Below are 198,780 nucleotides of genomic sequence, written 5' to 3' on the forward strand. Positions count from 1 at the left end.
GCCGAGTTCGTCCGCCTCGCCGAGCGCCTGGCCGACCACCGCTGACCCCGGCCCCACCCGGAAGTGCGCTGAGTGAGGGGCACCCTTGACCAAGTTACTGGGGCAAGGGTGCCCCTCACTCATGTCCCGAACGGGTGACGAACGGGTGCGGGCTCAGTCCTGGTGGGCTTCGACGAAGGCGTAGACGTCGGCTTCGTCGACGCCGGGGAAGGTGTCCGAGGGCAGCGCCGAGAGGACGTGCGAGTGGGCGCGGGCCGAGGGCCAGACCATGCCCTCCCAGCGGCTGGCCAGCTCGGCGGGCGGGCGTTGGCAGCACTCGCCGTGCGGGCAGCCGGACTTGGCGTGGTTGGTGGTGTCGCGGCCCCGGAACCAGCGCGATTCGGCGTAGGGGACGCCGAGGGTGATGGCGAAGTCGCGGGCCCGGCTGGTGTCGACGTGCGCGACGCACCAGTGGGTCGCGCCGGGCTTGTCGGTGTACTGGTAGTACGTCGAGTAGCGGTCCGCGGCGGCGAAGACCTGCCGGCCCGCCCAGTACCGGCACATCCGCTGGCCCTCGATGGCGCCGGTGGCGTCGCTGGGGAACACCAGCCCGTCGTTCTCGTAGGCCTTGTAGATGATCCCGGTCTCGTCGTTGCGCACGAAGTGGCAGACCAGGTCGAGGTACTGGCTGGCCAGGTTGGTGAACCGGTGCGCGGCCATCTCGTAGGACACCGAGAACACGTCGCGGAGGTCCTCCACGGCCAGGTCCCGGTCCTCCTTGGCCTTGCGCAGGAACGGCACCGCGGTCTGCTCGGGCACCAGCACGGCGGCGGCGAAGTAGTTCGCCTCGACCCGCTGGCGGAGGAAGTCGGCGAAGTCGCGCGGCTGGCCGTGGCCGAGGGTGAGGTGTCCGAGGGTCTGGAGCAGGATGGTGCGCGGGCTGTGCATCCCGAGCGATTCCCGGCGCAGGAAGATCCGGTGGTTCTTCATGTCGGTCACCGAGCGCACCGAGCGCGGCAGGTCGGTGACGAACCGCAGGCCGTAGCCGAGGTGGCTGGACAGGGACTGGATCAGCCCTTCCGACAGCGCCCCGCCCTGGTAGCCGATCCGCTCCAGCAGGTTCGCGGCGGACTTCTCGATCTCCGGGAAGTAGTTGCCGTGCTCGCGCATGGTGCCGCGCAGCTCGGCGTTGGCCTTGCGGGCCTCCTCCGGGGTGGCGACCTGCTTGGTCTCGCGCCGCTTGAGCTCCTCGTAGAGCGCCAGCACGTGTTCCAGCGCCTCGGTGGGCACCCGCTTGCCGACCTTGAGCGGCGGGAGCGACAGCCGCTGGTAGATCGGGTCGAGCTGGGCGCGCTCCACGGCGATCTCCAGCTCGGCCCGGCGGTTCGGCGGCTTCTTGGACAGCAGTTCGTCGACGGAGGTGCCCAGCGCTTCGGCCAGCGAGCGCAGCAGCGACAGCTTCGGCTCGCGGTGGCCGTTCTCCAGCAGCGAGAGCTGGGACGGCGCGCGCCCGACCCGCTCACCGAGCTCGACCAAGGTCAGCCCGGCGGAGCGGCGCAAGTGGCGCAGCCGCTGACCGAAGACCAGAAGGTCGTGTTCGGTGGAAAAACTTCGGTCTTCTTCATCGACGAACCCCGTCATGGCGTTGATGCTAGCAGAAAAATCGCCGAAATTAAGCGTGAAATCTTCTCCCGATTCGCTGGACGCCGGGCAAGACTGGATTCATCGAGCCGCGAGAGATCCGGAAAGGTGAACGTCATGGGCATCCGCGAGCAGGCGAAGAAGGCCGCCGAGGAACTCCAGCGGGACTGGGACACCAACCCGCGGTGGCAGGGCATCGAGCGCACCCACACCGCCGAGGACGTCGTCCGACTCCGCGGCTCCGTGCAGGAGGAGCACACCTTCGCCCGGCAGGGCGCCGAGCGGCTGTGGGCGCTGCTGCACGAGCGGGACTACGTCAACTCGCTGGGTGCGCTGACCGGCAACCAGGCAGTCCAGCAGGTGCGGGCCGGGCTCCAGGCGATCTACCTGTCCGGCTGGCAGGTCGCCGCCGACGCCAACCTCGCCGGTGAGACCTACCCGGACCAGAGCCTCTACCCGGCCAACTCGGTCCCGTCGGTGGTCCGGCGGATCAACAACGCCCTCCAGCGCGCCGACCAGATCACCTGGTCCGAGGCGCTGGACCCGGAGACCGAGGAGACCTCGACCGAGCCGCTGCACTGGATGGCCCCGATCGTCGCCGACGCCGAGGCCGGTTTCGGCGGTGTGCTCAACGCCTACGAGCTGATGAAGGGCATGATCGCGGCCGGCGCGGCCGGGGTGCACTGGGAGGACCAGCTCGCCTCCGAGAAGAAGTGCGGCCACCTCGGCGGCAAGGTGCTCATCCCGACCAGCCAGCACGTCAAGACGCTCAACGCCGCGCGGCTGGCCGCCGACGTCGCCGGGACGCCGTCGCTGGTGATCGCCCGCACCGACGCGCAGGCCGCGACGCTGCTGACCAGCGACGTCGACGAGCGCGACCAGCAGTACCTGACCGGGGAGCGCACCCCGGAGGGCTTCTTCAAGGTGCGCAACGGGATCGAGCCGTGCATCACCCGCGCGCTGGCCTACGCGCCGCACTCCGACCTGATCTGGATGGAGACCTCCACGCCGGACCTGGACGTGGCGCGCCGGTTCGCCGAGGCGGTCAAGGCCGAGTACCCGGACCAGATGCTCGCCTACAACTGCTCGCCGTCGTTCAACTGGCGCAAGAACCTCGACGACAGCACGATCGCCAAGTTCCAGCGGGAGCTGGGGCACATGGGCTACAAGTTCCAGTTCATCACGCTGGCCGGTTTCCACGCGCTGAACTACGGCATGTTCGACCTGGCCAAGGGCTACGCCGCCGACGGCATGACGTCCTACGTCGAGCTGCAGGAGCGGGAGTTCGCCGCCGAGGCCGACGGCTACACCGCGACCCGCCACCAGCGGGAGGCCGGGACCGGCTACTTCGACCTGATCAGCACGGCGGTCAGCCCGAACTCCTCGACCACCGCGCTGGCCGGTTCGACCGAGACCGCGCAGTTCTGATGGACGAGCCCAAGGACCGTGGTCGACCCGTGACTCCCCGGAAATCGGGTCGGCCACCCCGAACGCACCATGCGGCCCTGTGGCGGGGTGTCGGTTAGATCGCGATGGTGCGGAAGCGGGCGGGAACCCAGGCGTCGGGTCCCCGCCCGCTTTTCGGCGTCGTCGTTGACGGGTGGGTGGCGTCGCGCTCAGCTGACCGCGAGGGCGAAGTGCGCGGCGGCGCACAGCGCGAGCAGGAGGTACAGCGCGGGGAAGCCGATGTTGTGGAACACCCGCGCCCGCACGTGCGCACCGACCGCGCCGACGAAGAACAGCACCAGGCCGATCCCGGCGGCCAGGCCCAGCCAGGGCAGACCGGCGAAGCCGAGGACCAGGCCGATCGCGCCCGCCGCCTTGAGCGCGGCGAGGTGCGGCAGCGCCGACGGGCGGAGCCCCACCTCGGCCGAGTTCGCCAGCACGAACCCGGCCCGGCGGAGGTCCGCGATCGCGATGAACAGGTTCGCGGCGATGCAGACGGCCGTCGCGACGCCGAGCGCGCTCATGCGGGGCCTCGCCGCGCGCCGGGAGAGGTGCTCCGGGTCGGTATGCTCATGACGTCGCCTTCCGGGTGCGTGGACGTGGTCGCTCCACCGTCCTGACGTCTCGCGCACGCGAAAGGTGACATCGCAGTGGGATCGATCGAGGAGTTCGAGGCCGCCCGGCCGAGGTTGCTGTCCCTCGCCCATCGGATGCTGGGTTCCGCGCACGACGCCGAGGACGCCGTGCAGACGACGTGGCTGCGCGCCCAGGCGGCGCCCCGCGACGGCCTCGACAACCCGGACGCGTGGCTCACCACGATCACGACGCGGGTGTGCCTGGACCAGTTGCGCGCCCGCCGCCGGCGCGGCGAGGTGGCGCCGCTCGCGGCGGAGCTCCCCGCCGCCCAGCTCGCCGCCGACGAGGACTTCCTCCGCCGCGAGGACGTGTCCCGCGCGCTGCTCGTGCTGCTCGCGCGGCTGCCCCCGGCCCAGCGCGTCGCCTACGTGCTGCACGACCTGTTCGCCGTCCCGTTCGGCCAGGTCGCGGCCATCCTCGGCACCACGCCGGGCAACGCGAAGAAGCTGGCCAGCCGGGCCCGCGCCCGGATCGGGGGAGGCGAGGAGGTTCCGGGGGCTTCGTCCCAGCACCGCGAGGTCGTGGCGGCGTTCCTCAGCGCCGCGCGGGGCGGGGACCTGCACCGGATGGTCGCGCTGCTCGCCCCCGACTGCGTGCGCACCGCCGACGCCGCGCTGCTGCCGCCGGGCGCCGCGACGACGGTGACCGGCGCGGTCGCGATCGCGGCGGAGACCGGGCTGTTCGCCGACCGCATCCGCGCCAGCGCGCCGATGCGGCTCGACGGGCGCGCGGTCGACGTCATCGCGCCCGGCGGTCATCCCCTCGCCGCCATCGAGGTCGCCACGCGCGGCACCCGGATCAGCCGCATCACCATCACCCGCATCGGCGCGGCGGATGTCCTGGCGGCGGCGTGACGCCTAGTACCAGTGGCCGGGCTGCCACCGCACGCAGGTGGGGCGGAGGCCGGTGCGGCAGAACTCCGCCACGGCTTCCCGGACCTCGGCCAGCGGCAACACCGCTGAGCGGGGGAAGGCCGTGGGCGTCGAGCCGTCGAACCACACGGTCGTCGCGGCCGGTGGCGCCGGGTTGCACGTGTTCCACGCACCTCCCCGCACCCCTTCCGCGACGTAGGAGATCGCGCCCCAGCGCCGGGTTTCGTCCACGTTGACGCGCATCTGGTGTCCTGGCCGATGTTCGACCGCGCCGTCGAAGGGCGACGCCGCGACGTACAGGAAAGCGCCGCGCTCCCGCTCGGTCGCGAGCGCGGTGTCGATCAGCTCGTCGGCGGTGTCGGCCGGAGCATGGCGGCGCTCGCCGTCGAGCACCGCGGTGACGTACTGCTGAACCGCTGTCATGCCTTCCCCTCGAACACGGCTGCCTGGCGGTCCCTTCGCCTTCTTCCGCTCAGTACCAGTGGCCGGGCTGCCACCGCACGCAGGTGGGGCGGAGGCCGGTGCGGCAGAACTCCGCCACGGCTTCCCGGACCTCGGCCAGCGGTAGGGACGCGGACCTGGGGAACCAGAGGTCGCCTTCCTCGTCGAACGGCAACACGGGTGGTGCTTCTTCCGCGCCGAGGGAATCGACCAAGTCGCCGTGCGCGCCCGGGCTCATGTAGTTCAGCGCTCCCCAACCGTCGCGGCACGTCAGGCGCAGCCGGTCCGCCGGGAACTCGTTGATCGCCCCGTCCTTGCTCTGGCGGCAGGGCCTGTCCCACTGGAACACCTGCGACTCGCCATCGACGAGGAGCAGGTCGAGCACCGCTTCGAGCTCGGCCGACGTCCGGGCGTAGTGGAATTCCCGCCCGATGATCGCCGTGATGACGGTAGGCGCTTCTGTGGTGGTCATGGTCTTGCCTGTCCTTCGATCACGATGGGTTTCGTGGCTCCCGGCTCCCAGACCAGCAGCGTGGCGCCGGTGGGAAGGAGGGCGCGCGCGGCGGCTGCGCAGTTCCGGGGTCCGAAGCACATGTCATTGTTCAGGACGACCACGCCGTAGGTCTGCCCCGCGTCCCGCATCATTTGGGCGTACTTCGCTTCGACGTGGGTGTACACGCCGGGAGCGCCGAGTGGATTTGGTTCCGGAAACGCTGTGGAATTGTGGAGAGCGATCCGTACCCGCTCGGAGACTTCCTCGCGTCCGCTGACAATCCGCTGCTCGTTGCCGTCTCGGTCGTAGGCGAGTCCGGTTGTTTGTCCTTTGCCTCCATCGCGGCCGGGGAGCCGGGAGCGGACTCCGTCGATCCACGACCGGTCCCGGGCCGCGTCGGTCGGGATCCGACCGGTCGTCGACGGATGTGGTGCGCTGGGAGGGGTGTCGTCGACCGCCTGGACGACCAGGAGCGTTTCCCGGTACGCGCTGACGGTGGCGATGACCTGGGCGAGGAGTTGCCACCCGCGGAACATCTCTTCGCCCGCTGCGGTGTGGGCCTGGATCGCGTCGAGCGCTTCGGGATCGTGTGTGCCGTCGAGCACGGCGAGGGCGGCGTGCCGTTCGTCCCACAGGTCCTGGGCGAGGGCGAGCGATTCGCGGGCGCGGGTGAGGGTGGCCTCGACGTGCGAGAGCGCGCGGGCCAGCTCCTCGACCGCTGACATGGAACCTCCTGTGTGCGGTGCGGATCCCAGTGAAGCCCAGCGCACCGACACTTCCGCCCGGCACCGCCAGTGGTGCCGACGGGGAGTGGAAGGCCGACCGGTGGTCGCGGGTGGCACCGGTCGGCCGCGGTCCGGCGCCGAGCATCGGGTGCGGTCGGCGCCGGGCCGGGTCTCACAGGGCGCGCAGCCCGTCGAGGAGTCGGCGCAGCGTCTCGGGGTCGCGCGCGTACGAGGTGGGCGGTCGCGGGGTGAGGCGGGGGAGGACGCGGGTGGGTTCGTCGGCGAGCGCGTCGGCGAGGTCGCCGCTCCACGACACCCGGCGGGGCGGTCGCGCGGTCGGCGGTTCGACCGGCAGCGGGGCGAGGCGGTGGCGTCCCGGGGCGCGGTGCCGTCGCACCAGGAGCGCGGCCAGCGGGGCGAGCACCAGGCCCGCCGCGAGCAGCCAGCCGGGCGCGTTCACCGGTCGGTCCTCCGGGCGTCGACGACCAGCGGTGCGGAGGTGCCCGCCGCGTCGCGGAACCGTTCGGTGAGCAGGGCGGTGGCGCGGGCGAGCTCGTCGAGTTCGGCGGGCGTCGGGTGGTAGCCCTCGTCGAGGTTCTGCGCCATGCAGCCCACGGCGATCATGGTCAGGCGCATGTCCCGCAGCAGCGGGCCGAGCCCGGTCATCGCGGCGCCGCCTTCCGGTGCATCGGGACGCCCGCGATGCGGTGCGCCTCGACGTCGCACGGCTCGCAGGTGGGCCACAACCACGCCACGGTGGAGTCGTCGCCCGCGAGCGTGCGCCCGCACAGCGACGCGACGGCGTCCTCGTGCCGCCAGTCCTCCGACGGGGTCGCGTGCCGCTCCTCGGCACTCGGGAACCAGCTGAACGGATGCGGTCGGTAGATCATGGTCGCCACCTCGTTTGATCAGATCCGCAACAACTTCACTTGTTGCGTGCAACGGTGCGTGCAACGATCATGAGGTGTGGGCAACACTTTGAGAAGTCCTCGATCGGGTGGACATCGAGGCTGATGTGCTCCGGCATAGGATCACGGCATGGTCAGCAGCGCAGATACCCCGCGCGCTCGTGCTCTGGGGGCCGAGCTTCGGCAAGCGCGGGAGCGGCGCGGCCTGTCGATGCGGCGACTTGCTGATGCCGTCGGACGCAGCGGATCGCACATCTCCCGATGGGAGAACGGACAACTGATACCGACGGAGGCCGATACGGCCACTGTCCTCGCGGTGCTCGGTGTCAATGGTGCTGACCGCGACCGGATGATCGAACTCGCACGGGATGCCGCGGATCCCAACTGGGTCGCACCCGGAGTGGACAAGCAGCTGGCCGTGCTGACGGAGTACGAACGGACCGCTAAGACCATCATCAACGTCGAACCGCTGATGGTGCCCGGCTTGTTGCAGACGTACGACTATGCCCGGCACATCATCACTGCTTTCGGTGCGTCCAGTCGTGGCGAAGCGAATCAGAGAGCGCACGTGCGCATCGGCCGACAACACGTGCTGTCCGGCAACGCGCCCAAGAATCTCGTCGCCTTCATAGGCGAAGTCGCCCTCCGGTATCCGCCGTGCCCGAACGATGTGATGGTCGAGCAGCTATGGCAACTGCGTCAGTTCAGTGGCTTTCCGAACATCGACATGCGCGTACTGCCCATCGACCGACCAGCCGGGCCTGCGTTGAGCGGAGCTTGGGCGCTCATTGAATTCGCTCGTACCAAGCCGGTTGTGCAGTTCGAGCACTACGACACGTCTGCGACGATCACCGACGCGAGGGCCGTCAGTCGGTACCGGGAAGCTGTCGACACTCTCCGCGACGTGGCGATGGATCCGGCTGAATCTGTCGAGCTCATCGCCGAAATTCTGGCGACGAAGGAGAGATCATGCTGACCCAGCACGGCGCGCGCTACTGGCGCACATCGAGCTACAGCGGAGGGACCAACTGCGTCGAGGTCGGCCGGATCGGTGGCCGTGCCGCTGTCCGTGACACGAAGGACCGCGTGGCGGGGTTCTTCACGGCTAGCGCGCCGCAGTGGGCCGCGTTCGTGTCCGCCGTCAAGGGTGGTCGCTTCGACGGCTGAACTCCCGCTGGTTCCGGGCCGTCTGGCGTCTTCACGCGTCGGACGGCCCGGTTTGCCTTCGTACGGCGGTTTCGCGGCGCCCTACTGTCGGATTGGCTGAGGTTTCGGGCATCGAAGCCGGAAGAGGTGACGCCGTGAACCAGGTAACTCGCTGGCGCACGTCGAGCTATAGCGGCGGCGACAACTGCGTCGAGGTCGGTCGGATCGGTGGTGGTGCCGCCGTGCGGGACTCGAAGGACCGCGCGGCGGGGTACTTCACGGCGACCGCGCCGGAGTGGGCGGCGTTCCTCGCCGCCGTCCGGGGTGGGCGCTACCAGCGCTGATCAGCTCGCGAGGCGGTGCAGGGCGGTGACGAGGCGGTCCGGGGGCGGGCTGAAGTCCGGGTCGGCGAGGGACTGCACGAGGTAGCCGGTGACCAGGGCGTAGACCAGCGAGCCGAGCTCGTCGGCGGTGGCCTCGTCGACCTCCGCCGCGCCGAGGACCATCGCGGCCAGCGCGGTGCGGGCTTCGGCGAACCCGGCGGCGATGCGGGTGCGGATCGACTCGTCGAAGTGGGCTTGCGAGTAGGCCTGGATGCTGGCCACCAGCAGGTCGCGCTCCTGGTGCACCGCCGCGAACAGCTCGGTGAGGAACACCTCCAGCCGCCGGGCCGGATCACCGGCCTGCGCGGCGCGCACCGCGGCCTCCATGCGGTCGCCCCACTCGCTCGTGGCCTCCAGCACGGCGGTGTTCATCAGGTTGTCCTTGGACCCGAAGTGGTAGCCGATGGCGCCGAGGTGGGTGCCGGAGGCGGCGGCGATGTCGCGTGCCGTGGTGCGGCCGTAGCCCTTCTCGGTCAGGCAGCGCTTCGCGCCGGCCAGGAGGTCTTCGCGCTGGCTCATGATCCGCAGCCTAGCAGTTTGCACGGACGTCCGTATTGACACGAGTTTGAACGCACGTACGATCCAGACCATGCGAACCTCGACCCGCGCCACGACGCGGGATTGGTGCGGCCTGGTCTTCCTGCTGCTGCCCGCCCTGCTCATCTCGATGGACATCTCGGTGCTGTTCGTCGCCGCCCCGGCGATCAGCGCGGCGCTCGACCCGAGCCCGACCCAATGGCTGTGGATCATGGACGTCTACACGTTCGTGCTCGCCGGACTGCTGCTCACGATGGGTTCCCTGGGCGACCGGATCGGCCGCAAGCGGCTGCTGCTGCTCGGCTCGGCCCTGTTCGGCGCGGCCTCGCTGCTCATCGCCGCCGCGCCCACCGCCGAACTGCTGCTCGTCGGGCGGGCGCTGCTCGGCATCGGCGCCGCGACCCTCGCGCCCTCCACGTTCTCCCTGGTCCGCAGCACCTTCGTCGACGAGGGGCAGCGCCGCACCGCGATCGCGGCGTGGACGGTGGCCTTCAGCGGCGGGGCGGCGGCCGGGCCGATCCTCGGCGGGCTGCTGCTGGAGCACTTCTGGTGGGGATCGGTGTTCCTGATCAACGTGCCGGTGATGGTCCTGCTGCTGCTCGCGGTGCCGTGGCTGGTCCGGGAATCGCGCGACCCGTCGGCGGCGCGCTTCGACCTGCCCGGGGCGGCGACCTCGCTGCTCGCGGTGCTGGCCCTGGTCTTCGCCGCCAAGCACCTGGTCGAGCACGGCCTCAGCCCGCTCGCCCTCGGCGCCGGGCTGCTCGGCGCCATCGCCCTGGCCGGGTTCGTGCGCCGCCAGCGCCGCGCCGCCCACCCGCTGATCGACCTGGTGCTGCTGCGGTTCCCCGCCTTCCGCGCCGCCCTCGCGGGCAACGTGGTGGTCTCCTTCGCCATCAGCGGACTCGGGCTGCTGACCTTCACCTTCCTGCAAACCGTGCACGGGCTGAGCCCGCTGGCCGCCGCGCTGTGGGCGATGCCGGCCTTCGCGGGCACCTTCCTCGGCGCCGTGCTGGCCGGAGCGCTCGGCGGCCGGGTCCGCCCGGTGCTGCTGCTGGTCGGCGGACTGCTGTTCGGCGCGGTGGGCTTCGGCGTGGTGGCCGCGGTCGAACCGCGGACCCCGCTGGTCGTGCTGATCGGCGGGTACGCGCTGCTGACCGCCGGGGTCGGCGTGGTCGGCACGATCGCCAACGCGCTGGTGCTGGAGACCGCGCCCGCCGATCGCGCCGGAGCCGCCGCCGGGCTCTCCGAGACCAGCACCGAACTCGGCTCCGCGCTGGGCATCGCCACCTTCGGCACGCTCGCCGCGGCGGTCTACCGCGCGGGCGCCGAGGGCGTCCCGGGCGGCACCGTCGCCGAGGCCGTCGCGGACCTGGCCCCGGACAGCGCGGCGCTGGCGGTGGCCTTCGACGCCTACACCGGCGCGATCAACGCGGCGGCGCTGCTCGGGGCCGCCGTGCTCGTGGTGGTGGCGGTGATCACCGGATTCGGGCTGCGCGCGGGGCGGTGAGCCGTCGTACCGTCGGGGCATGATCGCGCAGCGCAGCGCGCCCGTCATCGCGGCACCGATGGCGGGCGGCATCTCCACCCCGGAACTGGCGGCGGCGGTGAGCTCGGCGGGCGGGCTCGGGTTCCTGGCCGCCGGGTACCTCGGCCCGGACGCACTGGCGGAGCGGATCGCCCGGGTCCGCGCGCTCACCGCCGAGCCGTTCGGCGTGAACCTGTTCGTCCCGGGGGAGCCCAGCGGGCTCGACCTCGCCGATTACCAGGAGCGGGTCGCGGCGGAGGCCGCCCGCCTCGGCGTCGAACCCGGGGCGGCGGCGTGGGACGACGACCACTACCGGGCCAAGCTGGAACTGGTGGTGTCCGAGGCGATCCCGGTGGTGTCGTTCACCTTCGGGCTGCCCGAACCGTCCGATGTGGAGCGACTGCACGCGGTGGGCGCGGAGGTCGTCGGCACCGTCACCACCCCGGCCGAGGCCCGCCGGGCCGCCGAGGTCGGCGTCGACGCGCTGTGCGTGCAGGGGATCGAGGCGGGCGGGCACCGCGCAGTGCTCGTCGACGACGGCACCTCGCCCGCCGGTGGCCCGGAACTCGGGCTGCTCGCCGCGCTGCGCTCGGTCGCCGCCGAGGTGGACCTGCCGCTGATCGCGGCCGGTGGGCTCGCGCGCGGCGCGGACATCGCGGCGGTGCTGGCCGCCGGTGCCGTCGCCGCCCAGCTCGGCACCGCGTTCCTGGTGACCGACGAGGCGGGCACCAACCCGGTCCAGCGCGCCGAGGTCCTCGCCGGAACCCGCGACACCGCGCTGACCAGGGCGTTCAGCGGACGCCCGGCCCGCGGCCTGGTGAACCGGTTCCTCACCGAGCACACCCCGCACGCCCCGGCCGCCTACCCCGAACTGCACCACCTCACCAAGCCGGTGCGCGGCGCGGGCGACCCGGAAGCGATGTCGCTCTGGGCCGGGCAGACCTACGCCCAGGCCCGCCCGATGCCCGCCGCCGACCTCGTCCGCCTCCTGGCGGAGGAGACCCGGACAGCCCTGGCCGCAGCCCGAACCTGACCCACGACCAAGGTCGGACACGCCCACATCACCCGATCGAGACGTGAGTGAGGGGCACCCTTGACCAAGTGTGTTGGGCAAGGGTGCCCCTCACTCGGTGAACTATCGGGTGATGGCGGGCGCGGGTGTGACTTGGACGGGCGTGTTGGGCGTGGCGCCCGGGCGTGTGGTGGCCGGTGGCGCGGAGGCCGGGTGTGAGGTGGTCGGGAATTCGATCGCGGTTCGGGGTGGGGGTTTCTAAGCTGTTCGGGTGAGCGTCGTGGAGTCCGTCAACATCGCCGTCGTGCGCACCGATCCGTGGACCGGTCGGCTGGGTCGGTCCGGGATCGACAAGCGCCCGGCCGCCGGGCCGGTGCGCTTCGCCGCGGACGGCGTGGCGGGTGACGCGGTGTTCGACCGCGACCACCACGGCGCCTGGTTCCAGGCCGCCTACGCCTTCGACGTCGAGGAGCTCCGGCACTGGTCGGAGCGCACCGGGCTCGACCTGGTGCCGGGCAACGCGGGGGAGAACCTCACGCTGTCCGGGGTGGACTCCTCGGCCGCGGTGATCGGGGAGCGGTGGCGCATCGGCGGTGCGGTGCTGCGGGTGACCGGCCCGCGCACCCCGTGCCGGGTGTTCGCGGGCTTCTGGGACGTGCCGGGCCTGATCAAGCGGTTCACCGAGCACGGCCGCACCGGCGCCTACCTGGCGGTGGAGCAGCCCGGGGAGATCACCGCCGGGGACCCGGTGCGGGTGCTGTCCCGGCCCGCGCACGGCGTGGCGGTGGCCGACGTGTTCGCCTTCCGGGCGCGCGGCAGGCGGGAGCTGGCCGGGCACGTGGCCGCCGGGCTGGACGACCTGCCGCCGCGTTGGCGCGCCGAGATCGCGAAGCTGCTGCCCGCCGCTACCGCTGCGGACGGCACTCCATGATCGAGTAGCCGCTGTCCAGCGGGGTCAGGTCCACGACGGTGAGCCCGGCGCGTTCGGCGATCCGCTCGGTGCGCTCCAGATCGCGCATCCGGCCCTCCACGTAGACCAGCATCCGCAGGTCGATCTCGGTGAACTCGGACATCCGCCCGGTGTCCGGCAGCAGTTCGACGACCAGCACCACGCCGTCGGCGGTGGTGGCCTCGGCGCAGCGGGTCAGGATGCGCACCGCGTCGGCGTCGTCCCAGTCGCCGAGCACGTCGCACAGCACCACGGCATCGGCGCGGAACGGCAGCGGCTCGAAGAAGTTGGCGGTGTGCACCTCGGTCCGCTTGCCGACGCCCTGGTCCCGCAGGTACTCCGGGGCGTGCCGGGCGGGCCCTTCGAGCTCGGCGAGGACGCCCCGCGGCTCCTCGGCGGTGCGCAGGATCTCGGCCAGCAGTACGCCCTTCCCACCGCCGACGTCGGCGATGGTGCGGTAGCGGCTCCAATCGTGGGCCGCCGCGACGGCGGGGGCGAGCCCGTGGGTCTTGGTCTCCATCAGGGAGTCGAAGGAGTCGGCGAGCTCGGGGCTGTGCGCCAGGTCCTCCCAGAACGAGCGGCCGAACGCGGTTGTGTAGGCGGGGTGGTGCCCGCGCACCTGCTCGATCAGCTCCACGAAGGCGAGGTCGGCGCGCCCCACCGCGCCGTCGAGGTCCAGCCACGGCTGCGGGCCCTCCGGCACGTCGGAGCGCAGCGCGTCGGAGGTGGCGTTCGGGCCGAAGACGTCCACCTCGGGTTCGGCGAACATGTCGCGGTGCACCAGGAAGCGCAGCACCCGGCCGAGCGGGTCGGGGCGCGCGCCGCAGCGCCGCGCGATCTCGTCGAGCGGCAGCGGACCGTCCCGCACCACGTCGGCGACCCGCAGCGTGGCGACCACGCGCACCGCGAAGGGCAGCGCGAGGTCGGCCATCGCCCAGACGTCGGCCGGCTCCTCTGGCATGGGACGGATGGTAAGCCCGCCCGGACGGCTCAGCGCGCGATCTCCCGGCCGAGCACCAGCACCCGCAGCGGCAGGCCGAGCCACCGGAACGGCCCGGTCAGGGTGCGGAAACCCCGGCGGCGGTAGAACTCCTTGGCGCGGTGGTTGTCGATCGCGTTGGTGCCCAGCACGATCCGCCGCTGCGGGATGCGCTGCTCGGCGGCGCCGAGCAGCCGACCGCCCAGCCCGCGGCCCTGGTGGTCCGGGTGCACGTGGATCTCGGCGAGCTCGAAGGCGTCGTCGAGCCAGTGCAGGTTCCCGGTCTGGGCGAGGTCGGGGCGCACCTGCGCGGGCCACCAGTCGCGGCTGGCGGTGGGCCAGCCGAGCAGCATCCCGACCAGCTCGTCGTCGTGGAAGGCGCCCAGGGCCAGCAGCCCGTCGAGCTCGGTGACCTCGTGGAAGTACTGGCCGATGAGGATGCCGCCGGGCTGCCCCGCCGCGCTCATCGCGGTCCGGGCCAGCGCGCGGGCCGCGTCGAGCCGCGCCGCCAGGTCGAAGGTCGTGATGCGCACGTTCACCCCGCCGAGTCAACACGATCGAGCGATCGCGGTGGTCACCGGGCGGTGAGCGCCCCGACGATCCGGTCGGCCGTCTCGCGCATGTGGTCCTGCACGACCGCGCGGGCGCGCGCGGCGTCCCCGGCCTCGATCGCGTCGACGATCGGGGCGTGCCGCTGCCAGTCCATGTTCCGGATCGCCTGCTCCGGGCCGGAGCGCATGATCGTGGCGCGGGTCAGCCCGGACAGGTGCCGCCAGGACTGCACCAGCGCGGTGTTGCCGGTGAGCTCGCAGAGCCGCTGGTGGAAGGTGAGGTCCAGCTCCACCCGCTCGGGCACCGAGTCCTCGGCCCGCAACCGGTCGAGCAGGCCGCGCAGCGCCGCGACCGCCTCGGTCCGGTCCTGGCGGGTGCAGAGGGTCTCGGCGGCGAGCGCTTCGAGCGCGCCGCGCACCGCGAAGATCTCCCGCACCTCGTCGGGGGTCAGCGCCCGCACCAGCAGCTTGCCCCGCTCGTCGGCGACCACCAGTCCCTCCTGGACCAGGTGGCGCAGGGCTTCGCGCAGCGTGCCCCGGGACACCGAGAGGGCTTCGCTGAGCTCCGTCTCGATCAGCCGGGTGCCGGGTTCGAGCTGGCCGCTGCTGATGGCTTCGCGGAGCTTGCGCAGGCTCTGCTCGCGCAAGGTCTGCCGGTCGACGCCGGCCAGTGCGGGGACGTCCAGGGACACCGGTTATCGCCTTTCCGATCGGGAGCCGTGCTCACTCTAGTGCATACCGCGCACTCACCCGACCGTTGACTGTTGACAGTCGACCACCCAAATGGGTTAACTGCTCCGGCACGAGCACGAAGGAGTGTCGCCGATGAACCCGAACGGCATCGCAGCGCCGGGTCGCACGCACCCGGACCTGGGCTGCTCGACGATCTCGTTCCGGCACCGCCCGCTGCCGGAAGCGCTGCGGGCCATCGCCGGGCTGGGCGTCGAGGGGATCGACCTCGGCGGGCTGCCCGGGGTGTGCGACCACATCCCCACCCCGCTGGGCGCCGCCGCACCCGAGGTGCTGGCGGCCGTCGCCGACTCCGGGCTGCGCACCTGGGCCATCAACGTCGACGCGGGCGCGATGAACGACCCCCGGCTCGACGAGGCCGCGCTGCGCGCCACCGCCGGACCGCTGGTCGACCTCGCCGCCCGGCTCGACGCCGCGCTGATGGTGCCCTGCGGAGCGCAGCACCGCGATCCCTTCGTCGACGAGGCCACCGACCTCGACCGGCTCGCCCGGGGCCTGCGGCTGCTCGGCGACCTCGCCGCCGCGCGCGGCGTGCGGGTGCTCGTCGAGGGCCTGCACCACTTCCGCTTCTGCCACACCCGGCGGCGCTGCGAGGCGCTGCTGGAGCGGGTTCCCGCCGACTCCGCCGGATTCGTGCTCGACGTCAGCCACGTCGTCGCGGGCGGCATCGACGAGATCGCCTTCGCCCGCGACGTCGCCGAGCGCGTCGAGCACGTCCACCTCCGCGACGCCCGGCCCGGCGAGATCAACCTCAGCCTCGGCCGCGGCCGCGCCGACTTCGCCGGGGTCATCGGCGCGCTGCGCGGGAGCGGTCGGACGCCGCGCTACGTGCTGGAGCTGGAGACCCACGACGTCGCCGAAGCCGACCGCGAAGCCGAAGCCGCCCGCGCCGTCGCGCTCATCGACCCGGCGCTGGCCTGACCACCTACGACAGGGAGAAAGCATGTCCGACACCGCCCGCACCGCCGTCATCACCGGCGCCGGATCCGAACGCGGCATCGGCCGGGAGACCGCGCTGCACCTCGGGCGCGCCGGTTTCGCCGTCGCGGTGCTCGACCTCGACGGCGCCGCCGCCGAGCGCACCGCCGCGCTGGTCGCCGAGGAGTGCGGCGTCCCGGCGCGGGGCCTGACCGCCGACGTCACCGACGCCGCCTCGGTGGACGCGGCGATCGCCGCCGTCGAGGACGGCGAACTGCCCGCCATCGGCGCGCTGGTGAACAACGCGGGCATCACCCGCCCGACCCGCTTCCTGGACATCACCGAGCAGGAGTGGGACCTCGTCTTCAAGGTCAACGTCACCGGCACCTACCTGGTCACCCAGCGGGTGCTGCCGGGCATGGTCGAGCGCGGCTACGGCCGGATCGTGAACCTGTCCTCGGTCAGCGCCGAGCGCGGCGGCGGCGTCTTCGGCGGCTCGCACTACTCGGCGGCCAAGGCCGCGATCCTGGGCCTGACCCGCGCGCTGGCCCGCGAGGTCGGCCAGCACGGCGTCGTGGTGAACTCGGTGGCCCCCGGCCTGATCGACACCGACATCACCGGTGGGGCGCTGACCGGCGAGCGCAAGGAGAAGCTGATCGCCGACATCCCGGTGGGGCGCAACGGCCGCACCGCCGACGTCGCGGCGACGGTCACCTTCCTCGCCGGGGAGCACGTCGGGTACATCACCGGCACCACCGTCGACATCAACGGCGGCTCGCACATCCAGTGACGAGCGGGCCCGCGCGGCGGCGCGGGCCCCACCGCGAGCGGACCACCCGCTCGCCCACCGCAACCACCGGAGCGCCCGGAACCACCCACCGGAGCGACCCGGAGTTCCACCTGCCCGCCCGCCGGGCCTCCTCAACGTCGAGGATCACGGGAAGGCACTGCCATGCCCCCTTCTCTCATCATCATGCACACGGCCATCGCGCTGGTCGGGATCGTCGTGCTGATCGTCGCGGCCAAGCTGAACCCGGTCATCGTGCTCGTGCTGGGCGCGCTCTACCTGGGACTGGCCACGGGCCTCGGTTTCGAGGGCACCACCACGGCCGTCGCCGAGGGATTCGGCGGCCTGATGGCCGAAATCGGGCTCATCATCGGATTCGGCGTGCTGCTGGGCTCGCTGCTGTCGGCCACCGGCACGTTGCAGCGGATCGTCGAGCTGTTCCTGCGCGCGTTCGGCAAGAGCAAATCGCCCTACGCCCTCGGCCTGTCCTCCGGCGTGGTGTTCCCGGCGATCTACTTCGACGTGGCGCTGGTGATGCTGGCGCCCATCGCCAAGTCGGTCGCGCGCCGCACCGGCATCAGCGTCGCGAAGGTCGGCGGCGCGCTGGCCATCGGGCTCGAAGTCGGGCTGCTGATGATCCTGCCCGGCTCGGCCGCCTTGGCGGTCAGCGGCGCGCTGGGCGCCTCGCTGGGCATGATGCTGCTGGTCGGCGTCGTCGTCGGCGTGCTGGCGATCATCATCTCGATCTTCCTGCACGGCCTGCTGATGCGCCGCACCTGGAACCCGGCCAAGGACGAGGCCGACGACATCGAGACCTCCATCGACATCGAGGTGGCCGACCTGGAGGAGCCGCGCCGGCGGCTGCCCCTGCCGGTGCTGCTGCTGCCGATCGTGGTGCCGCTCGCGCTGATCGTCTCCGGGACCGTCACCGAGATCGCCGGCACCGAGATCGGCTGGGTGACCCTGGTGTCCGACCCGATCGTCTCGCTGCTGATCGGCCTGCTGCTGGGCTGCGTGATCTGCGCCTACAGCCTGTCGATGAAGGCGGTGGAGCGGGCGATCAGCAAGGGCGCGGCCACCAGCGGCACCATCCTGCTGTTCAACGGCGTCGCCGGCTCGCTCGGCGAGGTCATCTCGAAGACCGGCGTCGGCGACATCGTGGCCGGGCTGTTCACCACCAGCACGCTGTCCCCGCTGGTGCTGGCCTGGCTGGTGGCCGCGCTGCTGCGGCTCGCCCAGGGCTCCGGTTCGGTCGCGGCGATCACCGGCGGGACGCTGCTGCTGCCGGTGGTGGACACCCTCGGCGTGAACCCGGTGCTGGTGGTGCTGGCCGCGGCGGCCGGGGCGAGCTTCGGCGGGCACGTCAACGACAACACGTTCTGGATGTTCCGGGGACTGCTCGGACTGTCCACCCGGGGCGCGTTCCAGGTCTACACCGTCGCCCAGTCGCTGATGGGCGTGGTGGCGCTCGGGCTCGTGCTGACCGCGAGCCTGGTCATCTGATCCCCGGACCCCGAGAACCACGGAAGGCGAGCATGACACGGCTGTTCAACGATCCGGCGGCGTTCACCGAGGACGCCCCTGGACGGCTTCTGCGAGCTGCACGCCCGCAGCGCGGCCCGGGTGGACGGCGGCGTGGTCCGCGCCGCGCCCGGCCCGGAGGGCAAGGTGGCGGTGGTCGTCGGCGGCGGCTCCGGGCACTACCCGGCGTTCGCCGGGCTGGTCGGCCCCGGGTTCTGCGACGGCGCCGTGGTGGGCAACGTGTTCACCTCGCCGTCGGCGCAGCAGGCCGTCGAGGTGGCGCGGGCGGCCGACCTCGGCGGCGGTGTGCTGTTCAGCTTCGGCAACTACGCCGGGGACACCATGAACTTCGGCATCGCGCAGGAGCGGCTGCGGGCCGAGGGGATCGACTGCCGCACCGTGGTGGTGACCGACGACATCGCCTCCGCCCCACCGGAACGCGCCGAGCAGCGGCGCGGCATCGCCGGTGACCTGGTGGTGTTCAAGGTGGCCGCCGCGGCGGCCGAGGAGGGCGCCGACCTCGACGAGGTGGAACGCCTGGCCCGGCTGGCCAACGAGCGCACCCGCACCCTCGGCATCGCCTTCGCCGGGTGCACGCTGCCCGGCCAGGACACCCCGCTGTTCACCGTCCCCGACGGGAAGATGGGGCTGGGACTGGGCATCCACGGCGAACCCGGGGTGTCCGATGTGGACCTCGGCAGCGCCGAGGAGGTGGCCGACGTCCTCGTCGACGGCGTGCTCGCCGAGGCGCCGAGCCGGGGCGGCCGGGTCGGCGCGGTGCTCAACGGGCTCGGCGGCACCAAGTACGAGGAGCTGTTCGTGGTGTGGTCCCGGGTCGCGCGGCGGCTGCGGGAGGCCGGGTGCGAGGTCGTCGACCCGGAGGTCGGCGAACTGGTCACCAGCCTGGACATGGCGGGCATCTCGCTGACCCTGGTGTGGCTGGACGAGGACCTGGAGCGGTGCTGGCGGGCCCCCGTCGACGCGCCCGCCTTCCGCAAGGGCGCCCCGCCCGCCCCGGGCGCCGAACCCGCCCGGCAGCGGCGCGGAACCGCCCGGCGGCAGCGGAGCTGGGAGGCGACCGAGGAGTCCCGGGCGAGCGCGGCGGTGGCCGTCGACGTGCTCGACGCGGTCCGCCGGGCCATCGCCGACGCCGAGGAGGAGCTCGGCCGGATCGACGCCGTCGCGGCCGACGGCGACCACGGGCGCGGCATGGTCCGCGGCACCGGTGCGGCGCTGGAAGCCGCCTCGGCCGCGCTGGCCGCCGGGGCCGGCGCGGGATCGGTGCTGGCCGAGGCCGGGGACGCCTGGGCGGCGAAGGCGGGCGGCACCTCCGGGGTGCTGTGGGGGACCGGCCTGCGCGCCGCTGGGGAGCGCCTCGGGGACACCGCCGCGCCCACCCCGGCGAGCGGGGCCGCGGCGGTCGAGGCGTTCGCCGAGGCGATCCGGCGCACCGGCGGGGCCGAGGTCGGGGACAAGACGATGGTCGACGCCCTCGTCCCGTTCACCCGCGCCCTCACCGCCGGGCGCCGCTGGTCGGCGGCCGCCGCCGAGGCGCGCCAGGCCGCCGAGGACACCGCCGCGCTCACGCCCAAGCGCGGACGCGCCCGGCCGCTGGCCGAGCGCAGCGCCGGGACGCCCGACGCCGGGGCGGTCTCGTTCGCGCTGATCGTGGAAACCATCGCCGCTGGACTGGAGGAGAAGTGAGCGACGCACCGCTGCGCATCGTGGTCGGGGCCGACGACGCGGGCCTGGCCTACAAGGAAGCGCTCAAGGCCGACCTGGCCGCCGACCCCCGGGTCGCCTCGGTCGCCGACGTCGGGGTGACCGACGGCGAGACCACCCCGTACCCGGACGTCGCGGTGGCCGCCGCCGAGCAGGTCGCGCGCGGCGAGGCCGATCGGGCGCTGCTCGTCTGCGGCACCGGCCTCGGCGTGGCGATCAGCGCGAACAAGGTCAAGGGCGTCCGCGCGGTCACCGCGCACGACAGCTACTCGGTGGCGCGCTCGGTGCTGAGCAACGACGCCCAAGTGCTCGCCCTCGGTCAGCGGGTGATCGGCCTGGAGCTGGCCCGCACCCTGGTGCGCGAGTGGCTGGCGCACCGCTTCGACCCGGAGTCGGCCTCGGCGGCGAAGGTCGCGGGGCTCACCGCCTACGAGAACCGCACGCGGTAGCCGCCTCCCGCGTCGGCTCGCGGCTCCGGCGGCGGCCGGTACGGTGGGGCGACCGGGAGGGGTGTGGTCGATGCGTCCGGTCGAGATCGCCGAGCTGGACCGCCAGGCCGACGCGGACGGCATCGGGCAGCAGATCGTGGCGGCCGTCGTCGAGGTCGGCGGGCGGGTGCTGCTGCTGCGCCGCCCCGCGGGCGAGTTCCGGGGCGGCGAGTGGGAGTTCCCCGGCGGCAAGGTCGACCCGGGCGAGGAGCTGATCCCCGCGCTGCACCGCGAGGTCGACGAGGAGACCGGCTACCGGATCGAGCGGATCACCGACTACCTCGGCTCCTTCGACTACACCACCCGCAGCGGGACGAGGCACCGCCAGCACACCTGGTCGGTCCAGGTCATCCCGGCCGGGGACATCCGGCTCACCGAGCACGACGCCTACGCCTGGATCTCGGCGGGCGACGAACCGCCGCTGTCCGGCGAGCTCGCCGCGATCCTCGACGCGCACTTCCGGACCCGCTGAGCGGCTCCGGCAGCGAGGCGCCGTCGCGGCGGCCGACGACGCCGCCGATCCCCGCGCGGGCGGGCGAGCCGCTCCGGCGGCGCTTCGTTGCCGGGTCCTGGGCGCTGGGCCATCCTGGGGGCACCGGATCAGGCGACAGGAGGATTCGCATGGCGCTCGGACTCGGCAGGATCGGTCTCTGGATCGCCGAGGCGTTCTGGGACCCGGGCCGCTCCGACCACCGCGAGGCGGCGGCGCAGATCCAGGAGCTCGGCTTCGGCACGCTGTGGTTGGGCAACGCCCACGGCGGGCTCGCCACCGCGGAGGGCCTGCTCGACGCCACCGAGCGGCTGGTGGTGGGCACCAGCATCGTCAACGTCTGGCTGTACCCGCCGGCCGACGTCGCCGCCGCCTACCAGCGGGTCGACCGGTCCCGCCCGGGGCGGCTGCTGGTCGGGCTGGGGAGCAGCCACGCCCCGCTGGTCGAGCAGCACGGGCACAGCTACCGCAAGCCGCTGACCAAGGTGCGCTCCTACCTCGACGAGCTCGACGCCCTGCCGGTGCCGCTGCCGCACCACGCCCGGGCGCTGGCGGCGCTCGGGCCGAAGACGCTGGAGGTCGCCGGGCAGCGGACGGCGGGTGCGCTGCCGTACCTGGTCACCCCGGAGCACACCGCCCAGGCGCGGCAGATCCTCGGCCGGGGACCGCTGCTGGCCCCGGAGCAGAAGGTGGTGCTGGAGACCGATCCGGACGAGGCCCGGCGCATCGCGCGCGAAGGCGTGGCGGTCTACCTCGGACTGCCGAACTACGCGAACAACCTGCGGCGGCTGGGCTTCACCGATGCCGACCTCGCCGACGGGGGCAGCGACCGCCTGATCGACGCCGTGGTCGCCTGGGGCGACCAGGACGCGGTGCTGCGGCGGGTGCGCGAGCACTTCGACGCCGGCGCCGAGCACGTCGCGGTCCAGGTCCTCACCGGTTCCGACGACCTGGCCCGCGAACAATGGAGCGAACTGGCCCCGGCCCTCCTCTGACGCCACCCGTTCGTGAACTGAGTGAGGGGCACCCTTGCCCAACATACTTGGACAAGGGTGCCCCTCACTCATGACGAGAACGGGTGGTGGTTACCCGGGCGGGTGACGGTCAGGACAGTTCGTGCAGGACGCGTTCGACGACCTTGTCGGTGGACAGGCCGTAGCGGTCGTGGAGGGTCGGCAGGGCGCCCGCGGCCAGGAACTCGTCCGGCAGTCCGATGGGGACCAGCGAGCGGGGCTTGCCGCCGGTGACCAGCGCGGTGGCCACCGCGTCGGCCAGCCCGCCGACTACCGAGTGGTTCTCCAGCGTGACCAGCAGCCGGTCGGTGTCGGCCGCGCGCAGCACGGTCCCGGCGTCGAACGGCTTGATGGTCGGGCAGTGCACCACCGAGACGTCGACGTGGTGGCGGGCCAGCTCCTCGGCGGCGGCCAGCGCGCGCATGGTCATCAGGCCGCTGGAGACCAGCACGACGTCGCGCCCGGGCCGCAGCTCGGCGGCCTTGCCCAGCTCGAAGCGGTAGTCGTACTCGTCGAGGATCGTGGCCACCTTGCCGCGCAGCAGCCGCAGGTAGGTCGGGCCGGGGTGCGCGGCGAGCTGCGGCACCGCCTGCTCGATGTCCACCGAGTCGCACGGGTCCACGATGGTCAGACCCGGCACGCCGCGCAGCAGCGAGACGTCCTCGGTGGCCTGGTGGCTGGGGCCGTAGCCGGTGGTGAGCCCGGGCAGCCCGCCGATCACGTTGACGTTGAGCCCGGGTTCGGCGATGTCCAGGCACAGGAAGTCGTAGGCGCGGCGGGTGGCGAACACCGAGTAGGTGGCCGCGAACGGGACCAGCCCGACCTCGGCCATCCCGGCCGCCGCGCCCAGCAGGTGCTGCTCGGCCATCCCGACCTGGAAGTACCGCTCCGGGTGGGCCTGGGCGAAGAGGTGCATGTCGGTGTACTTGCCGAGGTCGGCGGTCAGCCCGACGACCTCGGGCCGCTGCTCCGCCAAGGCGGCCAGGGCGTGCCCGAACGGAGCGGGCGTGGTCCGCATGCCCTCGTCCACGAACGAGGCGATCATCGCGGAGGTGGTCAGGCGGCGGGTCATCGGTCGTTCACCTCGTCGAGCTGGTCGCGGCAGAGCTGCCACTCGTGTTCCTCGATGCGCATGAAGTGCGCCTTCTCCCGGGTCTCCAGCAGCGGCGCGCCGCGTCCGATCCGGGTGTCGCAGAGCAGCACCCCCGGCTGGTCCGCCGGGGCCGCCGCCAGCTCCTCGAAGCCGCGCAGCAGCGCGGGCACGTCGTTGCCGTCCACCCGCACCGGGTACCAGCCGAAGGCCCGCCACTTGTCGACGACGGGTTCGGCGGACAGCACGGTGCCGGTCGGCCCGTCGGCCTGCAGGCCGTTGAGGTCCACGATCGCGGTGAGGTTGCCGAGCCGGTGGTGCGCGGCGCCCATCGCGGCTTCCCAGGTCGAGCCCTCGTTCAGCTCGCCATCGGAGAGCAGGTCGTACACCTGCGCCGGGTTGCCCTGGTGGCGCAGGCCCAGCGCCATCCCGGTGGCCACGGTCAGCCCGTGCCCGAGCGAGCCGCCGGAGATCTCCATCCCGGGCGTGTAGGAGGCCATCCCGGACATCGGCAGCCTGCTGCCGTCGGCGCCGTAGGTCTCCAGCTCCGCGACGTCGAGCGTGCCCGCCTCGGCCAGCGCGGCGTAGAGCGCGATGGCGTAGTGGCCGATGGAGAGCAGGAACCGGTCGCGGCCGGGCCACTCGGGGTCGTCGGCCCGGTACCGCAGGCGGTCCCGGTAGACGACGGCGAGCAGGTCGGCCACGCCCAGCGCCTGCCCGACGTAGCCCTGCCCCTGGGCTTCGCCCATGTTCAGGATGTGGTGCCGCATCCGGTGCGCGGCCTGTCGCGCGGTGTCCACCCGTTCGTCGAACGAACTCGGTGCCGCGTGCGGTGCAGCCATCGAGGACGCCTCCTTCCGTGATCCTGCGGAGCAGCTTTGTTGACTGTCGACAGTCGGTCAAACCGCTGAACCGGTGATGTGATGGGGAACACCCTGTTGCGAATGGCTGAATCTCGGGAATGATCGGAGCCCCGAAGGTTTGTCCTCCTAGTAAAATCCACGGCGGTACGGCGGAGGGTGCGCGGTATGACCAACGAGCTCGGACACTTCATCGGCGGCAAGCGGGTGCCCGGCACCTCGGGCGCGTTCGGCGACGTCTTCGACCCCAACACCGGTCAGGTGCAGGCGCGGGTCCCGCTGGCCTCCTCCGCCGAGGTCGTCTCGGCGGTGACCGGCGCCGCGGAGGCGCAGCGGGACTGGGCCGCGCAGAACCCGCAGAAGCGCGCCCGGGTGCTGATGCGGTTCCTGCAACTGGTCAACGACGAGATGGACGAGCTGGCCCGGCTGCTCTCCGCCGAGCACGGCAAGACGCTGCCCGACGCCAAGGGCGACATCCAGCGCGGCCTGGAGGTCGTGGAGTTCGCCGTCGGCATCCCGCACCTGCTCAAGGGCGAGTACAGCGACAACGTCGGCACCGGGATCGACGTCTACTCGATGCGCCAGCCGCTCGGCGTCGTCGCGGGCATCACGCCGTTCAACTTCCCCGCGATGATCCCGCTGTGGCAGGCCGCGCCCGCCATCGCCTGCGGCAACGCCTTCGTCCTCAAGCCGTCCGAGCGCGACCCCTCGGTGCCGCTGCGGCTGGCCGAGCTGTTCGTCGAGGCCGGGCTGCCGCCGGGCGTGTTCAACGTCGTCAACGGCGACAAGACCGCGGTCGACGCGCTGCTGACCGAACCGCGCGTCGAGGCGGTCGGCTTCGTCGGCTCCTCCGACATCGCGCAGTACATCTACTCGACCGCCGCCGACCACGGCAAGCGCGCGCAGTGCTTCGGCGGCGCCAAGAACCACCTGGTCGTGCTGCCCGACGCCGACCTCGACCAGGCGGTCGAGGCGCTCATCGGCGCCGGTTACGGCTCGGCGGGGGAGCGCTGCATGGCGATCTCGGTCGCCGTCCCGGTCGGCGAGGCCACCGCCGACGCGCTCGTCGCCAAGCTCGCCGAGCGGGTCCGCGGCCTGCGCATCGGCACCAGCTTCGACGCCGAGGCCGACTTCGGGCCGCTGGTCACCCGGCAGGCCTGGGAGCGGGTGCGCGACCTCGTCGGGGTCGGCGTCGAAGAAGGCGCCGAACTGCTCGTCGACGGCCGGGACTTCCGGCTCGACGGGCACGAGGACGGCTTCTTCACCGGCGCCTCGCTGTTCGACCGGGTCACCACCGACATGCGGATCTACCGCGAGGAGATCTTCGGGCCGGTGCTGTCGGTGGTGCGCGCCGCCGACTTCGAGGAGGCGGTCCGGCTGCCCAGCGAGCACGAGTACGGCAACGGCGTCGCGATCTTCACCCGCGACGGGGACGCCGCGCGGGAGTTCACCTCGCGGGTGAACACCGGCATGGTCGGCGTCAACGTGCCGATCCCGGTGCCCATCGCCTACCACACCTTCGGGGGCTGGAAGCGCTCCGGATTCGGCGACCTCAACCAGCACGGGCCGGACTCGGTCCGCTTCTACACCAAGACCAAGACGGTGACCTCGCGCTGGCCCTCCGGGCTGAAGGAGAGCGCCAGCTTCACCATCCCGACGATGCACTGATCCGGCGCCGGGCGGCCCGGAACCGCCCACCGCGCCGGCGGAAGGGAGTGGAGATGTCCGTTGCGGCAGTAGCAGGGCCCACGTCGCCGTTCGAGCTGACCGAGGACCAGCGCGACCTCCAGCGGACCGCCCGCGAGTTCGCCGCCGAGCGGCTCGCGCCGGACGCGGTGCGGTGGGACCAGGACAAGCACTTCCCGGTCGAGGTGATCCGCGAGGCGGGTCAGCTCGGCATCGGCGGCGTCTACGTCGACGAGCGCTTCGGCGGCAGCGGGCTCAGCCGGTTCGAGTCGGTGCTCATCTTCGAGGCGCTGGCCACCGGTGACCCGTCGATCGCGGCGTACCTGTCGATCCACAACATGTGCGCCGGGATGATCGACCGCTTCGGCTCCGACGAGCAGCGGGCGCGCTGGCTGCCGTCGCTGTGCGCGACCGAGCGGCTGGCCAGCTACTGCCTCACCGAACCGGAGGCCGGCTCGGACGCGGCGGCGCTGCGCACCAAGGCGGTCCGGGACGGCGACGAGTACGTGCTCACCGGGGTCAAGCAGTTCATCTCCGGCGGCGGCTCCTCCGACGTCTACGTGGTGATGGCGCGCACCGGCGAGGAGGGCGCCGCGGGCATCTCCACCTTCGTCGTGGACGGCGCCGCCGAGGGGCTGTCCTTCGGCGCCAACGAGCGCAAGATGGGCTGGAACGCCCAGCCCACCCGGCAGGTCACCTTCGACGGCGTGCGGGTCGGTGCCGACCAGCGCCTCGGCGAGGAGGGCATCGGGTTCAAGATCGCGATGGCCGGGCTGGACGGCGGACGGCTCAGCATCGCCGCGTGCTCGCTCGGCGGCGCGCAGGCGGCGCTGGACAAGAGCCTGGGCTACGTGCGGGAGCGCAGCGCCTTCGGCAGCAAGATCGGCGAGTTCCAGGCCCTGCGGTTCAAGCTGGCCGACATGGCCACCGAGCTCGAAGCGGCCCGGCTGCTGCTGTGGCGGGCCGCCTGGGCGCTGGACGTGCGCGACCCGGCCGCGACCCGGCTGTGCGCGATGGCCAAGCGGCTGGCCACCGACGCGGGTTTCGCGGTGGCCAACGAGGCCCTTCAGATCCACGGTGGTTACGGATACCTTGCCGAGTACGGCTTGGAGAAGATCGTCCGCGACCTGCGGGTGCATCAGATCCTGGAAGGTACCAACGAGATCATGCGGATGATCATCTCCCGCGGTCTGCTGGAGGCGCCGTGACCGCGGCGGTCGTCCGCGACGAGGAGTCGGCATCATGACGGAGCCCGAGATCCTGCTGGACGAGCAGGGCGCGCTCGGACGCATCACCCTCAACCGCCCCAAGGCGCTCAACTCCCTGACGCTGGGCATGGTCCGGTCGATGGCCGAGGCCCTGGAGCGGTGGCGCGACGCCGGGCACATCACCGCGGTGCTGATCGACGGGGCGGGGGACCGCGGGCTGTGCGCCGGGGGCGACGTCCGCGCGCTGCACGACGCCGCCGCGGCCGGGGACGAATCGCTGCCCGCGACGTTCTGGGCCGAGGAGTACCGGCTCAACAGCGCGCTGGCGAACTACCCCAAGCCCGTCGTCGGCCTGATGGACGGCATCTGCATGGGCGGCGGCGTCGGGATCACCGCGCACGGCTCGCACCGGGTGGTCACGGAGCGCTCCCGGATCGGGATGCCCGAGGTGGGCATCGGGTTCGTGCCCGACGTCGGCGGCACCTACCTGCTGTCCCGCGCGCCCGGCGAGCTGGGCACCCACCTCGCGCTGAGCGCGGCGCCGATCACCGGTGCCGACGCGATCCAGGCCGGGATGGCCGACCACCACGTGCCGAGCTCCGAGCTGCCCGCGCTCGTCGAGGCGCTGGCCACCGGGGACGTCGACGCCGCGCTGGCCAAGTACGCCACGCCGCCGCCCGATTCGGACCTGGCGGTGCACCGGGACTGGATCGACGCCGCGTACTCGGCCGACTCGGTCGAGCAGGTCCTGGAGCGGCTGCGGTACCGCCCGGAGGAAGCCGCGCACGCCGCCGCCGAGGTCATCGGCGCCAAGTCGCCGACCGCGCTGAAGGTCGCGCTGCGCTCGTTGCGGACGGACTTCGGCTCGCTGGAGGACGCGCTGCGCCAGGAGTTCCGGGTGTCGATGGCGTGCGTGCGCATCGGCGACTTCGTGGAGGGCGTCCGCGCCACGCTGGTCGACAAGGACCACCGGCCCCGGTGGTCGCCGCCCGAGCTCGCCGCGGTCGACGACGCCCGGGTGGCGGAGTTCTTCGCGCCGCGCCCGGACGGGGAACTGGTGCTGTAGGCCGGTCGCCGGTCGGCGACGGAGGTACCGAGGAGGAGTGACGATGGCTGTCATCGGATTCATCGGGCTGGGGCACATGGGCGGCCCGATGTCGGCGAACCTGGTCCGGGCCGGCCACCGGGTGCGGGGCTTCGACCTGGCTCCGGCGGCGCTGGAGGCTGCCGCGGGCCACGGGGTCGAGGTGGTGCCCTCGGTGACCGAGGCGGTGCGCGGCGCCGAGGCGGTGATCACCATGCTCCCCGGCGGCGGGCACCTGCTGGAATGCCTCGACGAGGTGCTCACCGCCGCCGAACCGGGCGCGCTGCTGATCGACTCCTCCACCGTCGACGTCGCCGACGCGCGGCAGGCGCACGAGAAGGCCGCCGCCGCGGGCTTCGGCATGATCGACGCCCCGGTCTCCGGCGGCACCGCCGGGGCCGAGGCGGGCACCCTCACGTTCATGGTCGGCGGCGCCGAGGAGGACTTCCGGCGCAGCGAGGCGGTGCTGGAGCCGATGGCCCGCAAGGTCGTGCACTGCGGCGGGGCGGGCAACGGCCAGGTCACCAAGATGTGCAACAACCTCATCCTGGGCGCCTCGATGATCGCCGTCGGCGAGGCGTTCGTGCTCGGCGAGCGGTTGGGCCTGCCGCCGGAGGCGCTCTACGACGTGGCCTCGGTCTCCACCGGCCAGTGCTGGGCGCTGACCACCAACTGCCCGGTGCCGGGGCTGGTGGAGACCAGCCGGGCCAACCACGACTACGAACCCGGTTTCGCCGCGGCGCTGATGCTCAAGGACCTCAAGCTGGCCGCCTCGGCCGCGGAGCAGAGCGGCACCGACACCGCCGTCGGGCGGCTGGCCACCGAGCTCTACCAGCGGTTCAACGACGAGGGCGGCGGGTCGCTGGACTTCGGCGCGATCATCGGCTCGATCCGGGAGCGCTCGGGCACCGTCTGATACCTCTCACCCAGAAGCGTGATGCGTCCGCGCGGTCCGGTGTTGTGCGCACGCGCTGTGACCACGTTGGGGTCAGGCCGCCGTCGCGGGCCGCTGAACCGGGCGTACTCTGACGCTCTGTGTTGGCATGGCTGGTCGAGTGGTGGGACGGCGTCGAGCTCTGGCTCGTGCAGCTCCCCTACGTGCTGCAGGTGACCCTCGCGTTCGCGGTCCTGGTCCCGCTGGCCTGGGTGCTCGCGCGGGTCATCGATCGCGGCATCGACGGCCTGGGCGCGCGGCTCACCCGGGTCCGCGACGCGGAACCGCCGGTCCGCCGGGACGGTTCCGCCGGGCGGAAGGGGACCGCGGCGTGAGCTCGCGCAAGCGCATCTCGGTGGCGCTCGTGGGCCTCATCGCCCTCGTCGTCATCGGGTGGTTCGTCCGCGACTACGCCGGAAGCGGGACTTCCGAGCACTCGGCGCCGGGGGCTGTGGAATTCCGGCTTCCAGTGCGTAACCTGGCGGAGTTGCCTCCGGAGGCGGACCGGGCCTCGGCCCCGCCGGGCCGCTCGCCCCTGCCTCCGGGCGACTCGCGGCCGGGCTCGTCGAGCCACGACCGCGCGGTGCCGGTGCCGGGCCCCGCCGCGGCGGGGAGCGCGGCGGTCGGCCACCGCGAACAGGTCCGAGCTTTGCCACAACAACGATCATGACGGATCATTCGTCGTTGTCGACGCCGATGGTTGAGTGCGATGTTTGCTACGAAGTGGGCCAGCAAGGTGGGGAAGGAGCCGGCGGTGAGCGAGGTGGAACAGCCCTCCGCTGACGTGACGACCCGCCAGGCCGTTGCCGAAGCGGAGCAGCGGGGTGCGGCCGTGCACGTCGTCGACGGCGCGGAACTGGTCAACAAGCGGACGACCCTCGAGGGGATCGCGGCGGCCATGAACTTCCCGGAGTGGACCGGCCGCAACCTCGACGCCCTCTACGACTGCCTGACCGACCTGTCGTGGCTGCCCGAGGGCGAGCACGTGCTGGTCTGGAGCGGGCACGCGGCGCTGGCGAAGAACGACCCGAAGGCCTTCCGGGGCATCCAGGCCGTTCTCCGCGACGCGTCGCTGAACAGCATGTGCGGGCGGAACTTCAGCGCCGTGCTGGCCCGCGACTGACGCTCAGCGGAGCCGCTCGGGCACCCAGGAGGGCTTGCGCTTCTCGGCGAAGGCGCGCATCCCCTCCTGGCCTTCCGCGCCCGCGAACCGTTCGGCGGACAGCCGCTGCATCGCCTCGAACCCGGCGCCCACGTCGGTCGGCCGCTCGGCGAGCAGCAGTTCCTTGGCGGCGGCCAGCGCGCCGGGGGCGCCCAGCGCCAGCATGTCGGTGTAGCGGGTCACCTCGGCGTCCAGCTCGGCGGCGGGCACCGCGGCGTTGAGCAGCCCGATCCGCACCGCGCGCGGCGCGTCGAAGGTCTCCCCGGTGAGGAACAGCTCGTGCGCCTGGCGGGGGGTCAGCCGGGGCAGCACCGGGATCGAGATCACCGCGGGCACCACCCCGATGCGCACCTCGGAGAAGGCGAACGTGGCGGTGTCGGCGGCCACCGCGAGGTCGCAGGCCGCGACCATGCCGACCCCGCCCGCGCGGGCCGGTCCGGCGAGCTTGGCGACCACCGGCTTCGGGCTGTGCCAGAGCCGTTCCAGGATGGCCGGGAGCTCCTGCACCCCCTGCTCCTCGGAGCCCGCCGAGCGCGATTCCTTGAGGTCCATCCCGGCGCAGAACACCGGACCGGTGTGGTCCAGCACGAGCACCCGCGCCGCCTCGTCGTCGATCGCGGCGGTGAGGTGGTCGAGCAGCTCGCGGCGGAGCTGGGCGGACAGGGCGTTGCGGTTGTGCGGGGAGTCCAGGGTGATGGTGGCGATGCCGCCGTCGGTGCTGCGGTGCACGAGTTCAGCCATGCCAGCACGCTAACCCGGACGTGAACCCGACGACCCCACCTCCGCACCGAACCGGCTCCCACCCGTCCAGGTGAAGCAGCGTGCGAACGGGCGGGTGGGGTCAGGTCGGGGGGTAGCGGTCGGCCCAGTCCGGGGGGCGGGGGCCGAACTCGAGGACGGCGTCGTGGGCGAGCCGCTCGACCACCTCGTTCAGCTCCAGGTCGGCGATCCAGCGCTCCGGGATGCGGTCCGCGCCGGTGGTCGCGCCGAGCAGGCAGCCGCAGACGGCGCCGGTGGTGGCGCTGTTGCCGGAGTGGTTGACCGCCACGGCGAGCCCGGCGTCCAGGTCGCCCTCGGCGACCAGCGCCGCGTGCACCCCGATGCCCAGCGCCTCGGCGGCCGTCCAGCCGGTGCCGAGGGCGCGGTTGAGCTCCTCCGGGGGCAGCGGGGTGCCCTTCGACAGCCGCATCGCGGTGAGCAGCCTGCGGCTGACCTCGTCGTGGCCGGAATGCCGGGTGAGCTGCTCCAGCACCTCGTCCACCGCCGCGGTCAGCTCCACCCCGTGCACCAGCCGGGCGACCAGGAACGCCAGCGCCCCGCCGCTGAGGTAGGCGCTCGGGTGGCCGTGGGTCAGCGCCGCGGTGGCCATCCCGACCTCGAACACCTCGGCCGGATCACCGCTCCACAGCGCGGCGGGGGCGGTCCGCAGCACGGCGCCGCTGTCCTCGGCGTCGCTGACCGGGTCCTCCGGCGTGCCCCTCGACTGCTGGCCCTTGGCGAAGGCGATGAGGGTGCGCATCATGGTGCGCCCCGGGTTGCGGGTCTGGAACAGCGCGCGCTGCTCGACCAGCCACCCGTCGGGAGCCGGTGCGTCGGCGAGGAACTCGCCCGCGGCGCGCGGCCAGCTCAGGTGCTGGGTGTGCAGCCAGCGCTGGTAGGCGTGCTGGAGGTGGCGGGTCGGGTCGATCGCCCCGGCGCTGCGCCGCCGCACGTTCGCCCGGATCGTGCCCTCCAGGGAGAACAGCAGCAGTTGGGTGTCGCTGCCGAGTCGCCCGGACGGGTGGCCGGCCGGGACGTAGTCGGTGACGCCGCCGGTGCCGTGCCGGGACCGGATCTCCTCCCAGTTGTCGCCCGCGACCGGCATCCCCAGCGCTTCGCCGATGGCCGCGCCCAGCACGCCCCCGACGAACCGGTCCCGGGAGGCGGCCAGCCGGGGCACCGCGGCCAGCCCGGTGCGGTAGGCCGCGGCGGGCCGGTGCGGGTCGGCGAGGTCGGAGGTGGGGTAGCGCCGTTCCCAGTCGTCGGACTCGTCGGGGTACGGGCCGAACTCGGTGGCGGCGTCCTCGGCGATGCGCTCCACCAGGCCGGTGATCGGCAGCGCGGTGCGCCACCGCTCCGGGACGGCGGTCGGACCGTGCAGCGCGCCGAGCAGCAGCCCGCACAGCATCGCCGAGGACGCCGTGTCCCCGCCGTGCCGGGCGGCCGCCCGCACCGCGGTCGCGAAGTCCGGTGCCGCCAGGGCGCAGCGGACCGCGATGGCCAGCGCGTCCAGCCCGCTGCGGCCGAGGGCCATCGCGTCCAGCTCGGCCGGTCCCGGCGCGAACCCGGCCGGGCTGGCCTCGCCGAGGCCGCGGGCGCGGGCGAGCTTCGGGCGTCCCGGCGGCCACGCCGCCATCCCGTGCGCCACCGCCTGCTCCAGCGGACGTCCGCGCAGCAGCCAGTGGGCCAGGACGCCGACGACCCCGGCCGGGTCGTGCCCGTCCGGGTGGCCGTGGGTCAGCGCGGCGAGGTCACCGCCCAGCGCGAACACCGTCTCGGGGTCGGCGGACCACAGCGCGGCCAGCGCGCCCAGCGGCACGGCGGTGGCGCTGTCGGCGGAGTTGAGGGGTTCCGCGCGGGTGCCCCCCGGGTGCCCGCCGGTGATCCGGCCGAGCGCGAGCAGCATCGTCGGCTCGTCGGTGAGCCGCGAGCGCAGCGCGCGTTCGGCGAGCAGCCAGCCGTTCGGCGCCCCGGTGCCGGTGCAGTCGCGCCACGGCACCCCGCGCGAGCGCAGCCAGCGGCGCAGCCCGGACACCGCGCCGCGGAGCGGGTCGCCGTCGCCGGCGGACCGGGCGCGGGTGTGCGCCCGGAGCAGCCCCTCCAGGACGAACAGCAGCGCGCTGGTGCGGTGGCCGACCCGGCCGAGCGCGGTGAACTCGCCGACCGCGCCGCCCAGCAGCATCCCCAGCACCCGGCTCGGCGCGTCGAGCAGCAGGCCGTCCGGTCCGGCCAGCCCGGTGGCGGGCAGCGGCGCGTCCGGATCGGCGGCGAGCCGCTGCTGCAACGCGGCTCCCCACGGCGGGCGGGTGGCCGGTTCGGCCCGCCACCGCCGCCAGACCGCCAGCAGCTCCCGCTCGACGGGGTCGCGCCGGGCAGCCGCCCGCCAGGCGGCGAGCAAGGCGCGTTCGGTGTCGTCCAACCGGTCACCGGCTCCGCTCATGTCGTCCACGGTCCTGCGATCCCAGGGGTGCGGTCCGAGGGGCTGTCATCCGAGGTAACGCCCGGCCCACTCCGGTGGTTCCCGATCGGTGACGACCTCGGTGCGGGCGCGGAGCAGGTCCGCGACCAGTTCGTCGAGCACCGGGCGCAGTTCCAGGCCCGCCGACAGCTCCGCCGGGATGTCCCCCGCCCCGCGCGCGGCGCCCAGCAGCGCACCGCAGATCGCCGCGGTGGCGGCGCTGTTGCCGGAGTGGGTGGCGGCCAGCGAGACCGCGTCGAGGAACGAGTTGGGGTGCGACAGCGCCGCGGCGACGGCGATGGCCAGCGCCTCGGGGGCGCTCCAGCCCAGCCCGAGCTCCTCCAGCGCGGTCGGTGACAGCGGACCGGACCCGGCCCGCTCCAGCGCCGAGCGCAACCCCTCCGCGGTGGTGCTGGCCCCCTCCAACTGGTCCAGTTCGGCGAGCACGGTGCGCACGCTCTCGGCCAGCGTGCGGCCGTCGTCCAGCGCGGCGATCAGCCCCGCCAGCGCCCCCGCCGGCAGGTAGCCGTCCGGGTGGCCGTGGGTGACCACCGCCATCTCGGCGCCGAAGCCGATCGCCTGCGCCGGGTCGGCGGCGGCGAAGCCCAGCACCGGACCCCGCACCGTCGCGGCGACGGTGCGCGCGGCGTTGGGCGGGTTGGCCGGCGTCGGGGCGTCGCGCCGGTCCGCCCAGCGGGCCAGCGCGCTCAGCGTGGTCTCGTCCGGGAAGCGCTGGGCGCGCAGCACGTCCCGCTCGGCCAGCGGCGCGCGCCGCGCGGGCTCGGCGGGCACGCCCTGGGTGTGCAGCCAGTGCTGCAACGAGGTGAGCACCATCGACGGGTGGTGCGCCGGGACGCCGCGCAGCGCGGTGCGCAGCACGGCCCGGATCATCGCCTCCAGGACGAAGGCGCCCTGCTGGGACAGCGAGGTCGCGGTGCCGCGCCGCCCGAAGAACTCGGCGTACTCCCGCACGCCCTCGGGGTTGGCCCGCAGCACGGCGCGCAGGTCGGAGAACATCCACGGCCCGCCGAGCGCGTCGCCGACGGCGGCGCCCAGCACGCACCCGGTGAACCGCTCCTGGCGGTCCAGCCGCACCTGCTCCTCCGCGGGGAGACCGGCGCCCTGGACCTCGTCGGCCGCCGCCTCGCCGAGCAGCTGCGCCGCCCGGTCCTCGCCGAACGCCTCGACGAGGAGCTTGTTCAGGCCCTGGCTCAGCTCGGCGGAGGTGCCCTCCTCGCCGTCGCGGAACTTCCGCCACGCCGCCAGCAGCCGCACCTCCTCGTCGGACAGGCCCTCGTCGGGATCGTCCGCGACGTCGGCGGGCACCGGCCGGGCGACCGCTCCCGCCGGGGCGGGCTCCGGCTCGGCGGGCTCCGGCACCGCGGCTTCCGGCACCGCGGCGGGCGCGGGGGCGGGTTCCGGCACCGGGGCTTCCGGCACCGCGGCGGGCGCGGGGGCGGGTTCCGGCACCGCGGCTTCCGACATCGCGGCTTCCGGCATCGCGGCGGGCTCGGGCATCGCTGCGGCTTCCGCGACGGCGGCGGGCTCGGACACCGGTTCGGGAGCCGGTTCCGGCTGCTCCGGCTCGGCTTCGCCGACCGGGTAGCGCTCCCACCACTCCGGCGTCGTCGGCGGGTTCGGGCCGAACTCCTCGACGGCGTCCCGGGCGAGCTCCTCGATGACCTCGCGCAGTTCCAGCCCGTCGCGCCACGGCTGCGGGATCGCCTCCGGCATCAGCGCGGCGCCCATGATGTTGCCGCAGATCGCGGCGCTGGAGTCGCTGTCGCCGGAGTGGTTGGCGGCCAGCAGCACCGCATCGGCGAAGGAGTCCGGGCGGGCCAGCGCGGCGCACACCGCGATCCCCAGCGCCTGCTCGCCGAACCAGCCCTCGCCGAGCCGCTCGTGCAGCTCCTCCGGGGTCGGCGCACCGCTGGTGGCCAGGTCGACGGCCGCGCGCAGCGCCGCGGTGGTCTCCTCGTGGCCGTCCCAGGACGACAGCTCGCCGAGCGCCCGGTCCACCGCCTCCGGCAGCGACCGGTCCGCGACGAGCTGCTGGACGATCACCGCGAGCGCGCCGGCGGGCAGGTAGCCGCTGGGGTGGCCGTGGGTGAGCACCGCCGTGAGGGAGCCGACCTGGAAGACCGTGGCGGGGTCGTCGGACCACAACCCGGCCGGGGCGGCGCGCATCACGCCGCCGCAGCTCTTGGAGTCGTTGAGCCGGTGGGTGAACGAGCCGCGCGGGGTGCCGGTGGCGTAGCCGTGCAGCGCCTGGATGCAGGTCTTGCCCGGAGCGCGGCGGACGAACAGGCCCTTGCACCGGATCAACCAGCCGTCCGGCGGGGTCGCGGCCAGCGGCCCGCCCGCGTCCCGCCAGTCGAAGCCCTGGGTGTGCAGCCAGCGCTGGTAGGCGTGCTGCACCTGGGTCCCGGGCTCGTGCTCGCCGAAGCGGCGCCGCCGGATGCTGGCCCGGATCAGCCCTTCCAGCGTGAACAGCGTCATCTGGGTGTCGTCGCTGATCGAGCCGCCGGGCCGGGCCGCGTCGACGAAGTCGGCGAGCCCGTCGGGACCGTGCTTGCGCCGGATTGCCGCCAGGTCGTCGTCCTCGATGGGGTAGCCCAGCGCGTCGCCCACCGCGCCGCCGAGCAGGAAGCCGTGGATGCGCCGGGCGCGCACCCGGGCGGGGTCGAGCTGGTCCTCGCCGATCGGCTCACCGACGAGCGCCTCGGCCTCGGGCGCCTCCTCGACGGGCTCCGGCTCGACCGGTGCGGGCGCGGGCTCGGCGGGTTCGGCCTCGACGGGCTCCGGCCCCGGTTCGGCCGGTGCGGGTTCGGCGGCGTCCGCGGGCGCCGGGTCCTCGGCGGGTTCGGTCGGCTCGACGGTGATCGCGGCGGTCACGTCCGCCTCGGCCGGCTCGGGCGGGTCCGCTGCGGCGGAGGCGAGCGGCGGGGCCGAGGTGAAGTCGATCTCCGAGCGGTCCTGCTCGGCGGGGTAGCGCCGCGCCCACGCCTCGTCGGCGGGCGGGTTCGGGCCGAACTCCCGCAGCGCGTCGGCGGCCAGCGCCTCGATCAGCTCGCGCTGGCCCAGGTCGCGCAGCCACACGCCGGGCAGCGCGGAAACGCCGTGCAGCGCACCGGCGAGGGCACCGCAGATCGCGCCGGTCGAGTCGCTGTCGCCGGAGTGGTTGACCGCCAGCATCACCGCGGCGGCGACGCTGTCGGTGGACAGCACCGCGCACACCGCGATCGCCAGCGCCTCGTGCCCGGCCCAGCCGCCGCCGAGGGCGTCCTTGAGCCGTTCCGGGCTGGGCTTGCCCTCGGCCGCCAGCTCCTCGGCCCGGGTCAGCGCCAGGTCGGTGTCCTCGTGGTCCCGGTAGCGGCGCAGCACCTGCCGGGTCTCGGCGAGCGCCACCGGCAGCGCGTCGCCGCGCAGCAGCCCCCGCACGAGCACCGCCTGCGCCCCCGCGGGCAGGTAGGCGTTGGGCGCCGAACTGGTCAGCGCGGCGATCGCGGCGGCCAGCTCGAAGACCTCGCCGGGGTCGTCCGACCACAGCGCCACCGGCGCCGCGCGCACCACGCCGGAGTTGTCCGGGGACTCGTTGATCGGCCGCTCCAGGGTGCCGGGGGCGCCGACCGCCGCGAACTCGCGGAGCGCGGTGATGCAGGTGCTGTTGGGCGAGCGGACCGCGAACAGCTCGCGCTCGCCGATCAGCCACCCGGTCGGCTCCGGGTTGGTCTCGGCGAACGGTCCGGCGACCCGGCTCCAGCCGTAGCCCTGGGTGTGCAGCCAGCGCTGGTAGGCGTGCTGCACCGCGGGCAGCGGGGACGGCGCCCCGTCGCGGACCGCGCGGTGCCCGCGGATCAGCCCCTCGACGGTGAACGCGAGGAGCTGGGTGTCGTCGGTGAACTCGCCGGGGTGCTCGTGGCCGCGGTCGTACTCGGTGACGCCGTTCGCGCCGTGGCGACCGCGGATCTGGTCCACCGGGTAGAACTCGACCGGAGCGCCGAGGGCGTCGCCGATCGCGGCGGCCAGCAGCGCCCCGGTGAACCGGCGACCGAGTTCGGTGTCGGCGGGCCCCGGGGCGCCGGACCGCGCGGGCTCCTCGGGCGCGGGAGCGGGTTCGGGCGCCGGTTCCGGCTGGCGGACCACCGGGACGCCGGTGGCCGGCGAGGACGGCGGCGGTGCCTTCGGCGGGATCGAGGCGGCGGCCTTGACCAGGTCCTCACCGGGCAGCCGGGCCTTGACCGGACTGGTCGGGTTGATCTGCACGTCGGTCCCGGCGAGGTTCAGCCCGGCCAGCGCGCGCCCGGTCATCCGCTGCCAGGTGGTCCAGTTCGGCGGCAGGAAGCCGTCGGAGGTGAACACCTGGAGCTGCTTGCGGCCGGACTCGTGGTCCATCACGAACAGCCCGGAACCCTGGGGCTGGGCGAACAGCACCAACTCCGCTTCCAGCAGCGCGGCGAGCAGCGCCTGGCCCTGGGCGTAGCCGGTGGTGGTGAGCTGCAGCGCGCGCTCCACGTCGTTGGTGGGCGCGGGCAGGCGCAGCGCGACCGGCGAGGGCCGGTAGTTCGGGTTCGGCGAGAAGTCGTCGGTGATCTCGCCGTGCTCGTCCACCCGGTAACCGCCGATGAAGCCCCACGGCGGCACCTCGGCGTTCGGGTCCGTGAATATCGGGTCGACCACGTACAGCCAGGTGTTCGGCTGCTTGACGGCCTGCTCCCGCATGGCCGGCGTGATGACCGGTCGACTCGGCTGCTGCGTGTTCATCTCGCGCTGTTGTCCCCGACTTCTCATCCAGCCTTGCATTGAACGCCCTCACCCCGGCGGTCACTCGGTAGAGCGGGCCTGACGGGTTCGACGTTGACAGAGGGAGGTCGGTTCCCCGGCCCTACGCTGGAATTGCACTCTCTCATGACCACCCCGAGTGAGTCTCGGGGTTCAGCAACAACACGCAACGTGATCAGTGCTTGCCGGGTGCGGCTCGCTCCTCAGCCGGTGTTGCCGGAGATCGTCGCCGTCACCAGGCACGTCGTGCACGGCATCCCGGCGGGGCCTTCGAGCGCCTCGGCCACCCCGGGCGCGATGTGGAAACCGCAGTAGGCGCGCAGGCTCTCCGGCAAGGGCCCGCCGCCCGCCGGGAGCGGGAAGAAGTGGCAGGACTTGTCCTGCTCGTTGCGCGCGTACTCCGGGAGTACGCGCGCGATCAGGTGCGGTTGTCCGCTCATCGGTGCCGCCGATCTCCGTGTGCCCTCGGAAAGTCGGGGCCGGCAGCGACCCGGGTGTCGGGGGACCCGGGCCGCTCCCGGTCTTCGGGTGTGTCAGCTCACACGCGGTACATCATGCCCCGGGGGCCCGGGGATGACGAAGGGTTGGCGTGTTTGCGCAACGCCGCGCGGGTTTTCCGCGCGATGCCGCGAGAACTATCCCAGAAGCGGTGCGCGCCCCCGCACCCGAGCCGCCGTTCTACAGCGCCTGCGGCAGCAGCGCGGGCGCCCCGAGCTCCGCCACCTCGGCGTAGCGGTGCAGCACCAGCTCGGCGACCTCGGGATCGTCGGCCATCGGCGCCGCGATCAGCGGGTCGGCGACGTGCCGCCGGGCCTGCTCGACGATCCGGTCCGGCAACAGCCCGGGCGCCAGGAACCACGCCCCGATCGCGAACCGGCGGGCGCCGGCCGCGCGCAACCGGGCCAGCGCCGCGGGCACGTCGGGCTCGGCCGCCGCGGCGAACGCGGCCACCGCGCCCGCCCACCGGGTACCGGCCCGCCACCGGGCGGCCACGTCGTCGACCAGCCGGTTGGCCGGGGCGTGCGACGACCCGGCCCCGGCCAGTACCACGCCGAGCTCCGGGTCGTCGGCCTCGGCCCCGGCGGCCACCAGCCGCCGCCACGCCGCCCGGTCCAGCCGCGGGTCCGGCCCGAGCACGTCGGCCACCCGCACGTCGAACCGGGGGAACCGCCGCGCCGCCTCGGTGATCGCCGCCGGGACGTCGACCCGGGCGTGGAAGGCGCGGCCGAGCAGCAACGGGACCACCACGGCCCGGTCGTGGCCGTCCTGGTGCACCCCGGCGAGCACGTCGCCGAGCCGGGGCGCCGAGAGGTCCAGGAACGCGGTGCGCACGTCGAGGTCCGGCCGGGACGCCCGCACCACGTCCATCAGGGCGTGGACGGTCCCGGCCGACCGCGGGTCGCGGCTGCCGTGCGCGACCGCCACCAGCGGGGCGGACACGGCCGTCACCCCGCGGCTGCGGCGAACGGCGCCAGCGGTACCCCGATCAGCCCGGCGGCCAGCGTCGTCCCGTCCGAGGGGTCGACCACCAGGAACGAGCCGGTGCGGCGGCTCGCGGCGTAGTCGTCCACCGGCAGCGGTTCGGACGTGCGCAGGCGCACCCGGCCGATCTCGTTGAGCGCCAGCGAATCCGGGGCCGCCACGCTGGACAGCGCCTGCTCGTCGAAGCGGGCGGTCAGCTCCTCGACCAGCGCCTGCACCGTGCGGGTGCCGTGCTTGACCAGCACCTTCGACCCCGGGCCGAGCGGCTTCTCGGCCAACCAGCAGACCGTGGCGTCGAGCTCGTCGGTGACCCGCGGCGCGTCCGCGGCGGCGGCGATGAGGTCGCCGCGCGCGATGTCGAAGTCGTCCTCCAGCAGCAGCGTGACCGAACGCCCGGCGGCGGCGCGCGGGGCCGGGCCGTCCGGGGTGTCCACCTTCGCGACCCGGGTGCGCAGCCCCGCGGGCAGCACCACGACCTCCTCGCCCGCGGTGACCACCCCGGCCGCGACCTGCCCCGCGTAACCCCGGTAGTCGGGGTGCTCGGCGGTGCGCGGGCGGATCACGTACTGCACCGGCATCCGGAACGGCACGTCCTCCGGGTCTGGCGCCACCGGCACCTGCTCCAGGTGCTCCAGCAGCGACGGGCCGGTGTACCAGGGCATCCGCGCCGAGCGCTCCACCACGTTGTCGCCGAGCAGCGCGGACACCGGGATGGTCAGCACCGCGTCCTCGGCGTAGCCCAGGGCCGCCGCGTGGGTCCGGAACTCCGCGGCGATGCGGTCGTAGACCGACTCGTCGAAGTCCACCATGTCGATCTTGTTCACGGCCAGCACCAGGCGCGGCACGCCCAGCAGGGCGAGCACCGCGGCGTGCCTGCGGGTCTGCTCCACGACGCCGTTGCGGGCGTCGACCAGCAGCACCGCGAGCTGCGCGGTGGAGGCCCCGGTGACGGTGTTGCGGGTGTACTGCACGTGACCGGGCGTGTCGGCCAGCACGAACGTCCGCCGGGGGGTGGCGAAGTACCGGTACGCCACGTCGATGGTGATGCCCTGCTCGCGCTCCGCCCGGAGCCCGTCGACGAGCAGCGAGAGGTCCGGGGTCGCCAGGCCGCGGTCCGCGCTGGCGCGGTGCACCGCGTCGAGCTGGTCGGCCAGCACCGACTTGGTGTCGTGCAGCAGCCGGCCGACCAAGGTGCTCTTGCCGTCGTCGACGGATCCGGCGGTCGCCAGCCGCAGCAGGTCGGTCTGAGCGGGCAGCGTCACCTCGGTACCGGAGTCCGGCGCCGTGCGGGTGGTCGTCTCGGTCATTGCGGAACCCATTCCTGGTGATGCGATCGGGCGGTGGGCGGCGTGTCCGTCACCGGGCGCGCGGGACCAGCGGTCCCCCGCCGGGGTCACGCGGCGCGGCGACGGGAACGGTCGATCAGAAGTAGCCTTCGCGCTTGCGGTCCTCCATGGCCGCCTCGGAGATCCGGTCGTCGGCCCGGGTCGCCCCGCGCTCGGTGAGCCGGGAGGCCGCGACCTCGGCGATCACGTCGTCCACCGTGTACGCCTCGGACTCCACCGCGCCGGTGCAGGACCCGTCGCCCACCGTGCGGTAGCGCACGACCTTGTCCACCGGGGCCTCGCCCTCGCGCGGCCCGCCCCACGGCCCGGAGGTCAGCCACATGCCGTCGCGCTGGAAGACCTCGCGGCGGTGCGCGTAGTAGATCGCGGGCAGGTCGATCTTCTCCCGCTGGATGTAGCGCCAGATGTCCAGCTCGGTCCAGTTCGACAGCGGGAAGACCCGGACGTGCTCGCCGGGCCGGTGCTTGCCGTTGTAGAGGTTCCACAGCTCCGGGCGCTGCCGCCGCGGGTCCCACTGGCCGAAGGCGTTGCGCAGGCTGAAGATCCGCTCCTTGGCGCGGGCCCGCTCCTCGTCCCGCCGGCCGCCGCCGAAGACCGCGTCGAACTTGTTGTCGCCGATCGCGTCGAGCAGCGGCGTGGTCTGCAACGGGTTGCGGGTGCCGTCGGCGCGCTCCGCCAGCCGCCCGTCGTCGAGGTAGTCCTGCACCGAGGCCACCACCAGGCGCAGGTCGTCCTGGTCGACCAGTTCGTCGCGGAACTCCAGCACCTCGGGGAAGTTGTGACCGGTGTCGACGTGCAGCAGCGGGAACGGCACCGGCGCGGGCCAGAACGCCTTGCGCGCCAGGTGGACCAGCACGGTGGAGTCCTTGCCCCCGGAGAACAGGATCACCGGGCGGTCGAACTCGCCCGCCACCTCGCGGAAGATGTGCACCGCTTCGGATTCCAGCGCGTCCAGGTTGTCCACCTGGGGCGGCGCGCCCGCGTCGGCCGGGGCGATGTCGAGATCGGTCGTGCTCACGTTGTCCCTCCGAAAGGTCCCGGCTCAGCCGTGCAGTCCGCACTCGGTCTTGCTGGTGCCCGCCCACCGACCGCTGCGCGGATCGGCGCCCGGGGCGGGCTTGTTGGTGCAAGGCTGGCATCCGATGGACGGGAACCCCGCGGGCACCAGCGGGTTCACCAGCACTCCGTGCTCGTCGATGTAGCGGTCCATGTCCTCGTCGGACCAGGCGGCGATCGGGTTGATCTTCACCAGCCCGTTGCGGTCGTCCCAGGTGACGACCGGCGTGCCCGCCCGCGTCGGGGCCTCCACCCGGCGCACCCCGGTCACCCACGCCTCGTAGCGGGACAGGGTGTCGCGCAGCGGCACGACCTTGCGCAGGAAGCAGCAGCGGTTCGGGTCCCGGTCGTGGAGCCGGGGGCCTTCGGCGGCGTCCTGCTCGGCGACCGACCGCTCCGCGGTCGCGTTGACGATGTTCACGTCGTAGACCTGGGCGACGGCGTCGCGGGTGCCGATCGTCTCGGCGAAGTGGTACCCGGTCTCCAGGAACAGCACGTCCACGCCCGGCCGGGCCCGGGCCGCCAGGTCGACCAGCACCGCGTCCTGCATGTTGGACGCGACGATCAGGCCGTCCCCGAAGGTCTCGGCCGCCCAGCGCAGCGCCTCCTCGGCACCGGCCTCGGCCAGGTCCCGCGCGCCCTGCTCGGCCAGCGCGCGCAGCTGGTCGTCACCGCGGCGGACGCCGATGTTCGTGGTGGTCTCGGCAGTCATTCCTCGCTCCCTCCCAGGGCCAGCCCGACGAGCGAGACGGTGAAGACCCGCAAGCAGGCCCGGCACCGCCACGCGCCGACGGGTTCGGCCTCCGGTTCGAGTTCCTCGTCCCCGCAGTACGGGCAGTGGAACGGCTCCGCCCGGCTCATCGGAGGTCGTCCTCCTCGGCCCGGCCCACCCACTGCGCGAACCGCTCGCCCTCGGTGCGCTGGTCGAGGTAGCGGCGCACCAGGCGCTCGACGTAGTCGCCGAGCTCCTCCGAGGTGACCTTGTGGCCGCGCAGCTTGCGGCCGAACCCGGCGTCGAGCGCGAGCCCGCCGCCCAAGTGCACCTGGTACCCGGGCACCTGCGCGCCGTCCGGGCCGGGCACCATCTGGCCCTTCAGCCCGATGTCGGCGACCTGGGTGCGGGCGCAGGCGTTCGGGCAGCCGTTGAGGTTGATGGTGACCGGATCGCGCACGTCGCCCTGGATGTCGGCCAGCCGCCGCTCCAGGTCGCCGATCAGGTCGATGGCGCGTTCCTTCGTCTCCACGATGGCAAGCTTGCAGAACTCGATTCCGGTGCACGCCATCACCCCCCGCCGCCACGGCGACGGGTCGGCGTGCATCCCGAGTCCGGCCAGGTCGGAGACCAGGCCGTCGACCTCGCCCGGCGCGACGTCGAGCACCAGCAGGTTCTGCTCGACGGTGGTGCGGACCCGGCGGGACCCCGCCCGCTCGGCGGCCTTGGCCACCTCGACCAGGGTGGAACCGCTGACCCGGCCCGCCGCCGACTTCGCGCCGATGTAGAAGTTGCCGTCCTGCTGCGGGTGGACGCCGAGGTGGTCGCGGGCGGTCGTGGGCGTCGCCGGCGCCGGGCCGTCGACCAGCGCGCGGCCGAGGTACTCGGTCTCCAGCACCTCGCGGAACTTCTCCGCGCCCCAGTCGGTGACCAGGAACTTCAGCCGGGCGCGGTGCCGCAGCCGGCGGTAGCCGTAGTCCCGGAAGATCCGGACCACGCCGTGCCAGACCTCGGCCACGTCCTCCTGCGGCACCCAGGTGCCCAGCCGCACCGCCAGCTTCGGGTTGGTGGACAGTCCGCCGCCGACCCACAGGTCGTAGCCCGGGCCGTGCTCGGGGTGCTCGACGCCGACGAACGAGACGTCGTTGATCTCCGGCACCGAGTCCCAGCGCGGCGAACCGCTGACCGAGGACTTGAACTTGCGCGGCAGGTTGGACAGCGACGGGTCCCCGATGTAGCGCTCGGTGATCTCGTCGATCGCCGGGGTGCCGTCGATCACCTCGTCGGCCGCGACGCCGGCCACCGGCGAACCCAGCACCACCCGGGGGCAGTCGCCGCACGCCTCGGTGGTGGACAGCCCGACGCCCTCCAGCTTCTCCCAGATCGTCGGCATGTCCTCGACCCGGATCCAGTGGAGCTGCACGTTCTGCCGGTCGGTGATGTCGGCGGTGTCGCGCGCGTAGGTCTGCGAGACCTCGCCGATGGTGCGCAGCTGCTCGGTGGTCAGCGCCCCGCCGTCGACGCGCACGCGCAGCATGAAGTAGGAGTCGTCGAGCTCCTCGGGCTCGATGGTGCCGGTCCGCGCGCCCGGGATGCCCGGGGCGCGCTGGGTGTAGAGACCCCACCAGCGGAACCTGCCGCGCAGGTCACCGGGGTCGATGGAGTCGAAGCCGCGGTGCGCGTAGATGGTCTCGATGCGCTCCCGGACGTTGAGCGGGTTGTCGTCCTTCTTGGAGCGCTCGTTGGCGTTGAGCGGCTCGCGGTAGCCGAGCGCCCACTGACCTTCGCCGCGGGTCTTGCGCTTGCGGGCGGGACGGTTCGGGGCATCCGTCGAGGGGGCCATGAGGTCCGACCTCCGGGAGTGATGCGGGCCGGAGCGCGCCGCAGGCTGCTCCGTCGGCTGCGACGGTTCACCCGGTCGGCGGTCCCGGCGCCGACTGGACAATGCAGAACGCGGCGGCGGGTCAACTGCGGCAGAGCGCGCTGCACACCCGCCGCAGGTCCACGTAGCGGCGGGAGACCAGCAGCAACGCCTGCGCGGTCGTACCCATGCCGGTCAGCGTGCCACGCGGCCACCGGGCGGTCCACCACCATCCGCATGGTGGGACAGTGGTGATGTGCCTGCTCAACCACCGACCGGCGAGCCCGTCCCGGACGACGGCGCGCTGCCCGCCGGAGCGCTGACCGGACTCGGGTCCCGGCCCTTCGGGATCTACGTCCACGTGCCCTTCTGCGCCACCCGCTGCGGCTACTGCGACTTCAACACCTACACCGCCGACGAGCTCGGTTCCTCGGCGGGTTTCGGGAGCTGGCTGGACGGGCTGCGGCGGGAGCTGGAGCTGGGCGCCCGGGTGCTGTCGGCCGGTGGCGCGGCGCCGCCGGCCGCGGAGACGGTGTTCGTCGGCGGCGGCACCCCGTCGCTGCTCGGCGCCGACCGCCTCGGGGAGGTGCTGACCGCGGTGCGCGACACCGTGGGGTTGGCGGCCGGGGCGGAGATCACCACCGAGTCCAACCCCGAGTCGACCTCGCCGGAGTTCTTCGCCGGGCTGCGCTCGGCCGGCTACACGCGGATCTCGCTGGGGATGCAGTCGGCCGCCGCGCACGTGCTGCGGGTGCTGGAGCGCGCGCACACGCCGGGGCGCGCGGTCGCCGCCGCGCGGGAGGCCCGCGCCGCCGGGTTCGAGCACGTCAACCTGGACCTGATCTACGGCACGCCGGGGGAGTCCGACGACGACCTGCGGGCCTCGCTGGAGTCGGTGCTCGACGCGGGCGTGGACCACGTCTCGGCCTATTCGCTGATCGTCGAGGACGGCACCGCGATGGCGCGCAAGGTCCGGCGGGGCGAGCTGCCGATGCCCGACGAGGACGTGCTCGCCGACCGCTACGAGATGATCGACGCGGCGCTGGCCGGTGCGGGCCTGGACTGGTACGAGGTCTCCAACTGGGCCGCGGGACCGGACGCGGCGTGCCGGCACAACATCGGCTACTGGCGCGGCGGCGACTGGTGGGGCGCCGGGCCGGGCGCGCACAGCCACGTCGGCGGCGTGCGGTGGTGGAACGTCAAGCACCCGGCCCGCTACGCCGAGCGGCTCGCGGCGGGGCGGTCCCCGGCGGTGGGCCGCGAGGTGCTCACCGAGGAGGACCGGCGCGTCGAGCGGGTCATGCTGGAACTGCGGCTGGCCACCGGGCTGCGCACCGACGTGCTGGACGAGGCCGGGGTGCTGGCCGCCAAGCAGGCCGTCGACGACGGGCTGCTGCGCGGCGCCGACCTGGACCGCGGGCGCTGCGTGCTCACCGACCGGGGCCGGTTGCTGGCCGACGGGGTGATCGCCCGGCTGATCGGCTGAGCGGCGCGCGGAACGGCGGTCAGCCGAGTTCGAGCACCCGGACGTGCAGCGCGGTGCGCTGGTGCAGCGCCGCCCGCAGCGCGCGGTGCAGGCCGTCCTCCAGGAACAGCTCGCCGCGCCAGCGCACCACGTGCGGGAAGAGGTCGCCGAAGAAGGTCGAGTCGGGGCTGAGCAACCGGTCCAGCCGGAGCACCTTGGTCGTGGTCACCAGGTCTTCCAGCCGCACCTGGCGGGGCGGGATGCGGGACCAGTCCCGGGTGGAGAGCCGGGGCTCGGGATACGGGCGTCCGTCGCGGACGTCCTTGAAGATCACGGTGCACCCCTCGGGCGGCGCGGGCGCCGCGCGGTCGTTCGGCGGCGAGCGCACCGGTGGCGGGCGACCGCGGCCGGTGCCCGCCGGTCGTACCCGCGGCAGGGTACCGCCCGTCCGGGTGAGCCACCGGACGCAGCCTCACCCGGAAGGGTCATGAGTGAGGGGCACCTTCATCCGGCATGGTCGGACGAAGGTGTCCCTCACCTGGTCCGGGTCAGCAGGCCGCGAGTTCGTCGGGGGTCTGGGCGTTCTCGATGCAGCTGCTGTACTGCTGGAGGTCCTGGTCGACCTGCTGCACGGTGACGACGGTCATGACCGTCCACACGATGCACACGACGATCGCGATCCCGCCGGTGATGAGGCCCGCGAGCGCCTGCCCCTTGCCGATCTGCTTCCGGATGCCGATGATGCCGAAGATCACCGCGAGCGGCCCGAGCACCCAGGACACCATCCCGATGACGGGGACGAAGCTGAGCACGACGCCGATGATGCCGAGGATCATCGAGGTGAGCGCCAGGGCGTTCTTCTGGGGCGGGGCGGCGGGCATGGGGTACGACACTGCGTTCTCCTTCTCGGGGTGAGCCCGAGCAGCTCGCCGGGCCTGATCATTGAACCCAGCGGTGGTGATCATCCGCGTCCCAATCGATAGCGTGTGGCGTAGATCACACCCGCTTTGTCCGGGTGACCGTCCGTCGTCGTCCGGGTGCGCTCCGCGGCGGATCGGCGCTCGAACGGGTGGACCAATGGCCCTTATGCTCGGTGGGATGTCCCGCGCCCGGTGCGTCGGCGGAGCCGTCGGTCCCGGTCCGCGCGGACGTCGGTTTGCGCTGGTAGCGATGATGTGCCGGTGCGACACCGTAAACTCGGAGGTGGCGCCGAGGGTCCGCCCGCCGGCTCCCGGCCCGCGCGGTCCGGGGGTCGTGGGCGATCGGTCGGCCGGACGAACAGGAGGTGGCACGGTGAACGCGGATGAACGCCGCTTCGAAGTGCTGCGCGCGATCGTCGCGGACTACGTGTCGACCCAGGAACCGGTCGGTTCCAAGGCCCTCGTCGACCGGCACAACCTCGGTGTCTCCAGCGCCACGGTGCGCAACGACATGGCGGCGCTGGAGGAGGACGGCTTCATCGTCCAGCCGCACACCAGCGCCGGGCGGGTGCCCACCGACAAGGGCTACCGGATGTTCGTGGACCGGCTGCACGAGATCAAGCCGCTGACCTCCGCCGAGCGCCGCGCCATCCAGAACTTCCTGGAAGGCGCGGTCGACCTCGACGACGTGATGCGGCGCAGCGTCCGGCTGCTGGCCCAGCTCACCCGGCAGGTGGCGGTGGTGCAGTACCCGACGCTGACCCGGTCGACGGTGCGGCACGTCGAGGTCGTCACCATCACCCCGGCCCGGTTGATGCTGGTGCTGATCACCAACACCGGCCGGGTGGACCAGCGGATGGTCGACCTCGGCGACGTGATCACCGACGACGACGTGGCCCGCCTGCGCACCGTGCTCAACAGCGCGATGGCGGAGAAGCGGCTGGCCGAGGCCTCGGCCGCGGTGGCGGACCTGCCCGAGCAGGCGCCGGCCGACCTGCGCTCGGCGCTGGTCCGGGTGTCCAGCGTGCTCATCGAGTCGCTGGTCGAGCACCCGGAGGAGCGCATGGTGCTCGGCGGCACGCCCAACCTCACCGCCAACTTCACCGACTTCCCGCACTCGCTGCGGCAGGTGATGGAGGCGCTGGAGGAGCAGGTCGTGGTGCTCAAGCTGCTGGCCGCGGCCCGCGACGCCCGGACCGTCACCGTGCGCATCGGGGTGGAGAACGAAGCCGAGGAGATGCAGACGACCTCGGTGGTGTCCACCGGATACGGTTCGGATGGCATGGTGCTGGGCGGTCTCGGTGTCGTCGGCCCCACCCGGATGGACTATCCGGGCACGATGGCGGCGGTGCGCGCCGTCGCCGCATACGTAGGTGAGATCCTGGACGGTCGCTGACCGCGACCGGGTGCACTCGAACGAGCAGAGGAAGTACGGAGAAGGTGGCCACGGACTACTACGCGACCCTCGGGGTGGCCAAGGACGCAACGCCCGAGCAGCTCAAGCGCGCCTACCGGAAGATGGCGAGGGAGCTGCACCCGGACGTCAACCCCGATGCGGACGCGCAGGCGAGGTTCCAGGAAGTGACGACCGCCTACGAGGTCCTCTCCGACCCGAAGAAGCGGCAGATCGTCGACCTCGGCGGTGACCCGATGTCCTCCGGCGGCGGTGCCGGCGCGGGCGCGGGCGGGGATCCGTTCGCCGGGTTCGGCGGCCTGGGCGACATCATGGACGCCTTCTTCGGCGGCGGTGGCCCCGGTGGCGGCCGCGGGCCGCGCAGCCGCGTGCAGCCCGGTTCCGACGCCCTGCTGCGCCTGGAACTGACCCTGGAGGAGTGCGCGACCGGCGTGAACCGGGACATCACCGTCGACACGGCGGTGCTGTGCGACGCCTGCGACGGCGGCGGCTCCCGCGCGGGCAGCGCCCCGTCGACCTGCGACACCTGCGGCGGCCGCGGCGAGGTCCAGTCGGTGCAGCGCTCGTTCCTCGGCCAGGTCATGACCTCGCGCCCCTGCCCGGTCTGCCGCGGCTTCGGCGAGGTCATCACCGACCCGTGCCAGCAGTGCAGCGGGGACGGCCGGGTCCGGGCGCGGCGCACCATCACCGTCAAGATCCCCGCCGGGGTCGGCGACGGGATGCGGGTGCGGCTCGCGGGCGAGGGCGAGGTCGGGCCCGGCGGCGGTCCGGCGGGCGACCTGTTCGTCGAGGTCGAGGAGCTGCCGCACGAGCGGTTCACCCGCGACGGCGCGGACCTGCACTGCACCGTCGAGGTGCCGATGACCGCCGCCGCGCTGGGCACCACGCTCACCCTGGAGACGCTGGGCGGGGTGAACGAGGAGCTCCGCGTCGAGCCGGGCACCCAGCCGGGCGCCGAGCACGTGCTCACCGGGCAGGGCCTGCCGAAGCTGCGGTCCAACGGCAAGGTCAGCGGCCACGGCGACCTGCACGTGCACCTGGACGTGGTGGTGCCGACCCGGCTGGACGACCAGCAGGCGGAGCTACTGCGCCAGCTCGCGGCGGCGCGCGGCGAGGAGCAGCCGGAGCCGACGGTGACGGCCAACGGCAACGGTCACCGCAGCGGGCTGTTCTCCCGCTTCCGCTCCTTCGGCCAGCGCTGAGCCGTGCCGGACACCTCGCTGCCGGTCTTCGCGGTCGAACGGCTGCCCGGGACCGGCCCGTTCGTGCTGGGCGGCCCGGAGGGCAAGCACGCGGCCGCGGTCCGGCGGTTGCGCCCCGGGGAGCTGCTGCTGCTCTCCGACGGCGCCGGTGGCCTGGCCCGCTGCGAGGTCGTCGAGGCGGCCAAGGACTCGCTGCGGCTGGCGGTGCTCGACGTCGCGCACGTCGAGCAGCCCCGGCTGCGGGTCCGGCTGGTGCAGGCGCTGGTCAAGGGCGAGCGCGGTGAGCTGGCGGTCGAGCTGGCCACCGAGGCGGGCGTGGACGCGGTGCTGCCGTGGCGGGCCGCGCGCAGCATCGCCAAGTGGGACGACGGACCGCGGGGCGCCAAGGCGCTGAACCGCTGGCGCAGCACCGCGGCGCAGGCGGCCAAGCAGGCGCGGCGGGCGTGGACCCCGCAGGTGGACGAGCCGGTGAGCACGAAGCGGCTCGCCGAGGTGGTCCGCGGCGCCGACGGCGCGGTGGTGCTGCACGAGTCCGCTGCGACGCCGCTGGCCGGGGCGCCGCTGCCCGCGTCCGGGGAGCTGCTGGTGGTGGTCGGCCCGGAGGGCGGCATCGGTGCCGAGGAGCTGGCGGTGCTGACCGAGGCGGGCGCCCGGCCGGTGCGGCTGGGCCCGTCGGTGCTGCGGGCGTCGACCGCGGGGGCGGTCGCCCTCGGGGCGCTCGGCGTCCTCACCGACCGGTGGAACGTCACGCAAGGCGACTGAGGACCGCTTTCGCCAATGGCCTGCGTGGCGGTTCCGGTTGCACCGCGTGCAGCGCGGCCTTCTAAGATCAAAAACTTTCGCGTGATTGATGGCGCCCGAACGTGTACCGGCGATACGCTTCGTGGTGAAGGGGTCGCGGCCACGCCGCCGCGGCCACCTCGGGACCGGGTAGCGCACGGGCACCGCTCCCGAGTGCTCGCCGGACACCTCCCCCCTCGGTCCGGTGAGAGCTGCGCCGCAATCGGACAGCCCCCAGACCTGGTTGCGGCGCAGCACTTCCGATCCGGTGGCACGTGCGGGCGATCACCGCGCCCCGGAGGCGATAACCTCGCGGCATGAGCGACGACCTGTTCCTCAAGATCATCGACCGCGAGGTGCCCGCGGACATCGTCCGGGAGAACGACCGGGTGCTCGCCATCCGCGACATCAACCCCCAGGCGCCCACGCACGTGCTGGTCATCCCGAAGACCCGCTACCGCGACGCGGGGGAGCTGGCCGCCGCCGACCCCGCGCTGCTCGCGGAGCTGATCGGCACCGCGCGCGAGATCGCCGAAGCCGAGGGCATCGCCGACTCCGGCTACCGGATGCTGTTCAACACCGGGGCCGACGCGGGGCAGACCATCTTCCACGTGCACCTGCACCTGCTCGGCGGCGAGCAGCTCGGCGCGCTCGCGGGCGGCTGAGCTGTGACGTCCCGCGCATCGGCCGGGCCTCGTCGTGGCCGCAACCGCCTCGACGCGTGCTCTACCATCGGTGGTAGGCAGAACTGACCGCACGACCCGCGCTCACGCGCAGAAAGCAGGCCCGAACACACGTGGCCGGAATCGCAGCGGGTGGAGCCGCAGCCCAGTCCGGAGAGCAGGCCGAGACCGCGACCGCACGTTCGAAGGTGACGGTCCCCGAGGACGTCGTGATGACGTTGCTCGGGTCGCGGGACAAGAACCTCCGAGCCGTGGAGGATCTGCTCGACGCCGACGTCCATGTCCGGAGCAACGAGGTCTCGCTGTCCGGGGAACCCGCCGAGGTGGCGTTCGCCGAACGGGTGTTCGCCGAGCTGATCGCCCTGGTGAGCAAGGGCAACAAGCTGAACCCGGACATCGTCCGGCGCAGCGTGGCGATGCTCTCCGCCGATCACAACGAATCCCCGGCGGACGTCCTGACGCTGGACATCGTGTCGCGGCGGGGCCGCACCATCCGCCCCAAGACGCTGAACCAGAAGCGCTACGTCGACGCCATCGACGACCACACGGTGGTCTTCGGGATCGGCCCGGCGGGCACCGGCAAGACCTACCTGGCGATGGCCAAGGCCGTGCAGGCGCTGCAGGCCAAGCAGGTCAACCGGATCATCCTGACCCGCCCGGCGGTGGAGGCGGGGGAGCGGCTGGGCTTCCTGCCCGGCACGCTGAACGAGAAGATCGACCCGTACCTGCGCCCGCTCTACGACGCGCTGCACGACATGGTCGACCCGGAATCGGTGCCGCGGCTGATGGGGGCGGGCACCATCGAGATCGCCCCGCTGGCCTACATGCGCGGCCGGACGCTCAACGACGCCTTCATCATCCTCGACGAGGCGCAGAACACCACGCCGCAGCAGATGAAGATGTTCCTGACCCGGCTGGGCTTCGGCTCCAAGATCGTGGTCACCGGCGACGTCACCCAGATCGACCTGCCCGGCGGGCAGGTGAGCGGGCTGAAGGTGGTGCAGGGCATCCTCGACGAGGTCGAGGACGTGCACTTCTCCCAGCTCGACAGCCACGACGTCGTGCGGCACCGGCTGGTCACCGACATCGTCAACGCCTACGACCGGTGGCAGGCGGAGCAGGACGCGGGACAGCAGCGCAACGGGCATCGGCAGGGAAGCGCATGACCATCGAGATCGCCAACGAATCCGGCGTCGGGGTCGACGAGACGTCCATCGTCTCCGTCGCCCGCTTCGCGCTCGACCGGATGAGCGTCAGCCAGCTCGCCGAGCTGTCCATCGTGCTCGTCGAGCTGGAGGTGATGGCCGACCTGCACGTGCGGTGGATGGACCTGCCCGGGCCCACCGACGTGATGGCCTTCCCGATGGACGAGTACGACTCGGCGCGCCGCCCCGACGCCGCCGGGGCCGGTCCCGCGCTGCTGGGCGACATCGTGCTCTGCCCGGCGTTCGCCAAGGACCAGGCCGCCAAGGCGGGGCACTCGCTGCTCGACGAGCTGTGGCTGCTCACCGTGCACGGCGTGCTCCACCTGCTCGGCTACGACCACGCCGAGCCGGAGGAGAAGAAGGAGATGTTCGGCCTGCAGGACCGCATCCTGGCCGACTACCGGACCGCCCGGACCGAGGCCGACCGGTTGGCGGCGCAGCGCAGCGCCGACGACCAGCTGCTCGGCGCGGTCGGACTCGACGAGCCGGACCCGCGCGGCGGGTCGACCGGCGCGAGCTGAGGGGCTGACGGCGGTGGAGTGGCTCGATTCCGTCCCGTTGCTCATCTGGGCGGTGCTGCTGGTCCTGGCCGCCGGGGTGTTCGCCGCCTCGGAGTCGGCGATCGCCACGGCCTCCCGGGCGCGCGTCGAGGAGCTGGTCCGGGAGGGCCGGTCCGGTGCCTCGAACCTCGCCCTGGTGCTGGCCGACCGGCCCCGGCACGTCAACCTGCTCCTGCTGCTGCGGCTGGCCTGCGAGATGGGTGCCACCGTGCTCGTCACGCTGGTCGCGGTGCGGGTCGCCGACAGCGACGCGTGGGCGGTGCTGGTGGCCGGGGTGGTGATGCTGGTGGCCTCCTACGTCCTGGTGGGCGTCGGCCCCCGCACCCTCGGCAGGCAGCACCCCTACGCCATCGGCGGAACGGTCGCGGCCCCGGTGCGGGTGCTCGCGCGGGTGCTCAACCCGCTGACCCGGTTGCTGATCCTGATCGGCAACATGATCACCCCGGGCCGCGGTTTCCGCGAAGGCCCGTTCTCCTCCGAGGTCGAGCTGCGCGAGCTGGTCGACCTGGCCGGTGAGCGCGGCGTGGTCGCCGCCGGGGAGCGGGAGATGATCCACTCGGTGTTCGAGCTGGGCGACACGCTGGCCCGCGAGGTGATGGTGCCGCGCACCGAGGTCATCTGGATCGAGCAGACCAAGTCCGCCCGGCAGGCGCTGGCGCTGTGCCTGCGCTCCGGGTTCTCCCGGGTGCCGGTGATCGGCGAGAGCGTGGACGACATCGTCGGCGTGGTGACCCTCAAGGAGCTGGCCCGCGCGGTGCTGGCCGGTCCGATGCCCGGGCCCGACGTCGCCGAGCTGATGCGGCCGGCGACCTTCGTGCCGGACACCAAGCGGGTCGACGAGCTGCTCCGCGAGATGCAGCTCTCCCGCAGCCACCTGGCCATCGCGGTCGACGAGTACGGCGGCACGGCGGGCCTGCTGACCATCGAGGACATCATCGAGGAGATCGTCGGCGAGATCACCGACGAGTCCGACTTGGAGGAGCACCGCCCGGTCGAGGAGCTGCCGGACGGCACCGTGCGGGTCAGCTCGCGGCTGCCGGTGCAGGACCTCGCCGAGCTGTTCGACGTGGAACTGGACGGCTCCGACGTGGAGACCGTGGCCGGGTTGCTGGCCCAGCGGCTCGGGCGGGTTCCGCTGCCGGGTGCGGAGGCCGAGATCGCCGGGCTGCGGCTGCGCGCCGAGGGCGGCAAGGACCACCGGGGGCGGATCCGGATCACGGCGCTGCTGGTGCGCCGGACCGCCGAGCTGGAGCACGCGTCGCCGCTGCGCGTCGCGGAGAAGGAAGGAAGCAACGCCCGTGGCTGAGCTCGATCCCGAGGACGCCAAGATCCTCACCCTGGCGCGGTCGGCGCGCGCCCGCACCGGTGCGGCCGAGGGCGCCGCGGTGCGCGACACCGACGGGCGCACCTACGCGGCGTGCACCGTCGCGCTGCCCTCGCTGTCGCTGTCGGCGTTGCAGGCCGCGGTGGCCGCGGCGGTGGCCAGCGGCGCCGAGGGGCTCGAAGCGGCGGCCGTGGTCACCGACGCCGCCGACGTGGACGCCGGGTCCGCGGCGGCCGTGCGCGACCTCGGCAGCGGCGCCCCGATCTTCCGCGCCGACGCAGGCGGCGAGCTCCAGCACACCCACTGACGCCCCCCGCTCACCCGTTCGATGCGTGAGTGAGGGGCACCCTTGCCCAAGTATGTGGTCCTTTCGGAATGCGGCGGAGCCGCATGCGGTGAGGCACGCAGCCGGCACCGCGGCGGGTTCTCAGCGGTCTTCTCGCGAGGACGCCCTGACGCCGTGTACGCGCTTGTACATGAGGAAGGGCGCCCGGAGCGAGAAGGCCGCTGAGGTTCCGCCACCCGCACCGCCGAGCAGATCTTTCCGAGAGCGGCCCTATCTTGGGCAAGGGTGCCCCTCGCCCATCACGCGGACGGGTGGTGCGCCCGGAGGCGAGCGGGACCGTCACAATGGGGTGGTGACCAGCTCCGCAGATGTCCACCGCTCCGGGTTCGCCTGCTTCGTCGGCAGGCCCAACGCGGGCAAGTCGACGCTGACCAACGCCTTGGTCGGCTCGAAGGTGGCGATCACCTCCAGCAAGCCCCAGACCACCCGGCACGCGATCCGCGGGATCGTGCACCGCCCGGACGCGCAGCTGATCATCGTCGACACCCCCGGACTGCACCGGCCGCGGACGCTGCTCGGCCGCCGGCTCAACGACCTCGTCTACGAGACCTGGTCCGAAGTGGACGTCGTCGGGTTCTGCGTGCCCGCCGACCAGAAGATCGGCCCCGGGGACCGCTACATCGCCGAGCAGCTCGCCAAGGTCGCCCGCCGCACGCCCGTGGTCGGCATCGTCACCAAGGCCGACCTGGTGGGCAAGGAGCGGGTCGCCGAGCAGCTCCTCGACCTCCAGCAGGTGCTGGAGTTCGCCGACCTGGTGCCGGTCTCGGCGGTGGACTCGTTCCAGACCGACGAGCTGTCCGACGTGCTGGTCCGCCAGCTCCCCGAGGGCCCGCAGCTCTACCCGGACGGCGAGCTCACCGACGAACCCGAGTCCACCCTCATCGCCGAGCTGATCCGCGAGGCCGCGCTCGAAGGCGTCCGCGACGAGCTGCCGCACTCGCTGGCGGTGTCGATCGAGGAGATGATCCCGCGCGAGGACCGCGACGACCTGATCGACGTGCACGCGGTGATCTACGTCGAGCGGCAGAGCCAGAAGGCCATCGTGATCGGACGCGGCGGCGAGCGCCTCCGCGACGTCGGCAGCCGCTCCCGGCAGCACATCCAGAAGCTGCTCGGCAGCAAGATCTACCTCGACCTCCACGTCAAGGTCGCCAAGGACTGGCAGCAGGACCCGCGCCAGCTCCGCCGCCTGGGTTTCTGATCACAACTCCCGCACCGGGATCACCGGAACCGGCGGAAACCGGCGCCCATCACGGGTACGTTGCAGCGCGGCAGTCGCGCAGCGGCCGAGCCCGCTCCCACGTCGAAGGAACCACCGTGACCAACCCCTACGGCCCGCCATCGGGCCCCCAACCCGAGCAGCCCTACGGCCAGCAGCCGGGTGGCTACCCGCAATCGGGCCCGATCCCGCAGCAGCCCTACGGCCAGCAGCCTTACGGCCAGCAGCCCTACGGTCAACCGCCGTACGGCCAGCAGCCCTACGGAATGCCCAACTACGGCGTTCCGCCGAACAACAACATCGGGTGGGGCATCGGCTCCATCTTCCTGTGCTGGCCGTTCGCCATCCCGTCGCTGATCAAGGCGACCTCGGTGCAGAACCTGTGGGCGCAAGGCCAGTTCCAGCAGTCGCAGGAAGCCGCCGACGAGGCCAAGAAGTGGGGCAAGATCGGTATCATCGTCGGTGCCGCCGCCTACGGGTTGCTGATCCTGCTCTACGTCGTCCTGATCATCATCGGATTCGCCACGGCCGTGTCCGGCTCGACGTACTGAGGTTCGCGGTCCGCCCTCGCCGGGGCGGGCCGCGTGCACCTTTCGCCCTGGGAGGGACCATGAGCGAGCCCACCGATGACCGTTCCGCCGAGGGTGCGTCGCCGGTACCTGAGGGGCCGGTCGGTCCAGCGCAGGCCCCGGCACCGCCGCCGGGCGGGTACCTCCCACCGCAGGCCTGGGGCGGGTGGCCGGTGCCGCCGAACAACAACCTCGGGTGGGCGATCGGTGGCTTGCTGGTCTGCTGGCCCTTCGGTATCCCGTCGCTGATCAAGGCCACGCAAGTGACCACCCTCTGGGCGCAGGGGCGTTTCGGCGAGGCGCAGGCCGCCGCTTCCGAGGCGAAGAAGTGGGGCAAGATCGGCATCATCGTCGGGGCCTGCCTGTGGGGCCTGTACCTGGTGCTCATGGTGGTCTACTTCGTGTTCCTCGCCGGGCTCGTCGGCGGCGCCATCACCTCCGGGCAGCCGTGACCGCCACGCGGTTGAAGGCCATGCTGCCGCCCGCCGCGAGCGTGGTGGTGGCGGTGGCGATCGCCACCGTCGTCGTTGCCGCCGATCCCACCTCGGAGGCGGGTTTCCCGCTGCCGCCGTGCCCGCTCAAGCTCCTCTTCGGCATCGACTGCCCCGGGTGCGGTGCGGCCCGGATGATCTACAGCCTGCTGCACGGCGATCTTCCGGCCGCCGTGCACTACAACGCGGCCGCCGTGCTGTTCGTCCCCTTCTTCCTGTGGACGTGGGGTGGCTGGGCGTGGGGTCGCTGGCGCGGCAGGCGAGTCCGCACGTGGGAGCAGTGGCGTTGGTCCCCGCACGTCGCCCTGGTGTTGATCGCCGTCTGGTCGGTGGCCCGCAACCTGCCGTTCGAGCCGTTCTCGTCCCTGCGCGCCTGAGGGGTCCGGCCCGGGTGGGATGATGGGTGGGTGAGCCTCTACCGGGACACCGCCGTCGTGCTGCGGGTGCAGAAGCTGGGCGAGGCCGACCGGATCATCACGCTGCTGACCCGGCGCGGGGGCAAGGTGCGCGCCGTGGCCAAGGGGGTGCGCCGGACGACCTCGCGGTTCGGCGCGCGGGTCGAGCCGTTCTGCCACGTGGACGTGCAGCTCCACACCGGGCGGACCCTGGACGTCATCACGCAGGTGCAGACCCTGGACGCGTTCGGCGCGCACATCGTGGACGACTACCGGCGCTACACCGCGGCGTGCGCGGTGCTGGAGACCGTCGACCGGCTGGCCGCCGAGGAGGGCGAGCCGGTGCTGCGGCTGTACCTGCTGGCCACCGGGGCGCTGCGGGCGCTGGCCGGGCGGGACCGGGACGCCTCGCTGGTGCTGGACGCGTTCCTGCTGCGGGCGATGTCGTTCGCCGGGTGGTCCCCGGCGCTGGGCGAGTGCGCCCGGTGCGGCGCGGCGGGCCCGCACGGCGCGTTCAACGTGCAGGCCGGGGGAGCGGTGTGCGGGAGCTGCCGCCCGGCCGGCTCGGTGCGCCCGTCGGCCTCGACGATGCCGCTGATGGACGCGCTGCTGCACGGCGACTGGGACGCGGCCGAGGCGGCGGCGAACCCGGTCCGGCGGGAGGCCAGCGGACTGGTCGCCGCGCACCTGCAGTGGTACATGGAGCGGCAGCTCCGCTCGCTGCCGCTGGTGGAACGCGCGGTGCCCGAGCTGATCCGGGAGCGGGCGGAACTGCCGGGCGAGCGCGTCGGCGAGGGCTGAGGGCGCCGGGGCGGTACCTCTGGACGGGTGAACCTCGGCGGGGCGGCACAATGGCCCGGTCCAGGCGGAAGGGCCGAAGGGGAGTTCACCTATGTTGCGACGTCGCGGGCGGGACCGGGACGACCCGAGCGTGCAGCCTCCTGCACCGCACGCGGAGGGGGCGGTGCCACCGGCGGTGCCCGCCGAGTTCGTCCCCGGGCACGTCGCCGTCGTGATGGACGGCAACGGGCGCTGGGCGAACCAGCGCGGCCTGCCCCGGGTGGAGGGCCACAAGCGCGGTGAGGCGGTGGTGCTCGAACTGGCCCGGGGCGCGATCGAGATCGGCGTCAAGTGGCTGTCGCTGTACGCGTTCTCCACGGAGAACTGGAAGCGCAGCCCGGACGAGGTGAAGTTCCTCATGGGCTTCAACCGGGACGTGATCCGCCGCCGCGTCGACGAGCTGGACGCGATGGGCGTGCGGGTCCGCTGGGCGGGACGCCGACCGAAGCTGTGGCGCAGCGTGGTCAACGAACTGCGCAGCGCGGAGGAGCGCACCAAGGGCAACGAGGTGCTGAATCTGACCATGTGCGTGAACTACGGTGGACGTGCGGAGATCGGCGACGCCGCGCGGGAGATCGCCCGGCTCGCCGCGGCAGGGAAGATCAATCCGGAACGGGTGGACGAACGCACCGTGGCACGTCACCTCTACCAACCCGAGATGCCGGACGTGGACCTGTTCATCCGCCCGTCCGGGGAGTTCCGCACCTCGAACTTCATGCTCTGGCAGAGCGCGTACTCGGAGTTCGTGTTCCAGGACACCTTGTTCCCCGACGTGGATCGGCGGCACCTGTGGCAGGCGTGCCTGGAGTACGCCCGCCGGGACCGGCGGTTCGGCGGTGCGATCGACCGCAGCGCCACCGACGACGACACCCCCGACGCCCAGGAGGGCACCTCATGACGCTGGAGGCCGCCACCACCGCGCGGTTGCTGACCGCCGCCAAGGAAGCTCTGGAGTCCTACCACGAAGTGCACGTCGACGACGACGGCGCGCTGACCTTCCGGCATTCCGACGTGCCGTGCGCGGTCCAGGCGATGCAGCTCGCCGAGGGGCTCACCGTGCTGAGCCTGACCTGCGTGGTCGCCTGGGACCTGCCGGTGAGCGACGAGCTCGCCCAGTCGGTCGCCGAACGCGCGGGTCAGGGTCTGTTCGGCACGCTCGGCGTGGTGCGCACGGAGAACGGCATGGACATCACGCTGCGCTACGCGTTCCCGGCCGAGGGCATGGACCCCGCTCCGCTGGGCACGCTGCTGATGCTGGTGGTGGCCACCGCCTCCCAGCTCCGGACCGAGCTGTTCGTCGACAACGGCACCGGCGGCGAATAATCACCTGGTTCTGAGTGAGGGCACCTTCATCCGACTGAGGACCGCATTCAGAATGGTCTGCGTGGCGGTGCGGGTGGCGGAACCTCAGCGGTCTTCTCGCTGCGGGATCGCCTCCTGATGTACCAACGCGTCGGCGTTGTCCCCGCGAGCAGACCGCGGAGAACCCGCGGCGGTGCAAGCTGACGGCCTCACCGCATGCGGCTTCGCCGCATTCTGAACGGACCCCTAAGCCGGATGAAGGTGCCCCTCACTCAGGTATCGAACGGGTGAAGTGGCGGTACTGCGAACGATTATCAGTTCGAACTGGCACGATGTCCGGGTGACCGAGACCGTGCCGCGCGCCAGCGCCCGCGCCCGCCCGCCGCGCCGCGGCGTCACCTCGCTGGAGGTGCTGTGCGGGCTGCTCGTGCTCGCCGCCGCGTTCCAGCAGCCGCTGGTCGCCGCGCTGGACGTGCCCGCCCTGCGCACCGGCTCGACGATCTTCGTCGCGGTGTGCGTGCAGGCGATGCCGTTCCTGGTGCTCGGCGTGCTGATCAGCGGTCTGATCGCGGCTTTCGTGCCGCCGACGGCGGTGCGCCGCCTGCTGCCCGCCCGCCCCCCGGCGGCGGTCCCGGTCGCCGGGCTCGCCGGGGTGGCGCTGCCGGGCTGCGAGTGCGCGTCGGTGCCGGTGGCGCGGCGGCTGATGCAGCAGGGGGTGGCCCCGGCCGCGGCCCTGGCGTTCCTGCTCGCCGCCCCGGCGGTGAACCCGATCGTGCTGGTCTCGACGGCGGTCGCGTTCCCGGCGGAGCCGGTGATGGTGCTCGCCCGGTTCCTGGGCTCGCTGCTCACCGCCTGCGCGATGGGCTGGCTGTGGGCGCGCTTCGGCCGCGCCGAATGGCTGGCCGAGCGGGCGCTGCGGCGGGTCGAGGCGCGCCGCGCGGCCGGGAACCGCTGGGTGGTCTTCGCCGAGTCGGCCCGGCACGACCTGGTCGAGGCGGGCGGCTTCCTGGTGCTCGGCGGGGTGACCTCGGCGGTGTTCAACGTGCTCGTCCCGGCGTCCTGGCTGGAGACCCTGGGCGGTCAACTGGTGCTGGGCGTGCTGGTGATGGCGGTGCTGGCGGTGGTGCTGGCGTTGTGCAGCGAGGCCGACGCGTTCGTGGTGGCCGCGATGCCGGGCCTGCCGCTGCTGCCGCAACTGGTCTTCCTGGTCGTGGGCCCGGCGGTGGACGTGAAGCTGTTCGCGTTGCAGTCCGGCACCTTCGGCAGGCGGTTCGCGCTGCGCTTCGCGCCCGCGACGTTCGCCGTCGCGATCGGCTGCGCGGTGCTCGTCGGTGCGGTGCTGGTGGGAGGTCGCTGATGCGCCGGGAAACGCAGAACGTGCTGCTGCTGCTGTTCGGCGGGGCGCTGCTCAAGATCGCCTTCGGCGGTTCGTACCTGCGCTACGTCAAGGCGGAGCTGTTCCCGTGGCTGGTCGGGGCGGGCGCGGTGATGGTGGTGCTGGCCGCGGTGGCCATCGTGCGCGACGTCCGCGCCGGGGGTGCCGCCACCGGACCGGGCCACGAGCACGGCAGCCGCAGCCCGTGGATGCTGCTGCTGCCGGTGCTGGCCATCTTCCTGGTCGCGCCGCCCGCGCTCGGCTCCGATTCGGTGCTGCGCGCCGGGGAGCGGTCCAGCCCGCCCGAGGAGACCTCGCTGTTCCCGCCGCTGCCGCCGGGGGCTCCGGTGCTGAGCCTGTCGGAGTTCGTCACCCGCGCGGTCTGGGACGACAGCCGGGCGCTGGCGGGGCGGGACGTGCGGTTGCGGGGGTTCGTGGTGCACCCGGAGGACGGTCCGGTGCAGCTCGCCCGGATGCGCATCCGGTGCTGCGCGGCGGACGCGGCGCCGGTCGCGGTCGAGCTGGCCGGTCCCGCGGCGGCGCGCGCGGCGGAGCTGCCCTCGGACACCTGGATCGAGGTCACCGGCCGGCTGCGCCCGGGTTCGGCCACCGAGGGCAGCGGGTACGTGCCGACGGTGCGGGTCGGCGCGGTGCGGCCGATCCCGGTGCCCGCCGAGCCCTACGAGCGGTGAGCGCTCAGCCCTGGCAGTCGCGGCAGGTGCCGGTGATCTCGACGGTGTGGCTGACCTCGGTGAAGCCGTGCTCCTGGCCGATCCGCTCGGCCCAGTTCTCCACCGGTGGGTCGGCGACCTCGACGGTGCGACCGCAGTGCCTGCACACCAGGTGGTGGTGGTGATGGGTGGAGCAGCGGCGGTAGACGGCCTCGCCGTTGCCGGTGCGCAGCACGTCGATCTCACCGGCGTCGGCCAGCGTCTGCAACGTGCGGTAGACGGTGGTCAGGCCGATGCCCTCGCCCTTGCGGCGCAGCTCCTCGTGCAGCTCCTGGGCGGACCGGAAGTCCTCGACCTCGTTGAGCAGCTTGGACACCGCCGCCCGCTGCTTGGTGGCCCGCAATCCCGGTACGACGCCGGGCCGCTCGCCGGTGGTCACGCTGTCTCCGTCTCCTGTCCGCTCGGTCGGTCCGCCGCGGGCCGGGACCGGTGGCCCGCGCTCTCCTCCGCGTGCGCCACGGCGTCCACCACGATGTGCGCGAGGTGCTCGTCGACGAGGCGGTAGACGACCTCGCGCCCGTGCCGCTCGCCGTAGACCACGCCGGCCGACTTCAGCACCCGCAGGTGCTGGCTGATCAGCGGTTGCGCGACGCCGAGCGCGTCGACCAGCTCGTGCACGCAGCGCTCCGAGGTGCGCAGTTGCAGCACCAGCGCGATCCGCACCGGGGCGGCCAGCGCGCGCAGCAGCTCACCGGCCTCGACGAGCGCCTGCTGGTCCCGCTGCGGCGCCGGGCGTGCCTCCCGCTCCGGGGCGTGCACGTGCTCACCGGCGGTGACCAGCGGACTCGCGTTCCCGGCTGCGGAGTCCGGGCTGACGGCGGGCATGGTGTCCTTTCCGGCGGACGTGATGGGTGCGTCGGGCGCCTTCCCCCCACATCCTACGGGTAGCGCCCGGTCCGTCGTCGCACCTCGCGCGTCGCGACCCGGTGGGGGCGCGCCGTCGGCCAGGCGGGCATCGGTACGCTGGGAAACTCCAGCCGACCAGCCAGTTCGGCGCAGACCAGCGAAGATTCCGGAGTGACCGTGCCCGCCGATCAGATCGAGACGATCGTCAATCTCTGCAAGCGCCGTGGTTTCGTCTACCCCTCCGGCGAGATCTACGGCGGTACCCGGTCGGCGTGGGACTACGGTCCGCTCGGCGTGGAGCTGAAGGACAACATCAAGCGCCAGTGGTGGAAGTCCGTGGTGCAGGGCCGCGACGACGTCGTCGGCCTGGACTCCTCGGTCATCCTGCCCCGCCAGGTCTGGGAGGCCTCCGGGCACGTCACCGCGTTCCACGACCCGCTGGTGGAATGCCAGAGCTGCCACCACCGCTTCCGCGCCGACCAGCTCGCCGAGGAGTTCACCGAGCGCACCGGCAAGCAGGCCGACGAGGGCGACCTCTCCGAGGTGCCCTGCCCGAACTGCGGCAACCGCGGGCAGTACACCGAGCCGCGCGAGTTCAACATGATGCTCAAGACCTTCCTCGGTCCGGTGGAGAGCGAGGAGGGGATGCACTACCTGCGCCCCGAGACCGCGCAGGGCATCTTCGTCAACTTCGCCAACGTGATGACCACGGCGCGCAAGAAGCCGCCGTTCGGCATCGGCCAGATCGGCAAGTCGTTCCGCAACGAGATCACGCCCGGCAACTTCATCTTCCGGACCCGCGAGTTCGAGCAGATGGAGATGGAGTTCTTCGTCGAGCCCGGCGAGGACGAGCAGTGGCACCAGTACTGGATCGACCAGCGCCTGAACTGGTACGTCGAGCTCGGCATCAACCGCGACAACCTGCGCGAGTACGAGCACCCGCAGGAGAAGCTGTCGCACTACTCCAAGCGGACCGTCGACGTCGAGTACCGCTTCCGCTTCGGCGGCCAGGAGTGGGGCGAGCTGGAGGGCATCGCCAACCGCACCGACTTCGACCTCGGCACCCACTCCAACCACTCGGGCGTGGACCTGTCGTACTTCGACCAGGCCAGCAACTCCCGCTACCGGCCCTACGTCATCGAGCCGGCGGCCGGGGTCGGGCGGCCCATGATGGCGTTCCTGATCGACGCCTACACCGAGGACGAGGCGCCCAACGCCAAGGGCGGGGTGGACAAGCGCACCGTGCTCAAGCTCGACCGCAGGCTCGCGCCGGTGAAGGCGGCGGTGCTGCCGCTGTCGCGCAACGCCGAGCTCTCGCCCAAGGCCCGCGACCTCTCCGCCGCGCTGCGCCGGAACTGGAACGTCGACTTCGACGACGCCGGGGCGATCGGCCGCCGCTACCGCCGCCAGGACGAGGTCGGCACCCCGTTCTGCGTCACGGTCGACTTCGACTCGCTGTCCGACCACGCGGTGACCGTGCGCGAGCGCGACACCATGACCCAGGAACGCGTAGCGATGGACAAGCTGGAGGAGTACCTCGCAGCCCGCCTGCCCGGTTGTTAGGGGTGTGGTGGTCTTTTTGCTTGGCGGTGCGGGTGGCGGAACCTCAGCGGCCTTCTCGCTCCGGGCGCCCTTCCTGATGTACAACCACGTACACGGCGTCAGGGCGTCCTCGCGAGAAGGCCGCTGAGAACCCGCGGCGGTGCAAGCTGCGAGGGTGGGGTAGTGCGGAAGCGGGCTTCGCCGCTTGCCTGACGGCGGTTGCCGGTGGCGCGTGCGTTCGGCGGAAGCGGCTCTCGCCGTGTCGGGCCTCTTCGGGTGCTCTCGTGAGATGAGGGCTGGGGCCTTCGGTGGACGGAACCGAAGTGGTCCCGTCGTGGCACCCTCCCCCTGCGGCCCTGGGGATCTGGTCGTGGCCGGGTCTGCCACGATGGCGTGGTGACTCCGCATCGAACCGCTCGGCCCACCTCGCGCGGCGCGCGGGTGCTGCGCCGGACGCTGGTCGGCGCTTTGGTGATGGTGGTGCTCGTGATCGGCGGCACCGCGTTCCGGGTGTGGCAGGTCGCCCGCTTCGACGAGCGGCGGCCGGTCGACATCGCGGTGGTGCTCGGTGCGGCGCAGTACCACGGCACGCCCTCGGAGGTGCTGGAGGCGCGGCTGGAGCACGCCTTGGAGCTGTACCGGCAGGGGATGGTCGAACACCTGGTCACGGTGGGCGGCAGCCAGCCCGGCGACGCCTACACCGAGGCCGGGGCGGGCAAGAAGTGGCTGGCCGAGCACGACGTCCCGCGCGACCGCATCACCGACGTCGACGTGGGCAGCGACACGCTGGGCAGCATCTCGGCGGTGGCCGATCTCGCCGAGCGGCGGGGCTGGGACTCGGCGCTGATCGTCAGCGACCCGTGGCACTCCCTGCGGGCCAAGACGATGGCCAACGACTTCGGCCTGGATACCTGGGCCTCGCCCACCCGGTCCGGCCCGATGGTGCAGACCAGGGCGACCCAGCTGCACTACATCGTGCGGGAGACGGGCGCGCTGCTGTACTACCGGCTCACCCACGCCAGCGCCGAGGTGGACGGCGACAGCCTCGGCTGAATGCACGACAGCCTCGGTTGAATGCGCGGCGCGGCGGCGGACCCCCCGTAGGCTGGCAGCGATGAGCAGCAGCGCACCGCCCACCGGCTACCGCGACCACGACCTCGCGCGATCGCTGCCGGAGGCGCCCAAGCTGGCCGTGCCCGGTGCGGCGCACGCCGACGAGCGGTCGGCGTTCGCCCGGGACCGGGCGCGGGTGCTGCACTCGGCGGCGCTGCGCAGGCTGGCGGGCAAGACGCAGGTGGTCGGCCCCGAGGAGGGCGACGTGCCGCGCACCCGGCTCACCCACTCGCTCGAGGTCGCCCAGATCGGCCGGGGGATCGCCACCGCGCTCGGTGCGGATCCGGACCTGGTGGACACCGCCGGGCTGGCCCACGACATCGGTCACCCGCCGTTCGGGCACAACGGCGAGGACGCGCTCGACGAGCTGGCGCACGCGTGCGGCGGTTTCGAGGGCAACGCGCAGACGCTGCGCATCCTCACCCGGCTGGAGCCGAAGCTGGCCGATCCCGCCGACGTGGGGCGCGGCCTGAACCTCACCCGGGCGGGCCTGGACGCCGCCACCAAGTACCCGTGGCCCAAGCGCCCGGGCGAACCCAAGTACGGCGTTTACGCCGACGACCTGGCGGTGTTCGAGTGGATGCGGGAGGGCGCACCGGAGGGTAGGCGGTGCCTGGAGGCCCAGATCATGGACTGGTCCGACGACGTCGCCTACTCGGTGCACGACGTCGAGGACGGCGTGCTGGCGGGCCGGATCTCGCTGCGGGCGCTGACCAGCGCCGCGGAGCGGGACGAGATCGTCCGGATGGCGGCCAAGCACTTCTTCAGCGGGGACGGCGACGCGGTGGACCGGCTGGACCGGGCCGCGGTCGAGCTGGTGGAGCTGCCCGCGGTGGCCGCCGTGCTGGACTACGACGGCACCTTCCGGTCCCAGGTGGCGCTGAAGCGGCTGACCAGCGAACTCGTCGGCCGCTACGTGGCGGCGGCGGTGACCGGCACCACCGGCCGGTCCGGTCCCGGGCCGCACACCCGCTACGCCGCGGACCTGGTGGTGCTGCCGGGCATGGCCGCGGAGGTGGCGGTGCTCAAGGCCGTGGCGCTGCGCTACGTGATGAGCGATCCGCAGCGGTTGCGGTTGCAGGAGCGGCAGCGCGCGGTGCTGGTGGAGCTCGTGGAGGCGTTGCTCCGGCGGGCGCCGGGGTGCCTGGACCCGGTGCTGGCCGGGGCTTGGGAGCGGGCCGCCGATGACGCCGGGAAGCTGCGCGTGGTGCTCGACCAGGTGGCGTCGCTGACCGATGCGCAGGCGTGGCGGTGGCACCGGACGCATGTGCGGGTCGGAGTTGACTCGGTGTGAGGTATACCCGAAAGTGCGGAGTCGATCTGCGAATTTCCGCCACACTGTCACGCAGAGTATTAACGGGGTGTGCACCACCCCCGTCTTCGCCCCCGTCGCGGCGCGGCCCCGAGCCTTCCGCACCGCTAGGAGAACCCGATGTCCCACCGGCACTACATCCAGAAGCTCGTCGTCGGCGGTGAGCCCTACGTCAACTCCGACGACCTCGCGGGCTGGATCGGTGCGCTGAACTGGCAGGACCCCGCCGCCGAGCGCGCCGCCCGCTACATCATCCAGGAACTGCGCCTGATGGGCCTGTCCGACATCGAGGAGACGCTGCGCTGAGCGCTTGGTGAGGCACCGGCGCCGGGCCCCGCAGCGGCGCCGGAGCTGGCAGACTCGGCGGCAGCCCGAGCGATCACCTGGAGCGGCCCGTGAGCGACCACCTCGCCTTCAGCGCGTCCCTGCACCACCGCCTGGCCCCCGCCGCCGACCAACCGTTCTGCTGGTCGCCGTACTCCGTGGCCAGCGCCCTCGGCCTGGCCGCCGCGGCGTCGGCCGGGGACACCCGCGCGGAGCTGGTCGCGGCGCTGCGCGGCGAGCTGCCCGCCGTCGTCGACCGGCTGGCCCGCGCCGCCGAGCTGGAGGCCGCCGCCGGGGCCGACGAGCCGGTGCTGGCGGTGACCAACACCCTCTACGCGCACGAGGAGCTCCCGGTTCAGGAGTCCTACCTGCGCGCGCTGGCGGACTGGCCGGGCAACGCCCTGCGCAACGCGCCGTTCCGCGCCGAACCGGAGAAGGCCCGCGAGCAGATCAACGACGACGTCGCCGAGACCACCCGCGGTCTGATCCCGGAGCTGCTGCCGCCCGAGGCGGTGGACTCCGAGACGGTCGCGGCGCTGGTCAACGCCCTGTACCTGAAGACCTCCTGGCGCGAGGCCTTCGACCGCGCGGCCACCGCCGAGCGCACCTTCCACGCCCCGGGCGGCGACCGGGAGGTGCCGACCATGCGGTTCACCCGCCGCACCGGTTACGCCGCCCGGGACGGCTGGCAGGTCGTGTCGCTGCCCGCGACGGGCGGGGTGGAAGCGTTGGTGCTGCTGCCCGACGGCGAGCTGGCCGGGACCGAGGCGGGGCTGGACGGCGCCGCGCTCGGCGCCCTGCTCGACGCCGTCGAGCCGCAGCGGGTGGAGCTGTCGCTGCCCCGCTTCGAGGCCACCGGCGAGGCGGAGCTGCAACGCCCGCTGGGTGCCCTCGGGGTGCGCGCGCTGTTCACCCCGGCCGCCGACTTCTCCCCGCTGACCGACGCCCCGCTGCGGATCTCCACGATGATCCACCAAGCGGTGCTGCGGATCGACGAGAGCGGGCTGGAGGGCGCCGCCGCGACGGCGGCGATGATGCGGCTCACCGCCGTGGTGTCCGAACCCGACCCGATTCCGGTGGTGGTCGACCGGCCGTTCCTGTTCCTGGTGCGGCACCAGGGCAGCGGTGCGCTGTACTTCCTCGCCCGCGTGGTGGATCCGAGCTGACCTGTCACGTCCGGCCTGTCACGTCCGGCACGGCCACCTCGTCCTCCCGGTGAGCGCCCGCGACGGGCGGGCGCGAGGGTGAGGAGGCGATCATGCCGAGGATTCCGCTGGTGCCCGCGGCGCGGGCCGACCGGTTGACCCGCTGGGTGTACCGGGTGTGCGCGCGCAAGTACGGCGCGGTGCTGGAACCGCTGGCCGTCCTGGCGCACCACCGCAAGCTGATGCTGGCGTCCGGGGTCGCGGAGCTGGCCGTGGAAAAGGCGGCGACGGTGCTGCCCGCCGCCGTGCGGGAACTGGCCGTCTACCGGGTGGCCACCGCGCTGGGCTGCTCCTGGTGCGTGGACTTCGGCACCATGCTCCAGCGCAACGAGGGCCTGGACCTCGACCGGCTCGCCGAGATCGACGACTACCGGAACTCGGCGGCGTTCAGCGAGCTGGACCGCCTGGTGATCGAGTACGCCGACGCCATGACCGCGCTGCCGATGCGGGTCACCGACGAGCAGGTCGCCGAGCTGGAGCGCCGCCTGGGGCGCGCGGGAGCGGTGGAGCTGACCCACCTGATCGCGCTGGAGAACCAGCGCACCCGGTTCAACCACGCGCTGGGCATCACCGCCCAGGGCTTCACCTCGGGCGAGGCCTGCCGGGCCCCGATGCCCTGAACACCCGACCCCACCAGCACCCACCTGGGTGAACTTTTGCCAGGTGAGGGGCACCCTGTACCACGTGACTTGGTACAGGGTGCCCCTCACTCACCACTCTTGCGGGTGAACGTCCCAGCGGACCCGGGTGAGCTTGTCCGGGTTGACGACGTCGAAGAGGTCGGCGACCAGGCCGTCGCGGACCGCGACCGCCAGCACCCGGGGCGCCGCCTCGCCGGTGCCGGGGACCAGCAGACCCGGGTCGCCGTTGACCAGCACCGGACGCGTGCCGGCGAGCAGTTCATCGCCGTACTTGCCGACCAGCCCCGCGGCGAAGCGCGCCACCTTCTCCCGGCCCAGCACCGGACGCCGCGCCGTCCGGGCCCGGCCACCGCTGTCGCCGTAGACCGCCGCGTCCGGGTGCAGCGCCCGGCCGATCGCGGCCACGTCCCGGGACGCCACCGCGGTGAGGAACGCGTCGAGCGCCTCCTGCTGCACCGGCAGCGGTGCGCGTTCGGCCGGTGCGGCGTCGGTCATCCGGCGGCGGCCCCGGGAGGCGTGCTGCCGCGCGGTGGCCACCGCGCAGTCCAGCAGCTCGGCGATTTCGCTGAACGGCACGTCGAAGCCGTCGTGCAGCACGAAGGCGAACCGCTGGTCGGGCGGCAGCTCGTGCAGCACCCGCAGCGCCGCCATCCGCAGGTCGTCGCGGTCGGCGACCAGGTCCGCCGGGTCGGGGTCCGGGGCGGTCACGATCGGCTCCGGGAGCCACGGCCCGACGTAGCGCTCCCGGCGCACCGCGGCCGAGCGCATCCGGTCCAGACACAGCCTGCTCACCACGGCGGTCAGCCAGCCGCCGAGGTCGCGGACGCCCGCGCGGTCGGTCCCCGCCAGGCGCAGCCAGGCCTCCTGCACCGCGTCCTCGGCGTCGGCGATCGAGCCGGTCAGCCGGTACCCGATGCCGATCAACCTGCCCCGATGCCGGTCGAACTCGGCGGCCAGGGCGGCGTCGCTGGTGGTCACCGCACCGATTCTGCCGCACCGGGGACGGCGCACCGGAGTCGATCCCGCAGCCCCTATGCTGGGGGCGTGGCAGGGAGGATTCGGGAGAGCGACATCGCCGAGGTACGCGAGCGCATCCGGATCGACGACGTGGTCGGCGAGTACGTCGCCCTGCGCAACGCCGGCGGTGGTGCGCAGAAGGGCCTGTGCCCGTTCCACGACGAGAAGACCCCGTCGTTCAACGTGCGCCCGAGCCACGGCACCTTCCACTGCTTCGGCTGCGGCGAGGGCGGCGACGTGATCGCCTTCCTGATGAAGAGCGAGCACGTCGGGTTCGTCGAGGCCGTCGAGCAGCTCGCCGACCGCGCCGGCGTCCGGCTGACCTACGAGGGCGGCCGACCGGGACCGCAGCGCGACCGGGGGACCCGCGCCCGGATGGTCGAGGCGCACCGGCTGGCCGCCGAGTTCTACGCCGAGCAGTTGCGCTCGCCCGAGGCGCTCAAGGCCCGCGAGTACCTCGCCGAACGCGGTTTCGACGAGGCGGCGGCCACCCGGTTCGGCTGCGGGTTCGCCCCCTCCGGGTGGGACAAGCTGACCAAGCTGCTGCTGGGCAAGGGGTTCGAGCTCGACGAGCTGATCAAGGGCGGGCTGGCCAAGGAGGGCAGGCGCGGACCGATCGACCGGTTCCACCGGCGGCTGCTGTGGCCGCTCAAGGACCTCTCCGGTGACGTGGTGGGCTTCGGCGCGCGCCGGATCTTCGACGACGATCCCATCGAGGCGAAGTACGTCAACACCTCCGCCACGCCGATCTTCAACAAGTCCCAGGTGCTGTTCGGCATCGACCTGGCCAAGCGCGAGATCGCCAAGCGCAGGCAGGCCGTGGTCGTCGAGGGCTACACCGACGTGATGGCGATGCACCTGGCCGGGGTGCCCACCGCGATCGCCTCCTGCGGCACCGCCTTCGGCGACGAGCACATCTCGGTGCTGCGGCGGCTGATGATGGACGACGACGTCTTCCGCGGCGAGGTCATCTTCACCTTCGACGGGGACGAGGCCGGGCAGAAGGCGGCGCTGAAGGCGTTCGACGGCGAGCAGCAGTTCGCCGCCCAGACCTACGTGGCCATCACCCCGGAGGGGATGGACCCCTGCGAACTGCGCCAGGCCAAGGGCGACGCCGCGGTCCGCGACCTGGTGGCCCGGCGGCGCCCGCTGTTCGAGTTCGCCATCCGCAGCCTGCTCACCGAGCACGACCTGGACTCGGTGGACGGCCGGGTCGCGGCGCTCAAGCGCACGGTGCCGCTGGTCGCGCAGATCAAGGACCCGGCCAGCCGGGACGGGTACGCGGTGAAGCTGGCCTGGTGGGCGGGCTGGAACGACGAGAACCAGGTGGTCCGCCGGGTCCGCGAGTCCTCCGGCGCCCCGGTCAAGACCAAGCGCCGCCCGCGCAGGCAGGAGGCGCAGCAGCCGCTGGGCCTCGACGCGGACCTGCCCAAGCGCCCGCCCCGGCACGATCCGCGCTGGCAGCAGCGCGAGGCGTTGAAGGCGGCGTTGCAGGTCCCGGCGCTGGCCGGTCCGCTCTACGACGCGTTGCCGGACGAGGCGTTCACCGAGCCCGCCTACGCCGCGTTGCACGGCGCGGTCCTGGCGGCCGGGGGCACCGCGTCCGGGCTCAGCGGCCCGGCGTTCGTCGACGCCATCGCGCAGCACTGCACCGACCAGGTGGGGCGCAGCCTGCTCACCGAGCTCGCGGTGGAGCCGATGGACATGAAGTCCGCCGACGACGCCCGCTACGTCTCCGCCGTGCTGGCCCGGTTGCAGGAGAGCCTGGTGAGCAGGCAGATCGCCGACATCAAGTCGAAGGTGCAGCGGATGTCGCCGCTGGAGGACCCCGAGGAGTACAACGCCCTGTTCGGCGACCTGGTGGCGCTGGAGGGGTACCGCAAGGCGTTGCTCGATCAGGCGATGGGCGGACTGGAATGAGGACGTGGGCACGTCGGCTGTTGGACCGGCTGAGCGGCACCGCGGAGGTGCCCGCGGACTTCGCCGGGGAGCTGGCCGCTGATGAGCAGGTGCTGGCGGTCGGGCGCGCCGCGGACGGCCCGCTGCTGGCCACCCGCCTCGGGCTGTGGCTGCCCGCCGGGCGGCGCGTCGGCTGGCACCTGATCAGCAAGGCGACCTGGGACGACGGCCTGCTGGTGCTGATCGAGGCGGCGGAGACCGGGACCGCCGGGGACGCGGTGCTGCTGCGCGACCACGCCCCGCAGCGCTTCCGGCTCACCGATCCGGGGCGGGTGCCGGAGGTGGTGCACGAGCGGGTCACCGGTTCGATCCGGTCCCGGCACCACCGCGAGCTCCCCGGTGGCGGCGCGTGGTTCGTGCAGCGCAAGGTGCCCGGCCAGGACGGCATCGTGCTCCAGGTGCGCGCCGAGGAGGGCACCGACCCCGCGGTGCTGGCCGACTTCGCCGCGCAGGTCTCCGAGCGGTTGCGCCAGGCCGAGTGATGTGGGATCCGGGGCACTACCTGGCCTTCTCCGACCACCGGGACCGGCCCGCGCACGACCTGCTGGCCCGGGTCGGAGCCCAGCGGGTCCGGCGCGCCGCGGACCTCGGGTGCGGCGCGGGCAACCTCACCGGCCTGCTCGCGCGGCGGTGGCCGGAGGCGCAGGTGGACGCCTCGGACGCCTCCCCGGAGATGGTGGCCGCCGCTCGTGAGCGGGGGGTGCGCGCCCGGCTGCTCGACGTGCGCGACTGGTCCCCGGCCCCGGACACCGACGTGGTGCTGTGCAACGCCGTCCTGCAGTGGGTGCCGGAGCACGTCGAGCTGCTGCACCGGTGGATCCCCGCCCTGCCCGCGGGGGCCTGGTTCGCCTTCCAGGTGCCCGGGAACTTCGGCTCCCCGTCCTACCGGGCGATCCACGAGGTGCTCGGCCGCGAGCGGTGGCGGGGCCGGGTCGAGGGCGTGCTGGACGCCGGCTCGGTGCTCGACGCCACCGGGTACGCGGACGTGCTCGCCGACCTCGGCGCCGAGGTGGACGCCTGGGAGACCACCTACGCGCACCGGCTGCACGGACCCGACCCGGTGCTGGAGTGGGTCAGCGGGACCGCGCTGCGCCCGGTCCGCGCGGCGCTGGACGACGCCGAGTGGTCGGACTTCCGAGCCGAGCTCGCCCCGCTGCTGCGCGAGGCCCACCCGCGCCGCGCCGACGGCACCACCTGGTTCGGCTTCCGCCGGGTCTTCGCCGTGGCGCACCGTCCGTGACCTGCGACGATCATGAACGAGGGGGTGGGTGGAACCCGCTCGAGCGGATGGTCTAGAGTAGTTCCCGTCAGCACGTCAAGGGCTGATGAACGAAGAACATTCCTCCGTAGCTCAATTGGCAGAGCATTCGGCTGTTAACCGAAGGGTTACTGGTTCGAGTCCAGTCGGAGGAGCTTCCCGAAGCGAAATCGCAGTGCGAGTTGGGGATGCCGACAGTCGTCGGCATCCCCAACTCGCGTTCGCGGGGGAGGAACGCATGTCCGCTGTGGCCCGTCTGGTGACGTTCGTCGAAGCCGACGACCAGGGCGACGGCACCACGATCTCCGTTTCGGCGCGGCACGTCGCGGAGCTCGTCGACGGAAGCCGGGTGGTGCTGCTCGACGACCGCGGGTGGGCTGAATCGGGCGGCTGGACCACGGCCTCAGCGGCGCAGATGCGGGAGACGGCGCGCGTGGTGGTCGGACCGGACGAACCGCCCGACGGCCGCTCCTACGACGCCGAGGCAGCGGCGCACTGGGCCGATCTGAGGCGGGTCGCCCAGCGGCACGGGATCGTCGTCGACGCGGCCGAGCTCGCACGGCTACCCCACGACGTGGTGCTCAGCGATCGGGTCCTCGCGCGGATCGGGGACGACCAGGACACCGCCGGGCCAGGTTGATGCGTCGCCCGCCGTCCGGCGGGACACCGCGCGGCGACGGCAGGCACCTGAAGCGGGTCCTCCAGACGATGCGCGCCTAGCACCTCACCGCGCGCCGGTGGCGGGGACGCCTTCAACGCCCACCGGGACCACCGCTCGGACCCGCCAGTCGCCGTCGGGTTCCGGTCCGGCCGCCAGCTCGCCGCCGTAGGCGGTGGCGCGCTCCCGCATCCCGATCACGCCGTTGCCGCCCGGCACCGGAGCCGTCCCGGGGCCGATCAGGTTGCGCACGTCGATGGTGACCGCCGCGCCGTCGTGCTCCAGCCGCACCGCGATCCCGCCCGCGCCGTGCTTGAGCGCGTTGGTCAGCGATTCCTGCACGATCCGGTACACCCCCAGGCCCGGTCCGGTGGGCAACGCGCCGAGGTCGCCCACCACCTCCAGCGACACCGGGCTGCCCAGCGCCCGCACCCGGTCGACGAGGTCCGGCACGGCGGTCGCGGTCGGTTGCGGGGCGTCCTCGCGATCGGTGTCCGCGCGCAGCACGCCGAGGAGCTGCCGCAGTTCGGTCAGCGTCTCGCGGCCGGTGCTGCCGATGGTGCGCAACGCCTGCTCGGCGAGTTCCGGCTTGCCGCGCAACGCGTAGCGGGCGCCGTCGGCCTGGCTGACCATCACGCTCACCGAGTGCGCCAGCACGTCGTGGATCTCCCGCGCGATGCGGTTGCGCTCCTCGGCGACGGCGATCCGGGCCTGGTGGTCGCGCTCCACCCGCAGCGCGTGCACCCGCTGCGCCACCTCGGCGCGCCGGGCCACGGCCAGCTCGCCGAGCACCCAGCTCACCACGGCCAGCAGCAGGAAGAACAGCGCCACCCACACCTTCTGGACCGGCTGGTAATCCGCTCGCGCGAGTTCGACGCCCACCCCGACGCCGATCACTCCGGCGTACCCCGCCGCCACGCCCCGGCCGACGTGCACGACGAGGGTGTGGAGGTACACGCACGCGGCGAGCTGGGCGGCCCGCAGCGGCCACGGGCTCTGCAGCAGCACCAGCAGGGCCAACGCGACGAGCGTCGCGGCGGCACCGGCCACCGGCCACCGGCGGCGCACCACCAGCGGAGCCACCAGCAGCGCGCTCAGCACCAGGTATTCGGGAACCCCGGCTCGACTGCGGGCCGCGAAGCCCGAGAACCCTTCCAGGACCTGAGGTAGGAACAGCGCCGCCGCGAGCAGGGAGTCACCGGTCATCGGGTGCTCCCTGAACCACCGGTTCAGCCGTCGCATCGCGCCAGAGTAGCCAGCCGGGAGGACGCCCGAGATCAACCCGCGGGCCCGACCGGTCTACGACTCCGGTCGTACGCCGGGCGGGTCGTCGACGATGCCGATCCGGCGCATGGCCACAGCTCGCTCCACGGCTCCTTCGGACCGACCACAGCGGGGTGCCCTCCCGCAGGAGGAGCTGTCCCGCGGCGAAAACCGCGCGGACGAATCGCCGACGATTCTTCTTCGGGGCGCCGAACGGAATCGTTGGCCGTGGTTGGAATTCCGCGTCGGAATTGCGGATCGTTGCTGTTCGCCGAAAGGCTTCGGTAAGGTCGCTCGCGTCGGAGGGGAGTAGTCCCCAATTCGCGCGGTCGACACGGTGGATCCCGCATCGACGCAGGTGGTCCCGGCCGCGCGAGCCTCCTTCGGGGCGGACGAGACCTTCGGCCCGGTGCTGGAACGCGGGTCGGGGCGAATGCTGCCCGGCCGCGCTGGAAAAAGGGGTTCACGTGGAATTCGCCACCGCTCTGGGTGTGAGCGCGGTCGCCATCTTCATCGCGGAAATGGGGGACAAGACGCAATTGGTCGCGCTCTCCCTGGCGACCCGCTACCGCGCGCTCACCGTGCTGGCGGGGATCACCGCCGCCACCGTCGCGGTGCACGGCGTCAGCGTCCTGATCGCCGAGGTCCTCGGCCTCGCGCTCCCGACCGACTGGATTACCCTGATCGCCGGGCTCGCGTTCCTGTTCTTCGGCGCCTGGACCCTGCGCGGCGACGAGCTCACGGCCGAGGACGAGCGCCGAACGGCGGCCCGCCGCACCCGCTCGGCGTTCATCGCGGTGGCCACGATCTTCTTCGTCGCCGAGCTCGGCGACAAGACGATGCTCGCCACGATCACCGTCGGCGCCAACTACTCGGCCACCTCGCTGGCCTGGCTCGCGGTGTGGATCGGCTCCACGGTGGGCATGGTCGTCGCCGACGGCATCGCCGTGGTGCTCGGCAAGCTCCTCGGCAAGAAGCTCCCCGAACGCGCCATCCAGATCGGCGCCGCGGTCCTGTTCTTCGCGGTCGGCGCGTTCATGACCCTCCAGGGAGCCCGCACCCTCCTCGGCTGAGCTGCGGCTGCGACCCCGGCGGACGACGCCGGGTGGCTCACTGCTCGACGCGGACCCAGTCGACGAGGTAGCGGGCGCTGCCCGCGGCGACGCGGTCCACCGAGCTCTGCGGCAGGCCGAAGTAGGGCTCGGTGACGCCGTTGACGCCGTGCGGGAAGGTGCCGCCGAGGGCGAAGTTGAGGATCAGGAACTGGGGGTCGTCGAAGACCCACCGGCCGTACTGCTCCACCTGCGCCCGGTCGACCCGGTGGAACGCGGTGCCGTCGACGGAGAAGGTCATGCCGTCCGGCTGCCAGTTCACCGAGTAGACGTGCCAGCCGCCGGGGTCGGTGCCAGTGAAGTCCTGCCTGCCGGTGATCGGGGTGTCCCCGGAGTAGCCGGGACCGTGCAGCGCGGTGCTCGTCCACGGCTCGCCGACGTGCTCCATCAGGTCGATCTCACCGCAGTCCGGCCACGGGGTGCCGGATCCGATGCCGCTGCCGAGCGCCCACGCGGCGGGCCACAGGCCGGGGGCGTTCGCGCCTTCGGGGAGCTTGAGCCGCACCGAGTACGTGCCGTAGGTGAAGTCGAAGTTGCCCTGCGTCTTGAGCCGGCCGGAGACGAAGTCGTAGGTCCGCCCGTCCGGGGCCTGGTGGCCGGGCCGGTAGCGGGGGTGGATGGCCAGGGCGCCGTTCTGGGCTCCCGCGGCGTTCTGGTCGACGTAGAGCGTCTCGGGCGAATCGATGTAGGCCTGCTGCTCGGAGTTGACGGTGCCGAAGTTCTCCCCGGTGACCTCCACCGTCCACCGGGAGCGGTCGATGCCCGAACCGGAGAAGTCGTCGAAGAAGATCTCCTGCTGGGCCGAGGCCGCCGGAGCGGCCGTCAGGGGGAGCAGCGCGGCTGCCGCGAGGACCGCGAGCCTGGTCGCGACGATCACGTCGATCTCCTCTCCGCGAGGCGCAGCGGTCCCGGCTCGGCCGCGGCTCGATGCATTCAGAGAATCCCCGGAGCGCCCGGCGGTAAAGCCGTCCGGGAACTGCATCGATCCACCCCGCCGCGGATTGCTACCACAGCGGGCACCACCGTGGTCCGTTCGCGCGGTGCGGAGTAAAAAGCGACATCGGGGTGCGGATTGTCAACCGATCGTCACCGTCGTTTCTGATCGCACGCCGAGTGAGGCACGGTAGGACTTGAAACCACGACCTGACGTTCATGAGCTCGGTTGAGCGTTGTTTGCCGCCATCCGCCGTGGTCAGCGAAGTTCACGAACGCACATGTCGGGCGTTGACGTCGTTCGGGGCGTCTGTCGCTGTTCGCGGGATGTAGTGTGGCGATGATCTTGCTTTGAGGCAGTCAAGCCCAGGCGAGAGGCGCTACGGTGACGTGCCGACGGTATCAACTCAGGGCTGCTCGGTGAGCATCCCAGCAAGGTGGTTACCAGGGCTCCTAAATGCTCACTCAGGTGAGCACCTCGAAGCCGCGGATTAGAAACGGGCGTTCGCTGATGGTCAACATTGCGGCACGTCGTATCGAGCGACGAGTGGTGTTCGCGGTAGGGAAGACTCGTTGGGGACCGTCGTTTGTGAACCTATGGCCTCGCTTGTGGAGGTTTGTGGAGTACAGGGGCGGGCGCGTGGTAGTGCGAGCTCACCGGTCGGAAAGAAGTGTCGGACGCTGGCGCCGGTTCTAGCTATGTGGCTCACTTCGGTGCCGCCCCGCAGCATGGTCAGCCGTCGATAGTGGACGGACGGTGCAGTTACAGCGCTCAATAGCTGAACGGATACACAGTGCCGATGGATTCGAGTAGGATCCCATCTCGGCGGGAGCCGCATCCTAGGTTCCTCGCGACGAAACTTGGATGCGGATAGCAGTGGGAATGGAGCCATGGGAACTGAGACGTGCTTCTATATTTGCCCTGTCGGGGATCCTGATTCAGCGGAACGGAAGAGAAGCAATCAGATATTCCGACACATAGTGAGCGCAACGCTGACGCCTCTCAATTACTCCGTCACAAGGGCTGATCAGTTAGATCAGTCGGGCACTATCACGTCACAGATTATTGATGGATTGCTGAATAGTGACCTTGTTATTGCCGACCTGACTGACCACAACGCGAATGTTTTCTATGAATTAGCCATTCGTCATGCGGTAGCTAAGCCATTCATTCAATTGATAGCCGAAGGGCAATCGCTTCCGTTTGACATTCAGGGATTGCGGACTGTATTTGTCGACCACCGCGATTTGGATTCTGTTGATAATGCAAAGAAATCTTTGGCTGGAATGGTGGATTCCATCAGAAACGGCAATCCTGTCGAGACGCCACTCACGTACACTATGAATATACAAAGCTTGCGACAATCGGACGATTTCGAAGCTCGCGGCATTGCGGAAATAATCGAAGAGATGCAGGAGGTTAAGCGAAGTTTTCGCCAATTCGCTGAAGCGCCTTCTGTGCGCGGGAGCCGCCGCACTCCGGAAGCCCGCGACCTAGTGTTCCTTTTAGATTTCATTGAGCATCTTGCGAGTGTGGACAGAGTTAAACCCGACGATCTCCGCGAAATAGTGGGACACCGGGACGTTTCCAAGAAGCTTTCCGAGTGGGCGAGCAGGCAGATCGCAAAGAATTGGCCTAATGTTCCTCCGTTCTGACATGGCGTAAATCGCAACGCCAGCACTGGTGTGCCGGTACATGTCGCGGCCCGGCGACGTGCAGCAATTCTTCCGCAGAGGTCGCAGGTCCGAGATGGTGGTGTATCCGACGCCGCCGGAGCGCTCGACCGGGTCGCCCGCATGCGTGGTGGCCCCGGGCGTTGAGTGGCTGCACCGCCCGGGGCCGCAGCGCCTTGGCGCCGCCACGTTCGGCAGTAGGATGAGCAACCAGAACGTCCGCGAATGGAACGGGCCACGTCAGTAGTAGCTCGCTGGGCCGCTCGGGCAGGGCGCCCACGTGGGCATCCCCCTCGGCTTTCCCTGAGCACTATGGTGCGCTTGGTCGTGCGGACTCATTCTCCGTGGGACGCGCGCCAGGTGCTGTGCTCGCGGCTGATCGCTGCCTCCGCATCAGCGACGGCGCCAGCCCAAGAATTCTCGTCGGTGTCCTCACGAAGCCGCTCCCAGATGGCTCCGAGCTCATGACTCGCAACGATGTAGGCGTTGGCAGTAGTGGCATGTTGCCGAGTGGCTGTCCACGCCGCAAATGCGGCGATGCATGCCGCGATTATACCGGCGAGGTCGAACGAGACGAACCCAAAGGCCTTGACCAAGGCTCCACCAATGCCGACTACCTCTAGGCAGAGCATCACAACCTGGTACACCCCGGACCGCCGTCGATGGTATTGCGCCTTACCGCTGTACCAAACTTGTTGGTCGTGTATCCGGCCGAACAGGTAGATTTTGCGCCTTTCCTTCAAGGGTGCGGAACGCAATTCGCGCATACGATCGGAAATCATCGAACCTGCGCTCGGAAGAATGTGCACGGCAGCAATTTCAGCGCGCAGTGCATCCAGCCGATCGATGAATCGACGATTCGCCTCAGTAGCGGTCAGGCTCCGAGGAAAAGGGGCTCCGCCCACGGTGTACCGCCAAGTGAGCGTCTTGACGGACTCTGCCAGAGCGCGTCCCGCATACCACGCCTTGTCCGGCCTGTTATGCAGGATGAACATGCCAGTGGCTAAAGCGCTGACGAACAGCAACGCTGTAGAGACAGCAGCGATGTCGGCTGCACCCACTCGGAGGGTGACCGCCGCCGAAGCTGCAGCCAGCACCGATAAGATCAATCGTGCTCGCACGGCACGCAGGTACGTCCGCTGTCCGCGCGACGACGCGGCATCAGCGGCCTGAAACAGCGCCGGATACGACTCGTAATCAATACTCGGCGTCGACTCCATAGCGGGATTCATAGTTGCCCCCTCCGTCACGAAACCTGTCGTTGGTCCCAAGCGAGACAACCATATCGGCGATTCAGACCTGAGCGGTGGACTTCACACCTGACCGCGGTCGGTCACCCACCAACGAAGAGTGCGGATCGGCCGCGCATTGGCGAACGCAAACGCACACGCCCATGCGGTACCGCTACCAGACCAAAGGAAAGACTGAGCCAGGACCACAACCTCTGTGGACCGGCCGACGTCGCCGACTGCCTCGGCGTTCCGTCGGCATCTCTACCCATGGCGTTGCTCGCGGCAGTCGTGGAGGAAGCGGGGTTGACGGCTCGGCTGATCGCCGATCAGCGTGGGCCGCTCGCGCGTGTTGATAACCCTCGATACGTACTTCGGTATGGGCAGCGGTACCGCGCGAGCGTTGAGACCTTGGCCTGCGTGGTGCCGTCGCCGGCGTCGGGAAGTTGGCGAACTTCGATCCGACTGGCATTCCTCGGGCTTCTGGCCAGCGGGAGAATGGGGGCCCAGGGGTCGAACCCGAACCCGTGGATTACTTGGCCGGGATTGTCTTCTTCGGTGGTTCGATGCGGGCCCTCCCATGAACAGGGGGGTTTACAAAAGCAACTGATCGACCTTGAGCCTTGGGCGGGGAACGTCTTGTCGCTGTTCAGTGCGTAGAGTGCACCGCTGCGGTCCCTCCGCGTCGCTCATCGAGAAGCCGCGAACTTGCGAACCAACTTCCCTGCGCTAGACCACAAGCCGGGGAGGTGCTATGGCAGCTGTGCCGACGGCGCCAGCTTGAGGTTGCTCAGTGACCAACTCAGCAGAGCGACCACGCCGGTTCTCGGACGCTCGCCCAGGCGACTAGCTCGATGTCGGCATGGGGTCATGCCGAAGTTCCTCACTACGAGGCCCAGCGGGGGCTGGTCTCGATGCTCCGCGATCGGCGCGCGCGGCTGGCGGAGCGGTTCGGGGTGCCGCTCGACGACTTGGACGGCCCGGTGTTCCCGAACACCAAGGGCGGTCTGCGGGACAAGCACAACACGCTCGCGCGCTGGCGGGAGTTCCGGGCGGAGGCCGAGTACCCGTGGGTGACCTTCAAGACCTTCCGGAAGTCGGTGGCGACCGTGCTCGACGGGGCGGGGTTGACCGCTCGGGAGATCGCTGATCAGCTCGGGCACTCGAAGGTGTCGACGACGCAGGACGTCTACATGGGCAGGCGGGTCACGAGCCGCAAGGCCGCTGAGGCGTTGAGCGAGGTTGAGTGGTTCGGGAAATAAGGTGTGGAAAAGATGTGGCGATGATCTTGGGAGGATCGTCGCCACCCTTTCCGATCAGGCGCGGAGTGGGGCAGGTGGGACTTGAACCCACGACCTGACGGATTATGAGTCCGCTGCTCTGACCTGCTGAGCTACTGCCCCCGGCTCCGCGAGTACGGGGAATCGTAGCGAGGTGCGGCGTCCTCGGGGCTGTCGGGTCGGGCTGTGCGCAGCGACGGGGCCGGTGCCCCGTGGGTCACCGGCCCCGTCGCTCGACCGCCGTCAACTGAACATCGCGAAGATGTTGAACGCCCCGCTGAGCTGCCCGATGATCGCGATCGTCGCGCCGAGCGCGCCGATGGTCGCGATGGTCAGCACCGCCAGCATGATCAAGTACACCAGAGCCTTGACCGGCTTCGGCAACTTGGTGATCGCCGAGATGTCGGGCAGTGCGAGCTGTGGTTCTTTGCCGATCCCTGGTGCGGACATCTGACTTCCCCCGTCCTCGTGTCAGTCTCCCTTGCGTGCACCGCTGCTCCGGAGACGGAGAGCAGCGGGAGTCCCGTTGCGTTCAACGCATAACGAACAAGTCTCGTTCAGCGCTCGGCTGATCGTCCGGCTCCGCGGCTGCTCCGACCTGGACAGAATCATCCGCGCTGCCACCGCGACCCGCGAGCGGGATCGGGAGCGTTCCGCGGCGTGTCGGAAATCGTTACCCATTCCTGATCGGAACGTGCGGTTCCGTTCATTTGGATGAATACATTTCGGATTTCGCGGGCGCCGGGATGTCCTGTCGTCGTTGACCGACGATCTGCGCTGCACGTCAAGAGTACCAACATCACCCGCTCCGCGATCAGCGGGGTACCTCCGCCCGGTGGCCCGTTTTCCCCGGTCACCCGGGACTTTCGACCCGGGCCGCCGGCCCGGTGGTCCGGTTGACTCGGGGGCGGACATCCCCGGCTCGTCTGGACGTCGAATGTTGTTCAAAACGATGATGTTCACCGCGGTCCTGCTCTCCGCCGCGCTGGCCGACGCCGCGGAACCGGTCGATCCGCCGCCCGCCGCCCGCACCGCCGTCGCCCCCGCCTGCCCGGCGCGTTGATCCGGCTAGTCTCGGGCCGACGTATCCGAGCCCCGGGGGAGCCGTGTACCGCTACGCGACCGATCGCCAGGACCACGGCGACCTGGCGGGCGGCAAGGTGCTGCGCTCGGCCCCCGGGATGCCCGGTTTCCCGGTCCGGCTGGCCGACGAGGTGTTCCAGCGGGCCGCCGCGCTGCACGGCGCGGACCGCCCGCCGGTGGTCTGGGACCCGTGCTGCGGCAGCGGCCACCTGCTCACCGCCCTCGGCCTGCTGCACCCCGACCGCATCGCCGCGGTGCTCGCCGGGGACATCGACGAGGCGGCGCTCTCGCTGGCTCGCCGCAACCTCGCGCTGCTCACCGCCGACGGCCTGCGCGAGCGCCGGGACGAGCTCGCCGGGCTGCACCGGGCCCACGGGAAGGACTCGCACCGCGAGGCGGTGGCCGCCGCCGACCGGCTGGCCGCGCGGGTGCGCGGAATCGGTTCAGCCGTCCGCCGCGCCGATGTCTTCGACCCCGCCGAGCTGCGTCCGGCCGTGGCGGGGCACCGGCCGGACCTGGTGATCACCGACGTGCCCTACGGCGAGCTCACCCGGTGGCGCGGAGCCCCGGCCGAACCGGTGGCCGCCCTGGTCCGGTCCGTGGCCGCCGTGCTCGCCGAGGACGCCGTGATCGCGGTGAGCTGCCGGGCCCGCCGGGTGCCACTGGGCGGGCTCCCGGCGGTCGGTTCGCTGAAGGTCGGCCACCGCGCGGTGGCCTTCCTCCGGGCCGGTCAGGTCCGGCGCCAGACGTAGGCGGCGGAGACCGGGTGGCCGCGGTACCGCTCCCACTGGGGCTTCACCGCCAGCCACTCGTCGCCGACCACGCCCTCCCGCAGCTCGGCGAGCTGCCAGCCCGCGCCCAGCGCCGCCGCCACGTGATCGCTGATCAGGTGCAGGTTCGTGGTGATCGCCAGGTCCTCGCCGCTGCGGCTGGTGAAGTGCGTCGGCATCCCGGAGGCCATGATGAAGTGCGGGTGGAAGCTGACCACCGCGAACAGCCCGCCGGGGCGGGCCAGCCGGAACGCCTCCCGGTACAGCGGCGGCAGCTCGCCCAGGTGCTCGTCGATCAGCGAGCAGATCACCAGGTCGTAGGTCGCGTCCGGCAGACCGGTGTCGGTGGCGTCGGCTTCGGCCAGGCTCCGGTGCGCACCGCGGCGGCGCGCCACGTCGAGCATCTCCGGGGTGAGGTCGACCCCGTCGATCGACGCCACCCCGTGCTCGCGCAGCCACCGCCCGGTGCGGCCGGTGCCGCAGCCGAGGTCGGCGGCCTGCCGCACCGCGGCCCAGTCCGGCACCCGGAGCCGGTCCAGCAGCGCGATGTCCATCACGTCCTCGACCGTGTCCTCGTAGGTCGAGACCCACTCGCCGTACCCGGCGCGGACGTCCACGGTGCGGTATCCGCGCTTGTCGAAGGTGGTGAAATCCATTCCGCCGAGTATGGCCGCACCCGTTCCTCCGGCGACACGGGTTTCCCGGCGGCCGTGGTCTACTGGGGCGTCCGGTTCCGAACGAGGAGGTCGTAGTTGCCCGGGTTGTTGATCCCGAAAGCCGAGCTGCACGTGCACATCGAGGGCACGCTCGAACCGGGCCTGGTGTTCGCCTGCGCCCACCGCAACGGGATCGAGCTGCCGTTCGCCGACGTCGAGGACCTGCGCCGCCGCTACGTCTTCGACGACCTCCAGTCCTTCCTGGACCTGTACTACCTGGCGATGGACGTGCTGCGCACCCCGCTGGACTTCACCGAGATGACCGACGAGTACCTGGCCAAGGCCAGCACCCAGGGCGTCAAGCACGCGGAGATCTTCTTCGACCCGCAGGCGCACCTAGACCGCGGCGTGCCGATGGAGGTGATCGTCGAGGGGCTCACCGCCTCGCTGCGCACCTCGTCCGAGCGCTTCGGGATCTCCACCCGGCTGATCGCCTGCTTCCTGCGCGACAAGGGCCCGGAGGCCGCGCTGGCGACCTGGGAGGCGTTGCAGCCGCACCTGGACGTGATCGACGGCGTGGGCCTGGACTCCGCCGAGGTCGGCTACCCGCCCGCGGCGTTCGCCCCGGTCTTCGAGCGGGCCAGGGCGGCGGGCCTGCACCTGGTCGCGCACGCGGGGGAGGAGGGCCCGCCGGAGTACGTCTGGCAGGCCCTCGACGTGCTCGGCGTGGAGCGGGTCGACCACGGCATCCGCTCGGTGGAGGACGCCGAGCTGCTCCGGCGGCTGTCCCGGGAGCGCACCCCGCTGACCGTGTGCCCGTTCTCCAACGTGCGGCTGCGCTGCGTCCCGGACCTGGAGCAGCACCCGCTGCCGGCGCTGCTGGACGCGGGCGTGGTGGTCACCATCAACTCCGACGACCCGGCCTACTTCGGCGGCTACGTCGGGGACAACTACGTCGGCATCCAGCGGGCGCTGGACCTCGACGCCACCGCGGTGCGCGAGCTCGCGGCCCACTCCTTCCAGGCCTCGTTCGTCACCGACGAGGAGCGCCGGGCGCTGCTCGACCTGCTGTGAGCGCGGTGCCCCTGGTGCGGCGCACCAGGGGCACCCGGCCTCAGCGCAGCGGGAGACCGACGTAGTTCTCCGCCAGCGTGGTGGCGGACGCCGCGGAGCGGCCCAGGTAGTCGAACTGCGACCGCTGGAGCCGGCGGTCGAAGGCCGCGTCGGGCCCTTCGAAGCGGTGCGTCATCGAGGTCATCCACCAGGAGAAATGCTGCACCCGCCAGACCCGCTCCAGGCACGCGGCCGAGTAGGTGTCGATGCCCGTCTCGCTGCCGGTGCGGTAGTAGTCGGCGATCGACTCGGCGAGCCGGTCCACATCGGACACCGCGAGGTTGAGGCCCTTGGCGCCGGTGGGCGGCACGATGTGCGCCGAGTCCCCGGCGAGGAACAGCCTGCCGTAGCGCAGCGGCTCGGCGACGAAGCTGCGCATCGCGGTGACGCTCTTGTCGAAGATCGGGCCCTGCTGGAGGGTGAACCCGGGGGCGCCGAGCCGGGTGCTCAGCTCGGCCCAGATCCGCTCGTCGGGCCAGCGGTCCAGCGATTCCTCCGGCGCGACCTGGAGGTACATCCGGCTGATCGTCGCCGAGCGCATGCTCAGCAGCGCGAAGCCGTTGGCGTTGTTGGCGTAGATCAGCTCGTCGCTGGAGGGCGGCACGTCGGCCAGGATGCCCAGCCAGCCGAACGGGTAGACCCGCTCGTAGACGGTCCGCACGTCGGCCGGGATGGCGTCGCGGCAGATGCCGTGGAAGCCGTCGCACCCGGCGACGAAGTCCGCGTGCAGCTCGTGGGGGACGCCCTCGTGGGTGTAGTGCACGACCGGGTCGTCGGTGTCGACGCCCGCCACCCGCACGTCGTCGACCTCGAACAGCACCCGGCCGCCGTCGGCGAGGCGCCGCTCGGTGAGGTCCTTGACGACCTCCTGCTGCCCGTAGACGGTGATCGCGCGCCCGGTCAGCTCCTTGAACGGGATGTGCACCCGGTCCTCGTCGAACTGGATGTGGACGCCGTTGTGCACCTCGCCCTCGCGCCGCATCCGCTCGCCGACCCCGGCTTCGGTGAGCAGGTCGACGGTGCCCTGCTCCAGCACGCCCGCGCGGACCCGCTGCTGCACGTACTCCGCGCTGCGCCGCTCCAGCACGACGGAGTCGACGCCCTGGAGGTGCAGCAGGTGGGAGAGCAGGAGTCCGGCGGGGCCACCGCCCACGATCGCGACCTGTGTGCGCATGGAGTTTCGAACCTTTCCGTGGCTTGGACCACCACACTGTCGCCGGGGGGCATCGCGGTCGCCGACGGTGCCCTTCTGCTGAGCGGAAGCCTCCCGGGGCCTTCCGGCCCGGGCTACCCGCACCGGTGCGGTGGTACGCGTGGCGGTTCTCAGCAGCAGCGGGAGCCGGGGTTGGCCTCCTGCCGGTCGACGTGGCGGCGCCAGAACTCCCGCTCCGGCAGCGGGGCCTCGTCCGGGTGATGCGCGCGGTGGTGGGCGAGGTAGCGCTCGTAGGCGTCCTCGCCCACCACGCCGCGCACGATCCGCCGGGCCGCGCGCACCCCGTCGCGCAGCCCGGCGAGGACCGCTCGCACCGTCATGTCCCCGCGGTCTCCCGCTCCCGCTGGATCCGCCGCTCCTCCGCGGTCGGGATCAGCCCGGACGGCGCCCACAGGGTCGACTCCTGGTAGGGCTCCTCGGTGGTGGGCAGCGGTTCGGACGCGCGCAGCGCCTTGATCCACACCCGGATCGCGTCGACCAGCACCACGATGATCAGCACCGCGAACAGCACGCTGAGCACGCCGGTGACGGTCGAGTTCACCACCACCTGCTGCATGTCCGCGACGCTGTGGGCGCTGCCCTTGCTGGTCTCGCCGGCGTCCAGCGCCGCCTGGTACGCCGCCCGCTGGGCGAAGAACCCGATGCTCGGGTCGGCGGAGAAGATCTTCTGCCAGCTCGCGGTGAGCGTCACCGCCACGTCCCAGGCCAAGGGGACCAGCGTCACCCAGGCGTACTTGGCCTTCCCGGCCTTGATCAGCAACGTGGTGGCCACCGCCAGCGCCACCGCCGCGAGGAGCTGGTTGGCGATGCCGAACAGCGGGAAGAGCTGGTTGATGCCGCCCAGCGGGTCGTTCACCCCGGCCCACAGGAAGTAGCCCCAGGCGCCGACGATGACCGCGCTGGCGATCCAGTTGCCCGGCCGCCAGCTCACGTCCCCGAAGCGCTTCCAGACGTTGCCGACCGTGTCCTGCAGCATGAACCGCCCGACCCGGGTCCCGGCGTCCACCGTGGTCAGGATGAACAGCGCCTCGAACATGACCGCGAAGTGGTACCAGAACGCCTTCATCGCGTCGCCGCCGATGACCTGCGAGAACACTTCGGACAACCCGACCGCGAGGGTCGGGGCGCCGCCGCTGCGGCCGACCAGCGTCTCCTCGTCGACCGCCGCTGCCGCCGCCGCGAGCTGCTCCGGGCTGATCTGGAACCCGATCCCGGCGACCGCCTGGGACGCCGACTCCACCGTGTCGCCGAGCGCGGTGGCGGGCATGTTCATCGCGAAGTACAGGCCGGGGTCGATGATGCAGGCGGCGGCCAGCGCCATGATCGCCACGAACGACTCGGTGAGCATCCCGCCGTAGCCGATGACGCGGACCTGCGACTCCTTCTCCAGCAGCTTCGGCGTGGTGCCCGAGGACACCAGCGCGTGGAAGCCGGACAGCGCACCGCAGGCGATCGTGATGAACACGAACGGGAACAGCGAACCGCTGAACACCGGCCCCTGGCCGTTGAGCGCGAACTCGGTGATCGCCTCGGTCTTCATCATCGGCATCGCGATCAGCAGCGACACCGCCAGCAGCACCACCACGCCGACCTTCATGAAGGTGCTGAGGTAGTCGCGCGGGGCGAGCAGCATCCACACCGGCAGCACCGAGGCGATGAACCCGTAGCCGATCAGCGCGAAGGTGATCTCGTTGGCGCTGAGGGTGAACATCCCGGCCAGCGAGGACTCCGCGACCCAGCCGCCGCCGACGATCGCCAGCATCAGCAGCGCCACGCCGATGACCGAGGTCTCGGTGATCCGGCCGGGCCGGACGTAGCGCAGGTAGAAGCCCATGAACAGGGCGATCGGGATCGTCATCCCGATGGAGAAGGTGCCCCACGGCGAGCCCCGGAGCGCGCCGACCACGACCAGCGCCAGCACCGCGAGCAGGATGATCATGATCGCCAGCACCGCGATCAGCGCGGCGACCCCGCCCACCGGCCCGATCTCGTCGCGGGCCATCTGGCCGAGGCTGCGGCCGTTGCGGCGGGTGGAGAAGAACAGCACCACCAGGTCCTGCACCGCACCGGCGAAGATCACCCCGACGATGATCCAGATGGTGCCCGGCAGGTAACCCATCTGCGCGGCCAGCACCGGACCGACCAGCGGCCCGGCCCCGGCGATCGCCGCGAAGTGGTGGCCGAACAGCACCCGCCGGTCGGTCGGCTGGAAATCGGTGGCGTTGTTCAGCCGTTCAGCGGGGGTGGCCCGGGTGTCGTCGGCGCGCAGCACCTTGTACGTGATGAACCGGGCGTAGAAGCGGTAGGCGATCGCGTACGACGCCAGCGCCGCGAACACCAGCCACGCCGCGGAGATCTCCTCCCCGCGGCTGAGCGCGATCACGCCCCAGGCGACCGCGCCGATGATCGCCACGAGCACCCAGCCGCCGATCTCCTTGGGGCTCATCCTCCGCTTCCGAGCTCCGCTCGGCGAGTCCGTCGTCGTTGCCACCGTCCCGCGACTCCATTCGGTCAGTTCCGCCGCGATGCGCCCTCCGCGCCGCGGACCCGAGCATCGGGCGCGGCCCAGCCGATGTCCACCCCGTGCCCGGGACGTAACCAGGATGTAAGCAGCGGTCGGTACACGCGTGGGCCCCGCCGTCCACGTCGCGTGGTCGACGGGGCCCGGAAGCGGACAGATCAGCCGAAATCGCGCATCAGAGCGGTGTAACCGTCGAGCAGCCGGAGGGTGGTGTCCCGGGGCTCGGTCGGCAGCAGGAACAGCGTGCGGTCCACCCCGGCCTCGGCGTAGGAGGCGATCTCGGCGGCGTCGTCGGGCGCCGAGTACACCGACACCGGAACCCGCCAGCCCGCCCGCTCGCGCACCTCGGCGATCATCGACGCCAGGTCGCCGCTGCCCGCGCGGGGCAGCCAGCCGCCGCCGTACTCGGCGACGCGGGCGCGGGCCCGGTCGCTCTCGCCGCCGACGTAGATCGGCGGGTGCGGGTCCTGGACCGGCTTCGGCCACGCGTACACCGGGTCGAAGTCCACGTGCTCCCCGTGGAACTCGGCCTGCTCCTGGGTCCACAGCGCCCGCATCGCCCGGATCCGCTCGTCCATCAGCGCGCCCCGCGTCCTCGGGTCGGTGCCGTGGTTGCGCATCTCCTCGCGGTTCCACCCCGCGCCGATGCCGAAGATCGCCCGCCCGCCGGAGACCAGGTCCAGCGAGGCGACCTCCTTGGCGGTGGTGATCGGGTCGCGCTCGACCACCAGCGCGATGCCGGTGGCCAGCAGCAGGTTCTCGGTCACCGAGGCCATGGCGCCGAGCGCGACGAACGGGTCCAGGGTGCGGTAGTAGATCCGCGGCAGCTCCCCACCGCCCGGGTACGGCGACTCCCGGCTCGCCGGGATGTGGGTGTGCTCGGCGAGGAAGACGGCGTCGAACCCGCGCTCCTCCAACGCCCGCCCGAGGTCCGCGGGCCTGATCCCCTCGTCGGTGATGAACGTCGAAACCCCGAACCGCATCAGGTATTCCTCCCATCGCGAGTCAACGGGGCCGACGGTAGTGCAGCCGGGTGGGACGAGCACGGTCGTCTGTCTCGAAGCGGCCACGGCGATGATCTTCGGCGGGGACCGCCGGTAGGCTCCCCCGGGCCCGGAAAACGCGGAAAACTCCGGTCCGGTCACAACCGTGGAGGGGATCTCGCGCGTCGTGCAGGGATGTGACGGTGTCGATCGCAGCGCCCGCGACCGCCTGGTCGGGCGACGGGCTGACGGCCATGGATGACTTGACGGACAGGCTGACCGCCCTCTACCAGGAGCACTACCGGCAACTGCTGCGGATCGCGCTGCTGCTGGTGGACGACCGCGCGTCGGCCGAGGACATCGTGCAAGACGCCTACGTCCGCGTGTTCGACTCCCGGAACCGGCTGCGCGACCCGGACAAGGCCCTGGCGTTCCTGCGCCAAGCGGTGCTCAACCGGGCCCGCTCGACCCTGCGGCGCAGGCAGATCGCCAAGAAGTACCAGCCGAAGCTGGCGACCGCCGACGCCCAGCCCGACGACACCGGCCGCGGGGTGGACCGCGCGGTGCTCACCGCGGCGCTGGCCCAGCTCCCCCGGCGGCAGCGCGAGGCGATCGTGCTGCGCTACTACGCCGACCTGAGCGAGGCGCGCACCGCGGAGCTGATGGGATGCAGCGCGGGTTCGGTCAAGTCCTACTGCTCGCGCGGCGTCGCGCGGTTGTCGGAGCTGCTCGGGAAGCGGGTGTGAACGGCACGATGGTCACCGATGACGAAGCGCGGGTGCGCGCGCTGCTGCACGCCGCGGTGGACGACGTCGAACCCCGGCCCGACGCGCTGCCCCGACTGCTCGCCGCCACCCGCCGCCACCGCTCGCCGCGGCGCCGGGTCCTGCTCGGCGCCGGCAGCGCGGTCGCGGCCACCGCGGCGCTGCTGCTGGTGCTGGTGGTGTTCCCGACCGGTCAGCGCACCGCCCCGGTGAGCATCGGTCCGCACGGCTACCTCGCGATCACCGACCTCGGCGTGGTGTCGGTGTTCGACGTGGACTCCGGGCAGCGGCAGCGGGAGCTCGGCCGGGTCGACGGCGGTGCCGCCGGACCGGTGGCCGGCTCGCCCGAGCGGTTCTTCGCCCTGGTGGACGGGCACGTCGTCGCCGGCGGCGCCGACGGCGAGCTGCGGAGGCTGCCCGGCACCGCCACCGGCCAGGTGCTCACCGCCGAAGGCGACCGGGTCGCCTACCTCGACGGCGGCGCGGTGGTGGTCGCCGACCCCGCGCAGCGGCGGGTGCCCATCCCGCCCGGGACCGCCGTGCTCGACCTGGCGCTCGCCGAGGACGGGCGCCTCGCCGTGCTCCTGGCCGATCCGGCGGGCGACGTCGGCATCCGGGTGCTGCCCGCCGGAGCGGCGGATTTCGCGGCGGCGGGCGAGATCGACGTGCTCGGCGACTGCGGACCGCTGTCGGTGACCTGGACCGGCGGGGACGTCGCGGCGCTGCTGCCGGTCAGCTGCGGCTCGGCGGACTCCCGGGTGGCCACCTTCGACGCGGAGACCGGCAGGCGGCTCGGCGGCGGCGTCGCCTTCGAGACCGGCCCGCTGCACCCGGGTTCCGTGCAGCTGTCCACCGACCGGCTCGGCCGGTTCCTGGTCTCCACCGCGGGAACCGGGCAATGGCTGGTCGACGGCGGGCTGATCCGGCCGCTGCCCCCGGCGTGCGCGCCAGGGGGGCAATGCGCCCAAACCCCCTCTTCTTTTTGAGGTGGGGGTGTGGTGGTCCCGTTGCTTGGCGGTGCGGGTGGCGGAACCTCAGCGGCCTTCTCGCTCCGGGCGCCCCTTCTCATGTATGCCAATACACAGCGGCGGGGCGTCCTCGCGAGAAGGCCGCTGAGAACCCGCGGCGGTGCCGGTGGCGAGGGTGGGGCAAAGCGAAAACGGCTGAAGCCGTTTGCCTGACGGTGGTTGCGGTGGTGCGTGCGTGGGCCGTGAGCGGCTTCGCCGCTTGGCTGGTGGTGGCGTGCTCGCTTGCGCCGGGTGCCTTGCCTCGGCTGCTGGTGGCGACCTCGGCTTCCGGGGTTTCGGGGGTTGCTGTGCCGGTCCGGTGAATGGTCTCGCCCGGTGGTGCGGTGGGGACCTCTCGGCGGTTCCCCCGTCGCGGGATCTCCGACATCATGAGGCGCTCGGTCGGCGGAGGCGGGGTGCGGTGCGAGCACAGCAGCGGGGAGAACTGGTGCGGTTGTGCCGGGCCGCGCTCGACCGGCCGCGCTGGCAGCAGGTGCTCGCCTTCGTCGTCTCGCTGTGGGCGCTGGCGTGGATCGTCGCCCAGTTCGTCGTGCCGGAGCGGGACACCACCGCGCTCGCCGTGCTCGGCGAGTTCGCCGACCGGACCGGGCTGGCGGGGGAGTGGGTGCAGCGGCTCGCGGCGTCCTGGTACGACACCGGCGCCGGACTGGCCGCCTTCGGCGGGCTGCTGTGGGCGGCGACCACCGAACGCGGGCAGGGCCCGGCGCTGCTGGGCTGGCTCGCGGTGATGCTCTCCGCCGAACGGCTCGGCTACCAGCCCGCGATCCTGGTGGCGCTGGCGACGCTGGTGGGGTTCGTGGCCCTGCTCTGGGTCGCCTCGCTCACCAGCGCGGGCATGCCGGACCGGCGCTCCGGGCTGCGCCCGCGCGACGTGCTGCGCGCCGGGGTGACGGCGGCGGCGCTGACCGCCGTGGTCCCGCTGTTCGCGCCGCTGCTGGTGCTGTGCCGGCTGGTCCGGCCGTACCTGACCAAGGCGCCCCGGTTGCTGCCGCCGGGCGACGCGGCCCCGGCGCGCGGCGGGTGGACCCGGGTGCGCGCCGACGACGAGGAACCAGGTCCGCGCTGATCACAGCGGTAGCCGCAGGCCGCGCTCGACCGCGGTGCGCAACGCGACGTCCTCGGGCGCCGACGGGCCGTCGCCCCAGACCGCCCGCACCACCCGGACCCGCGCACCGGTCTGCTGCACCGCTCGGGCGGCGTCGTCGAACTCCGCCCCGTTCCCGGTGAGCGGCACGCCGACCTGGCCGGTGCCGGGCTGCTGGGCGAGTTCCCGCAACTCCGCCGCCGACCGCTCGTCCCCGGTGTCCACCGAGGTCACCGCCACCACCACCGGGCGGCCGTCGGTCCGGGTCGCGAAGCGGGCCCGGGACACCTCGCGGCACGGGTGCTCGGCGAACCAGGCCTGCACGTCGCCGGAGGACACCGCCACGCAGTCGGTGCCCCGCCGCGCCGCGTGCTCGACGAACCCCACCCCGTCCACCTGCCGCACCGCCCGCGCGGGCGCTGCCGGCTCGGGCCCGCCGGTCAGCAGCACCACGAGGACCGCCGCGCAGGCCAGCACCACCGCCGCGACCGCGCCGCCCAGGACGGAGCGGCGGCGGGACAGCGGTCGCCGCGGGGCGGCGCGCACCTTCGGCAGCAGGACGGTCTCGGTGGTGCCGAGGTCGTCGTCGCCGGTGTCGGCGAAGCCCTCGGCGACGAGCTCGGCGGCGCTGAGGTCGATGCCGCCGTCCAGCGCGCGCAGCAACCGGTGCGCGGCGGCGGCCGGGCAGGTGCGTTCGTAGGTGGCGAGCTCCCGGGCGGCGGCCAGCACCGACGTCGTGGTCGGCGAGAGCACCCGCAGACCCCGGTGCAGGTCGGTGGTCGGCTGCGTGACCTGGGCGGCGTAGGGGCCGACGGCGACCACCGCCGCGACCGGCAGCGGTTCGACGCCCCGCGCCTGCAGGCCCCGGGCCAGCGCGGCGGCCGATTCCAGCGCCTCCAGCCCGGGGTTGGCGGCGCCGTCGCGCACCAGCGGCCAGCCGTCGACCGTCCACGGCGTCCGCAGCGGGGCTTCCAGCTTGGTGGCGGGTTCGCCGAGATCGGCGCCGAGCACCACGACCACCCCGCGCGGCAGCACCAGCACCGCGTCCAGCGGGCGCGGTGCGCCCAGCGGGGCGCAGCCGAACACCGCGACGCCGCCGAGCACCGATTCGCCCTCGCCCCACGCGGTGACGGCGGCGCGGACGTCGGCTCCCACCGCGCTGGGTTCGGCGTCGAGCCGCACCAGTCGCACGACGACCTCCTCTCCGCGGCCGCCGGTGCGGCCACGGAGCACGGTAGTCGGACACGTCCGGGCGTGTCCGGGGGTTCCGCCGTTCGTCCGTTCGAGTGGTATCCGTCGTGCCGTGCCGCCGTTGCGGTGACGGTCGGCGCTCCCCCGCGCACCTGCCCGGATCTGCGACGACCGCCGATCGGAGGCCGCCACCGCGGGACCGGCCGGGCCGCCGCGCCACCGGTGCGGATGCCCGCGTTGGTGTGGCGGGAGGTTCCACCCGCATAGCAGAATGACGCCGCACCTGGTGATCGCGGTGTTCGAGAGGTCGTAGGGGAAGACGTTCCTCGTCGAACAGCGGAGGTCAGCAGTGAGCACCCGTGGCAGCACCGGTGGCGTGATCTACGTCCACTCGTCGCCGTCTGCGGTCTGCCCGCACGTCGAGTGGGCGATCTCTGGCGCGCTCGGTGGGCGGAAGGAACTCCGCTGGACGGCCCAACCCGCCGCACCCGGACAACTCCGCGCGGAATGCGCGTGGACGGGTGAGCCGGGTACCGCGGCACGCCTCGTCACCGCCCTGCGCGCGTGGCCGATGCTGCGGTTCGAGGTCACCGAGGACGCCAGCCCGGGCGTGGACGGCCAGCGGTTCTGCCACGCACCCGGTCTGGGGCTCTGGCGCGCCTGCACCAGCGCCAACGGCGACATCGTGGTGGGCGAGGACCAGCTCCGCGCGCTCGCGGCCACCAGCCGGGGCCCGGAATCGTTCGCCCACCGCGTCGAGCAGCTCCTCGGCGCCGCGTGGGACGACGCCCTCGAACCGTTCCGCCGGGCGGGCGACGGCGCCCCGGTCACCTGGCTGCACCGGGTGGGCTGACCGGGACGGCTTCGGGGAGAGCCCGCACGAGCCGCGGCGGCGGTGTGCGAAGCTCGGCGGGTGCGTTCTTGGCTGAAGTGGGCCGTTCCGACGACGGCGCTGGTGCTCGCGGCCGCGATCGGCGGCGGGCTGCTCGCCCGCGAGCAGTACGGCACGTCCGTCCAGGGCATCACCCCGGCGAGTCCCGAACCGGTCGCGCCGGAGCCGGTCCCGGGCGGGCTGGCGTTCACCGCAGACGCCGCCGCGCATCCCGACCAGGGCATCGTGCGCGCGCTGCTGGAGGTCCACTTCGACGCGATCAACGGGCGGGACTACGACGGCTGGAAGTCCACGGTGGTCCCGGCGAAGTGGCGGGAGCAGCCGCGCGACGAGTGGTTGCGGGCGTACCGGACCACCCACGACAGCGACGTGGTGGTGCACCGCATCGAGCGGACCCCGGACGGCACGTTGCGCGTGCTGCTCACCTTCACCAGCACCCAGGACCCCGCGCAAGCGCCGCCCCAGCTCGCCGAGCCCTGCATCCGCTGGCGGGTGGTCTACCCGCTGGTCCCCGACGAGGGCGGGCTGCGGCTCGACATCAACCGCTTCCCGGGCAGCGCCCTGCTCGACCCCTGCCGACCCGAGTGAGGGGCACCATCTGGGAGTAAGGACGGCTTTCGCCGATGGTGTGCGTGGCGGTGCGGGTGGCGGAACCTCAGCGGTCCCCTCGCTCCGGGAGCCGTTCGGCGAGGTACCAACGACGTACCCGGCGTCACGGCTGTCCTCGCGAGAAGACCGCTGAGCGGCACCGTCCGAGCACGGGCGGCCCTCACTCGGGACCGAGGTGGTTCAGAGCGGGATGTTGGTGTGCGCGCCGCGCCCGGCGGGAGCGGCGGCGAGGGCTTCGGCGATCCGGCGCCGCGTCGTGGACGGGTCGATGACCTCGTCGACCACGCCGATCGACATCGCCCGGCCGACCCCGCCGGCCACCCGCTGGTGCTCCTCGGTGAGCCGGTTCTGCAGCTCCTCGCGCTCCTCCTCCGGCGCGGCGGCCAGCTCCTTGCGGTGCAGCACGCCGACGGCGGCCTTGGCGCCCATCACCGCGACCTCGGCCTCCGGCCAGGCGAACACGGCGGTCGCCCCGAGGGCGCGGGAGTTCATCGCGATGTAGGCGCCGCCGTAGGACTTGCGGGTCACCAGGGTCACCCGGGGCACCACCGCCTCGCCGAAGGCGTGCAGCAGCTTCGCGCCGCGCCGCACCACGCCGCCCCACTCCTGGCCGACGCCCGGCAGGTAGCCCGGCACGTCGACGAGCACCAGCAGCGGCACCCCGAAGGAGTCGCACATCCGCACGAAGCGGGCCGCCTTCTCCGCCGACAGCGAGTCCAGGCAGCCGCCCTTGCGCAGCGGGTTGTTCGCGATCACCCCAACGGTCCGGCCGCCGAGGCGGCCCAGCCCGACCACCACGTTCGGCGCCCACTTGGCCTGGAGCTCCTCGAACTCCGCCGCGACCACGGTGCCGTCGTCGTCCTCGGTGTGGTCCAGCAGGCCCCGGATCACCGGCTTGACGTCGTAGGCCCGCTGCGGGCGGTCCGGCAGCAGCCCGCGCAGGTCGCGGCCCTCCTGGACCGAGTGCAGGTCGAACAGGCCCGGCTGGGCGAACAGCCCGGCCAGCCGCCGCGCCCGCGCGTAGGCGTCCGGCTCGTCGTCGGCGACCACGTGCACGACCCCGGACTTGGCGCCGTGCGCCTCCGCACCGCCCAGGCCCTCCTGGTCGATCTCCTCACCGGTGACGCTGCGGACCACGTCGGGGCCGGTGACGAAGACGCGACCCGCCGGGGCCATCACGACCACGTCGGTCAGCGCCGGGCCGTAGGCCGCGCCGCCCGCCGCCGGGCCGACCACCACCGAGATCTGCGGCACCCGACCGGACGCGCGGATCATCGCGGCGAACATCTGGCCCATGCCGTCCAGCGACTCCACGCCCTCGGGGATGCGCGCCCCGCCCGAGTGCCAGACGCCGATCACCGGGCAGCGCTCGCGCACCGCCAGGTCGATGGCGTCGACGATGTGCCCGCAGCCCTCGGAGCCCAGCGCGCCGCCCATCCGGGTGCCGTCGCTGCAGTACGCGATGACCTTCGCGCCGTCGATCCGGCCGCGCGCGGCGACCATCCCGCTGCCGTCCCTCGGGTGCAGCGGCTCGACCGATCCGGGGTCGAGGAGCTGCTCGAGCCGGACGTCGGGATCCCGCGGATCGCGGTGCTGCTGCTCGGTTTCGGGCCGGGTGGCGAGAGCGGTCATCGGTGTTCCTCCGGGAGGTGCGGTGGACAGGCTCGGTGGGCCGGCGGGCCGCACGAGCGGTGGGCTCGTGCGGCCCGGGGCGTCAGGCCCGGGTGAAGGCGAGCGCGACGTTGTGCCCGCCGAAGCCGAAGGCGTTGTTGAGCGCCGCGGTCTGCTCGACGTACCGGGGCTTGTCGGCCACGACGTCGAGGTCGACCTTCGGGTCCAGCGAATCCAGGTTCCGGGTCGCCGGGATCAGGCCGTGCCGCAGCGACAGGACGGTCATGATGCTCTCGACCGCTCCCGCGCCGCCGACCAGATGGCCCAGCGAGCCCTTCGGCGCGGTGACCACGGCGTCGTCGCCGACCGCCTGGCGCACCGAGTTCGCCTCGCCCACGTCACCCACCACGGTGGAGGTCGCGTGCGCGTTGACGTGACCGATGTCGGACGGGGCCAGCTCGGCGGTGCGCAGCGCCCGGCGCATCGCGTTGATCTGGCCGATGCCGTCCGGGTGGCTGCCGGTGATGTGGTAGGCGTCGGAGGTGATGCCCACCCCGGCCAGCGTGCCGTAGACCCGGGCACCGCGCGCCGCGGCGTGCTCGGCGCTCTCCAGGACGACCACCCCGGCGCCCTCGCCCATCACGAACCCGTCCCGGTCGACGTCGAAGGGCCGCGAGGCGCGGTCCGGCTCGTCGTTGCGGGTGCTCAGGGTCCGGGCCTGGGAGAAGCCGGCCACGGTGACCGGGTGGATGCACGCCTCGGCACCGCCCGCCACCACCACGTCGGCCAGGCCCTGCCGGATCATGTCCCAGCCCTTGGCCAGTCCTTCGGCGCCGGAGGCGCAGGCCGACGCGGGGGAGTGGACCCCCGCCCGGGCCCGCAGGTCCAGGCTGACGTGGGCCGCCGGGCCGTTGGGCATCAGCATCGGCACGGTCAGCGGCGAGACCTTGCGCAGCCCCCCGGTCTCCAGCAGGTCGTCCTGCTGGAGCAGCGTCAGCGGCCCGCCGACGCCGGTGCCGATCGACACGCCGAGCCGGTCGGGGTCGACCGGCTCCGCGTCGTCGCCGGGCAGCTCGTAGCCCGCGTCCGCCCACGCCTCGCGGGCGGCGATCAGCGCGACGGCCTCGCAGCGGTCCAGCCGGCGGAGCTGCACGCGCGGCAGCACCTCGGCGGGGTCCACGGCCAGCGGCGCGCCGATCGCGGTGGGCAGCTCGTAGCGCTCGACCCACTCGACGTCGAGCCGCTGGACGCCGGTGTGCCCGTTGAGCAGTCCGTCCCAGGTGGACGCGACGTCACCGCCGAGCGGTGTCGTCGCGCCCAGCCCGGTGATCACGACATCCGTGGTCATTTCTTGTTGACGATGTAGTTCACCGCATCGCCGACGGTCTTGAGGTTGGCCAGCTCGTCGTCCGGGATCTTGACCCCGAACTTGTCCTCGGCCTGCACCGCGATCTCGACCATCGACAGGGAGTCGATGTCGAGGTCGTCCACGAAGGACTTGTCGACGGTGACGCCCGCGGCGTCGACCCCGGCGACCTCCTCGACGATGCCGGCCAGTCCCTTGGTGATTTCCTCGTTCGACACGGGTGTTCCTTCCTTGTTCCTGCGCTGGAGATGGGTTTTCGGGCCGCGCGGACGCGGTTCGTCAGGGGCAGACGACGACCTGTCCCGCGTAGGACAGACCGGCGCCGAAGCCCACGAGCAGCAGCACGTCCCCGCTGGAGATCTCACCGGCGGCGCGCATGTGGTCGATGGCCAGCGGGATCGAAGCGGACGACGTGTTGCCGGAGTAGACGATGTCACGAGCCACCACGAGGTCCTCGCGGGCACCCTGGCCCTGGAGCTTCTTCGCGATCGCCTCGACGATGCGCAGGTTCGCCTGGTGCGGGACCAGCACGTCGATGTCGGAGAGCTCCAGCCCGGCGGCGGCCACGGCGCGCGCGGCGACCGGCGCGATCTGCGTGGTGGCCCACCGGAAGACCGACTGGCCCTCCTGGTAGATGTACTTCTGGTCGCGCAAGTAGATGGTGTCGGCCAGGTCGCCGGCGCTGCCCAGCACCGCCGGGCCCAGACCGGCCCGCTCGCCCGCGCCGACCACGGTGGCCCCGGCGCCGTCGGCGAAGATGATGCAGTTCGCCCGGTCCTCCCAGTCCAGCCACTCCTGGAACCGCTCGGAGCCGACCACCAGCACGTTGCGCGCCGAGCCGGCGCGCACCGCGTCGGAGGCCACCGACAGCGCGTAGACGAACCCGGCGCAGGCGGCGTTGACGTCGAAGGCGCCCTGGGACTTGATCCCGATCTGGTCGGCGACCTGCGCGGCGGCGTTGGGGATCTGGCCGGGCATCGTGCAGGTCGCCACGATCACCTGGTCCACGTCGGAGGGGGCCAGCCCGGCATCGGCGATCGCCTTGGAACCGGCCTCCACCGCCATCGCCACCACGGTCTGGTCCGGGTCGCCGAGGCGGCGGTGCACGATGCCGACGCGCTGCTGGATCCACTCGTCGTTGGTGTCCACGACCTTCGCGAGGTCGTGGTTGGTGACCACCCGGTTGCCCTGGGTGCTGCCGAAGCCGAGCAGCGCGCTGCCGCCGGGCGCGGTGGTCTGGGTGAGGGCGGGGTGGCTCATGCGGCGCTCCCGAGGAGTTCGGCGGCCTTGTCGAGATCGGCCGGGGTCTTCAGCGCCACGGTCTGGGTGCCCTTGAGCTCGCGGCGCACCATGCCGCTCAGCGCACCCGCGGGCGGGAGTTCGACGGTGGCGGTGACGCCCCGCTCGCCGAGCGCCGCCATGCACAGGTCCCACCGCACCGGCCGGGTGACCTGGTCGACCAGCCGCCGGAGGACCTCGGCGCCGTCGGAGACCACCGCGCCGTCGGCGTTGGACAGCAGCGGCATCCCGGCGTCGGTGGCGCGCACCTTGTCGGCGTGGCGGGCCAGGGCGTCCTTGGCCGGGGCCATGAAGCGGGTGTGGAAGGCGCCGGCCACCGGCAGCGGGCGGACCCGGGCTCCGTCCGGCGGTTCCTCGGCGAGTTCGGTCAGCGCGGAGGCGCGGCCCGCGGCGACGATCTGCCCGGCGCCGTTGCGGTTGGCCGGGTCGAGGCCGAGCGACTCCAGGTGGCCCACCACCGCATCGGGGTCACCGCCGAGCAGGGCGGACATGCCGGTGGGCTCCAGCGCGCACGCGGCGGCCATCTCGGAGCCGCGGACGGCGGCCAGCGACACGGCGTCGTCGGTGCTCAGCGAGCCCGCGATGGCCGCGGCGGCGAGTTCCCCGACGGAGTGCCCGGCGACCGGGGTGTCCGCGGGCAGCGCGACGCGGTCCCGCAGCGCCTCGGCGGCGATCAGCGACGCGGCCACCACCAGCGGCTGGGTGACGGCGGTGTCCTTGATCTCATCGGCGTCGGCGGTGGTGCCGAGGCGGACCAGGTCGAGTCCGGTCAGCTCGGACCAGGCGGCGAGGCGTTGCTCGACACCGTCCAGTTCGAGCCACGGGCTGAGCATCCCGGGGGTCTGCGAGCCCTGTCCGGGGGCGAGAAGCGCGATCACCCTTGCTACTGAACACGTCCGCCGGGGGTCCCCGTGATGCTGCGGCGAACGAACTCGGGCGGCCAATGTTGTGGGGTGTCTACAACGGCCCCTCGTCCGTGGCCCCCTACGAGGGTGAATCGTTGTCGGTTGTGTCCGGGTCGTGATCGGAATGTGAACAAAATTCGCGTAACGCGGGGCTCACCACAGGCCGCGCGCCTTGGCCAGCCGGCCCACCCCGAGCGCCACCCGCAGCACGTGCGCGTCCCGGGCGTTCGACGGCACCCGGCCGGTGAGCTCGGCGACCCGCCGCAGCCGGTACCGGACCGTGTTCGGGTGCACGAAGAGCTGCCGGGCGCAGTTCTCCAGCACGCCGCCGACCTCCAGGTAGGTGTCGACGGTCTCCAACAGCGCGCCGCCGGAGTCCACCAGCGGGAGCACGATGTTCTCCACGAGCTGCCGCTCCGACTCCGGGTCGCCCGCCAGCGCGCGCTCCGGCAGCAGGTCGGCGGAGGGCACCGGGCGGGGCGCCCCGGGCCAGGCCACCACGGCGCGCAGCGCCGACATCGCGTCCCCGGCCGACCGGTGCGCCTCGGCCAGGCTCGACACCGTCGGCCCCGCCACCACCGGCCCCTCGCCGAAGGCCTCCGCCAGCCCGGCCGCCGCCTCCTGCTCGCGGGACCCCGCGGTGCCGAACACGACCACCAGCCGGCTGCCCTGCACGCCCAGCAGCACCGCGCACCCCACCCGGGCCGCCCGCGCGCGCACCTTGTAGACGATCGTCGGCGGATCTTCCGACGGCGCGTTGCCGACCAGCACGGTGGCCTCCGAACCCGGGTCCCAGCCCAGCGCGGCGGCCCGGGACAGCAGCGACTCCTCCGCGTCACCCCGGACGATGCCGTCCACCACCAGCGCCTCCAACCGGGCGTCCCAGGCGCCCCGGGACTCGGCCGCGGCGGCGTAGGAGGTGGCGGCGGCGAAGGCGATCTCCCGGGTGAACCGCAGGATCGACTCGCGCAGCAGCCCCTGCTGGGCCTCGTCGTCGGCGACCTCGGGCAACCGCTGCTCGAAGACGTCGATGGCCACCCGCACCAGCTCCAGCGTCTGCCGGAGGCTGACCCAGCGGGACAGCTCCCGCGGCGTCGAGCGGAAGGCCTCGGTGGTCAGCCGGATCGCCTCGGTCGGGTCCTGCAACCAGGCCACGAAGTTGGCCACGCCGGTCTGGGTGACCAGTTGCACGCTGGCCCGCTCGTCGGCGGGCAGCCGCTGGAACCAGGGCAGCCGCTGCTCCATCGCGGCGATGCTGGCCGCGGCCAGCCCGCCCGATGCCCGCTCGAGCCGGCGCAGGGTGGCCGGGGTGATCTCCGGTGCGCCACCGTCTGCCCGTTCCTCGCTCATGGTTCCAGAATCCCACGTCGCGGCGACGCCCCGAGCGGGCCACCGGGTCGGCCGCGCCGCCGCACGTCGGCCCGCGCTGGGCCGAACGGGCGGTGCGCGCACACCCGTTGGGGCGGTACCCGGGCTTTTTCACGCACTTGGGCGTGGCTCTCCGCGCACCCGCCGCGACACCATGTGGTGACGTCGATCTTCGGGGGTGATCACGATGGCGTTGCCGCTGGTGTGGCTCGCGGACGTGCTGTCGGGTGCCGGTCTGCGCGTGCGGGAGACGCCGGGCTGGCGGGAGCGCACCGCGACGTCCGGTCCGCAGCCGGAACCGGTCGGGGTGCTGGAGCACCACACGGCCACCCCGGCCTCCTACCAGGATCCCGCGCCGAGCCTGCAGCTCTGCATCGACGGCAGGCCCGACCTGGCCGGACCGCTGTGCCACGCGCTGATCGGCTTCGACGGGGTGGTGCACCTGATCGCCGCCGGGCGCGCCAACCACGCCGGGAAGGCGCGCGCCTCCGGGCCGGTCCCCGCCGGGGACGGCAACACCCTCTACGTCGGGTTCGAGCTGGACTACCAGGGCGTGCAGCAGGGGCCGAGCCCGGAGCAGTACGACGCCGCGCTGATCGCGACCGCCGCCGTGCTGCGCCACCTGGGCCAGCCCGACGCGGCGGCGCGCGGCCACAAGGAGACCAGCGTCACCGGCAAGATCGACCCGGGGCACGTCGACATGGACCGCTTCCGGGCCGAGCTCGGCGGCGGGACGGGGGAGCGCATGGCATCGGGACCGGACGCCATCCTGCGCCGGGTGGAGGCCGAACTGCTCGGTCCGCCCGGGCCGAACGGCGAGATCCAGGGCTGGAACACCGATCTGGGGCCGAGGACGGTCGTGGCGATGCTCGTCGACCTGGTCAACGGGCTGCTCGCCCAGCCGGGGCGGAACCCCGCCGGGCACGGCGCGGCGGGCGATCCGGAGGAGATCAAGGCGGCGTTCCGGGCGCTGCCGCCGGAGCGGGCCGCGCCGCTGCTCGCCGAACTGGTGCGGATCCAGCAGGAGCGGCAACCGGAGGTGTAGCCACCGGGCCGGGGAGCGGCTCAGCTCGCCGGACGCCTGCTCCGGCGCCGCGCGTCCCGGACCCGTTGCAGCCGCTTGACCAGCGCGGGCTGCTGGGCGAGCGCTTCCGGCTCGTCGAGTAATCGGTTCAGCCGCTGGTAGTACTGGATCGAGGACAGGCCGAAGCGCTCCTGGAGGGCGCGCTCCTTGTTCCCGGCGTGCTGCCAGTGCTCCCGGGCGAAGTCGAGGATGGCTCGATCGGTGTCGTTCATCGGCTGCCTCCCCCCGGCGTGCTGATCTCCGATCGAGTCTACCGAGCGGCGCACGCGTGTTCGATCGGCCATCCGGCTTCGCTGTGATGCGGCGCACGTCCCGGTGTGGGAAGCGGCGCGGCGGCGCAGGATGTTGACCGAAGCAGCAGAAGTCGTGCGCTCCGGGGCTCGGTGCGATTCCGAACCGGCGGTGACAGTCCGCGAACCGGTGCCTCCGCGAGGAGGTTCCCGGCCGATCCGGTGGAATTCCGGGACCGACGGTGACAGTCCGGATGGGAGGCAGCGCACGGGTCGCCGGACCGGCAGCAGCCGTCGCGCCTCGGGCGCCGACGGCGCGCTCGTCGTTCCCGCTGCCCGCGCGATTCCGCCCCGGTGCACCGGGTGGGAGGAGAGGGCGCGTGCAGCAGCTCGCCGAATGGGTGCTCGGCAACGGGATCACCGTGCTGGGCCAGCGGATCTCGTGGGCGGAACTGGTCGGCCAGCTCTGCGCCCTCGCCGTCGTCTTCCTGGCCCAGCGCCGCACGCTGGCGACCTGGCCGGTGCAGGTGGCCGCGACCGTGCTGCTATTCGCCGTCTACGCCTCGGCGCACCTCGGTGGGCTCGCCGTCCGGCAGGTGATCATCCTGCTCATCTCGGTCTACGGCTGGTGGGCGTGGCAGCGGCGCAGCGACCCGGTCTACGGCGTGGTGGTCCGCCGCGCGGGCCTGCGCGAACGGCTCGTGCTGCTCGCCGCGCTCGTCCTGGGCACCACCGCCTTCGCGCTGCTGCTGGAGGCGACCGGCGCCTCCTGGGCGCCGTGGCCGGACGCCTGGATCTTCGTGGGCACCGCGGTCGCGTTCTGGGCGCAGGGTCGCGGATTGGTGGAGTTCTGGTTGGTCTGGCTGGCCGTCGACGCCGTCGGGGTGCCGCTGCAGTTCGCCTCCGGACTGCACTTCAGCGCCGCGATCTACGTGGTGTTCGCGGTCCTGGTGGTGCACGGCTGGTGGAGCTGGAACCGCACCGCGCGGGTGCAGCGCGCCGCCGAACGCACCTCGGTCGGCGGTTGACTCCGCCCCGACCCGGTGGTGATTTGGCTCCGGAAGCGGCGGTGGTGCCGCTTCCGAGTTCCACCGAGGGAAGGGACGAGCCGATGGGTCGATTCGCACGACGCGCGGTCGCATCGCTGGCGTTGAGCGCGCTGCTGGTGGCGCCGACCGCCGTCGCGGCCGAGGACACCGCGCTGGAAACGGGTTTCGAGCGCACCGGTGGTCAGCGCTGGACGACGCTCGCGGAGGAGCGGGAGTTCCTGGCCGAACTCGACCGGCGGCACCGCGACGTGTCGGTGCGGCAGGTCGGGACCAGCGTGGAAGGCCGCCCGCTGCGGCTCGTCCGGGTCGGCGCCGAACACGCCCGGTACACCGTGCTGTTCGTCTGCTCCCAGCACGGCGACGAGCCGTCCGGGCGCGAGGCGTGCCTGACCGGGGCGCGCGACCTGGCCCGCGACCCCGGCGCGCGGCGGTTCCTCGACCGCGGCGCGGTGCTGTTCCTGCCCAACGCCAACCCCGACGGGCGCGTCGCCGACACCAGGGAGAACGCCGCCGGGCTCGACATCAACCGGGACCACCTCCAGCTGCGCACCCCGGAGGCGCGGGCGCTGGCCTCGGTGCTGCGCGACCACCGGCCGGACGTGGTGCACGACCTGCACGAGTACGGTGGGCGCCCGCCGTACTACGTCAAGGACTTCCTGTCGCTGTGGTCGCGCAACCTCAACACCGCCGGGCAGGTGCACGCGGCCGGGCAGCGGCTCTCCGAGGAGTACGTGCGGCCCGCCCTGGAGGAGCGCGGGTTCAGCACCGGGGTCTACGGCATCTACACCGACCCGGAGACCGGTGAGCCGATCCGCCAGGTCGCCGGGGACGGGCAGGCGCGCATCCTGCGCAACGCCATCGGGGTCAAGAACGCGGTCGGGCTGCTCGGCGAGGCCAGGCAGGACCCGATGACCGAGGAGGAGCAGGCCGATCCGGCGCTGAACAACCGCAGGCGCGTCGAGTCGCAGCGGATCGCCCTCGACGAGGTGCTGCGGATGGCCGAGCAGCGCCGCCCCGAGATCCAGCGCGCCACCACGGCGGCCCGGCTCGCCGGGCTGCGGGACGAGGGCCCGGTGTACTTCGGCGGCGCGGACAACGAACCGCCCGCACCGGAGGACGTCGACACCGACCCGCCGTGCGGCTACCGGCTCACCGCCGCGCAGCACCAGGAGGTCGGCGACGAGCTCGACCTGCACGGGGTGCGCAGCCTCCCCGCCCCGGACGGCGGGCGGTTCGTGCCGATGCGGCAGGAGGCGCGGGCGCTGGTCGCGGTGCTGCTCGACACCCGCGCCGACGCGCCGCTGACCCCAGCCGAACCGGTGGACTGCCGCTGACCACCCGTTCGCGTGCCGAGTGCGGGGCACCTTCATCCGACTGTGCCGGGTGAAGGTGCCCCGCACTCAAATCGGTGCGGCCGCCGCGCCGATGCCCCGGGTCAGGCGTCGCCGGGGTCGGAGGTCTGCGGACCGGCGGCCCGCGCGTCCTCGATCCGGTAGTAGCGGGCCGCCTCGCCCACGGTGGCCTGCTGCACCGCACCCGCCCGGGCCAGCGCCGCGAGGGCGGCCACCACCGTCGTCTCGGCGTCGACCAGGAACACCCGGCGGGCGGCGGGCCGGGTGTCGGAGAACCCGAACCCGTCGGTGCCCAGGCTGAGCATGTCGCCGGGCACCCACGGCCGGATCAGGTCCGGCACCGCGCGCATCCAGTCGCTGACCGCCACCACCGGCCCCTCCGCGTCGGCCAGCGCCCGGGTCACGTGCGGCACCAGCGGCGTGGCGTCCGGGTTGAGCAGGTTGTGCCGGTCGGCGGCCTCGGCCTCGCGGCGGAGCTGCGACCACGACGTCGCCGACCACACGTCGGCCCGCACGCCCCACTCGGCCAGCAGCTCCTGCGCGCGCAGCGCCTCGGGCATCAGCACGCCCGAGGCCAGCAGCTGCGCCTTCGGCCCGCTGCCCGCGGCGGCGGGGCGGTAGCGGTACAGCCCCCGCAGCAGCCCGTCGACGTCGAGGTCCTCGGGTTCGGCGGGCTGGGCGTAGGGCTCGTTGTAGACGGTCAGGTAGTAGTAGACGTTCTCGGCGTCCTCGCCGTACATCCGGCGCAGGCCGTCCTTGACGATGTGCGCGACCTCGAACGCCCACGCCGGGTCGTAGGACACCACCGCCGGGTTGGTCGCGGCCAGGAGCTGCGAGTGGCCGTCGGCGTGCTGGAGCCCTTCACCGGTCAGCGTGGTGCGCCCGGCGGTCGCGCCGAGCAGGAAGCCGCGCGCCATCTGGTCCGAGGCCGACCACAGGGCGTCGCCGACGCGCTGGAAGCCGAACATCGAGTAGAAGATGTAGACCGGGATCATCGGCTCGCCGTGGGTGGCGTAGCTGCTGCCCGCCGCGGCGAACGAGGCCGCCGAGCCCGCCTCGTTGATGCCCTCGTGCAGGATCTGGCCCTGCTCGCTCTCCCGGTAGGCCAGCATCAGCTTGTCGTCCACCGGGGTGTAGAGCTGGCCCTGCGGGCTGTAGATCTTCTGCGACGGGAACATCGAGTCCATCCCGAAGGTGCGCGCCTCGTCCGGGATGATCGGCACGATGCGCGGCCCGATCTCGGGGTCCTTGGCCAGGTCCTTGAGCAGCCGGACGAACGCCATCGTGGTGGCGACCTCCTGCTTGCCCGAACCCTTCCGGATCACGTCGTAGACCTCGTCGCCGGGCAGCACCAGCGGCCGGGCCCGGGTCCGCCGCTCCGGCAGGTAGCCGCCGAGCTGCCTGCGGCGCTCGTGCAGGTACTCGATCTCCGGCGCGTCCGGTCCGGGGTGGTAGTAGGGCGGCAGCGCGGGGTCGGCGTCGAGCTGCTCGTCGGTGATCGGGATGCGCAGGCCGTCCCGGAACCGCTTGAGGTCCTCCGGGGTCATTTTCTTCATCTGGTGGGTGGCGTTGCGGCCCTCGAAGTGCGGGCCGAGGCCGTAGCCCTTGATGGTCTTGGCCAGGATCACCGTGGGCTGGCCGTGGTGCTCGGTCGCCGCCTTGTACGCCGCGTAGATCTTGCGGTAGTCGTGACCGCCCCGGCGCAGGCCCCAGATCTGGTCGTCGGTGAGGTCCTTGACCATCTCCTTGGTGCGCGGGTCGCGGCCGAAGAAGTGCTCCCGGACGAAGGCGCCGTCGTTGGCCTTGTAGGTCTGGTAGTCGCCGTCCGGGGTGGTGTTCATCAGGTTGACCAGCGCGCCGTCCGGGTCGGCGTGCAGCAGCGAGTCCCACTCCCGGCCCCAGACGACCTTGATCACGTTCCAGCCGGCGCCCCGGAAGAACGCCTCCAGCTCCTGGATGATCTTGCCGTTGCCGCGCACCGGGCCGTCGAGCTGCTGGAGGTTGCAGTTCACCACGAAGGTGAGGTTGTCCAGCGACTCGTTCGCGGCGATCTGCAGCAGGCCGCGGGACTCGGGCTCGTTCATCTCGCCGTCGCCGAGGAAGGCCCAGACGTGCTGCTGGCTGGTGTCCTTGATGCCCCGGTCCTGCAGGTAGCGGTTGAACCGGGCCTGCATGATCGCGTTCATCGGGCCGAGGCCCATCGAGACGGTCGGGAACTCCCAGAAGTCCGACATCAGCCGCGGGTGGGGGTAGGAGGGCAGCCCGCCGCCGGGGCCGGCGTGCGAGTACTCCTGGCGGAAGCCGTCGAGGCGTTCGGGGGCGAGCCGCCCCTCCAGGTGGGCGCGGGCGTAGATGCCGGGGGAGGCGTGGCCCTGGATGTAGAGGTGGTCGCCGCCGCCGGGGTGGTCCTTGCCGCGGAAGAACCAGTTGAAGCCCACCTCGTAGAGGCTGGCCGACGAGGCGAACGAGGAGATGTGCCCGCCGACGCCGATGCCGGGCCGCTGGGCCCGGTGCACCATCACCGCGGCGTTCCAGCGCATCCACGCCCGGTAGCGGCGCTCGGTCTCCTCGTCACCGGGGAACCACGGCTCGTGCTCGGTCGGGATGGTGTTGACGTAGTCGGTGTTGGTCAGCGAGGGGACGCCGACGCCGCCTTCCCGCGCTCGTTGCAGCAACCGCAACATCAGGTACCGCGCGCGCTGCTGCCCGGCGCCGGAGAGCATCGCGTCGAACGACTGCAACCACTCCTCGGTCTCCTCCGGGTCGATGTCCGGCAGGTGCGAGGCCAGGCCGTCGCGGATGACGCGCACCCGCTCGGCGTTCCGGTTGCCGCCGAGATCGTTGTTGAGCGGGGACAAGTGGACTCCTCGACTGCGTCGTGGGCGTGCGGGGGTGTCCGGCAGTGATGTCGGACACCCGCCATGGTCCCCCATCCTGGCGGTGGGTGCGTGCGGCGACGCCCCCACGAGCGGTGTTGGCGCGGGCGGAGCACCGCTACAGTCGAACTCCACGGCGCCCGCTTCGGCGTGTCGTGCGGTCAGCAGTTGCGCCGGTGGTGCTCGGCAGTGTTCGCTATCGGCCAGAATCTGAACAACGGGGGTGCGGCAGATGTCGCACCGGTGCATTGGAGGAGTGAGAAAACCGTGGTCGCCGCGGGAGACGCCGGCAAGAACGATGTCGACGTCGCCGAGAAACTCGCAATCGAGCCGGACATGGTCGTCCAGGAGTTCGGCTGGGACGAGGACGTCGATGACGACGTCCGGGCAGCCATCGAGGAGCGTTGCGGCAGCGAGCTGCTCGATGAAGATGCCGACGAAGTGGTCGATGTGGTGCTGCTCTGGTGGCGCGACGACGATGGCGATCTGACGGACACGCTCCTCGATGTCATGACGCCGTTGTCGGACGAGGGGGTGATCTGGGTGCTGACCCCGAAGACCGGGCGCGACGGCTACGTCGAACCCGCCGACATCGCCGAGGCGGCCTCGACGGCGAACCTGGCACAGACGGCGGGCCCCAACCTGCCCGAGGGCTGGATGGCCACCCGGCTGGCCTACCGGAAGAAGGCCAAGCGCTGAAGGCGGCGCGCGGGTGCCGGCGCCGCCGTCGGTGCCCGCGCGGGGGCGCGCGGTGTAGGTTCGGCGTCGACATGGTCACGTCGAACCGAAGGGTGTGCTCATGACGGTCGAGGTCGGCGCGCAGGCGCCGGGCTTCACGTTGCCCGACTACAACAAGCAGCAGGTCTCGCTCGCCGATTTCCAGGGCGAGAAGAACGTGCTGCTGGTCTTCTACCCGTTCGCCTTCAGCGGCGTGTGCCAGGGCGAGCTCTGCCAGGTCCGCGACGATCTCTCCGAGTTCCAGAACGACAAGGTCCAGGTCCTCGGGGTGTCGGTCGACTCGCCGTTCGCCCTCAAGGCGTGGGCGGAGCAGGAGGGCTACACCTTCCCGCTGCTGTCCGACTTCTGGCCGCACGGCGAGGTCGCCAAGGCCTACGGCGTGTTCAACGAGTCCGCGGGCATGGCGCTGCGCGGCACGTTCCTGATCGACACCACCGGCAAGGTCCGGTTCGCCGAGGTCAACCAGCCCGGCGAGGCCCGCGACCAGAACGTGTGGAAGAAGGCGCTCGCCGAGCTCGACGGCTGAGGCGCCACCTGCCGGAGCGTGGTGGCCGACCGGTACAGTGTTCCGACGGCTGACCTCTCGGCCGCCACCTCGGGCGCATAGCTCAGCGGAAGAGCACCTGCCTTACAAGCAGGGGGTCGCTGGTTCGAACCCAGCTGCGCCCACCACAGCGACCGCGACCAGCCCCAACGCGGTCGCCGCCGGTGGTCGCCCCGACTGCGCAGCGCACGGCGACACGATGACTTTGCTCTTCATGCGGGAGCAATGAGACGCCTGAAAGGCGACCGACGCCGAGTGACGAACGAGGCCCCCATTTCGAGTACACCTTCCTCGGGTGGCTCGGTGTGGGGGCCCGCCGCCCGGGAGGCCCCTGCCGGTCATGCCGTCCCCGCACGTTCGATCGTGATGCCGCGCACCGACTTGAGTTCGGACACGAGCTCAGTGCAGACGTTGACCGGCCACGCTGGCAGGTCCAGCCGTGTCGCGCCCACGTGGACGTGCACCGGGGTCGCGCCGCGGTAGGTACCCAGCGTGTTGCGCAGCTCGGCGACCGTGTCCTTGCTGAGCTTCTTGGCGTCGGCGCGCAACACCAGCGGTGGCTCGGACCCGGGCGCGTGCTCGGCTGCGGCGATGTCCACCGGCACGGCGTCCGAGGCGAAGACGCTGATCTCGCCCTCGCGCTCGTTGACCCGGCCTTTGACCGCCAGTGCGTTGTCCTCGATCAGGCAGTCGGAGAACATCTCGTAGGACTTCGGGAAGAACAGCACCTCGACGCTGGCGTCGAAGTCCTCCAACGTGACGATCGCCCACGGCTGCCCGTTCTTGTTGAGGCGCCGCTGGATCCCCGAGATCATCCCGGCGATCTTGGTTTGTTCCTTGCCGCTGCTGCCGGGCTCCCGTTCCCCGCCGACGAGCTCGGCGATGCTGGTGTCCTGGTAGGGCGACAACAGGCGCTCGGCCCCGTCCAAGGGGTGCGCCGAGACGTAGAGGCCGAGCATTTCGCGCTCGTAGGCGAGGAGCTGCTTGCGCGGCCATTCCTCGTCGGTGAACTGGAGATGCGCCAGCGGTGAGGTGTCATCGCCGGATGCGGTGTCGTCGGCACTGCCGAACAGGTCGAACTGTCCCATCGCTTCGTGCCGCTTGATGCCGATCACGGCGTCGACCGCCGCCTCGTGGTGTTGGGTCAGCGCCATGCGGGTGTGCCCGAGCGAGTCGAACGCGCCGGCCTTGATCAGCGATTCGATGACCCGCTTGTTGCACGCGGTGATCTCGATCTTGTCGAGGAAGTCGGTGAACGAGGTGTAGCGGCTCTTGTCCTCCCGGGTCTTGACGATCGACTCGACCACGTTCGCGCCCACGTTGCGGATCGCGCCCATGCCGAACCGGATCCGGCCGTCGACCGCGGTGTGCTCGACGACGGATTCGTTCACGTCCGGCGCGAGCACTTGGATCTTCATCCGGCGGCACTCGGACAGGTAGACGCCGGTCTTGTCCTTGTTGTGCGCGTTGGCCGTCAGCAGGGCCGCCATGTACTCGGCCGGGTAGTGCGCCTTCAGGTAGGCCGTCCAGTAGGTCACCAGGCCGTAGGCGGCGGCGTGGGACTTGTTGAACGCGTACCCGGCGAAGGGCAGCACCGTCGCCCAGAGCTGGTCGATGGCGCCCTTGCTGTAGCCGCGCTCGGCCATCCCGGCCTCGAACCGGGCGAACTGCTCGTCCATCACCTCCTTCTTCTTCTTGCCCATCGCACGACGCAGCAGGTCGGCTTGCCCGAGGGTGTATCCGGCGACCTTCTGGGCGATGGCCATGATCTGCTCCTGGTAGACGATCAGGCCGTTGGTCTCGCCGAGGATGTCCTGGAGGGGTTCGTCGAGTTCGGGGTGGATCGGCTCGACCGGCTTGCGCCCGTTCTTGCGGTCGGCGAAGTCCAGATGCGCGTTCACGTCCATCGGCCCCGGCCGGTACAAGGCGTTCGCGGCCACGATGTCGGCGAACGTCGTCGGTTGCAGCCGCTTGAGCAGCGATTGCATCCCGCCGCCTTCAAGCTGGAACACGCCCAGGCTCTCGCCGCGGCTCAGCATCTCGTAGGTGGCGCCGTCGTCGAGGGGAATGTCGAGCGGCTCGATCTCGACACCATGGTTGGCCTTCACCATGCGCACGGTGTCGTCGATCGTGGTCATGTTGACCAGCCCGAGGATATCGATCTTGAGCAGACCGACGTCCTCGCACTGCGGCCCGTCCCACCCCGTGATGATCTCGCCGTCGTCGCGGCGCCACAGCGGCAGCACGTCGAGCAGCGGTTCCCGGGAAATGATGTGCGCGCACGCGTGCACGCCCGCGTTCCGAATCAGACCTTCGAGACCACGAGCGGTATCGAAAATCTTACCGATCTGCGCATCGTTCTCGATCAGCGAGCGAACCTCGGCGGCCTCCGCATAGCGCTCGTGCTCGGAGTCGACGATTCCGGACAACGGGATGTCCTTGGCTGCGATCGGCGCCGGTAGTGCCTTGCTGAACTGGTCGGCGAGCTGGAAACCAGGCTGGCCGAGGTGTACGCGAGCGGCGTCCTTGAATGCCGCTTTGGTCTTAATCGTGCCGTAGGTGATGACCTTCGCGAAGTACTCGGTCCCGTACTTCTCCTTCGCGTACTGGATGACCCGCTCGCGCTGGCGCTCGTCGAAGTCGATGTCGATGTCCGGTGGCGAGTCGCGCTCGGGGTTGAGGAATCGCTCGAACAGCAGCCCGTGCTTCAGCGGGTCGATGTCGATGATGTGCAGCACGTAGGACAGCAGCGCGCCGGCCGCCGAGCCACGACCCGGCCCCACCCGGATGCCGTTGTTCTTGGCCCACCGGATCATGTCGCCGACCACCAGGAAGTACGAGCTGTACCCCTTCTCGGTGATGACCTTGAGCTCCCATTCGAGCTGGTCGCGGTATTCCTGGGTAAAGCTGTCGTCGGGGAAGCGGGTCGGGATGAAGTGTTCGACCTCGTCGCGCAGCACCTCGATATCGGTCCGGCCGACTTCGACCTTGGCCTGCGGCATCCGGTTGTGCGCGGCGAACGCCTCGTCGTAGCCCTCGACCATCTCGGTGATCAGCAGCGTGCTGTCGGCGGCACCGGGAACCTCGGTGTCCCAGTACTCGCGCATCTCCTCCGAGCTCTTGATGTGGTAGCCGTCACCGTTGAACTTGAACCTCTCGGTGTCGGCCAGCATGGAACGCGTTTGCAGGCACAACAGCGCGTCGTGGTGCCCGGCCTGGTCGGCGGTCACGTAGTGGCTGTCGTTGGTCGCCACCGTGCGCAGGTCGAGCTGCTTGGCGATGTCGAGCAGCTCGCCGCGGATGTTGCGCTCCATCTGGATGCCGTGGTCCATGACCTCGATGAAGAAGCGGTCCGCGCCGAAGATGTCCTTGTAATCCGAGGCTGCCTGGAGCGCTTCTTGCTTGTGGCCCAGCCGAAGCCGGGTCAGAATCTCGCCGGCCAAGCACCCGCTCGTGGCGATGATTCCCTCGGCGTGCTCGGCGAGCAGTTCCTTGTCCATGCGCGGCTTGCGGAAGAAGCCTTCCATGGACGCCAACGACGACAGCTTGAACAGATTGCGCAACCCTGCCGAGTTCACCGCGAGCATGGTCATGTGCGTGTAGGCACCGGCTCCGGAGACATCGCCGCTCTCGCCGTACTCGTCGACTTCCTTCTTGCCGGTGCGAGCTCGCTCGCCCCAGAACACGGGCTTCTTGTGAAACCGGCTCTCCGGCGCGACGTACGCTTCGATCCCGATGATCGGTTTGACCCCGGACTTCACGGCCTTGGTGTAGAAGGAGTGCGCACCGAACATGTTGCCGTGGTCGGTCATCGCCACCGCGGGCTGTTCGAGCCGACTGACCTCGGCGAACAACGCGTCGTGCTTGGCCGCACCGTCGAGCATGGAGAACTCGGTGTGCACGTGCAAGTGGACGAACTGATCAGACACGCGGGTCATCTCCGGGGCATCGGGTCGGGCATGGGGCTGGGCCTCCGCGACTCTAGTCGCCGCACTCGGTGTAGCCGGGACGCGCCGGGTCCGTGTTGCCGCCCGGCTGCACCGGGCTCGCGGGGCTACAGCTCGCCGGTGCCGCCGCAGGTGTTGCACTCGTCGTCACCCTGCTGGCCACGCGTTCACACCGCCTCGCAGTGGTCAGTCGATCAGGGGATGGCCAGATGCGCAGGTGTTGGCACCTCCACTGGCCATGCCCCTTGATCGTTCGCAGCCTCGGCGTACGCCTCGATCAGCCGGGGCAGTGGCCTGGTCTCCTGCATCGAGTCGGGCAGCTCCCACTGCGGCGCCTTGGCCGACGTAGGCGGACCCGATGCCCGCAACGCTTGGGCGAATCGGCGCGGCGTGCCGTCGATCGCGACGCACGAACTGCATGGCACGTGTTCACCCGGACAGATCACCCCGTCCAGGTCGTCAGCGTGCAGCCACGCCCCGCGCAGCGGGTGTTCGCACACCGCCTCACCGTCGCCACGGCTCAGGTGTACGCGCGTCTCCCGCGAGGAGACCGCCCAGCGGACACCGCCCGCACGCCGTTCCGGGGCCGCCGGTGCTCGGTGCTGCTCGATCAACTGCGCAGCGGGCACCGCCTCTCCGTACCTGCTGGCGCGGTGCCGCTCGACCGGCCACACCCGCCGCGCGACCACCAGCAGGCCCGCGACTACGAGCACTCCCACGGCCACCAGCCAGTCCACGCCCGCCACCTGTCCGCCCAGGATCGCGACGGCGCCGAGGCCCGGGGTGGCCACGACGAGCTGCGGGGCGGTCACGACCGCGCCCTCGACACCGAGCGGTGCGTGTCCTCGTGGGCCGACAGCTCGTCGAGGTCGTCGATTTCCTCGCCGCATCGATAGCAGCTCCGAGTGAGGCGCGCTCGGTGCTCCTCGGGGCTCTCTCCCGGCCGCTGGGCCATGTGCGGCCGGAACGCGCCGCCGCTCACCGCGCACCCGCGATCTGTCCATCGACGATCTCCGGGCCGTCGCCCGGCATCGGAACGCCCGCGATCTCGTGCGCCGCGACGTTGCACGGTTCGCAGGTCAGCCGGAGCCACGCCAGCTCGGTTCGGTCAACAACGATCCTAGCGCCGCACAGCGTCTCGACTTCGGCGCCGTGGTCCCGCAGCGGGGCCAACGTCGCGTGCCGCTGCTCCGCACCTGGGGTCCATCTGAACGGGTGCTGCTCGTAAGTCATACCCGCCGCCTCTCACTTCGTGTTCGCGCCACCTCGCTCAGTGATCGCGTAGTCGATGAGGCTACAGTTGAAGCTCAAGTTCAAACACCTATGACTTGTAGATCGAACGGGTTGAGCTTGAAGCTCAAACTGTCACGGTGTGTTGCCGCGTTCCGGATGGTGCAGACTTCGCGCCATGGTTGACGAACCAGACCTCGGCCCGGTGGTGCAGCGCCTCATCCTCGGCGAGCGGCTCCGCTCGCTCCGCGAGTCCTCGACCCGCCTCGGCGTCGACGACGCCAACGCCGAGTTCGGCTGGTACCGGGGCAAGCTCTCGAAGATCGAGGGCGGCACGCTCGGCATCACCGAGCGGGAGCTCTCCACGCTCCTCGCGCGGTACGGGATCTCCGGTCCTGCGGCGGCTCAGGTTCGGCAGCTCGGCATAGAAGCACGGCGGCGAGCTGCCCCTGAGCGGGTGAGCGACTGGGCGAAGCAGTACGTACCGCTGGAACGCGCAGCGACTGAAATCCGGATGTGCGACAGCGAGATCCCTGGACTGCTTCAGACCCGTGATTACGCACGCGCGCAGCTCCTCGGGTCGCCGGTCGTGACCGCTGCCGATGTAGAGCCGATGGCCGACGCTCGCGCCGTCCGCGGTCAACGGCTGTACCGCGATAACGCACCGCGCGTGTGGGCAGTGCTCGGTGAAGAAGCGTTACTGCGCCGCGTCGGAACGCCTGAACAGATGACGACCCAACTTCGGCATCTGCGCGAGGTCGCCGAGTTGCCTGCGGTTTCAATTCGAGTTGTTCCGCTGCACGCTGGCGCCTACGCCGGTTTGTCCTGTCCGTTCACCTTGCTGTGGATTGAAGCGGCCCGCGCGACCATTGCGTATGTCGAGACCATGACCGGGGCGGACTACGTCAAAACGGTTGGGACGTATAACCTCGCATTCGAGCGAGCCGAGGCCGCCGCGTTGTCTGAACGCGACACGCTCGACCTCCTCGAACACCACATCGACCGGGCCGAAGCTAGGTAGGAACCATGAGCAACACGGACAGCGCGGGCGCGCAGTGGCGCAAGAGCAGCCGCAGCGGTGGTGCCCAGAAGTGCGTTGAGGTCGCCACGAATCTCCCGGGGTGGGCGTTGGTGAGGGACAGCAAGCTCGGCGCGGCATCACCGATCCTGCGCCTGTCCCCCGAGGCCCTCGGCGGCTTCCTCGACGCGATCAAGGACGGCCGATACGACGGCTGACGACGAACACCGAACTGCCCCCGGTGCCCCGGTGCCGGGGGCAGTTCTCTGTGTGGGATCGGTTTTGTACGTGTCTAAAAAGCAGCGGGTCGCAGGTTCGAACCCTGCTGTGCCCACCGTAGCCGCCGTGACCAGCCACAACGCAGTCCGAGAACAAGCACGCGAAACCTCCCCGGCGTGTTCTCGGCGTCCCCACCAGGCGGACGGCAACGCCGCCACATCGTTGGCCTGCTCGACGAACGTGCAGACCTGCCCCGAAGGCGGCACGGCGCCCGACCCGCTCACCGGATCGGGCTCCGCCGGAAGAAGGCTGGGACAGCGGCCGGGCGCCCGCGCCCGAGCTGTGACCAGTCGTGCGCCGAGATCCCGCGAGAGGCCCCGGGTGGGCCATCATGGGGGCGTGGAAGTGCACGACTTCGATGATCGCGACGCCTGCGAGCTCCTGACCAGACCAACGTTCATGGTGGAACAGTGGTCCTGGGAGCTTGACGGCCAGGACGAACCTCGGCGCTGTCAGATGAAGGCTTCCGTGCTGACCGGCTGCGACGTGCAGGAAGCTCTGGACTGGTGCGAGCGGAACCGGTCCATGCCGGGTTCTTTCGTCCTGTACGCCGGGACTTGGACGACTCTGGGTTACTTCTCGGGATTGTGGCTGGCAGGCGAGGCGCCGACGCGGGAAAGCAGTTCCGACGACTCCGCCGCCACGGTGTCCTTCACGATCTGAAAACACCCACGGCTTTCTCACCGCGAACGCAGCGAGGGGCTCCGAATCGGTAAGCCCGCCTCACATGCGGCGGGACAGCCCGGTGCCCCACGCTGTTCGATGCCGACCGGGACGGCTGTCGGCACCTCGGCACCACGGAAGGCCGATACCCGCCCTCCATCCATCGGCGCCGTCAAGCCTGCTCCGCCCACCACGGCGGCTCGGGGGAGCGAGCGGCCGTTCCTAGGGGCAGCCGAGGTGCAGCCGCCGGGCGTTCTCCTCGCTCATCGGCACCCCGCACAGCTCGGTGGTCTCGCCGCGCGGCGAGTACCCGGTCGGTGGGTGCCTGGTCGGCTCCGTCGGCACGGCGGTGCGTTCGACGTGCACGACCCGCAGCGGGCCGGGGGCGGCGGCCAGCGACCAGCCGATCACCGCGGCGCAGCCCACGGCGGTTCCCGCCGCGACCAGGGCGACCTGTTTCCGGAAGCGCATCGGCCACCTCCTCGCCGTGCCAGCATGGCACCCCGGACCGACACCGGTCCCGGCCGACCGCGTCCAGGGAGCACCGCCATGTCCCACCTCGCGCCACCGGAGCTGGTGGCGTTGATCGGCCCGCCGGGAGCGGGCAAGACGACCGCCCTGGCCCGGCTCGACGTCCGGGACGCGGTGGTCGTCGGGCTCGACCGGGCCCGCGCCGAGGTGAGCTGCTGCGCCGCCGACCAGTCGGCCACCCACGCCGCGGTGCGCCGGTCGCTGGCCACCGCCCGCGCCGCGTTGGCCGCGGGCACCTCGGTCGTCTGGGACGCCACCAACGCGCGCCGGCGCGAACGGCGGCGGCTGCTGGACCTGGCCCGCGAGCAGGGTGCCCGCACCCGCGCGGTGGTCGTGCTGCCCGACCTGGGCACGGCGCTGGCCCGCAACGCCACCCGGGACCCGAGCCCCTGCCCGGCCTGCGGCCACGCCGAGCGGGTCCCCGACGACGTCGTCCGCCGGATGCACGCCACCATCAGCCGCGCCGTCCCGGACCTGCCGGCCGAGGGCTGGGACCGGGTCGACCACCTCGACCCCACCTGACCTGTCCTGAGCGGCGTGCGGAGGGGGTTCCGGGGCTATGCTCGTCGGGTTGCGGTGGTCGGTGGGGGAGCGAAGGCGAGATGGGTGGTGCGTCGCGCGACCGGGTGAGCCTCCGGCGGGTGCGGCCCGAGGTGTGGGCGTGGGCCGCGCTGGTCGCGGTGGCCGTCGCGGTCGCGGCGGTGGGGATCCCGCTCAACTCGCTGGTGTACGGGATTCCGCTGGTGCTCGCGTTTCCGCTGACCGCGCTGCACGCGGCGGCCGCGGTGGGCGGGGTGTTCCGGCCGCGCACCGCCGCCGTCGGGTCGCTGGTCCTGGTGCTGGCGCTGGCGGCGCTGTCCAGCGGGGAGTCCTCCGCCGCGCCGTGGCCGGTGGCGGTGACGACGTTGCTGGGGCAGTGCGCGCTGCTGCTGGTGTTCGGGTTGCGCGCGCCGTGGCGGATCGGGGTGGCGTGCTGGATCGGCGGGATGCTGGTCGGCTGCCTCGGCCTGCTGGGGCCGTGGCCGACCACCGGCGCCGCGGTGACCGCCGATCTGGTGGTGTTCAGCTCCGTGACCGGTGCCGCCTTGCTGATCGGCGTGCTGGTCGGGCGGTGGCGGCGGATCAGCGCGCAGCTCGTCCGGGAACGCCGGTTGACCGAGCAGGAGCACGCGGCGCGCGTCGTCGTGCAGGAGAAGACCCGGATCGCCCGGGAGCTGCACGACGTGATCGCGCACAGCATGTCCATCGTCAACGTGCAGGCCACGACCGCCCGCTACCGGCATCCCGGCGCCGACGCCGCGCTGCTCGCCGAGTTCGACGAGCTGGCCGCGTCCTCCCGGCAGGCGCTGCGCGAGATGCGCGGTGTGCTCTCGGTGCTGCGCGAGGCGGGCAGCGACGCCGACACCGCCCCGCAGCCCGGTTTCGCCGCGATCCCGGAGCTCGTGGAGACCACCCGCCGCGCGGGCACCGCCGTCGACGTCGTCGGCGCCGAGGTGCTCGAACCCGGTGCCGGGGACGAGGTCGCGGGCACCGTCACCTACCGGTTGCTCCAGGAGGCGCTGAGCAACGCGACCCGGCACGCCCCGGGCGCGCGCGCCGAGGTCCGGTTCGAGCGCCCCGGCCCGGAACTCGTGCTGACCGTCCGCAACGGACCGCCCGCCCGGCCGCCGGAACTCGTCGCGGGCGGCGGGCACGGGCAGGCCGGGATGCGCGAGCGGGTGGCGATCGTGGGCGGCGACATCGAGTTCGGGTCCACCGAGGACGGTGGTTACCGGGTGGTGGCCACGGTCCCGCTGGGTTCCGGGGAAAGGCAGGAGGTCCGATGATCCGGGTGCTCGTCGTCGACGACCAGGCGATGGTGCGGGCCGGGTTCGCCGCGCTGCTCGACGCGCAACCCGACGTCGAGGTCGTCGGGCAGGCCCCCGACGGCGCGGCCGGGGTCGAGCTCGCCCGCGCCCACCGGCCGGACGTGGTGCTGATGGACGTGCGGATGCCCGTGCTCAACGGGATCGAAGCCACCCGCGCCCTGCTGGACGACGCCGCCGAACACCGGCCGAAGGTGCTGATGCTGACGACGTTCGACATCGACGACCACGTCTACGCGGCGATCCGCGCCGGGGCCAGCGGGTTCCTGCTCAAGGACGCGCTGCCCGACGAACTCGTCGCCGCGGTGCGGGTGATCGCCGCGGGCGAAGCCCTGCTCGCTCCGACGGTCACCCGGCGGATGATCGAGCACTTCGCGCGCGTCCCGGCGCCCGCACCGGCGCCGAGCCTGGACCGGCTCACCGAGCGCGAGCGGGAAGTGCTGGTGCTGGTCGCGCGCGGTCTGTCGAACACCGAGATCGCCGAGGCGCTGGTGATCGCCGAGCAGACCGTCAAGAGCCACGTCAGCCGGATCATCGCCAAGCTCGGCGTGCGGGACCGGGTGCAGGCCGTCGTCGCCGCCTACGACGGCGGGCTGGTGGCACCCGCGGCGTGAGATCGACGCCCCACCCCGTACCGGGGTAGGGGGTGCGAGTGCGCTCCTCGGCGGGACGACCCGGAGCCCGCGAATTCCTAACGTTTCTCCCGGTCAGCTACATCGAACCGGGGAGTCGCCGTGGTCGTGCTCAGTCCGTCCCCCTCCGCACCGGCACGGGCCGAGTCCCGCGACCCGGTGCTCGATCTGGTCCGCGCCGCCTGCCTGGTCGTGGTCGTCGTGCTGCACGCGATGATGGCCGGGATCGAGGTCGTCGACGGGCGGATCCGGATCGGCAACGCCTTCGCGGGCCAGGAGTGGTTCGCGGTGGTCACCTGGTTCGTGCAGGTGATGCCGGTGTTCTTCGTCGTCGGCGGGTTCGCCGGGTTGACGCAGTGGCGCGGGATGCGGGCGCGCGGCGCGACGGCGGGCGAGTACGCGCGGGCCCGGCTGCACCGGCTCGCCCGCCCCGCCGCGGTCGCCTTCGCCGCGATCGCGGTCGGCCTGCTCACCGCCGCGGCGCTGGGCACCCCGCCGGACGTGCTCGCCGAGGTGGGTTTCCGGCTCGCCCAGCCGATGTGGTTCATCGCGGTGTACCTGGGGGTGTCGGCGCTGGTGCCGGTGCTCGCCCGGGCGCACGGCGCGGCACCCCGGCGGACGCTGCTGGCGCTGGTGGCCGCGGCGCTCGGCGTCGACGCGCTGGCGCTGGGCACCGGCATCCCGGCGGTCGGCTTCCTCAACCTCGCCTTCGTCTGGATGGCGTTGCAGCAGCTCGGTTTCTGGTACGCGGACGGCTGGTTCCGGTCCCGCTCGCGCGGCGAGCTGCTCGGCGGCGCGGCGGGGGCGCTGGCGCTGCTGCTGGTGGTGACGGTGCTCGGGCCGTACCCGGCGGACATGCTCGCCAACCTCAACCCGCCGACGAGCTGCCTGGTGCTGCTGGGCCTCGTGCAGGTCTGCGGGCTCGCGCTGGTCGAACCCCGGCTCGCGGCCCGGATGCGGCATCCCGACCTGCGCCGCCTGGTCGACGGCATCGGCGGCCGGAGCCTCACCGTCTACCTGTGGCACATGCCCGCGCTGGTGCTGTTCGCGGTCGTGCTGCTGGCGGTGGACGCCCGCTGGCCGGAGCCGCTCGGGTGGCCGTGGTGGACCTCCCGCGGGTGGTGGCTCGCCGGGGTCGTGGTGCTGCTGGTGCCGATCGCGCGCCGGCTCGGCCGCCTCGAACGGCGCCCGGTGCCGGGCGGTCCGGTGCCCGCCCCGGTCGTCGCGTTCGGCGTGGTGCTCGCAACGGCGGGCTCGGTGGCCGTGCTGGTCGTCGGGTTCACCCCGCTGACGGCGGTGCTGGGTTCGGCGCTGCTGGCCGCCTCGGTGCGGATCACGACCCGGGAGCTGCGCCCGACGCCGACCCGCAGGTGAAGTGAGTGAGGAAGGGGCTCAGAAGGGTCTGCGTGGCGGTGCGGGTGGCGGAACCTCAGCGGTCCCCTCGCTCCGGGAGCCGTTCCTGAATGTACCCACTTCGGAAGCGAGTGAGGGGCACCGGCATAGTCGGATGAAGGTGCCCCTCACTCGGTCACATCACGGTGCCGATGTGCCAGGGGACGAACTCCTCCTCGCCGTAGCCGAGGTCCTCGCTCTGGGTGTGCTCGCCGGAGGCCACCCGCAGGACGTGGTCGAAGATCTGCTCGCCGAGGGCCTCGACGCTGATCTCGCCGTCGATCACGCCGCCGCAGTTGATGTCCATGTCCTCGCTCATGTGCTGGTAGAGCGGGGTGTTGGTGGCGAGCTTGAGGCTGGGCACCGGCGAGCAGCCGAACGCCGACCCCCGACCGGTGGTGAAGCAGACGACGTTCGCGCCGCCCGCGACGATCCCGGTCACCGACACCGGGTCGTAGCCGGGGGTGTCCATGAAGACGAAACCCGGGGTGGTGACCGGAGCCCCGTAGTCGACCACGTCGGTGAGCGTCGTGGTGCCGCCCTTGGCCACCGCGCCCAGCGACTTCTCCAGGATGGTGGTGAGCCCGCCCGCCTTGTTGCCCGGCGAGGGGTTGTTGTCCATCGAGCCGCCGTTCTTGGCGGTGTAGTCGCGCCACCAGTCGATCTTGGCGAGCAGCTTCTCGCCGACCTCGCGGGTGGCGGCGCGGCGGACCAGCATGTGCTCGGTGCCGTAGATCTCGGGGGTCTCGCCGACGATCCCGGTGCCGCCCTGCGCGGCGAGCAGGTCCACGGCGGCGCCGAGCGCCGGGTTCGCGGTGATGCCGGAGTAGGAGTCCGAGCCGCCGCAGTTGGTGCCGAGGATCAGCTCGCTGGCCGGGACGGTGGTGCGCCGCACCGCGTCGACCTCGGGCAGCAGTTCGGTGAGCCGCCCGACGCCTTCCCGGACGGTCTTGGTGGTGCCGCCGAGCTCCTGGATGGTGGCGGTGGTGATCGGCAGGCCCTCGCGGAGCGCGACGTCCTCGGTGAGCTTGACGATCTGGTTGTCCTCGCAGCCCAGGCCCAGCACCAGGAATCCGGCGAAGTTCGGGTGGGTGAGGTAGCCGCGCATCACCCGGCGCAGCGTGTCGATGCCCTCGCCGTCGGGCGCCATCCCGCAGCCGGTGCCGTGGGTCAGCGCGACGACGCCGTCGACGTTCGGGAAGTCGTCGAGCACGCCGGAGAAGCGCATCTGCTGGGCGATCAGCTTCGCGGCGGTGGCCGAGCAGTTGACGCTGGTCAGCACGCCGAGGTAGTTGCGGGTGCCGACCTTGCCGTCGGAGCGGACGTAGCCCTCGAAGGTGCGCCGCTGCGCTTCGGGGACGAGCTGCTGCGGTGCGGCGTCGACGGAGAACTCGTAGCGCCGCTCGAACTCGCGGTACTCCAGGTTGTGCAGGTGGACGTGCTCGCCCGGAGCGATGTCGCGACCGCCGAAGCCGATCACCTGCCCGTAGCGCCGCACTTCGGCGCCGGCGGCGATGGGGTGCACGGCGACCTTGTGGCCGCGCGGGACGTCGTCGCGCAGCACGACGGAGGTGCCCGCGACCGCGACGTCGGTCCCCGCGCTGAGGTCCGTTCCGGCGATGGCGACGTCGTCCACGGCGCGCAGGTGGATGAGGGTCTGGGTGGTGGAGGTGGTCGGCATCCGGCGCTCCGAGCGTCTGAGATTTCGAACACTGGTTGAGATCGTGAACGACCGTATGTTTCGCGTCGTCCCGGTGTCAACGCCATGTTTCGCCACGTCGGCGCCGTTGTCGTGGGCCGGACGGGGTCTTCGCCCGGCCGACGCCGGTCTCGGCCGCGGACCGGGGCGGGGCGGTGGTCGCGGAGCGTGGCGGGCTTGTACCGGACGGGTGAAACGGGGAAGGTGGTGGTGCGGCACGGGTGGGGGAGAGTGCGATGTGGCGATTACGCGTCCTCGGCGTCCTGATCGCCGCGCTGGTGCTGGTTCTGGCCGGGTTGGCGGGGCAGCCGACGGGCGTGCAGCCCGCCCGGACCGCGATCCGGGCCGCCGAGGAGCCACCCGAGGCGCCGCCGCCTCCGCCACCGGGTCCGCCGGTGCTGGCGGTCAAGATCGACAACGCGCCGGCCGGTCGGCCGCCCACCGGGCTGGAGGCCGCCGACCTGGTCCACGTCGAGCCGGTCGAGGCCGGGATCTCCCGGCTGATCGGCGTGTTCGCCTCCGAGATCCCGCCGGTCGTCGGACCGGTGCGCAGCGCCCGGCAGACCGACCTGCGGCTGCTCGGCCAGTACGGACGCCCGGCGCTGGCCTTCTCCGGCGCCGCGCCCGAGCTGCTGCCGGAGATCCACCGGGCCCCCGTCGTGGCCGCCTCGCCCCGCGAGGTCCCCGGGGCGTTCTACCGGGGTGCCGGACGGCCGCCGCACGACCTCTACGTCCGCACCGGGCGGTTGCCCGCCGGGCAGCCGTGGTCGCCGCGGTTCCCGCTGGTCTTCGGCGCCGCACCGCCCGGCGGGGTGCCGACCGAGGCGCACGAGGTGCGCTACCGGGCCGCGCGCATCGGGTTCGGCTGGACCGAGGCCGAGCGCGGGTGGCGGGTGTCGATGGACGGCGAGCCCTACGCGACCGCCGACGGGACCCCGGTGCTGGCCAGCACCGTCGTGCTCCAGCACGTCCGGGTCACCGGCTCCCGGATCCAGGACGTCGGCGGCAACGTCTCGCCGTTCGCGGAGACCGTCGGCACCGGTCGTGCGGTGGTGCTGCGCGACGGCCGGGCGTTCGAGGGCACCTGGTCCCGGCCCGCGCCGGACGCGGGCACCACCTACCGGAGCCCCGCGGGCGAGGTCCTCCCGTTCGCCCCCGGGCAGGTGTGGGTGGTCCTGGTGCCCGCGGGATGAGCCCGCTGGATCCCGGCAGGGGCGTCGGGGTCACTCGGTAGTGTCGGGTCCATGGACGAACGCCGCCTGCTGCTGGTGCACGCGCATCCGGACGACGAGTCGACGGCCACCGGGGCCACGATGGCGCGGTACTGCGCCGAAGGGGCGGCGGTGTCGCTGGTGACCTGCACCAGCGGGGAGCTCGGCGAGGTGGTCACCGACGACCTGGCGCACCTGCGCGACGATCCGGAGGCGCTCGGCGCGCACCGGCGCGAGGAGATCGCCGACGCGCTGGTCGAGTACGGGCCGGTGCGGCACCACTGGCTCGGCGGCGCGGGCCGCTGGCGGGACAGCGGGATGGTCGGGACCGAGGGCAATTCCGCCCCCGGGTCGTTCGCGGGCGCCGACCGCGCCGAGATCACCCGCGAGATGGTGCGGATCCTGCGCGCGGAACGCCCGCAGGTGGCGGTGACCTACGACGAGGTGGGCGGCTACGGGCATCCCGACCACATCGCCGCGCACCGGGCCTTGATGGAGGCGCTGGAACCCGCCGCCGACCCGGGATACGCGCCGGAGCTGGGCGAACCCTGGCGGGTGGCGAAGGTGTACTGGTCGACGTTGCCGCGCTCGACGATCGAGAAGATCGAGGCGATGGGCATCGAGGGGTTCACCGCGCACTCGGTCCCCGACGAGGAGCTGACCGCGGTGCTGGACGGCCGGGAGTTCCACCCCGCGAAGGTGGCCGCGATGCGCCGCTACCGCAGCCAGGTGGACCTCGACGGCGACGACTTCTTCGCGGGCATGGTCGCCAGCCCGGAGTTCGCGGTGGAGCACTACCTGCTGGTGCGCGGTGAGCGCGGCCCGGGCAGCGGCCCGTACGGCTGGGAGGACGACCTGTTCGCCGGGCTGTGACCACCACCCGCCCAGGTGATCTCCGCATCCGGGTGAGGGGCACCCTCATCCCAGTAACTTGGGCAAGGGTGCCCCTCACCCAGCTCGCCCTCACCCGTTCGTGAGGTGAGTGAGGGGCACCCTGTACCACGTCACTTGGTACAGGGTGCCCCTCACTCGGATGCGGCGGCTCAGGTGCCGTAGGCGCGGTAGGCGTCGACGAGCTGCCGTTCCGCTTCGTCGAAGTAGTCGTCGAGGCGGGCGGCGGCGTCCTCCATCGCGCCCGCGTCGATCAGGTCGGCGATGGCCCGGTTCAGCTCCAGGTACGGCTCGTGGAACTCGCGCGGCCGGGACATCACGTGGAAGGCCAGCCGGAGCTCGGCGAGGAGCTGGCGCATCGTCTCGTCCACCCGCGGGCTGCCCGCCAGCGCCGCGAGGGCCTGGTGGAACAGCATGTTCGCGGTGCCGACGTCCCACCAGCGGCTCCCGGTGGCGGCCTGCTCGCCGCGGCTCACCGCGTCGCCCACCGCGACCACGAGCTCGCGGGGCGCGTCGGTGGCGCGGCGCACCGCGCTGGTCTCCAGCAGCCGCCGGATCCGGTACAGGTCCACGACGTCCTCGGCGGTGAGCACCCGGACGAACACGCCGCGGTGGAACTCGTGCACCAGCAGGCGCTCGTGCACCAAGAGCCGGAACGCCTCGCGCAGCGTGTTGCGGGAGACCGCCAGCGCCCGCCCGGCGCTCTCCTCGGACAGCCGGGTGCCGGGGGCCAGGGCGCCCTCGATGATCCGCTGCCGCAGCACGTCGGAGACCCGCTCGGCGGTGCTCGTCCGGTCGAGCAGCGACCGGTCGGCCGCCAGCAGGTCCTCCCACGCGTCCGTGGTGGTCATCGGGCTCCTCACGCCGCGGTCGGAGATCATTCGCACGCAGTGTAACGAGATTGTCCCACGGGAGGGTATTGCAGAATTGTTCAACAATTCATTATCTTGTCCCGCAACGCAGCTCCGGCTGCCGCCTTGACCTCGCATCGCCCTGCTCAACGCGGTGCCACCCCGGTGATCGGAGTGAAATGGCCGACGAAGCGCCCACCGCGCGCCCGCCTTCGGCGGCGAAGCGCAGCACGCTGCTCGGAGCCGTGTTCCTCATGGCGACCAGCGCCATCGGACCCGGCTTCATCACGCAGACGACCGAGTTCACCATGCAGCTCGGGGCCGCGTTCGCGTTCGTCATCCTGGTCACGATCCTGATCGACATCGCCGTCCAGCTGAACGTCTGGCGGGTCATCGGGGTGTCCGGGATGTTCGCCCAGGACCTCGGCAACAAGGTGGTGCCGGGCCTCGGTTACCTGATGGCGGCGCTGGTCGTCTTCGGCGGCCTGGTGTTCAACGTCGGCAACATCGCGGGCACCTCGCTGGGGCTGGACGCGCTGTTCGGCCTCGACGTCAAGATCGGCGGCGCGCTCTCCGCGCTGATCGCCATCGCGATCTTCCTGAGCAGGAAGGCCGGGGTCGCGATGGACCGCATCGTGGTCGTGCTCGGCGTGGTGATGATCGCCCTGACGCTGTTCGTGGCGATCTCCTCGAACCCGCCGGTCGGCGATGCGCTGCGGCAGTCGGTCTGGCCCGACGAGGTCGACTTCCTGCCGATCATCACGCTCATCGGCGGCACCGTCGGCGGGTACATCACCTACGCCGGGGCGCACCGGTTGGTCGACGCCGGGGTGACCGGGCCGGAGAAGGTCGCCGAGGTCAGCCGCAGCTCCATCGTGTCGCTGCTGGTCACCGGCGTGATGCGCGCGGTGCTGTTCCTCGCCGTGCTCGGCGTCGTGGCCGCCGGGGTGACGCTGACCTCGGCCAACCCCACCGCCGAGGCGTTCCAGCACGCGGCGGGCGAGATCGGGCTGCGGCTGTTCGGCGTGGTCCTGTGGGCCGCGAGCATCAGCTCGGTGGTCGGCGCCGCCTACACCTCGGTCTCGTTCCTGGTCACCTTCTCCCCGGGGCTCCGGCGCCGCCGCAACTGGCTGGTCGTGGCCTTCGTGGTGCTCTCGGCCGCGGTGTTCCTGCTCCTCGACCAGGCGCCGACGACGATCCTGGTGCTCGCCGGTGCGCTCAACGGGCTGATCCTGCCGGTCGGCTTCGGCGTGCTGATGTGGGTCGCCCTGCGCCGGCGCGATCTGATGGCCGGGTACCGCTACCCGCGCTGGTTGCTGGTCGTCGGGTTGCTGGCCTGGTCGTTGACGGTGTACCTGGGCATCAGCTCGCTGACCGGGATCGCCGCGCTGTGGCAGTGAGGAGCACTGGGATGGACTTGAACTCGGACCTCGCGGAGGGCTTCGGGCGCTGGGAGCTCACCGACGACGAGGCGCTGCTGGGCATCGTGACCAGCGCCAACGTCGCCTGCGGCTACCACGCCGGGGACGCCACCGTGCTGCGCCGGGCGGTGGACCTGGCCGCCGCGCGCGGCGTCGCGGTCGGCGCCCACGTCGGCTACCGCGACCTGCCCGGTTTCGGCAGGCGGTTCATCGACGTGCCGCCCGCCGAGCTGACCGACGACGTCGTCTACCAGATGGGCGCGCTCGCGGGTTTCGCCCGGATCGCGGGCACCGACATCCGCTACGTCAAGCCGCACGGCGCGCTCTACAACGCGATCGTGCACCACGAGGAGCAGGCCGCCGCCGTGGTCGCGGCGGTGCGGGCCTTCGACCCCGCGATGCCGGTGCTGGGCCTGCCGGGGTCGCGGTTCCTCGCCCTGGCCGCCGACGCGGGGCTGCCGGTGTTCCAGGAAGCCTTCGCCGACCGCGCCTACACCCCCGAGGGCACCTTGGTGTCCCGCCGGGAACCGGGCGCGGTGCTGCACGACCCGGCGGCGATCGCGGACCGCTGCGTGCGGATCGCCCGGGGCGAACCGATCGAGGCCGCGGACGGCTCGTCGATCGTGGTGCGCGCCGACTCGATCTGCGTGCACGGGGACAGCCCCGACGCGGTCGGCATCGCGCGGGCGGTCCGGGACCGGCTGGCCGCCGAGGGCGTCGAGCTGGGCTCGTTCAGCGCGCGGGCCCGGTGACCGGATGCGGTTCCTCCCGTGCGCCGATTCCGGGCTGATCGTCGAACTGGCCGACCTCGCCTCGGTGCAGGCGCTGCACGCGGCGCTGGCCGACGCGCCCCCGGAGGGGGTGGTGGACCTGGTGCCCGCCGCCCGCACCCTGCTGCTGCACCTGGACCCGAGCACCGCGGACGTCCGCCGGATCGAGCACGAGGTGCGCGCCGCCCGGCCGCGCGAGAGCGGGCGCGGCGGTGGTGAGCTGGTCCGGGTCCCGGTGGTCTACGACGGGGCCGACCTCGCCGACGTCGCCGAGCTGACCGGGCTCACCGCGCGCGAGGTCGTCGACCGGCACACCGCCGCGGAGTGGACCGTCGCCTTCGGCGGGTTCGCGCCCGGGTTCGGCTACCTCGCGGGCGGTCCCGCCGAGCTGGCGGTGCCGCGCCGCGCCGAGTCCCGCACCAAGGTCCCGGCTGGCGCGGTCGGGCTGGCCGGGGAGTTCAGCGGGATCTACCCGCGCGAGTCACCCGGCGGCTGGCAGCTCATCGGCCGCACCGACCTGGTGATCTGGCAGGTCGACCGCGACCCGCCCGCGCTGCTGCGGCCGGGCGTGCGGGTCCGGTTCGAGGAGGTGGCCTGATGCTGGAGGTCCTGGCGACCGGACCGCTGGCCACCGTCCAGGACCTCGGGCGCCCCGGGCTCGCCGACATCGGCGTGGGGCCGTCGGGCGCCGCCGACCGGGGCGCGCTGCGGCTGGCGAACCGGCTGCTCGGCAACGACGAGGGCGCCGCGGCCGTCGAGGTCACCTTCGGCGGGCTGGAGCTGCGCGCGCACCGCGCGGTGACCGTCGCGGTGACCGGCGCGCCGTGCCCGGTGGCGGTCGACGGCCGGTCGGCGGCGGTGAACGCGCCGGTGCGGCTGGCGGCGGGCGCGCGGCTGCGGCTCGGCACGCCGGGCACCGGCCTGCGCAGCTACCTCGCGGTGCGCGGCGGGCTCGACGTCGAGCCGGTGCTCGGCTCGCGGGCCACCGATGTGCTCGCCGGGCTCGGGCCCGACCCCTTGGCCCCGGGGACGCGGCTGCCGGTGGGACCGCCGCCGGAGCGGTTCCCGGTGGTCGACGTCGCCCCGGTGCCCGCGCACCCGGCGGGCGAACTGGTGCTGCGGGTCCACCCGGGCCCGCGCGACGACTGGTTCACCGAGGACGCGCTGCGGGCGCTGCTGACCAGCCGGTACGAGGTCACCGCGGACTGCGACCGGGTCGGGATGAAGCTGGCCGGGCCGGAGCTGCCGCGCCGCCGCACCGACGAACTGCCCAGCGAGGGCATGGTGTCCGGCGCGCTCCAGGTGCCGCCGTCGTCGCGTCCGACGCTGTTCCTGGCCGATCACCCGGTGACCGGCGGCTACCCGGTGATCGCCGTGGTGACCGCCGCCGACGTGGACAAGGCCGCGCAGGCCCCGCCGGGGCAGCGCATCCGCTTCCGGGCGGCGAGCACGAGGAGGACCGCATGACCGATCCGAGGGAGCTGACCCCCGAGCAGGCGCGCGAGCTGTTCCGCGCCGGGACGCGGGCGCCCACCTCCGGCTTCAGCGCCGGGTGGACGCAGGCGAACCTGATCGCGCTGCCCCGCGACTTCGCCTACGACTTCCTGCTGTTCGCCCAGCGCAACCCGAAGTCGTGCCCGGTGCTGGAGGTGACCGAGCCCGGGGAGACCAGCGCGCCGCGCTTCGCCGGGGACCTGCGCACCGACCTGCCCGCCTACCGGGTCTACCGCGACGGCGAGCTGGTCGAGGAGCGCACCGACGTCGCCGACCTGTGGCGCGAGGACCTGGTCGCGTTCCTGATCGGGTGCAGCTTCACCTTCGAGGCGGCGCTGCTGGAGGCGGGCGTCGGGGTGCGCCACATCGAGACCGGCGGCAACGTCCCGATGTACCGGACGAACGCGCGGTGCCGCCCGGCGGGCAGGCTCGCGGGCCCGCAGGTCGTGTCGATGCGCCCGGTCCCGGCCGAGCAGGTCGCCACGGCGGTGCGGGTGACCTCCCGCTACCCGGCGGTGCACGGCGCGCCGGTGCACGTCGGCGCCCCGGAGGCGCTCGGCATCGCCGACCTCGGTGCCCCGGACTTCGGCGAACCGGTGGAGGTCCGGCCGGGTGAGGTCCCGGTGTTCTGGGCGTGCGGGGTGACGCCGCAGGCGGCCGTCATGCACTCCCGCCCGCCGTTCGCCATCGGCCACGCCCCCGGCCACATGGCGATCACCGACGCGCGGGACAGCGAGTTCCTGGTGCCCTGAGCGGCGGGCCTCAGGTGTCCACCGCGGACGGCTGCGGGGTTCCGGCGGTGGACCCGCGCACCACGAGCTCGCAGGGGAACTCCTCGACGCGAGCGGGGCGGTCGCGGTCGTCGATCCGCGCCAGCAGCAGGCGGACCGCCGCGCGGGACATGTCGGCGATCGGCTGCCGGACGGTGGTGAGGTCGTAGGAATCCCAGGACGTCATGGCGATGTCGTCGTAGCCGACCACCCAGACGTCCGCAGGCACCCGCTTGCCCAGCGACACCGCGCCGTCGACCGCGCCGAGCGCGGTGAGGTCGTTGGCGCAGAACACGGCGGTGGGCGGGTCCTGCCGGGACAGCAGGTCGCGCGTCGCGGACCGGGCGACGTCGTGGGAGAACCCGCCGCGCGCCACGAGCGGATCCGCCAGCGGGTGCCCCAGTTCGGCGAGCCGGTCGCGGAAACCGCGTTCCCGGTGCCGGGCGGTGGCGGGCAGGTCGGGCCCGGCGAGGAAGCCGATGCGGGTGTGCCCGGTACCGACGAGGTAGTCGGCCACCGCGCGCCCGCCCGCGACGTTGTCGGTGGTGACCTGGTCGCAGTCGAGCCCGTCGAGGCCGCGGTGCAGCAGGGCGATCGGCTGACCGCGCTCCACCGCGTCGGCCAGGCCCGGTGACGTCTCGGTCGCGGTGGTGAACAGCAGGCCGTCGACGGTGCCTTCGTCGAGCGCCTCCAGCGCGCTCGTCCCCCCGGAATCCGGCGCGTTCCACAGCACCATCCGCTGTCCGGCCTCGCCCAGCGCGCGCCCGACGGCTTCGAGGAGCTGCGGGTAGAAGGGGTTGGTGATGTCGGCGACGACGACGCCGATGGTGGCGGTGCGCCGGGTCCGCATGGTGCGCGCCGCGGCGTTCGGCTGGTAGCCGGACTCCCGCATCGCGGCGAGCACCCGGTCGCGGGTGCCGGCGGCGACCTTGGTGCTGCCCTGGAGCACCCGGGAGACCGTCATCTGCGACACCCCGGCCAACCGCGCGACGTCCCGGCTGGTGACCAACGACGACCTCCCGTGGGCTGGATCGAGCAAGCGAACATCGGGGTTTACGTAATCATCCTAGCGGCCTACCGTGCGATGTGTACGTAAACATCGCAGGTCCGCGCACATCGCAGGTCCGCACAGCACAGGTCCGCACATCGCAGGTCCGCACCCAGCGGAAGGATCACGCAGCCATGCCCGTCGTCCTGAAATCCCCGGCCGCCACCGGCTCCACCACGAGCTCCCCGCCGGACGTGCGCGAGAAGGTCGCGGACCTCATCGCCGACATCCGCCGGCGCGGTGACCAGGCCGTCCGCGAGCACTCCGCCACGTTCGACCGCTGGGAGCCCGAGTCCTTCCGGCTCTCCGACGCCGAGATCGCCGAGATCGTCGGCCGGGTGCCGCAGCAGGTCCTCGACGACATCGAGTTCGTCCAGCAGCAGGTGCGCGGGTTCGCCGAGCACCAGCTCGCGTCGATGCGGGAGTTCGAGGTCGAAACGCTGCCCGGCGTCCACCTCGGGCAGAAGCACATCCCGGTCTCCGCCGCGGGCGCCTACGTGCCCGGCGGTCGCTACCCGCTGCTCGCCTCGGCGCACATGACCATCCTGACGGCCAAGGCGGCCGGCGTGCCGCGCGTCGTGGCCTGCACGCCGCCGATCCGCGGCGAGGTCCCGGCCGCCACCGTGGCCGCGATGCACCTCGCCGGGGCCGACGAGATCCACCTGCTCGGCGGGGTGCAGGCCGTGGTGAGCATGGCGTTGGGCACCGAGAGCATGGCGCCGGTGGACATGCTGGCCGGACCGGGCAACGCGTTCGTCGCCGAGGCCAAGCGCCAGCTCTACGGCGAGATCGGGATCGACCTGTTCGCCGGGCCCACCGAGATCCTCGTCCTCGCCGACGAGACCGCGGACCCGTTCGTCGTCGCCGTCGACCTGCTCAGCCAGGCCGAGCACGGCCCGGACTCGCCCGCGGTGCTCATCACCACCTCGGAATCCCTCGGGCGCACGGTCCTGGAGCACGTCGACGCGCTGCTGCCGGACATGCCGACCCGGGACAACGCCGAGCCCGCCTGGCGGGACCACGGCGAGGTGCACGTCGTCGACGACCTCGACGCCGCCTACGCGCTCGCCGACACCTACGCCAGCGAGCACGTGCAGGTGCTCACCGCCCGCCCGCGCGAGGCGCTGGAGGTGATGCGCAACTACGGCGCCCTGTTCCTCGGCGAGGGCACCTGCGTGTCCTACGGGGACAAGGTGATCGGCACCAACCACGTGCTGCCGACCCGCGGCGCCGCCCGCTACACCGGCGGCCTCTGGGTGGGCAAGTACCTGAAGACGGTGACCTACCAGGAGGTCACCGATCCGGCCGCCAGCGCACGCCTCGGCGAGGTCTGCGGCCGGGCGGCCCGCGTCGAGCTGTTCGAGGGGCACGCCCGCTCCGGCGACGTCCGAGCCGCCCGGTACGGCGACGCCGCGCTGCCGTGGGCGCCCCCGACCACGCGCCCCTGACCGCCGAGCAGAAAGCGCACAGCCCATGACCTCCAACGCAACGACGCGTGCCGGTGGCCCATCGGCGACCAGGACGCTGACCGCGAGCACCATCGGCAGCGTCATCGAGTGGTACGACTTCACCATCTACGGCACCGCCGCGGCGCTCATCTTCAACCAGCTCTTCTTCAGCGACATCAGCCCGATCGCGGGCACGCTGGCCGCGTTCGGCACCTTCGCCGCCGGGTTCATCGCCCGCCCGGTCGGCGGTTTCGTCGCCGGGCACTACGGCGACCGCATCGGCCGCAAGGCGACGCTGGTGATGACGCTGACGACCATGGGCGCGGCCACCGCGCTGATCGGACTGCTGCCGACCTACGAGCAGATCGGCGTCGCCGCCCCGGCGCTGCTGGTGCTGCTGCGGCTGGTCCAGGGCTTCGCGGTCGGCGGCGAGTGGGGCGGCGCCGTGCTGATGGCCGTCGAACACGCGCCGGACGGCAGCCGCGGCCGGTACGGCGCCTGGCCGCAGACCGGGGTGTCGGCGGGACTGCTGCTGGGCACCGGGGCGTTCAGCCTGATGTCGCTGCTGCCCGAGCCGGAGCTGATGAGCTGGGGCTGGCGGGTGCCGTTCCTGCTCAGCATCGTGCTCGCGCTGGTCGGCCTCTACATCCGGTTCAAGGTCAGCGAGCCGGAATCGTTCGTGGCGGCGACCTCGGCGGGGACGTCGCGCCGTCCGCTGGTCGAGGTGCTGCGGACGCACCCGAAGGAGCTGCTGATCGCCATCGGGGTGCGCTTCGCCGAAGGCGGGAACTACTACGTGTTCACCGTCTTCATCCTCACCTACATCACCCAGCAGCTCGACCTGCCCCGGCAGGTGGGGCTGTCCGGGGTGATGCTGGCCGCCGCGCTGAACATCGTGGCGCTGCCGCTGTGGGGCGCGTTGTCGGACCGGCTCGGCCGCAAACCGGTGTTCATCGGCGGTGCGCTGTTCATGGCCGCCTACGCCTGGCCGTTCTTCTGGCTGGTCGACACCCGGTCGCCCGGCCTGATCGCGCTGGCCCTGGCGATCGCGCTCGCCGTGCCGCACGGCGCGGTGTTCGCGCCGATCGCGGCGTTCTACACCGAGCTGTTTGAGCCCCGGCTGCGCTACAGCGGGCTCTCCATCGGCTACCAGGTGGGCAGCGTGCTGCTGGGCGGCTTCACCCCGCTGCTGGCGACCTCGCTGATCCTGTGGTCCGGCGGGGCGGCGTGGAGCGTCGCGGCGCTGATCGCAGTCGGCGCGCTCATCGCCGCGGCCGCGATGCTGGCCGCCCCGGAGACCTACCGCCGAAGCCTCCGCGGCTGACTCGTCCGGGTGGTCCCGTTCCAGGTGAGGGGCACCCTTGTCCGAGTAACTGGGACAAGGGTGCCCCTCACTCCGCGCTCTACTGGGTGACGGTGCTGGTGGGGGGCGTGGGCGCCGGTTCGGTGAGCGGTTCCCGGGCGTCGATCACGTGCAGCCGGGTGAGGGCGCAGGACACGCCCCGGCGCCGTGCGGTGGTGACGATCCCGATCACCGAGACCAGGCCCAGCAGCGTGGCGTAGCCGGCGGCGTCCGGCAGGCCCGGCACCTGGCCGAGCTGCTGCAGCAGCACGTACCCGCCGGTGCCGAGCAGGCCGCGCGCCAGCCGCGCGCCCGCGCCCGGACGCCGGCCGTCGCCGACCACCCGCAGCCGCACGGCTCGCTGCCCGAGGCTGGACGCCCCGCCGACCAGCGGCAGCACCAGGTAGAGCACCACCCACGGCGCGACGATGCCGACGACCTGCGCGGTCTGGTAGCCGGGCAGGTCGGGCGCCAGCCGGGCGTCGGCGGAGAACAGGCCGGTGTGCGCCGCGTACACCGCCACCGTGCAGAAAGCCGACAGCAGCGCCGCGCTGAAGTGGTAGATCATCAGGTCGCACAGCGAGGCCAGCAGGCGCCTGCGCCGGTTGACCGGCCGGGGCGCGCCCGGCTCGCCGACCTCGCGCTGCCCGGGTACGGCCCGCAGCGCCGGCGCGGCCAGCGCGCCCGCCAGCGCGCCGAGCCCGTTCATCAGCAGGTCGTCCACGTCGAACAGCCGGTAGGGGCAGGGGTACAGGAACCAGATCCCGGTCCCCTGGGTGAGCTCGATCAGCAGCGACGTGCCGAGGCCGATCAGCGCGGTGGTCAGCACGCCGCGCCCGAACAGGTGCCGGACGAACATCCCCAGCGGCACGAACAGCGCCACGTTGAGCAGCACCTGGGTCAGCGCGGGATTGCCGAGCACCGCGCTCATCCCCGTCCCGGTGGCCTCGCGCTGCATGTCGCGCAGGAAGTTCAGCGGGACCAGTTGCGGCCCGCTCGCGTCCGCGCAGAAGCCGGGGGTCACGGTCGGGAACGGCAGCAGCACGTAGGCGAGCAGGCCGAAGCCGTAGACCAGCGAGGCGAACGCCAGTCCGGCGTGTCCGACACCGAGCTTGCCGCGTCTGCGGTACTGCCGCGCGACGTAGGGCACGAACAGCGCCACGGCCAGCGCCGTTCCCAGGATGACGGCGATCACCGCGGGCATCAACCGGCTGCTCACGGTTCACTTCCTCTCGATGTTCGTGTTCGGCCCGCTCAGAGCAGGACCAGGAGGTGCGGGGCGGCCAGCAGGGCGCAGATGCCGATGTTGAGCACCCGGTGCGCCAGGAAGATGGCGACGAACTCGCGGATCGTCGCGCTGGGCCAGTAGTAGCGCGCGGTCGGGGCCCCGATCACGTGGGCGGTGACCTTCTCGGTGCGGGCGATGCGCGCGGCCCGCATCACGTGGAAGCTGTTGGTGACCACGAGGCAGCGGTAGCGGGACTTGCGCTCGCGCATCAGCTCGCTGCTGAACCGCAGGTTCTCCTCGGTGCTGCGGGACTGGTCCTCGACCAGGATGCGGTCCTCGGGCACGCCCGCGGCGATCAGGTAGTCGGCCATCGCCCGCGCCTCCGGGAGGTCCTCGCCGGGTCCTTGGCCGCCGGAGGTCACCAGCACCGGATCGGCGCCCTTGGCGCGGGCGGCCTCGAAGGCGGTGCGCCCCCGGTCGAGCCGGTTGGCCAGCAGCGGCGGCACCCGCGAGCCGAGCAGCCCGGAGCCCAGCACCACGACGAAGTCGACGGCGCGGCGGTGCGGCAGCCGGGCGTAGAACACCGAGTACAGCAGGAAGCAGGTGAACAGGAAGGACACGTAGGTGAGCACGCTGCCGACCGCGCCGACGAACGCGCGCAGCAGCGCCAGGTCGATGCCGGTCGCCAGCACCGACAGCACGACGAACCCGATGATGCCCACGCCCGCGCCCAGCGAGAGCAGGTTGCCCAGGCGCCTGCCCTCGCGGCGGAGCATCGTCACGCCGTTGGCGATGAGGAACCCCGCCAGCACCAGGACCACCAGCGGGACCAGCCCCACCGCCAGCACCAGCACGATCATGGCAGCGGTCTCGGAGGCCTCCGCCAGCGCGAACAACGTGCCCGCCGCGGTGAACACCAAGGCGAAGAACAGGTACACGCCGTTGCGCACGAGCCGGCGGTCGTAGATCACGCTCACCGCGAAGACCAGGAACAGCACGCCCGCGGCGGCGAAGAAGATCATGGGCCGCACAGTATCGAACCGCCTCAGTGCCGGAACGCGGTTCCGGTGCGACGGTGGCAGTGACGCGCGCCACCAAGTCCGAAGTGGACCATAAAGTCCGGTTCCGGGTGGCCGGGCGGCCCGCGCCACCGCACCATGTGCAATGCGACTGCTAATGTCGCGCCCCGGAACGGGGTGAGCGGATGTCCAAGACGGTGGCCAAAGCGGTGCACGTGCTGGAGGAGCTGGCGCGCTCGCCGCGCTCGCTCGCCGACCTCGCGCGGGAGCTCGACGTGCACGGCTCCACGGCGCTGCGGATGCTGCAACCGCTGGTCGAGGCCGGGCTCATCGCCAAGGGCTCCGACGGGCGCTACCGGCTCGGGCTGCGGCTGGCGGAGTGGGGGCAGCAGGTGCTCGACGACCTGGACCTGCGCACCGCCGCCCGCCCGCACCTGGTGGCGCTGGCCGAATCCGCCCGCGCCACCGTGCACCTCTCCCAACTGCTCGACGACCAGATCGTCTACGTGGACAAGATCGAGGGCGCGGCCACCATCCGCACCTGGTCCCGGATCGGCCGGGCGGTGCCGCTGCACACCGCGGCGGCGGCGAAGGCCATCCTCGCCGGGCTGCCGCCCGCGCGGCGGGACCGGCTGCTGGCCGGCCACGACTTCACCCGCTACACCGAGCGGACCATCACCGACCCGCGCGCGTTCCGCGGGCACCTCGCGGAGGTGGCGCGCGCCGGGTACGGCACCGACCGCGCCGAGTTCGAACCGCTGGTGCACTGCCTCGGCGTCGCGGTGCCCGGGCCCGTCGACGCCGCGGTGTCGGTGACCGTGGTGCGGGCCGAACCGGGCTCGGACGAGGCGGCGCTGCTCGCCGGGCTGCGCGACGCGGTGGCGGCGATCGCCGCCGAACTGGGACATCCGAGGAGGGGAGAGCGGTGAAGATCACGGCCTTGCGCACCTACCTGGTGGAGCCCCGCTGGTTGTTCCTCAAGGTGGAGACCGACGAGGGCATCAGCGGCTGGGGCGAACCGGTCGTCGAGGGCCGCGCCGAGACGGTGCGGGCGGCGGTGGCGGAGCTGGCCGACCAGCTCGTCGGCCAAGACCCGGGGCGCATCGAGGACCACTGGCAGGTGCTGTCCAAGGGCGGCTTCTACCGGGGCGGGCCGGTGCTCGCCAGCGCGGTCGCCGGGATCGACCAGGCGTTGTGGGACATCAAGGGCAAGGCGCTCGGCGTTCCGGTGCACGAGCTGCTCGGCGGTGCGGTGCGGGACCGGATGCGGGTGTACTCGTGGATCGCCGGGGACGAGCCGACCGCCGCCGCCGAGCACGCCGCGAAGCGGATGGCGGAGGGCTTCACGGCGGTCAAGATGAACGCCTGCGGGCGGATGCGGGCGCTGGAGTCGCCCGCCGCCGTGCACGAGGTGGTGGACCGGGTCGCGGCGGTGCGCGAGCAGATCGGCCCGGACCGCGACGTGGCGCTGGACTTCCACGGCCGGGTCTCGCCCGCCGTGGCGCGGGTGCTGCTGCGCGAGCTGGAACCGCTGCACCCGCTGTTCGTGGAGGAACCGGTGGTGCCGGAGCTCTCCGGCGAGCTGCCGAGGTTGTGCGCGGGCACGACCATCCCGATCGCCACCGGCGAGCGGCTGTACTCGCGGTGGGACTTCCGCGACGTGCTGGCCGCCGGGATCGCGGTCGCCCAGCCGGACCTGTCGCACGCGGGCGGCATCTCCGAGACGCGCCGGATCGCGGCGCAGGCCGAACTGCACGGCGTGAGCCTCGCGCCGCACTGCCCGCTGGGGCCGATCGCCCTGGCCGCCAGCCTCCAGGTCGACTTCACCAGCCCGAACGCGCTGATCCAGGAGACCAGCCTCGGCATCCACTACAACCAGGGCTCGGACGTGCTCGACTACCTCGTCGACACGGCGGTCTTCGGCTACGCCGACGGCCACGTCCCGCGCCCCACCGGCCCCGGCCTGGGCATCGAGATCGACGAGCAGGCCGTCGCCGCGGCGGCCGAACGCGGCCACCGCTGGCGCAACCCCGTCTGGCGCAACCCCGACGGCTCCTTCACCGAGTGGTGACCACCAGCCCCCGCCCCGCCGCGTGATCCTGAGCGAGGGGCACCTTCATCCGGCGTGGTCGGCTGGAGGTGCCCCGCACCCACCACGCGAACGGGTGGGGCGTGACGGGGTGGTCACGCGGGATGTTCCGGTACCGCCCGCTGCCGCACGCGGTACCGGCGCCCGGTCGGCCCGCCGTGCTGCGACCCCGCGGAGCTTCACAGCTTCCCGAACAGCACACCTCGCCAGGTCCACCCGGCGCCGGTGACGGCGTCCTGGAGCGGTGGCTTGAGGTCCCCGGTCGAGAACGTGCGGGTGGTCTTCCTGGCGTTGCCGTGCTCGTCGCGCTCGATGCTGGTCACCCATGCCTTCTTGTTCACCTGTCCCCGGACGTGGGACGAGGCGAGGGTCAGCTCCGGACTGCTCCCGATCCAGGTGACGGACCATTCCTGGTCGAGGGCGCGCACTTCGGTCCGCTCCGGATCGAGGCGCAGGAGCGTCCGGTTGATGGTCGTGACGTTGCCGAAGTAGCCGGACCACCGCGCATCGGCGATCTTCCACTCGGCGACCAGGTCGGCCTCTCGATCGGCCAGTACCGCGAAGGGTTTGTCCCGGGCGTTGAGTCCGAGGAGGACGGTGCGGACTTCGGCCGGTGTCCGCGGGGTGATCCCGTTCTCCGGACGCTTGGTCCCGGCCAGCCGGTCGAGCAGTCCCATCGCTCCCCGCTCGTGGTCGTGGCGGTGCCGAGCGACCATATCAGCCGGATCTCCCGCGCAAGACCACTTCGAGTCGGTGGCCTTCCTCCGGAAAGCCCCCACCCCGCCGCGTGATCCTGAGCGAGGGGCACCTTCATCCGGCGTGGTCGGCTGGAGGTGCCCCGCACCCACCACGCGAACGGGTGGGGCGTGACGGGGTGGGAGGGTGGTCGTTGGGGGAGTGGGCTCGACGATGGTGGAGGTGGCCGGATGGCCTGGATGATCTACGGCGCGAGCGGGTACACCGGGCGGCTCATCGCCGAGCTGGCGGTGCGGCGCGGGGAGCGTCCGGTGCTGGCGGGGCGGGACGCGGGCAAGGTCGCGGCGTTCGCGACGCCGCGCGGGTTGCCGCACCGGACCTTCGACCTGAGCGATCCCGACGTGGTGGCCGAGGCGTTGCGGGACGTCGACGTGGTGGCGCACTGCGCGGGTCCGTTCTCGGCGACCTCGGCGGCGATGGTGGCCGGGTGCCTGCGCTCCGGAACGCACTACGTGGACATCACCGGTGAGATCGACGTCTTCGAGTCGGTGTTCGCCCGGCACGACGACGCCGTCGCGGCCGACGTGGTGCTGCTGCCCGGATCGGGCTTCGACGTGGTACCGACCGACTGCCTGGCGGCGATGGTGAGCGCCGCGCTGCCCGGCGCGGACCGGCTCGACCTCGCCTTCCACGCCCACGGCGGCATCAGCGCGGGCACCCTCAAGAGCGCGCTGGAAGGCGCCGCGCTCGGGGGCCGCGCCCGGATCGCCGGGCGGATCACCGAGGTGCCGATGGCCTGGCGCACCCGGGAGGTCCCGTTCCCCGCCGGGAACCGGTCGGTGACGTCGCTGCCGTGGGGCGATGTCAGCACCGCCTTCCGCAGCACCGGCATCGGCGACATCACCGCGTTCGCCCACCTGCCGGGGATGCACCTGCTCGGCGGGCGTTCCGGCGCCCTGGGCCGCCGGGTGCTGGGTTCGGCGCCGGTGCAGCGAGCGGGCCGCGCGGCGATCGGCACGCTGATCAGCGGTCCCGGGCGCGGCGCGCGCGAGCGGAGCTGGGTGGAGGTCTACGCCGAGGCGACCGACCCCGAGGGGCGCAGCGCCGCGGCCGCGCTCACCGGGCCGGACACCTACGACCTCACCGCCGACGCCGTGCTCAGCGCGGTCGGCAGGTTGCGGGCCGGTGGCATCGCTCCGGGGGCGCGCACCCCGTCCACCGCCTTCGGCGCCGACTTCGTCCGCGAGCTGCGCGGCGTGGAGGTCGTCGAACCCGCACCGCGCTGAGGCTCACCCCGGCAGCAGCCGGCCGGTGTAGCCGGCGGCGACGAGGCGGTCGTAGGCGGCCTCGACCTCGGCGGGGACCTCCTGCGGGATCGCGAACCCGTTGCGGGCGTGCGCGGTGATCCGCTGGGTGTCGCCGACCAGCATCGTGATCACCCGGTCCACGCCGAGCGCGGCGACGTACTCCTGGAACGGCTGCCGCCGCGACGCGCACAGCACCTCGACCTCCGGCCACGCCGCGCGGCAGGTCGCGTAGGCGCGGCGCTGCTGGTACGGGCGGCAGACCAGGGTGACCGACCTCGGGTGGATGCCCGCCCGGTGCAGCGCCGCGCGGCTGAACCCGATGTTCTCGCCGGTGTTGGTGGCGCGCGGTTCGACGAGGATCGCGGCGTCCGGGACGCCGAGCGACCGGGCGTGCTCGCGGTAGTGCACCGCCTCGCCGTTCGGGAAGACCTCGGCGGTGGTCGGCGCGGTGGCGCCGGTGAACACGAGCTGCGGGAACCAGCCGACGTGGTACAGCTCGGCGGCGCAGGTCGCCACGCCGAGGTCGTGGCTGCCCAGGCCGATGCCGACGTCGGTGGGCCGGAGTTCGTGGTGCATGTCGTGGTAGTCCCACAACGTGCGCACGTCGTCGTGCAGCGTGGTGGGGATCGCGGCCGCGGTCATGCGTGCCTCCTCTCGGGGTCCGCCCCCACCATCGGCGCCGCGCGGGGCGCGCTGAAGTCCGCCCCTCGCGGAAGCTGGGCGTTGCCGTCGGTGAACGCGGCGACCTCGGCGTCGGTGAACACGAGCTCGATCGCGCCCCGGCCCGCCCGCCGGAAGAGGTGGTGCCGTCGCCGCAGGACACGGTCTCCAGGCGGTGCGGTTGTCCACGCACTCCCCGTTCGGCCCGCTGCGGGAGGCATTGCGGAACCTGTCCGGGGTGAACGTGGGGCCGGTGCCGCGCATCGTCTCCTCCGTCGCGGTCCGCTGGCGCGCCGAGCCCGAACGGACGCAGGGTAGCGCTCCTACTCCTCGGGCAGCACGCGCAGCATCCCGTCCGGTCCGTCCGCGGAGCGCAGGAACTCCAGGTGCGTGCCGTAGCCCGACACCGGGCGCAGCGAGGCGAAACCGGGTGCCGGTTCGGCGCGGACCATGTCGGTCTCCTCCTGCCACCACCGCGCCGCCTCGGCCGGATCGGGGGAGCGCACCACGACGGCGGCCAGCGGTCCGGTCCCGTTGTAGTCCGCGCGGGGTTCGAGCACGCAGAACTCGTTGTCCTCCGGATCGGCCAGCACCACCCAGGGCGCCGTTCCCGACTGGCCGACGTCGGCGGTGCGGGCGCCCGACGCGATCAGCCGCCCGACGATCAGCCGCTGCTCGTCGAGGGTGCCGCTGCGCAGGTCCAGGTGCACGCCGTTGGTGGCGTCCTTGCCGCGATCGGCGGCGGTGAACCGCAGCGTCGGCCCGGTGGCGCCGGCGCGCACGTCGAGCCGGTGGCCGAGGTGGACGTCCCAGCCCAGCGCATCGGCCCACCAGCGGGCGAGCCGGTCCGGCTGGCGGGCGGAGAACTCGACGACGATCGGGGACATGCCCTCGAAGTTACGGCGTCAGCCCCGGTGCCGCGCGGACGGCCGCGGCTGCTCCGTCCCAGGTGAGGGGCTCCTCCAGCCGGGTGCGCCGGATGAAGGTGCCCCGCACTCACCACCCTTGCGGGTGACGCGCGCCCGGGTTGCCGCACCGCCGCGAAGCCTCACGGCGCGGTGGCGGGCAGCTCCCAGGCCCGGGCCAGCTCGGCGTAGCGCTCGGAGCGGTGCAGCAGCGCCTCGTGCTCCCCGAGGTCGCAGCGGGCGCCGTCCAGCACCAGGATCCGCTTCGCCCGCCGCGCCGAGGCAGGCCGGTGCGCGATGACCACCAGCGCCCGGTCCGGCCGGGCCAGCGCCCGTTCGGCGCGGGCCTCCGCGGGGCCGTCCAGGTGCGCGGTGGCCTCGTCGAGGATCACCACCGCCGCCGGGGAGGCGTGCACCCGGGCCACGCCGAGGAGCTGCCGCTCGCCGGTCGACAGGCCCGCCCCGCCATGTCCCGATCCGCCGTGCCCGAGCTCGCCGTCCAGCCCGCCGAGCCGGTCGACCAGCCCGGCCGCGCCGACCTCGGCCACCGCCGCCAGCAGGTGCGCGTCCTCGGCCTCCGGGGCGAGCAGCGCCAGGTTCTCCCGCACCGTCCCGGCGAACAGGTAGGTCTCCTGCGGGGTGAAGGCGATCAGCCGGTGCCGGTGCGCCGGCGCCACCTCCGCGATCGGCACCCCGCCGAGCAGCACCGCACCGGCACGCGGGGTCTCGGTCCCGGCCAGCACCCCGGCGAGGGTGGACTTGCCGATGCCGCTCGGACCGATCACCGCCAAGTGCTCGCCCGGCCGCAGGTCCAGGTCGAGGTCCTGGAACAGCGGCTCGGCGTGCTCGCCCCAGCGGTGGGCCAGCCCGCGCGCGGTGAGCACCGGTCCGGCGGGCACGGCGGTGCCCGGACGCGCCACCGGCGGCCGGACCTCGGCCAGCCGGCGCAGCGCCACCAGCAGCCGCAGCACCACGGTGCTCGTGGTGGTGGCCAGGCCGTCCAGCGCCGGGTGCACCGTCGCGGTGAGGTAGACCAGCGCGCCGAGCACCGCGCCGGGGCTCATCCCCCCGGCCAGCGCCGCCGGGGCCGCCGCGAGCACGAGCACCACCGGCAGGTGCCCGCTGATCGAGATCACCAGCGTGCGCAGCGCCGTGGCGTGCGACATCCGGACCGCCGCCCGCCGCTGCCGCTCGATCGCGTCGCGGATCTGCGCTTCGGACTCGCGTTCGGCGCCGCAGGCCACCACGTCCCGGATGCCGCCGAGCACCGCGCCCGCCTCCGCCGCGGTGCGCTCGTCGGCCAGCGCGAGCCCCCGCTGCCTGCGCGCCAGGCTCGGCAGCAGGCAGCCGAACACCACCAGCGAGAGCAGCACCGGCGGGGCGATCAGCCAGGCCAGCGAGCCCGCCACCGCCGCCACCCCGGCCAGCGCGCCGAGCACCGTCAGCACCAGCCCGCGCGCCCGCACCAGCAGCCCCGCGGTCGCGTCCCGCACCACCTCGACGTGCTGGGTGACCCGGGCGACCCCGGCGGCGTCCGGACCGCCGCGCGGGCCGGAGCGGTCGTGCAGCACCCCCGCGACCACCTCGCGCACCAGCGCGTCCCGCAGCGGTTCCACGATGGAGCCGAGCCGCTGCCAGACCAGCCGGGTGCCGAAGGCGCCGACCACCGCGGCGGCGCCGAAGGCGGCGAGCCAGGCCAGCGCGGTGCCGAGCCGCCCGGCCGCGAACCCGTCGTCGACGGCGCGCTGCACCAGGGCGCCGGACAGGAACGCGGGCGCGGCCTCCAGCACCGAGCAGCCCGCCAGCACCGCGAGCTCGCGCCACCGCCCGCCGAGCGCGCGCCAGTAGGCCGTCACGCGAACACCGCCCGGTAGTCCGGATCGGCCCACAGCACCTCGTGCGGGGCCGTGCCGCGCACCCGGCCCGCCGCCAGCCACACCACGGCGTCGGCCCGCCGGGCGGTGCCGACCCGGTGCGTGACGACGACGCGGGTGCACCCGGCCGCGTCCAGCGCCGCCTCCACCTGCCGCTCGGTGACCGCGTCGAGCCCGGCGGTGGCGTCGTCGAGCACCAGCAGGCGCGGCGCGCGCACCAGGGCGCGGGCCAGCCCGACCCGCTGCGCCTCCCCGCCGGACAGCGGCGTCCGCTCCAGCGGCGTGTCGTAGCCCAGCGGGAGCCGGGCGATCAGGTCGTGGATGCGCGCCGCCCGGCAGGCGTCCTCGATCCGCTCGGCGCTCGCGGTGGTGCCCCGGCCGACGGCCGCGCCGATCGTCGGACCCAGCAGGGCGGGACGTTCGAAGGCGTGCCCCACGGCGGCGCGCAGCGCGCCGGGGTCCAGTTCGGACAGCTCGACGCCGTCCAGCCGCACCGATCCGGTGTCGGGTCGCCGCAGCCCGCCGAGCACCTCGGCCAGCGCCGACTTCCCGGCGCCGGAGCTGCCGACCACCGCGACCGCGGTGCCACCCGGCACCACCAGGTCCACATCGGACAGCCGATCGCCGGAACCGGCGCCGCGCAGCTCCACGGTCCCCGGGCCAGGGGGCAGGGGCCGAGCGCCGTCGGGTTCCGGTTCGGCGGCCAGCACCGCCGCGATCCGCTCCGCGCAGGAGCGGGCGCGGGCCAGCGCGGTGAACAGGGGGGCCTGCCGCACCAGCCCGAGCCCGAGCGCGGCGTAGCCGGAGGCCGCGAGCACGTCGCCGACGCGCAGCGATCCTTCCAGCACCGCGATCCCGGCCGTGGCCAGCACCGCGATCTGGACCAGCGGCAGCAGCAGCCCGGAGCGCCAGGTCATCCGGGCCTGGGTGCGCCACATGCCCGCTCCGGTGGCGGCCAGCCGGGGCAGCGGGCGCAGCACGCGCGCGGTCTCCTGCTCGATGACCCCGGCCGCCGCGATGGTGCGCAACCCGGCGGCGGCGTCGAGCAGCCGCGCGCCCAGGTCCCCGGCGGCCTCCTGGTAGCCGAGCACGTCGGATCCGGTGCGCCGCAGGTGGCTGCGGACCAGCAGCAGGGCCAGCGGGACCGAGCACAGGAAGACGGCGGCGATCCGCCAGTCGAGCAGCGCCAGCGCGATCACCGACCCCGCCCCGAGGATCGCGGCGGTGCCGAGTTCGACGGCCAGCGCGGTGATCTGCCCGGCGCCGGTGCAATCACCGGTGAGCCTGCTGACGGCGTCGCCGTCGGCGAACTCGCGCGCGGTCCGCAGCCGGACCAGGTGCGCGGCGAGGTCGGCCCGCAGCCGGGCGGTGGTCCCGGCGGTCAGCCGCGCGGTGAGGACCACGGCGACCACCTCGGCGAGCACGCCGGTGCCGAGCACCGCGGCCAGCAGCGGCAGCGCGGGTCCGGTGGCCGCGCCGGAGACCACGGCGTCGAGGGCGTCGGCGAGCGCGGCGGGCAGCAGCAGCCCCGCCGCGGTGGCGAGCAGGGCGGTGAGCACCAGCAGCAGCGCGGTGCCCCGGCCCCACCGCAACGCCGTGCGCAGCACGGACTTGTCGTCGGAGGCGCGTTCCTGCTGCACTGTGCGGTGCGGGAGCGGCGCACCAGTCCTGCGCCGCTCCCGCACCTGCGACCTCAGTGGCAGGTCAGCAGGCTGATGGTGCTGTTGGCGCAGGAGGCCAGCAGGCTCAGGTTGCTGCCGCCCCCGCCGCCGTGGCTCGGGTCGCCGCCGCCGAAGCCCGGGTCGTTCTGGGCGTCGAGCTCCTGAAGCTGGAGGACCATCTCCATGGTGGTGTTCCTTTCCGGTCGATCTCATCGTCCGGCCGCGGTCCGGCCGGGTTCGGGGGACGTCCACGCCGGTGCCGCGCCGAAGAAGGGCAGCACCCGGCCGTGGCCGTCGAGGGTCGCGGCCACCGTCGCCAGGACGCCGGCGCCGCCGGTGCCCAGGTCCATCGACAGCCGCAGCAACTGGTTCCCGGGCATCGCGATCCCGCGTTCTCCCCACGGGATCGCGTGCCAGGCCAGTGCGGACAGGTGGCGGTCCACGGCCGCCTTCAGCTCCGGGTCCGGCGCGCGGCGGTCGGCCGCGGCCAGCGCGGCGAGCAGCCCGCAGCGCCCGTGGAGCAGTCCGGGGTGGATGACGAACTCGCCGGTGCAGGCCCGCAGCAGGTCGGCCTGCCGGGACAGGCAGGCCGCCGCCGGGTGGCGCAGCGCGAGTTCCTCGGCCACCAGCGCGATCCCGGCGCTGCCCACCGCGACGTAGGGCAGGGTGCGGGCGCCGCCGTCGCGGACCTGCGCCGTGCCGTCGTCGGTGGTGGTGCACTCGTCGAGGTCGCGCAGCAGCGCCCGGTCGGCCAGCTCCAGCCACCCCCGGTCGCCGGTGTCGTCGTGGAGCCGGGTGAACAGCAGCGCGGGACCGGCCCAGCCGTCGACCAGCCCGGCGCGCCCGACGTCGCCGGGCGGCGCGGCGACCCGCAGCGCGTCGGCGAGCCGGTCGCCGAGGTCGCGCGCCCGCTCGGCGTACTCGCGGTCCCGGCGGGTGCCTGCGAAGTGCAGCAGGTTCAGCGCCATCCCGGCCAGGCCGCCGCCGTAGCCGTGGTCGCGGGTCTGGGCCAGCAGCGGGCGGGCCGCGTCGAGCAGCGCGTCGGCGTCGTCGTGGTGGCCGAAGTTCTCCAGCACGTGCGCGGTGCCGTGCGCGCCGTCGAGGAACCCGGGCCGGGTGACCGGCGCGCGGCGGACGGCGTCGACCAGCCACCGCTCGTGCTCCGGGAAGCGGCCCCGCCCGGCGACGTCGAGGGCGTGCAGCACCCCGGCGGCGCCGTGCGCGAAGGTGGTCCCGCCGGTGCGGAACTGCTCGATGTCGCCGGGGTGCAGGCGGTCCTCGCGCTCCGGCGTCGCCGATGCCGCGATCGCCTCGGCCAACCCGTCGCGCACCGCGTCCCAGTCCGGCCGCGGCCGGTCGAGCTCGGTGCGGGCCGGACCGACGCCCCGGGGGAGCAGTTCGCGGCGCAGCTCGTCGCCGAAGCCCGCGGGCAGCGGGAAGCGCCGTTCGACGGCGTCGACGAGCACCGGCAGCCGTCCCGGGCAGAGCTCCAGCAGCGGGGTGACCGGCAGGAACAGCCACAGCCGCAGCGCCGCCAGCGCGTACCGGTCCACCGCGGGGCCGGTGCGGCCGTCGGGGGCGCGGAAGCCGGGGGCGCCCAGCGCGGGGCGCGCGGCGTCGGTCCCGGCGGCGGCCATCTCGAAGTCGATCAGCGACACCGACCCGTCGTCGTCGACGAGCACGTTGAGCGCGTGCAGGTCGCCGAACATCACCCCGCGGGCGTGGATCCCGTCGACCACCGCCGCGACCCGGTCGAGCAGCGCCAGCGCGCGCTCGGTGTAGTCGGCGACGTCGGCCTCGGTGGGGTCGAGCCGGGTCAGCGGGTAGTTGCGGGCCAGCCAGGAGCCCAGCGAGGTGCCGGGGACCTCCTCCATCGCGAGGAAGGTGTGCTCCCACACCGGGAACAGGTCGTGCGCGGCGGGCACCCCGGGCACGCCGTCGAGCCGCCGCAGGACGTCGTGCTCCCGACGCAGCCGGGCCACCGCGTCGGTGCCGTCGCGGTCCAGGCCGGCGTGCGGGCGGGCCTCCTTGAGCACCACCTCGCGCTGGTCGGCCTCCCGCACCGCTCGGTAGACGCCGCCGCCGTTGGAGAAGTGCAGCGAGCCGGTCACCCGGTACGGGAACGCGGCGGGGTCACCGCTCTTGCGCGCCGCCAGGTGCGGGGCGAGGCAGTCCGGCAGCGCCACCCAGTCCGGCACCACGAAGCTCGGCCCGCGGTGGTCCGGTACGAGTGCGCCGTCCGGGCCGGTGATGGCCAGCACCCGGGTGCCCTCGAACTCGGTCCACCGCTCGGCGAATCCGCCGTAGCGCACGTAGAGCGGTCCGGAACCGTAGCGGAGATCGCTCAGGATGTAGGGACCGGGTTGTCCGGACAACGCGTCGTCGAGTGCCGAGAGGGTGTCGGACAACACCTGCTCGTCGGGCGGATAAATGGTGATCAGCTTTCCGCTCGCCGACCGCGGCGCGTATTTCGCATTGCGCGCGAGAAGCACTTCGGGGCCGTGCAGGTGCTTGAAGGCGAGCCCTTCCCGGATGCAGTGCTCGTGCACGGTCGACAGCACCCGGCGGGCGTTGTCCATGGTCGCCGAAACGTGGATCTTCCAGCCCTGTTCAGGCAGGTCGGCCGCCTCCGGGCGGAGCATCCGCCAGGTGCCGACCGTGCTGTCGAGCCAGCCGGTCGGCGGCGCCGGGAGCGATCCGGAATAGCCGTTCGCCGGCTCCGCCGATTTCCGCTGTTCGTCGAAGAACAACGGGTCGGCGAAGCAGAACGCCTCGTACCGGAGATCCAATGGTTTTTCCCCTCGGTGCGCGAACGGTGCCCGTGTCCGCGGCTCGTGAATGAAGGCGCCTTTTGTCGCATTGCTGCGTTTTCGGCCCGCTAAAGTTAGCCATGTCCCACCATCGGGGGCCAAGAGGCCGTTCGGGTGGCGCGGTTGGGCTCTCCGGGTGAAGCGAAATGCTGTTTTACGATTCAGTACGTCATCGGCCGTACGGCGGAACAGGGGAGGGTTTCACCCGTACGCCGTGTAACACGTCGTGCAACAGGAAAGACGTGATTCGCATTCGAGTTCGTCTCCGGAGACGCCGTTGTGGCCGCGAACGCCGCAGCCGCCCGCCCGCGCGGGTCCGGGGGAGCGCCGCGGCGACGACCGGACCGGACCCTGCCGCGCCCGCCGAGTGCGGTTCAGCTCCGCAGGTCCGCCAGCAGGGACGGCAGCACCATCTCCTCGTCGATGGCGCGTCCGGTGTCGGCCATCAGCCCGGCGAGGTCCGGATCCCACGGCGTCCGCACCGGGTCGCCGACCAGCGTGCCCAGGTCGGTGCGCCGCGCCGCGGCCCGGTCCAGCGCCTCCCGGTAGTCCGCCGCCGCCATCCGCCACGGCCGCGCCCCGGTCCGCTCCACCAGCCGCGCGACCGCGGCCACCCCGGGCCAGTCGAAGTCGCCGTGCACGTGCAGCTCGGCGCCGTCGGCGGCCAACCGGGACAGCAGCGCGCTGGCCAGCGGACCGGTCGCGCGCACCACCGGGTGCCCGATCCGCTCGCCCAGCACCGCCTCCACCAGCCTCGGGTGCTCGCAGACCGCGATCGCGGTGCCCGGCTCGACCAGCCGGTCCGGCGCCGCCCGCAGGTCCAGCAGGCTCAGGTGCGCGGGCAGGCCCAGCTCCGCGCGCTCGCGCACCCCGCGCGACCACGGGTCCGCGCCGACCAGCGGCAGCGCCCAGCACACCGCCCCCGCCGACGCCGCGTTGCGCACCACGCCCCAGCTCGCCCACAGGTCCCGCCGCGGTCGCTGGTCGCCCAACGCCAGCGAGGCGGCCTTGAACACCACCCGGCTCAGCGCCGTGCCGGTGTCCAGGGCGTGCGGATCACCGGTCAGCGCGGCCAGTTCGGCGCGCGAGACCACCCGGTCCGAGGTGAGCTCGGCCAGCACCGCGGCGGCGTCGCGGGCCAGCGCGGGCAGCTCGGACCGGGAGATCCGGCCGTAGCGGTGCACCCAGTCGATCCACGGACCCGCCCAGCCGGCCCCGTCGAGGCCGTGCGCGGCGAGCTGCTCGGCCAGCGGATCGGCCGAGCGCGCCGGTGCGGCGGTCGGCCGGGCCCCGCCGAGCGGGCGCCCGTGCAGCAGCTCCAGCGCCTCGCGCAGCCCCACGCCGAACGGGGAGGCGCGCAGCGCCGCGTCCAGCTTCGGCACGCTGATCCGGGTGCCCTCGCCCCACATCGGCCGCCCGTAGAGGTCGCCGACGGCCTGCCGGGCCGCGTCGTCGGGCAGCTCCAGCCGGAACGTCGTCTCCTCGGCCTCCACCGCCGCGCGCGCCCGGGTCCACAGCCCCCGCAGCGCCTCGACGTCCCAGGCCCGGCGGATGTCGGCGGGGTCAGCCATCGGTGCGCTCCAAACCGGAACCGTCCCACGTGGTGTGGGTGCAGGCGATGCCGTGCCCGCTGCGCGGGCGCAGCACGTCGTAGATGTGCATCTTCGGGATCTTGGGCGACACGCCCCACCCGCTCGGCCAGGTGATCAGCCAGTCCATGTCCAGGTCGACCAGCAGCCCGAGCATCCGCGCGATCGTCGGGTCGTCGAGCCGCTCGAACGCCTCGTCCAGCAGCACCAGCCGCAGCGGGCCACCGCCGTCGGAGACCGCGCTGACCGCGTCGTAGAAGGCCGCCGCCGCCGCGAACAGCGTCACGTAGGAGATCAGCCGGGTCTCGCCGGAGGAGAGCTGCCGCAGCCGCCGCACCCGGTCCCCGCCGTCCGGCCCGGTGTCGCGGACCCGCACGGTGAAGGCGAACCACGACCGGTAGTCCAGCGCCCGGGACAGCACCTCCGCGTAGCCGCCGGTCGCGGTGTCGCGTTCGGACTCGATCAGCTCGGTGAACACCCGCCGCAGCACCGCGTCCTCGTCGTCGCTGCGCTCGGCGACCGGGGTGCGCACCACGTCGATCGCCTGCCTGAGGTCGTCGCCCAGCGCCGCCGACGGCTGCCAGTCGAGCTGCACGTGCACCCCCTGGCTGGACCGGGCGCCGTCGAGCACCTCGTTCATCCGGCGGCACAGGTCCTCGGCGATGCCCACCTGGGCGCGCAGCCGCTCCGCGAGGTCCCGCACCAGGTAGTCGGCGAAGATCGACTGGTAGCGCTCGTTGAGGTAGCCGCGCTGCTCGGCCAGCCGGTCGCGGACCCGCCGCGCCGCCTCGGCCACCGGCTGCGGGCCTTCCTCGCCGGTCACGGTGACGGTGAGCAGGCCGTCCTCGTCGGCCGCGGTGATGTCGTAGCCGCCGCTGAGCGAGTGCTGCAACGCCTGCAACCGGTTGAGCACCGTCGTCTCCGAGGCCCCGCGCCGGTCGGCCGCGGCCAGCAGCTCCGCGGCCTCGTCGAGGTCGTCGGGCTGCTCGGCGTCGAGCTCGGCGGCCATCCACAGCCCCGGCGTGCGCAGCGCCCGGCCGAACGCCTCGGTGGCGGTCGCCGCGTCGGACTCCCGCCCGGCGAGCTGCGAGCGCTTGTGCTCGCACTGCGTCTCCAGGCGGGCCGCGGTCTCCCGCAGCGAACCGACCCGCTCGCGTTCCCGGGGCAGCCGCTCGCGCAGCGCGGCCCGCTCCTGCTCCAGCGCCCCGACCTTGTCGGCGACCTGCTGCGCCGCCCCGTCCACCGCGCCGGTCAGCTCGGCCAGCGCCGCGGCCTGCTCGGCGTGCTCGGCGCACCGCCGCTCGGCCTGCTGCTCCGCCTCCTGCCGGTCGGCGACCGCGACGTCGTGGTGCAGCGCGATGTCGCGCAGCTCGGCCAGCGTGGGCAGGCAGCGGGACCGGACCACCTCGCCCAGGGCCTCGATCGCGGTGACCGCGTCCTCGGCGGCGCGGCGGGCCGACTCCAGCGCCGCCGCGTCGGCGGGCAGCCCCGCCGCACCGGACTCGCGCGCCAGCTCGGCGTGCCCGGCCTGCCTGCGCCGCTCCGCGTCGTCGTGCTCACCGCGCAACCCGGCCGCCTGCTCCTCGGCCTCGTGCGCCGCCTCCTCGGCCCCGGCCAGCTTCGCGTGCGCGGCCAGCAGCTCGGCGTCGTCCGGGTAGGACTCCAGGTGCTGCTCCAGCAGCGCCGCGTGCTCGGCGGTCTCCCGGCAGCGGCGCTCGGCGTCGCCGGTGTCGGTGCGCAACCCCGCCAGCTCGTCCTCCAGCTCGGCGATCCGCCGCGACCGGGCCGCCTCGCGGGCCCCGGCGCCGACGAACTCCGCCGCCGGTTTGGCCCAGCGCCCGGCCAGCACCCCGGCGCGCCACGCCCCGGTCTCGGCGACCGACAAGCCCGCGCCGTCGGTGGACACCGAGTCCAGCAGCGCGGCGACGTGCTCGGCGGTCACCGGGGAATCCGGTTCCGGCGCGGGCCGCAGCAGCTCCGCCAGCGCCGTCCCGGCCGCCGTCGCCGGGGCCGCCACCAGGTCGGCCACCTCGGGCACCGCGCCGTCGGCGGTCACCCACGCGTTGAGCAGCCCGCTGGCCTGCAACGCGCCCTCCAGACCCGCCCGCTGGTCGTCGGACAGGCCGGGGCGGAAGTCGACGAGCCGGTAGAACTCCCGCCCGGCGGCCGGATCGCGGTCGGCGACCGCCCACTCCGGACGGTCCGGGACGCGTTCCTGCCCGGAGCGCAGCGCGGCCAGCTCCTTCTCCCGCTCCCGGATCCGCTCGCGCTGCTCGGCGATCTCCTGCTCCACGGCCGAGACCTCGCGGCGCGCGGCGTGCAGCTGCGGCCGGGCCCAGCGGCGGGCCGCCTCCCGGCCCTGCCGGGGCGTCGCCGAGCCGGCGACCAGGTCCTCGGCCGACGGCGGTTCGGGCGCCGGATCTGCGGCGGCGTCCGGCCACCCGGCGGCCCACTTCTGCACCTGCTCGACCCAGACCGCGGCGGCGTCGGCGAGCTCCTGCCGGGACTGGTTGCGCCTGCCGGTGGCCTCGGTGGCGCCGAGCTGCGCCCGCCGCGCCTGCCGGTGCAGCTCGTCGACCCGCTGCTGCTCGGCGTCGAGCTCCCGGGCCTTCTGGTGCAGCGAGAGGGTCAGCGCCGAGCGCTGCCGGGCCGGGGACGCCGCGGCCCGCGCCTGCTCGACCACGGCGCGGAACCGCTCGGCCAGCGCGTCGGCGTCCAGCTCGGGGACCCCGGGGCGGGTGACCGGGACCGGCTCCGCGTCGGGCTCCGGAGCGGCCCGCACCCGCTCCTCGCGGTCCGGTGGGACGGCGGTCGCCACCTCCGGCGCGGCGGGCACCAGCGCGGTGTCCAGACCCGCGGTGCGCAGCTCGTCGGCGGCCCGCGCCGCGGCCTCGGCGGCGGCCTCGGCGTCCCCGCCCAGCCTGCGCAGCACGCCCCGCACCGACTCCGCCGAGCGCTGCTCCTGGGCGCGGTGCCGGCCCGCGGTCTCCAACGCCGACCGCGCCGCCGACCGGGCGCCCTCGACCACCTGCTCCCGGTCCCGCAGGTTCTGCAGCTCCGAGTACGCCGGGTGCGAGCGCAGCGCGTCGATGCTCGATTCGAGCTCCGACTCGCGGGCCTCCAGCTCGTCGATCGCGCGCTGGGCTTCGGCGCGGTCGGCGCGCTCGCGGGCCAACCGCCCGTCGAGCCCGTCGAGCTCCGCGCGCAGCGACCGCAGCCGGTCGTCCGCCGTGCGCATCGCCGCGCCCCGGTCGCGCAGCGCGCCGAACGCGTAACCGGTGTAGGTGGTCAGGAACGCGCCCAGCGCCTTGTCCGCCCCGGCCAGCCCGACGATGTTGGACCGGATCGACTCCAGGTCGTCGAACGAGGTCGCCAGCCGCTCGATCAGCGCCGGGTCCAGCGGCGGCAGCGCGTCGGAGAGGATCTGCTCGAGCTGGCCCTCCAGCACCTTCAGCCCCACGTCCGGGTTGCGCAGCGTGCGCTGCAGGTGCAGCAGGTCGCCGTAGCGGGACGCGGGCACCCCGTAGACGACCGCGGCCACCTTCGCCCGGAACGACTGGTCGTCGAGCACGCAGTCCGCGCCGAGCAGCTCGCGCAGCCCGGCGGCGCCCAGCGGCACCCGGTCGGACCCCACCAGGTGCAGCGACGAGCCGACCCGCCTGCCGGTGATGAACCGCCACGAGTCGCTGATCGACTGCGAGGTCTTCGACGCCTTGACGCCGATGCCGCAGGTGAGGAACTCCTCCTCGCCGTCGGGGCGCTCCCGGCGCAGCTCGATCCAGGCGTAGCCGATCCGGTTCGGCCCGCCCGGGTACTCGTCGAGCATCAACCGCCGGATGCTCACCGTGTCGAAGCCCTTCGAACCGAGCTGGCGCAGATCGCCGTCCAGGCACAGCGGCAGCAGCAGCTCCAGCGTCCGGGACTTGCCGGACCCGTTGGTGCCCTGGAAGATGCCGCGACCGCCGGAGAGGTCGAACGTCGTCTCGGCGTACTGCCAGATGTTGACGATCCCGCCCCGGTGCAGCCGCCACCGGTTCGGCAGCGGGGTGTCCGTGCTCACCCGTCCTCCATCTCGTCGAACAGCGACCAGCCCGCGGGTTCCGGTGCCGGTGGTTCGGGTTCCTTCCCGGGCGCCGGAGTGGCGTCGGGCCGCGGTGACCAGCGGTGCGCGGCCGGGCTGAGCAGCCACCGGCCGTCGGCGGGACGGGCCAGCCCGAGCCGCCGCAGCAGCTCCAGCACCGCGCGCACCAGCTCCTGATGATCCTCCGCGGCCTGCCGGGACCACGCCGCGGGATGGGCCTCGACCAGTTCCCGGCACACCTCGGCGACGTCGCGGCCGTCGACCGGGTGGAAACCCGCCTCGTCCGGCTCGGCGCGGGACAGCAGCTCCGGCAGGGCCAGCAGCGCCACCCGCGCCACCGTCCCCGGGCCCGGGAACACCACGTCGGTCAGGTAGTCCTCCGGGTCGCTGACCACCACGCCCTCGGCGCGGGACTCGGCGACCAGCCCGAAGTACCGCTCCAGCGCCCTGGCCTCGGTGGTGCGGTGCTCGCGCAGCCAGCGGGCTTGCTCCGGCGCCAGGTCGGCGTAGTGCACCACCGGGTCCTCCACCAGTTTGCGGCGCACCGCGTGCGCCACGTCGCGCGGACCGCTGGCGGCGGCCAGCTCGACCAGTTCCGCCGGATCGGCGGCCTCGGCCAGCGGCCCCACGACGACCTGGCCGAGCAGATCGGTGTCGATGGTGATCAGCGCCTCCGCGCCCGCGTCGGCGGCGACGGTGCCCTCGGTCTCGGTGATCACGCCCAGCGACACCAGGTTGCGCAGCGCCGCGGTCAGCGCCCGCCGGTCGGCGGGGTCGTCGACCACGGCGACGCCCGCTTCGGCCGCCGCCGCCCGGACGTCGCTGACCAGCCGGGACAGCAGCACCTGCCGGCCGATCCCGGTCAGCGCCGCCAGGGTCAGCGCCAGGTAGGCGTGCCCGCGCGGGGTCAGCGCCGGTTCGCCGCGCGTCGGGTCCTGGCCCGCGCCGGACTTGCCGAGCCGCGCGAAGCGGCGCTCCACCACCAGCCGGTAGCCCAGCCGGGCGGCGAACAGCTCCTGTAGCGCGGCGCGGTGGCGGTAGATCATCGGCAGCAGGTCGCCATCGGGCCCGCCCGCCCGCAGCAGCGGGCGGCGCAGCAGGACCCGGGCGCAGCGCACCACGTTCGCCGCGTCGATGTCCCCGAGCTCGTCGAACACCGCGGTCACCGGTCCACCCCCGGGATCGCGCCGTCGCCGGAGACCTCCAGCGCGGTGTCGCGCAACGTCAGGGTTCCCCCGGCGCTGCGGACGGTGGTCAGCTCGCCGGGTTCGGGCCGCACCGTCACCCGCAGCCGGTGCACCGGGTCCAGCGCGGTGCCGGTGTCGTCGTCGCGTTCCCGGCCCGCCATCGCCAGCGTCAGCAGCTCGCAGAGCACCCCGAGCGCATCGGCGGACAGCCGGGTCTGCGGCAGCCGGGCCCCCGCCGCGGCCAGCTCGCCCACCGCGGCCCCGCGCCGCTGCTCCTGCTCGCGGGCCTGGGCCAGCAACGTCTCCTCGGTCATCGGGTCGTCGAGCACCTTGGAGGTCCGGCCCCGCGCGCCCCGGTCACCGCGGCTGCGGACGCTGACCACCACGTCCTGCACCGGGCCGTCCCGCCACGGCACCTCGTCGTTGTCGGTGTCGTAGTCCGGCGCGGGCAGCAGGTGCCGCGAGGAGTGCAGCCCGAACGCCGCCGAGTGCAGCCGCTGCGCCTGCTCCTGGTCGGCCGCGTCGAACCAGGCCGCGAGCTTGAGCAGCGAGCCGCGCCGCCCCGGCAGCACCCCGCCGGCCGAGGTCGCCCGCTTGACGCTGGCCAGCAGCGACCCGATCGCCCGCGCGGTCGCCTCCCGCAGCGCGGCGACCTGGCTCGGCCTGCCGGGGGAGTCCACGAACCAGTCGGTGAGCTCCTGCCAGTCCGCGGCGGTGCGGCCCCGCGCCCGCTCCACGTCGGTGCCGAGCTGGTCGGCCGGACCCAGCAGCGCCAGCAGGTCGCCGCGCACCTGGGCCAGGCCCGCCAGCGACGCCGCGATCGTCTCGGTGTGCCGGAGCACGTCGGCCACGACCATCTGGATGTACTCGACGAGCAGGTTGCGGAACCCGGAGATCTCCTCCGGCGCGAGCTGGTGCCGGGTCACCACCTGGCCCAGGTAGGCGTAGAAGTCGCGGACCGTCGCGGCGAGTTCGGCGTGCTGCAGGAACACCGTGGTGACCTGCTCGGCCAGCCGCTCCCGGGCCTGGCGGGCCGCCTTCGACTCCGGGTCGCGGCGCCGCGCGGTCAGCGCCGCCGACAGCGCCTCGCCGATCCCGGCCAGCCCCCGGTCGATCGCGGGCAGCAGCTCCCGGGACACCTCGCGGGCACCTTCCGGCACCCGCAGCAGCGCGTCGATGTCCCGCTGCACCCGCACCGCGAGCTTGCTCACCTGGTAGCGGACGCTGCCGTGCTGGAACTCCGCGATGCTCGCCGCGATCGTCTCCCGGCGGCCCACCACCAGGTTGCCCCACCGCACGAGCTGCCGGAGCCGGTCGATCACCGTGTCCACATCGGACTCCCCGGGCGCCACCCGGCCCTCCCGCTCGGCGGCGGCGAGCGCCGCGGTGACCTCCCCGGCCGACAGGTCCGCGAGCAGCGTCGAGGTGAACAGGCGCATGATCGCCAGGTAGGTGCGGTGCTCCGGCGCTTGCAGGTACGCGAACAGCGCGAGCCGTCGCGCGTCGTCGGTCGTGTCGGCGGGCGCCGCCGCCGGGTCCGCCGCGGCGGGCGGCGCCACCGCACCCGCGCGCAGCACTTCGTGGTCCGAGGCCGTCACGGTGCGCCACGATAACCCCTGCGCCGGACACACCCGGTCACCTGGCGGGTGGTGGCCCCACCGGGACCGCCGGGTCGGTAGCGTTCCGACCCGGTACCGCCGGGCGCGGCGGTGCCTCGCGACGGAGGGGGCACAGCACCGGTGAGCGTGGCACGGGCGGTCGGACTGCTGTTGGGCGTGGCCGCGGACGCGGCGATCGGGGATCCGCGGCGCTGGCACCCGGTGGCCGGGTTCGGCTCGGTGGCCGCGGCGACCGAGCAGGTGCTGCACCGCGACCGGCGCGCCGCCGGGGTCGCCCACACCGGGCTGCTGGTCGGCGGGGCCGCCGGGCTCGGCGTCGTCGTCCAGCGGCTCACCCGCGACAGCCCCGTGCTGGAGGCCGCGAGCACCGCGCTGGTGACCTGGGCGGTGCTCGGCGGGTCTTCGCTGGCCGACGAGGGCGCCGCGATGGCCCGGCTGCTCGACGACGGCGAGCTGGACGCCGCCCGCGACCGGTTGCGCAACCTCTGCGGGCGCGACGCCGCCGTCCTCGACGGGCAGGGCCTGGCCCGCGCCACCGTCGAATCCATCGCCGAGAACACCTCCGACGCCGTGGTCGCCCCGCTGTTCTGGGGCGCTGTCGCGGGCGTTCCCGGTCTCCTCGGCTACCGCGCGGCCAACACCCTCGACGCGATGGTCGGGCACCGCTCACCCCGGCACCGCCACTTCGGCTGGGCCGCCGCGCGCCTGGACGACCTGCTCAACCTCGGCCCGTCCCGGCTGGCCGCGATGCTCACCGCGGTGTGCGCGCCGGTCGTCGGCGGCTCGGCGCGCGGCGCGTGGCGCACCTGGCGGCAGGACGCCGCCGCCCACCCCAGCCCCAACGCGGGCCAGATCGAGGCCGCCTTCGCCGGCGCCCTGCAGATCAGGCTCGGCGGCCGGACGATCTACGGCTACGTCGTCGAGCAGCGCCCGGTGCTCGGCGAGGGCCGCACCGCCGACGCCGGGGACGTCACCCGCGGCGTCGAGCTGTCCCGGGTGATCGGCACCGCCAGCGCCGCCGCGGCAGCGGGCACCGCGCTCCTCCGAGCCCTCCGCCGCTGAACCCGGACGTCACCCGTTCGAGACGTGAGTGAGGGGCACCCTTGTCCAAATTACTTGGGCAAGGGTGCCCCTCACTCACATCGGCTCAGCGGGTGGCGTCCTGCTCCTCGGCCTCGCGGCGTTCCTCCTCGGCGATCGCCTCGGCCACCGAGCGGCGGCGGCTGGTGCGGCCCGCGGTCGGCTTCGCGGGGTCGCCGGAGGGGCGCACCTCGGAGTAGATCAGGTAGCCGATGGCGCCGATGGCCATCACGCCGAAGGTGATCCACTGCAACGCGTAGGAGAAGTAAGGCCCGGACTCCAGCCGGGGCAGCGGCAGCGGTTCCAGCACCCCCGGCTCGCCGTTGCCCAGCATGAAGTAGCCCGGGTGCAGGTCCAGCCCGGTGGCCGCGGCGACGGTCCCGGAGTCCACCGCGTACACCCAGCGGTGGCCGTCGTGGCTGAACGGCGGGCGCTGCTCGCTGTCGTGCTCGTCGGCCCGCACCCGCGCGACCACCGACACCTCGCCGCTCGGCGGCGCGGCGTACTCCGGTGCCCGGGTGCCCTCGACCGGGCGGATGAAGCCGCGGTTGATCAGCACCGTCTCGCCGGTGGTGGTGCGCAGCGGGGTCAGCACCTCGAAGGCCGGTTCGCCGAGCACGGTGCGCTGCCAGGCCAGCATCTCGGCCTCCGGCAGGTAGTGGCCGCGCAAGGTCACCTGGGACCACTCGGTGCCCTCGTCGGGCGCCCGGCCGCCGGGCAGCACCTCGCGCAGCGGGCGGGGATCCGCCTCGAACGACTCGCTGATCGCGGCGTTGCGGTCCTGCGCCTGCTCGTTGCGGTCGAACTGCCACGGGGCCAGCAGCGTGAAGCAGAGCGTGGCGAACACCACGACCAGCAAGATCAGGCCGATCCACCCGGGCCGCAGCAGGAACTTGAAGCGCACGCCCCTACGGTAAGCCGGACATCACCGGCACCGCCCCGCACCCCCGCTCGGGCACCTCAGAGCGCCGAGCGCGCCGCGGCCACGGCCTGCGCCGGGTACCCACCGCCGAACAGCACGGTGTGCACCAGCAGCGGGAAGAGCTGGTGCAGCCCGACCCGGTCCCGCCAGCCGGGCGCGAGCGGACGCACCTCCTGGTAGGCCGCCAGCACCCGCTCCAGGTGCGGGCAGCCGAAGAGCTGGAGCATCGCCAGGTCGGTCTCGCGGTGCCCGCCGTGCGCGGCCGGGTCGATCAGCCACGCCGCGTCGTCGGCCCACAGCACGTTGCCGGTCCACAGGTCGCCGTGCAGCCGGGCGGGCGGTTCGGCCGGTCCGGCCAGCGCGGGCAGCTCGTCGCGGACCCGCTCGATCGGGCGGGCGTCGCGCGCGGGCAGCGCCCCGGTGTCCACCGCCCGGCGCAGGTACGGCTCGATCCGGTGCTCGGCGTAGAACGTCGGCCAGTCCGCGGCGGTGCGGTTGCGCATCGGGGCCAGCCCGATCCAGGCGTCGACCGGTCCGCCCGGCGGCGGTGCCCCGAACGCCTCGGCACCCGCCGCGTGCAGTTCCGCCAGCCCCCGGCCGAGCCGCTCGGCCGCCGCCACCGACGGCGATCCCGAGCCGACGTGCTCGGTCACCAGCCACCGGCCGTCCTGGCCCCGCACCTCCGGCACCGCGACGGCTCCCGGCTCGGCCAGCCAGGACAGCGACGCGGCCTCCGCCTCGGCGGCGCCCGGCATGTCCGCCGGGGCGGCCTTGGCGAACACCACCGCACCGTCGTCCAGCACGGCGCGCACCGCGGCGGAGGTGTCCCCACCGCCGAGCGGGCGCAGGTCGGCGACCTCGCGGCCGGTGATCCCGGCCACCGCGCGGCGGGCGTCGTCGAGCGGGCTCATCGGCTCCTCACAGGCGCTCGCGGATCCAGTCCAGCAGCCCCGGCATCGCGGCCTCGACCATCTCCAGCACGTCGTCGAAACCGCGCGGGCCACCGTAGTACGGATCGGGCACCTCGGCGTCCGGGGCGGAGCCCGGGTCGAACGAGCGCAGCAGCCGCACCTTCGACGGGTCGTCGGCGAGCCGCCGGACCTCCCGCAGGTGCCCGGAGTCCATCGCCACCAGCAGGTCGGCGTCCAGGTGGTCCGCGCCGAGCTGCGCCGCGACGTGCTCGGTGGCGTACCCGTGCTCGGCCAGGACCGACGCCGTGCGCGGGTCGGCGGGCTCCCCGACGTGCCACGACCCGACCCCGGCGCTGCTCACCCGGACCCGGCCGTCCAGCCCGGCGCGCCGCAGGTGGTCGCGGAGGACGAGGGCGGCCAGCGGCGACCGGCAGATGTTGCCGGAGCAGATGAACGAAACGTGCACGCCGGGAGTGTAGGGGTCGGCCCCGCCGCGGGACGGCCCCGCCGGTCCGGTGCGGGCGACCCTGGTGAGGAGCACCTTCGTCCGGCATACCCGGATGAAGGTGCCCCTCACCCACCTGGACGTCCGGTGGGCGGCGTCGGGTCGGTGGGCGGGGCGCGGGCGCTCGTTAGACTGCTCGGGATGAGCAGCGGGGATGAGGCGGTGTTGCGGCACCACGGCGACGTCGACGCCGAGCCGGGCCTGCTGGACTTCGCGGTGAACGTGCGGCTGGACCGGCCGCCGCGCTGGTTGCGGGACCGGCTGGCCGCGGCGCTGGACCGGCTGGGCTCCTACCCCTCCGCCGAGGACGACCGCGCGGCGCGGGAGGCCGTCGCCGCGCGGCACGGGCGCAGCGCGGGCGAGGTGCTGCTGCTGTCCGGGGCGGCCGAGGCGTTCCCGCTGCTGGCGGCGCTGGAGCCCCGGCTGGCCGCCGTGGTGCACCCGTCGTTCACCGAACCCGAGCTCGCGCTGCGCACCGCCGGGGTGCCGGTCGAGCGGGTGCTGCTGGACCCCGACGACGGCTACCGGCTGCGTCCGGAGGCGGTGCCCGAGGCGGCCGACCTGGTGGTGCTCGGCAACCCGACCAACCCGACGTCGGTGCTGCACCCGGCCGAGGTGGTCCGCGCGCTGCTGCGGCCCGGCCGGGTGGTGGTCGTGGACGAGGCGTTCGCCGACGCGGTGCCGGGCGAACCCGAATCGCTGGCCGGCCGCGCCGAGTCCGGGCTGCTGGTGCTGCGCAGCTTGACCAAGACCTGGGCGCTGTCGGGCCTGCGCGCCGGGTACGCCCTGGGCGATCCCGGGGTGCTGCGGGCGCTGGGGCGGGGCCGCCCGCACTGGCCGCTGGGTACGTTGGCGCTGGAGGCGGTGCGCGCCTGCAGCGGACCCGCGGCGGTGGCAGAGGCGCGGCGGGCCGCGCAGGAGTCCGCCGGGCACCGGGCCGCGCTGGTCGAGGAGCTGGCCGCGGTGCCGGGGGTCGAGGTCGCCGGGCCCGCCGCGGCGCCGTTCCTGCTGCTGCGCGTCGACGGCGGGGAGAAGGTCCGGGTGGCGTTGCGCGACCGGGGAGTGGCGGTGCGGCGCGGTGATACGTTCCCCGGGCTCGGACCCGATCACCTGCGGGTCGCGGTCCGGGAACCGGCGCGCAACGCGGTGCTGGTGCAGGCCATGCGGGACGTCGTGGGACGGGGGTGACGACGATGGCGGTCCGGGTGCGGGACGTGATCGAAGCGATGGAGGCGGCCTACCCGCCGGAGCTGGCGGAGAGCTGGGACGCGGTGGGTCTGGTGTGCGGGGATCCCGACGCGGCGGTGCAGCGGGTGCTGTTCTGCGTGGATCCGGTCGAGGCCACGGTGGACGAAGCGGTGGACTTCGGCGCGCAGGTGGTGATCGCGCACCACCCGCTGCTGCTGCGCGGCGTCCACGGGGTGCCCGCCGACGACCCCAAGGGCCGCGTGGTGCACCGCCTGGTCCGCTCCGGCATCGCGCTGTACTGCGCGCACACCAACGCCGACAGCGCCATCGTGGGCGTCTCGGACGCGCTGGCCGAGGCGATCGGCGTCGAGGTCACCGGGACCCTGGTCCCGCACGCCGAGGGCGCGGGCACCGGGCTCGGCCGGATCGGCGAGCTGCCCGAGGCCGAACCGTTCGCCGACTTCGTCCGCCGCGTCGCCGAGGGCCTGCCCACCACCGCCTGGGGGGTGCGCGGCGCGGGCGACCCGGACCGGCCGATCCGCACCGTCGCGGTCTGCGGGGGAGCGGGCGACTCGTTCCTGGACGCCGCGACCGCCGCCGAGGTCGACGCCTACGTGACCGCCGACCTGCGGCACCACCCCGCGGGCGAGCACGCCGCGCGCGCCGACGTGCCCGGCGCGCAGGTGCCCGCGCTCGTCGACGTCGCGCACTGGGCGAGCGAGTGGCCGTGGTGCCAGCAGGCGGCCGACATCGTCGCCGCGGCGCTGCCGGATACTGTCGAGGTTCTCGTTTCCACCCGCCGCACCGACCCGTGGACCGTGCACGTCGGTGCGGCACCCGACCCAGGGAGGGCGCTCGCGTGAAAGCCGACCCCGCCGTGCAGCGACGGCTGCTCGACCTCGCGGAGGTGGACGCCGATCTCAACCGCGTCACCCACCGCCGACGCACGCTGCCGGAGCTGACCGAGGTCGGCGAGGCGGAGCGGGACCTCACCGCCAAGCGCGACGACCTCGTGGTCGTGCAGACCTCCTACAACGACCTCGACCGGGAGGTCAAGCGGCTGGAGGGCGAGGTCGACCAGCTCCGCAAGCGGGAGCAGCGGGACCGCGAGCTGATGTCGGGCGGCGCGTCGCCGAAGCAGCTGGAGGACCTGGAGCGGGAGCTCGAGGCGCTGACCCGCAGGCAGGGCGTCCTGGAGGACGAGCTGCTGGACGTCATGGAGCAGCGCGAGGCGCTGGAGATGAACGTCAGCAAGGCCACCGAGGCCGCCACCGCGGCCGAGGAGCGGGTCGCCGAGGTCCAGGAGCGGCGGGACGCGGCGGTGGCCGACCTCGACACCGCCGAGGCCCGCGGCACCGCGTCCCGGCGGCTCATCCTGGACAACGTGCCGGAGGGGCTGGCCGCGCTGTACGAGCGCATCCGGGAGCAGAAGGGCGTCGGCGCCGGGCTGCTCCAGGGCGCCCGGTGCGGTGCCTGCCGGCTCGAACTGGACCGCTCGGCGCTCAACGACGTCCGCGAGGCCGCTCCCGACGACGTGGTCCGCTGCGAGGAGTGCGGGGCGATCCTGGTCCGGGAGTCCGGGAAGTGAGCCTGCGCGTCGTCGTCGAGGCCGACGGCGGTTCGCGCGGCAACCCGGGGCCGGCGGGCAGCGGCGCGGCCGTGTTCGACGCGGCCAGCGGGGAGCTGCTCGCCGAGCGCGCCGTGCCGCTGGGCACCACCACCAACAACGTCGCCGAGTACCAGGGCCTGCTCCACGGGCTCGCGGCGGCGGCGGAGCTCGGCGCCACCTCGGTCGAGGTGCGGATGGACTCCAAGCTGGTGATCGAGCAGATGAGCGGTCGCTGGCGGGTCAAGCACGAGAACCTCCAGCCGCTGGCCGCCCGCGCCCGCGAGCTGGCCGCCGGTTTCGACGGGGTCACCTACGAGTGGGTGCCGCGCGCCCGCAACGCGCACGCCGACCGGCTGGCCAACGAGGCGATGGACGGCGCCGACGAGCACCCGGTCGAGGCGGAGCCCGCGCGGGGCACGCGCAGCCGTCCGCAGGAGTGGCTCGCGGTGTCCGGTGCGCCGACCCGGTTGGTGCTGCTCCGGCACGGCCAGACCGCGATGTCGGTGGACCGCCGCTACTCCGGGCGCGGGGACGTGCCGCTGACCGAGCTGGGGATGCGCCAGGCCCGCGCGGCGGGTCGCCGGATCGCGGCGCTGGACGGGATCACCGGCGACGACGGGCGCGCGGTGGTGCTCACCTCACCGCTGCGGCGGGCCAGGCAGAGCGCGCAGGCCGTCGTCGACGTGCTCGGCGGCGAGGCGGTGCCGCACGAAGGGCTGGTCGAGACCGACTTCGGCGAGTGGGAGGGGCTGACCTTCCAGGAGGCCGCCGACCGCGATCCGGAACTGCACCGGCGCTGGTTGGGCGATGCCGAGGTGCTGCCGCCCGCCGGCGAGAGCCTGGAGGCGGTGTACCGGCGGGTCGTCGGGGTGCGCGACGACGTCCTCGCCGAGCACGCCGGGCGCACCGTGGTCCTGGTGAGCCACGTCACGCCGATCAAGGCGCTGCTGCGGTTGGGGCTGGCCGCCGGGCCGTCGGTGTTCTACCGGATGCACCTGGACCTGTCGTCGCTGTCCATCGTGGAGTTCTACGGCGACGGCAACGCCTCGGTCCGGTTGGTGAACGACATCTCCCACCTGCGGTCGGGCTGACCGCCGCGAGCTAGAATCGCTAGGAGCGGACGAGTCGGCCGGGCGATCGCGTCGGAGTGCTGCTCCGTCGAGGAAAGTCCGGACTCCACAGGGCAGGGTGGTTGCTAACGGCAACCCGGGGAGACCCGCGGGAAAGTGCCACAGAAAGCAGACCGCCCCGGCTGCGGCCGGAGCAAGGGTGAAACGGTGGTGCAAGAGACCACCAGCACCCCGGGTGACCGGGGTGGCTCGGTAAACCCCACCCGGAGCAAGGTCAAGAGGGCGCCGAAAGTCGCCTGCGCGGACGTTCGAGGGCTGCCCGCCCGAGGTCCGCGGGTAGACCGCTGGAGCCTGCCGGTGACGGCAGGCCGAGATGGATGGTCGCCGAACGGGAGGCCGCGAGGCCCCCGGGAACAGAATCCGGCTTACAGGCCGGCTCGTCCGCTCCGCCCCCGCTTCACCCGGAAGGGTGCTGAGTGAGGTGCCCCTCACCAGGAACCTGGCGCCGGGCCGGGGGATGCTGGGGTGGTGGTGCGGGACGCGGGGCTGGACGCGGTGGACGCCGCCAAGCAGGCGGTGCGGGAACGCGTGTGGCAGGCGTTGCGCGACGCCGGGGCGGCGCGGTTCCCCGGGGCGCGCGGCCGCATCCCGAACTTCACCGGCGCCGAGGCGGCGGCCCGGCTGCTCGACGAGCAGGACTGGTGGCGGTCCGCGCGGACGGTGAAGGCGAACCCGGACAGCCCGCAACTGCCGGTGCGCGCGGCGGTCCTCGACCGCGGCGCGCTGCTCTACGTGGCGGTGCCCGAGCTGCGGGAACCGCGCCCCTTCGTCCGGCTGGAGCCCGCCGGGCTGCCGGTGCCGCCGAAGCGGGCCGCCGCCAAGGACCGCGCCCTGGAGCTCGGCACCCCCGTCGCCGTCGCGGAGCTGGACCGGCTGGACGTGGTCGTCTGCGGCACCGTCGCGGTGGACCGGCGGGGCGCGCGGATCGGCAAGGGCGGTGGTTTCGCCGACCTGGAGTTCGGGCTGCTGGTGGAGGCCGGGCTGGTCGACGAGCGGACCACCATCGCCACCACGGTCCACCCGCTGCAGGTGCTCGACGAGGAGCTGCCGGAGACCGAGCACGACTTCCGGGTCGACGTGATCGTCACGCCCGACGAGGTGCTGCGGACCCCGGAACCCCGGCGCGGCCCCGGAATCCTGTGGCACCACCTCGACGAGGGCAAGATCCGCGCGATCCCCGCGCTGGCCGAGCGCCGCTGACGCGCGCTCCCCGCCGGTCCGGCGGACCAAGATCCCGACTGCGAGGTTCACTCCATCGTGGACTAGCGTGCTCAACCGCACTTGATGGGGGATTTGCTCCGAAATCACCCGTGCGTGTGGAACTGAACGGTTGCCGGCACGTGCGGCGGACATCCGATTGGCACCGCTTTGACCAGATACGCACCCCAGCGCGCGCACCGGTTCGCCGCGCCGACGTCCGGCAGCCCGCGGCGCCGGTTCCCCACCGACGGTCCGGCCTGGGCCATCGGGATCCTGTCGCTGCTGATCAGCGCCGGGTTCCTGGTGGTGAACGTGGCGTACAACCACGGCAACGTCATCCCGCCCGTGGACGACGCCTACATCCACCTGCAGTACGCGAAGCAGATCGGCTCCGGGCACTTCCTCCAGTACAACACCGGCGACCCGATCAGCACCGGCGCCAGCAGCCTGCTCTACGTGCTGGTGCTGGCCGCGGCCTACGCGCTCGGGATGCGCGACGAGCTGTTCCTGCCGTTCGCGATGGGCTTCGGCGCGCTGTGCGCGGCGCTGACCGCGGTCGGCTGCACCCTGCTCGGCACCCGGCTCGCCGGACGCCGCGTCGGGGTGCTCGCCGGGCTCCTGGTGGCGGGCAACGGCGCGTTGATGTGGGGCGCCACCAGCGGCATGGAGGTCGCCTTCGTGGCGCTGCTGCTGGTGGCCCTGCTGCTGGCGTTCGTCGTCGAGCGGCCCACCGGGCGGTTCCGGCTGACCCCGGTGATCGCGGTGCTGGCCGCGCTCACCCGGACCGAGGCGATGATCTTCGCCATGGCGCTGTGCCTGGCGATGGTCTGGCACGTCGTCCACCACGCGCGCGGCACCCGCTCGCGGTGGCCGCGCGCGCTCGCCCGCCTGCTGTGGGTCGGGCTGCCGTTCTACGCCGCCGCCGCGCAGTACCTCTTCTACCTGGTCGTGACCGGCTCGGCGGAGCAGAACGGGGTGCTGGCCAAGTCGCTGCTGCACGCCCCGGTGGTCTACCCGCTGGAGGTGCTCGACCAGGCGCTGACCAACCTGCGCGTGTTCCTCACCGCGTTCAGCGGGTTGAGCACGCAGGACTACGTCTTCCCGGCGGCGCTGCTGCTCGCCGTGGTCGGAGTGGTGGGGTTGCACCGCCGGTTCCCGCAGTGGCGCGGCCTGGCGCTGGCCTCGGGTGCGGGGGTGGCCCTGGTGCTGCTGGCGGTGGCGACCCTGGTGCACCCGCAGGTGCACCACATGCGCTACCTGCAACCGCTGCTGCCGGTCCTGCTGCTGCTGGCCGCGCTCGGGATGGACTCGGTGGCCGTGCTGTTCGCCGGGCGCGGGCGGCGCGCGGTGCTGGCCGGGATGGCGGCGATCGCGCTGCTGTTCTCGTTCTCCCAGCTCCCGGCCTGGGCGATCCGCCAGGGCCAGCAGGCCGCCGGCATCCGGGACCAGCAGGTGACGATCAGCCACTGGATCGACGAGAACCTCCCGCCGGACGCGGTCGTGGCGGTCAACGACGTCGGCGCCGCCGCCTACTTCGGCGACCGCCAAGTGGTGGACCTCATCGGGCTGACCACCAACGGGCTGGCGGCGCCGAACCTGCACGGTGCGGGCAGCCTCTACGAAGCGCTGCGGGAGCTGCCGGAGCACCTCCGCCCGGACTACTTCAGCATCTTCGACTCGTGGAACGTGCACGGTCTGGTCGACACCGGCCTGCTCGGCCGCGAGGTGATCGGCTTCGAGCTCAAGTCGCCGCGGTTCTCCCACATCACCATCGGCGGCCACTCCGCGTGCCAGGCCGCGCGGGGCTGCGACCGGGTGACCGTCTACGAGGCCGATTGGAGCCTGGTGGGCAGCGGTGACCGGCCGGTGGCGCCGCCGCCCGGCCGGGTGCGCGACCACCTCGACGTCGCCGACCTCGCCGACGAGGAGCGGCACGACTACCGGGTCGTCCCGGCGCACCGCGGTTTCCAGCCGATGACCGGCGGCCGGACGGTGCAGCTTCCCGACGGCCGCCGCGTCGTCGACAGCGGGCGGCACGTGATCGGCGGGGAGGAGTTCACCGCGCGCGGGCTCACCCCCGGGCGGCCGGTGACGCTGACCGCGCGGGTGGACGCCACCGAGCCCCTGGCCGGGGTGCCCACCGGGTCCCGCGAGGTGCGGGTGCGGGTGAACGGCGAGCTCGCCGGCACCTGGTCGTTCGCGCCGGACCCGCTGGGCTGGACCGAAACCTCGTTCACCCTCCCGGCGCACCTGGTGACCGGGACCGAGCTGCGGATCGAGCTGGGACCGCTGCAGGACTTCGTCGGGCCCTATCCGGACTACACCTCCTACGGGTACTGGCTCAGCCAGTGACCGCGCGGCGCGGCCGGGGCGGGCACCGGCCCCGGTCGCGCTGCTCCGTCCGGACGTGGCGCTGATCCGTTCGGCCCAGCGCCGCGCCGCCGCGCGGCCGCCGCGACCGTCCACTGTGGTCTGACGTGCGGTGCGCGCCGGGGCACCTGCCCCGCACCCTGCGTCCGGGAGCCGCTACGCTGGACGCACGCACCAAGATCACCTCCCGGGAACCGGATCGCGAGGCGCCATCGCGTGATCCGGTCGGGTGCATCGCGGTGCGGTGCGCGGAAATCCACCGACGCCCGGCTTCGTGCACGGTGCGTCACGAATGGGCCCGCAAGCGGGTGAACGACCGCGGTTCCGCGGCCCGGGAACCCGCCGGCGACGGCTCCCGCCCGGGAGGTTGCGGCGAAAGGGGCTGCCCGAACGGCCTATTCGCCGCGTGGCCGGGTGAGTCCGGCCACCGGATCTTCGCCACACCTGACGCTGCAACCACTACTTCTGGTGACCATGTCATGTTCTACTCGTACCGGCATGCCGGGTCGTGCCCGACGAGCTGAGCAGACCCGACGACGCTCCGCGCATTCAGGAGTCATGAGATGACCGCCTTGCCACAGCACACACTGCCGCACCTGGACGTGCTCGCGTTGCAGACGACGGGTCTGGGGACCACCGGCATCCAGGGGTGGATCCTGGACAACCTGCTGCCGCTGCTGCTGCTCACGGTGGCGATCCTGCTGCTGTGGCTCGGTGGCGGGAAGGGCGACAACGCCGGGGTGATGCGCCGCGTCGGCGGTGTCCTCGTGGCGTTGGGCATCGTCGGGTTGGCCGTGACCGGGGCCGGGGTCAACATCGGCACCTTCATCGCCAGTCTGTTCAGCACCGGCGGGTGATGCGGCAGTGCGGATTCGCACCGACGACGAGGTCTACCGGGTCGACGCCGTCTGGCTCGGTCCGCCGAAGGCCACCTTCCCCTGGCGGGCCAGGTACGTCGCCTGGGGCGTGGGGCTCGTGGTCTTCCTCGTGGTGCTCGCCGTCGAGCGGCGGATGGGCATCGGCTTCAGCTTCTTCTCCACCGGGTGGGCGGTGGTGATCACGATCGTGCTGACCCGGGTCATCTGCTCCCGGATCAGCCACGAACGGCCGCTCGGCGCGGTGCTGGTGATGTGGTTGCGGGAGCTGACCGCGCCGCGCGAGCGGAGCGCGGGCAGCGGGGGAGCGGCCTCCGCGGCCCGGATCAAGGTGCGCGGGCGGCGCCCCCTCCCCAAGGCCAAGCGGGGCGGGCGCGGCACCCCCGCGCCACCGCCGCCACCACCGCCCCCGCAACACCCCCAACGGCAGCGGGCCGACCGGTCCCGGAGATCGGCGTCCCGCGGCACGGTTCCCAGCAGGCGCGCGCGTAGCAAGGAGGTTCGCGGTGTTCGGTCGCCGGCGAGGCCGTGAGCGGAACTCGCAGCAGGCCCAGGGCGTCCCCCGAGGCAGGACGTCCAGCGGTGCCAAACCGCGCAAGCGGGGCCGCGGGGTCGACGAGCCGTCGGTCCCGACCTACACGCCGTCGATCGCGGCGCGCTCGATCGACGGCCACCTGCTGCGCACCGGGCAGGACGTCTTCGCCTGGTACCGGCTCTCCCCGCAGCGCTGGTCGTTCCGGTCCGATTCGCAGCGCCAGGACCTGATCGCGGCCATCGCCGGGCAGTACGCCGAGCTCCAGGGCCGTTGGCTGCACCTGCGCGTCACCAACCGGCCCTACCCGATCCGGATGTGGGCCGAGGCGCACGTGCGCAACGCGCGCGACGCGCTGCCCGACGTGCCCGGCACGCTCAGCTTCGACGACTACATGGTCGGCGAGCAGCAGCAGCTCATGGGCCGCTCGATGGCCGAGAAGGAGGTCTACCTCGGCGTCCAGGTCCAGACCCGCAACGTGGTGGACCGCGCCGTGGAGCGCGCGGCGCCGCTGCTGCGCCGGGTGTTCCCGGAGGCGGTGGACGCCGAGCTCATCGCGCTGGACAGCGAGATCGACCATCTCGACCAGGTCATCGGCTCCGCCGGGCTGGACGGCCGCCCGGTCACCGCCGAGGAGATCTCCTGGCTGATGCACCGGTCGTGCTCGCTCGGCCTGCCCGCCCCGCGCAACCTGCCCGCGGTGCCCGGCGCGCCGTGGGAGCCCGAGGACCTGGCGTCCTTCACCGACGCCTCCGACCTGCACCAGGAGCCCTACGCCCCGACGGTCACCGTGCGCGGGCGCACCGGCTCCAACGCCGGGATCACCCGGCACGTCGCGGTGCTCACCGTCGGGCAGACCCACGGCCTGCAGATCCCGGAGATCGACGACCCGTGGATGCAGCACTCCGACCGGCTCCCGGTGCCGGTGGAGTGGTCGGCGCGGATCTACGTGCGGCGCCCCGAGGACGTCAGCGGCGAGCTCCAGCGCCAGATGAACAAGGTCCGGTCGCAGGTCCGGCACTACACCGAGGAGCACGGCCTGGAGCCGCCGACCTCGCTGGCCCGGCAGGCCGGGCGGGTGCTGGAGATCGACGACGAGATGACCTCCGGGTTCACCGCGCTGGCCACCCGGGTGCGGTCCTGGTGGCGGATGGCGGTCTCCGGTCCCACCGAGCGCGACGCGCTGCGGATGGCCCAGCAGCTCCTGGACCTCTACAAGCCGAAGATCGCCATCGAGCACCCCGAGGCGCAGTACGCGATGGCCCGGGAGTTCATCCCGGGCGAGCCGCTGGCCAACGCCGCCTACCTGCGGCGCGGCTCGGTGGTGTGGTCGGCGTCCGCGGTCCCGCAGGCCACCGCCGAGGTGGGCGACCGGCGCGGCATCCTGCTCGGCGAGACCTGCACCGCCACCCGGCGCCCGGTGGCCTGGGACCCGTGGATGGCGCAGGAGGTCCGGGACGCCTCCGGGCTCACCGCCATCGTCGCCGGCCTGGGCGGGGGGAAGAGCTTCCTCGGCGGCGGCACCGTCTACAAGACGTTGCGCGCCGGGGCGCACTGGACGCTGCTCGACCCGTCCGGTCCGCTCGCCGCGCTGTGCGAACTCCCCGAGCTGCGGCCCTACGCGCGGCCGATCAACCTGCTCAACGCCCAGCCCGGCATCCTCAACCCGTACCGGGTGGTGGCCGAACCGGAGCTGGAGCACTTCGTCGACGAGGACGACCCGGAGCGGAGCTGGCGGCGGGAACGCGCGCTGGCCGCCGCGACCCGGCGCCGACTGGTGCTGGACGTGCTCACCGGCCTGCTGCCCTACGAGGTGGCCCGGCTGCCGCAGACCAGGATCGTGCTGCTGCGCGCGGTCCGCGCCGTCGGCGGACGCCCGGACGCCCACCCCGGGATGGTGTTCGAGGCGCTGCGCCGCGACGCCAGCGAGCACCACGAGCACGCGGTGGTGGTGGCCGACTTCCTCGACGAGATCCGGGAGCGCATGTCGCTGCTGATCCCCGAGGTCGACGCCGACCCGTACTCGGAGCGCCGCGAGGACCGGCTCACCGTGCTGACGATGGCCGGGCTGGCCCTGCCCAAGGACGGCGTCGGCCGGGAGCACTGGACCGACGCCGAGGCGCTCGGCGTGGAGATGCTGAACCTGGCGGCCTGGCTGACCCAGCGCTCCATCTACGAGCGGCCCAAGAACGAGCGCAAGGGCGTCTGGATCGACGAGGCATTCTTCCTGTCCGAGGTGCCGACCGGGCGGGTGCTGATGAACCGCTTCGCCCGCGACTCCCGGAAGTGGAACGTGCGGGTCCTGCTGTCCAGCCAGATCCCGGCGGACTTCCTGCGGATCCAGGGCTTCGTCTCGCTGCTGGACTCGGTGTTCATCGGACGGCTCGACGACGAGGACGCGCAGGCCGACGCCCTGCGGCTGCTCAAGGTCCCGGTCGGCGCCGGGTACGAGCAGGTGGTCGCGGCGCTGGGCAGGCGGCCCTCGGTGGCGCGCAGCAGCACCGAGCGGGACCGCTCGCCGCGGCAGTTCATCTTCGGCGACGGCGCCGGCGGGGTGGAGAAGATCCGGATCGACTACTCGGGTCCGCACCTGGCGCACCTGCGCGAGGCCCTGGACACCACGCCCGCCGTGGACGAGGACGTCGAACCCCGCGCGTTGCCCGCCGAGCGCGGGGCCAACTCCGACAGCGCGGCGCTGCCGCCCGGCGAGGACTACGCGGACGACTTCGACTCCTTCGACGAGTTCGAGCTGGAGTCGGTCGGCATCGGCTACGCCGACGAGAACGGGGATCGCCCGGCCCGGCGGCCGGGCGAGCGGGGCGGGGACGAACCGAGGTGAGCGGCGTGGCGATCGTGGTGGTGCTGCTCGCGGTCCTCGGCTGCGTCCACGCGGTGCGCCACCGCCGCACGGCGCCGAAGCGCGGTGCGCTGCTGCTGGCCGCCGGGATCATCGGCGCCCAGCTCGTGATCGGCCCGACCGCCTTCGCGCAGGGCCTGGAGTGCAAGGAGCCGCCGAACCCGGAGACCCCGGGCGCGGGCATGGTCGGGGCCCTCGACCCGGCCCCGATCGGCCAAGGCCGTCCCGGCAGCGTCTACGACGAGGTCGGCTACTCCGGACTGGTCTGGCACACCTACGACCTCGGCTGCGGGCCGCAGGGCGTCACCAACCCCGACGCGCTGGTCGACACCTGGCTCGGCAACGAGCTGTTCAACATCGCCAAGAACCTGGTCGGCGCCACCAACGGGCTGCACTACGCGCTGCTCGACGGCGCCCTGCTCGACCCGCTGGACGACGTGATCGCCACCGGCACGGTCGCGCTCTACGACAGCGTGTTCACCCCGTGGTTCGGCGTGGTCGCGCTGCTGCTGGCGGTGATCCTGTTCCGCTACATCTGGCAGGGCGACCTGGCCACCATCGGCAAGCGCGGGATGTGGGCGCTGGCCGGGCTCTGGCTGGCCTCGGCGACCTACCTGACGCCGCTGGTCTACACCCACGCCCTCGACGACGTGGTCATCACCGGGACGTCGGCGGTGCAGGCCGGTTTCCTGCGCGAGGTGGGCGTCGACGAGCGCCACGAACTGCCCACCCTGCTGCACGACCAGGTCGTCTACAACAACTGGCTGCGCGGTGAGTTCGGGCAGCCGGACTCACCGCAGGCCGAGCAGCACGGGCGGCACCTGCTGCGCGCCCAGACGTGGACGAAGCAGGAGGTGCGGGAGGGCAGGCACGAGGGCTCGACGGAGCCCAAGGAGCAGGCGTTCCAGGACATCGCCGCGCAGCTGGAGAACACCAGCGCCTACGGCAACTTCCAGGGCGTCGACGGCAGCCGGGTCGGTGCGGGCACCCTGGCCGTGGTCCAGTCGTTGTCCTACTCCTCGTTCCAGTTGCTGGCCAAGGCCGCGATCCTGCTCGCCCAGGTCCTGCTGCGGGTGCTGATCCTGGCCGGACCGCTGATCGGCCTGGTCGCGCTGCTCTACCACCAGGTGCTGCGGGCGGTCGGCCGGGTCGCCGGGGCGGCGCTGCTCAACGTGGTGATGATCTCGGCGATGGCCGGGCTGCACACCCTGATCCTGACCTGGATCTTCGACCTGTCGCGCGGGTTCAACCCGCTGACCCAGATCATGCTCGCCGCGCTGGTGACCATCGTGTTCCTCATGGTCTGCAAGCCGGTGCGCCGGATGGCGCAGATGGTGGAGCTGTCGGTCGGCAGCGTCAGCCGCGCGGTGCCGAAGGCGCCGACCAGCGTGTTCTCCCGGTTCCGGGGACGGCGGCCGGACCAGCCCGACCCGGAGGGCGGGTTCTGGGACTCGGTGCGCGGCACCGATCCGGACGAGGAGTACGCGGGCCGGACGCGGGAGCGCTGGCGCGGGCGCCCGGAGGCGCAGCTGCCCGCCGTGGCCGCCACCGCGCAGCGCACCGACCGCGACCAGCCGCCCGCGCTCGGCCCCGGCGGACCGGATCCGGCGCTGCCGCCCGGCGGTGCCGAACGCCGCCCGGGCGCGCGGGCGCTCCCGGAGGCGCGCACCAGCAGCCGGGTCGTGGATACCGCCCCGGTGGCGGATGCCAAATGGGACGGAGTCGACGAGGATCCCGTTCTGGTCCCGTCCCGGGCGAGCCTGGCCGGCCCGCCGCAGGCGCCTCCGGCGGAACCGGCCGGTCCCCGCCGGGCCGAGATGGAGGTCGTCTCGGGACGTCCGGTGCACGTGGTCTACCGGCCCTCGCGGGGGCTGGAGGTGTCCGATGGCTGATGCCACGGCAGGAAGGGGGTAAGGCGGATGCCGATCCGCACGCACCGCGGCCGCGCCGCGGTCTACCGGCGGCTGTGGGGCTGGCCGCTGCGCTCCCCGAAGCACCTCGCGGGTGCGGTCGTGGTGCTCGCCGTGCTGGTCCTCGCCATCGGCTTCCTGCTGCCCGATCCGCCGCCGGGCCCGGATCCCGTCGCGGAGCAGCGCACCGCGGCGCAGCAGGCGGCGCAGCAGCGCAACCAGGCGGCGGCCGAGGCGGCGGAGCGCACCGGCTCGCCGCCGAGCATCTCGGTGCCGACCGAGCCGCCACCGCCCGCGGCGCCGGACCCGGCGGCCGTCGCGCTCGTCGAGTCCTGGGGCGCGGCCTGGGTGAACCACCCGCCGGGCAGCACCAAGCAGCAGTGGCTGGACGGGCTGCGCCCGTTCACCACCCCGGAGTTCCTCGCCGTGATGGAGTCGGTCGATCCGGCCAACGCGGGCAACGCGGTCACCGGTCCGGCCACCGCCGGGGCCACGACCGCGACCTCCATGCGCGTGCACCTGCCCACCGACGTGGGCGAGTTGTCCGTGCGGGTGGTCCGGACGCCCGACGGCTGGCGGGTCACCGAGTACGACAAGGAAGGCTGACATGCGCAAGCTCGTCGTGGCGGTCATCGCGCTCGCTGGTTTCGGCGGGCTGGTCGGGCTCGGGGCGCTCACCGCGCTGCTGGCGGGCAGCGGCGGTGGTCAGCAGGACTGGGGGGCGTGCAACGCCAACCTCGGCGTCTGGGGCGAACGGGCGGGCGGCCAGCAGGACGCGGCCACCCTCGGCGAGGAGTCGCTGCGGATCGCGGCGGCGATCATCACCATCGGCGAGGAACGCGGTCTGCCGCCCCGCGCCGCGCAGATCGCCATCCAGGCGGGCAAGACGGAGTCGAACCTGCGCAACCTCAACCACGGCGACCGGGATTCCCTGGGCATCTTCCAGATGCGGCCGTCGATGGGCTGGGGGACCGTCGCCCAGGTCACCGACGTCGAGTACCAGATCCACAAGTTCTACGACGTGCTGCTGGAAGTGCCGGGCTGGCAGGAGATGCGCCCCGGCACCGCCGCCCAGCGGGTCGAGCGCTCGGCCTACCCGCTGCGCTACCACCGCTGGGAGGCGATGGCGGCGCACCTGGTCAGCACCGAGGGCGACCTCTCCGGGCTCAGCGGCTGCGAGAACATGGCCGCGGGCGGTGTCCTGGCGGGCAAGGCGATGGAGTACGCGCACACCAAGCTGGGCTCGCCCTACGTCTGGGGCGCCACCGGGCCGAACACCTTCGACTGCTCCGGGCTCACCCAGCAGGCGTGGTCGGCGGCCGGGGTCACGATCCCGCGGGTCTCCCAGGAGCAGTACGACCGGGGCGGTGCGCACGTCCCGCTGGCCGAGGCGCGCACCGGCGACCTGGTGTTCTGGGGGTACGGCCGGGACCCCGACAGCGTGCACCACGTGGCGCTGTACCTGGGCGACAACAAGGTGCTGCACGCGCCGCAGCCGGGCGAGTCGGTGGAGATCACCGAGCTGTGGGACAGCGGTGAGCTGCTGCCGCACGTGGTCCGCCCGGTGCCGGAGGACCCGCCGGTGACCGAATCGACCGAACCCGCCGAGCCGACCGAGCCGACCGAGCCCGCCGGGACGACCGCGCCCGAGGTCCCGGTCGGCAGGCCGACGGCCACCGTCCCCACCGCGCCGAGCAACGTTGCCGGGCCCGGTGACGACACACCGGACGACAGCGATGCCGACGTGCTACCGGTCGAGGGTGGCGCCCGGTAAGAATGGCGGGCGGCAGTGGGAACCCGCTGACTGGGAGGGTTGATCATGTTCACGCCGGACCCGATTCCGCGCCGCACCGGACCACCCGCGTCGAGCACCCCGCTCGGGGACTACCTGTCCCGCGCCCGGCACGGCGTGGACGGCGGGTACGCGGTGCTGCCGCGTTCGCTGGCCGAGGCGATGCCGCTGCCGTGGCAGCACCAGATGAGCCACCTGCTCGCCGAGTTCCACCAGGCGTTCGGGCACGTCCAGTGGCCGGTCTACCGGGTGGTGCCCTCCCGCTACGAGCGGCTCGCCGACCTCGACGACGAGCAGCTCGCGGAAGTCGGCTGCACCGTCGAGGTCGGTGACGACGGCGAGCTGGAGTACCGGATGCGCGACGGCCGCCGGATCGACGACCCGGAGGACCACCACGTGCTGGTGTCCTGCCTGGACCCGATCCCGCGGCAGTCGCCCGGCGGTCCGCAGCCGATGCCCGCGGCACCACCTCCGCCCTGGTGACCCGCCCGCCGCCGTGACACGCGGTCGGCGTCGTGCGAGGCTCGGAGCATGGCACGCAAAGGTTGGTTCTTCTGCCTGAAGCACCACGCGGTCGAGCCCGCTTCGCAGGCGTGCCGCGCCGCTGATCGCCTGGGGCCCTACCCGGACCCCGAGACCGCGTCGCGCGCGCTGGAGATCGCCCGGGAACGCACCGAGGCCGCCGACGAGGCCGAACGGCGCTACGAGGACGAGGACTGAACCGGCGTGGCGTGAACCACAGCGCCCGGCGGTGGCGCGATGCCCGCGGTCCCTCGATCGTGGGGGAGCACGTTTCCGCTACGAGGATGGGAGCCGAAGGTGGCTGTACGGGAGATGACCGTCGGGGTGCTGGGCGGGACCGGCGCGCAGGGCCGGGGGCTGGCGATCCGGTGGGCCAAGGCGGGGCTCCGCGTCGTCATCGGCTCCCGCAAGGCGGAGCGCGCGCAGGACGCCGCCGAGGAGATCGCCCAGGTCTCCGGCGGCGACGTGACCGGGCAGGACAACGCCGGGTGTGCGGCGACCGCCGACATCGTGCTCGCCGCGCTGCCGTGGGAGGGCCACGCGGACACGCTGACCTCGTTGCGCGCCGAGCTGTCGGGCAAGATCGTGATCGACTGCGTCAACCCGCTCGGCTTCGACAAGAAGGGGCCGTACCCGCTGGCGGTCGAGGAGGGCAGCGCCGCGCAGCAGGCCGAGTCGCTGCTGCCGGACTCGCGGGTCACCGCGGCGTTCCACCACGTCTCGGCGGTCGTCCTCGCCGATCTCTCGGTGCAGCACGTCGACCTCGACGTCCTGGTCCTCGGCGACGACCGCGAGGCCACCGACGTGGTCCGCGAGCTCGCCGACGTGATCCCCGGGGTGCGGGGCATCTACGGCGGGCGCCTGCGCAACGCCCACCAGGTCGAGGCGTTCACCGCCAACATCATCGCGATCAACCGCCGCTACAAGGCCCACGCCGGACTCCGCATCACCGACGTCTGACCCGCCGAGCGCACCACCCGCCCGGGTGGTCGTGAACTGAGTGAGGGGCACCCTTGCCCAAGTATCTGGGACAAGGGTGCCCCTCACCTACGTCACGTTCGGGTGGTGTCCCGCACCCGGTTCACATCTCGGCGCGGCGGCCGCCGTCGACGGTCCAGGCGGCTCCGGTGACGTACGAGGCCTTCGGCGAGAGCAGGAAGGCGGCGACGGCGGCCAGCTCGGCCGGGTCGCCGGAGCGGCGCAGCGCGGCGGCCTGCTCGGCCTCCTCCTGGGCGCGCGGGTTGCCCGCGGCCAGCGAACGCGCCCGCTCGGTGTCGAAGCGGCCCGGCAGCAGGGCGTTGATCCGCACGCCGCGTGGCCCGATCTCGTTCGACAGGTCCTTGACGAAGCCCTGGGTCGCCGGTCGGGCCACGTTGGAGCTGGCCAGTCCGGTCAGCGGCTCGGCCCCGGAGGTCGAGGTGAGCACCACGACCGAACCGCCCTCGCCGAGCGCGGCGGCGACCTCGCGGGCCATCCGGATCGGCGCGATGGCGGCGATCTCCAGTCCGGCCCGCAGCGCGTCGTCGTCCATCGCGGCGGGCAGGCCGCCGGGCGGACCGCCGTGGCTGACGAACAGGCCGTCGAGCCTGCCGAACCGCTCCCGGGCGTGCTCGATGAGCCGCTGCGGGGTGCCGGGGTCGGTCAGGTCCGCGGCCAGCCCCCGCGCGCGTTCGCCGAGCTCGGCGGCGGCCGCGGCGGTGTTGTCCGGCGAGGACGACGAGACGACCACGTTCGCGCCTTCGTCCACCAAGGCCCGCGCGGTGGCGAAGCCGAGGCCCTTGCTCGCCCCGGTGACGATGTAGCAGCGTCCGGAAAGATCCAAATCCATGCGGGCGACCCTATCCGCAGCGTCGGGCGCGCCGGGCCGTCGCGGGGCTACGGTGGAGGTGTGGACGCGCAGCAGCACGCGCAGTTCGCCGCGGAGACCTCGCGGCGGGGTGAATGGGTGCGCCAGGGCAACCGGTTCACCGAGCGGATCGCCGATGACGGCGCGTGGCCGGTCGAGCCCGGCCGCTACCACCTGGTCGTGAGCCTGGCCTGCCCGTGGGCGCACCGCTCGCTGATCGTGCGCCGGCTGCTCGGCCTGGACGCCGCGCTGTCCCTCGGCGTCGTCGACCCGATCCGGGACGAGCGCGGCTGGCGGTTCACCCTCGACCCCGGCGGGGTGGACCCGGTGACCGGCCTCGGGTTCCTCGCCGAGGCGTACCGGGCGGCCGACCCGGACTTCAGCGGGCGCGTCACCGTCCCGGCGGTGCTCGACATCCCGTCGCGCCGGGTGGTCACCAACGACTTCCCGCAGCTCAGCCTGGACCTGTCGACCGAGTGGACCCGCCACCACCGGCCCGGGGCGCCCGAGCTCTACCCGGAGCACCTGCGCGACGAGATCGACGCGATCAACGCCGAGGTCTACCGGGACGTCAACAACGGCGTCTACCGCTGCGGGTTCGCCACCACCCAGGCCGCGTACGAGCAGGCGTTCGACCGGCTGTTCACCGCGCTGGACCGCTTGGAGCTCCGGCTGGCCGACCGCCGCTACCTGGTCGGCGACACCATCACCGAGGCCGACGTGCGGCTGTTCACCACCCTGGTGCGGTTCGACGCGGTGTACCACGGGCACTTCAAGTGCAACCGGAACAAGCTCACCGAGCTGCCGGTGCTGTGGGCCTACGCCCGGGACCTGTTCCAGACCCCGGGTTTCGGCGACACGGTGGACTTCGACCACATCAAGCGGCACTACTACGGCACCCACGCCGAGCTGAACCCGACGGGCATCGTGCCCGCCGGCCCGGACCTGTCCGGCTGGCGGCTCCCGCACCACCGCGACCAGCTCGGCGGCAGGCCCTTCGGCGAAGGCACCCCGCCGGGCTGACGCCGCCTGGCCGGAAACCACACCCGAACCGGCTCAGGGGGCTCACGGCCGAGTGGTCGGCACCACGTCGTCGGCTTCGGGGGACCGCGATTCGGCCCAGATCCGGTCGAACTGGGACGCCCAGTACTCGAACCAGCGCGGGTTCTCCTCCCGGGTGAGCTCGAAGTGCATGCGCCCGGCCGTCGTCTCGTTGTGGAAGCCGTGCACCTCGACGGTCACGGCGCCGTCGGCCTGGTGCCTGTTCAGCACGACCAGGCTGAATCCCGGGTTGTAGGGCAGGAACCGGTGGTCGAATTCGCCTTCGACATCCCACCGGGCCATGCGCTCCAGCTCGGCGACGACCGAGTTGAGGTCGGTGGGGAAGTCCCGCCGCCGGTACTCCAGCGACTCGTCCAGTTGGCGGACCGCGAGTGCCACCGCGGCCTCCTCCCGGGGGTCCAGCACCACGATCCGCACCTTTCCCCTCCGGCGGCCGAGCACGTGCTTGCGCAGGATCTCGCCGGTCTGCTCGTCGAGCACGTTCACCGCCGAGGGCGCGAAGATGCAGACCTCCTCGGCGCGCTTCAGGCGTTCCGCCAGCGGGTTGTCCTCGAACCTGGCGCGGTCGCCGATCACGACGGCGCCGCCCGGTGGAACGCGGTTCTCGGGAGCGGTCAGCCGCAACACGAGGATTCCGATCCCGGCGAACACCACTGCCCACCGGTAGTCGTCCGGCAGGTTGTCGCCGAAGACGGTCAGGGCCATCATGACCAAGGCGAGGAAGCCGACCGCGTAGGCGTCCAGGTAGCGGCGCTGCCGGACATCGGTCGCGAATCGGTGGAAGAATTTCCTCATCTCTTCTCGTCCCACTCCTCGAGGTTCACCAGTTGAGCGCGATGCGCGCGAATCGTTCCTCGGCGTTGCCGACCCAGGTGGGCGAGACGTCCGGGTTCGCCTCGGCGAGCGCGCGCAGCTCCGCGAACGCCTGCTCCGCCGCGGAGCGCGCGGCACGTCGTTCCGGCTCGGCGAAGGCGTTCCGGGCCTGGGCCCGGGCGGCGAAGTAGAGGATCCGCGTCTCGAAGTACGCCGGGTACCGGCTGTTGAGCTGCGAGGAGAGCGCGTTGTACTCGGCGTAGGCGTTGAGGCAGGTGCGGTACGACTTGTCGGCGAACGCCCGCCACCGATCGTCGATCCGGTCCCAGGAAACGGGTGCGTCGCGCTCGCCGCTGCAATCCAGGATGGCCTTCAACCACTCCGAGGCGCGCAACCAGAGCTGCGGGGCGAACACCACGACCTCGTCGTAGCCGGCCACCTCGCCCGACCCGCGTTGTTCGGCCATGACGGCGAGCTGGAGCGCGACGACCGCGTCATAGGCCTCGACCGCGGCAGCGCGGTCCAGCGTGCGCGCCATGTTGGCCTGGCCGATCAGCGCCCACGTCCGGTGCTGGACCAAGTCCTCGATGAGCTCGGGTTCCGAGCCGCGACGCGTCGCCGCGAGGAGCTGTCCGGCATCCTCGGCGCGCTCCCGGCACCTCTGGAAGTGCGCGATCGCCTCGGCCCGCAGGTGTTCGGCCGCCGAACCGCCGGTGCGCATGGCCAGCTTGCGGTCGATCAAGCCGAGGTAGTCCTCGGCGATCGCTATCCCCACGCGCACCAGCGCCCGCTCTTCCGCGCGCGCCGACTCGTCCTCCGCTTCGCACGCCGTTTCCAGCGCGGTGAGCGCATCGTTGAGCAGGCCGAGCGACTGCGGATACCCGTCCGAGCTCGCGTCCTCGGTGCGGTAGACGGCACTGGCGTGCAGGAGCTTGCCGAAGGGCAATCTCCGGCCGCCGAACCGGAACGACAGGTGGTCCGCATCCGCGTTCTCGTCCTTCACACCGCCGAACGTCAGGGTGACGGCGGTGTCGTAGCCGCCGCTGAACAACCGGTAATGCTCCAGAACCGCCCACGCTCCGGCGATGTTCGATCGGAGATCTTGGAAGAAGTCGTCGACCCCGTCCGCCGGCAGGTCGAAACCGCGGAACACCGCACGCAGGTTTCCCCGCCAGTCGACGGTTTCGACGTCCTCGCCCCCGGCCACGGGGAGCCCGCGCTCCGCGCACAGCGCCCCGAGGAGTTCGGTGGCATCGCCCACCACGTGCCGAGCCGCCACGACGGCCGGGACGTCGTCCCGGTCCCGCTCGCGATGGCAGATCCACATCCACTCCCGCAGCCGGTCCGCGTCCTCGCGGTGCAGCTCGCGCAGGAGCGGGTTGACGTCGTAGTGGTCCTGGCCCGAGTACCCCACGACGACCACTGGCCGACCGGGCCGGAAGAGTCCCGCCAGGTAGTGCCGCATTCCCGGGGTGAACGGACGTGCCAGGCCGCGGACGGTCGCCGACAGCGGTGGGGCGAACTCGCCGTCCGCCGCCCGGTACGTCGTGCCGTGCAGGGCGCAGATGTCGGATTGCTCCGGCATTTCGTCGGCATCGCGCACCTGCCATTCCGTGATGACCCGGAACCGCTGCTCCGACCGCTCCAACGCGCTCATGCACGTCGCGTCGAAGTTGGTCGTGACGATCGGCCCGATCATGCCCGCGCTCCGCAACGACGCGATCGTGGAGGTGAGTCGGCTGGGCGGGACACCGGAGCACAGCGCCGACCACATCGCGACCGCGTCGTAGGCGGGGGCGCAGCGGTAGCGCAGCATGCTGCACAGCAATTCGAGCGTGAAGTGCGGTTGATCGATCCGCTCCCGGAGCTGGTCCAGATCGGCAGGGCGGGACCGGGCCATGTCGGCCGTCCGGGTCAGGATTTCCTGCTTGAGGTCGCGGGCGACCGGCAACTGCGGCATCGACGCGCCGGCTCCGAGGAGGACGGCCGGTGGTTCGGCGGCCCGCTCGAAGATCCTGGCGAGCCTGGCGTGCGGATCCTCGCCCGGAGATGTCGCTCCTTCGATCACCCGCCGCATCCTGCCGAAGCTCGCCGGAGCTCGGCAGGGGCGTTCGGGTGATCCCGACCGTCCGGTCGTCGCCGCGCGGAACACGACGGCAGTCGCCATGCCGTTCGCCCGCGCCGGCGGGTGGTGCCCACCCGGTTCCACGGCAGGTGGATGCCGAGCGCGACGCTGCCTCGCCGACCACGTCCGGCAGGCCGTGGTCGACGAACGGCGCCGCAGCGGCGGGCCCGGGAGGACTCCCCGGACCCGCCGACCACGACGACCCGTGTGGCGGGTCAGCGGAAGGAGTGCTCCTCGGCGGGGAACTCCCCGCCCCGGACGTCGGCGGCGAAGCGCTGCGCGGCGTCGGCCAGAACCCGGCCCACGTCGGCGTAGCGCTTGACGAACCGCGCGGTGCGCCCGGTGTTCATCCCGGACATGTCCGTCCACACCAGGACCTGCGCGTCGGTCTCGGGCCCGGCGCCGATGCCCACGGTGGGGATGCGCAGCCGCTTGGTGACCTCGCGGGCGGCGTCGGCCGAGACCATCTCCAGCACCACCGAGAACGCTCCGGCCTCCTCCACCGCCAGGGCGTCGGCGAGCAGCTCGGCGGCGGCGTCGTCCCCGCGGCCCTGGACCCGGTAGCCGCCGAGACCGTGCTCGCTCTGCGGGGTGAAGCCGATGTGGCCCATCACCGGGATGCCCGCCGCGACCAGCGCCTCGACCTGCGGGGCGTAGCGGCGACCGCCTTCGAGCTTGACCGCGTGCGCCCGGCCCTCCTTCATGAACCGGGTCGCGGTGGCCAGCGCCTGCTCCGGCGAGGCCTGGTAGGAGCCGAACGGCAGGTCGGCGACCACCAGCGCGTGCTCGGCGGCGCCGGTCACCGCCCGCACCAGCGGCAGCAGCTCGTCCACCGTCACCGGCAGCGAGGTGTCGTAGCCGTACACGTTGTTCGCCGCCGAATCGCCGACCAGCAGCACCGGGATGCCCGCCTCGTCGAAGATCCGGGCGGTGTACATGTCGTAGGAGGTGAGCATCGGCCAGGCTTCGCCGCGCTCCTTGAGCTGCTGGAGGTGGGGGATGCGCACCCGCTTGCGCCGCGGTGCCGAGCCGTAGGGCGCGTTCGTCTCGTCGTGGGCAGCACTCATCGTCGACCGTCCTCATTCCTCGTGGCCTGCGAGCAGGTCCCCGGGTCGGTTCCGGTAGTTGCCCGTTCAGCCTGCCACGCGGCCCCGCCGGGAAGAAGGGTCCGTGGTCCTGGTGAGGCGGGGTTCGCGATGAGGTTCGCCACCCGGCCGCGCGGCGGGCTCAGGACAGGCCGACGGTGAACCCCTCGTCCCGCACGCCCTGGTAGAGCTGCGGCCGGTACTGCCGCACGCCCCGCTCGATGTGCGGGATCCAGTCCGCGGCGTGGCCGAGCCCGTAGCGGTAGACCTGGCGCTGCGGGTGCGCGGCCAGCAGCGCGTCCATCTCCGGGTGCCGCTGGCGGAACGCCGGGTCGGCCGGGTGCAGGTCGAGGCGCACCAGGGTGCGCCGGGTGAGGTGGTCGCTGAGCTGGACCGCCCGCTCCTGGGTGCGCGAGATCGTCACCGCCGCGAGCTCCTCCCAGTGCACCGCCCAGGAGGTGCCGCCCGGGTCGGAGCACCGGATGCCCTCGGGTTCGAACAGCAGGTGCCGGGGTCGGGTGGCGCGGCGCCAGCCGAGCAGGCAGAGCAGCCCGATGCCGAGGAAGACGAAGCCGATGGTGCTGCCGATGACGAGCCCGGTGGTGTCGCCCCCGGTCCCGCCGAACATCAGGCTGCCCAGGGTGAGCAGCCCGATGCCGCCGGCCAGCGCGCCGCCGACCAGGATCTGCGCGGCGGCGCGGCCACCGAGGTCGAGCACGACGGGCGGGTACTGCTGCGGGGGCCCCGGGGTGGTCATGGCCGCAGGGTATCGGCCGTGCGGCGCGGCCGGGGGCCGGTTCGCGATCATCCCGCGCCGAGCCAGGGGCGCGCGATCCGCTGGTAGGTGCCGTCGTGCAGCGCGAGGTTCAGCCACTGGTCGACGTAGTGCTGGAACGCGACGTCACCGCGCGGCAGCAGGTAGGCCTTCTCGGAGAAGGTGAACGGCCGGTCCGGGTGCACCGCGCAGAGCCGGGGGTCGCGGGTGGCCTGCCAGCGGGCCTCGGCGGCGTCGGTGATCATCAGGTCCGCCCGGCCCTCGGCGATCTCCTGGAAGATCGTGTTGTTGTCCGGGTGCCCGATCACGGTCGCGCGGTCCAGCGCGCCCCGGGCGAATTCCTCGTTGGTGCCGCCCGGGTTGACCACCACCCGCACGCCCGGCCGGTCGATGCGCTCCAGGGTCGCGAACCGCTCGACCTCGCCGCAGCGGGTGATCGGCGCCTTGCCGCCTTCCAGGTAGGGCTCGCTGAACGCGGCGTGCCGCGCGCGTTCCAGGGTGACCGACACCCCGCCGACCGCGATGTCGCAGCGGGCCCGGAAGTCGTCGAGCAGGTCGCCCCAGGTGGTCGGCACGATCTCGGCGCGCACGCCGAGCCGGGACGCCAGGTCGCGCGCCATGTCGATGTCGATCCCGCGCCACGCCCCGGATTCGTCGCGGTGGGTGAACGGCCGGTAGTCGCCGGTGCTGCACACCCGCAGCTCGCCGCGCTCGACCACCTCGTCCAGCCGGCTCGCGGCCCGGTCCGGCGCCGCCGCCGAGCACCCGGTCAACGCCAGCACCAGCACCAGCCCGAGGCCGAACCCGCTCGCCCGTCCCATGCCGTCCCGCCCTTCCGCGTCGTCGCCGCACCGTGCATAGCCGGTCCGGGCGCGGAAAGCCAGGGTGTGATCTCGGCCGCGCCGGGCAACCTTTCGGGCGCCCTGGCGTCTACCGAGGTAGGAGCGGGAGGGAGGCGTCTGGGGGTGCCTCCCTCTCCGCCGACCGCGCCGCGCGCCCGCGTCAGCGTCCGGTCATCGCCCGGTAGGCGGGGCGCAGCAGCTCGGTGAGGTCGTGCGCACCGCTGCGCAGCGGCCCAAGCTCGTCGAGGGCCCAGTCGCCGGTGTCCTCGGCGGGCGGTGGTGCGGGCGCGCCGGGCGCGGTCCAGAACGAGTCGAGCCGGTCCGCGAGCGCGGGGACCGGTGGTGCCGCCGGTTCCGCCGCGACGCCGCGCAGCGCGCGCAACCGGGCCAGCAGCTCCGCCCGCTCCCGGCCGCGCCAGGCGAAGATCCGGAACGGGTCCTCGTCGAAGGATTCGGCCAGCAGGTAGCAGGTCGCGGCCAGGTGCTTGCACGGGAACGCCCAGTCCGGGCAGGTGCAGTCCATGCCGAGCTGGTGCAGGTCGGCGGGGAACAGCCGCAGTCCTTCCGCCGCGAAGACGTCCTCGACGTCGGTCGGCATCCGCCCGGCGAGCAGCTTCGCCGCGTACCCCGCCTGCTCGGCCAGCACCTGCTCGACCCGCCGCCACTCCGCCTCGCTGAACGCCCTGATCCCGATCCGCACCCGGTACGGCTCCGGGACCGAGCCCTGCACCAGCGCGATCACCACGCCCCGGGTCAGGGTCATGCTGAGCACCTGGCCGCCGCGCGCGTAGGTCCGGCCGCGTTGCAGCCTGCCGCCGATGCCGAGTTCCTCCAGCGCCGCGATGAACCGCTGCGACCACCAGGTCCGCCCGATCCGGCCGCGCCTGCTGCGGGCCCGCAACCCACCGGGCACCCGGATCGGCCGGCCCCAGCCCTCAGCCACCGATCGCCTCGCCGGACAACGCCACCAGTTCCCGGAGCCGCTCGGTGGACAGCTCCGCCAGCCAGTTCTCCCCGGCGCCGACCACCAGCCGGGCCAGCGCGCGCTTGTCCTCGATCATCCGGTCGATCCGCTCCTCCAGGGTGCCGATGCAGGTCAGCTTGCGGACCTGCACGTCCCGCCGCTGGCCGATCCGGAACGCCCGGTCGGTGGCCTGGTCCTCCACCGCGGGGTTCCACCACCGGTCCAGGTGCACGACGTGGTTGGCGGCGGTCAGCGTCACGCCCGTGCCGCCCGCGCCCAGCGACAGCAGGAACAGGGCCGGTCCGCCCGCGGACTGGAACCGCTCGACCATCGCGTCGCGCTGCCGCCGCGGCGTGCCGCCGTGCAGGAACAGCACCTCGGTGTCGAACCGCGCGGACAGGTGCGGCACGAGCATCCCGCCGTAGCCGGCGAACTGGGTGAAGCACAGCGCCTTGTCGCCGTCGGCCAGCACCGCCTCGAGGATCTCCTCCAACCGGGCCAGCTTCCCGGACCGGCCGGGCAGCGGGGAGCCGTCGCCGAGGAACTGCGCCGGGTGGTTGCAGACCTGCTTCAGCTTGGACATCGTGGCCAGCACCAGGCCGCGCCGGGCCATGCCCTCGGTGTCGTCGATGCGGGCGAGCATGTCGTCCACCACCGCCTGGTACAGCGAGGCCTGCTCGGCGGTGAGGTTGCAGAGCTGCTGGAGCTCCACCTTGTCCGGCAGGTCGTCGACGATCACCGGGTCGGTCTTGGTGCGGCGCAGCACGAACGGCCGGGTGGTCCGGCGCAGCCGCTCGGCGGCGCCGGTGTCCCCGTCGCGTTCGATCGGCACCGCGAACCGCGCGCGGAAGGTGGCCAGCGGCCCGAGCAGACCGGGGTTGGTGAAGTCCACGACGGACCACAGCTCGGCCAGCCGGTTCTCCACCGGGGTGCCGGTGAGCGCGATCCGGTGCCGCGCGGGCAGGGCGCGCACCGCGCGGGCCTGCCGGGAGGAGCTGTTCTTGATGTGCTGCGCCTCGTCGAGCACCACCCGGTCCCAGTCGATCCCGCGCAGCACCTCGGCGTCCCGCAGGGCCAGCGGGTAGGTGGTGAGCACCAGGTCGTGCCGCGCCGCCACGTCCGCGAGCGCCTCGCCGCCGGTCCGGTCCGCGCCGTGGTGGACGTGCACCGCCAGGCCCGGGGTGAAGCGCTCGGCCTCCCGCTGCCAGGTGCCGAGCACCGACATCGGGCACACCAGCAGCGTGGGGCCGCGGCCCGCGGTGAGCTCCGCCAGCGCCAGCAGCTGCACCGTCTTGCCCAGGCCCATGTCGTCGGCGAGGCAGGCGCCGAGCCCGAGGCGGTCCAGGAACGCCAGCCAGGCCAGACCGCGGCGCTGGTAGGGGCGGAGCCGGCCGGTGAACCCCGGTGGCGGGTCGACCGGCTCCAGCCGCTGCTCGGCCTCCCCGGACAGCAGGTCGCCGAGCCAGCCGCGGGCGTCCACCCGGGACACCGGCACCGGCGCCCCGTCCTCCGGCAGCCGCGCGTGCGCCAGCACCTCGCCCGCGCTCATCCGGCCGGTCCGGGACCGCTCCAGGAACGCCAGCCCGGCGGCGAGCCGGTCCCGGTCCAGCCGCACCCACCGGCCGCGCAACCGCACCAGCGGCACCTTCGCCTCGGCGAGTTCGGCGAGCTCGGCGGAGGTCAGCTCGGCGTCGCCGAGGGCCAGGTCCCAGCGGTAGTCGACGATCGCGCCCAGTCCGAGCGCCGATTCCTTCGCCACCGTCCCGGCCGTGCCGGTGCTCGTCGCGGTGAGCTTCAACCCCAGCTCCGGGCCGCGCCCCCACCACGACGGCAGCAGCACCCCGAACCCGGCCCGGTCCAGCTCGGGCGCCAGGGTGAGGAACTCGTGGGCGCCTTCGACGTCGAGCAGCGCGCCGGTCGGGTGCGCCGCGCGCAGCGCCTCGTCCACGGCGGGGAACCACTCGCCGGCCGCGCCGAGCCCGGCCAGCAGCTCCTCCTCGGGGGAATCGGTCCAGTGCCGCAGCACCCCGGGGCCCTCGTGCCAGAGCTGCGCGGCCGGGACCAGCACGCTGGGATCGCCGACCGCCTGGAGCAGGAACTCGACCCGCCAGTCCTGCTCGCCGTCGTCGGGCGGGTGCAGCCGGAAGCAGGTCCGCACCGGGCCGTCCCGGACCGCCTCGGCCTGCCACGCGGCCAGCGAGTCCGCCAGCCCGGCCACCTCGGCGGGATCGGCGTCGAACTCCGGTGCGCCGGTCAGCGCCCGCAGCCACGCCCCGACGCCGCCGGAGCCGCCGAGCTCCACCCCGGCCGCGCGCTGCCGGGCGAGGTCGTCCACGAGCGCCTCCAGCGCCTCGCGCAGCACCTCGGCCGGGGCGCGTTCGTCGGCGCTGCGCAGCACCGGCGGCATCGCCTCGCGCAGCGCCGCGACGCGGGCGGACTCGGACCCGGACGGCGCGGGCCGCCAGCGGGCCTGCGGGCGCGGGCCTTCGACCACCACCGCGGGGACCACGCCACCGCGCGAGACGAGCCGCTCGGCGAGCTCGGCGACCGAGCGCAGGAAGTGCCCCGACGCGCCCAACCGGACGTCCGGTGCGCCGCCGGCCAGCGCGTCGAGCAGCGCCGCCGGTGCGCAGCGCAGCACCGGGACGCGCCACTCGCGCAGCCGCACCGCCCCCCGCGGCGCGGCTCCCGAGGTCAGCGGGTCGCGCACCAGCTCGGGGGAGGGCACCGGCGCCGACGGGTGCGACGGCAACCGCAGGACCTGCTCCGCGGGTTCGGCCTCGACACCGGCGGGCAACGCCGCGAGCAACCGATCGGCGGCCACGGCGAACGGGTGCGCCACCACGGACCTGGGGGCCCGCCCCGGGATCCGCGCGGGCAGCTCCGAGTCCTCCGCCCACAGCAGCAGCCGACCGGACGCGACGGCTCCGTGCAGCACTCGCACCGGATCAGGGCTTGACTTCGCGCCAGCGGTTGGTGATCGGCAGCCTGCGGTCCCGGCCGAAGGCCTTGAAGGTGATCTTGGTCCCCGGCGGGTACTGCCTGCGCTTGTACTCGGCCCGGTCCACCAGTTGCAGCACCCGCTCGACCAGCTCGGCGTCGTAGCCCCGGGCGAGCAGGTCCGCGTAGCCCAGATCGCCCTCGACGTAGCCGTCCAGCACCACGTCGAGGATCTCGTACGGCGGCAGCGTGTCCTGGTCCACCTGGTCCGGCCGCAGCTCCGCGGACGGTGCCTTGCTGATCGAGTTCTCCGGGATCGGCGGCACCTCGCCGCGCTTCTCCGCCTCGGCGTTGCGCCACCGCGCGAGCTCCCACACCAGCGTCTTGGGCACGTCCTTGATCGGCGCGAACCCGCCGACCGCGTCGCCGTAGATCGTCGAGTAGCCCACCGCCAGCTCGGTCTTGTTCCCGGTGGCCAGCACCAGGTGGCCGTGCAGGTTGGACAGCGCCATCAGGGTCACGCCCCGCGCCCGGGCCTGCACGTTCTCCGCGGCCAGCCCGGTCAGCTCGAGCTGCCGGTCGAACACCTCGACCATCTCGGCGATCGGCTGCACCTGGAAGTGGCAGCCCAGCCGCTCGGCCAGCTCGGAGGCGTCGGACCGGGAGTGCTCCGAGGAGTGCGTCGAGGGCAGCGAGACGCCGTGCAGCGCGTCCGGGCCCAGGGCGTCGGCGGCCAGCGCCGCGCACACCGCCGAGTCGATGCCGCCGGAGAAGCCGAACGTGATGGTCCGGAACCCGTTCTTGTGCGCGTAGTCCCGCAGCCCGGTGACCAGCGCGCCCCAGACCTCCGCCGGCTCGGACAGCGGCTCGGGCAGCGGCGGTTCGGGCAGCGGCTCGTAGCCGGGCAGCGGGTCGGGGGCCAGCACGATCCGCTGCACCTCGAACGCGGGCCGCCCCGGGTCGACCTCCACGGTCGTCGAGGTGTAGCCGCCCGCGGGCACGTCCAGGTCGGTGAACAGCAGGTGCTCGGCGAACTGCGGCGCCCGCGCCACGATCCGGCCCTCGGCGTCGGAGACCATCGAGTCGCCGTCGAAGACCAGTTCGTCCTGCGCGCCGACCAGGTTGACGTAGAGCATCGGCGCCCCGGCCTCGACCGCCCGCCCGGTGACCAGCGGCGTGCGCTGGTCGTCCTTGGCCCGCTCGTAGGGCGAGCCGTTGGGGCAGACCAGCACGTCCACGCCGACTTCGCCGAGCGCCGCGACGGGTCCGCCGTTCTGCCAGATGTCCTCGCAGATCACCACGCCGATGTCCAGTCCGTGCCAGCGCACGATCGGCAGCCGCGAGCCGGGCGCGAAGTAGCGCGCCTCGTCGAACACGCCGTAGTTCGGCAGGTAGTGCTTGTGGTAGGTGGCGACGACCTCGCCGCCGTGCAGGAAGGACGCGGCGTTGCGGGGCCCGGAGTCGTCGCGCTCCAGGTGGCCCACGACCACCAGGGCGTCCCCGCACCCCGCCGCGCGCAGCTTCCCGGCCAGCTCCTCCAGCTCGGCGCGGTTGGCGGCGGCGAACGACTTGCGCAGCGCCAGGTCCTCCACCGGGTAGCCGGACAACACCAGCTCCGGGAAGACGACCAGGTGAGCGCCTTCGGCGACGGCCTTGCGGGTCCAGTCCAGGATCATGGCGCTGTTGCCGGCGACGTCGCCGACCGACGCGTTGACCTGTGCGAGTGCGGTGCGCAACTGCGGCATGGCTCCATCTTCGCGCATCCGGCGTCGACCGCCTCGTCCGCCCGCTGCGAGGCACCTCGCGCGCGGCGCCACCGGCACGGCATGTCACGATCACCGGGTGCCACGCCTACTGACCGTGATCGGGACGCTGCTGCTGCTGGCCACCACCGCGTGCGCCCCGCCCGACGGGGGTGGCGACGAGCCGCTGCGCCCGCACACCGAACAGCGCGGCCCGGCCGGTCCCGTGCCGCCCGGCCTGGAGCGGTTCTACGGCCAGCGCCTGTCCTGGGGACCGTGCGCGCCGTACGCGTCCTCCGCGAGCGACCGGATCGCCTTCCAGGAACCCGGGCTGGAGTGCGCGCGGATGGAAGCGCCGGTGGACTACGCCGACCCGGACGGCCCGACGCTGAGCCTCGGCGTGCTGCGCCGCCCCGCCGCCGACCAGCAGGACCGGATCGGCTCGCTGGTGGTGAACCCGGGCGGCCCCGGCGCCTCCGGGATGAGCTCCGCGGCGACCATGTCCGCCGCGGTGGCCGGCGGCGAGCTGGGCGAGCGGTTCGACTTCGTCGGCTTCGACCCGCGCGGCGTCGGTGCCAGCGAACCCGCCGTGCAGTGCCTGACCGGACCGGAGCGCGACGCCGAACGGCTGGACTCCGACGCCGACACCTCGCCGAGCGGCGTGGCCGAGACCGAGCAGGAGGCACGCGCCTACGCCGCCAAGTGCGCCGAGCGCTCCGGCACCGAGCTGCTGGCCAACATCGGCACCCGCGACGTGGCCCGCGACCTCGACGTGCTGCGCTCGGTGCTCGGCGACCCGAAGCTGACCTACCTCGGCTTCTCCTACGGCACCCGGATCGGGTCGGAGTACGCCGAGGAGTTCCCCGGCAACGTGCGGGCCCTGCTGCTGGACGGGGCGATCGACCCGACCCAGTCCGCCGTGGACAGCCTCGTCGCGCAGGGCGCCGGCTTCCAGCGGGCCTTCGACGACTTCGCGGTGTGGTGCACGCGCCGCCCGGACTGCGCGCTCGGCGACGACCCCGGCGCCGCGGTCCGCCGCTTCCAGCAGCTCACCCGGCCGCTGGTGGACCAGCCGGTGCCCGCGGGTCGCGGTCGCCAGCTCTCCTACGGCGACGCCACCACCGCCGCGGTGCAGGCGCTGTACGCCCCGAGCCTGTGGGAGTACCTCGACCTCGGGCTGCGCGGCCTGCGCGACGGCGACGGCGAGATGCTGCTCGCGCTGGCCGACCAGTACTACCAGCGCGGCGCGGGCGGGAATTACGCCAACACGATGGACGCGTTCGACGCGGTGCACTGCGTGGACGACGCCCGGGTGCTGGACCCCGCGGTGCTCCGGGAGGCGGATCGCCGCTACCGGGAGGCGGCGCCGTTCCTCGACGACGGCAATCCGCCGAGCGGAGCCCGCGACACCTGCGCCTTCTGGCCGGTCCCGGTCACCGGCGAGCAGGACCCGCCGGAGGTCGGCAAGCTGCCGCCGGTGCTCGTCGTGTCCACCACGGGCGACCCGGCCACGCCGTACCGGGCCGGGGTGGCGCTGGCCGAAGCCCTGCGCGGCAGGCTGCTCACCTTCGAGGGCACCCAGCACACCGCCTTCCTGCAGGGCAACGCCTGCGTGGACCAGGCGGGCACCGACTACCTCGTCGACCTGGAGCTGCCCGCCCCCGGCGCCCGCTGCTCCGCGGGGAGGTAGGTCACCCATCCGGCGGAGCAGTCCAGATTGGGCGGTTCGCCGGTGGTGAGGCCGATCACCACGACCCTATGGTTCCCGCATGGACGAATCGGACCGCCGGGACTCCGGCTCGCGGAGCGTGACCGACGTGCTGCTCTCGGGCAGCACCTACCGCGGGCTGGGCGAACAGGTGCTGTCCCCGGCCGAGGAGCGGTTCGAGAAGGGCAGGCGCACCGTCGGGCTGGTCCTCGCCCCGCTGATCAGCATCGTCTTCCTGCTGCTCCCGGTCCAGCTCGAACCGGCGCAGCACAAGCTCGCCGCCGTGCTGCTCGGCGTCATCGTGCTGTGGGTCTGCGAACCGGTGCCGATCCCGGTCGGCGGGCTGCTCGGCGTGGCGGCGATCGTGATGCTCGGGGTGCTGCCGCCGGACGAGGTGCTCGCCCCGTTCGGCTCGTCCACCGTGTTCACCTTCATCGGGGCGTTCATCCTGGCCCAGGCGATGCTGCGGCACGGGTTGGCCCGCCGGTTCGCCTTCACGATCCTGTCGCTGCCCGGCGTCGGGCGCAGCTCCGGCCGGGTGATCGCGGCGTTCGGCGTGGTCACCGCGCTGCTGTCGGCCGTCGTGTCGAACACCGCCACCGTCGCGATGCTGCTGCCCACCGCGGTCGGCATCCTCGCGGTGATCGCGGACCTGGTGCGCGCCAAGCTCCCCGCCGACGCGCCCTTCGACCCGCTGCGGCTGCGGGTCGGGGTGGCGCTGATGCTGGTGCTCGCCTACGGCGCCAGCGTCGGCGGGCTGCTCACCCCGATCGGCTCGCCGCCGAACCTGATCGGGCGTGGCCTGATCGAGGAGGCCACCGGCGAGCGCATCACCTTCCTGCAGTGGATGGCGATGGCCGCTCCGGTGTGCGCGCTGATGTTCGTCATCCTCGTGGTGGTCCTGCTGCTGCTCAACCGGCCCGAGATCGGCAAGCTCACCGGGGTCGAGGAGTACGTCGCCGCGGAGCGGGCCAAGCTCGGCCGGATCTCCCGCGCGGAGAAGAACACCCTGGTCGCCTTCGGCGTCACCGTCGCGCTGTGGGTCACCCCCGGGTTCGTCGCGCTGTTCGCGGGCAACGACTCCCCGGTCTACGACGTGATCAGCGAGCGGCTCGACGAGGGCATCGTCGCGGTGTTCGGCGCCGCGCTGCTGTTCCTGCTGCCGACCGACTGGAAGAAGCGGCAGTTCACCCTCACCTGGACCGAGGCCAGCCGGATCGACTGGGGCACCGTGGTGCTGTTCGGCACCGGCATCATCTTCGGCTCCCTGCTGGCCGACACCGAACTCGCCCAAACCATCGGCACCGCCGCCGCGAGCGGGCTCGGCCTGTCCAGCACGGTCGCCATCACGGTCTTCGCGATCGTGCTGGCCGTGGTGGTCTCCGAGACCACCTCGAACACGGCCTCGGCCGCGGTGGTGGTGCCCATCGTGATCCCGATCGCGGTCGCCGCCGGGATCAACCCCTTCGTGCCCGCCATCGCCGCCACCTTCGCCGCGTCGTTCGGGTTCATGCTCCCGGTGTCCACCCCGCAGAACGCCATCGTCTACGGCTCCGGGGCGGTGCCGATCACCAAGATGATCCGCTCCGGGGCGGTGTTCGACGTGGCGGGCGCGATCCTCATCGCCCTGCTGCTGCCGCTGATGGTCGCCGCGCTGGGCTTCGGCGGGTGAGCGCGCGCGGCGGAGCTTCACGGACCAGTTACGCATCGGGGCCGTCGAGCTTTTAGGCTGCCAGCATGAACCGCCAGCAGGAGTTCGTGCTCCGCACCCTGGAGGAACGTGACATCCGCTTCGTGCGGCTGTGGTTCACCGACGTCCTCGGCATCCTGAAGTCGGTGGCGATCTCGCCCGCCGAGCTCGAAGGCGCCTTCGCCGAGGGCATCGGGTTCGACGGCTCGTCGATCGAGGGCTTCGCCAGGGTCTACGAATCGGACATGGTCGCCAAGCCCGATCCGACGACCTTCCAGGTGCTGCCGTGGGAGACCCCGGACGGCGAGCACTACTCGGCGCGGATGTTCTGCGACATCCACATGCCCGACGGTTCCCCCTGCTGGGCCGACCCCCGGCACGTGCTGCGCCGGACCCTGGCCCGGGCCACCGAGTCCGGGTTCACCTGCTACGTCCACCCGGAGATCGAGTTCTTCCTGCTCAAGAACCTGCCCGACGACGGCAGCGAACCGATCCCGGCCGACTCCGGCGGGTACTTCGACCAGGCCAGCCACAACGCCGCGCCGCACTTCCGGCGCAACGCCATCGAGACCCTCGAAGCCATGGGCATCTCGGTGGAGTTCAGCCACCACGAAGGCGCCCCCGGCCAGCAGGAGATCGACCTGCGCTACGCCGACGCGCTGACCATGGCCGACAACGTGATGACCTTCCGGTACGTGGTCAAGGAGGTCGCGATCACCCAGGGCGTGAACGCCTCCTTCATGCCCAAGCCGTTCAGCACCCAGGCCGGGTCGGGGATGCACACCCACTTCAGCCTGTTCGAGGGCGACCAGAACGCCTTCTACCACCCGGAGGACCCCTACGAGCTGTCCGACACCGGGCGGGCGTTCGTCGCGGGGATCCTGCACCACGCGCGGGAGATCACCGCGGTGACCAACCAGTGGGTCAACTCCTACAAGCGGCTCATCGTCGGCGGGGAGGCCCCGACCGCCGTCTGCTGGGGGCACGCCAACCGCTCCGCGCTGGTCCGGGTCCCGATGTACTCGCCGGGCAAGGCGTCGTCGCGCCGGGTGGAGGTCCGCAACCTCGACTCGGCCTGCAACCCCTACCTCGCCTACGCGGTGATCCTGGCGGCCGGGCTGCGCGGCGTCGAGAAGGGCTACGAGCTGCCGCCCGCCACCGAGGACGACGTCTGGTCGCTGACCGAGCGGGAGCGCAAGGTCGCCGGGTTCGACACCCTGCCGCAGAACCTCAACGAGGCGCTGGCCGAGATGGACAACTCGGAGCTGGTCGCCGAGACCCTCGGCGAGCACGTGTTCGACTTCTTCCTGCGCAACAAGCGCGAGGAGTGGAACTCCTACCGCAGCCACGTCACCCCGTACGAGCTGCGGACCCTGATGCCGATGCTGTGAGCGCGGCGTCGGACATCCCCGCGACCAGGGACGATTCCGGCGTCGATCACTCCGGCGGGTGAGGCGTTCGGCCGCGCCGCGGCGGGCGGTAGGTTGCGCCCGTGACCGATTCGCAGGCGCATCACGACCCCACCGCCCCCGGCGATCCGACCGAGCCGCAGTGGCCCGCCGAGGCCCCGGACGCGCCGGGTTCGCTCACCGGATGCACCGTCGCGACCCGCGACCAGCTCCCCGCCGCGCGGGTGCTGCGGGACTCCTTCCTCCAGCAGCACCCGACCGCCGAGTTCGGGCTGCTGCTGGTCGACGAGACCGCGCACGAACCGGACTGCCTGTCCCCCGGCGCGGTCGGCGTGCCCGCCGAGGAGTTCGCCCGGCTGGCGATGGCCTGCACCAGCGAGCAGCTCCGCGACGTGCTGCGCCCCCGGCTGCTGCGGCACCTGCTCGCCGGGGCGGGCACCGTGGTCCAGTTCGAGCCGTGGGTGCAGGTCTTCGCCCCGCTCGACGAACCGCTGCGCGGCTCCGGCCAGCCGGTCACCCTGGTACCCCGGGTGCTCGCCCCGCTGCCCGTCGACGGCCTGCGCCCGGACGCCACCGACCTCGCCGAGGAGGGCACCTTCGACCCGGCGGTGTTCGCCGTCCACACCGGGGCCGAGGAGCTGCTGAACACCACGATCGACCGGCTCAGCGCCGACCCGACCGGCGCCGCGGGCCTGCTCGACGTGGCCATCTCGCTGGTCGACCACCACGTCGTCCGCGACCCGGGCGTCGGGCTCTCGGCGTGGAACGCCACCGAGCGCGCGCTGGTCGTCTCCCGCGACGGCGCGCACACCGCGAACGGCCTCCCGCTGCGCACCGTCCACTTCGAGGGGTTCCAGCCGCAGCGCCCGTGGCTGCTGTCCACCGGCTACGCCGACCGGCCCCGCGTGCTGCTGTCCGAGCAGCCCGGACTCGCCGGCCTCTGCGCCGGGTACCGCAACGCGCTGGTCGCCGCCGGGTACACCCGCGAGCAGCCGCACCCCTACGACTTCCTGCCGGACGGCACGGCGCTGCCCGAGGAGCTGCGCCGCGAGTACGCCGCCGCGTGGTCGGCCGGCCAGGCACCGCCCAGCCCCTTCGAGTCCGCCGACGAGTTCCTGGAGTGGGCCTGCGCCCCCGGTGACGACCGGCAGCGCGCCGCGGGCGGCTCGCGCTGGACCGCGGCGGTGTGGGCGGAGGACCCGGTGCTGCGCCGCGACCACCCCGAACCCTTCGGCGAGCACGCGGTCGCGTTCCACGAGTGGTGCGTCGGCGTCGGCATCGCCAGCGGCCGGGTCCCGGCGGCGGCGGTCCACCGGCAGAGCGACCACCGCGCCGCCCTCGTCGACCAGCTCGGCGTCGCGGTGCTCGGCGGCGGCCGGCTCGCCGAGGCGGTCCGCACCGCCGTCCGCGCGTCGGGCCTGCCCACCGCCGACACCGCGTACTACCCGGTCGTGCTGCGCTGCGAACCCGGCATACCGGTGCCCACCGGCCGCCACCTGATCGACGTGCGCCCGAGCGTCGCGGAGCGGCCCTCCGCCGCCGTGGCCGAGACCTGGGTGCTCTCGGAGAGCAGCCGCGCGGCGGCCCGGCGGACCGGGGCGGTGGCCCGGGTGCTGCCGGTGGCCGCCGTCGATCACGATCCCGTCGACCTGCCCACCCGCAAGGCGGCCCGGGCGCGCTTCGGCATCTCCGAGGAGTACGTGGTCGCCGCCGCCGTCGACCACGCCGTCGAGCGCACCGACAACGCGGTCGGCCTGGTCAGCGCCTTCCTGGCCGCCTTCCCGGACCGCGACGACGTCCGGTTGCTGATCGCCGTCTCCGGCGCGGACGACCACCCGGAGGCCGCCGAGCGCCTCCGCCTGGCCACCGCCGCCGACCAGCGGGTGCTGCTCGTCGAGGAGGACCTCGACGTCGACGTGCTCGCCGGGGCCGCCGACTGCGTGCTGTCGCTGCACCGCGACGGCGGCGACCACCACGTGCTGCGCCTGCTCGACGTGGCGACCTCCGGCGTGCCGGTGATCGCGGGGGAGCACGGCGGCGTCGCCGAGCTGCTCGGTGCGCGGGGCGCGGTGCTCGTCGCCTGCCAGGGACCGGGAGAACCGGACATCGACGCCGCCGCCGTCGCGCTGCGCGGGGCGGCCGACGATCCCGACGGCACCGCCGAGTTCGCCGCGTCGGCGCGGGAACACCTGCTCGCCACGCACACCGTCGCCGCGGCGGGGGAGAAGCTGCGCGAACGCGTGGAGCACGCCTACCGCAACTGGCGCACCCAGTGGGCGCAGGAGCGGCACGGCCACCTCGACGACCCGCTGCGCCCGCTGCTCGTCGCCCGGCACGCCCTGCACCGGACCCCCGACGTCGGCGTCGGGAGCCGCAACTCGATGGCGCCCGCGCTGCGCAAGGCCGTCCTCCGGGCGCTCAGCCACTACGACGAGCACATCCGCGACGTGCTGCGCGCGCTGATCGACGGCGTGGAGCAGACCGCAGCCGAACTCCTGAGCCGCCAGCACGACGTCGACGGCGGCGGCGACCTGGACGGGATGCGCGGCGAGCTCGGGCGGCTCCAGCAGCGGCAGGAGCAGCTGCACGCCCAGCTCCTCGGCACCGACGACGGCATGGTCCGGGCCCGCGCCGACCTCGCCGACCAGCACCGCAGGCTGCGCGAGCTGGAGCAGGAACCGGGCGGGAGCGACCGGATCGACGCCCTCGCGCAGCGGATCGACAGCCTGACCGGCGCCGTCGAGCGGATCGTCGACCGGGTCGACGCCCTGGAGCGCGACGGCGGACGCGCCCTGGAAGCCGGCGTGCGCAGCGCCGCCGCCGACGCGGGCGCCGCGCTGCACCGCACCGACGTGCTGCGGCGGGTGCTGCTCCGGGAGCACCAGCGCAGCAGCGGCGCGGAGGACGCGACCACCGCCCCGGTGCTCTGCGACGCGGGGCTGCTGCGGTTCCCCGCCGACGACGCCGCGATGCTGCCCTGGTTGTCCTCGCACTCCGCCTGGGACGCCGAGGTGTCCGCGCTGATCGACTCGCTGCTGGAACCCGACGGGGTGTTCCTCGACGTCGGGTCCTACGTCGGGTACCAGGCGGTGCGGGTGCTCAGCAGGTTCGGGCCCCGCGGCGGCGTCGTCGCCGTGGAACCGGGCGCCCGCAGCCGCGAACTGCTGCGCCACAACGTCGAGGTCAACGTCCCGGCCGAGTGGGCGCGCGGGCTGGTGGTGGTGGACGGCGCCGCCTGGGACGCCGGGCGCGAGCTGGTGGCCGCCCCCTCGGCCGCGGGCGGGGTCGACGTGGCCGAGAGCGGTTCCGGCGCCGCGGTGCGCGGGCTGCGGCTGGACGAGGAGCTGGAGGCCCGCGGGGTGGCCGACGCCGCGCGGTTGTCGGTGGTGCACGTGAACGTCGGCGGCCGGATCCACCGGGTGCTGCGCGGGCTCGACCGGCTGCTCGAACGGGACCGGCCGTCGGTCGTCGGCACCTTCACCCCCTCGGCGATCACCGAGATGGGCGATGACCCCGCGACCGCCTTGGACGACATCGTCGCCCGCGGTTACGAGCTCGTCCCGGTCGGTCGCACCCGGACGGTGTCCCCGGCCGACCTCCTGGAGGCGGTCAACGCCACCGGGACGACGAGCACGGTCAAGCTGTGGCTCCGGCCGACGTCCCGGTGATCCCCAGGCGAACGGGTGACGTCAAGCGTCTGAACAGGCGATTTGACTTTCACCGAGCGTGTGCGTAACTTAGTTCTTGCCGCACGGACGGCCGGACGGACCGGAGCGAAAGCCCGGGACGGACGGTGCCGGGAGCGCCCGGGAGTGATCCCGCGAGCGCAGACCGGCCGGGGCGCGCCGATTTGACACGGCGAAGCGAACCGGGTAACGTTGAGTGGCCGCTGGGGGAACGGACGACGTTCCTACGGCGAGTTGACAACTCAAGCAGTCGCCTGAGCGGCTGGGAGCGACGGGGACCCCCCTGAAGCGACCGGATTTCGGGCTTGCTAGAGTGATCGACATACGGCAAATGAAGCAGGAAATGCTCCCTGCGACTGTGCGCCTTGTTGGGTGTGTGGTTGTGGTGTGGGTGTGTTCTTTGAGAACTCAACAGCGAACTGTTTTTGGCTAGTGTTCATGTATGAACAGCCCCTTTTTGTTTGGGGTTTCTTTGAGTATGACGCTCGCCGGCCCTCCTTTTTGTGGGGGTGTGGTTGGAGTGTCTGCTGGGATTGTTTCAACAGTCATTGTTGG

The 198,780-nt window shown here is 73.0% G+C and carries 184 protein-coding genes, 3 tRNA genes, 1 other RNA gene, 1 pseudogene and 1 riboswitch (1 of these 190 only partly in view); of the genes and pseudogenes, 109 read left to right on the forward strand and 80 right to left on the reverse strand.

Going from position 1 to position 198,780, the window contains the following annotated elements; all coding sequences use genetic code 11:
• Positions 1-45 carry the final stretch of a LysR family transcriptional regulator gene (locus tag ABD976_RS18135; protein ID WP_345364683.1) on the forward strand. 828 nt of this gene lie to the left of the window's left edge, so 45 of the gene's 873 nt are visible here — the last part of the coding sequence; the start codon falls outside the window, past its left edge; the stop codon is at positions 43-45.
• A gap of 108 nt (positions 46-153) precedes the next feature.
• Here the strand turns inward: ABD976_RS18135 and ABD976_RS18140 are convergent, their stop codons facing one another.
• The gene (locus tag ABD976_RS18140; RefSeq protein WP_345364684.1) at positions 154-1,620 is read right to left on the reverse strand and encodes a helix-turn-helix domain-containing protein; all 1,467 of its coding nucleotides are present in this window, start codon (positions 1,618-1,620) and stop codon (positions 154-156) included.
• Positions 1,621-1,737: 117 nt separating this feature from the next.
• Here ABD976_RS18140 and aceA point away from each other — a divergent pair, with 117 nt between their 5' ends.
• Positions 1,738-3,048: an isocitrate lyase gene (aceA, locus tag ABD976_RS18145; protein WP_345364685.1), complete on the forward strand. Its 1,311-nt coding sequence runs from the start codon at positions 1,738-1,740 to the stop codon at positions 3,046-3,048.
• A gap of 188 nt (positions 3,049-3,236) precedes the next feature.
• Here the strand turns inward: aceA and ABD976_RS18150 are convergent, their stop codons facing one another.
• Positions 3,237-3,590 carry a DoxX family protein gene (locus ABD976_RS18150; protein ID WP_345364687.1) on the reverse strand — a complete coding sequence of 118 codons (354 nt, stop codon included), beginning with the start codon at positions 3,588-3,590 and terminating at the stop codon, positions 3,237-3,239.
• A gap of 126 nt (positions 3,591-3,716) precedes the next feature.
• Here ABD976_RS18150 and ABD976_RS18155 point away from each other — a divergent pair, with 126 nt between their 5' ends.
• A complete protein-coding gene (locus tag ABD976_RS18155; protein ID WP_345364689.1) occupies positions 3,717-4,556 on the forward strand; it encodes a sigma-70 family RNA polymerase sigma factor in 840 nt (279 codons plus the stop codon).
• Between the two features lie 3 nt (positions 4,557-4,559).
• Here ABD976_RS18155 and ABD976_RS18160 read toward each other — a convergent pair whose 3' ends face one another.
• The 6 genes from ABD976_RS18160 to ABD976_RS18185 all read right to left on the reverse strand — a co-directional run bounded on the left by ABD976_RS18160 (position 4,560) and on the right by ABD976_RS18185 (position 7,123).
• Positions 4,560-4,997 (reverse strand): Imm1 family immunity protein, encoded by a 438-nt coding sequence (locus ABD976_RS18160; protein WP_345364691.1) that lies wholly within the window; start codon positions 4,995-4,997, stop codon positions 4,560-4,562.
• Between the two features lie 49 nt (positions 4,998-5,046).
• Positions 5,047-5,487 (reverse strand): Imm1 family immunity protein, encoded by a 441-nt coding sequence (locus ABD976_RS18165; protein WP_345364693.1) that lies wholly within the window; start codon positions 5,485-5,487, stop codon positions 5,047-5,049.
• A complete protein-coding gene (locus tag ABD976_RS18170) occupies positions 5,484-6,233 on the reverse strand; it encodes a DddA-like double-stranded DNA deaminase toxin (RefSeq protein WP_345364695.1) in 750 nt (249 codons plus the stop codon). Before ABD976_RS18170 ends, ABD976_RS18165 begins: the two co-directional genes overlap by 4 nt.
• Before the next feature lie 172 nt (positions 6,234-6,405).
• A complete protein-coding gene (locus ABD976_RS18175; RefSeq protein WP_345364697.1) occupies positions 6,406-6,693 on the reverse strand; it encodes a hypothetical protein in 288 nt (95 codons plus the stop codon).
• The gene (locus ABD976_RS18180; protein WP_345364699.1) at positions 6,690-6,899 is read right to left on the reverse strand and encodes a hypothetical protein; all 210 of its coding nucleotides are present in this window, start codon (positions 6,897-6,899) and stop codon (positions 6,690-6,692) included. The genes ABD976_RS18175 and ABD976_RS18180 overlap by 4 nt, the downstream gene beginning before the upstream one ends.
• Positions 6,896-7,123 (reverse strand): HC3 family zinc finger protein, encoded by a 228-nt coding sequence (locus ABD976_RS18185; protein ID WP_345364701.1) that lies wholly within the window; start codon positions 7,121-7,123, stop codon positions 6,896-6,898. The genes ABD976_RS18180 and ABD976_RS18185 overlap by 4 nt, the downstream gene beginning before the upstream one ends.
• Before the next feature lie 148 nt (positions 7,124-7,271).
• Between ABD976_RS18185 and ABD976_RS18190 the strand changes: the two genes are divergently transcribed.
• From ABD976_RS18190 to ABD976_RS18200, 3 genes are all read left to right on the forward strand, one after another.
• Positions 7,272-8,117: a helix-turn-helix domain-containing protein gene (locus ABD976_RS18190; RefSeq protein ID WP_345364703.1), complete on the forward strand. Its 846-nt coding sequence runs from the start codon at positions 7,272-7,274 to the stop codon at positions 8,115-8,117.
• Entirely contained in the window at positions 8,111-8,308 is a 198-nt protein-coding gene (locus ABD976_RS18195; protein WP_345364705.1) for a DUF397 domain-containing protein, read from the forward strand. Before ABD976_RS18190 ends, ABD976_RS18195 begins: the two co-directional genes overlap by 7 nt.
• A 134-nt stretch (positions 8,309-8,442) precedes the next feature.
• Complete coding sequence (locus tag ABD976_RS18200; RefSeq protein ID WP_345364708.1) at positions 8,443-8,631, forward strand: DUF397 domain-containing protein; 189 nt, start codon at positions 8,443-8,445, stop codon at positions 8,629-8,631.
• Here ABD976_RS18200 and ABD976_RS18205 read toward each other — a convergent pair whose 3' ends face one another.
• Positions 8,632-9,189 (reverse strand): TetR/AcrR family transcriptional regulator, encoded by a 558-nt coding sequence (locus tag ABD976_RS18205; protein WP_345364710.1) that lies wholly within the window; start codon positions 9,187-9,189, stop codon positions 8,632-8,634.
• A 70-nt stretch (positions 9,190-9,259) separates the two neighbouring features.
• Here ABD976_RS18205 and ABD976_RS18210 point away from each other — a divergent pair, with 70 nt between their 5' ends.
• The 3 genes from ABD976_RS18210 to ABD976_RS18220 all read left to right on the forward strand — a co-directional run bounded on the left by ABD976_RS18210 (position 9,260) and on the right by ABD976_RS18220 (position 12,675).
• Positions 9,260-10,714, forward strand: a complete 1,455-nt coding sequence (locus ABD976_RS18210) for an MFS transporter (RefSeq protein WP_345364712.1) — start codon at positions 9,260-9,262, stop codon at positions 10,712-10,714.
• Between the two features lie 19 nt (positions 10,715-10,733).
• A complete protein-coding gene (locus tag ABD976_RS18215) occupies positions 10,734-11,765 on the forward strand; it encodes an NAD(P)H-dependent flavin oxidoreductase (RefSeq protein WP_345364714.1) in 1,032 nt (343 codons plus the stop codon).
• A 250-nt stretch (positions 11,766-12,015) separates the two neighbouring features.
• Positions 12,016-12,675 (forward strand): MOSC domain-containing protein, encoded by a 660-nt coding sequence (locus ABD976_RS18220; RefSeq protein ID WP_345364716.1) that lies wholly within the window; start codon positions 12,016-12,018, stop codon positions 12,673-12,675.
• Here ABD976_RS18220 and ABD976_RS18225 read toward each other — a convergent pair.
• The 3 genes from ABD976_RS18225 to ABD976_RS18235 are packed head-to-tail and all read right to left on the reverse strand — an operon-like array spanning position 12,650 to position 14,915.
• Positions 12,650-13,654, reverse strand: coding sequence for a methyltransferase (locus ABD976_RS18225; RefSeq protein ID WP_345364718.1), 1,005 nt, complete (start codon positions 13,652-13,654; stop codon positions 12,650-12,652). The two genes, ABD976_RS18220 and ABD976_RS18225, sit on opposite strands and share 26 nt — an antisense overlap.
• Before the next feature lie 29 nt (positions 13,655-13,683).
• Positions 13,684-14,211 (reverse strand): GNAT family N-acetyltransferase, encoded by a 528-nt coding sequence (locus ABD976_RS18230; protein ID WP_345364720.1) that lies wholly within the window; start codon positions 14,209-14,211, stop codon positions 13,684-13,686.
• 35 nt (positions 14,212-14,246) lie between these two features.
• A complete protein-coding gene (locus ABD976_RS18235; RefSeq protein WP_345364722.1) occupies positions 14,247-14,915 on the reverse strand; it encodes a GntR family transcriptional regulator in 669 nt (222 codons plus the stop codon).
• A gap of 133 nt (positions 14,916-15,048) precedes the next feature.
• Between ABD976_RS18235 and ABD976_RS18240 the strand changes: the two genes are divergently transcribed.
• The 7 genes and pseudogenes from ABD976_RS18240 (at position 15,049) to ABD976_RS18270 (ending at position 21,894) form a co-directional block, all read left to right on the forward strand.
• Positions 15,049-15,894 carry a sugar phosphate isomerase/epimerase family protein gene (locus ABD976_RS18240; protein ID WP_345364724.1) on the forward strand — a complete coding sequence of 282 codons (846 nt, stop codon included), beginning with the start codon at positions 15,049-15,051 and terminating at the stop codon, positions 15,892-15,894.
• A gap of 22 nt (positions 15,895-15,916) precedes the next feature.
• Positions 15,917-16,681, forward strand: coding sequence for an SDR family NAD(P)-dependent oxidoreductase (locus ABD976_RS18245; RefSeq protein ID WP_345364726.1), 765 nt, complete (start codon positions 15,917-15,919; stop codon positions 16,679-16,681).
• Positions 16,682-16,864: 183 nt separating this feature from the next.
• Positions 16,865-18,181, forward strand: a complete 1,317-nt coding sequence (locus ABD976_RS18250; protein ID WP_345364728.1) for a GntP family permease — start codon at positions 16,865-16,867, stop codon at positions 18,179-18,181.
• 32 nt (positions 18,182-18,213) lie between these two features.
• Positions 18,214-19,903, forward strand: a pseudogene (locus ABD976_RS18255) (dihydroxyacetone kinase family protein).
• Positions 19,900-20,370, forward strand: a complete 471-nt coding sequence (locus ABD976_RS18260) for a ribose-5-phosphate isomerase (RefSeq protein ID WP_345364732.1) — start codon at positions 19,900-19,902, stop codon at positions 20,368-20,370. The pseudogene ABD976_RS18255 and the gene ABD976_RS18260 overlap by 4 nt, the downstream one beginning before the upstream one ends.
• 70 nt (positions 20,371-20,440) lie before the next feature.
• Positions 20,441-20,881, forward strand: a complete 441-nt coding sequence (locus ABD976_RS18265) for an NUDIX domain-containing protein (RefSeq protein WP_345364734.1) — start codon at positions 20,441-20,443, stop codon at positions 20,879-20,881.
• A 149-nt stretch (positions 20,882-21,030) separates the two neighbouring features.
• Positions 21,031-21,894, forward strand: coding sequence for an LLM class F420-dependent oxidoreductase (locus ABD976_RS18270; protein WP_345364736.1), 864 nt, complete (start codon positions 21,031-21,033; stop codon positions 21,892-21,894).
• A gap of 109 nt (positions 21,895-22,003) precedes the next feature.
• On the opposite strand, the gene ABD976_RS18275 is transcribed toward ABD976_RS18270, so the two are convergent.
• Together ABD976_RS18275 and ABD976_RS18280 are read right to left on the reverse strand one after the other, a co-directional pair.
• Entirely contained in the window at positions 22,004-22,984 is a 981-nt protein-coding gene (locus tag ABD976_RS18275) for a transketolase family protein (RefSeq protein WP_345364738.1), read from the reverse strand.
• On the reverse strand, positions 22,981-23,844 hold the full coding sequence (locus ABD976_RS18280) for a transketolase (RefSeq protein WP_345364740.1): 864 nt from the start codon (positions 23,842-23,844) through the stop codon (positions 22,981-22,983). The genes ABD976_RS18275 and ABD976_RS18280 overlap by 4 nt, the downstream gene beginning before the upstream one ends.
• Before the next feature lie 186 nt (positions 23,845-24,030).
• Between ABD976_RS18280 and ABD976_RS18285 the strand changes: the two genes are divergently transcribed.
• The 6 genes from ABD976_RS18285 to ABD976_RS18310 all read left to right on the forward strand — a co-directional run bounded on the left by ABD976_RS18285 (position 24,031) and on the right by ABD976_RS18310 (position 29,897).
• The gene (locus ABD976_RS18285; RefSeq protein ID WP_345364742.1) at positions 24,031-25,530 is read left to right on the forward strand and encodes a CoA-acylating methylmalonate-semialdehyde dehydrogenase; all 1,500 of its coding nucleotides are present in this window, start codon (positions 24,031-24,033) and stop codon (positions 25,528-25,530) included.
• A gap of 53 nt (positions 25,531-25,583) precedes the next feature.
• Positions 25,584-26,756, forward strand: a complete 1,173-nt coding sequence (locus ABD976_RS18290) for an acyl-CoA dehydrogenase family protein (protein WP_345364745.1) — start codon at positions 25,584-25,586, stop codon at positions 26,754-26,756.
• Positions 26,757-26,790: 34 nt separating this feature from the next.
• A complete protein-coding gene (locus ABD976_RS18295) occupies positions 26,791-27,822 on the forward strand; it encodes an enoyl-CoA hydratase/isomerase family protein (RefSeq protein ID WP_345364747.1) in 1,032 nt (343 codons plus the stop codon).
• Between the two features lie 43 nt (positions 27,823-27,865).
• On the forward strand, positions 27,866-28,756 hold the full coding sequence (gene mmsB, locus ABD976_RS18300) for a 3-hydroxyisobutyrate dehydrogenase (protein ID WP_345364749.1): 891 nt from the start codon (positions 27,866-27,868) through the stop codon (positions 28,754-28,756).
• A 119-nt stretch (positions 28,757-28,875) separates the two neighbouring features.
• The gene (locus ABD976_RS18305) at positions 28,876-29,109 is read left to right on the forward strand and encodes a hypothetical protein (RefSeq protein ID WP_345364751.1); all 234 of its coding nucleotides are present in this window, start codon (positions 28,876-28,878) and stop codon (positions 29,107-29,109) included.
• Between the two features lie 419 nt (positions 29,110-29,528).
• Complete coding sequence (locus tag ABD976_RS18310; protein WP_345364753.1) at positions 29,529-29,897, forward strand: barstar family protein; 369 nt, start codon at positions 29,529-29,531, stop codon at positions 29,895-29,897.
• A gap of 3 nt (positions 29,898-29,900) precedes the next feature.
• Here the strand turns inward: ABD976_RS18310 and ABD976_RS18315 are convergent, their stop codons facing one another.
• From ABD976_RS18315 to ABD976_RS18360, 10 genes are all read right to left on the reverse strand, one after another.
• Entirely contained in the window at positions 29,901-30,677 is a 777-nt protein-coding gene (locus ABD976_RS18315) for an enoyl-CoA hydratase-related protein (RefSeq protein WP_345364755.1), read from the reverse strand.
• Between the two features lie 100 nt (positions 30,678-30,777).
• Positions 30,778-33,135 carry an ADP-ribosylglycohydrolase family protein gene (locus tag ABD976_RS18320; protein WP_345364757.1) on the reverse strand — a complete coding sequence of 786 codons (2,358 nt, stop codon included), beginning with the start codon at positions 33,133-33,135 and terminating at the stop codon, positions 30,778-30,780.
• 45 nt (positions 33,136-33,180) lie between these two features.
• On the reverse strand, positions 33,181-37,917 hold the full coding sequence (locus ABD976_RS18325; RefSeq protein WP_345364759.1) for a type VII secretion system-associated protein: 4,737 nt from the start codon (positions 37,915-37,917) through the stop codon (positions 33,181-33,183).
• Between the two features lie 221 nt (positions 37,918-38,138).
• Complete coding sequence (locus tag ABD976_RS18330; RefSeq protein ID WP_345364761.1) at positions 38,139-38,375, reverse strand: hypothetical protein; 237 nt, start codon at positions 38,373-38,375, stop codon at positions 38,139-38,141.
• Between the two features lie 238 nt (positions 38,376-38,613).
• Positions 38,614-39,375, reverse strand: a complete 762-nt coding sequence (locus tag ABD976_RS18335; RefSeq protein WP_345364763.1) for a sirohydrochlorin chelatase — start codon at positions 39,373-39,375, stop codon at positions 38,614-38,616.
• A gap of 5 nt (positions 39,376-39,380) precedes the next feature.
• Positions 39,381-40,724 (reverse strand): sulfate adenylyltransferase subunit 1, encoded by a 1,344-nt coding sequence (locus ABD976_RS18340; RefSeq protein WP_345364765.1) that lies wholly within the window; start codon positions 40,722-40,724, stop codon positions 39,381-39,383.
• 115 nt (positions 40,725-40,839) lie between these two features.
• Complete coding sequence (gene cysD / locus ABD976_RS18345; protein ID WP_345365042.1) at positions 40,840-41,760, reverse strand: sulfate adenylyltransferase subunit CysD; 921 nt, start codon at positions 41,758-41,760, stop codon at positions 40,840-40,842.
• A 45-nt stretch (positions 41,761-41,805) separates the two neighbouring features.
• Entirely contained in the window at positions 41,806-42,531 is a 726-nt protein-coding gene (locus ABD976_RS18350) for a phosphoadenylyl-sulfate reductase (protein WP_345364767.1), read from the reverse strand.
• Positions 42,528-42,680: an eL43 family ribosomal protein gene (locus ABD976_RS18355; RefSeq protein ID WP_345364769.1), complete on the reverse strand. Its 153-nt coding sequence runs from the start codon at positions 42,678-42,680 to the stop codon at positions 42,528-42,530. Before ABD976_RS18355 ends, ABD976_RS18350 begins: the two co-directional genes overlap by 4 nt.
• The gene (locus ABD976_RS18360; RefSeq protein WP_345364771.1) at positions 42,677-44,374 is read right to left on the reverse strand and encodes a nitrite/sulfite reductase; all 1,698 of its coding nucleotides are present in this window, start codon (positions 44,372-44,374) and stop codon (positions 42,677-42,679) included. The genes ABD976_RS18355 and ABD976_RS18360 overlap by 4 nt, the downstream gene beginning before the upstream one ends.
• A 274-nt stretch (positions 44,375-44,648) precedes the next feature.
• On the opposite strand from ABD976_RS18360, the gene hemW reads away from it, so the two are divergent.
• Positions 44,649-45,878: a radical SAM family heme chaperone HemW gene (gene hemW / locus ABD976_RS18365; RefSeq protein ID WP_345364773.1), complete on the forward strand. Its 1,230-nt coding sequence runs from the start codon at positions 44,649-44,651 to the stop codon at positions 45,876-45,878.
• Positions 45,879-45,897: 19 nt separating this feature from the next.
• On the opposite strand, the gene ABD976_RS18370 is transcribed toward hemW, so the two are convergent.
• Together ABD976_RS18370 and ABD976_RS18375 are read right to left on the reverse strand one after the other, a co-directional pair.
• Positions 45,898-46,191, reverse strand: coding sequence for a type II toxin-antitoxin system VapB family antitoxin (locus ABD976_RS18370; RefSeq protein WP_345364775.1), 294 nt, complete (start codon positions 46,189-46,191; stop codon positions 45,898-45,900).
• Between the two features lie 214 nt (positions 46,192-46,405).
• Positions 46,406-46,750, reverse strand: coding sequence for a DUF4190 domain-containing protein (locus ABD976_RS18375; protein WP_345364777.1), 345 nt, complete (start codon positions 46,748-46,750; stop codon positions 46,406-46,408).
• Positions 46,751-47,150: 400 nt separating this feature from the next.
• On the opposite strand from ABD976_RS18375, the gene hrcA reads away from it, so the two are divergent.
• The 17 genes from hrcA to ABD976_RS18460 all read left to right on the forward strand — a co-directional run bounded on the left by hrcA (position 47,151) and on the right by ABD976_RS18460 (position 61,174).
• Positions 47,151-48,173 carry a heat-inducible transcriptional repressor HrcA gene (gene hrcA / locus ABD976_RS18380; protein ID WP_345364779.1) on the forward strand — a complete coding sequence of 341 codons (1,023 nt, stop codon included), beginning with the start codon at positions 47,151-47,153 and terminating at the stop codon, positions 48,171-48,173.
• A 44-nt stretch (positions 48,174-48,217) separates the two neighbouring features.
• Entirely contained in the window at positions 48,218-49,393 is a 1,176-nt protein-coding gene (gene dnaJ, locus ABD976_RS18385) for a molecular chaperone DnaJ (RefSeq protein ID WP_345364781.1), read from the forward strand.
• Positions 49,394-49,396: 3 nt separating this feature from the next.
• Positions 49,397-50,155, forward strand: coding sequence for a 16S rRNA (uracil(1498)-N(3))-methyltransferase (locus ABD976_RS18390; RefSeq protein WP_345364783.1), 759 nt, complete (start codon positions 49,397-49,399; stop codon positions 50,153-50,155).
• A 335-nt stretch (positions 50,156-50,490) separates the two neighbouring features.
• Entirely contained in the window at positions 50,491-50,838 is a 348-nt protein-coding gene (locus ABD976_RS18395; protein WP_345364785.1) for a histidine triad nucleotide-binding protein, read from the forward strand.
• A 131-nt stretch (positions 50,839-50,969) separates the two neighbouring features.
• Positions 50,970-52,022, forward strand: coding sequence for a PhoH family protein (locus tag ABD976_RS18400; protein ID WP_345364787.1), 1,053 nt, complete (start codon positions 50,970-50,972; stop codon positions 52,020-52,022).
• On the forward strand, positions 52,019-52,582 hold the full coding sequence (gene ybeY / locus ABD976_RS18405; protein WP_345364788.1) for an rRNA maturation RNase YbeY: 564 nt from the start codon (positions 52,019-52,021) through the stop codon (positions 52,580-52,582). Before ABD976_RS18400 ends, ybeY begins: the two co-directional genes overlap by 4 nt.
• 13 nt (positions 52,583-52,595) lie before the next feature.
• Positions 52,596-53,927, forward strand: a complete 1,332-nt coding sequence (locus tag ABD976_RS18410; protein WP_345364790.1) for a hemolysin family protein — start codon at positions 52,596-52,598, stop codon at positions 53,925-53,927.
• Positions 53,920-54,252: a cytidine deaminase gene (locus ABD976_RS18415; RefSeq protein WP_345364792.1), complete on the forward strand. Its 333-nt coding sequence runs from the start codon at positions 53,920-53,922 to the stop codon at positions 54,250-54,252. Before ABD976_RS18410 ends, ABD976_RS18415 begins: the two co-directional genes overlap by 8 nt.
• Positions 54,253-54,583: 331 nt before the next feature.
• Positions 54,584-55,492, forward strand: a complete 909-nt coding sequence (gene era / locus ABD976_RS18420) for a GTPase Era (RefSeq protein ID WP_345364794.1) — start codon at positions 54,584-54,586, stop codon at positions 55,490-55,492.
• Between the two features lie 116 nt (positions 55,493-55,608).
• Positions 55,609-56,061, forward strand: a complete 453-nt coding sequence (locus ABD976_RS18425; RefSeq protein WP_345364796.1) for a CD225/dispanin family protein — start codon at positions 55,609-55,611, stop codon at positions 56,059-56,061.
• A 59-nt stretch (positions 56,062-56,120) separates the two neighbouring features.
• Positions 56,121-56,531: a CD225/dispanin family protein gene (locus tag ABD976_RS18430; RefSeq protein ID WP_345364798.1), complete on the forward strand. Its 411-nt coding sequence runs from the start codon at positions 56,121-56,123 to the stop codon at positions 56,529-56,531.
• Positions 56,528-56,947, forward strand: coding sequence for a DUF2752 domain-containing protein (locus ABD976_RS18435; protein WP_345364800.1), 420 nt, complete (start codon positions 56,528-56,530; stop codon positions 56,945-56,947). Before ABD976_RS18430 ends, ABD976_RS18435 begins: the two co-directional genes overlap by 4 nt.
• 30 nt (positions 56,948-56,977) lie before the next feature.
• Positions 56,978-57,766, forward strand: coding sequence for a DNA repair protein RecO (gene recO, locus ABD976_RS18440; RefSeq protein WP_345364802.1), 789 nt, complete (start codon positions 56,978-56,980; stop codon positions 57,764-57,766).
• A gap of 91 nt (positions 57,767-57,857) precedes the next feature.
• Positions 57,858-58,703: an isoprenyl transferase gene (locus ABD976_RS18445; RefSeq protein ID WP_345364804.1), complete on the forward strand. Its 846-nt coding sequence runs from the start codon at positions 57,858-57,860 to the stop codon at positions 58,701-58,703.
• Positions 58,700-59,128 (forward strand): YbjN domain-containing protein, encoded by a 429-nt coding sequence (locus ABD976_RS18450; RefSeq protein WP_345364806.1) that lies wholly within the window; start codon positions 58,700-58,702, stop codon positions 59,126-59,128. Before ABD976_RS18445 ends, ABD976_RS18450 begins: the two co-directional genes overlap by 4 nt.
• A 319-nt stretch (positions 59,129-59,447) precedes the next feature.
• Positions 59,448-60,464 carry a permease gene (locus tag ABD976_RS18455; RefSeq protein ID WP_345364808.1) on the forward strand — a complete coding sequence of 339 codons (1,017 nt, stop codon included), beginning with the start codon at positions 59,448-59,450 and terminating at the stop codon, positions 60,462-60,464.
• Positions 60,464-61,174 (forward strand): TIGR03943 family putative permease subunit, encoded by a 711-nt coding sequence (locus tag ABD976_RS18460; RefSeq protein ID WP_345364810.1) that lies wholly within the window; start codon positions 60,464-60,466, stop codon positions 61,172-61,174. Before ABD976_RS18455 ends, ABD976_RS18460 begins: the two co-directional genes overlap by 1 nt.
• A gap of 4 nt (positions 61,175-61,178) precedes the next feature.
• On the opposite strand, the gene ABD976_RS18465 is transcribed toward ABD976_RS18460, so the two are convergent.
• A complete protein-coding gene (locus ABD976_RS18465; RefSeq protein WP_345364812.1) occupies positions 61,179-61,592 on the reverse strand; it encodes a Fur family transcriptional regulator in 414 nt (137 codons plus the stop codon).
• Positions 61,589-62,038, reverse strand: coding sequence for an ArsR/SmtB family transcription factor (locus ABD976_RS18470; protein ID WP_345364814.1), 450 nt, complete (start codon positions 62,036-62,038; stop codon positions 61,589-61,591). The genes ABD976_RS18465 and ABD976_RS18470 overlap by 4 nt, the downstream gene beginning before the upstream one ends.
• 198 nt (positions 62,039-62,236) lie before the next feature.
• Here ABD976_RS18470 and ABD976_RS18475 point away from each other — a divergent pair, with 198 nt between their 5' ends.
• The 6 genes from ABD976_RS18475 (at position 62,237) to ABD976_RS18500 (ending at position 68,175) form a co-directional block, all read left to right on the forward strand.
• Positions 62,237-63,622 carry a glycine--tRNA ligase gene (locus ABD976_RS18475; RefSeq protein WP_345364816.1) on the forward strand — a complete coding sequence of 462 codons (1,386 nt, stop codon included), beginning with the start codon at positions 62,237-62,239 and terminating at the stop codon, positions 63,620-63,622.
• Between the two features lie 372 nt (positions 63,623-63,994).
• A complete protein-coding gene (locus tag ABD976_RS18480) occupies positions 63,995-64,654 on the forward strand; it encodes a YdcF family protein (protein WP_369774670.1) in 660 nt (219 codons plus the stop codon).
• Positions 64,655-64,715: 61 nt separating this feature from the next.
• Positions 64,716-66,008: a deoxyguanosinetriphosphate triphosphohydrolase gene (locus tag ABD976_RS18485; protein ID WP_345364818.1), complete on the forward strand. Its 1,293-nt coding sequence runs from the start codon at positions 64,716-64,718 to the stop codon at positions 66,006-66,008.
• Positions 66,009-66,146: 138 nt separating this feature from the next.
• Entirely contained in the window at positions 66,147-66,332 is a 186-nt protein-coding gene (locus tag ABD976_RS18490; protein WP_345364820.1) for a hypothetical protein, read from the forward strand.
• Between the two features lie 89 nt (positions 66,333-66,421).
• Positions 66,422-67,516, forward strand: a complete 1,095-nt coding sequence (locus tag ABD976_RS18495) for a serpin family protein (protein ID WP_345364822.1) — start codon at positions 66,422-66,424, stop codon at positions 67,514-67,516.
• A 92-nt stretch (positions 67,517-67,608) separates the two neighbouring features.
• On the forward strand, positions 67,609-68,175 hold the full coding sequence (locus tag ABD976_RS18500; RefSeq protein ID WP_345364823.1) for a carboxymuconolactone decarboxylase family protein: 567 nt from the start codon (positions 67,609-67,611) through the stop codon (positions 68,173-68,175).
• Positions 68,176-68,265: 90 nt separating this feature from the next.
• On the opposite strand, the gene ABD976_RS18505 is transcribed toward ABD976_RS18500, so the two are convergent.
• On the reverse strand, positions 68,266-69,183 hold the full coding sequence (locus tag ABD976_RS18505) for a sigma-70 family RNA polymerase sigma factor (protein ID WP_369774671.1): 918 nt from the start codon (positions 69,181-69,183) through the stop codon (positions 68,266-68,268).
• Positions 69,184-69,240: 57 nt separating this feature from the next.
• Between ABD976_RS18505 and dnaG the strand changes: the two genes are divergently transcribed.
• The 5 genes from dnaG (at position 69,241) to ABD976_RS18530 (ending at position 73,070) form a co-directional block, all read left to right on the forward strand.
• Positions 69,241-71,133, forward strand: coding sequence for a DNA primase (dnaG, locus tag ABD976_RS18510; RefSeq protein ID WP_345364825.1), 1,893 nt, complete (start codon positions 69,241-69,243; stop codon positions 71,131-71,133).
• Positions 71,130-71,654 carry a hypothetical protein gene (locus ABD976_RS18515; RefSeq protein ID WP_345364827.1) on the forward strand — a complete coding sequence of 175 codons (525 nt, stop codon included), beginning with the start codon at positions 71,130-71,132 and terminating at the stop codon, positions 71,652-71,654. Before dnaG ends, ABD976_RS18515 begins: the two co-directional genes overlap by 4 nt.
• A complete protein-coding gene (locus tag ABD976_RS18520) occupies positions 71,654-72,412 on the forward strand; it encodes a trans-aconitate 2-methyltransferase (RefSeq protein WP_345364829.1) in 759 nt (252 codons plus the stop codon). The genes ABD976_RS18515 and ABD976_RS18520 overlap by 1 nt, the downstream gene beginning before the upstream one ends.
• Before the next feature lie 100 nt (positions 72,413-72,512).
• Positions 72,513-72,585 (forward strand) — tRNA-Asn (locus ABD976_RS18525).
• Positions 72,586-72,668: 83 nt separating this feature from the next.
• Positions 72,669-73,070: a hypothetical protein gene (locus ABD976_RS18530; protein WP_345364831.1), complete on the forward strand. Its 402-nt coding sequence runs from the start codon at positions 72,669-72,671 to the stop codon at positions 73,068-73,070.
• Positions 73,071-73,154: 84 nt separating this feature from the next.
• On the opposite strand, the gene ABD976_RS18535 is transcribed toward ABD976_RS18530, so the two are convergent.
• Positions 73,155-74,330, reverse strand: a complete 1,176-nt coding sequence (locus ABD976_RS18535) for a sensor histidine kinase (protein ID WP_425570104.1) — start codon at positions 74,328-74,330, stop codon at positions 73,155-73,157.
• Between the two features lie 512 nt (positions 74,331-74,842).
• Here ABD976_RS18535 and ABD976_RS18540 point away from each other — a divergent pair.
• Positions 74,843-75,424 carry a TMEM165/GDT1 family protein gene (locus tag ABD976_RS18540; protein ID WP_345364835.1) on the forward strand — a complete coding sequence of 194 codons (582 nt, stop codon included), beginning with the start codon at positions 74,843-74,845 and terminating at the stop codon, positions 75,422-75,424.
• A 37-nt stretch (positions 75,425-75,461) separates the two neighbouring features.
• On the opposite strand, the gene ABD976_RS18545 is transcribed toward ABD976_RS18540, so the two are convergent.
• Positions 75,462-76,340: a glycoside hydrolase family 16 protein gene (locus tag ABD976_RS18545; RefSeq protein WP_345364837.1), complete on the reverse strand. Its 879-nt coding sequence runs from the start codon at positions 76,338-76,340 to the stop codon at positions 75,462-75,464.
• 1,037 nt (positions 76,341-77,377) lie between these two features.
• Between ABD976_RS18545 and ABD976_RS18550 the strand changes: the two genes are divergently transcribed.
• Positions 77,378-78,052, forward strand: a complete 675-nt coding sequence (locus tag ABD976_RS18550) for a hypothetical protein (protein ID WP_345364839.1) — start codon at positions 77,378-77,380, stop codon at positions 78,050-78,052.
• A 353-nt stretch (positions 78,053-78,405) separates the two neighbouring features.
• Here ABD976_RS18550 and ABD976_RS18555 read toward each other — a convergent pair whose 3' ends face one another.
• Positions 78,406-79,290 carry a DUF4231 domain-containing protein gene (locus ABD976_RS18555; protein WP_345364841.1) on the reverse strand — a complete coding sequence of 295 codons (885 nt, stop codon included), beginning with the start codon at positions 79,288-79,290 and terminating at the stop codon, positions 78,406-78,408.
• Between the two features lie 863 nt (positions 79,291-80,153).
• Here ABD976_RS18555 and ABD976_RS18560 point away from each other — a divergent pair.
• Entirely contained in the window at positions 80,154-80,561 is a 408-nt protein-coding gene (locus ABD976_RS18560; RefSeq protein ID WP_345364843.1) for a tyrosine-type recombinase/integrase, read from the forward strand.
• A gap of 66 nt (positions 80,562-80,627) precedes the next feature.
• On the opposite strand, the gene ABD976_RS18565 is transcribed toward ABD976_RS18560, so the two are convergent.
• Both ABD976_RS18565 and ABD976_RS18570 read right to left on the reverse strand, forming a co-directional pair.
• Positions 80,628-80,702 (reverse strand) — tRNA-Ile (locus ABD976_RS18565).
• 120 nt (positions 80,703-80,822) lie between these two features.
• Entirely contained in the window at positions 80,823-81,029 is a 207-nt protein-coding gene (locus tag ABD976_RS18570; protein ID WP_345364845.1) for a hypothetical protein, read from the reverse strand.
• A 487-nt stretch (positions 81,030-81,516) separates the two neighbouring features.
• Between ABD976_RS18570 and ABD976_RS18575 the strand changes: the two genes are divergently transcribed.
• Together ABD976_RS18575 and ABD976_RS18580 are read left to right on the forward strand one after the other, a co-directional pair.
• Entirely contained in the window at positions 81,517-81,642 is a 126-nt protein-coding gene (locus tag ABD976_RS18575; RefSeq protein ID WP_345364848.1) for a hypothetical protein, read from the forward strand.
• 43 nt (positions 81,643-81,685) lie between these two features.
• Complete coding sequence (locus ABD976_RS18580; protein WP_345364849.1) at positions 81,686-82,414, forward strand: rRNA methyltransferase; 729 nt, start codon at positions 81,686-81,688, stop codon at positions 82,412-82,414.
• On the opposite strand, the gene ABD976_RS18585 is transcribed toward ABD976_RS18580, so the two are convergent.
• Entirely contained in the window at positions 82,393-83,088 is a 696-nt protein-coding gene (locus ABD976_RS18585; protein ID WP_345364851.1) for a class I SAM-dependent DNA methyltransferase, read from the reverse strand. The two genes, ABD976_RS18580 and ABD976_RS18585, sit on opposite strands and share 22 nt — an antisense overlap.
• Before the next feature lie 96 nt (positions 83,089-83,184).
• Between ABD976_RS18585 and ABD976_RS18590 the strand changes: the two genes are divergently transcribed.
• Positions 83,185-84,162 (forward strand): adenosine deaminase, encoded by a 978-nt coding sequence (locus ABD976_RS18590; protein WP_345364853.1) that lies wholly within the window; start codon positions 83,185-83,187, stop codon positions 84,160-84,162.
• Positions 84,163-84,202: 40 nt separating this feature from the next.
• On the opposite strand, the gene pobA is transcribed toward ABD976_RS18590, so the two are convergent.
• The 4 genes from pobA to ABD976_RS18610 form a co-directional block, all read right to left on the reverse strand.
• Positions 84,203-85,375 (reverse strand): 4-hydroxybenzoate 3-monooxygenase, encoded by a 1,173-nt coding sequence (pobA, locus tag ABD976_RS18595; RefSeq protein WP_345364855.1) that lies wholly within the window; start codon positions 85,373-85,375, stop codon positions 84,203-84,205.
• A gap of 149 nt (positions 85,376-85,524) precedes the next feature.
• Positions 85,525-85,734, reverse strand: coding sequence for a YbdD/YjiX family protein (locus tag ABD976_RS18600; protein WP_345364857.1), 210 nt, complete (start codon positions 85,732-85,734; stop codon positions 85,525-85,527).
• The gene (locus ABD976_RS18605; RefSeq protein ID WP_345364859.1) at positions 85,731-87,860 is read right to left on the reverse strand and encodes a carbon starvation CstA family protein; all 2,130 of its coding nucleotides are present in this window, start codon (positions 87,858-87,860) and stop codon (positions 85,731-85,733) included. Before ABD976_RS18605 ends, ABD976_RS18600 begins: the two co-directional genes overlap by 4 nt.
• 233 nt (positions 87,861-88,093) lie before the next feature.
• Entirely contained in the window at positions 88,094-88,918 is an 825-nt protein-coding gene (locus ABD976_RS18610; RefSeq protein ID WP_345364861.1) for an LLM class F420-dependent oxidoreductase, read from the reverse strand.
• A 254-nt stretch (positions 88,919-89,172) separates the two neighbouring features.
• Between ABD976_RS18610 and ABD976_RS18615 the strand changes: the two genes are divergently transcribed.
• The 3 genes from ABD976_RS18615 (at position 89,173) to ABD976_RS18625 (ending at position 91,776) form a co-directional block, all read left to right on the forward strand.
• Positions 89,173-89,664, forward strand: coding sequence for a SigE family RNA polymerase sigma factor (locus ABD976_RS18615; protein ID WP_345364863.1), 492 nt, complete (start codon positions 89,173-89,175; stop codon positions 89,662-89,664).
• Positions 89,661-90,668 carry a hypothetical protein gene (locus ABD976_RS18620; protein WP_345364865.1) on the forward strand — a complete coding sequence of 336 codons (1,008 nt, stop codon included), beginning with the start codon at positions 89,661-89,663 and terminating at the stop codon, positions 90,666-90,668. The genes ABD976_RS18615 and ABD976_RS18620 overlap by 4 nt, the downstream gene beginning before the upstream one ends.
• 442 nt (positions 90,669-91,110) lie before the next feature.
• Complete coding sequence (locus ABD976_RS18625) at positions 91,111-91,776, forward strand: hypothetical protein (RefSeq protein WP_345364867.1); 666 nt, start codon at positions 91,111-91,113, stop codon at positions 91,774-91,776.
• On the opposite strand, the gene ABD976_RS18630 is transcribed toward ABD976_RS18625, so the two are convergent.
• Positions 91,777-92,985: a hypothetical protein gene (locus tag ABD976_RS18630; protein ID WP_345364869.1), complete on the reverse strand. Its 1,209-nt coding sequence runs from the start codon at positions 92,983-92,985 to the stop codon at positions 91,777-91,779. It lies immediately after the preceding gene.
• A 349-nt stretch (positions 92,986-93,334) separates the two neighbouring features.
• On the opposite strand from ABD976_RS18630, the gene ABD976_RS18635 reads away from it, so the two are divergent.
• Positions 93,335-93,838: a DUF3145 domain-containing protein gene (locus tag ABD976_RS18635; protein ID WP_345364871.1), complete on the forward strand. Its 504-nt coding sequence runs from the start codon at positions 93,335-93,337 to the stop codon at positions 93,836-93,838.
• A gap of 60 nt (positions 93,839-93,898) precedes the next feature.
• A complete protein-coding gene (locus tag ABD976_RS18640) occupies positions 93,899-94,465 on the forward strand; it encodes a hypothetical protein (RefSeq protein WP_345364873.1) in 567 nt (188 codons plus the stop codon).
• Between the two features lie 201 nt (positions 94,466-94,666).
• Here the strand turns inward: ABD976_RS18640 and ABD976_RS18645 are convergent, their stop codons facing one another.
• The 6 genes from ABD976_RS18645 to ABD976_RS18670 all read right to left on the reverse strand — a co-directional run bounded on the left by ABD976_RS18645 (position 94,667) and on the right by ABD976_RS18670 (position 101,017).
• The gene (locus tag ABD976_RS18645) at positions 94,667-96,118 is read right to left on the reverse strand and encodes an acyl-CoA carboxylase subunit beta (protein WP_345364875.1); all 1,452 of its coding nucleotides are present in this window, start codon (positions 96,116-96,118) and stop codon (positions 94,667-94,669) included.
• 82 nt (positions 96,119-96,200) lie between these two features.
• Positions 96,201-97,445 carry a beta-ketoacyl-[acyl-carrier-protein] synthase family protein gene (locus tag ABD976_RS18650; RefSeq protein WP_345364877.1) on the reverse strand — a complete coding sequence of 415 codons (1,245 nt, stop codon included), beginning with the start codon at positions 97,443-97,445 and terminating at the stop codon, positions 96,201-96,203.
• The gene (locus ABD976_RS18655; protein ID WP_345364879.1) at positions 97,442-97,681 is read right to left on the reverse strand and encodes an acyl carrier protein; all 240 of its coding nucleotides are present in this window, start codon (positions 97,679-97,681) and stop codon (positions 97,442-97,444) included. Before ABD976_RS18655 ends, ABD976_RS18650 begins: the two co-directional genes overlap by 4 nt.
• Before the next feature lie 61 nt (positions 97,682-97,742).
• Positions 97,743-98,723, reverse strand: coding sequence for a beta-ketoacyl-ACP synthase III (locus tag ABD976_RS18660; RefSeq protein ID WP_345364881.1), 981 nt, complete (start codon positions 98,721-98,723; stop codon positions 97,743-97,745).
• Positions 98,720-99,640, reverse strand: a complete 921-nt coding sequence (locus ABD976_RS18665) for an ACP S-malonyltransferase (RefSeq protein WP_345364883.1) — start codon at positions 99,638-99,640, stop codon at positions 98,720-98,722. Before ABD976_RS18665 ends, ABD976_RS18660 begins: the two co-directional genes overlap by 4 nt.
• A gap of 180 nt (positions 99,641-99,820) precedes the next feature.
• Positions 99,821-101,017 carry a PucR family transcriptional regulator gene (locus ABD976_RS18670; protein WP_345364885.1) on the reverse strand — a complete coding sequence of 399 codons (1,197 nt, stop codon included), beginning with the start codon at positions 101,015-101,017 and terminating at the stop codon, positions 99,821-99,823.
• 205 nt (positions 101,018-101,222) lie between these two features.
• Between ABD976_RS18670 and ABD976_RS18675 the strand changes: the two genes are divergently transcribed.
• A complete protein-coding gene (locus tag ABD976_RS18675; protein WP_345364887.1) occupies positions 101,223-102,080 on the forward strand; it encodes a peptidoglycan recognition protein family protein in 858 nt (285 codons plus the stop codon).
• Between the two features lie 20 nt (positions 102,081-102,100).
• Here the strand turns inward: ABD976_RS18675 and ABD976_RS18680 are convergent, their stop codons facing one another.
• Complete coding sequence (locus ABD976_RS18680) at positions 102,101-102,331, reverse strand: DUF3263 domain-containing protein (RefSeq protein ID WP_345364889.1); 231 nt, start codon at positions 102,329-102,331, stop codon at positions 102,101-102,103.
• A 154-nt stretch (positions 102,332-102,485) separates the two neighbouring features.
• A riboswitch (FMN riboswitch) is annotated at positions 102,486-102,619 on the forward strand.
• Positions 102,620-102,729: 110 nt separating this feature from the next.
• Between ABD976_RS18680 and ABD976_RS18685 the strand changes: the two genes are divergently transcribed.
• Complete coding sequence (locus ABD976_RS18685) at positions 102,730-103,377, forward strand: nicotinamide mononucleotide transporter family protein (protein WP_345364891.1); 648 nt, start codon at positions 102,730-102,732, stop codon at positions 103,375-103,377.
• An 83-nt stretch (positions 103,378-103,460) separates the two neighbouring features.
• A complete protein-coding gene (locus ABD976_RS18690; protein WP_345364893.1) occupies positions 103,461-104,732 on the forward strand; it encodes a M14 family metallopeptidase in 1,272 nt (423 codons plus the stop codon).
• Positions 104,733-104,833: 101 nt separating this feature from the next.
• On the opposite strand, the gene aceE is transcribed toward ABD976_RS18690, so the two are convergent.
• Positions 104,834-107,608 (reverse strand): pyruvate dehydrogenase (acetyl-transferring), homodimeric type, encoded by a 2,775-nt coding sequence (gene aceE, locus ABD976_RS18695; RefSeq protein WP_345364895.1) that lies wholly within the window; start codon positions 107,606-107,608, stop codon positions 104,834-104,836.
• Between the two features lie 285 nt (positions 107,609-107,893).
• Between aceE and ABD976_RS18700 the strand changes: the two genes are divergently transcribed.
• The 3 genes from ABD976_RS18700 (at position 107,894) to ABD976_RS18710 (ending at position 109,036) form a co-directional block, all read left to right on the forward strand.
• The gene (locus ABD976_RS18700) at positions 107,894-108,325 is read left to right on the forward strand and encodes a DUF3052 domain-containing protein (RefSeq protein WP_345365046.1); all 432 of its coding nucleotides are present in this window, start codon (positions 107,894-107,896) and stop codon (positions 108,323-108,325) included.
• A gap of 100 nt (positions 108,326-108,425) precedes the next feature.
• Positions 108,426-108,890: a peroxiredoxin gene (locus ABD976_RS18705; RefSeq protein WP_345364897.1), complete on the forward strand. Its 465-nt coding sequence runs from the start codon at positions 108,426-108,428 to the stop codon at positions 108,888-108,890.
• A gap of 71 nt (positions 108,891-108,961) precedes the next feature.
• Positions 108,962-109,036: transfer RNA gene (locus ABD976_RS18710), tRNA-Val, on the forward strand.
• Positions 109,037-109,246: 210 nt separating this feature from the next.
• Here the strand turns inward: ABD976_RS18710 and dnaE are convergent.
• The 3 genes from dnaE to ABD976_RS18725 all read right to left on the reverse strand — a co-directional run bounded on the left by dnaE (position 109,247) and on the right by ABD976_RS18725 (position 114,088).
• Positions 109,247-112,846, reverse strand: coding sequence for a DNA polymerase III subunit alpha (dnaE, locus tag ABD976_RS18715; RefSeq protein WP_369774728.1), 3,600 nt, complete (start codon positions 112,844-112,846; stop codon positions 109,247-109,249).
• A 203-nt stretch (positions 112,847-113,049) separates the two neighbouring features.
• Positions 113,050-113,667 carry a hypothetical protein gene (locus ABD976_RS18720; RefSeq protein ID WP_345364901.1) on the reverse strand — a complete coding sequence of 206 codons (618 nt, stop codon included), beginning with the start codon at positions 113,665-113,667 and terminating at the stop codon, positions 113,050-113,052.
• 166 nt (positions 113,668-113,833) lie between these two features.
• Positions 113,834-114,088, reverse strand: a complete 255-nt coding sequence (locus tag ABD976_RS18725) for an HC3 family zinc finger protein (RefSeq protein WP_345364903.1) — start codon at positions 114,086-114,088, stop codon at positions 113,834-113,836.
• A gap of 175 nt (positions 114,089-114,263) precedes the next feature.
• Here ABD976_RS18725 and ABD976_RS18730 point away from each other — a divergent pair, with 175 nt between their 5' ends.
• From ABD976_RS18730 to ABD976_RS18740, 3 genes are all read left to right on the forward strand, one after another.
• On the forward strand, positions 114,264-115,106 hold the full coding sequence (locus ABD976_RS18730; RefSeq protein WP_345364905.1) for a DUF5753 domain-containing protein: 843 nt from the start codon (positions 114,264-114,266) through the stop codon (positions 115,104-115,106).
• Positions 115,107-115,111: 5 nt separating this feature from the next.
• Entirely contained in the window at positions 115,112-115,321 is a 210-nt protein-coding gene (locus ABD976_RS18735) for a DUF397 domain-containing protein (protein WP_345364907.1), read from the forward strand.
• A 400-nt stretch (positions 115,322-115,721) separates the two neighbouring features.
• Positions 115,722-116,045 (forward strand): hypothetical protein, encoded by a 324-nt coding sequence (locus tag ABD976_RS18740; RefSeq protein WP_345364909.1) that lies wholly within the window; start codon positions 115,722-115,724, stop codon positions 116,043-116,045.
• A 222-nt stretch (positions 116,046-116,267) separates the two neighbouring features.
• Here the strand turns inward: ABD976_RS18740 and ABD976_RS18745 are convergent, their stop codons facing one another.
• Complete coding sequence (locus tag ABD976_RS18745) at positions 116,268-116,516, reverse strand: hypothetical protein (RefSeq protein ID WP_345364911.1); 249 nt, start codon at positions 116,514-116,516, stop codon at positions 116,268-116,270.
• Between the two features lie 78 nt (positions 116,517-116,594).
• On the opposite strand from ABD976_RS18745, the gene ABD976_RS18750 reads away from it, so the two are divergent.
• The 4 genes from ABD976_RS18750 (at position 116,595) to ABD976_RS18765 (ending at position 120,447) form a co-directional block, all read left to right on the forward strand.
• Positions 116,595-117,098: an AAA family ATPase gene (locus tag ABD976_RS18750; protein ID WP_345364913.1), complete on the forward strand. Its 504-nt coding sequence runs from the start codon at positions 116,595-116,597 to the stop codon at positions 117,096-117,098.
• An 80-nt stretch (positions 117,099-117,178) separates the two neighbouring features.
• Positions 117,179-118,402: a sensor histidine kinase gene (locus tag ABD976_RS18755; protein WP_345364915.1), complete on the forward strand. Its 1,224-nt coding sequence runs from the start codon at positions 117,179-117,181 to the stop codon at positions 118,400-118,402.
• Positions 118,399-119,055, forward strand: coding sequence for a response regulator (locus tag ABD976_RS18760; protein ID WP_345364917.1), 657 nt, complete (start codon positions 118,399-118,401; stop codon positions 119,053-119,055). The genes ABD976_RS18755 and ABD976_RS18760 overlap by 4 nt, the downstream gene beginning before the upstream one ends.
• A 120-nt stretch (positions 119,056-119,175) precedes the next feature.
• Complete coding sequence (locus ABD976_RS18765; protein ID WP_345364919.1) at positions 119,176-120,447, forward strand: acyltransferase family protein; 1,272 nt, start codon at positions 119,176-119,178, stop codon at positions 120,445-120,447.
• Positions 120,448-120,601: 154 nt separating this feature from the next.
• Here ABD976_RS18765 and ABD976_RS18770 read toward each other — a convergent pair whose 3' ends face one another.
• Positions 120,602-122,146 (reverse strand): UxaA family hydrolase, encoded by a 1,545-nt coding sequence (locus ABD976_RS18770; RefSeq protein WP_345364921.1) that lies wholly within the window; start codon positions 122,144-122,146, stop codon positions 120,602-120,604.
• A 254-nt stretch (positions 122,147-122,400) separates the two neighbouring features.
• Here ABD976_RS18770 and ABD976_RS18775 point away from each other — a divergent pair, with 254 nt between their 5' ends.
• Complete coding sequence (locus ABD976_RS18775) at positions 122,401-123,357, forward strand: DUF3048 domain-containing protein (RefSeq protein ID WP_345364923.1); 957 nt, start codon at positions 122,401-122,403, stop codon at positions 123,355-123,357.
• 69 nt (positions 123,358-123,426) lie between these two features.
• A complete protein-coding gene (gene mshB / locus ABD976_RS18780) occupies positions 123,427-124,248 on the forward strand; it encodes an N-acetyl-1-D-myo-inositol-2-amino-2-deoxy-alpha-D-glucopyranoside deacetylase (protein ID WP_345365048.1) in 822 nt (273 codons plus the stop codon).
• A gap of 170 nt (positions 124,249-124,418) precedes the next feature.
• Here mshB and ABD976_RS18785 read toward each other — a convergent pair whose 3' ends face one another.
• Positions 124,419-125,117 (reverse strand): GntR family transcriptional regulator, encoded by a 699-nt coding sequence (locus tag ABD976_RS18785; protein ID WP_345364925.1) that lies wholly within the window; start codon positions 125,115-125,117, stop codon positions 124,419-124,421.
• A gap of 179 nt (positions 125,118-125,296) precedes the next feature.
• Between ABD976_RS18785 and ABD976_RS18790 the strand changes: the two genes are divergently transcribed.
• The 5 genes from ABD976_RS18790 to ABD976_RS18810 are packed head-to-tail and all read left to right on the forward strand — an operon-like array spanning position 125,297 to position 129,554.
• Positions 125,297-126,517 carry an NRAMP family divalent metal transporter gene (locus ABD976_RS18790; protein ID WP_345364927.1) on the forward strand — a complete coding sequence of 407 codons (1,221 nt, stop codon included), beginning with the start codon at positions 125,297-125,299 and terminating at the stop codon, positions 126,515-126,517.
• An 11-nt stretch (positions 126,518-126,528) separates the two neighbouring features.
• Positions 126,529-127,290, forward strand: coding sequence for a LamB/YcsF family protein (locus ABD976_RS18795; RefSeq protein WP_345364929.1), 762 nt, complete (start codon positions 126,529-126,531; stop codon positions 127,288-127,290).
• Positions 127,291-127,294: 4 nt separating this feature from the next.
• A complete protein-coding gene (locus tag ABD976_RS18800; RefSeq protein ID WP_345364931.1) occupies positions 127,295-127,906 on the forward strand; it encodes a 5-oxoprolinase subunit B family protein in 612 nt (203 codons plus the stop codon).
• A complete protein-coding gene (locus ABD976_RS18805) occupies positions 127,906-128,775 on the forward strand; it encodes a 5-oxoprolinase subunit C family protein (RefSeq protein ID WP_345364933.1) in 870 nt (289 codons plus the stop codon). Before ABD976_RS18800 ends, ABD976_RS18805 begins: the two co-directional genes overlap by 1 nt.
• A 14-nt stretch (positions 128,776-128,789) precedes the next feature.
• Complete coding sequence (locus tag ABD976_RS18810; protein WP_345365050.1) at positions 128,790-129,554, forward strand: putative hydro-lyase; 765 nt, start codon at positions 128,790-128,792, stop codon at positions 129,552-129,554.
• A gap of 10 nt (positions 129,555-129,564) precedes the next feature.
• Here the strand turns inward: ABD976_RS18810 and ABD976_RS18815 are convergent, their stop codons facing one another.
• Positions 129,565-130,581 carry a LacI family DNA-binding transcriptional regulator gene (locus ABD976_RS18815; protein WP_345364935.1) on the reverse strand — a complete coding sequence of 339 codons (1,017 nt, stop codon included), beginning with the start codon at positions 130,579-130,581 and terminating at the stop codon, positions 129,565-129,567.
• Between the two features lie 173 nt (positions 130,582-130,754).
• On the opposite strand from ABD976_RS18815, the gene hisD reads away from it, so the two are divergent.
• Positions 130,755-132,068: a histidinol dehydrogenase gene (hisD, locus tag ABD976_RS18820; RefSeq protein WP_345364937.1), complete on the forward strand. Its 1,314-nt coding sequence runs from the start codon at positions 130,755-130,757 to the stop codon at positions 132,066-132,068.
• Positions 132,069-132,093: 25 nt separating this feature from the next.
• A complete protein-coding gene (locus ABD976_RS18825; protein ID WP_345364938.1) occupies positions 132,094-133,392 on the forward strand; it encodes an MFS transporter in 1,299 nt (432 codons plus the stop codon).
• Positions 133,393-133,471: 79 nt separating this feature from the next.
• On the opposite strand, the gene ABD976_RS18830 is transcribed toward ABD976_RS18825, so the two are convergent.
• Both ABD976_RS18830 and ABD976_RS18835 read right to left on the reverse strand, forming a co-directional pair.
• Positions 133,472-134,629 carry a VanZ family protein gene (locus ABD976_RS18830; RefSeq protein WP_345364940.1) on the reverse strand — a complete coding sequence of 386 codons (1,158 nt, stop codon included), beginning with the start codon at positions 134,627-134,629 and terminating at the stop codon, positions 133,472-133,474.
• Between the two features lie 35 nt (positions 134,630-134,664).
• Complete coding sequence (locus ABD976_RS18835; protein WP_345364942.1) at positions 134,665-135,660, reverse strand: YdcF family protein; 996 nt, start codon at positions 135,658-135,660, stop codon at positions 134,665-134,667.
• Positions 135,661-135,842: 182 nt separating this feature from the next.
• On the opposite strand from ABD976_RS18835, the gene ABD976_RS18840 reads away from it, so the two are divergent.
• Both ABD976_RS18840 and dgoD read left to right on the forward strand, forming a co-directional pair.
• Complete coding sequence (locus tag ABD976_RS18840) at positions 135,843-136,586, forward strand: IclR family transcriptional regulator (protein ID WP_345364944.1); 744 nt, start codon at positions 135,843-135,845, stop codon at positions 136,584-136,586.
• Positions 136,583-137,728, forward strand: coding sequence for a galactonate dehydratase (dgoD, locus tag ABD976_RS18845; RefSeq protein WP_345364945.1), 1,146 nt, complete (start codon positions 136,583-136,585; stop codon positions 137,726-137,728). Before ABD976_RS18840 ends, dgoD begins: the two co-directional genes overlap by 4 nt.
• Before the next feature lie 197 nt (positions 137,729-137,925).
• On the opposite strand, the gene ABD976_RS18850 is transcribed toward dgoD, so the two are convergent.
• Positions 137,926-138,462 carry a hypothetical protein gene (locus tag ABD976_RS18850; RefSeq protein WP_345364946.1) on the reverse strand — a complete coding sequence of 179 codons (537 nt, stop codon included), beginning with the start codon at positions 138,460-138,462 and terminating at the stop codon, positions 137,926-137,928.
• Positions 138,463-138,672: 210 nt separating this feature from the next.
• Between ABD976_RS18850 and ABD976_RS18855 the strand changes: the two genes are divergently transcribed.
• Positions 138,673-139,728: a saccharopine dehydrogenase family protein gene (locus ABD976_RS18855; RefSeq protein WP_345364948.1), complete on the forward strand. Its 1,056-nt coding sequence runs from the start codon at positions 138,673-138,675 to the stop codon at positions 139,726-139,728.
• Positions 139,729-139,731: 3 nt separating this feature from the next.
• On the opposite strand, the gene ABD976_RS18860 is transcribed toward ABD976_RS18855, so the two are convergent.
• The 10 genes from ABD976_RS18860 to ABD976_RS18905 all read right to left on the reverse strand — a co-directional run bounded on the left by ABD976_RS18860 (position 139,732) and on the right by ABD976_RS18905 (position 156,114).
• On the reverse strand, positions 139,732-140,391 hold the full coding sequence (locus ABD976_RS18860) for a YdcF family protein (RefSeq protein ID WP_345364950.1): 660 nt from the start codon (positions 140,389-140,391) through the stop codon (positions 139,732-139,734).
• Positions 140,392-140,732: 341 nt separating this feature from the next.
• The gene (locus ABD976_RS18865; protein WP_345364952.1) at positions 140,733-141,296 is read right to left on the reverse strand and encodes a VOC family protein; all 564 of its coding nucleotides are present in this window, start codon (positions 141,294-141,296) and stop codon (positions 140,733-140,735) included.
• 161 nt (positions 141,297-141,457) lie between these two features.
• A complete protein-coding gene (locus ABD976_RS18870; protein WP_345364954.1) occupies positions 141,458-143,170 on the reverse strand; it encodes an ATP-binding cassette domain-containing protein in 1,713 nt (570 codons plus the stop codon).
• Positions 143,167-144,828 (reverse strand): ABC transporter ATP-binding protein, encoded by a 1,662-nt coding sequence (locus ABD976_RS18875; protein ID WP_345364956.1) that lies wholly within the window; start codon positions 144,826-144,828, stop codon positions 143,167-143,169. Before ABD976_RS18875 ends, ABD976_RS18870 begins: the two co-directional genes overlap by 4 nt.
• Before the next feature lie 53 nt (positions 144,829-144,881).
• A complete protein-coding gene (locus tag ABD976_RS18880; protein WP_345364958.1) occupies positions 144,882-145,034 on the reverse strand; it encodes a SapB/AmfS family lanthipeptide in 153 nt (50 codons plus the stop codon).
• Positions 145,035-145,058: 24 nt separating this feature from the next.
• Positions 145,059-147,638 (reverse strand): class III lanthionine synthetase LanKC, encoded by a 2,580-nt coding sequence (gene lanKC / locus ABD976_RS18885; protein ID WP_345364960.1) that lies wholly within the window; start codon positions 147,636-147,638, stop codon positions 145,059-145,061.
• 395 nt (positions 147,639-148,033) lie between these two features.
• Positions 148,034-149,230 (reverse strand): DUF2399 domain-containing protein, encoded by a 1,197-nt coding sequence (locus tag ABD976_RS18890; protein WP_345364962.1) that lies wholly within the window; start codon positions 149,228-149,230, stop codon positions 148,034-148,036.
• Positions 149,223-153,308 carry a TIGR02680 family protein gene (locus ABD976_RS18895; protein WP_345364964.1) on the reverse strand — a complete coding sequence of 1,362 codons (4,086 nt, stop codon included), beginning with the start codon at positions 153,306-153,308 and terminating at the stop codon, positions 149,223-149,225. The genes ABD976_RS18890 and ABD976_RS18895 overlap by 8 nt, the downstream gene beginning before the upstream one ends.
• Positions 153,305-154,495 carry a TIGR02678 family protein gene (locus ABD976_RS18900; RefSeq protein WP_345364966.1) on the reverse strand — a complete coding sequence of 397 codons (1,191 nt, stop codon included), beginning with the start codon at positions 154,493-154,495 and terminating at the stop codon, positions 153,305-153,307. Before ABD976_RS18900 ends, ABD976_RS18895 begins: the two co-directional genes overlap by 4 nt.
• On the reverse strand, positions 154,492-156,114 hold the full coding sequence (locus ABD976_RS18905) for a DUF2397 domain-containing protein (protein WP_345364968.1): 1,623 nt from the start codon (positions 156,112-156,114) through the stop codon (positions 154,492-154,494). Before ABD976_RS18905 ends, ABD976_RS18900 begins: the two co-directional genes overlap by 4 nt.
• A 141-nt stretch (positions 156,115-156,255) precedes the next feature.
• On the opposite strand from ABD976_RS18905, the gene ABD976_RS18910 reads away from it, so the two are divergent.
• A complete protein-coding gene (locus ABD976_RS18910; protein WP_345364970.1) occupies positions 156,256-157,197 on the forward strand; it encodes a cobalamin biosynthesis protein in 942 nt (313 codons plus the stop codon).
• 85 nt (positions 157,198-157,282) lie between these two features.
• Here the strand turns inward: ABD976_RS18910 and ABD976_RS18915 are convergent, their stop codons facing one another.
• Genes ABD976_RS18915 through ABD976_RS18925 form a run of 3 tightly spaced genes read right to left on the reverse strand, consistent with a single transcriptional unit; the run spans position 157,283 to position 159,514 of the window.
• Positions 157,283-158,119, reverse strand: coding sequence for an SURF1 family cytochrome oxidase biogenesis protein (locus ABD976_RS18915; RefSeq protein WP_345364972.1), 837 nt, complete (start codon positions 158,117-158,119; stop codon positions 157,283-157,285).
• Between the two features lie 56 nt (positions 158,120-158,175).
• Positions 158,176-159,048 carry a fructosamine kinase family protein gene (locus ABD976_RS18920; RefSeq protein ID WP_345364974.1) on the reverse strand — a complete coding sequence of 291 codons (873 nt, stop codon included), beginning with the start codon at positions 159,046-159,048 and terminating at the stop codon, positions 158,176-158,178.
• Positions 159,049-159,055: 7 nt separating this feature from the next.
• The gene (locus tag ABD976_RS18925; RefSeq protein ID WP_345364976.1) at positions 159,056-159,514 is read right to left on the reverse strand and encodes a low molecular weight protein-tyrosine-phosphatase; all 459 of its coding nucleotides are present in this window, start codon (positions 159,512-159,514) and stop codon (positions 159,056-159,058) included.
• Positions 159,515-159,694: 180 nt separating this feature from the next.
• Here ABD976_RS18925 and cobC point away from each other — a divergent pair, with 180 nt between their 5' ends.
• The 16 genes from cobC to npdG all read left to right on the forward strand — a co-directional run bounded on the left by cobC (position 159,695) and on the right by npdG (position 176,498).
• Positions 159,695-160,741, forward strand: coding sequence for an Rv2231c family histidinol phosphate aminotransferase CobC (cobC, locus tag ABD976_RS18930; protein WP_345364978.1), 1,047 nt, complete (start codon positions 159,695-159,697; stop codon positions 160,739-160,741).
• Between the two features lie 5 nt (positions 160,742-160,746).
• Positions 160,747-161,604: a Nif3-like dinuclear metal center hexameric protein gene (locus ABD976_RS18935; RefSeq protein WP_345364980.1), complete on the forward strand. Its 858-nt coding sequence runs from the start codon at positions 160,747-160,749 to the stop codon at positions 161,602-161,604.
• Positions 161,601-162,329: a zinc ribbon domain-containing protein gene (locus ABD976_RS18940; protein WP_345364982.1), complete on the forward strand. Its 729-nt coding sequence runs from the start codon at positions 161,601-161,603 to the stop codon at positions 162,327-162,329. Before ABD976_RS18935 ends, ABD976_RS18940 begins: the two co-directional genes overlap by 4 nt.
• A complete protein-coding gene (locus ABD976_RS18945) occupies positions 162,326-163,441 on the forward strand; it encodes a bifunctional RNase H/acid phosphatase (protein ID WP_345364984.1) in 1,116 nt (371 codons plus the stop codon). The genes ABD976_RS18940 and ABD976_RS18945 overlap by 4 nt, the downstream gene beginning before the upstream one ends.
• A 30-nt stretch (positions 163,442-163,471) precedes the next feature.
• Positions 163,472-163,864: RNase P RNA component class A (gene rnpB / locus ABD976_RS18950), an RNA gene on the forward strand.
• Positions 163,865-163,945: 81 nt separating this feature from the next.
• Positions 163,946-164,680, forward strand: a complete 735-nt coding sequence (locus tag ABD976_RS18955) for a 5-formyltetrahydrofolate cyclo-ligase (RefSeq protein ID WP_345364986.1) — start codon at positions 163,946-163,948, stop codon at positions 164,678-164,680.
• A gap of 168 nt (positions 164,681-164,848) precedes the next feature.
• A complete protein-coding gene (locus ABD976_RS18960; RefSeq protein WP_345364988.1) occupies positions 164,849-167,032 on the forward strand; it encodes a hypothetical protein in 2,184 nt (727 codons plus the stop codon).
• A 581-nt stretch (positions 167,033-167,613) separates the two neighbouring features.
• Positions 167,614-167,907 carry a hypothetical protein gene (locus ABD976_RS18965; protein WP_345364990.1) on the forward strand — a complete coding sequence of 98 codons (294 nt, stop codon included), beginning with the start codon at positions 167,614-167,616 and terminating at the stop codon, positions 167,905-167,907.
• Between the two features lie 7 nt (positions 167,908-167,914).
• Complete coding sequence (locus tag ABD976_RS18970; RefSeq protein ID WP_345364992.1) at positions 167,915-168,457, forward strand: hypothetical protein; 543 nt, start codon at positions 167,915-167,917, stop codon at positions 168,455-168,457.
• Complete coding sequence (locus tag ABD976_RS18975) at positions 168,432-171,296, forward strand: ATP-binding protein (protein ID WP_345364994.1); 2,865 nt, start codon at positions 168,432-168,434, stop codon at positions 171,294-171,296. The genes ABD976_RS18970 and ABD976_RS18975 overlap by 26 nt, the downstream gene beginning before the upstream one ends.
• Before the next feature lie 5 nt (positions 171,297-171,301).
• Positions 171,302-173,206 carry a hypothetical protein gene (locus tag ABD976_RS18980; protein WP_345364996.1) on the forward strand — a complete coding sequence of 635 codons (1,905 nt, stop codon included), beginning with the start codon at positions 171,302-171,304 and terminating at the stop codon, positions 173,204-173,206.
• Positions 173,207-173,233: 27 nt separating this feature from the next.
• Positions 173,234-173,830 (forward strand): hypothetical protein, encoded by a 597-nt coding sequence (locus ABD976_RS18985; RefSeq protein WP_345364998.1) that lies wholly within the window; start codon positions 173,234-173,236, stop codon positions 173,828-173,830.
• Position 173,831: 1 nt separating this feature from the next.
• The gene (locus ABD976_RS18990; protein WP_345365000.1) at positions 173,832-174,998 is read left to right on the forward strand and encodes an NlpC/P60 family protein; all 1,167 of its coding nucleotides are present in this window, start codon (positions 173,832-173,834) and stop codon (positions 174,996-174,998) included.
• 45 nt (positions 174,999-175,043) lie between these two features.
• Positions 175,044-175,499, forward strand: a complete 456-nt coding sequence (locus ABD976_RS18995) for a hypothetical protein (RefSeq protein ID WP_345365002.1) — start codon at positions 175,044-175,046, stop codon at positions 175,497-175,499.
• Positions 175,500-175,547: 48 nt separating this feature from the next.
• Positions 175,548-175,736, forward strand: a complete 189-nt coding sequence (locus tag ABD976_RS19000; RefSeq protein WP_345365004.1) for a hypothetical protein — start codon at positions 175,548-175,550, stop codon at positions 175,734-175,736.
• 114 nt (positions 175,737-175,850) lie between these two features.
• Positions 175,851-176,498, forward strand: coding sequence for an NADPH-dependent F420 reductase (gene npdG, locus ABD976_RS19005; protein WP_345365052.1), 648 nt, complete (start codon positions 175,851-175,853; stop codon positions 176,496-176,498).
• 121 nt (positions 176,499-176,619) lie between these two features.
• On the opposite strand, the gene ABD976_RS19010 is transcribed toward npdG, so the two are convergent.
• Positions 176,620-177,366, reverse strand: coding sequence for an SDR family NAD(P)-dependent oxidoreductase (locus ABD976_RS19010; protein ID WP_345365006.1), 747 nt, complete (start codon positions 177,364-177,366; stop codon positions 176,620-176,622).
• Between the two features lie 60 nt (positions 177,367-177,426).
• Here ABD976_RS19010 and ABD976_RS19015 point away from each other — a divergent pair, with 60 nt between their 5' ends.
• Entirely contained in the window at positions 177,427-178,407 is a 981-nt protein-coding gene (locus tag ABD976_RS19015) for a glutathione S-transferase family protein (RefSeq protein ID WP_345365008.1), read from the forward strand.
• Between the two features lie 42 nt (positions 178,408-178,449).
• Here ABD976_RS19015 and ABD976_RS19020 read toward each other — a convergent pair whose 3' ends face one another.
• The 8 genes from ABD976_RS19020 to ABD976_RS19055 form a co-directional block, all read right to left on the reverse strand.
• Positions 178,450-179,241: a hypothetical protein gene (locus tag ABD976_RS19020; RefSeq protein WP_345365010.1), complete on the reverse strand. Its 792-nt coding sequence runs from the start codon at positions 179,239-179,241 to the stop codon at positions 178,450-178,452.
• 25 nt (positions 179,242-179,266) lie between these two features.
• On the reverse strand, positions 179,267-181,327 hold the full coding sequence (locus ABD976_RS19025) for an SIR2 family protein (RefSeq protein ID WP_345365012.1): 2,061 nt from the start codon (positions 181,325-181,327) through the stop codon (positions 179,267-179,269).
• Between the two features lie 272 nt (positions 181,328-181,599).
• Positions 181,600-182,451 carry a 3-methyl-2-oxobutanoate hydroxymethyltransferase gene (gene panB, locus ABD976_RS19030; RefSeq protein ID WP_345365014.1) on the reverse strand — a complete coding sequence of 284 codons (852 nt, stop codon included), beginning with the start codon at positions 182,449-182,451 and terminating at the stop codon, positions 181,600-181,602.
• A 160-nt stretch (positions 182,452-182,611) separates the two neighbouring features.
• Entirely contained in the window at positions 182,612-183,226 is a 615-nt protein-coding gene (locus tag ABD976_RS19035) for a hypothetical protein (protein WP_345365016.1), read from the reverse strand.
• 47 nt (positions 183,227-183,273) lie between these two features.
• Positions 183,274-184,065, reverse strand: a complete 792-nt coding sequence (locus ABD976_RS19040; RefSeq protein WP_345365018.1) for a transporter substrate-binding domain-containing protein — start codon at positions 184,063-184,065, stop codon at positions 183,274-183,276.
• 181 nt (positions 184,066-184,246) lie between these two features.
• A complete protein-coding gene (locus tag ABD976_RS19045) occupies positions 184,247-185,029 on the reverse strand; it encodes an SWIM zinc finger family protein (RefSeq protein WP_345365020.1) in 783 nt (260 codons plus the stop codon).
• Positions 185,022-187,994, reverse strand: a complete 2,973-nt coding sequence (locus ABD976_RS19050) for a DEAD/DEAH box helicase (RefSeq protein ID WP_345365022.1) — start codon at positions 187,992-187,994, stop codon at positions 185,022-185,024. The genes ABD976_RS19045 and ABD976_RS19050 overlap by 8 nt, the downstream gene beginning before the upstream one ends.
• Positions 187,995-187,998: 4 nt before the next feature.
• Positions 187,999-189,735, reverse strand: coding sequence for an NAD+ synthase (locus ABD976_RS19055; protein WP_345365024.1), 1,737 nt, complete (start codon positions 189,733-189,735; stop codon positions 187,999-188,001).
• Positions 189,736-189,832: 97 nt separating this feature from the next.
• Between ABD976_RS19055 and ABD976_RS19060 the strand changes: the two genes are divergently transcribed.
• From ABD976_RS19060 to ABD976_RS19075, 4 genes are all read left to right on the forward strand, one after another.
• Complete coding sequence (locus ABD976_RS19060) at positions 189,833-191,422, forward strand: alpha/beta hydrolase (protein WP_345365026.1); 1,590 nt, start codon at positions 189,833-189,835, stop codon at positions 191,420-191,422.
• 79 nt (positions 191,423-191,501) lie between these two features.
• The gene (locus tag ABD976_RS19065; protein ID WP_345365028.1) at positions 191,502-193,112 is read left to right on the forward strand and encodes an SLC13 family permease; all 1,611 of its coding nucleotides are present in this window, start codon (positions 191,502-191,504) and stop codon (positions 193,110-193,112) included.
• A 65-nt stretch (positions 193,113-193,177) separates the two neighbouring features.
• Positions 193,178-194,521, forward strand: a complete 1,344-nt coding sequence (gene glnA, locus ABD976_RS19070; protein WP_345365030.1) for a type I glutamate--ammonia ligase — start codon at positions 193,178-193,180, stop codon at positions 194,519-194,521.
• Positions 194,522-194,622: 101 nt separating this feature from the next.
• On the forward strand, positions 194,623-198,207 hold the full coding sequence (locus ABD976_RS19075; RefSeq protein WP_345365032.1) for an FkbM family methyltransferase: 3,585 nt from the start codon (positions 194,623-194,625) through the stop codon (positions 198,205-198,207).
• Positions 198,208-198,780: the final 573 nt, after the last annotated feature.

Source organism: Saccharopolyspora cebuensis, assembly GCF_039542665.1.
Lineage (GTDB): Bacteria > Actinomycetota > Actinomycetes > Mycobacteriales > Pseudonocardiaceae > Saccharopolyspora > Saccharopolyspora cebuensis.

What these genes read in the sequence shown, in the direction of transcription:
- ABD976_RS18470 (WP_345364814.1), bottom strand. Translation starts at nt 62,038, where the DNA reads ATGCCCGCCGTCAGCCCGGACTCCGCAGCCGGGAACGCGAGTCCGCTG.
- ABD976_RS18705 (WP_345364897.1), top strand. Translation starts at nt 108,426, where the DNA reads ATGACGGTCGAGGTCGGCGCGCAGGCGCCGGGCTTCACGTTGCCCGAC.
- ABD976_RS18535 (WP_425570104.1), bottom strand. Translation starts at nt 74,330, where the DNA reads ATGCGACGGCTGAACCGGTGGTTCAGGGAGCACCCGATGACCGGTGAC.
- ABD976_RS18865 (WP_345364952.1), bottom strand. Translation starts at nt 141,296, where the DNA reads ATGTCCCCGATCGTCGTCGAGTTCTCCGCCCGCCAGCCGGACCGGCTC.
- ABD976_RS18195 (WP_345364705.1), top strand. Translation starts at nt 8,111, where the DNA reads ATGCTGACCCAGCACGGCGCGCGCTACTGGCGCACATCGAGCTACAGC.
- ABD976_RS19040 (WP_345365018.1), bottom strand. Translation starts at nt 184,065, where the DNA reads ATGGGACGGGCGAGCGGGTTCGGCCTCGGGCTGGTGCTGGTGCTGGCG.
- ABD976_RS18660 (WP_345364881.1), bottom strand. Translation starts at nt 98,723, where the DNA reads ATGAGCCACCCCGCCCTCACCCAGACCACCGCGCCCGGCGGCAGCGCG.
- ABD976_RS18460 (WP_345364810.1), top strand. Translation starts at nt 60,464, where the DNA reads ATGCGCCGGGAAACGCAGAACGTGCTGCTGCTGCTGTTCGGCGGGGCG.
- ABD976_RS18530 (WP_345364831.1), top strand. Translation starts at nt 72,669, where the DNA reads ATGTCCGCTGTGGCCCGTCTGGTGACGTTCGTCGAAGCCGACGACCAG.
- ABD976_RS18185 (WP_345364701.1), bottom strand. Translation starts at nt 7,123, where the DNA reads ATGATCTACCGACCGCATCCGTTCAGCTGGTTCCCGAGTGCCGAGGAG.
- ABD976_RS18860 (WP_345364950.1), bottom strand. Translation starts at nt 140,391, where the DNA reads ATGACCGCGGCCGCGATCCCCACCACGCTGCACGACGACGTGCGCACG.
- ABD976_RS18890 (WP_345364962.1), bottom strand. Translation starts at nt 149,230, where the DNA reads ATGGCTGACCCCGCCGACATCCGCCGGGCCTGGGACGTCGAGGCGCTG.
- dnaE (WP_369774728.1), bottom strand. Translation starts at nt 112,846, where the DNA reads ATGACCCGCGTGTCTGATCAGTTCGTCCACTTGCACGTGCACACCGAG.
- ABD976_RS18850 (WP_345364946.1), bottom strand. Translation starts at nt 138,462, where the DNA reads ATGGTCGCTCGGCACCGCCACGACCACGAGCGGGGAGCGATGGGACTG.
- ABD976_RS18225 (WP_345364718.1), bottom strand. Translation starts at nt 13,654, where the DNA reads ATGCCAGAGGAGCCGGCCGACGTCTGGGCGATGGCCGACCTCGCGCTG.
- ABD976_RS18760 (WP_345364917.1), top strand. Translation starts at nt 118,399, where the DNA reads ATGATCCGGGTGCTCGTCGTCGACGACCAGGCGATGGTGCGGGCCGGG.
- ABD976_RS18990 (WP_345365000.1), top strand. Translation starts at nt 173,832, where the DNA reads ATGCGCAAGCTCGTCGTGGCGGTCATCGCGCTCGCTGGTTTCGGCGGG.
- ABD976_RS19020 (WP_345365010.1), bottom strand. Translation starts at nt 179,241, where the DNA reads ATGAGGAAATTCTTCCACCGATTCGCGACCGATGTCCGGCAGCGCCGC.
- ABD976_RS18880 (WP_345364958.1), bottom strand. Translation starts at nt 145,034, where the DNA reads ATGGAGATGGTCCTCCAGCTTCAGGAGCTCGACGCCCAGAACGACCCG.
- ABD976_RS18755 (WP_345364915.1), top strand. Translation starts at nt 117,179, where the DNA reads ATGGGTGGTGCGTCGCGCGACCGGGTGAGCCTCCGGCGGGTGCGGCCC.
- ABD976_RS18360 (WP_345364771.1), bottom strand. Translation starts at nt 44,374, where the DNA reads ATGGCCCCCTCGACGGATGCCCCGAACCGTCCCGCCCGCAAGCGCAAG.
- ABD976_RS18330 (WP_345364761.1), bottom strand. Translation starts at nt 38,375, where the DNA reads ATGAGCGGACAACCGCACCTGATCGCGCGCGTACTCCCGGAGTACGCG.
- ABD976_RS18170 (WP_345364695.1), bottom strand. Translation starts at nt 6,233, where the DNA reads ATGTCAGCGGTCGAGGAGCTGGCCCGCGCGCTCTCGCACGTCGAGGCC.
- ABD976_RS19035 (WP_345365016.1), bottom strand. Translation starts at nt 183,226, where the DNA reads ATGACCACCCCGGGGCCCCCGCAGCAGTACCCGCCCGTCGTGCTCGAC.
- ABD976_RS18295 (WP_345364747.1), top strand. Translation starts at nt 26,791, where the DNA reads ATGACGGAGCCCGAGATCCTGCTGGACGAGCAGGGCGCGCTCGGACGC.
- ABD976_RS18575 (WP_345364848.1), top strand. Translation starts at nt 81,517, where the DNA reads ATGTTGTTCAAAACGATGATGTTCACCGCGGTCCTGCTCTCCGCCGCG.
- ABD976_RS18585 (WP_345364851.1), bottom strand. Translation starts at nt 83,088, where the DNA reads ATGGATTTCACCACCTTCGACAAGCGCGGATACCGCACCGTGGACGTC.
- ABD976_RS18180 (WP_345364699.1), bottom strand. Translation starts at nt 6,899, where the DNA reads ATGACCGGGCTCGGCCCGCTGCTGCGGGACATGCGCCTGACCATGATC.
- ABD976_RS18805 (WP_345364933.1), top strand. Translation starts at nt 127,906, where the DNA reads ATGCTGGAGGTCCTGGCGACCGGACCGCTGGCCACCGTCCAGGACCTC.
- ABD976_RS18600 (WP_345364857.1), bottom strand. Translation starts at nt 85,734, where the DNA reads ATGACGGTGCGAGCGGTCCTCGCCGGGCTGCGCGACGGGGTGCGCGCG.
- ABD976_RS18615 (WP_345364863.1), top strand. Translation starts at nt 89,173, where the DNA reads ATGGATGACTTGACGGACAGGCTGACCGCCCTCTACCAGGAGCACTAC.
- ABD976_RS18995 (WP_345365002.1), top strand. Translation starts at nt 175,044, where the DNA reads ATGTTCACGCCGGACCCGATTCCGCGCCGCACCGGACCACCCGCGTCG.
- ABD976_RS18680 (WP_345364889.1), bottom strand. Translation starts at nt 102,331, where the DNA reads ATGAACGACACCGATCGAGCCATCCTCGACTTCGCCCGGGAGCACTGG.
- ABD976_RS18450 (WP_345364806.1), top strand. Translation starts at nt 58,700, where the DNA reads ATGACGCTGGAGGCCGCCACCACCGCGCGGTTGCTGACCGCCGCCAAG.
- ABD976_RS18790 (WP_345364927.1), top strand. Translation starts at nt 125,297, where the DNA reads ATGGCCGACGAAGCGCCCACCGCGCGCCCGCCTTCGGCGGCGAAGCGC.
- ABD976_RS18190 (WP_345364703.1), top strand. Translation starts at nt 7,272, where the DNA reads ATGGTCAGCAGCGCAGATACCCCGCGCGCTCGTGCTCTGGGGGCCGAG.
- ABD976_RS18285 (WP_345364742.1), top strand. Translation starts at nt 24,031, where the DNA reads ATGACCAACGAGCTCGGACACTTCATCGGCGGCAAGCGGGTGCCCGGC.
- ABD976_RS18280 (WP_345364740.1), bottom strand. Translation starts at nt 23,844, where the DNA reads ATGGCTGCACCGCACGCGGCACCGAGTTCGTTCGACGAACGGGTGGAC.
- ABD976_RS18690 (WP_345364893.1), top strand. Translation starts at nt 103,461, where the DNA reads ATGGGTCGATTCGCACGACGCGCGGTCGCATCGCTGGCGTTGAGCGCG.
- ABD976_RS19055 (WP_345365024.1), bottom strand. Translation starts at nt 189,735, where the DNA reads ATGCCGCAGTTGCGCACCGCACTCGCACAGGTCAACGCGTCGGTCGGC.
- ABD976_RS18270 (WP_345364736.1), top strand. Translation starts at nt 21,031, where the DNA reads ATGGCGCTCGGACTCGGCAGGATCGGTCTCTGGATCGCCGAGGCGTTC.
- ABD976_RS18355 (WP_345364769.1), bottom strand. Translation starts at nt 42,680, where the DNA reads ATGAGCCGGGCGGAGCCGTTCCACTGCCCGTACTGCGGGGACGAGGAA.
- ABD976_RS18855 (WP_345364948.1), top strand. Translation starts at nt 138,673, where the DNA reads ATGGCCTGGATGATCTACGGCGCGAGCGGGTACACCGGGCGGCTCATC.
- ABD976_RS18340 (WP_345364765.1), bottom strand. Translation starts at nt 40,724, where the DNA reads ATGACCGAGACGACCACCCGCACGGCGCCGGACTCCGGTACCGAGGTG.
- ABD976_RS18965 (WP_345364990.1), top strand. Translation starts at nt 167,614, where the DNA reads ATGACCGCCTTGCCACAGCACACACTGCCGCACCTGGACGTGCTCGCG.
- ABD976_RS18350 (WP_345364767.1), bottom strand. Translation starts at nt 42,531, where the DNA reads ATGACTGCCGAGACCACCACGAACATCGGCGTCCGCCGCGGTGACGAC.
- ABD976_RS18395 (WP_345364785.1), top strand. Translation starts at nt 50,491, where the DNA reads ATGAGCGACGACCTGTTCCTCAAGATCATCGACCGCGAGGTGCCCGCG.
- ABD976_RS18250 (WP_345364728.1), top strand. Translation starts at nt 16,865, where the DNA reads ATGCACACGGCCATCGCGCTGGTCGGGATCGTCGTGCTGATCGTCGCG.
- ABD976_RS18555 (WP_345364841.1), bottom strand. Translation starts at nt 79,290, where the DNA reads ATGGAGTCGACGCCGAGTATTGATTACGAGTCGTATCCGGCGCTGTTT.
- ABD976_RS18140 (WP_345364684.1), bottom strand. Translation starts at nt 1,620, where the DNA reads ATGACGGGGTTCGTCGATGAAGAAGACCGAAGTTTTTCCACCGAACAC.
- glnA (WP_345365030.1), top strand. Translation starts at nt 193,178, where the DNA reads ATGAACCGCCAGCAGGAGTTCGTGCTCCGCACCCTGGAGGAACGTGAC.
- ABD976_RS18935 (WP_345364980.1), top strand. Translation starts at nt 160,747, where the DNA reads ATGGCGGTCCGGGTGCGGGACGTGATCGAAGCGATGGAGGCGGCCTAC.
- ABD976_RS18165 (WP_345364693.1), bottom strand. Translation starts at nt 5,487, where the DNA reads ATGACCACCACAGAAGCGCCTACCGTCATCACGGCGATCATCGGGCGG.
- ABD976_RS18570 (WP_345364845.1), bottom strand. Translation starts at nt 81,029, where the DNA reads ATGTCCGCACCAGGGATCGGCAAAGAACCACAGCTCGCACTGCCCGAC.
- ABD976_RS18320 (WP_345364757.1), bottom strand. Translation starts at nt 33,135, where the DNA reads ATGAGCGGAGCCGGTGACCGGTTGGACGACACCGAACGCGCCTTGCTC.
- ABD976_RS18240 (WP_345364724.1), top strand. Translation starts at nt 15,049, where the DNA reads ATGAACCCGAACGGCATCGCAGCGCCGGGTCGCACGCACCCGGACCTG.
- ABD976_RS18500 (WP_345364823.1), top strand. Translation starts at nt 67,609, where the DNA reads ATGCCGAGGATTCCGCTGGTGCCCGCGGCGCGGGCCGACCGGTTGACC.
- ABD976_RS18745 (WP_345364911.1), bottom strand. Translation starts at nt 116,516, where the DNA reads ATGCGCTTCCGGAAACAGGTCGCCCTGGTCGCGGCGGGAACCGCCGTG.
- pobA (WP_345364855.1), bottom strand. Translation starts at nt 85,375, where the DNA reads ATGCGCACACAGGTCGCGATCGTGGGCGGTGGCCCCGCCGGACTCCTG.
- ABD976_RS18645 (WP_345364875.1), bottom strand. Translation starts at nt 96,118, where the DNA reads ATGACCGCTCTCGCCACCCGGCCCGAAACCGAGCAGCAGCACCGCGAT.
- ABD976_RS18215 (WP_345364714.1), top strand. Translation starts at nt 10,734, where the DNA reads ATGATCGCGCAGCGCAGCGCGCCCGTCATCGCGGCACCGATGGCGGGC.
- ABD976_RS18430 (WP_345364798.1), top strand. Translation starts at nt 56,121, where the DNA reads ATGAGCGAGCCCACCGATGACCGTTCCGCCGAGGGTGCGTCGCCGGTA.
- ABD976_RS18985 (WP_345364998.1), top strand. Translation starts at nt 173,234, where the DNA reads ATGCCGATCCGCACGCACCGCGGCCGCGCCGCGGTCTACCGGCGGCTG.
- ABD976_RS18840 (WP_345364944.1), top strand. Translation starts at nt 135,843, where the DNA reads ATGTCCAAGACGGTGGCCAAAGCGGTGCACGTGCTGGAGGAGCTGGCG.
- ABD976_RS18520 (WP_345364829.1), top strand. Translation starts at nt 71,654, where the DNA reads ATGTGGGATCCGGGGCACTACCTGGCCTTCTCCGACCACCGGGACCGG.
- ABD976_RS19010 (WP_345365006.1), bottom strand. Translation starts at nt 177,366, where the DNA reads ATGGATTTGGATCTTTCCGGACGCTGCTACATCGTCACCGGGGCGAGC.
- aceA (WP_345364685.1), top strand. Translation starts at nt 1,738, where the DNA reads ATGGGCATCCGCGAGCAGGCGAAGAAGGCCGCCGAGGAACTCCAGCGG.
- ABD976_RS18205 (WP_345364710.1), bottom strand. Translation starts at nt 9,189, where the DNA reads ATGAGCCAGCGCGAAGACCTCCTGGCCGGCGCGAAGCGCTGCCTGACC.
- ABD976_RS18800 (WP_345364931.1), top strand. Translation starts at nt 127,295, where the DNA reads ATGCGGTTCCTCCCGTGCGCCGATTCCGGGCTGATCGTCGAACTGGCC.
- npdG (WP_345365052.1), top strand. Translation starts at nt 175,851, where the DNA reads ATGACCGTCGGGGTGCTGGGCGGGACCGGCGCGCAGGGCCGGGGGCTG.
- ABD976_RS18275 (WP_345364738.1), bottom strand. Translation starts at nt 22,984, where the DNA reads ATGACCCGCCGCCTGACCACCTCCGCGATGATCGCCTCGTTCGTGGAC.
- ABD976_RS18245 (WP_345364726.1), top strand. Translation starts at nt 15,917, where the DNA reads ATGTCCGACACCGCCCGCACCGCCGTCATCACCGGCGCCGGATCCGAA.
- mmsB (WP_345364749.1), top strand. Translation starts at nt 27,866, where the DNA reads ATGGCTGTCATCGGATTCATCGGGCTGGGGCACATGGGCGGCCCGATG.
- ABD976_RS19065 (WP_345365028.1), top strand. Translation starts at nt 191,502, where the DNA reads ATGGACGAATCGGACCGCCGGGACTCCGGCTCGCGGAGCGTGACCGAC.
- ABD976_RS18605 (WP_345364859.1), bottom strand. Translation starts at nt 87,860, where the DNA reads ATGAGCCCCAAGGAGATCGGCGGCTGGGTGCTCGTGGCGATCATCGGC.
- ABD976_RS18835 (WP_345364942.1), bottom strand. Translation starts at nt 135,660, where the DNA reads ATGATCTTCTTCGCCGCCGCGGGCGTGCTGTTCCTGGTCTTCGCGGTG.
- ABD976_RS18445 (WP_345364804.1), top strand. Translation starts at nt 57,858, where the DNA reads ATGTTGCGACGTCGCGGGCGGGACCGGGACGACCCGAGCGTGCAGCCT.
- ybeY (WP_345364788.1), top strand. Translation starts at nt 52,019, where the DNA reads ATGACCATCGAGATCGCCAACGAATCCGGCGTCGGGGTCGACGAGACG.
- ABD976_RS18825 (WP_345364938.1), top strand. Translation starts at nt 132,094, where the DNA reads ATGACCTCCAACGCAACGACGCGTGCCGGTGGCCCATCGGCGACCAGG.
- ABD976_RS18490 (WP_345364820.1), top strand. Translation starts at nt 66,147, where the DNA reads ATGTCCCACCGGCACTACATCCAGAAGCTCGTCGTCGGCGGTGAGCCC.
- ABD976_RS18920 (WP_345364974.1), bottom strand. Translation starts at nt 159,048, where the DNA reads ATGAGCCCGCTCGACGACGCCCGCCGCGCGGTGGCCGGGATCACCGGC.
- ABD976_RS19000 (WP_345365004.1), top strand. Translation starts at nt 175,548, where the DNA reads ATGGCACGCAAAGGTTGGTTCTTCTGCCTGAAGCACCACGCGGTCGAG.
- ABD976_RS18795 (WP_345364929.1), top strand. Translation starts at nt 126,529, where the DNA reads ATGGACTTGAACTCGGACCTCGCGGAGGGCTTCGGGCGCTGGGAGCTC.
- ABD976_RS18730 (WP_345364905.1), top strand. Translation starts at nt 114,264, where the DNA reads ATGGTTGACGAACCAGACCTCGGCCCGGTGGTGCAGCGCCTCATCCTC.
- ABD976_RS18785 (WP_345364925.1), bottom strand. Translation starts at nt 125,117, where the DNA reads ATGACCACCACGGACGCGTGGGAGGACCTGCTGGCGGCCGACCGGTCG.
- ABD976_RS18750 (WP_345364913.1), top strand. Translation starts at nt 116,595, where the DNA reads ATGTCCCACCTCGCGCCACCGGAGCTGGTGGCGTTGATCGGCCCGCCG.
- ABD976_RS18650 (WP_345364877.1), bottom strand. Translation starts at nt 97,445, where the DNA reads ATGACCACGGATGTCGTGATCACCGGGCTGGGCGCGACGACACCGCTC.
- ABD976_RS18670 (WP_345364885.1), bottom strand. Translation starts at nt 101,017, where the DNA reads ATGAGCGAGGAACGGGCAGACGGTGGCGCACCGGAGATCACCCCGGCC.
- ABD976_RS18485 (WP_345364818.1), top strand. Translation starts at nt 64,716, where the DNA reads ATGAGCAGCAGCGCACCGCCCACCGGCTACCGCGACCACGACCTCGCG.
- ABD976_RS18610 (WP_345364861.1), bottom strand. Translation starts at nt 88,918, where the DNA reads ATGCGGTTCGGGGTTTCGACGTTCATCACCGACGAGGGGATCAGGCCC.
- ABD976_RS18775 (WP_345364923.1), top strand. Translation starts at nt 122,401, where the DNA reads ATGTGGCGATTACGCGTCCTCGGCGTCCTGATCGCCGCGCTGGTGCTG.
- ABD976_RS18315 (WP_345364755.1), bottom strand. Translation starts at nt 30,677, where the DNA reads ATGGCTGAACTCGTGCACCGCAGCACCGACGGCGGCATCGCCACCATC.
- cobC (WP_345364978.1), top strand. Translation starts at nt 159,695, where the DNA reads ATGAGCAGCGGGGATGAGGCGGTGTTGCGGCACCACGGCGACGTCGAC.
- panB (WP_345365014.1), bottom strand. Translation starts at nt 182,451, where the DNA reads ATGAGTGCTGCCCACGACGAGACGAACGCGCCCTACGGCTCGGCACCG.
- ABD976_RS18735 (WP_345364907.1), top strand. Translation starts at nt 115,112, where the DNA reads ATGAGCAACACGGACAGCGCGGGCGCGCAGTGGCGCAAGAGCAGCCGC.
- ABD976_RS18160 (WP_345364691.1), bottom strand. Translation starts at nt 4,997, where the DNA reads ATGACAGCGGTTCAGCAGTACGTCACCGCGGTGCTCGACGGCGAGCGC.
- ABD976_RS18290 (WP_345364745.1), top strand. Translation starts at nt 25,584, where the DNA reads ATGTCCGTTGCGGCAGTAGCAGGGCCCACGTCGCCGTTCGAGCTGACC.
- ABD976_RS18210 (WP_345364712.1), top strand. Translation starts at nt 9,260, where the DNA reads ATGCGAACCTCGACCCGCGCCACGACGCGGGATTGGTGCGGCCTGGTC.
- ABD976_RS18725 (WP_345364903.1), bottom strand. Translation starts at nt 114,088, where the DNA reads ATGACTTACGAGCAGCACCCGTTCAGATGGACCCCAGGTGCGGAGCAG.
- hisD (WP_345364937.1), top strand. Translation starts at nt 130,755, where the DNA reads ATGCCCGTCGTCCTGAAATCCCCGGCCGCCACCGGCTCCACCACGAGC.
- ABD976_RS18675 (WP_345364887.1), top strand. Translation starts at nt 101,223, where the DNA reads ATGGCGTTGCCGCTGGTGTGGCTCGCGGACGTGCTGTCGGGTGCCGGT.
- ABD976_RS18325 (WP_345364759.1), bottom strand. Translation starts at nt 37,917, where the DNA reads ATGAACACGCAGCAGCCGAGTCGACCGGTCATCACGCCGGCCATGCGG.
- ABD976_RS18265 (WP_345364734.1), top strand. Translation starts at nt 20,441, where the DNA reads ATGCGTCCGGTCGAGATCGCCGAGCTGGACCGCCAGGCCGACGCGGAC.
- ABD976_RS18150 (WP_345364687.1), bottom strand. Translation starts at nt 3,590, where the DNA reads ATGAGCGCGCTCGGCGTCGCGACGGCCGTCTGCATCGCCGCGAACCTG.
- ABD976_RS18515 (WP_345364827.1), top strand. Translation starts at nt 71,130, where the DNA reads ATGAGGACGTGGGCACGTCGGCTGTTGGACCGGCTGAGCGGCACCGCG.
- ABD976_RS18560 (WP_345364843.1), top strand. Translation starts at nt 80,154, where the DNA reads ATGTCGGCATGGGGTCATGCCGAAGTTCCTCACTACGAGGCCCAGCGG.
- ABD976_RS18770 (WP_345364921.1), bottom strand. Translation starts at nt 122,146, where the DNA reads ATGCCGACCACCTCCACCACCCAGACCCTCATCCACCTGCGCGCCGTG.